This is a genomic window from Actinokineospora fastidiosa (genome assembly GCF_014648415.1).
GTDB classification, from domain to species: Bacteria; Actinomycetota; Actinomycetes; order Mycobacteriales; family Pseudonocardiaceae; genus Actinokineospora; species Actinokineospora fastidiosa.
In genome coordinates, this window is sequence record NZ_BMRB01000002.1 from 318,274 (window position 1) to 548,959 (window position 230,686).

General features: G+C 73.2%; 188 protein-coding genes, 1 pseudogene and 1 riboswitch (1 of these 190 cut by a window edge). Of the genes and pseudogenes, 78 read left to right on the top strand and 111 right to left on the bottom strand.

What is annotated here, in order from left to right; genetic code table 11:
• The first annotated feature begins 46 nt into the window (after positions 1–46).
• On the top strand, positions 47–445 hold the full coding sequence (locus IEY98_RS11470; protein ID WP_189210419.1) for a hypothetical protein: 399 nt from the start codon (positions 47–49) through the stop codon (positions 443–445).
• A gap of 70 nt (positions 446–515) precedes the next feature.
• On the opposite strand, the gene IEY98_RS11475 is transcribed toward IEY98_RS11470, so the two are convergent.
• The 9 genes from IEY98_RS11475 to IEY98_RS33095 form a co-directional block, all read right to left on the bottom strand.
• The gene (locus tag IEY98_RS11475) at positions 516–1,142 is read right to left on the bottom strand and encodes a chloramphenicol phosphotransferase CPT family protein (protein WP_189210420.1); all 627 of its coding nucleotides are present in this window, start codon (positions 1,140–1,142) and stop codon (positions 516–518) included.
• A 65-nt stretch (positions 1,143–1,207) separates the two neighbouring features.
• Positions 1,208–1,819: a nitroreductase family protein gene (locus tag IEY98_RS11480; protein WP_189211728.1), complete on the bottom strand. Its 612-nt coding sequence runs from the start codon at positions 1,817–1,819 to the stop codon at positions 1,208–1,210.
• 34 nt (positions 1,820–1,853) lie between these two features.
• Positions 1,854–3,032 (bottom strand): cytochrome P450, encoded by a 1,179-nt coding sequence (locus IEY98_RS11485; protein WP_189210421.1) that lies wholly within the window; start codon positions 3,030–3,032, stop codon positions 1,854–1,856.
• Positions 3,029–3,829: a hypothetical protein gene (locus IEY98_RS11490; protein WP_189210422.1), complete on the bottom strand. Its 801-nt coding sequence runs from the start codon at positions 3,827–3,829 to the stop codon at positions 3,029–3,031. Before IEY98_RS11490 ends, IEY98_RS11485 begins: the two co-directional genes overlap by 4 nt.
• Positions 3,830–3,891: 62 nt before the next feature.
• Positions 3,892–6,492, bottom strand: coding sequence for a PEP/pyruvate-binding domain-containing protein (locus tag IEY98_RS11495; protein ID WP_189210423.1), 2,601 nt, complete (start codon positions 6,490–6,492; stop codon positions 3,892–3,894).
• Complete coding sequence (locus IEY98_RS11500; protein WP_189210424.1) at positions 6,492–7,127, bottom strand: methyltransferase family protein; 636 nt, start codon at positions 7,125–7,127, stop codon at positions 6,492–6,494. Before IEY98_RS11500 ends, IEY98_RS11495 begins: the two co-directional genes overlap by 1 nt.
• Positions 7,124–7,924, bottom strand: a complete 801-nt coding sequence (locus IEY98_RS11505) for an AfsA-related hotdog domain-containing protein (RefSeq protein ID WP_189210425.1) — start codon at positions 7,922–7,924, stop codon at positions 7,124–7,126. Before IEY98_RS11505 ends, IEY98_RS11500 begins: the two co-directional genes overlap by 4 nt.
• A gap of 284 nt (positions 7,925–8,208) precedes the next feature.
• The gene (locus IEY98_RS11510; protein ID WP_189210426.1) at positions 8,209–8,976 is read right to left on the bottom strand and encodes an NAD(P)/FAD-dependent oxidoreductase; all 768 of its coding nucleotides are present in this window, start codon (positions 8,974–8,976) and stop codon (positions 8,209–8,211) included.
• Positions 8,973–9,230 (bottom strand): FAD-dependent oxidoreductase, encoded by a 258-nt coding sequence (locus IEY98_RS33095; protein ID WP_189210427.1) that lies wholly within the window; start codon positions 9,228–9,230, stop codon positions 8,973–8,975. The genes IEY98_RS11510 and IEY98_RS33095 overlap by 4 nt, the downstream gene beginning before the upstream one ends.
• A gap of 367 nt (positions 9,231–9,597) precedes the next feature.
• Here IEY98_RS33095 and IEY98_RS11520 point away from each other — a divergent pair, with 367 nt between their 5' ends.
• Positions 9,598–11,145: a proprotein convertase P-domain-containing protein gene (locus IEY98_RS11520; RefSeq protein ID WP_229786824.1), complete on the top strand. Its 1,548-nt coding sequence runs from the start codon at positions 9,598–9,600 to the stop codon at positions 11,143–11,145.
• Between the two features lie 50 nt (positions 11,146–11,195).
• Here IEY98_RS11520 and IEY98_RS11525 read toward each other — a convergent pair whose 3' ends face one another.
• Positions 11,196–12,386 (bottom strand): helix-turn-helix domain-containing protein, encoded by a 1,191-nt coding sequence (locus tag IEY98_RS11525; RefSeq protein ID WP_189210428.1) that lies wholly within the window; start codon positions 12,384–12,386, stop codon positions 11,196–11,198.
• Between the two features lie 170 nt (positions 12,387–12,556).
• Positions 12,557–15,211, bottom strand: coding sequence for a LuxR C-terminal-related transcriptional regulator (locus tag IEY98_RS11530; protein WP_268244577.1), 2,655 nt, complete (start codon positions 15,209–15,211; stop codon positions 12,557–12,559).
• A gap of 203 nt (positions 15,212–15,414) precedes the next feature.
• On the opposite strand from IEY98_RS11530, the gene IEY98_RS11535 reads away from it, so the two are divergent.
• Positions 15,415–15,804, top strand: a complete 390-nt coding sequence (locus IEY98_RS11535; protein WP_229786825.1) for a hypothetical protein — start codon at positions 15,415–15,417, stop codon at positions 15,802–15,804.
• Positions 15,805–16,311: 507 nt separating this feature from the next.
• Here the strand turns inward: IEY98_RS11535 and IEY98_RS11540 are convergent.
• The gene (locus IEY98_RS11540; RefSeq protein WP_189210430.1) at positions 16,312–16,542 is read right to left on the bottom strand and encodes a hypothetical protein; all 231 of its coding nucleotides are present in this window, start codon (positions 16,540–16,542) and stop codon (positions 16,312–16,314) included.
• Positions 16,543–16,647: 105 nt separating this feature from the next.
• On the opposite strand from IEY98_RS11540, the gene IEY98_RS11545 reads away from it, so the two are divergent.
• Positions 16,648–17,160 (top strand): DUF421 domain-containing protein, encoded by a 513-nt coding sequence (locus IEY98_RS11545; protein WP_189210431.1) that lies wholly within the window; start codon positions 16,648–16,650, stop codon positions 17,158–17,160.
• Between the two features lie 34 nt (positions 17,161–17,194).
• Here IEY98_RS11545 and IEY98_RS11550 read toward each other — a convergent pair whose 3' ends face one another.
• The 10 genes from IEY98_RS11550 to IEY98_RS11600 form a co-directional block, all read right to left on the bottom strand.
• Entirely contained in the window at positions 17,195–17,980 is a 786-nt protein-coding gene (locus IEY98_RS11550) for a MerR family transcriptional regulator (protein WP_189210432.1), read from the bottom strand.
• Between the two features lie 72 nt (positions 17,981–18,052).
• Positions 18,053–19,258: a serine hydrolase domain-containing protein gene (locus IEY98_RS11555; protein WP_189210433.1), complete on the bottom strand. Its 1,206-nt coding sequence runs from the start codon at positions 19,256–19,258 to the stop codon at positions 18,053–18,055.
• Positions 19,259–19,309: 51 nt separating this feature from the next.
• Entirely contained in the window at positions 19,310–19,468 is a 159-nt protein-coding gene (locus IEY98_RS11560) for a hypothetical protein (protein WP_189210434.1), read from the bottom strand.
• A gap of 239 nt (positions 19,469–19,707) precedes the next feature.
• Positions 19,708–21,072 (bottom strand): salicylate synthase, encoded by a 1,365-nt coding sequence (locus tag IEY98_RS11565; protein ID WP_189210435.1) that lies wholly within the window; start codon positions 21,070–21,072, stop codon positions 19,708–19,710.
• A gap of 10 nt (positions 21,073–21,082) precedes the next feature.
• Positions 21,083–22,681 (bottom strand): (2,3-dihydroxybenzoyl)adenylate synthase, encoded by a 1,599-nt coding sequence (locus IEY98_RS11570; RefSeq protein WP_189210436.1) that lies wholly within the window; start codon positions 22,679–22,681, stop codon positions 21,083–21,085.
• Complete coding sequence (locus tag IEY98_RS11575) at positions 22,678–23,943, bottom strand: cytochrome P450 (RefSeq protein WP_189210437.1); 1,266 nt, start codon at positions 23,941–23,943, stop codon at positions 22,678–22,680. The genes IEY98_RS11570 and IEY98_RS11575 overlap by 4 nt, the downstream gene beginning before the upstream one ends.
• Entirely contained in the window at positions 23,940–25,052 is a 1,113-nt protein-coding gene (locus IEY98_RS11580) for a Gfo/Idh/MocA family oxidoreductase (protein WP_189210438.1), read from the bottom strand. Before IEY98_RS11580 ends, IEY98_RS11575 begins: the two co-directional genes overlap by 4 nt.
• A complete protein-coding gene (locus IEY98_RS11585; protein ID WP_229786826.1) occupies positions 25,049–26,185 on the bottom strand; it encodes a saccharopine dehydrogenase NADP-binding domain-containing protein in 1,137 nt (378 codons plus the stop codon). The genes IEY98_RS11580 and IEY98_RS11585 overlap by 4 nt, the downstream gene beginning before the upstream one ends.
• Entirely contained in the window at positions 26,182–31,788 is a 5,607-nt protein-coding gene (locus IEY98_RS11590) for a non-ribosomal peptide synthetase (RefSeq protein WP_229786827.1), read from the bottom strand. The genes IEY98_RS11585 and IEY98_RS11590 overlap by 4 nt, the downstream gene beginning before the upstream one ends.
• Positions 31,785–39,992, bottom strand: a complete 8,208-nt coding sequence (locus IEY98_RS11600; RefSeq protein ID WP_189210439.1) for a non-ribosomal peptide synthetase — start codon at positions 39,990–39,992, stop codon at positions 31,785–31,787. The genes IEY98_RS11590 and IEY98_RS11600 overlap by 4 nt, the downstream gene beginning before the upstream one ends.
• Before the next feature lie 373 nt (positions 39,993–40,365).
• Between IEY98_RS11600 and IEY98_RS11605 the strand changes: the two genes are divergently transcribed.
• Entirely contained in the window at positions 40,366–40,884 is a 519-nt protein-coding gene (locus IEY98_RS11605) for an EF-hand domain-containing protein (protein WP_189210440.1), read from the top strand.
• 154 nt (positions 40,885–41,038) lie between these two features.
• Here the strand turns inward: IEY98_RS11605 and IEY98_RS11610 are convergent, their stop codons facing one another.
• A complete protein-coding gene (locus IEY98_RS11610) occupies positions 41,039–41,776 on the bottom strand; it encodes a class I SAM-dependent methyltransferase (RefSeq protein WP_229786828.1) in 738 nt (245 codons plus the stop codon).
• A gap of 38 nt (positions 41,777–41,814) precedes the next feature.
• Positions 41,815–43,263 carry an NAD(P)/FAD-dependent oxidoreductase gene (locus IEY98_RS11615; RefSeq protein WP_189210441.1) on the bottom strand — a complete coding sequence of 483 codons (1,449 nt, stop codon included), beginning with the start codon at positions 43,261–43,263 and terminating at the stop codon, positions 41,815–41,817.
• 329 nt (positions 43,264–43,592) lie between these two features.
• On the opposite strand from IEY98_RS11615, the gene IEY98_RS11620 reads away from it, so the two are divergent.
• From IEY98_RS11620 to IEY98_RS11660, 9 genes are all read left to right on the top strand, one after another.
• A complete protein-coding gene (locus IEY98_RS11620) occupies positions 43,593–45,434 on the top strand; it encodes an ABC transporter ATP-binding protein (RefSeq protein WP_189210442.1) in 1,842 nt (613 codons plus the stop codon).
• Positions 45,431–47,155, top strand: coding sequence for an ABC transporter ATP-binding protein (locus IEY98_RS11625; RefSeq protein WP_189210443.1), 1,725 nt, complete (start codon positions 45,431–45,433; stop codon positions 47,153–47,155). Before IEY98_RS11620 ends, IEY98_RS11625 begins: the two co-directional genes overlap by 4 nt.
• A 15-nt stretch (positions 47,156–47,170) precedes the next feature.
• Positions 47,171–48,004 carry a class I SAM-dependent methyltransferase gene (locus tag IEY98_RS11630; RefSeq protein ID WP_189210444.1) on the top strand — a complete coding sequence of 278 codons (834 nt, stop codon included), beginning with the start codon at positions 47,171–47,173 and terminating at the stop codon, positions 48,002–48,004.
• Between the two features lie 13 nt (positions 48,005–48,017).
• Positions 48,018–49,055, top strand: coding sequence for a methyltransferase (locus IEY98_RS11635; protein ID WP_189210445.1), 1,038 nt, complete (start codon positions 48,018–48,020; stop codon positions 49,053–49,055).
• Positions 49,052–50,284 (top strand): cytochrome P450 family protein, encoded by a 1,233-nt coding sequence (locus IEY98_RS11640; protein WP_189210446.1) that lies wholly within the window; start codon positions 49,052–49,054, stop codon positions 50,282–50,284. The genes IEY98_RS11635 and IEY98_RS11640 overlap by 4 nt, the downstream gene beginning before the upstream one ends.
• Entirely contained in the window at positions 50,281–51,123 is an 843-nt protein-coding gene (locus IEY98_RS11645) for an alpha/beta fold hydrolase (protein ID WP_189210447.1), read from the top strand. The genes IEY98_RS11640 and IEY98_RS11645 overlap by 4 nt, the downstream gene beginning before the upstream one ends.
• On the top strand, positions 51,039–51,581 hold the full coding sequence (locus IEY98_RS11650) for an EF-hand domain-containing protein (protein ID WP_189210448.1): 543 nt from the start codon (positions 51,039–51,041) through the stop codon (positions 51,579–51,581). Before IEY98_RS11645 ends, IEY98_RS11650 begins: the two co-directional genes overlap by 85 nt.
• 196 nt (positions 51,582–51,777) lie before the next feature.
• A complete protein-coding gene (locus IEY98_RS11655) occupies positions 51,778–53,049 on the top strand; it encodes a cation:proton antiporter (RefSeq protein WP_229786829.1) in 1,272 nt (423 codons plus the stop codon).
• Positions 53,050–53,210: 161 nt separating this feature from the next.
• Positions 53,211–55,958, top strand: a complete 2,748-nt coding sequence (locus IEY98_RS11660; protein ID WP_189210449.1) for a helix-turn-helix transcriptional regulator — start codon at positions 53,211–53,213, stop codon at positions 55,956–55,958.
• 27 nt (positions 55,959–55,985) lie between these two features.
• Here IEY98_RS11660 and IEY98_RS11665 read toward each other — a convergent pair whose 3' ends face one another.
• Positions 55,986–57,764, bottom strand: coding sequence for a fibronectin type III domain-containing protein (locus IEY98_RS11665; protein ID WP_189210450.1), 1,779 nt, complete (start codon positions 57,762–57,764; stop codon positions 55,986–55,988).
• Entirely contained in the window at positions 57,761–59,677 is a 1,917-nt protein-coding gene (locus tag IEY98_RS11670) for a S8 family peptidase (protein WP_189210451.1), read from the bottom strand. Before IEY98_RS11670 ends, IEY98_RS11665 begins: the two co-directional genes overlap by 4 nt.
• Before the next feature lie 479 nt (positions 59,678–60,156).
• Between IEY98_RS11670 and IEY98_RS11675 the strand changes: the two genes are divergently transcribed.
• From IEY98_RS11675 to IEY98_RS11700, 6 genes are all read left to right on the top strand, one after another.
• Positions 60,157–61,200, top strand: a complete 1,044-nt coding sequence (locus IEY98_RS11675; protein WP_229786830.1) for a trypsin-like serine protease — start codon at positions 60,157–60,159, stop codon at positions 61,198–61,200.
• A 217-nt stretch (positions 61,201–61,417) separates the two neighbouring features.
• Positions 61,418–63,988, top strand: coding sequence for a M14 family zinc carboxypeptidase (locus IEY98_RS11680; RefSeq protein WP_189210452.1), 2,571 nt, complete (start codon positions 61,418–61,420; stop codon positions 63,986–63,988).
• Between the two features lie 515 nt (positions 63,989–64,503).
• Positions 64,504–65,058: a papain-like cysteine protease family protein gene (locus IEY98_RS11685; protein WP_189210453.1), complete on the top strand. Its 555-nt coding sequence runs from the start codon at positions 64,504–64,506 to the stop codon at positions 65,056–65,058.
• A gap of 10 nt (positions 65,059–65,068) precedes the next feature.
• Entirely contained in the window at positions 65,069–65,929 is an 861-nt protein-coding gene (locus IEY98_RS11690) for a hypothetical protein (protein WP_189210454.1), read from the top strand.
• Between the two features lie 249 nt (positions 65,930–66,178).
• Entirely contained in the window at positions 66,179–67,132 is a 954-nt protein-coding gene (locus tag IEY98_RS11695) for a pentapeptide repeat-containing protein (protein ID WP_189210455.1), read from the top strand.
• A gap of 185 nt (positions 67,133–67,317) precedes the next feature.
• Positions 67,318–67,851, top strand: a complete 534-nt coding sequence (locus tag IEY98_RS11700; protein ID WP_189210456.1) for a cysteine dioxygenase family protein — start codon at positions 67,318–67,320, stop codon at positions 67,849–67,851.
• A 3-nt stretch (positions 67,852–67,854) separates the two neighbouring features.
• Here the strand turns inward: IEY98_RS11700 and IEY98_RS11705 are convergent, their stop codons facing one another.
• Positions 67,855–69,123: a pyridoxal phosphate-dependent aminotransferase gene (locus tag IEY98_RS11705; protein WP_189210457.1), complete on the bottom strand. Its 1,269-nt coding sequence runs from the start codon at positions 69,121–69,123 to the stop codon at positions 67,855–67,857.
• Positions 69,124–69,227: 104 nt separating this feature from the next.
• On the opposite strand from IEY98_RS11705, the gene IEY98_RS11710 reads away from it, so the two are divergent.
• On the top strand, positions 69,228–70,169 hold the full coding sequence (locus tag IEY98_RS11710; protein WP_229786831.1) for a LysR family transcriptional regulator: 942 nt from the start codon (positions 69,228–69,230) through the stop codon (positions 70,167–70,169).
• Between the two features lie 2 nt (positions 70,170–70,171).
• Here IEY98_RS11710 and IEY98_RS11715 read toward each other — a convergent pair whose 3' ends face one another.
• The 5 genes from IEY98_RS11715 to IEY98_RS11735 form a co-directional block, all read right to left on the bottom strand.
• A complete protein-coding gene (locus tag IEY98_RS11715) occupies positions 70,172–71,167 on the bottom strand; it encodes a YeiH family protein (RefSeq protein WP_189210458.1) in 996 nt (331 codons plus the stop codon).
• A 167-nt stretch (positions 71,168–71,334) separates the two neighbouring features.
• On the bottom strand, positions 71,335–71,736 hold the full coding sequence (locus IEY98_RS11720; RefSeq protein WP_189210459.1) for an OsmC family protein: 402 nt from the start codon (positions 71,734–71,736) through the stop codon (positions 71,335–71,337).
• Between the two features lie 13 nt (positions 71,737–71,749).
• Positions 71,750–72,835 (bottom strand): S-methyl thiohydantoin desulfurase family protein, encoded by a 1,086-nt coding sequence (locus IEY98_RS11725; protein ID WP_189210460.1) that lies wholly within the window; start codon positions 72,833–72,835, stop codon positions 71,750–71,752.
• Positions 72,832–74,385, bottom strand: coding sequence for a hydantoinase/oxoprolinase N-terminal domain-containing protein (locus IEY98_RS11730; protein ID WP_189210461.1), 1,554 nt, complete (start codon positions 74,383–74,385; stop codon positions 72,832–72,834). The genes IEY98_RS11725 and IEY98_RS11730 overlap by 4 nt, the downstream gene beginning before the upstream one ends.
• Before the next feature lie 10 nt (positions 74,386–74,395).
• Positions 74,396–75,751, bottom strand: coding sequence for a purine-cytosine permease family protein (locus tag IEY98_RS11735; protein WP_229786832.1), 1,356 nt, complete (start codon positions 75,749–75,751; stop codon positions 74,396–74,398).
• A 139-nt stretch (positions 75,752–75,890) separates the two neighbouring features.
• Between IEY98_RS11735 and IEY98_RS11740 the strand changes: the two genes are divergently transcribed.
• Both IEY98_RS11740 and IEY98_RS11745 read left to right on the top strand, forming a co-directional pair.
• On the top strand, positions 75,891–76,946 hold the full coding sequence (locus IEY98_RS11740) for an S-methyl thiohydantoin desulfurase family protein (protein ID WP_189210463.1): 1,056 nt from the start codon (positions 75,891–75,893) through the stop codon (positions 76,944–76,946).
• Positions 76,943–78,523 (top strand): PucR family transcriptional regulator, encoded by a 1,581-nt coding sequence (locus IEY98_RS11745; protein ID WP_189210464.1) that lies wholly within the window; start codon positions 76,943–76,945, stop codon positions 78,521–78,523. The genes IEY98_RS11740 and IEY98_RS11745 overlap by 4 nt, the downstream gene beginning before the upstream one ends.
• 105 nt (positions 78,524–78,628) lie before the next feature.
• Here IEY98_RS11745 and IEY98_RS11750 read toward each other — a convergent pair whose 3' ends face one another.
• The 4 genes from IEY98_RS11750 to IEY98_RS11765 form a co-directional block, all read right to left on the bottom strand.
• A complete protein-coding gene (locus IEY98_RS11750) occupies positions 78,629–79,885 on the bottom strand; it encodes a PP2C family protein-serine/threonine phosphatase (protein ID WP_229786833.1) in 1,257 nt (418 codons plus the stop codon).
• Positions 79,882–80,685 carry an alpha/beta fold hydrolase gene (locus tag IEY98_RS11755; protein WP_189210465.1) on the bottom strand — a complete coding sequence of 268 codons (804 nt, stop codon included), beginning with the start codon at positions 80,683–80,685 and terminating at the stop codon, positions 79,882–79,884. Before IEY98_RS11755 ends, IEY98_RS11750 begins: the two co-directional genes overlap by 4 nt.
• Positions 80,686–81,028: 343 nt before the next feature.
• Positions 81,029–81,940, bottom strand: a complete 912-nt coding sequence (locus IEY98_RS11760; RefSeq protein ID WP_189210466.1) for an XRE family transcriptional regulator — start codon at positions 81,938–81,940, stop codon at positions 81,029–81,031.
• A 20-nt stretch (positions 81,941–81,960) separates the two neighbouring features.
• The gene (locus IEY98_RS11765; RefSeq protein WP_189210467.1) at positions 81,961–83,757 is read right to left on the bottom strand and encodes a fibronectin type III domain-containing protein; all 1,797 of its coding nucleotides are present in this window, start codon (positions 83,755–83,757) and stop codon (positions 81,961–81,963) included.
• A gap of 193 nt (positions 83,758–83,950) precedes the next feature.
• Positions 83,951–84,030: riboswitch (cobalamin riboswitch) on the top strand.
• 86 nt (positions 84,031–84,116) lie between these two features.
• On the opposite strand from IEY98_RS11765, the gene IEY98_RS11770 reads away from it, so the two are divergent.
• The 3 genes from IEY98_RS11770 to IEY98_RS11780 are packed head-to-tail and all read left to right on the top strand — an operon-like array spanning position 84,117 to position 86,958.
• Positions 84,117–85,136 (top strand): ABC transporter substrate-binding protein, encoded by a 1,020-nt coding sequence (locus IEY98_RS11770; RefSeq protein WP_189210468.1) that lies wholly within the window; start codon positions 84,117–84,119, stop codon positions 85,134–85,136.
• On the top strand, positions 85,133–86,161 hold the full coding sequence (locus IEY98_RS11775; protein WP_189210469.1) for a FecCD family ABC transporter permease: 1,029 nt from the start codon (positions 85,133–85,135) through the stop codon (positions 86,159–86,161). The genes IEY98_RS11770 and IEY98_RS11775 overlap by 4 nt, the downstream gene beginning before the upstream one ends.
• A complete protein-coding gene (locus tag IEY98_RS11780; RefSeq protein ID WP_189210470.1) occupies positions 86,158–86,958 on the top strand; it encodes an ABC transporter ATP-binding protein in 801 nt (266 codons plus the stop codon). The genes IEY98_RS11775 and IEY98_RS11780 overlap by 4 nt, the downstream gene beginning before the upstream one ends.
• A 262-nt stretch (positions 86,959–87,220) precedes the next feature.
• Here IEY98_RS11780 and IEY98_RS11785 read toward each other — a convergent pair whose 3' ends face one another.
• The 4 genes from IEY98_RS11785 to IEY98_RS11800 all read right to left on the bottom strand — a co-directional run bounded on the left by IEY98_RS11785 (position 87,221) and on the right by IEY98_RS11800 (position 91,204).
• The gene (locus IEY98_RS11785) at positions 87,221–88,660 is read right to left on the bottom strand and encodes a ricin-type beta-trefoil lectin domain protein (RefSeq protein ID WP_189210471.1); all 1,440 of its coding nucleotides are present in this window, start codon (positions 88,658–88,660) and stop codon (positions 87,221–87,223) included.
• Positions 88,661–88,884: 224 nt separating this feature from the next.
• The gene (locus IEY98_RS11790; protein WP_189210472.1) at positions 88,885–90,156 is read right to left on the bottom strand and encodes an RNA polymerase sigma factor; all 1,272 of its coding nucleotides are present in this window, start codon (positions 90,154–90,156) and stop codon (positions 88,885–88,887) included.
• The gene (locus tag IEY98_RS11795) at positions 90,153–90,524 is read right to left on the bottom strand and encodes a YciI family protein (RefSeq protein WP_189210473.1); all 372 of its coding nucleotides are present in this window, start codon (positions 90,522–90,524) and stop codon (positions 90,153–90,155) included. The genes IEY98_RS11790 and IEY98_RS11795 overlap by 4 nt, the downstream gene beginning before the upstream one ends.
• Positions 90,525–90,568: 44 nt before the next feature.
• Positions 90,569–91,204 (bottom strand): DUF998 domain-containing protein, encoded by a 636-nt coding sequence (locus tag IEY98_RS11800; RefSeq protein WP_189210474.1) that lies wholly within the window; start codon positions 91,202–91,204, stop codon positions 90,569–90,571.
• A gap of 153 nt (positions 91,205–91,357) precedes the next feature.
• Here IEY98_RS11800 and IEY98_RS11805 point away from each other — a divergent pair, with 153 nt between their 5' ends.
• Positions 91,358–91,786, top strand: a complete 429-nt coding sequence (locus tag IEY98_RS11805) for a hypothetical protein (RefSeq protein WP_189210475.1) — start codon at positions 91,358–91,360, stop codon at positions 91,784–91,786.
• A gap of 52 nt (positions 91,787–91,838) precedes the next feature.
• Here the strand turns inward: IEY98_RS11805 and IEY98_RS11810 are convergent, their stop codons facing one another.
• Positions 91,839–93,011 carry a DUF418 domain-containing protein gene (locus IEY98_RS11810; RefSeq protein WP_189210476.1) on the bottom strand — a complete coding sequence of 391 codons (1,173 nt, stop codon included), beginning with the start codon at positions 93,009–93,011 and terminating at the stop codon, positions 91,839–91,841.
• A gap of 77 nt (positions 93,012–93,088) precedes the next feature.
• On the opposite strand from IEY98_RS11810, the gene IEY98_RS11815 reads away from it, so the two are divergent.
• A complete protein-coding gene (locus IEY98_RS11815) occupies positions 93,089–93,688 on the top strand; it encodes a TetR/AcrR family transcriptional regulator (protein ID WP_189210477.1) in 600 nt (199 codons plus the stop codon).
• A 152-nt stretch (positions 93,689–93,840) separates the two neighbouring features.
• Positions 93,841–95,451 carry an ABC-F family ATP-binding cassette domain-containing protein gene (locus tag IEY98_RS11820; RefSeq protein WP_189210478.1) on the top strand — a complete coding sequence of 537 codons (1,611 nt, stop codon included), beginning with the start codon at positions 93,841–93,843 and terminating at the stop codon, positions 95,449–95,451.
• A gap of 100 nt (positions 95,452–95,551) precedes the next feature.
• On the opposite strand, the gene IEY98_RS11825 is transcribed toward IEY98_RS11820, so the two are convergent.
• From IEY98_RS11825 to IEY98_RS11845, 5 genes are all read right to left on the bottom strand, one after another.
• Positions 95,552–96,565, bottom strand: a complete 1,014-nt coding sequence (locus IEY98_RS11825) for a calcium-binding protein (RefSeq protein WP_189210479.1) — start codon at positions 96,563–96,565, stop codon at positions 95,552–95,554.
• Positions 96,566–96,676: 111 nt separating this feature from the next.
• Positions 96,677–97,441, bottom strand: coding sequence for a cytochrome c oxidase assembly protein (locus IEY98_RS11830; RefSeq protein WP_229786834.1), 765 nt, complete (start codon positions 97,439–97,441; stop codon positions 96,677–96,679).
• 23 nt (positions 97,442–97,464) lie between these two features.
• Positions 97,465–97,914 (bottom strand): DUF2243 domain-containing protein, encoded by a 450-nt coding sequence (locus IEY98_RS11835; RefSeq protein WP_229786835.1) that lies wholly within the window; start codon positions 97,912–97,914, stop codon positions 97,465–97,467.
• Between the two features lie 3 nt (positions 97,915–97,917).
• Positions 97,918–98,343 carry a DUF6292 family protein gene (locus tag IEY98_RS11840; protein WP_189210481.1) on the bottom strand — a complete coding sequence of 142 codons (426 nt, stop codon included), beginning with the start codon at positions 98,341–98,343 and terminating at the stop codon, positions 97,918–97,920.
• Between the two features lie 109 nt (positions 98,344–98,452).
• Positions 98,453–99,766 (bottom strand): APC family permease, encoded by a 1,314-nt coding sequence (locus IEY98_RS11845; RefSeq protein WP_189210482.1) that lies wholly within the window; start codon positions 99,764–99,766, stop codon positions 98,453–98,455.
• A gap of 1,159 nt (positions 99,767–100,925) precedes the next feature.
• On the opposite strand from IEY98_RS11845, the gene IEY98_RS11850 reads away from it, so the two are divergent.
• A complete protein-coding gene (locus IEY98_RS11850; protein ID WP_229786836.1) occupies positions 100,926–103,073 on the top strand; it encodes a putative Ig domain-containing protein in 2,148 nt (715 codons plus the stop codon).
• A gap of 69 nt (positions 103,074–103,142) precedes the next feature.
• On the opposite strand, the gene IEY98_RS11860 is transcribed toward IEY98_RS11850, so the two are convergent.
• Entirely contained in the window at positions 103,143–104,327 is a 1,185-nt protein-coding gene (locus tag IEY98_RS11860) for a GNAT family N-acetyltransferase (RefSeq protein WP_189210483.1), read from the bottom strand.
• Between the two features lie 205 nt (positions 104,328–104,532).
• Positions 104,533–104,808 (bottom strand): hypothetical protein, encoded by a 276-nt coding sequence (locus IEY98_RS11865; protein ID WP_189210484.1) that lies wholly within the window; start codon positions 104,806–104,808, stop codon positions 104,533–104,535.
• Positions 104,809–105,004: 196 nt separating this feature from the next.
• Here IEY98_RS11865 and IEY98_RS11870 point away from each other — a divergent pair, with 196 nt between their 5' ends.
• Complete coding sequence (locus tag IEY98_RS11870; RefSeq protein ID WP_189210485.1) at positions 105,005–105,397, top strand: hypothetical protein; 393 nt, start codon at positions 105,005–105,007, stop codon at positions 105,395–105,397.
• Positions 105,398–105,456: 59 nt separating this feature from the next.
• Positions 105,457–106,023 carry a dihydrofolate reductase family protein gene (locus tag IEY98_RS11875; RefSeq protein WP_189210486.1) on the top strand — a complete coding sequence of 189 codons (567 nt, stop codon included), beginning with the start codon at positions 105,457–105,459 and terminating at the stop codon, positions 106,021–106,023.
• Positions 106,024–106,028: 5 nt separating this feature from the next.
• Here IEY98_RS11875 and IEY98_RS11880 read toward each other — a convergent pair whose 3' ends face one another.
• Positions 106,029–106,949 (bottom strand): ArsR/SmtB family transcription factor, encoded by a 921-nt coding sequence (locus IEY98_RS11880; RefSeq protein ID WP_189210487.1) that lies wholly within the window; start codon positions 106,947–106,949, stop codon positions 106,029–106,031.
• A gap of 113 nt (positions 106,950–107,062) precedes the next feature.
• Here IEY98_RS11880 and IEY98_RS11885 point away from each other — a divergent pair, with 113 nt between their 5' ends.
• From IEY98_RS11885 to IEY98_RS11895, 3 genes are read left to right on the top strand one after another with little or no spacing between them, the layout of a single operon-like run.
• Positions 107,063–107,458 carry a hypothetical protein gene (locus tag IEY98_RS11885; protein WP_189210488.1) on the top strand — a complete coding sequence of 132 codons (396 nt, stop codon included), beginning with the start codon at positions 107,063–107,065 and terminating at the stop codon, positions 107,456–107,458.
• Between the two features lie 45 nt (positions 107,459–107,503).
• Positions 107,504–108,136 (top strand): adenosylcobinamide amidohydrolase, encoded by a 633-nt coding sequence (locus IEY98_RS11890; RefSeq protein ID WP_189210489.1) that lies wholly within the window; start codon positions 107,504–107,506, stop codon positions 108,134–108,136.
• Complete coding sequence (locus IEY98_RS11895) at positions 108,126–108,617, top strand: GNAT family N-acetyltransferase (RefSeq protein WP_189210490.1); 492 nt, start codon at positions 108,126–108,128, stop codon at positions 108,615–108,617. The genes IEY98_RS11890 and IEY98_RS11895 overlap by 11 nt, the downstream gene beginning before the upstream one ends.
• Before the next feature lie 6 nt (positions 108,618–108,623).
• On the opposite strand, the gene IEY98_RS11900 is transcribed toward IEY98_RS11895, so the two are convergent.
• Positions 108,624–109,532, bottom strand: a complete 909-nt coding sequence (locus IEY98_RS11900) for a glutaminase (protein WP_229787032.1) — start codon at positions 109,530–109,532, stop codon at positions 108,624–108,626.
• Positions 109,533–109,648: 116 nt separating this feature from the next.
• Here IEY98_RS11900 and IEY98_RS11905 point away from each other — a divergent pair, with 116 nt between their 5' ends.
• Complete coding sequence (locus tag IEY98_RS11905) at positions 109,649–110,539, top strand: XRE family transcriptional regulator (protein WP_189210492.1); 891 nt, start codon at positions 109,649–109,651, stop codon at positions 110,537–110,539.
• A 36-nt stretch (positions 110,540–110,575) separates the two neighbouring features.
• Here IEY98_RS11905 and IEY98_RS11910 read toward each other — a convergent pair whose 3' ends face one another.
• Positions 110,576–111,262: a S1 family peptidase gene (locus IEY98_RS11910; protein ID WP_189210493.1), complete on the bottom strand. Its 687-nt coding sequence runs from the start codon at positions 111,260–111,262 to the stop codon at positions 110,576–110,578.
• A 307-nt stretch (positions 111,263–111,569) separates the two neighbouring features.
• Here IEY98_RS11910 and IEY98_RS11915 point away from each other — a divergent pair, with 307 nt between their 5' ends.
• Positions 111,570–111,809 (top strand): hypothetical protein, encoded by a 240-nt coding sequence (locus IEY98_RS11915; protein WP_189210494.1) that lies wholly within the window; start codon positions 111,570–111,572, stop codon positions 111,807–111,809.
• Between the two features lie 274 nt (positions 111,810–112,083).
• Positions 112,084–114,537, top strand: a complete 2,454-nt coding sequence (locus IEY98_RS11920; RefSeq protein ID WP_189210495.1) for an NACHT domain-containing protein — start codon at positions 112,084–112,086, stop codon at positions 114,535–114,537.
• Positions 114,538–114,554: 17 nt separating this feature from the next.
• Here the strand turns inward: IEY98_RS11920 and IEY98_RS11925 are convergent, their stop codons facing one another.
• Both IEY98_RS11925 and fusA read right to left on the bottom strand, forming a co-directional pair.
• Positions 114,555–115,550 carry an NADP-dependent oxidoreductase gene (locus IEY98_RS11925; RefSeq protein WP_189210496.1) on the bottom strand — a complete coding sequence of 332 codons (996 nt, stop codon included), beginning with the start codon at positions 115,548–115,550 and terminating at the stop codon, positions 114,555–114,557.
• 67 nt (positions 115,551–115,617) lie between these two features.
• Positions 115,618–117,657 carry an elongation factor G gene (gene fusA, locus IEY98_RS11930; protein WP_189210497.1) on the bottom strand — a complete coding sequence of 680 codons (2,040 nt, stop codon included), beginning with the start codon at positions 117,655–117,657 and terminating at the stop codon, positions 115,618–115,620.
• 555 nt (positions 117,658–118,212) lie between these two features.
• Here fusA and IEY98_RS11935 point away from each other — a divergent pair.
• Both IEY98_RS11935 and IEY98_RS11940 read left to right on the top strand, forming a co-directional pair.
• On the top strand, positions 118,213–119,214 hold the full coding sequence (locus tag IEY98_RS11935; RefSeq protein ID WP_189210498.1) for a cytochrome P450: 1,002 nt from the start codon (positions 118,213–118,215) through the stop codon (positions 119,212–119,214).
• A gap of 166 nt (positions 119,215–119,380) precedes the next feature.
• Positions 119,381–121,168 (top strand): pectate lyase-like domain-containing protein, encoded by a 1,788-nt coding sequence (locus IEY98_RS11940; RefSeq protein WP_229786837.1) that lies wholly within the window; start codon positions 119,381–119,383, stop codon positions 121,166–121,168.
• Positions 121,169–121,214: 46 nt separating this feature from the next.
• Here IEY98_RS11940 and IEY98_RS11945 read toward each other — a convergent pair whose 3' ends face one another.
• Entirely contained in the window at positions 121,215–122,477 is a 1,263-nt protein-coding gene (locus tag IEY98_RS11945; RefSeq protein ID WP_189210500.1) for an MFS transporter, read from the bottom strand.
• A gap of 377 nt (positions 122,478–122,854) precedes the next feature.
• Here IEY98_RS11945 and IEY98_RS11950 point away from each other — a divergent pair, with 377 nt between their 5' ends.
• The 3 genes from IEY98_RS11950 to IEY98_RS11960 all read left to right on the top strand — a co-directional run bounded on the left by IEY98_RS11950 (position 122,855) and on the right by IEY98_RS11960 (position 126,511).
• Positions 122,855–124,507 (top strand): M3 family metallopeptidase, encoded by a 1,653-nt coding sequence (locus tag IEY98_RS11950; protein ID WP_189210501.1) that lies wholly within the window; start codon positions 122,855–122,857, stop codon positions 124,505–124,507.
• A 268-nt stretch (positions 124,508–124,775) separates the two neighbouring features.
• Positions 124,776–125,888, top strand: a complete 1,113-nt coding sequence (locus IEY98_RS11955) for a HesA/MoeB/ThiF family protein (RefSeq protein ID WP_189210502.1) — start codon at positions 124,776–124,778, stop codon at positions 125,886–125,888.
• Positions 125,889–125,995: 107 nt separating this feature from the next.
• Positions 125,996–126,511 carry a hypothetical protein gene (locus IEY98_RS11960; protein WP_189210503.1) on the top strand — a complete coding sequence of 172 codons (516 nt, stop codon included), beginning with the start codon at positions 125,996–125,998 and terminating at the stop codon, positions 126,509–126,511.
• A gap of 155 nt (positions 126,512–126,666) precedes the next feature.
• On the opposite strand, the gene IEY98_RS11965 is transcribed toward IEY98_RS11960, so the two are convergent.
• Complete coding sequence (locus tag IEY98_RS11965) at positions 126,667–127,212, bottom strand: helix-turn-helix domain-containing protein (protein WP_189210504.1); 546 nt, start codon at positions 127,210–127,212, stop codon at positions 126,667–126,669.
• 106 nt (positions 127,213–127,318) lie between these two features.
• On the opposite strand from IEY98_RS11965, the gene IEY98_RS11970 reads away from it, so the two are divergent.
• Positions 127,319–128,176: a VCBS repeat-containing protein gene (locus tag IEY98_RS11970; protein WP_229786839.1), complete on the top strand. Its 858-nt coding sequence runs from the start codon at positions 127,319–127,321 to the stop codon at positions 128,174–128,176.
• A 156-nt stretch (positions 128,177–128,332) separates the two neighbouring features.
• Here the strand turns inward: IEY98_RS11970 and IEY98_RS11975 are convergent, their stop codons facing one another.
• Positions 128,333–128,992, bottom strand: a complete 660-nt coding sequence (locus tag IEY98_RS11975; RefSeq protein ID WP_189210506.1) for a thiaminase II/PqqC family protein — start codon at positions 128,990–128,992, stop codon at positions 128,333–128,335.
• A gap of 158 nt (positions 128,993–129,150) precedes the next feature.
• Here IEY98_RS11975 and IEY98_RS11980 point away from each other — a divergent pair, with 158 nt between their 5' ends.
• Positions 129,151–131,193, top strand: a complete 2,043-nt coding sequence (locus tag IEY98_RS11980) for a diguanylate cyclase (protein ID WP_229786840.1) — start codon at positions 129,151–129,153, stop codon at positions 131,191–131,193.
• Here IEY98_RS11980 and IEY98_RS11985 read toward each other — a convergent pair.
• The 6 genes from IEY98_RS11985 to eccCa (IEY98_RS12010) form a co-directional block, all read right to left on the bottom strand.
• Positions 131,150–131,734: a sugar O-acetyltransferase gene (locus IEY98_RS11985; protein ID WP_189210508.1), complete on the bottom strand. Its 585-nt coding sequence runs from the start codon at positions 131,732–131,734 to the stop codon at positions 131,150–131,152. The two genes, IEY98_RS11980 and IEY98_RS11985, sit on opposite strands and share 44 nt — an antisense overlap.
• A 27-nt stretch (positions 131,735–131,761) precedes the next feature.
• Positions 131,762–132,589, bottom strand: coding sequence for a hypothetical protein (locus IEY98_RS11990; RefSeq protein ID WP_189210509.1), 828 nt, complete (start codon positions 132,587–132,589; stop codon positions 131,762–131,764).
• Between the two features lie 1,377 nt (positions 132,590–133,966).
• On the bottom strand, positions 133,967–135,364 hold the full coding sequence (gene eccB / locus IEY98_RS11995) for a type VII secretion protein EccB (protein WP_189210510.1): 1,398 nt from the start codon (positions 135,362–135,364) through the stop codon (positions 133,967–133,969).
• 27 nt (positions 135,365–135,391) lie between these two features.
• Entirely contained in the window at positions 135,392–136,486 is a 1,095-nt protein-coding gene (locus tag IEY98_RS12000; RefSeq protein ID WP_189210511.1) for a WXG100 family type VII secretion target, read from the bottom strand.
• 3 nt (positions 136,487–136,489) lie between these two features.
• Positions 136,490–136,819, bottom strand: coding sequence for a hypothetical protein (locus tag IEY98_RS12005; protein ID WP_229786841.1), 330 nt, complete (start codon positions 136,817–136,819; stop codon positions 136,490–136,492).
• Positions 136,816–140,775: a type VII secretion protein EccCa gene (gene eccCa, locus IEY98_RS12010; protein ID WP_189210512.1), complete on the bottom strand. Its 3,960-nt coding sequence runs from the start codon at positions 140,773–140,775 to the stop codon at positions 136,816–136,818. Before eccCa (IEY98_RS12010) ends, IEY98_RS12005 begins: the two co-directional genes overlap by 4 nt.
• Positions 140,776–140,986: 211 nt before the next feature.
• On the opposite strand from eccCa (IEY98_RS12010), the gene IEY98_RS12015 reads away from it, so the two are divergent.
• From IEY98_RS12015 to IEY98_RS12040, 6 genes are all read left to right on the top strand, one after another.
• The gene (locus IEY98_RS12015) at positions 140,987–141,595 is read left to right on the top strand and encodes a WXG100 family type VII secretion target (protein WP_189210513.1); all 609 of its coding nucleotides are present in this window, start codon (positions 140,987–140,989) and stop codon (positions 141,593–141,595) included.
• Positions 141,596–141,626: 31 nt separating this feature from the next.
• On the top strand, positions 141,627–141,917 hold the full coding sequence (locus IEY98_RS12020) for a hypothetical protein (RefSeq protein WP_189210514.1): 291 nt from the start codon (positions 141,627–141,629) through the stop codon (positions 141,915–141,917).
• Positions 141,918–142,006: 89 nt separating this feature from the next.
• The gene (locus IEY98_RS12025; RefSeq protein ID WP_189210515.1) at positions 142,007–143,770 is read left to right on the top strand and encodes a WXG100-like domain-containing protein; all 1,764 of its coding nucleotides are present in this window, start codon (positions 142,007–142,009) and stop codon (positions 143,768–143,770) included.
• 22 nt (positions 143,771–143,792) lie between these two features.
• Positions 143,793–144,296, top strand: a complete 504-nt coding sequence (locus IEY98_RS12030) for a hypothetical protein (RefSeq protein WP_189210516.1) — start codon at positions 143,793–143,795, stop codon at positions 144,294–144,296.
• On the top strand, positions 144,250–144,627 hold the full coding sequence (locus IEY98_RS12035; protein WP_189210517.1) for a YbaB/EbfC family nucleoid-associated protein: 378 nt from the start codon (positions 144,250–144,252) through the stop codon (positions 144,625–144,627). The genes IEY98_RS12030 and IEY98_RS12035 overlap by 47 nt, the downstream gene beginning before the upstream one ends.
• A complete protein-coding gene (locus IEY98_RS12040; protein ID WP_189210518.1) occupies positions 144,624–144,947 on the top strand; it encodes a hypothetical protein in 324 nt (107 codons plus the stop codon). Before IEY98_RS12035 ends, IEY98_RS12040 begins: the two co-directional genes overlap by 4 nt.
• A 49-nt stretch (positions 144,948–144,996) precedes the next feature.
• On the opposite strand, the gene mycP is transcribed toward IEY98_RS12040, so the two are convergent.
• Together mycP and eccD (IEY98_RS12050) are read right to left on the bottom strand one after the other, a co-directional pair.
• Positions 144,997–146,259: a type VII secretion-associated serine protease mycosin gene (gene mycP / locus IEY98_RS12045; RefSeq protein WP_189210519.1), complete on the bottom strand. Its 1,263-nt coding sequence runs from the start codon at positions 146,257–146,259 to the stop codon at positions 144,997–144,999.
• 1 nt (position 146,260) lies between these two features.
• On the bottom strand, positions 146,261–147,625 hold the full coding sequence (gene eccD / locus IEY98_RS12050) for a type VII secretion integral membrane protein EccD (RefSeq protein WP_189210520.1): 1,365 nt from the start codon (positions 147,623–147,625) through the stop codon (positions 146,261–146,263).
• Between the two features lie 135 nt (positions 147,626–147,760).
• Here eccD (IEY98_RS12050) and IEY98_RS33275 point away from each other — a divergent pair, with 135 nt between their 5' ends.
• The 6 genes from IEY98_RS33275 to IEY98_RS12080 all read left to right on the top strand — a co-directional run bounded on the left by IEY98_RS33275 (position 147,761) and on the right by IEY98_RS12080 (position 151,417).
• Positions 147,761–148,525 carry an arsenate reductase/protein-tyrosine-phosphatase family protein gene (locus tag IEY98_RS33275; RefSeq protein WP_308425878.1) on the top strand — a complete coding sequence of 255 codons (765 nt, stop codon included), beginning with the start codon at positions 147,761–147,763 and terminating at the stop codon, positions 148,523–148,525.
• The gene (locus IEY98_RS12060; RefSeq protein WP_189210521.1) at positions 148,509–148,898 is read left to right on the top strand and encodes a VOC family protein; all 390 of its coding nucleotides are present in this window, start codon (positions 148,509–148,511) and stop codon (positions 148,896–148,898) included. The genes IEY98_RS33275 and IEY98_RS12060 overlap by 17 nt, the downstream gene beginning before the upstream one ends.
• 141 nt (positions 148,899–149,039) lie before the next feature.
• On the top strand, positions 149,040–149,630 hold the full coding sequence (locus IEY98_RS12065; RefSeq protein WP_189210522.1) for a hypothetical protein: 591 nt from the start codon (positions 149,040–149,042) through the stop codon (positions 149,628–149,630).
• A complete protein-coding gene (locus tag IEY98_RS12070; protein WP_189210523.1) occupies positions 149,627–150,031 on the top strand; it encodes a phage holin family protein in 405 nt (134 codons plus the stop codon). The genes IEY98_RS12065 and IEY98_RS12070 overlap by 4 nt, the downstream gene beginning before the upstream one ends.
• Positions 150,007–150,603: a DUF3618 domain-containing protein gene (locus IEY98_RS12075; RefSeq protein ID WP_189210524.1), complete on the top strand. Its 597-nt coding sequence runs from the start codon at positions 150,007–150,009 to the stop codon at positions 150,601–150,603. The genes IEY98_RS12070 and IEY98_RS12075 overlap by 25 nt, the downstream gene beginning before the upstream one ends.
• Before the next feature lie 583 nt (positions 150,604–151,186).
• Complete coding sequence (locus IEY98_RS12080; protein WP_189210525.1) at positions 151,187–151,417, top strand: hypothetical protein; 231 nt, start codon at positions 151,187–151,189, stop codon at positions 151,415–151,417.
• 123 nt (positions 151,418–151,540) lie between these two features.
• Here the strand turns inward: IEY98_RS12080 and IEY98_RS12085 are convergent, their stop codons facing one another.
• Positions 151,541–152,482, bottom strand: a complete 942-nt coding sequence (locus IEY98_RS12085; protein WP_189210526.1) for a bacteriocin fulvocin C-related protein — start codon at positions 152,480–152,482, stop codon at positions 151,541–151,543.
• A 189-nt stretch (positions 152,483–152,671) separates the two neighbouring features.
• On the opposite strand from IEY98_RS12085, the gene IEY98_RS12090 reads away from it, so the two are divergent.
• Positions 152,672–153,586: a bacteriocin fulvocin C-related protein gene (locus tag IEY98_RS12090; RefSeq protein ID WP_189210527.1), complete on the top strand. Its 915-nt coding sequence runs from the start codon at positions 152,672–152,674 to the stop codon at positions 153,584–153,586.
• Here IEY98_RS12090 and IEY98_RS12095 read toward each other — a convergent pair.
• From IEY98_RS12095 to IEY98_RS12110, 4 genes are all read right to left on the bottom strand, one after another.
• Entirely contained in the window at positions 153,580–154,452 is an 873-nt protein-coding gene (locus IEY98_RS12095) for a restriction endonuclease (protein ID WP_229786842.1), read from the bottom strand. The two genes, IEY98_RS12090 and IEY98_RS12095, sit on opposite strands and share 7 nt — an antisense overlap.
• A gap of 145 nt (positions 154,453–154,597) precedes the next feature.
• Positions 154,598–155,239, bottom strand: a complete 642-nt coding sequence (locus IEY98_RS12100; RefSeq protein WP_189210528.1) for an NADPH-dependent F420 reductase — start codon at positions 155,237–155,239, stop codon at positions 154,598–154,600.
• Positions 155,240–155,288: 49 nt separating this feature from the next.
• Positions 155,289–155,618, bottom strand: coding sequence for a winged helix-turn-helix transcriptional regulator (locus IEY98_RS12105; protein ID WP_189210529.1), 330 nt, complete (start codon positions 155,616–155,618; stop codon positions 155,289–155,291).
• Positions 155,615–156,622: a glycoside hydrolase family 113 protein gene (locus IEY98_RS12110; protein WP_189210530.1), complete on the bottom strand. Its 1,008-nt coding sequence runs from the start codon at positions 156,620–156,622 to the stop codon at positions 155,615–155,617. Before IEY98_RS12110 ends, IEY98_RS12105 begins: the two co-directional genes overlap by 4 nt.
• Before the next feature lie 97 nt (positions 156,623–156,719).
• Between IEY98_RS12110 and IEY98_RS12115 the strand changes: the two genes are divergently transcribed.
• Positions 156,720–157,343 (top strand): TetR/AcrR family transcriptional regulator, encoded by a 624-nt coding sequence (locus IEY98_RS12115; protein WP_189210531.1) that lies wholly within the window; start codon positions 156,720–156,722, stop codon positions 157,341–157,343.
• Here the strand turns inward: IEY98_RS12115 and IEY98_RS12120 are convergent, their stop codons facing one another.
• Positions 157,344–157,487 carry a hypothetical protein gene (locus IEY98_RS12120; RefSeq protein WP_189210532.1) on the bottom strand — a complete coding sequence of 48 codons (144 nt, stop codon included), beginning with the start codon at positions 157,485–157,487 and terminating at the stop codon, positions 157,344–157,346.
• 182 nt (positions 157,488–157,669) lie between these two features.
• Here IEY98_RS12120 and IEY98_RS12125 point away from each other — a divergent pair, with 182 nt between their 5' ends.
• Positions 157,670–158,098, top strand: coding sequence for a hypothetical protein (locus IEY98_RS12125; RefSeq protein ID WP_189210533.1), 429 nt, complete (start codon positions 157,670–157,672; stop codon positions 158,096–158,098).
• Here the strand turns inward: IEY98_RS12125 and IEY98_RS12130 are convergent.
• Positions 158,070–161,426: a TM0106 family RecB-like putative nuclease gene (locus IEY98_RS12130; protein WP_189210534.1), complete on the bottom strand. Its 3,357-nt coding sequence runs from the start codon at positions 161,424–161,426 to the stop codon at positions 158,070–158,072. The two genes, IEY98_RS12125 and IEY98_RS12130, sit on opposite strands and share 29 nt — an antisense overlap.
• A gap of 105 nt (positions 161,427–161,531) precedes the next feature.
• Here IEY98_RS12130 and IEY98_RS12135 point away from each other — a divergent pair, with 105 nt between their 5' ends.
• Positions 161,532–162,917: a serine hydrolase domain-containing protein gene (locus IEY98_RS12135; protein WP_229786843.1), complete on the top strand. Its 1,386-nt coding sequence runs from the start codon at positions 161,532–161,534 to the stop codon at positions 162,915–162,917.
• Positions 162,918–162,919: 2 nt separating this feature from the next.
• Here the strand turns inward: IEY98_RS12135 and IEY98_RS12140 are convergent, their stop codons facing one another.
• On the bottom strand, positions 162,920–163,888 hold the full coding sequence (locus IEY98_RS12140; protein ID WP_189210535.1) for a helix-turn-helix domain-containing protein: 969 nt from the start codon (positions 163,886–163,888) through the stop codon (positions 162,920–162,922).
• Positions 163,889–163,983: 95 nt separating this feature from the next.
• Between IEY98_RS12140 and IEY98_RS12145 the strand changes: the two genes are divergently transcribed.
• Positions 163,984–164,994, top strand: a complete 1,011-nt coding sequence (locus IEY98_RS12145; protein WP_189210536.1) for a saccharopine dehydrogenase family protein — start codon at positions 163,984–163,986, stop codon at positions 164,992–164,994.
• Positions 164,995–165,242: 248 nt separating this feature from the next.
• Here IEY98_RS12145 and IEY98_RS12150 read toward each other — a convergent pair whose 3' ends face one another.
• The 7 genes from IEY98_RS12150 to IEY98_RS12180 form a co-directional block, all read right to left on the bottom strand.
• Positions 165,243–166,607 carry an FAD-binding oxidoreductase gene (locus tag IEY98_RS12150; RefSeq protein WP_189210537.1) on the bottom strand — a complete coding sequence of 455 codons (1,365 nt, stop codon included), beginning with the start codon at positions 166,605–166,607 and terminating at the stop codon, positions 165,243–165,245.
• Between the two features lie 76 nt (positions 166,608–166,683).
• Complete coding sequence (locus IEY98_RS12155; protein ID WP_189210538.1) at positions 166,684–167,406, bottom strand: class I SAM-dependent methyltransferase; 723 nt, start codon at positions 167,404–167,406, stop codon at positions 166,684–166,686.
• A complete protein-coding gene (locus IEY98_RS12160; protein ID WP_189210539.1) occupies positions 167,406–168,362 on the bottom strand; it encodes a TauD/TfdA family dioxygenase in 957 nt (318 codons plus the stop codon). The genes IEY98_RS12155 and IEY98_RS12160 overlap by 1 nt, the downstream gene beginning before the upstream one ends.
• A gap of 5 nt (positions 168,363–168,367) precedes the next feature.
• Complete coding sequence (locus tag IEY98_RS12165) at positions 168,368–169,954, bottom strand: AMP-binding protein (protein WP_189210540.1); 1,587 nt, start codon at positions 169,952–169,954, stop codon at positions 168,368–168,370.
• A complete protein-coding gene (locus IEY98_RS12170) occupies positions 169,954–170,589 on the bottom strand; it encodes a thermostable hemolysin (protein ID WP_189210541.1) in 636 nt (211 codons plus the stop codon). Before IEY98_RS12170 ends, IEY98_RS12165 begins: the two co-directional genes overlap by 1 nt.
• A 323-nt stretch (positions 170,590–170,912) precedes the next feature.
• Entirely contained in the window at positions 170,913–171,317 is a 405-nt protein-coding gene (locus IEY98_RS12175; protein ID WP_268244578.1) for an arsenate-mycothiol transferase ArsC, read from the bottom strand.
• A 27-nt stretch (positions 171,318–171,344) separates the two neighbouring features.
• Positions 171,345–172,022 (bottom strand): arsenate reductase/protein-tyrosine-phosphatase family protein, encoded by a 678-nt coding sequence (locus IEY98_RS12180; protein WP_189210542.1) that lies wholly within the window; start codon positions 172,020–172,022, stop codon positions 171,345–171,347.
• Positions 172,023–172,099: 77 nt separating this feature from the next.
• Between IEY98_RS12180 and IEY98_RS12185 the strand changes: the two genes are divergently transcribed.
• Entirely contained in the window at positions 172,100–172,393 is a 294-nt protein-coding gene (locus tag IEY98_RS12185) for an ArsR/SmtB family transcription factor (RefSeq protein ID WP_189210543.1), read from the top strand.
• Positions 172,390–173,448, top strand: a complete 1,059-nt coding sequence (gene arsB / locus IEY98_RS12190) for an ACR3 family arsenite efflux transporter (RefSeq protein ID WP_373292376.1) — start codon at positions 172,390–172,392, stop codon at positions 173,446–173,448. The genes IEY98_RS12185 and arsB overlap by 4 nt, the downstream gene beginning before the upstream one ends.
• Positions 173,449–173,451: 3 nt before the next feature.
• On the opposite strand, the gene IEY98_RS12195 is transcribed toward arsB, so the two are convergent.
• From IEY98_RS12195 to IEY98_RS33280, 5 genes are all read right to left on the bottom strand, one after another.
• Positions 173,452–173,961 (bottom strand): hypothetical protein, encoded by a 510-nt coding sequence (locus IEY98_RS12195; protein ID WP_189210544.1) that lies wholly within the window; start codon positions 173,959–173,961, stop codon positions 173,452–173,454.
• Positions 173,962–173,999: 38 nt separating this feature from the next.
• Positions 174,000–175,181, bottom strand: coding sequence for a metallophosphoesterase (locus IEY98_RS12200; RefSeq protein WP_189210545.1), 1,182 nt, complete (start codon positions 175,179–175,181; stop codon positions 174,000–174,002).
• Between the two features lie 471 nt (positions 175,182–175,652).
• Positions 175,653–176,831, bottom strand: a complete 1,179-nt coding sequence (locus tag IEY98_RS12205) for a serine/threonine-protein kinase (RefSeq protein WP_229786844.1) — start codon at positions 176,829–176,831, stop codon at positions 175,653–175,655.
• Between the two features lie 76 nt (positions 176,832–176,907).
• Positions 176,908–177,849: a hypothetical protein gene (locus tag IEY98_RS12210; RefSeq protein ID WP_189210546.1), complete on the bottom strand. Its 942-nt coding sequence runs from the start codon at positions 177,847–177,849 to the stop codon at positions 176,908–176,910.
• A gap of 147 nt (positions 177,850–177,996) precedes the next feature.
• Entirely contained in the window at positions 177,997–180,909 is a 2,913-nt protein-coding gene (locus tag IEY98_RS33280; protein ID WP_308425879.1) for a S8 family peptidase, read from the bottom strand.
• Between the two features lie 364 nt (positions 180,910–181,273).
• On the opposite strand from IEY98_RS33280, the gene gdhA reads away from it, so the two are divergent.
• Positions 181,274–182,614 carry an NADP-specific glutamate dehydrogenase gene (gene gdhA / locus IEY98_RS12220; protein WP_373292410.1) on the top strand — a complete coding sequence of 447 codons (1,341 nt, stop codon included), beginning with the start codon at positions 181,274–181,276 and terminating at the stop codon, positions 182,612–182,614.
• On the opposite strand, the gene IEY98_RS12225 is transcribed toward gdhA, so the two are convergent.
• On the bottom strand, positions 182,611–183,201 hold the full coding sequence (locus IEY98_RS12225; RefSeq protein ID WP_189210548.1) for a TetR family transcriptional regulator: 591 nt from the start codon (positions 183,199–183,201) through the stop codon (positions 182,611–182,613). The genes gdhA and IEY98_RS12225 overlap by 4 nt on opposite strands.
• Positions 183,202–183,286: 85 nt before the next feature.
• Here IEY98_RS12225 and IEY98_RS12230 point away from each other — a divergent pair, with 85 nt between their 5' ends.
• Positions 183,287–183,607, top strand: coding sequence for a DUF2867 domain-containing protein (locus IEY98_RS12230; RefSeq protein WP_189210549.1), 321 nt, complete (start codon positions 183,287–183,289; stop codon positions 183,605–183,607).
• Positions 183,607–183,984, top strand: a complete 378-nt coding sequence (locus IEY98_RS12235; RefSeq protein ID WP_189211746.1) for a DUF6463 family protein — start codon at positions 183,607–183,609, stop codon at positions 183,982–183,984. Before IEY98_RS12230 ends, IEY98_RS12235 begins: the two co-directional genes overlap by 1 nt.
• On the opposite strand, the gene IEY98_RS12240 is transcribed toward IEY98_RS12235, so the two are convergent.
• Both IEY98_RS12240 and IEY98_RS12245 read right to left on the bottom strand, forming a co-directional pair.
• Entirely contained in the window at positions 183,969–184,610 is a 642-nt protein-coding gene (locus tag IEY98_RS12240; protein WP_189210550.1) for a response regulator, read from the bottom strand. The genes IEY98_RS12235 and IEY98_RS12240 overlap by 16 nt on opposite strands.
• On the bottom strand, positions 184,598–185,821 hold the full coding sequence (locus IEY98_RS12245) for a sensor histidine kinase (protein WP_189210551.1): 1,224 nt from the start codon (positions 185,819–185,821) through the stop codon (positions 184,598–184,600). The genes IEY98_RS12240 and IEY98_RS12245 overlap by 13 nt, the downstream gene beginning before the upstream one ends.
• Positions 185,822–185,953: 132 nt before the next feature.
• Between IEY98_RS12245 and IEY98_RS12250 the strand changes: the two genes are divergently transcribed.
• Together IEY98_RS12250 and IEY98_RS12255 are read left to right on the top strand one after the other, a co-directional pair.
• Positions 185,954–186,709, top strand: coding sequence for an ABC transporter ATP-binding protein (locus tag IEY98_RS12250; RefSeq protein WP_189210552.1), 756 nt, complete (start codon positions 185,954–185,956; stop codon positions 186,707–186,709).
• Between the two features lie 3 nt (positions 186,710–186,712).
• Positions 186,713–189,235, top strand: coding sequence for an ABC transporter permease (locus IEY98_RS12255; protein WP_189210553.1), 2,523 nt, complete (start codon positions 186,713–186,715; stop codon positions 189,233–189,235).
• Between the two features lie 21 nt (positions 189,236–189,256).
• Here IEY98_RS12255 and IEY98_RS12260 read toward each other — a convergent pair whose 3' ends face one another.
• The 3 genes from IEY98_RS12260 to IEY98_RS12270 form a co-directional block, all read right to left on the bottom strand.
• Positions 189,257–190,168, bottom strand: a complete 912-nt coding sequence (locus IEY98_RS12260; RefSeq protein WP_189210554.1) for a GlxA family transcriptional regulator — start codon at positions 190,166–190,168, stop codon at positions 189,257–189,259.
• Positions 190,169–190,175: 7 nt separating this feature from the next.
• On the bottom strand, positions 190,176–190,727 hold the full coding sequence (locus tag IEY98_RS12265) for a cysteine hydrolase family protein (RefSeq protein WP_189210555.1): 552 nt from the start codon (positions 190,725–190,727) through the stop codon (positions 190,176–190,178).
• A gap of 82 nt (positions 190,728–190,809) precedes the next feature.
• Positions 190,810–191,223 (bottom strand): ATP-binding protein, encoded by a 414-nt coding sequence (locus IEY98_RS12270; RefSeq protein WP_189210556.1) that lies wholly within the window; start codon positions 191,221–191,223, stop codon positions 190,810–190,812.
• Positions 191,224–191,410: 187 nt separating this feature from the next.
• Here IEY98_RS12270 and IEY98_RS12275 point away from each other — a divergent pair, with 187 nt between their 5' ends.
• Complete coding sequence (locus IEY98_RS12275) at positions 191,411–192,631, top strand: PP2C family protein-serine/threonine phosphatase (protein ID WP_229786845.1); 1,221 nt, start codon at positions 191,411–191,413, stop codon at positions 192,629–192,631.
• 49 nt (positions 192,632–192,680) lie between these two features.
• Complete coding sequence (locus IEY98_RS12280; protein ID WP_189210557.1) at positions 192,681–193,622, top strand: sensor histidine kinase; 942 nt, start codon at positions 192,681–192,683, stop codon at positions 193,620–193,622.
• Positions 193,623–194,168: 546 nt separating this feature from the next.
• Here IEY98_RS12280 and IEY98_RS12285 read toward each other — a convergent pair.
• Genes IEY98_RS12285 through IEY98_RS12295 form a run of 3 tightly spaced genes read right to left on the bottom strand, consistent with a single transcriptional unit; the run spans position 194,169 to position 197,151 of the window.
• Positions 194,169–195,959 (bottom strand): hypothetical protein, encoded by a 1,791-nt coding sequence (locus tag IEY98_RS12285; RefSeq protein ID WP_189210558.1) that lies wholly within the window; start codon positions 195,957–195,959, stop codon positions 194,169–194,171.
• A gap of 5 nt (positions 195,960–195,964) precedes the next feature.
• Entirely contained in the window at positions 195,965–196,630 is a 666-nt protein-coding gene (locus IEY98_RS12290) for a response regulator transcription factor (RefSeq protein ID WP_189210559.1), read from the bottom strand.
• Positions 196,621–197,151, bottom strand: a complete 531-nt coding sequence (locus IEY98_RS12295; RefSeq protein ID WP_189210560.1) for a sensor histidine kinase — start codon at positions 197,149–197,151, stop codon at positions 196,621–196,623. Before IEY98_RS12295 ends, IEY98_RS12290 begins: the two co-directional genes overlap by 10 nt.
• Positions 197,152–197,288: 137 nt before the next feature.
• Here IEY98_RS12295 and IEY98_RS12300 point away from each other — a divergent pair, with 137 nt between their 5' ends.
• Positions 197,289–199,154 (top strand): Hsp70 family protein, encoded by a 1,866-nt coding sequence (locus IEY98_RS12300; RefSeq protein ID WP_189210561.1) that lies wholly within the window; start codon positions 197,289–197,291, stop codon positions 199,152–199,154.
• Here IEY98_RS12300 and IEY98_RS12305 read toward each other — a convergent pair.
• Together IEY98_RS12305 and IEY98_RS12310 are read right to left on the bottom strand one after the other, a co-directional pair.
• Entirely contained in the window at positions 199,055–202,072 is a 3,018-nt protein-coding gene (locus IEY98_RS12305) for an AAA family ATPase (RefSeq protein WP_229786846.1), read from the bottom strand. The genes IEY98_RS12300 and IEY98_RS12305 overlap by 100 nt on opposite strands.
• Positions 202,057–202,632: a hypothetical protein gene (locus IEY98_RS12310; RefSeq protein ID WP_189210562.1), complete on the bottom strand. Its 576-nt coding sequence runs from the start codon at positions 202,630–202,632 to the stop codon at positions 202,057–202,059. The genes IEY98_RS12305 and IEY98_RS12310 overlap by 16 nt, the downstream gene beginning before the upstream one ends.
• Positions 202,633–202,722: 90 nt before the next feature.
• Here IEY98_RS12310 and IEY98_RS12315 point away from each other — a divergent pair, with 90 nt between their 5' ends.
• Positions 202,723–203,205 (top strand): hypothetical protein, encoded by a 483-nt coding sequence (locus IEY98_RS12315; RefSeq protein ID WP_189210563.1) that lies wholly within the window; start codon positions 202,723–202,725, stop codon positions 203,203–203,205.
• Between the two features lie 183 nt (positions 203,206–203,388).
• On the opposite strand, the gene IEY98_RS12320 is transcribed toward IEY98_RS12315, so the two are convergent.
• Positions 203,389–205,089 (bottom strand): hypothetical protein, encoded by a 1,701-nt coding sequence (locus IEY98_RS12320; protein ID WP_189210564.1) that lies wholly within the window; start codon positions 205,087–205,089, stop codon positions 203,389–203,391.
• Between the two features lie 170 nt (positions 205,090–205,259).
• A complete protein-coding gene (locus tag IEY98_RS12325) occupies positions 205,260–210,407 on the bottom strand; it encodes a glycosyltransferase (protein WP_189210565.1) in 5,148 nt (1,715 codons plus the stop codon).
• A gap of 559 nt (positions 210,408–210,966) precedes the next feature.
• On the opposite strand from IEY98_RS12325, the gene IEY98_RS12330 reads away from it, so the two are divergent.
• Positions 210,967–211,974 (top strand): hypothetical protein, encoded by a 1,008-nt coding sequence (locus tag IEY98_RS12330; RefSeq protein WP_189210566.1) that lies wholly within the window; start codon positions 210,967–210,969, stop codon positions 211,972–211,974.
• A 176-nt stretch (positions 211,975–212,150) separates the two neighbouring features.
• Here the strand turns inward: IEY98_RS12330 and IEY98_RS33500 are convergent.
• The 9 genes and pseudogenes from IEY98_RS33500 to eccD (IEY98_RS12370) form a co-directional block, all read right to left on the bottom strand.
• Positions 212,151–212,564: pseudogene (locus tag IEY98_RS33500) on the bottom strand (WXG100-like domain-containing protein); the annotation flags it as partial.
• 10 nt (positions 212,565–212,574) lie between these two features.
• Positions 212,575–212,886 carry a hypothetical protein gene (locus IEY98_RS12335; RefSeq protein ID WP_189210567.1) on the bottom strand — a complete coding sequence of 104 codons (312 nt, stop codon included), beginning with the start codon at positions 212,884–212,886 and terminating at the stop codon, positions 212,575–212,577.
• Positions 212,883–213,278, bottom strand: coding sequence for a YbaB/EbfC family nucleoid-associated protein (locus tag IEY98_RS12340; protein WP_189210568.1), 396 nt, complete (start codon positions 213,276–213,278; stop codon positions 212,883–212,885). The genes IEY98_RS12335 and IEY98_RS12340 overlap by 4 nt, the downstream gene beginning before the upstream one ends.
• Positions 213,279–213,295: 17 nt before the next feature.
• Positions 213,296–215,533: a hypothetical protein gene (locus tag IEY98_RS12345; protein WP_189210569.1), complete on the bottom strand. Its 2,238-nt coding sequence runs from the start codon at positions 215,531–215,533 to the stop codon at positions 213,296–213,298.
• A gap of 27 nt (positions 215,534–215,560) precedes the next feature.
• A complete protein-coding gene (locus tag IEY98_RS12350; RefSeq protein ID WP_189210570.1) occupies positions 215,561–215,944 on the bottom strand; it encodes a hypothetical protein in 384 nt (127 codons plus the stop codon).
• 71 nt (positions 215,945–216,015) lie between these two features.
• Positions 216,016–216,306, bottom strand: a complete 291-nt coding sequence (locus IEY98_RS12355) for a hypothetical protein (RefSeq protein ID WP_189210571.1) — start codon at positions 216,304–216,306, stop codon at positions 216,016–216,018.
• Positions 216,307–216,337: 31 nt separating this feature from the next.
• Entirely contained in the window at positions 216,338–216,628 is a 291-nt protein-coding gene (locus tag IEY98_RS12360; RefSeq protein ID WP_189210572.1) for a hypothetical protein, read from the bottom strand.
• A 24-nt stretch (positions 216,629–216,652) separates the two neighbouring features.
• Positions 216,653–217,963 (bottom strand): type VII secretion protein EccB, encoded by a 1,311-nt coding sequence (gene eccB / locus IEY98_RS12365; RefSeq protein ID WP_189210573.1) that lies wholly within the window; start codon positions 217,961–217,963, stop codon positions 216,653–216,655.
• Positions 217,964–218,012: 49 nt separating this feature from the next.
• The gene (gene eccD, locus IEY98_RS12370; RefSeq protein ID WP_189210574.1) at positions 218,013–219,410 is read right to left on the bottom strand and encodes a type VII secretion integral membrane protein EccD; all 1,398 of its coding nucleotides are present in this window, start codon (positions 219,408–219,410) and stop codon (positions 218,013–218,015) included.
• Between the two features lie 103 nt (positions 219,411–219,513).
• Here eccD (IEY98_RS12370) and eccCa (IEY98_RS12375) point away from each other — a divergent pair, with 103 nt between their 5' ends.
• The 4 genes from eccCa (IEY98_RS12375) to IEY98_RS12390 all read left to right on the top strand — a co-directional run bounded on the left by eccCa (IEY98_RS12375) (position 219,514) and on the right by IEY98_RS12390 (position 226,471).
• Complete coding sequence (eccCa, locus tag IEY98_RS12375; RefSeq protein WP_189210575.1) at positions 219,514–223,446, top strand: type VII secretion protein EccCa; 3,933 nt, start codon at positions 219,514–219,516, stop codon at positions 223,444–223,446.
• Positions 223,443–225,215, top strand: coding sequence for a S8 family serine peptidase (locus IEY98_RS33110; protein WP_189210576.1), 1,773 nt, complete (start codon positions 223,443–223,445; stop codon positions 225,213–225,215). The genes eccCa (IEY98_RS12375) and IEY98_RS33110 overlap by 4 nt, the downstream gene beginning before the upstream one ends.
• A gap of 158 nt (positions 225,216–225,373) precedes the next feature.
• A complete protein-coding gene (locus IEY98_RS12385) occupies positions 225,374–225,874 on the top strand; it encodes a sigma-70 family RNA polymerase sigma factor (RefSeq protein ID WP_189210577.1) in 501 nt (166 codons plus the stop codon).
• Positions 225,875–225,934: 60 nt separating this feature from the next.
• Positions 225,935–226,471 carry a TetR/AcrR family transcriptional regulator gene (locus IEY98_RS12390; RefSeq protein ID WP_189210578.1) on the top strand — a complete coding sequence of 179 codons (537 nt, stop codon included), beginning with the start codon at positions 225,935–225,937 and terminating at the stop codon, positions 226,469–226,471.
• 4 nt (positions 226,472–226,475) lie between these two features.
• Here the strand turns inward: IEY98_RS12390 and IEY98_RS12395 are convergent, their stop codons facing one another.
• The 5 genes from IEY98_RS12395 to IEY98_RS12415 all read right to left on the bottom strand — a co-directional run.
• Positions 226,476–227,384 (bottom strand): ABC transporter permease subunit, encoded by a 909-nt coding sequence (locus IEY98_RS12395; protein ID WP_229786847.1) that lies wholly within the window; start codon positions 227,382–227,384, stop codon positions 226,476–226,478.
• A 493-nt stretch (positions 227,385–227,877) separates the two neighbouring features.
• Positions 227,878–228,831: an ABC transporter ATP-binding protein gene (locus IEY98_RS12400; RefSeq protein ID WP_189210579.1), complete on the bottom strand. Its 954-nt coding sequence runs from the start codon at positions 228,829–228,831 to the stop codon at positions 227,878–227,880.
• Positions 228,828–229,883, bottom strand: a complete 1,056-nt coding sequence (locus tag IEY98_RS12405) for a hypothetical protein (protein WP_189210580.1) — start codon at positions 229,881–229,883, stop codon at positions 228,828–228,830. Before IEY98_RS12405 ends, IEY98_RS12400 begins: the two co-directional genes overlap by 4 nt.
• Positions 229,867–230,469 carry a sigma-70 family RNA polymerase sigma factor gene (locus IEY98_RS12410; protein WP_189210581.1) on the bottom strand — a complete coding sequence of 201 codons (603 nt, stop codon included), beginning with the start codon at positions 230,467–230,469 and terminating at the stop codon, positions 229,867–229,869. The genes IEY98_RS12405 and IEY98_RS12410 overlap by 17 nt, the downstream gene beginning before the upstream one ends.
• An 86-nt stretch (positions 230,470–230,555) precedes the next feature.
• Positions 230,556–230,686, bottom strand: the end of a protein-coding gene (locus IEY98_RS12415; protein WP_189210582.1) for an AfsA-related hotdog domain-containing protein. 703 nt of this gene lie beyond the right edge of the window; only the last 131 of its 834 coding nucleotides appear in the window; its start codon lies off the right edge, out of view — the gene reads right to left on this strand; the stop codon is at positions 230,556–230,558.

Sequence of the window (230,686 nt, forward strand, 5' to 3'; positions counted from 1 at the left end):
TCCGGATTCCGGGACAGAGGCGGCGCAGGCATGTGACAGTGTCGCCATGCGGACTACCTGCCTCGTCCTGGGGACCCTGAGCCTGCTGATGTCGGCCATCTGGGTCGGCATCGGCCTCCTCGACCTCCTCGCCGGTGGCCCGTCCACCTCCAGCCCCGCAGTCACCGGACTCCGGATGAACGCCGCGTCTGCGGCCGCGATCGACCTGAGGGGCTTCGACTTCGGCACGACGTCCACGCTGGCACAGGTCTCCGCGATCGCGGGCGTGGGATGGATGATCGCCGCCTCCGCGTTCAAGCCCGCCCAGACCGCCCCGAGCACCACACCGGACGGACGACACTGGCAGCCCCCGCTCCAGAACCACCCCGCTCCCCAGGCGCAGCCGTACGCGCCGCAATGGCAGCAGCAGGCCCCACCCCACCAGCACCCCGAGCAGCAGAGCTGACCGGACGGACGGGAGCCAGCAAGGGTGATCCGGGCACGCCGCCAGAGCAGATCACTCCGCCTCACACGCCTTAAAATCCACGGCTGACAGAAGGACCCAACTGATCGGGGTGGAGCGTGCCGGACGTGAGGGCCTTCTCCCGCAGACGGTCGAATGCGCGGGTTCCCGACGGACGTGCCAGGAAGTCTTTGATGCGTAGCGCGCACGCGCGTGCGCTGAGCATGCTGGTGTCGCACTCGATGTCGTAGAGGCCATGCGCGTGCACCATCGCGAGCTGCCCCTCCGCTTGGCCGATTTCCCGGTCGCCCCTGCTGATCTCGCGGCGGCGCAGCTCTTCGAGATCGCAGTGCACTCCGACGAGAACGACATCCAGCCCGTTCATGACCGCAAGGCAGTCGATCAGCCTCCAGGGCTCACTCAGCACGTGGTCCATCACCACGTCGTTGCCCGCGTGTGCCATGCCTGCCGCGGCTCGGTGGAAGCCTGCCCTCGTGTGGACGAGCACCTCACGAATCCCGTCCTCACCGAGTTCGAGGGTGCGTTCCTTGGCCCTCAGGCCATTGATGACGTCGACGCTCATGGCGAAATAGGGAGTGTCCAGCACCGACAAGAGTTGCGCCGCGATGCTGCTCTTCCCTGAACTCGATACACCGTTCAAGAAAATGATGCGCCCCTTGCGGCTGGCCGCGAAAACCACGACCGGCACTCTAGCATTTGGACGTCATTCATCATCGGTCGGGAACATTTGGGCAAAGCTGTCGGTCACCACCGGTCGAGGTGGAGGGTGGTGTTCAGTGGGGGGCGGGAGGCGGGGTGGAAGTCGGTGCCGAGGTGATAGGCGGTGGGGATCAGGGCGCCTTGGTGGATGCCTTCGGGGATGGCCAGGAGGTCAGCCACCTCCTTCTCGTGGCGTAGGTGGGCGGCGGTCCACGTGGTGCCTAGGCCGTGGGATCGGGCGGCGAGCATGTAGCTCCACACCGCGGGGAGGAGGGTGCCCCAGAGGGCTGCCTGGTTGCCGGGAGGTAGGGGCGCACCGGTTTCCACGCAGGCCAGGACCAGCACCGGGACCTCGCCGAGGACCTGCGCTAGGTATGCGGCGCTGTCGATCGAGCGTCGCTGGGCGCCCGTCAGGCCCGTCGGCGGGACCCTGCCCGACCACTGGTCCGCGAACGCCGACCGGTAGATACGGCCGAGTTCGGCGCGCGTGTCCGGATCGGTGACGACGAGCCAGTGGGCCGGGGTGCGGCCGGACCCGCAGGGAGCCTGTTGCGCGATGCGGAGGCACTCCTCGACGAGCGACAGGGGGACCGGGCGGGTCAGGTCGAGGCGGCGGCGGACGGAGCGGGTGCGGGTCAGCAGGGCGTCCGCGGTCAAGGGGGCGGTGAGCACGGGGGTCTCCTCGGGTCGATCACCAGGCGACGGGGAGTTCCCAGAGGCCGCGGATGTACATGTCGGTGCGCCAGCGCAGGGTCGCGTCGGCGGCGGCGATGCGCAGGTCGGGGAACGTGCCCAGCAGCGCGGTGACGCCGATGCGCAGTTCGACGCGGGCCAGTTCGGCGCCGACGCAGTGGTGAGCGCCGTAGCCGAAGGCGACGTGCGGGTTCTCCGCGCGGTCGAAGTCGAGGGTGTCCGGGTCGGCGAACACGGCCGGGTCGCGGTTGGCGGCGTCGGGGATCGGGATGACGACCTCGCCCGCGCGCACCACCTGGCCATGCGACAGCTCGACGTCCTCCATCGCCACGTGCGGGACGCCGCCGGTGGCGTTTCCGCAGACGTACCGCAGGATCTCGGCGATCACCGGGTCGATCGGGCGGTCGAGCAGCTCGGGATGGCGCAGCAGGTGGTGGACGACGGTCGCGAGCGCGTTGCTGGTCGTCTCATACCCCGCGACCAGCATCCCCGCGGTCATCACGACCGTCTCCACCGGACTCAGCGCGCGTTCCGGGGAGCGGGGGTTCAGCATGTCCGCCACGAGCCCCTGCACGGCGCGGCCCGCGGCGAGGTCGGTCGCGACGCCGGTGACGAACGCCGCGACGTACGCCTGGAACCCCGCGTGCGCCTCGGCGACCGCCTCCGCCGGGTAGCGGCCCGCGGACATCATCGGGTCGACCCACTGCCTGAACAGCGGAATGTCCTCCTCGGGCAGCCCGAGGACACGGCACATCACGCGCTGGGTGAACGGCACGGTGTAGTCCGCGACGAGGTCGGCCGGGGAGCCGGACTCGGCCAGCTCGGCGAGCTGCGCCTTGGCGACCTCCTCGACCATCGGCGCCAGCTCGCGGACCCGCCGGGCGGTGAACGCGTGCGCGACAGCGGAGCGGCGGCGGGTGTGGTCGGGGGCGTCGACGGTGATCAGCGGCAGCGACTCCGGGGACCGGGCGAACAGCGTCCCCTCGTACGCGGCCCGGCTGAACCGGGGGTCGGACAGCACCAGCCGGACGTCCTGGTGCCGCGTCGCCAGCTTCGCCTCGCGGCCGTTGGCCAGCCGAACCGTGGGCAGCACCGGGCAGCGGCGCAGCTCCGCGTACTCCGGCGGCGGCTCGACGCCCTCGGACACGGCGAACGGGAAGGACGGCAGGTCGGTCACAACAACTCCAACAGGTTGGCGATCACGGGACCGGCGAAGCCGGTGAGCAGGAACGCCGCCGCCAGCCCGTACGGCCAGCGCGGCAGGCGCCGGAACCGCAGCGCGGCCAGCACCGGGAACACCAGCGGCAGCACGACGACCAGCGCCGCGGGCGACCACGGCCGCGCCGCCGCGACGAGCAGCGCGACGCCCACCACGGCGCAGCCGACCGCGGTGGCCGCGCTGCCGCCCACGCCCAGGGCCGTGACGTACGTGCGCTCGCCGGGCCGCGGCCGCCGAACCGTCTTGCGGGCGAACTCGAAGTGCGCGAACAGGAGCGCGGCCACCACGACGCCCACCGCGCCGGACCACGACGGCCCCAGCCCGGTCGAGTGCAGGAGGCCCGCGTAGAGGAACCCGTTGAGCAGCAACTGGACCGGCAGCGCGAGCGCGTAGTTGACGAACAGCGCGTCCCCCGACGGCCATCCCGTCCGCCGCTCCACAGTCACCATCACCCCGACGTACGCGAGCTGCACGGCCAGGATCGCGGCGACCGCGGGCCGCCACGCGTTGGCCGCCAGCACCACCGCGGCCCCGACCGCGAGCAGCACGGCCAGGTCCTGTGTGGACACCACACCGCTGGCGAGCGGGCGGTCGGGGTTGCGGTCGCGGTCGTAGTCCAGGTCCCGGATGTCGTCGACCGCGCGCATCATCAGCAGGACGACCAGCATCGTCCCGACCGTGACGACGATGTCCGCGCCGGGGACCCAGCCGGTGATCCGCGAGTCGGTCAACGCGCAGGCCGCTGTCGCGCCCACCGCCCAGGCCACCGCCAGCGGTAGGTACGCCGCGGGCGGGAAGCTGCCCCGGATATACGCGGCTAGGCGGGCAGCAAGCGCACCGTGCCCGCCGCGCCGTCCACCTCGATCATCATCCCGTCCTCGATCAGCGACGTCGCGCCCGGCACGGCCACCACCGTCGGGATGCCGAGCAGCCTGCCCGTGATCGCGGTGTGCGAGAGCAGTGTGCCCCGCTCCACCACCATCCCACGGGCCGCCGTCATGAGGAACAGCCATCCGGGATCGGTCTCCTTCGCGACGATGATGCGGTCTCGGCAGGACTCCGGCGCGATCGACGGGTCCAGCACGACCCGCGCCGGGTAGCGCACGACGCCCTTGCTCGACGGCAGACCCCGCAGCTGCGCGGGCCGCACGCCGAGCAGCGCGGCGTCCACGCGGGCGGGCAGGCCGTCGCCCACGGGCCGGTCGTAGGCGGTGCTCAGCCGGGCGTCGAGGTCCGGCCGGGCGGTGGCGGCGAGCCGCTCGGCGCGCCTGCGCGCGACGATGCCGCGCAGGTCGCCGTCGATGAGGGTGCCGTCGTAGGCGCCGAAGACCTCCTCGACGGTCAGGTCGACGACATCGGCGCGCTCGTCGAGCCGACCGGCGGCGACCAGGTGGTCGCCGAGGCGCCACAGGACCTCCCGGGTCAGGCCGTAGAGCTGGCTGCGGCAGTAGCGGGTGTCCTCGCGGGTCTTGACGAACCAGCGCAGCCCGGCCGCGAGCGACCGGATCACCGTGCGCCGCACCGGGTTCGGGCACCGCGCGCGCAGGTCGGCCTCGGCGTCGACTCGGCTGGCCCGCTCCTTGGCGCGGCTGTCGGCGACGGTGAGCCCGCCGCGGACCATCGGGCGGAGCATGTCGACGATCATGCCCGGCCGCTGGCGCGGCGAGGGCTCCTCCAGCTTGAGGTCGTGCAGCGCGCGGTCGCCGTAGCGGCGCAGGTGCTCGGTCGCGGCGGCCGCGACCCGCTTGCCGTGCACGCCGCCGACGATGTCGGCCCACACGTCGTCGGCGGGGTCGTCCTGGACGCGCGCGGCGAGCACCGGGTCGGCGGCGACCAGCTCGGCCAGCGCGATCGCCGACCGCACGCCCAGCACGGAGCGGTTCTCGGCGCCGCCGAGCAGCAGTCCGCCGATGATGCGCTTGTCGTCATCGCCCACCCAGCGGCGCAGCAGCGCGGAGGTCGCGGTCGCCCAGGACAGCAGGTAGACGGAGTTCATGAGGGTGATGCCCCAGCGCTCCCCCACCTGCGCCCACAGCCCCCGGTGGAAGGCGATCAGCTCCTCCGGCGACCACCGGTCCATCCCGTCTGCGCCCGCGACCAGGTCGTCCCACCAGGCCAGGAACCCGCGGACCGAGCCGCGCAGCCGCGCCAGCCTGCCGATCAGGCCGGGAACGGTGGGCAGGGCGCGGACGAAGTCGGCGCGCGTGGGCGGCTTGGCGTCGTTGAGGCCCATCGACTGCTCCCACCACGGCCGCACCAGCGGGAAGGCGGGGATCTGGCCGTGGAGCGCGAACCAGGCGTCGAGGCGGTAATAGACGCGGCCGTCGAGCAGGCCGATCATGCGGTCCAGGTGGTGCTTCTTGTCGGCCAGCCTGCGCTCGGACACGCCGAGCCTGCGGTAGGCGTCGTGGAAGGCGAGCTTGTAGAACTCGCGCGCCTGGGAGTAGGTCAGCGCGCCGGAGACGCCCGGGAAGCTCTCGGTGATGTTGTGGTTGCTCCACGGGATGCGCGGTTCGTCGGGGGGCGCGGCGAACACGACGGGCCGGGCCTGGACCAGGTGGACGCGGCCGTCGGGGGTGATCGTGCCCTCGATGTCCTGCGGGAGCCCGAAGAACGCCTCGACCTTGCCCGCGAGGTCGTTGATCCGGCGGGCGAGGTCGTCGGACAGGACCGGCGCGGCGGCCAGCTCGGCCGGGACGGCGATGGTCACCGGTCCGCCGTCGCCTTGGGCCACCATCCACCGCTTGGTGACCACGTCAGCGCGGACGTCGTCACCGTCGACGTAGAAGTGGTCGACGTCGGCGCGCTCCTGCACGACCCCCTCACCGATGCCGTGCGCGGCGGCGATGACACCGGTCGCGCCCCCGGTGCGCGGGTCGCGGCTGAACGCCACGAACGACCGCGTCCCCGACACCATGCGCTGCACCCCGACCGCGACCCGCGCGGAGTCCGCGGCGTGGCCGCGTCGCACGCGGTAGGCGACGGACTCGGGGTTGAACGCGGACGCCCAGCAGCGCGCGACGGCGGCGGGCACGTCTTCGGGGCGGACGTAGAGGAAGGAGTCGGTCAGCCCGGCGAACGCGTCGGTGGCGCCGTCCTCCCCGACCCCGTGCTCGTCGGCGACCACGCACGCCCGCACCGCGACCAGCCCTCCCATCGCCTCGGCGGCGGCGACGAGATCCCGGGCCAGGGTCGGCGGGACACCGTCGACGGCGGCCTTCGCCTTTTCCGCCCACGCCACCAGATCGTCGCCCGGGGTGGTCACGCCCGCGGTGGCGGCGTCGAACGCCGAGGCGGGGACGCAGACGAACTCGGGCACCGCGAAGCCCGCGTCGCGCAACCGCGCCTGCCGCGCGAACTTGTGGCCCACGACCGTCGCGTCGAGCAGCCGGTCGTCACCGGGACCGATGAGCGTCATCACCAGACCCCCGGGATCAGGCGGGACCGGGTGGCGGCGAAGGCCGGGTACCCGGCCAGCGACCACAACACCCGCTCCTCGGTGACGATCCGCCACCCGAGCGCCGCCGCGAGCAGCCCCAACGCGACCACGGCCGCCGGGTTGAGGAAGAACCCGACGAACCCGGCGTTGGCCAGCAGCATCCCGGAGTACGCCGGATGCCTCAGCATCCGGTACGGCCCGTGCGTGACGAGTTCGTGGTCGTCCCGCTTGACCACCTGGTGCGTGTACTGCCGTCCCAACGCCCTGATCGCCGCGAACCGCAGCGCGATCCCGGCCCCGAACACCGCGATCGGCGCGGCCAACCAGGGCGACCACGCGGTCCACGGCACGGCGGGCAGCACCGCGCAGATCCCGACCACGGTCCGAGCCGACGCGTACGCCGTCAACGTCCGGCTCTCAGCGGCCTCCTGCGACGGCTCCTGGAACGTCACCCGCGTCTCCAGGACCACCCAGGCCAGGTAGGCGACCATGAGCAGCCCGGCGACCAGCCGCACGGGGTCGTCCCCGGCGAGCAGGTGCGTGACCGCGCGGAACACGAGCAACGCGCTGCCCGCGACGAACAACACCCTGGTCAACAGGGTCGCGGCGCTCACTGGACCGGCACCTCGCCCCGCATCCGCCGGTACACCCCGGGCTTGGCGGAGAAGTAGTCGAACACGATCCGCCCCGCGGCCTCCCCGTCCGCGAACACGTCGATCCCGTCCTTGTGCCTGCTCCTCGGCGCGGCCGTCTGCCGCCTGCTCAACCGCACCTCACCGGTCAACCCGCACGCCACCTCGACATCGAGCCCCAGCAGCACCAGGGTCGTGTCGGCGGACCGCTTGAACTCCTCATGGCACAGCAGCGTCCCGAACTGCCGGGTAGCGTCGATCACCGTCTCCACCCGCAGCGGAGCGCCTTCACCGGTCGCCAACCGGTGCCCGGGTGGCGGCCGCAGCACATCCACAGAGGACACCTCGGCGATCACCGGCGTCCCGATGAGCACGTTCTCCGCCCGCCGCCGGTGCACCAACCCCGGATCGGCGGGCGCCGTGGCGACGTGCTCCCGCCCCTGCCCCCGCACAGCGGACTCCCGGAACGCCACGCTCCCCTCGCACACGACCTTCCCCATCTGCGTCACCCGCAACGCCGTGGCCCCCGGCAGCGGCACCGCCTCCAACTCCACAGGCGCGGTCAACTCGCAGAACGCCGGGAACTCCAACGAAAGCGACATCCACCCGCCGGGCTCCTCCGGCGACCCGAGCCCGGCGCGACGGACGATGTCGAGCAGCCCGCAGACGAGCGCCATCCCCGGCATGTGGTCCAACGGGTGGTCGAAGAAGTAGGGATCGTCCCGGGCGACCTCCAAAGTGGCCACCTGCCGCAGATCCCGGACCACGTAGCGGTCCACCACCACACGATCACTGACAACGGTCAACGCATACCTCGATTCACAGGGACCCGCGATGCCGAGGCGATCCCCACGGTTGATCGGGACGCGCATTTGGTAACACCCGCCGCTGATACGTCACTGATGAAACATGTTCACATCAGCTCGGCAGCACGCTTCTGACCTTCGAGGACGTCCACTCGGCACGCCTGCCCCCACCGCACGTCCTCAAGCGCCGGTGTCGGCCGCCCACTCCGTCCCGGCCCAAGGCGCACCACACAGGAACGCGGTACAACCCCAAGACACTAGAAGCGGTCGAGGCGGCAGTCCGCCAGCGCGGGCTCGGCGACGCCGTCGACCAACTCCTGCGCGACCAGACGGCCGATGATCGGGGCGAGCGTGACCGCCGCGTGCATCACCGCCAGATAGAGGCCCGGCACGGCGGCGACCGGGCCGATGATCGGCTCGCCGTCGGCAGGCATGGGGCGCGCACCGATCCCTGAACCGAGCAGCTCGACGTCCGCTGCCCCGCGGAAGGTCGACCGGACGGCGGTGAGAGTGTGCTCAGCCGAGTCCGCGGCCGCGTGGAGCCGGTCCGGGGCGACCTGGCGGAGATCGAAGTCCCGGTTGTGGACGACGGTGCGGACCAGGCCGGCCGGAGCGCGGAGCCGGAAGAGCGTCGCCGGTGACGGGTCGACCGGGACCTGGACACCCAACGGCGCGGCCAGCGCGGCCGTGGCCACCCCGGCCGCGAGCACCACGGTCGCGGCGGTGAGGGGTCCCGCGCCCGTCTCGACCCCGGCGACCCGGCCTGTGGCGTCCCTGCGGACCGCGACGACCGGGGTGTCCGCATGCACGCGCGCACCATAGGCACGGGCTCCCTCGACCAGCCGCTCGGTGAGGCCCAGCGGGTCGGCGGCGCCGTCACCGGGCGCCCAGACCGCCCACTCCGGGGGCTGCCGCAGGCCGGGCTCAAGCCGCGCCACGGTGGCCGCGTCCACGACCTCCTCCCCCGGCCCGACCTCCGGCACGGTGTCCGCAACACCCCAGGACAGTGAGCCGGACCAGGTCACGGGAGTCCCGGCAGCTCGGCCTCGAGCAGGCGATACTCCTGCGGCGCGGACACCCGCAGCCTGGCGGACGGACCCGTCCGCACGCCTGCCGTCCCGATCCAGGCGAACGACTGCGCCGTCACGCCCGCGCCCGGCCGCCCGACGTCGACCAGGGTCACGACGGCACCGGCCCGAGCGGCGTGATAGGCCACCGAGGCACCGACGATGCCAGCGCCGACGACTACCAACTCCCGGCTCTCAGGTGAGTTCACCATCATGACGATCTTACGGTCAGCGGGTCGGAACCTCGTCCGAATCACCCACTCCCCAGGGACAGAGCGCAACCAGGACGCACTTCCTGTTGCCGGGTCGACGCGGACGAACCGCGTCGATGACGCCCTGACCCTCCTAGCCTGTTTTTGCGGCCACGACATGCGCTCAGCCGCGATCGCGGTGCTCAGCTCAACAATCCATTTATCTTGATAGTAGATAGTGTGAAAATGATCTAGCGGGTCGTGTCTGTCGAGGAGTAGGCCGCGCATTGACAGTTTGATTGTCAACCCGCGCCGCCTGTTCACCCACAGTGCTGAGGCGTATACCGGATCGGAGGCAGATTCACGTACTCAGGTGAGGAGGTAAGACGTGTCCCGACTCCCGAACATGGCGCTCAGCCTGGCCCTGGTCCTCTCGGCAGGCGGCGCGGTGCTCGTCCCTGCGGAGGCGGAACCCGTTGCCGACCACTCGATCAGCGGAGTACCCGCGATCACCCAGGTCGGCGAGGAACTGTCGTTCGCCCAGGCATACGCAGGCGCGGACCGCACCGTGGTCCGGCATCCCGGCGCCACCTATGTCAAGGTCCACTTCGCCGAGCTCCGGCTCGCCCCGGGCGACTACATCACCGTCGCCAGCCCGGACGGGCGCGAGGTGCACACCTACCGAGGCAACCCGGCCCTCGGTCAGTCCCGTCCCGACGACAGCTCCTTCACCCGACACGGCACGCGCGGCTTCGCGGCGATGTCGGTGGAAGGCGACACCGCTGTCGTCACCCTGCACGAGTCCGGCCGGGGCGCGTCGAGCTACCGCGTCGACCGGTACTGGCGCGGGTTCACCGACGCCGAGGTGATGGCGCACAACCCGGCCCTGATGAGCGTCTGCGGCACGGACGCCCGGCGGGACACCGTGTGCTACCAGTCCAGCCACCCCACCGAGTACGCGAAGTCCGCGGCGGTGGCCAGGCTGCTCATCGGCGGCGGCGGGCTGTGCACCGCGTGGCGCGTCGGCAACACCAACCGGCTGCTGACCAACAACCATTGCGTGTCAACGCAATCCGGCGTGGCGAGCTCGGAGGTGCAGTTCCAGTACGAGTGCGCCACCTGCGGCGGCAACAACCCGCGGCCGGGCACGAAGGTCAGCGGTGCGACGATGCTCAAGACCAGCCCCGGCGGGTCGAGCCGGTTGGACTACACCCTGTTCTCCGTCGACGACTTCGCCGCGATCGAGCAGTTCGGCACGCTGTACCTGAACACCCGGGCGCCGGTGACCGGTGAGCGGATCTACATCCCCGGGCACGGCGACGGCAGGCCCAAGCGGCTGTCGATCTACGAGGACACCCAGGGCGGGGCGCTGTGCACGGTCCGCAGCGCCAACGCGGACTCCTACAACATGAGCTACAGCTGCGACACCTCCGGCGGCAACTCCGGCTCGCCGGTGCTCTCGGCCGACCACAAGGTGATCGCCCTGCACCACCTCGGCGGCTGCCCGGGCAACCGCGGCGCGCGGATGAGCCTGATCTACCCCGAGATCAGCGGGCTCATCGACAACAACGACGACCAGGCGCCGCCGGGACGTCGGTTCGAGAACACCACCGACGTCCGCATCACCGACCTGGCGACGGTGGAGTCCCCGATCGCCGTGTCCGGCGTGGGCGGCAACGCCCCGGCGGCGCTGTCGGTGTCGGTGGATATCAAGCACACCTACCGGGGCGACCTCGTCGTCTCCCTGGTGTCCCCGGACGGGACGTCCTTCCTCCTGGAGGACTTCCCGGACAGCGACAGCGCTGACAACGTCGTGCGGACCTACTCGGTGAACGCCTCGGCGGAGACGGCCGACGGCCGCTGGGCGCTGCGCGTCCGGGACCAGGCGAACCAGGACGTCGGCTACATCGACTCCTGGGCGCTGCAGTTCCCCTAGCCGAACCGGCGGGCGTCCGCCCATCCCTGCCTCGGGGTGGACGCCCGCCGTCACCGGGGCGAGGCGCTCCGCACCTGGTCCGACAGCTCCCGGACGGCCCCGACCGCGGGCCAGCGCGTGGCCAGGTGCACCTGGACGGCGCGCAGTTCGGTGCCGATCCTCGGCCAGCCCCGCAATCCGGCCGACGCGCTCAGCAGGTCCGACAGCACCCCGGCGGCGTCCTCCGGTTGATCCGCGCAGGCCAGGGCGCCCGCCAGGCGGATGGTCACCAGCACCCGGTCGTGCTCGGAGACGGCGGGCACCTCGTCCAACGACCGGGACACGTGCTCGACGGACCGCCCCGCGAAGGCCGTGCCGCCGCGCAGCGCGAGGTCGCGGTAGCAGGTGCCCGCGTTGAGAGCGAACACCGAATCGGTGATCCCCGCCGTCCACGGCTCGTCGGCGGGATCGTGGTGGGCCAGCAGTCTTTCCGCCACCGCGAGCGAGCGTTCGCACGCGCGGGCGTCGGCGACCGCGGCGTGGGCACGCGCTTCGGCGAGGACCGCCCACGCCCGGGTGCGGGGTCCGAGGCCCTCGACCGCCCTCGCCGCCCCGGCGAGGGCGATCGCGGTCTCCGGGTCGCCGGTCGACAGGTGCACGATGCTCTGCCGGACGAGGAGCCGGGCGGACAGCTGGGGATCGCGGGCCAGCGTCGCCCACTGGTAGCCGGCCTCACACCAGGACAGGGCGGCGGCGCGGTCGTTCTCGCCGTCGAGCCACGCCCATCCCGCCGCTTCGGCGAACCCCGCGGCCAGGACCAGCAGGGCGGTGGACGTCGCGCCGGGGGCGCCCGACCACCACCGCATGATCGTGCGGGCGTGGTGCTCCAGCGGAACGATGAGATCGCGGCCGCCCACCTCGGCCATCGTCCGGGTGTAGGCCTGCAGGAGCCGGTCCATGGCCTCGGCCGCGTCCGTGCCGGGCATCGACGTCGGTGGGCCCGGCGCCGCGGGCGCGGTCCGCCGCTCCCGCGCCCACAGCGCCGTCAGTTCGCCGTCGGTCTCCAGCAGCCGGTCGGCGCGCTCGGCCAGTTCCCTCGTCGGCCTGCGGCTGCCGCTCTCGATCTTGCTGAGGAACGTGTGGTCGTAGCGGAGTTCCCTGCCGAGCGCCGCCTGGGACAGGCCGCGGACGCGGCGCCAGTGCCGCAGCCGCGCGCCGAAGTGCGCGCGCGCCGGGTCCTGCGGCCGCGGTGGGCCGGGCATCGGCGGACCTCCTGTCTCGGCGAGCCGGAACGGGCCACGCCCTCGGGGCGCAAGGGCGGGCTTGTCGACGCGGCCCGTTCCGGCTCCGCGCGGTCCGCCGCGCACTTTCCGACGGCGACGTGGCGAACGCTAATCGCGCGCGACCGCCATGGCATCGGGGATAACCCTTGCTATGGCCGCCGCAGCGCCCGGGCGAGCTGCGTGCGGGAGCGCACGTCGAGCTTGCGGTAGACGCGGGTGAGGGTGGCCTCGACGGTCTTCACGCTGAGGTAGAGCCCGGCGGCGATCTCCCGGTTGGTGGCGCCGTCCGCCGCCAGGTCCGCGATGCGCCGCTCGGTGGCCGTCAGCTCCGCTGGCCGGGCGCGCTCATGCCCGTCGAGCCGCGCGCGCAGGTGGTCGGCGTGCGCCAGCCACGGCCGCGCCCGCGCCCCGGTGAACAGCCGGACCGCGTCGTCCACCGCGCGCCGGGCCGCGGCGAGCCTGCGCGCGCGCCGCTCGACCTGGGCGCGGACCACCAGGGCATGCCCCGCTTCGATCGGGTGGCCGAGATCGGTGAACCGCCCGACCGCGCGGTCGAGCAGGTCCACCGCGGCCGCGTGGTCGCCGCGGGCGCTGTGCCAGGCGGCCTCGGCCCGGTCGAGGCGGGCGGTGACGCCGAGCCCGTGCGGTTTGTCCACCAGCGCCGCCCTGGTCTGGTCGAGCAGCGCGCGGGCGGCGTCGAGCTCGCCCGTGGCCACGAGCGCGGCCGCCAGGTCGCCGTGCCAGCGCAGGTTCGAGGGGTCGGCGATGGACCGCGGGCCCTCCAGTTCGGGGATGCGGCGCAGGACGTCGACGGCGCCCGCCGGGTCGCCCGCGCGCAGGTGCGCCTGACCGAGCGCGTACAGGTGCCTGCGCAGGAACACGTTGTCCTGCTCCTGCTCGGACGCGGCCACGCCGCGCTCGGCGTACTCGCGGGCCCGGGCGATGCTGCCGCCCGCCAGTTCGGCCAGCGCGCAGGCGTACCACCCCGGACCGGGGCTCAGCCGGGCCGATCCCCCGACCCGCGCGGCGCGAGCGGCGTAGTCGAGCGCGTCGGCGCAGCGGCCCATCACCACCGTCACCTCGACCAGCGCGCGCAGCACGCTCACGTGCTCCTCCGCCGTGCCGCGCTCGACCACCGCGAGCAGGGCGAGCAGTTCGGCGTGCGCGTCGGCGGTGCGGTCGTCGAGCAGGGCGAAGCGGGCGTGCACGAACCGCGGTGACAGGTGCGCGCTGCCGTCGAGGTGCGCCGGGGGCAGCGCGAACGCGGCGGCCAGCGGCTCATTGTGGTCGGCGCGGCCCATCAGCCGGTACATCAGGGCGATGACGGCGTGGCCCAGCGCGGCGGTGGCCCAGTCGCCGGTGGCGGTGGCGTGGGCGACCGCCTGCTCCGCCTCGGCGACGGCGCTCGCCGGGTGCGCCGTGATCACCGCGGACCACGCCCGCCACAGGTGCAGGACGGCCAGCGCGGCTGGATCGGACCCGGCGTCGACGGCCGCGGCGGCGAACACCTCGGGGATGTCGCCGACCCGCTGGCCCTCCAGGTGCGCCAGCGCCATGCGCACCCGCACCCGGTCCAGCGGCAGCGAGTCCGCCGACAGCACGGCGTCCACGGCGCGTCGGGTGAGCTCCTCCAGCCCCGCGCCCGCCCCGGCCTGCGCCGCCGCCACCAGCCACCGCTGTCGCGTGGCGGCCTGGTCGACGGGGGTGCGGTCGGCGGCGAGCATGAACAGCTCGGCGGCCAGGTCCCGGGCGCCCCGGCGCAGCGCGCCGTCGGCAGCGGTGACCAGGGTGCGCGCCACCCGCGCGTCGGGCCGGTCGGAGGCCAGCGCCAGGTGCCGCTCGCGCTGGTCGGGGAAGACCACCGCGTCGGCGAGCACGCGGTGCGCCCGCGCCCTGTCCTCGGCAGTGGCGAGATCGGCGACGACCGTCGCGGCGCCGGGCGGGGTGAAGCGGATCGTGTCGGCGTCGAGGAAGACGAGCCCGGCGGCCACCGCCTCGGCCAGCTCCTGCCGCGCGTCGGCCCGCCCGGCCCGCAGGAGCAGGCGCGTGGTCGGCGCGCTGGCCAGCGCGCACAGGAGCAGCGTCTTCCTAGCCTGCGGCGACAGCATGGCCAGCCCGGCCCGCACGCGCGCGGCCCCGGCCGACGGCGGGGCGACGGCCTGTCCCTCCGCGGCCAGGGCGAGTGCCAACGCCGGGTTGCCCGCGGCGTCGGCGTGCAGCGCCTGCGCCTCGCGCGCGGACAGGCCGTATTCGGCGACGAGTTCGGCGATGTCGCCTGCCTGCAACGGCGGCACGGCCACGCGCAGCACGGGCCGCGGCACCAGCAGCCCGACCTGCGCTGGCTCGTCCCGACCTGCCACCACCACGGCGAGCGTCGCCCCGAACACCCGCACCGCGTGCGCGTGGACCTCGGCGGACACCGCGTCGATCCACTGCACGTCGTCGAGCACCACCAGCGGCTCCATCGCGACCAGCACCGCCCGCCACGCCGCCCGCAACGCCACCGGGTCCCCCGCCCGCTTGAGGACCGTCTCCCGCTGCGCGTCCGGCAGCCCCTCCACCACGTCGTCGGGAACGGCGGCCAGCAGATCGGCGAGCACCCCGCCGTCGACCCACCGATCGGCCTCCGCCCCGGCCGCCCGCACCACCGGCCCGGGATACGCGGCGGCCACCACGTCGAGCACTGTGGACTTCCCGATCCCCCCGGGCCCGGTCAGCACCACACCCCCGCCGTCGGCGAGGTGCGCGCCGACGGCAGCCACCAGGTCCGCCCGCCCGACAACCGCCCGCCCCGCCGCCCTCACCTCGCCCCGCGCAGGTCCACACCGGACCAGCCACCCTACCCACGCCCGGATGCCCAGCCAACCCTGCTGTCAGGGCATAGGGGCTCTCCCGGCTGGTTGTCCGCACCGCGCGGCGGCCAAGCGCACTCGACGCCTGGGCGGTCCATCTGTTTCCGAACCGGGGTAGTCCGGGTACCCGGGCACCAGCGGACAGGAGGTCCCGGATGACAACCAAGGCAGTCGCGCTGGCCGTGCTCGGAGCAGGCGGAGTGGTCCTCTTCGTGATCGGGTTGACGACCGGGGCGAACGGGCTGGTGGGGCTGGGTGTCGCGGTCATGCTGGCCGTCCTGGTCATCGCCAGCTTCACCGTGCGCCGCAGTGGTGCGCAGGATGGCCCGGCCGAGCAGGACGTGGCCTCCGACGACGCGGTGGCGGGCAGCAGGGCGACCGGGGGCGCCGACGGCCCCGGCACCGGTGACCGCGGGAGCACCACCGGCGCGGGCCCCAGCGACACCTTCGTCGGCCGGGTGGCGGGCGACCCGGAGAGCGCGGCGGGCCAGTCCGGCGCCGAGGCCAGAGCCGAGGACCGCCGCCGCGGCGGCACGGGCTCCTGACCTGCCCCCTGAGGCACGGCAACGGACCCGCGGCGGCACAGGCCCCTTGAACCGCCAGCCTGCGGCACGGCAACGGACCTGCCTGCTGATCCTCTCCCTCCTGCTGATCCTCTCCCTGCGGCAAGGCAACGGACCCGCCTGCGGCACTGCACCGGATCCGCCGCTTGCGGCGCGGCGACCGGGCGAACGGGCCGAGCCCGGGCGCTTCTCCCGGCTCACGTCTTTCCGCCGCAGCCCCCGGGCTCGTGCCGCAGCCCCCGGGCTCGTGCCGCAGCCCCCGGGCTCGTTCCGCCACGGCCAAGTCGGAGTCCGTCCCGCCGAGCAGCCTCGGCGGCACGTTCCCGCCGTGGCAGCCTCGGCGAGTTCGGTTCCGCCGTGGCGGCCTCGGCGGGCTCGTTCCGCCGTGGCAGCCTCGGCGAGCTCGTTTCGCTGTAGCGGCTCGGCGGGCTCGTTTCCGCCGTGGCGGGCTCGGCGGGCTCGTTCCGCCGCGCGCGCCTCCGGCGGGGGCTACCGGCCGAGTCGCTGGGCCAGCAGTTGCTTGCCCTGCTCGCCGCCCTTGCGGCTCTCGCCCTGCGCGCGGCGGAAGAAGTCGGCGAGTTCGCTGTCGCCTGCACGCTCGGCGTCGGCGATGTAGGTCTCCAGGCGCAGCGCGTTGCTCAGGCACGCCTCGACGAACCAGATGAGGTTGTAGTCCTTGTCCGGGGTGCCGGTCACCTGACCGGTCTCACTGCTGGACACGGTTCCTCCCGTCGTTGATCGGTTTCGTCCCTCGGCTACCCGCTCGCCTCGGAACGACACCTCGATCGCGGGTGTCCGCCTGGTCGCGCGCGGGTAGGCGGGGGCATGTTCTTCGACTCCTGGACCGGGCTCGGCCGCGTGGTCGTGGTCGGCGTCCCGGCCTACGTCCTGCTCATCGTGGTGCTGCGGCTGTCGGGCAAGCGGACCCTGGCCAAGATGAACGCCTTCGACCTCGTCGTCACCGTGGCGCTCGGCTCCACCCTGTCCACCATCCTGCTGACCACCGACGTCGCGCTGGCCGAAGGTGTCCTGGCGCTGGCCCTGCTCATCGCCGCCCAGTTCGTCGTCGCCTGGACAGCGGTGCGCTACCGGCCGTTCCGGCGGGCCGTGCGGTCGCGCCCCACCCTCTTGGTCCGGCAAGGCCGACTGCGCGAGCAGGCGATGCGCGAGCAGCGCGTCACGCGATCGGAGGTCCTGCAGGCGGTCCGCACCCAGGGCCTCGGCGGGCTCGACCAGGTGGCGGCCGTGGTCCTGGAGACCGACGGCTCACTCAGCGTCATCCCGACCGACAAGACCGGCGATCACAGCGCCCTCGCCGACGTGCCGAAGGGCGACTGACCCGCCGCTGCGCGCACCCCCTCCTGGCGTCCGGTCATTGGTGTGGGATGGGTACGCCCGCGGCGCGCAGTCTGGCTTCGACCAGCGCGTTCAGCCGCGCCCAGGTTCGCTGGTGTTCGCGGTGGTGGTTGATCAGCCCGTACCGACTCGCGTCATCGGATCGCGGCTCGTAGCCGCTCGGTAGCGCCAGCAGGTCGTGGTCGGCCAGCAGCTTGTCGGCGAGCGCGGTGGCCAGTTCGTCGACCCGGGGGTCGTCCGGGTCCCAGGTCTGCGCGTCCCAGGCGCGTTGGGTCAGCTGGACGAACTCAGGGTCGTCGAGCCGGTGTTCGAGGTGAGTCAGGAAGATGGCGAACAGCTCCGGCGCCAGAGCCTTGGCCAGCACCAGGGCTTCCCGTTGGCCTGCCACGTAGTCCGGGTCGAGGTCGAGTTCGGTGAGCCGGTCGAGGAGGGCGAGGGCGCGGTCGGGCAGCAGGAGCCGGTCGGCGTCGGCGAGCTGCCGCAGGGTGTCGCGGCGGGCGATCAGGTCGTCGATCCGCTCGGTGAGGCGTCGTTCCACGTCGACGAGTGCGGTGGCGAACTGCTCCGCGTCGGCGTCGAGCAGCGGCCCGACATCAGCCAGCGGAACCCCGGCGGCGGCCAGGGTGCGGACCTGGACCAGCCGCAGCAGGTCGGCCGAGGTGTACCGGCGGTAGCCGGAGCTGTCGCGTCGCGGTTCGTCGAGCAGCCCGTGCTGGTGGTAGTGCCGCACGGTCTTCACCGTGACGCCTGCGAACGCCGCCGCCTGCCCGATCGTGACGCCGCCGGTCGTCGTGGGTGCCATGCGCCGAGTGTGCGGCCTGACCCGAGGTCAAGGTCAAGCCGCACCGCCTCGTCGCTTTGACGCTGGGGCTCGTCAGCCGCAGAACACCTCCGTGAGGAGGCCGTCCAACGCCTTCGGGTAATCCTCCACCAGATCGACCTCGGCATTCCCGCCGGTTATCGACGCCGTCAGCGTCTTACCGCCGTCGGGGGTGCTGTATACCAGCGCCCCGTAGCCGACGGTGCTGCCGTTGTGGAAGAAGAGGGTGCCTGCGCAGTCGGGGCCCGCGTCCTGCACGCGCAACCCCAGGCCGAAGCCGCTCTTCGGGTGCGGCGTGCGCATCTCGGCCAGCAGCGGGGCGGGCAGCAGCCTGCCGCCCAGCAGCGCGGAGAAGAACGTGTGGAGGTCCTGGGTGGTCGAGATCATGTCGCCTGCGCCGAACAGCAGGGAGGGATTCCGGCGGGTGACGTCGACCGTCTTCGGATGGCCTGCGTCCTGGTAGTGGTAGTAGCCGTGGGCGTGCGGTCCGGGAAGCCCCGACCAGGCGCCCGGCACCACGGTGTCGCGCAACCCGAGTGGGCGCAGGACTCGGCGCCGCACTTCCTCGGCGTAGGAGTGGCCGGTGACCTGCTCGATCAGCAGTGCGGCGAGCGTGTAGTTGGTGTTGGAGTAGTTCCAGTCCGTCCCCGGGGCGAACAGCGGTCCCTGGGACAGCGCGAACCGCACCAACTCCTCCGGCCGGTAGGTGCGGAACCGGTTGTCCACCCACTCCCGGCCTGTCGAGGGAAGGCCGGGCATGGCCTTCCCGTCGTAGTAGTCGCCGGTGTGGTTGAAGATCCCGCTGGTGTGCTGCAACAGCATCCGAACCGTGATCCGCGGGTCCAGACCGAACCGCGGCAGGTGGTCGGCCACGGGGTCATCCAGGTCTAGCCTGCCCTCGGCCACCAGGTGCAGGACCACGGTCGCGACGAAGGTCTTGGTGTTGCTGCCGACCCGGAACCGCCCGTCCGTCGGCGGCGGCGCGCTCGCGCCCAGCTTGCGCACCCCGGCGCTGCCCACCCACTCCCCCCGTTCATCGTGCACGCGCACCTGCATCCCGGCGAAGCCGATGTCGACGAACTCCCGCATGGCGTCCCGCAACTCCGGACGATCCTGCCCGGCCTCCACCACGGCCGTGCCACCCGCAGCGGCCATCCCGGCCACCAGCGTGACCGCCAGCGCCGCGATCCCCACCCGCCGGAAGGTCCGCGACCTGCGCGCTCTCTGCTGAATCCCCTGGGTCGGTCTGTTCTCCGTCATGCGGCCAGGCTCCAGGCTGACCTTGGGGCGGGGTCAACTCAGTCCGGGCTGCTACTGGTATCGGAGGATGAGGCGGATCAGCTCGTAACTGCTGCCTCGGTTCGCGGTGCCGGGGTTGGCGGTGACGGTGACCGTGTCGTTCGCGGTGTCGAGGGTGGCGGGGATGGTGGTGATCCGGGCGGCCTCGTTCGGGGTGTCGGGGTCGGGCATCCACATGACTTTGAGCTCGACGGGCTCTTTCCGACCGGACTGGCTGGTTTGACGACGGTGCGGAGGTGTCGCTCAAGCGGGCTGGGGTTGGTGCGCGTCAAGCTGCGTGACGATCGCGCCTGGTGCCGGTTAGAGGTGGAAACGGCCCCACAGCGCGGTCGTCGAGGAGGGAGGGTTTTCGGAGCTTGCCGCCCGGATGGCCGATGCACTGCACCGGGACCATCGGTTCGTCGGCGGCGTCAGTGATCGTGGAGACAGGCGGGCTGGGGTGGGTTGCCGTCTGTCGGGTGTACCTGCTCGGACGGGGCCGGGACGAGGAAGCGGGCGACGCTGTCCAGCTTGGCGCAGGTTTCGGCGAACTCGCGGTCCGGTGTGGACTGGGCGACGATGCCCGCGCCCGCACGGAGCCAGGTGCGGCCGTGGTGGCGGTGGATCGATCGGAGCACCAGTGCCGCGTCGAGTTCGCCGGAGGCGTCCACCGTCATGACCGCGCCCGCGTACAGGCCGCGGGGCTCGGGTTCGTGGCGGCGGATCGCGGCGTAGGCGGCTTCCTTCGGGACTCCGGAGGCGGTGACGGCGGGGAAGACCGCGGCGAAGGCGTCCCAGGCGTCGCGGCCGGGGGCGAGGAGGCCGCCGACGTGGGAGGCGAGGTGCTGGACGGTGCCGCGCCCCTTCACCGTCATCAGGTCCCGCACGTGCACTGACCTGGGCGCGCAGACCGCCAGCAGCTCGTCGTGGCAGAGCTTGACGGAGATGGCGTGCTCGTGGATCTCCTTGACGTCGGAGAGCAGTTCGGTCCGGTAGTGCTCGTTCAGGTTCTCGTCGCCGGTGAGCGGGCGGGTGCCCGCGAGCGGCTGGCTGACGACCTCGCCGTCCGCGGCCACGGACACGACGACCTCGGGGCTGAACCCGGCAGCCTCGACGCCGTCCATGCGCAGCAGGAAGGACCGTGCCGGGGTGTTGGCCCGGCGGCCCAGCGCGTAGGTGGCCGCGAGGTCGACGGCGCCCAGTTCGACGACCCTCGACAGGATCGCCTTCTGCACCAGGTTGGCGCAGATGTCCCCGAGCACGTCCGCCACGGCGGCGCGATAACGGTGGCCGTCGACGGCGCGGACGTTGACCGGACGGGGGCACGGCACGGCGAGCGGGCGGGACGCGGCGACCACGTCGGCCAGGACGGCGACCTGGGTCGGGTCGACGGCCCTGATCCGCGCCCGGCCGTCCGCGACGCGGACCTCGCCGCGCGGCACCATCAGGTGCGCGAGGCGCTGGTCGCCGAGCCGGTCGCGGTCGCTGGCGTAGGCCAGCTCGAAGGCCGCCCACCCGTAGGCCCGCCACCCCGGCATCGGCAGGGTCGCCAGCAGCGCCCTGACCAGTTCCAGCGGCCTGCCGTTCCAGGGCAGCGCGGTGTCGCCGAGCCTGCCTCCGTCGCGGTCCACGGTCACCTCGGCCAGCACCCCGCCCGCGTAGGTGAACGCGCCGTCCTTCTCGTAGACGACGTAGTCGTCGTCCGGTCCCGCCTCGGCCAGGCGCACCACCACGTCGAGCGGGTCGGCGGTCACCGGGACGGTCGTCTCGTGGTAGCACGGGGACGTGGTGGTCATGCGCTTCCCTTCACGGGGCGGTCGGTTCGTCGTCGAGCAGCCGGGCGAGCGCCTTCTTGTCCAGCTTGCCGACGGGGGTGCGCGGCAGGTCGCTGAGCGGCCGCACGTCGTCGACCGTCTTGTAGGCGGCGAGGCCGCGGTCGGACAGGTACGCCGCCAGGTCCCTTCGGGTGGGCACGGTGGACCCGGCGGGCACGATGAAGGCGACGGAGCGCTCGCCGAGGACCGGGTCCGGCGCGGGCACCAGCGCGACCGACCGGATCGCCGGGTGGGCCTGCAGGTGGCCTTCCACCTCGGGCGCGGCGAACTTCTCCCCCGCCCGCTGGATCTGGTCCTTCCGGCGGCCCACCACGACGATGTGTCCCGACGGCAGACGCCGCACGAGATCGCCTGTGCGGTAGTACCCGTCGACGAACGCGGTGGCGTTGTGCTCAGGGGCCCGGTAGTAGCCGCGCAGCGTGTACGGCCCCTTGACGAGCAGTTCACCGACCTCGCCGTCCGGCACGTCGACATCGTGCTCGTCGACCACGCGCAGTTCGTCGGCAGGCGAGACCGGTGTGCCCTGCGTGGTGGCGATGACGTCGGGCGGATCGTCGAGCCGGGTCAGGCACAGCAGGCCCTCGGCCATCCCGAACACCTGCTGGACGGTGCAGTCGAAGCTGTCGATCACCTCGCGCGCCAGGTCCTCGGCCAGCCGGGCGCCGCCGATCTGCAGGACGCGCAGGCTCGACAGGTCCGCTTCCCGGTGCCGCGCCTCGTCGGCCCACACCGGGGCGAGCAGCGGGGTGATCGCCGTGATGGTCACCCGCTCGCGCTCGATCCAGTCGAAGCAACTGGCCGGGTCCTGGGTGTCGGCCAGCACGACCGTCCCACCGACACCCAGCGTGCCCAGCACGCCGGGGCAGTTCATTGTGAAGTTGAAGGCCACCGGCAGGGTCGCCAGGTACACCGTGTCCGTGTCCAGCCGGCACACCTCGGCCGCGGCCCTGGCGTTGTAGAGGTAGTCGTCGTGCGTGCGGGGCACCAGCTTCGGCAGGCCGGTGGTGCCGCCGGAGAGCAGGAGCAGCGCCAGGTCGTCCGGCCGCGCGGAGACGCCGACCGGTCGGGCGCGCGCCGACATGAGGTCGTCCCACGCGATGAACCCGCTGGTCCCCGGTGCGCCGACGACGATGACGTGGCGCACTGCCGAACAGGCAGCGGCGAGGTCGCGGTAGTCGAACCGCGCGTGCACGTCCGGGATCACGTGCGCCACGGCGCGGGTCATGCGGGCGAGGTGGGTGATCTCGGTCCGCCGGTGGCCGGGCTGGGCGTGCACCGGCACCGCGCCGATCTCCTGCAGCGCGAACCACAGCACCACGAACTCGGCGCGGTTCGGCAGTTGCACGAGCACCGCGTCCCCCGCGCCGATCCCGAGTTCGCGCAGGCCGCGGGAGACGACGTCGACCTGTGCGCGGAGTTCGGCGTAGGTCAGCCGCACGCGGTCGTCGACCAGCGCGGTCCGGTCGCCGTAGGCGGCCGTCACCCGCGCGAGGAAGCGGGGAAACGTCTCCCCGCGCCAGTAGCCCTCCGCGCGGTAGCGGGCCGCGTCCGCCTCGGGCCAGGCGTTCATCGAGCGACCCCTCCCGTCCGGACCACGTCGCGCACGAGCAGGGTCAGCCCGTGCTTGGGACGCATGCCGACGAGACCGGTGGGCGTCGCGTCCCTCGACACCAACCAGGGATCGGCGCTCCTGGCGACCTCGGCGAGCGCGGCCTTGACCATGGCCGTCGCCAGCCCGGCCCCGACGCAGCGGTGCGGCCCGCCGCCGAAGGGCAGGTACTCGTGGCGGCGCGGCCGCGCGCGGTCCCAGCGGCCGGGGTCGAAGCGGAGCGCGTCCGTCCACAGTGCCTTGATGCGGTGCGTGTGGTACGGGCTGAACAGCAGCGTGGTCCCGGCCGGGAACCGGTGGCCCGCGAAGGCGAACCCGGTCGCCGCGACCCGCTGGGCGACCGCGGTCGCCGGGTACAGCCGCAGCGTCTCCCGCACCACTTGGTCCAGGTACGGCGGGTCGTCCCCCGCGGACGCCTCGCCGACGATGCCGTCCCACACCGCCCGATCGGACAGCGCACAGTGCAGCGCCCAGGCGACCGTCGCCGCCGTGGTCTCCGCCCCGGCCGCCCAGAAGCTGACGAGTTGGTCGCAGACCTCGTCCTGGGTCAGGCCGCCGTCGGCCCGGCTGTCCAGCAGCGCGGACAGCACGTCGGGACCGGACCGGCCGCGCACGCTCTCCTCGGCCACCCACTGCCGGATGACCGCACGGGCGGCGAGAGCGCGTCGCCACGACGGCAGCCCCCGGCCCTGGAGGCTGCGCACCAGGGGGCCTGCGTCGATCGCCTCGTGGATGGCCTGCAGGTGGGCGTTGAGCCCGTCCGCGCGGCGCAGCGCGCCGGGCCCGAAGAGGCATTCCGCGGTGGCGTCCCGCAACGCCGAGCGGAGGCGGCCGTACACCTCGACCACGTCGCCCGGCCGCCAGGTGTCGATCACGGCCGCCACATGCCGCCGCGTGGCGTCCGCGCACCCGGCGAGCCGGTCGGCGGTGAACGCGGGCCGCACCAGCCTGCGCAGCCGCCGGTGCCGGGGCCCGTCGTTGACCACCAGCGCTCCCGGGCCCGCCAGCGGCTCCAGGGCGGCGAAGGCGCGCCGCCAGCTGAAGAGCTCGGAGTTGCCGATGACGAACTCGGTGGCCTCGGGACCGAGCAGCAGGGCGAAGCGGACCGGCCCGGCGCCCACCCACGACACCGGGCCGTTGCGCTCATACAGCCGGTCCATCGTGCGGTAGGGGTCGGTGGTGAACCGGGCCAGCGCGGTCAGGGACTGGAGCACGGCGTTCATCGGCGTTCGCCCCGGCCGACGAGCTCCGGCAGGTCGACGCGCTCGGGGGTCGGCGGGCGGATGAGCAGCGGCGGGCCGAGCCGTTCGGTGATGTCGTGCCAGATGGCGGTGACCGTGAGCGCCCACTGGCCCGCCACCGTCGCGCGGTGGCCGTCGGCGATGTCGGCCCTCAGCTCCCCCAGCGCCACTCTGACCGCGTCCGGCCACACCCGGTCGAAGACCTCGCGGAAGGTGGGGCCGTCCGCGTGGCCCAGCGGCTCGGTGCCCGGCACGTCGAGGCGCGCGGTGCCCGGGCCGTCCATGATCAGCCTGCCGGTCTCATCGCGTTCGCTGTGCATGCGCGGGCTCCACAGGACCGGGCCGTGGGTGTCGGCGAGGGTGAGCACACCGGACTCGAAGACCAGCGCGAGCCGGTGCAGCAGCAGGGCGTGGTTGTCGGGGTCGGCCGGGTGGATCTGGTTCTGCACGCGCAGGGACACCGGTGTCGCGCCGATGACCCCGTGCAGGTGGGTGTACGGGCCGGGGGCGTGGGCCAGTCCGTCGAGGACGGCCGGTGGCGGGACCGCGTCGGCGAAGCGCCACGGCCGGGCGCCGCCGACGGCGCGGGCGATCACGTCGACCAGCGGGTACAGCACCTGGGCGCCCGCCGTGGCGTCCACGCACAGCGGCCGGTGTCGGCGCCGCAGGACCTCGGCCGCGTCCAGGAACCGGCGCACGGCCGCCACGTGCGGGTAGAACGCGTTCACCCGGTACCGGACACCGTGGCGGCGGGCGGCGCGCAGGCAGGCCGCCAGCTCATCGGGGTGCAGCAGGTGTTCCTGCAGCACATGGATACCCCTGGCCATCAGGCGTTGGGACAGCTCGGCCCCCGAGCCGCCCGCGACGGCAGCGCGGACGACGACGCAGGCGATGTCGAGGTCGTCGGGCAGGTCGTCGACGTCGCGGTAGCAGGGCACGCCGTAGGCGTCGGCGCACTGCCGCGACGCCGCGCTGCCCCGCGACAGCACGCCCGCCAGGTCGACCGTCGGGTCGTCGTGCACGGCACGCAGGTAGACGCGGCCGAACGACGTGCCGCAGACGAGGACGCGGGGTCGGTCCGCGCTGCTCACAACAGCCCCTCCTCGATCACTGTCGCCCCCCGTTCGTGGTCCCGGACGTCGAACACGGGCAGCGCGCCGAGGTCGCGCACGCCTTGCAGCGTCGCTTCGGGGTGCAGGACATCGTCGGCGTAGTGCAGGCCGCGGGGGATCTCCCCGTTCACCACCGCGCGGACGGTCAGCGCGGCGGTCGCGGCGGTCAGCTCGAAGCTGCTGCCCGTCTTCAGCACCGCGGTGCGCCCGGCCGTCCCGGAGCACAGCGTGAAGGCCATGAGGTAGTAGGGGTCCTGGCCCGCGCGATCCACCTCGCCCGCCGCCATCAGCTCGTCCACGGCCGCGTCGAGCGCGGCGGGGTCGCGCGGCACGCGCCCGCGCAGCCGGGTCAGGGCGGGCCGCAGGCGGGTTCCGGTGAACACGTTGAACCAGTCGAGCGCCGCAAGACCGCTCGTCCGCGCCAGGCGGGCGCTGTCGGCGGTGAGGAACGGCATCAGGCCGACCCGGCCGGGGAAGTGCGGCAGCTCGACGTCCTCGGCGGGCGCGAGCGCGCCGGAGACCGGGCGGCCGTCCCGCCACGCGGCAAGGGCCTCGCCGTACCAGTGGCCGCTGTGCCCATTGCTGTCGAGCCCAGTGCTGTCGAGCCCGGTGCTGTCGACCGAGAGCACCAGGTCGCCCGCCGACGCGCGGCCGAACCGCTCGATCCCGCCCGCGTGCACGACCAGTTCCGCGCCCGCGAGGCTGTCGCCCGCCGCCAGCACGCGGGGCACCAGGTTCGCCAGCCCCGGCAGCATGCCAGCGGAGAGGACCACGCAGGTGCCCGGGTCCGACCCGGCCAGCAGGTGGTAGGCCGGTTGGTCCCCGGACACGTCGACATAGTGGGCGCCCGCGGCGAGCGCCGCCCTGGCCACCCGGTCCAGCAACAGGTAGGACGGCCCGGCGCAGTTGAGCACCAGGTCGGCGTCGGCGCAGAAGCGCGCCAACGACACCGGGTCGTCGGCGTCGACGTGGACCGGCTCGGCGAAGCCGTCCCGGGGCGGTGTGCGACGGAAGCCCGCCCGCACCTCGCCCACGCCCAGCTCCCGCAGCATGCCCACCGCCGCCCGCCCCACCAGCCCGGCGGCCCCGAGGACCGCGACGGACGCGCTCACCCACCACCCCCGGTCAGCAGCGTGCCCAGGCCCTCGGCCGACACGCAGCCGAAGTGGTCGCCGGGGATGTCGCGGACGGTCAGCTCGCCCACGCAGATCCGCTGCCAGAACGCGCCGACGTCGGCGCGGGTGCCGGGCAGGAGCGTCGACGAGTCGCTGTTGCGCAGCAGGGTGACCGAGCCGAGGTAGGGCTCCGGGACGTGATGGGACACCGCGAGCATGGTGTGCCGGAACACGTCGAGGAGCCGGGTGAACTCGGCCAGGTTCTGCTCACCGAGGTGGTAGGCCCCGGTCCCGCACGTGGCCCGGTGCAGCGCGGCGACGCGGTCCTCGCGGGAGCGTGCCGCCAGCGCCCGGAAGCGCTCGCCGATCTCGCCGTGCTGGCCGGTGAGGCTCGCGAGCGCGCCGTCCGGGACGCACTGCGGCGACTCGTCCAGGATGGCGCGGACGGCGCCGCCGAAGGCGTCGGCGTCGGCTGGCAGCCCGGCCGCCGCCATGTCGACCCCGGCGGCGAGGGCGAACACGTACTCCACCAGCAACTCGTCGTGGACCGCTGGCGGACGGTAGGAGCTGATCACGGTCAGCTCGTCCACCGTGGCCCCGGCCTCGGTGAGCGTGCGCGCGATCTCGGTGGCAAGCAGGCCGCCCACGCAGTAGCCGGTGAGCCGGAACCGCTCCCCCACGCCGAGCAGGCTCTCGGCGTAGTCCGCCGCGAGCCGGTCGATGACCACCTCGGCGGGCAGCGCCAGGTACCGGTCGTGGTCGTCGAGCTGCAACCCCGCCAGCCTGCCGGGGTACGCGGCCCGCAGGTGCGGCAGGACCGCCCGGTAGGGCTGCAGCGAACCGGACCCGGCGTGCACGAGCACGCAGGCGGCCTGATCGCCGGTCGGGCCGTCCAGCCAGATCAGCCCCGAGGACGTGGCCGCCGCGTCCTGCGACGTCGGCTGGGCGGAGCGCAGGTAGCTGGCCAGACCCCGGACCGTGGCGTCCCGCAGCAGGTGGCGGAGCAGTTCCGGCCATTCCAGTCCGGCGGCCTCCGGTTCGCGGTCGCGGAGCAGGCCGACCATGCGCGACAGCAGCAGGGAGTCCCCGCCGAGGGAGTAGAAGTCCTTACCCCGGTCCACCTGGTCGACGCCGAGCAGTTCGGCCCACAGCGCGGCGATCCGGCGTTCCAGGTCGTCGGCGGGCTCCTCGACCGCCACGACGTGGTCACCGGGGTCGGGATCGGCGGCCCAGGCCGTCAGCGTGGCGCGATCGGTCTTGCCGTTGGCGGTCCTCGGGATGGCGTCCACCAGTTCGAGGCGCGGAGGCACCATGTGGTCGGGCAGCCGCCGGGCCAGGTGCGCGCGGAGGTCGTCAGTGGTCAGCCTCGCGCGGTCGGTCTTGAACCGCGCCAGGAACAGCCCCTGCCCCGACGCGGCCAGCGCGTGGTCGGCAGGCGGCAGGCACAGCGGCTCCTCGGCTCCCGCCCGTTCCAGCAGCGTGAGCCACTGGTCCCTGGTGAAGAACGCCTGCCCGGTCTCCTTGCGCAGGTCGGTGAACCGGGTCAGCTCGCTGAAGAACTCGAACTCCATCGACACCAGCAGCGGGAAGTTGTGCCGCTTCGTCGGTTCGAGGAACACCAGCCAGCCGCCCGGGGCCAGCACCTCGCGCAGCCGGGCGAGCACCTCGTCGGCGTCGCGCGAGTTGTGCAGGACGTTGGCGCAGATGATGACATCCGCGCTGTTGGGCGGCAGGCCCTGCGCGCGGGCGTCGACGTTGATGTCGAAGCGGCCGTAGCGCACCCACGGGTGGTCGGCGAACTTCTCCCGCGCGGCGTTGAGGAAGAACTCGGAGATGTCGGTGAACAGGTAGTCCGGCTCGAACTCCGCGAGCGCGGGGATCAGGTCGGTGCTGGTGCCCGCGATCCCGCCGCCGACCTCCACCACCCGCATCCCGCCGCGCGGGTGGCCGGACGCGATCGCGCGCACGGCGGCGATCACCATGCGGTGCACGCTGTGGCCCACCAGGTTCTCCCGGTAGACCGCGTGGGCAGCGCCGATCTCGCCGCCGGGGAACAGCAGGTCGCGCACGTCGAGCCTGCCGTCGAGCAGTTCGTCGAGGCGGCCCGCGCAGGTGCGGATGTACTCGAGGGTGGCCGCGCCGTAGCCCACGCGCTCGTTCAGCTCCCCGATGCGCTGCCAGGCCGCGTCGATGTCGGACCCGGTCGCGGGGACGAGATCTCGGTAGCGCCCCGACGCGGGGTCGACGCGCACCGCCCCGGCGTCGGCCAGTGCGGCCATCCACCGGCGCAGCAGGCTGTGCTGTGCTGCCGAGACCCCGGTGGCCTCGGCGATCGCGGCGAGGTCGTGCTGGTCCGTGGTCTCGGCGAACAGCCCGGCGGCGCGCAGGCGGGCCGCGATCGAGAGGACGGCGACCTCGTCCACGGCCCGCATCAGCGCGGTGAAGTCGCCGCCGCCGAGTTCGGCCTCGATCGCCGCCGCGGTCGACGCGGCGGCGGCCGCCGCAGCCGAGTCCTCGGGCGGCACGCCGCGGGCAGGTTCGGCGAACCCGGCCAGCCTGCGGGCGCCCCGGTCGCCGACGGCGACCACGGCCGCGTCGGCGACCGCCGGGTGCGCGCGCGCCGCCGCCTCGATCTCGCCGAGTTCGACGCGGTGGCCGCGGACCTTGACCTGGGTGTCCTCGCGGCCGAGGAACTCGATCGTCCCGTCGGGCAGGTACCGGCCCAGGTCGCCGGTGCGGTAGAGGCGTTCCCCGGTGCGCGGGTGCGTCACGAACCGCGCCGCCGTGCGTTCGGCGTCGCCGAGGTAGCCCTCGGCCAGGCCCATGCCGCCGATGTGGAGGTCGCCCGGCACGTAGTCCGGGCAGTCCTGACCGGCGGCGTCGAGGACGTGGAAGGTCTGGTTCTCCAGCGGCGTTCCGTACGGGATGCTCCGCCAGTGCGGGGGTACCTCGTCGATCAGGTGCCAGATGGACCAGATCGCGGCCTCGGTGGCCCCGCCGAGGCTCACCACGCGCAGGCCGGGGTGCCGCGCGTGCACGCGGCCGGGCAGCTCGACGGGGATCCAGTCGCCCGACAGCATGGCCAGGCGGAGGCAGGTGAGGTCGGCCGCGGGCTCGGACTCCAGGTAGTCCCACAGCATCTGCAGTTGGGCGGGCACGCTGTTCCAGAGCGTCACGCCGTGCTCGGCGATCAGCGCGGCCCAGTGCGACGGGTCGGCCGCCCGGTCGTCGTCGGGCAGCACGAGCCCGCCGCCCGCGCCGAGCACCCCGAACACGTCCCACACCGACAGGTCGAAGCCGAGACCGGCGACGCCGAGCACCCGGTCTCCTGAGCCGACCTCGAAGCGGCGGTTGATGTCGTCGATGGTGTTGGCGGCGGCCCGGTGGCTGATCACCACGCCCTTCGGGTCGCCGGTCGTCCCCGAGGTGTAGATGACGTAGGCGGGGGCGGCGGGCGAGGTGTCCACCGCGGGCGGGACGGCGGCGCGGGCCTCTTCGGCGAGGTCGACGACGACTGAGGGCACCGGCAGGCCGTCCGCCGAGCCGTCGCCGGGCCGCACCACCGCGAGCCGGACACCGGCGTCGCGCAGCACGCGATCGCGCCGCACGGCGGGCTGGCCCGCGTCAACGGGCACGTACACCGCGCCCGCGGCCAGGATGCCCAGGACGGCGACGACCTGTTCGGCCCCCTTGCCCATGACGACCGCGACCCGCTCGCCCGCCGCGCAGCCCTGGGCGCGCAGCCGCTCGGCGAGAACGGCCGCTCGGTCCGCGAGTTCGCCGAAGGTCAGCGTGGTCCTGCCCGCCACGACCGCGACGGCGTCGGGCCGCTCGGCGGCGCGGGCGAACACCGGCTCGTGCAGCAGGCGCGCCTGCCGGTCGACCGCGGTGTCGTTGACCCGGCGGCGCCGGGCCGACTGGTCGGCGGGCAGGGGCACCGGGAAGCGGGAGCCCCAGGAGCGGTCGTCGGTCGCCAGGTCCGCCACCAGTGCGGCGAAGGCGGCGAACGCGTCGGCGGCCAGGCTCCCGGGCAGGACGCCGCGCCGCACGTCCCAGGCGAGCATGAGCCCGCCGTCGTGCTCGGCGACCTGGCAGTCCACCCACACCTGCGGGGTCTCGGTGAGACCGCGGCGAACCCGAGGAGCAGGCGCCGACGCGGCGACGCCGGACTCCGCGATGCCGATCCCCTCGGTGCCGGACCCGACAATGCCGGACCCCTCGGTGCCGGACCCCGCAATGCCCGACCCCGCGGTTCCGATCCCCGCGGTGCCGATCCCCATATGGCAAGACCCCGCAATGCCGGTCGCCGCCGTGCTGGTCCCTGGCGTGCTGGTCCCCGGCGTGCCGAATCCCACCGTGCTGGTGAACACCACCGGCATCAGCGCGGGCCGCCCGGCGGTGCGGGTCAGTTCGGCCAGCACGTCCACGCCGGTGAACAGGCGGTGGTCGAGGTCGTCGAACAGGCGGGCGGAGAGCGCCCGGGCCCGCTCGGCGAAGCCGTCGGCAGCGTCGAGGTCGACGGCGAGGAGCGAGACCGAGGTGAAGTCGCCGACGAGGTCGTCGATGTCGTCGTGCAGCGGCCACCTGGTGACGATCGGCAGGTTGAGGGTGAACCGGCGGTGGCGGCTCCAGCGGCCGACGACCTCGGCGTAGGCGGTGAGCACGACCGCGGAGACGGTGAGGCCGTGCCGGGCCGCCCTGTCCCGCAGACCGGCCAGCTCGGCGGCGGTGAGCGTGTGGTGGTGCCGGTCGAAGCGCGCCGGGCCGTCGTGTCGTTCGGCGAGCGGGAGCTCCGGGGCGGGTGGGAGGTCGGCGATCCGGTCGAGCCAGTAGTCGCGGTCGCGGTGGTAGCGCGGGGTGTCCCGCAGCCCGTGCTCGGCGAGGACGTAGTCGCGGAAGGTGATGGCGGGCCGCGGGGCGGGTTCCCCGCCGTGGACCAGACCGTCCAGTTCGGACAGCAGGGCGCGCAGGCTCGCCGCGTCGACGACCAGCAGCTCGACGGCGAGATGGGCGATCACGCCCGCGTCGGTCACGGTCGTCCGCAGCGCGAACAGCGGCCAGCGCGCGGGATCATCGACCCGCCCCGTCATCTCGTCGCGGCAGCGGTCCAGGTGAACCGCCAGCCGCCGGGCGTCGGCGCCGCGCAGATCCGAGACCGGGACGCGGTAGTGGTCGACCTCCGGGAGCACCCGCTGGTAGCCGTCCGGGTGGACGACGGCGCGGAGCATGTCGTGCCGGGCGACGAGCTGGTTCCAGGCCCGCTCGACGTCGTCCGGCCCGACTCCGGGGAACTCGACCTCCAGGTAGCTCCGGCAGGCGACGCCGCCGTGGTCGTAAGCGCTGGTGCGCCCGAGCAGGTAGGCCGACTGCACGGGGGTGAGCGGGAACGGCTCGTGCCTGCCCTCGGGGTCGGCGCTCAGCCTGGGCAGCGCCGAACGGCCGTCGAGCAGGCGCAGCACCTCGGCCTTGTGCTCGGCGAGGACCGCGCGCCGCTCGCCGGTGAGCACCCCGCGCGGCGCGCGGAAGCGCAGGGCGTCGCCGTCGGCCCACAGGCGCACGCCGAGGTCTTCCAGTTCCACCAGCAGATCGCCGACGTTCACAGGCTGCCCTCCTCCGGCTCGGATCCCACGCCCTGCTCGGCCACTGCCTGATCGATGGCCCGTACCAGATGGGCGATGGTGGGGTCGGCGAAGAAATCGCGCAGGGACAAGGCGACGCCGTACGCGCCGCGCACCCGTTGCGTCAACCGGGTGGCGCTGAGCGAGTCGCCGCCGAGCGCGAAGAAGTTGTCCTCCGCGCCGCGCGGCTCCCGGCCGAGCAGGTCGCGCCACATCGCGGCGAGCGCGCGCCCGCGTTCGCCGACGATCGCCGACTCGGATGCCACGGCTGGCTCGGCCTCCCGACCGGCCAGCGCGGCGCGGTCGATCTTGCCGTTCGGCGTCAGCGGGAACCCGTCCACCGGGACCACCCTGGGAATGGCGTGGGCGGGCAGGCGGTCGGCGAGGAACCGCGGCAGGTCGGCGAGCGAGCCGCTCTCCGTGGGCCGCACGAAGGCGACCAGCCGCCTGGCGTCCCGGTCGCCGACGGCGACGGTCACCGCGCGGTCGACGCCGGGGTGCGCCGAGACGGCGGCGTCGACCTCGCCGAGTTCGAGCCGGTGGCCGCGGATCTTGACCTGGTCGTCGCGCCTGCCCAGGAGCTCCAGCGTGCCGTCCGGCCAGTAGCGGCCGATGTCGCCGGTGCGGTACCAGACCGTGCCGTCGTGCTCGACGAACCGGGCGGAGGTGAGATCGGGCGCGTTCCGGTAGCCGCGGGCCACGCCGTCGCCCCCGATCCACAGTTCGCCCGGCACCCAGTCCGGCCGGTCGCGGCCCTCCTCGTCCACGACCCGGAACCGCTGATTGCGCAACGGGAATCCGTAGGGAACCGACACCCAGTCCGGTGCGACGGCATGGACGTCGTAGGCGTTGGACCAGATCGACGCCTCGGTCGCCCCGCCGAGGGCGACCAGCGCGCAATCGGGGTTCGGGCTCTGCGCGCGGAGCCTGCCCGGCAGGTCCAGCCCCACCCAGTCCCCGGACAGCAGCACCAGCCGCAGCGAGCCCGGCAGGTCGTCCCCTGTGGAGAGCAGCATGTCGAACACCGCGGGGACGCTGTTCCACACCGTCACCCGGTGCTCGTGCGCCAGCCGCAGCCAGCGCTGCGGGTCGCGGCGTGCGGCCTCCGCGATGCAGACCACCGCGCCGCCCGCGCCGAGCAGCCCGAACACGTCGAACACCGACAGGTCGAAGTCGACTGCCGACACCGCGAGGACGCGGTCGTCCGGCCCGAGGTGGTACCGGTGAACCAGGTCGTCGACGGTGTTGACGGCACTGCGATGCCGGATCTCGACGCCCTTGGGCTCCCCGGTGGAGCCGGAGGTGAAGATGACGTAGGCCAGCCCGCCCGGTTCGCCGCAGACGTCGTCCAGGGTCGGGTATGCCGCAGCGTCCCCGATTCGCAGGCGCCGCACGCCCTCCGGCGGAGTGACGTCGTCGTCGCCCAGCAGGAACCTGACCCCGCCGCGGTCGAGGACGCGCTGGACGCGCAGCGGCGGGTGCCCGACGGCGACCGGCACGTAGGCGGCCCCTGCGGCCAGCACACCGAGCAGGGCCGCGATCTGCTCCGGCCCCCTCGGCAGGCACACCGCGACCGGCTCGCCGGCGGCGACGCCGTGCGCGAGCAGCATCCCGGCGACGCGCCGCGCGTGGTCGGCCAGTTCGGCGTAGGTCAGCTCGCCGCCGTCGTGGACGAGCGCGACCCGGTCGGGGTAGGCGGCGGCCTGGGCGAAGAACGCGCCGTGCAGCAGCCCGCGGCCGAGAGTGCTCTCCGGCTCGGGTCCCGCCGTGTCGTTGACCCGCTCACGCACCGCCCGTTGGGCTGAGGGGAGCAGGTCGAGGGGCGCGGCGGCCCAGTCGGCGGTGGCCAGCTCGCGCAGCAGGGCGTGGTAGGCGTCGAACATGGCGTCGACCAGTCCGTCGGGGAACAGCTCGTCGACTGAGTCCCAGCTCAGCAGGAGTCCGTCGGGCAGGTCGATGACCTGGTGGTCGAGCCACACCTGCGGGGTCTGCGACCGCGTGAGGTCGGGCCAGCGCACCGATCGGGCCAGCGCGTCGTCCACGCCCAGCATGCTGGTGAACACGACCGGCACCGGCTCGGCCAGCCGGGCGTTCTCGGTGGCCAGCTCGCGCAGCACGCGGACCGCGGACACCTGCTGGTGGTCGAGGTCGCGCCACACCTGCTGCTGCAGCCGGCGGGCGCGGTCCAGCCAGCTCTCAGCGGGCAAGGGCCGGTCGGCGACCAGGAGCAGGGAGGTGAAGTCGCCGACGACGCGGGTGATGTCCGGGTGCACGGGGCGCCGGTCGAACAGCGTCAGGTTCACGGTCAGGTCCCGGCTGGCGCTCCACGTGCCCAGGACGAGGGTGTAGCAGGCGAGCAGCACGACGCTGGGGGTCAGGCCCGCGTCCCGCGCCCGCTCCGTGACGGCCTGCCAGGTCGCGGTGTCGACGCGGCGCTCGCGGCGGGTGAACCGGGGCCGGTCGACCTCGGCGGGCCGGACCCGCAGCGGCAGCCGGGGCCCCGGCGGGAGGTCGGCCATCCGCGCGCGCCAGTAGTCGAGCACCTCGGCGTGGCTGTCGGGGTCGGCCGCGGTGTCGAGCACATAGTCGCGGAAGGAGACACCGATGGGTGGGAGCTGGGCCTGTGGGTCCTGGTAGAGCCGGTCCCATTCCGACAGCAGCGTGAGGATGCTGAGCCCGTCGGCGATGATGTTGTCGAACACCACGCACAGCCGTGCTCCGCCCTGCCTGGTGACGACCCGCACGTCGAACAGCGGCCACTCGGTCGCCTGGAGAGCGCCGTGGCACAGCTGCTCCCGAACGCGCTCCAGCGTCTCGTCCGGGAACTCGCCTCCCTCCACCACGGTGATGCGGTAGGCGGGCGGGTCAGGCAGGACCCGTTGGGTGCCGTCGGGTTCCACCACGGCGCGCAGCATGTCGTGGCGGGCGATCAGCCGGTTCCACGCCTGCTCCAGTCGGGGCACGTCGAGGTCGGTGTGCTCGTACTCGACGTAGAGCTGGGCGCCGATGCCGCCGAGGGTGAAGTCCGGCAGGCGGCCGAGCCAGTAGGCGGCCTGCACGTCGGTCAGCGGAAACGGGTCATGGCGGTGCTCCTCGTCGGCGACGAGCGCGGCGCGGGCCCGCGTCGTCCCCCGCGTGATGGTCGCCGCGAACTCGTGCAGCACCGGGTGGGTGAACAGGCTGGCGATCTCCGCGCCGACCAGCCCTTCCGCGCGGAGCGCGACCATCAGGCGGGTGGCGACGATGCTGTCGCCGCCCAGGGCGAAGAAGTCGTCGGTGCGGCGGACCCGGTCCACGCCGAGGACCTCACCCCACAGCCGGGCGACCGCCGCCTCCACGGCGTCACCGGGCTCGCCCGATGGCGGCTCGGCGGACGGCGCGTCCTGCTCGACCACGGCGCTCTCCCGCGCCCAGTCCCGCAGCGCCCGGTCGCCGTCGGTCAGCGCGGGTGGCAGCGGGGCCGCCCAGTCGGCGCGGGCCAGTCCCTCGACCATGCGCACGTAGCTGGCGAACATCGCGTCGGTCATGCCCTCGACGAACAGCTCGTCCACCACGTCCCAGTCGACCGCCACTCCCCCGCCGGACGGCGTGACCTTGGCGTCCAGCCACACCTGGGGTGTCTGCGTGACGCCGTAGACCTGCTCGGGGAACGAGCCGGGCAGGTCGAGGGAGACGTCGTCGACGACGCCGAGCACGCTGGTGAACACGACGGGGAACGACGCGGACGCCGTGCCGCCGCGCCGGGCCAGCTCGCGCAGCACCCAGACCCCGGACGCTGCCCGGTGCGTCAGGTCGCGGCCCACCTGCTCCTGGAGCCTGCGCGCCGACGCGGCGAACGCCTCCCCGGCGCCGCGCCGGTGCCCGACGAGCAGCAGCGACGCGAAGTCGCCGACGACGCGGTGCACGTCCGGGTGCACATCATCCCGGTCGAAGGCCGTCATGGTGACCGTCAGGTCAGTCTGGTCGCTCCACTCGCCGAGCACTTCGAGGTAGCAGGCGAGCAGGACGGCGCTCGGGGTGAGGCCGTGGCCCGCCGCGGCACGGGTCACCGCGGCCCAGGTCGCGGAATCGAGGTGGTGGCGCAGCCGGTGGAAGACCGGCCTGCCGACCGCGGCGGGCTCCTTCGCGAGGGGAAGTCGGGGAGGCGGCGGAAGGTCGTCGAGGCGCCCGCGCCAGTAGTCCCGAGCCTCGGCGACGCGCCTCGGGTCGGGCGCCGCGTGGCGCAGGTAGTCCCGATAGGACAGATCGAGTGCGGGCAGCCGGGTGTCCGGGTTCGCGCACAGCTCGGCCCATTCGGTGTAGAGCACCATGATGCTGCGTCCGTCCATCACGATGCTGTCCATGCCGACGTACAGGCGGACGCGCTGCCTGCCGCCGCTGACGTAGCGCGCGGCGCGGATCTCGAACAGCGGCCAGGTCCCGACGTCGAAGAGCCGGTGGGACAGCGTCGCGCGCAGCCGGTGCAGCACCGGCTCGGGGTGATCGCCCGCGTCGACCACGGCGATGCGATAGCGCGGGACCTCGGGCAGGATGCGCTGGGTGCCGTCCGCGGCGATGACCGCCCGCAGCATCTCGTGGCGGGCGACGAGCCGGTTCCACGCCTCCTCGACCCGGTCGATGTCGACGTCGTCGCCGTCGAACTCCAGGTAGTAGTGCGAGCCGACACCGCCGAGCGGCAGCCGGGGGTCGCGCCCGATCCAGAACGCCCGCTGCACGTCGGTGAGCGGGAACGGGTCGTGCCGGTGCTCCGGGTCGGCGGGCACGGCCGCGGGCGCCGCGGCGGCGCCGGGGGCGAGGAGGGCGGCGAAGTCGCGGAGCACCGGCCTGGCGAACAGGTCGGCGAGGTCGGCGCCGCGCAGGCCGGTGGCGGCGAGCCCGCGCATGAGCCGGGTCGCCAGGAGGCTGTCGCCGCCGAGGGCGAAGAAGTCGTCATCGAGCCCGACGCGGTCGACGTCGAGCAGGTCGCGCCACAGGTCGGCGACCACGCGCTCGACCGGGCAGCACGGCTCGCGGTGTGCGCGGTCGCCCCGCTCCCGCCCGTCCAGCAGCGCCCGCTGGACCGCCGCCCGGTCGATCTTGCCGTTGCGGGTCAGCGGGATCGTCTCGACGACGCGGATGTGCTCGGGCACGAGGTAGCCGGGGACCCGCTCGGCCAGCCAGGCCCGCAGCTCGGCGGGCTCGGTCGGCGCGGTCGTGACCACCGCGGCCGCGAGCTGGCGGGCGGCGGCGCGCACGACGGTCGCCACGGCCTTGTCCACCCGGGGATGGGCGGCGAGCACCGACTCGATCTCGCCGAGTTCGATGCGGTGGCCGCGGATCTTGACCTGGTGGTCGGTCCGGCCGAGGAACTCGATGGCGCCGTCGGGCCGGTAGCGGGTGAGGTCGCCGGTGCGGTACCAGCGGCGGCCGTCGTGCTCGACGAACCTCTCCTCGGTGCGCGCCCGGTCGCCGCGGTAGCCGTGGGCGAGGCCCGCGCCCCCGACCCACAGCTCCCCGGGCACCCAGTCCGGGCAGTCCCGTCCCCGGCTGTCGGCGACACGGCAGACGACGTTGCGCAGCGGCACGCCGAACGGGACCGAACGCCACGTCGGGTCGACGGCGTCGACCTCGCACAGGGTGGCGTGGATCGCCGCCTCGGTCATCCCGCCCAGGCCCGCGAACCGGCAGCCGGGCGCGAGCTCCCGCAGTCGGCCGGGAAGGTCGACGCCGATTGTGTCGCCGCCGAGCATCACCACCCGCAAGTCGCTCCCCAGCCCGTCCTCGGCCGCGGCGACGAGCAGCATGTCGAGCAGCGCGGGAACGGCGCTGACCACGGTGACCCGCCACCGGCGGATCAGCTCGGCCCACGCGGCGGCGTCGCGCCGCTGCGCCTCGTCGAGCACCACCACGCTGCCGCCGAACCCGAGGAAGGCGAACAGGTCGTAGGCGGACAGGTCGAAGTCCAGGGCGGACAGCGCGATCGTGCGGTCGGCCGGGCCGATGCCGAAGTGGTCGTTGACCGCGTCGACGGTGTTGGCCACCGCCCGGTGCGGCACCTCCACGCCCTTGGGCTCCCCGGTGGAGCCGGAGGTGAAGATCACGTACAGCACCGACTCCGGGTCGACCGGGACCGGCGCGGCCAGCGGCTCGACCGCGGCGGCGTCCTCGACCACGACCCGCTCCAGGTAGCACTCCTCGGACACCGACCGGTCGGTGAGCACGTGCCGCGCCCCAGCCGCGCGGAACACCCGGGCCCGGCGGGCGGGTGGGACGTCGACGCCGGAGGGGACGTAGGCGGCCCCGGCGGCGAGCACCCCGAGCACGGCCGCCACCTGGTCGGGCCCCTTCGGCAGGGTGATCCCCACGCTGTCGCCCGCCGCGACCCCGCGGTCGCGGAGCAGCCGCGCCACCCGCAGCGCCCGATTGGCCAACTCGCCGTACGACAGCGTCCCGTCCCGTCCCCACATCAAGGCCGTGCGGCCGGGGTCGGCCAGCGCGCGGGCGAAGAACCGCTGGTGCAGCGGCACGCCCGGGCCTGCGCCGCCCTCGGTCTGATTGACCCGTGCTCGGACGGCCCGCTGGGCAGGCGGCAGCATCGGCGGGACCGGCTCGTCCCAGCGCGCCGCGTCGTCGAGCAGGCCCCGGACCAGGCCGACGTAGGCGTCGAACATCGCGTCGAGCACCCCGGCGGGGAAGACCGACTCGCGCGCGTCCCAGTTCAGCATGACGCCGCCGTCGAACTCGATGACCTGGGCGTCGAGCCACACCTGCGGCGCCTGCGATGCGAACCAGCACGGGTCGCCGAAGCGGCGCCGGACCTGCGGGCCGAACAGCTCGCCGAGTTCCAGGGCGCTGGTGTAGACGACCGGCGCGATCACGCGGTCGCCCTCAAGGCGGTTCAGGTCCCGCAGCACCTCGACGCCGGTGTAGGCGGCGTGGCCCGCGGCGTCGCGCAGCCGCGTTCGCAGCCCGCGGGCGCGGTCGGCGAAGGGCATGGTCTCGGACACGTCGACGTCGAGCAGCACCGAGCTGGAGAAGTCGCCGACGAGGCCGTCGACGTCGGGGTGCAGCGGCTCGCGGTCGAAGACCGGCAGGTTCAGCAGGAAGCGGTCTCCCGCGCTCCACTCCGCGACCGTCTCGGCGAACGCCGTCGCCAGGACCGTGGCCGGGGTGAGCCCGTGGCGTGCCGCTTCCGGCCGCAGCCGCCCCAGGTCCTCAGTGGACAGCCAGTGGTGGCGCCGGGTCATCCGGGGCGGCCCGTCCTCGTCGACGACCGGCAGCGCGGGCGGACCGGGCAGCAGCGGGAGCCGGTCGGCCCACCAGGCCCGCGCCTCAGTCCGCTGGTGTTCGCGGGCGGCGGCGCGCTCGGCGAGGTAGCGGGGGTAGGAGTAGCCCAGCGGGGCGGGCGGGTCTGCGGGATCGTCATACAGCCCGGCGAGATCGGCCAACAGGTTGCGCAGGCTCAGCGCGTCCGCGGCGACCATGTCCACGGTGACGTGCAGCCTGGCCGCTCCGGACGGCAGCAGGGTCAACCCCACGGCGAGCACCCGGCCCTCGGCCAGCTCCACGCCGCGGCGCGCCCGGATCGCCGCCAGTTCGGCGTCCGCCTGCCCGTCGGCGGCGGCACGCAGGTCGGTGACGACGAGACCGGGCCACTCGGCGCGCTCCTCGACGCGCTGGGTCCCGTCCGCGCCGATCCGCACCCGCAGCATGCCGTGCCGCTCCACCAAACCGTGCAGCGCGCGGTCGAGCCGGGCCGGGTCGACGCCCTCGTCCGGGCGGCTGTGGAACTCGGCGTAGAACCGCGCGGGCACACCGCCGCACGGCTGGCTGGGAGTCCGGCCGATCCAGAGCGCGTGCTGCATCGGCGCGAGCGGGAACCACGCGGACTCGTCCACGGCCCCCGCCTGCTGCTGGGCGGCGGGCCCGCGCTCCCGGATGAGCTCCCACCACGCCGCCGGGGTGGGCCGCTCCGCGAGATCCCGGAACCCGGCCCGGACGCCGTGCCTGCGCAGCACGGCGGCCAACCGGATCAGGAAGATCGACTCGACGCCGAGCGCGGTCAGGTCGGCGTCCTCGGTGACCTCGTCGTAGCTCAGCCCGGTCCACTCGCAGACCCGCAGCCGGACCTCGGAGACGTTGCCCGGCAACGCCTCCACGTCCGGTCCGATGTCGACCAAGCGGGGAAGGGGGATACTGTCGGTCATCGCCTCACCTGGTGGGAGCTGCTGGGGCACCGGCGACGACGTCAGCGACGATCGCGCCCTCGCCAGAATGCCGTCGCACGATCATCGATGCCCTCGAGCGAACCCACGTCTACCCGATCGTGGGACCACCGACGAAACAGGACACTCTTCGATTCGTTCTCGGCTAACGAAAACATATGCGCGCGAACGCTTCTGTTGTCGTAACAATCAGAATCTCCACCCGCCGGTCCACTGTCCGGGCACTCTTCCCGCCCTATTGGATGACCAGCCGTTGTGGGGGAAAGGGGTGACGGCTATACCTGGTTCGGAGCTGTCACGCGGCTCGATAACCGCACTTCACAGCGACATACCGGTTCACCGGCAAGGAGGACATGTGGCCACGGACGTGGAAACCCGTAAGCGCGAGGAGATCTTCACCAAGCTCGACACCAACCGGGACGGGACCATCGACGAGAACGACATCCGCGAGCACATCACCCATTTCCTGAGCAAGTACAACATCTCGGCGGACTCGCCCCAGGCGCGCAAGGCCATGGACACAGCCAAGCAGATCTGGCAGAAGCTGGGCAGCCGGGGCGACGGCTCGGCGATCACCAAGGAGACCTACGTCCAGTCGATGGACCAGGACCTGGTGGAGAACGCCTACATCCCGCTGAACTCCGTCTTCTTCGACGTCGTCGACAGCGACCACGACGGCAAGATCAGCGAGAGCGAGTTGGTCAGCGCCCTCCAGCGCGACGGCCTGTCCGCCGACAACGTCCGGGAGGCGTTCCAGCGGATGGACCGGGACAAGGACGGCGACATCACCCGGCAGGAGTGGGACCAGGCCGTCCGGGAGATGCTGCTGAGCTCCGACCCGAACGCGCCCGGCAGCATCATGCTCGGCGCCTGAACGACCTCCTGCCCCGACCGCGCCGAGAGCCCGTCCGGAGCCTCGACGCCAGCACGACCGGCCGTCCCGTCGGCACACCCTGGCCGGATCGCCGCGAACGACCGACGCCGGTCGGAGGCGCAGCGCCTCCGACCGGCCGCTCAGGTGGCTCCGCTCACCCCGCGGGCGTCCGGGCCGGACGCGGAGCGCGCAGCACCCCGATGTGCCCGGCGACGTGCTCGACGGCCAGATTGGTCTCCTCCGCCAGGTTCTCGACGCCGAAGGTGTGCCACTCGCTGGTGTTCCGCACGACCCTCGGTTCGGTCGCGGCGCCGCTGACCGTCCACGTCGACGTCAGGCGCATGATGTCGCCGCCGACCGGTTCGCCGGTCATCCACGCCTCGTAGGTGAGCTCGCCGATCCGCTCGCGGGCGAGGGGCATCCGCGCCAGCGGCGCGGGCCGGGCGATCGGCAGCAGCTCCACCACCACCGGGGCGCCCGGCGCCAGCCGGGGCAGCGCGCGGTCCCACAGCGCGCGCCGCTCGTCGGGGTCGAGGTAGCCGAGGACGCCGAAGAGCACCAGCGCCGAGATCGGGTCGGGCAGGGCGACCGTCTCCGCTGGCTCGGCCATGATGGTGACCCGGCCGCGGAGATCGTCGTCGCCGATCACCGCGTGCGTGAGCACCGCCCGCATCCCGGCCGCGGGCTCACACGCCACGATCGGCGTGCCCGGCAGGGCGTCGGCGATGATGCGGACCGTGCGGCCCGTTCCCGACCCGATGTCGACCGCCGTGCCCACGGCAGGGTCCACATCGGAGAGAGCGGCCCGCAGCACCCGCTCCCCCTCGGGGTGCGCTCGCGGGACGAGATCGTAGAACTCGGCCACCGACGAGCAGTAGTCCTGCATTCGCATACCTCCCGGCAGTTGTGCGGCGAATCGTGTCCGCGGGATCAGGCGCTCTGGTAGGCAAGGCCGAGGCGCGGTTTCGTGACCAGGTAGAGGCCGGGGGCGGCCTTGACCCCGCCGGTCTGCGCGTAGCCCATCTTCCCCGAGTTGAACAGCTGCGCCCGCGCCTGGGCGAGCTCGCTCTCCTGCGGCGAGGCGGCGGCCGCGCGGTCGGGCGCCTCCTTCCGCATGGCGATCATCTGCGCGAGCGACCGGTCGGTGACCTCCACGGCGAGGTCGAGCGCCGCCTGCGCGTCGTGCAGGTCCTCGATGCCGGAGATGACGTTGGCGAACGCCAGCTCGATGTCGTCCGCGGCGCAGTCGCGCAGCGTGAGGCGCTGTGCCTCCCAGAAGTAGGAGGTCTTGCCGCGGTACTGGTTGTAGAGGCTGGAGACGACCACCAGGTAGCGGAGGTACGCGGTGCGGTAGGTCCACTCGTAGTGGGCCGAGGCGTGCTCCTCGCTGACGTCCCCGTTGACGGTGCTCGCCAGGCAGGCGGAGGCGAGCATCGCGCTGTACATGGCCAGGTGGACCCCGGTGGAGAGCAACGGGTCCAGGAAGCACGCGGCGTCGCCGGAGAGGAAGTAGCCCGGGCCGGTGAACCGGTCGGCCGCGTAGGAGTAGTCCTGCTCGACGCGCAGGGGCGCGACCCGCTCCGCCCTGGCCAGCAGGTCGGACATGACCGGGGACTCGGCGATCGCGTCCCGGTAGATCCGCTCCAGGTCGTGGCCCAGCGCCCGCCGGGCGGCGAAGTGGTCCTTGTGGACGACCAGCCCGACGCTGAGCCGGTCGTCGCGCAGCGGGATGCCCCAGAACCACCCGTCGGTCACCGAGCAGATCTCGATCGCGCCTTCGGGTCCGGCGATGGGTCCCGCGCCCGTCCAGTACCCCCAAACGGCGACGTTCTTGAAGACCTCGTGGTGCCGCCGCGTCCGCAGGTACCGGGTCATCAGGCCCGCCCTGCCGGACGCGTCGACCAGGTAGTCGAACGCCAGCTCCCGCTCCGGGCCGCCCTGCGCCGGGGCCCATCGCGCGGCCGTCGGCCGCTCGCCGTCGAACACCAGCTGCTTGACCTCGACGCTTTCCCGCACCGTCACGCCCTGGCTCTTGGCGTGTTCGAGGAGGAGGTGGTCGAAATCGGCGCGCTCGACGTGGTAGGAGTAGCTGTCCTCCCAGCCCGGCCGGTCTCCGAAGCCGATGTCCCACTGCTCGGCGCCCCAGTCGAAGTGGGCGCCGCCCTTCACCCGGAACCCCTGCCGCTCCACCTTCTCCCGCACGCCGAGCAGGTCCAGGATGGGCAGGCAGGCGGGCAGGAGCGACTCCCCGATGTGGTAGCGGGGGAAGACCGCCCGCTCCATCAGGGTGACGTCCATGCCCTCGCGGGCCAACAGCGTCGCGGCGGTGGATCCGGCTGGACCACCGCCGACGACCAGCACTCGGGCGCGTCCGTCCACATTCACTCCTGGGGGGATCGATTCGATCAAGACAGTGCCTACCGCGCAACGGTTCGGGGTCGGCGCGGCCGTGCCGCGCGTCGCGGGCTCGCACAACGGAGACTGCCCGAGGTGGTGGTGGGCCGCAAGATCTCCCCGCACATACCCACCGTGATCAACGCCGATGCACCCGGAAGTGTTGTCTTCGCTGGGGAACCGCCCATCGTTCGGGCTGGCGGAGGCCGAGCGCCGTGACCAGGTGATCCGGATCAGCGGGCGCTGGTGCGGCGGTTGACACCATGGTGTTGGACGAGTTGACAGCGGACTCCGGAGGGACCGTTATTGACCGCGTGTCCACCGTGGTGTCCGCATCGGCAGCACCGATCCCCGAGTCCACCGATCCGCCCGCCCGGCCCCGCAGGCCCGTCCCCGCCCTGGGGCCGGTCCTGGCCCGGGTCCGCGGTCCGCTGGCCGTCGCCGTGGTGCTGCAGGTGTTCGGCTCGGTCGCGGGCCTGGTCCCGCTGCTCGCGATCGCGGAGCTGGCGCGGGTCCTGCTGCCCGCCGCCGACGGCGCGCCGGTCGACGCCGAGCGGGCCTGGACGGTGGTGCTGGTGGCGTGCGGGGCCCTGCTGGCGCGTTTGGTCCTCCTGCTGGCCGCCGCGGTGGTGACCCACGCGGCGGACCTGCGGCTGGCGCTCGGCCTGCGGCTGGACCTGGTGCGCGTGCTGGGGCGGGTGCCGCTGGCCTGGTTCGACCGCCGCAACTCCGGCCGCGTCCGCAAGCTGGTGGTCGACGACGTGGAGAGCCTGCACGTGCTGGTGGCGCACGCGGTGCTGGAGATCACCGCGGCCGTCGTCGTCCCGGTCGTGGCGGTGGCCTACCTGCTCACGGTCGAGTGGCGGCTGACGCTGCTGACGCTCGCGCCCATCGTGCTGGCGATGGTGGTGGCGGCGCGCGCGATGCGCGGGGCGATGAGCCGCTATGAGGACTACGAGCGGTCGCTGTCGGAGCTGTCCGGACGGGCTGTCGAGTTCGTGCACGGGATCACGGTCGTCAAGACCTTCGGGGTCACCGGTCAGGTCCGCGGGCGCTTCCGGGCCGCGGCCTCGCGGTTCGCCGACTCCTTCGGGGACTGGGTCGCGGCGACCAGCCGGGCGGGTCTGGTCGCCGACCTCGCGACCGCGCCGGTCACCACCCTGCTGGTCGTGCTCACCGGCGGCCTCGCGCTGGTCGGGGCGGGCGCGCTGACGCCTGTCGACGTGCTCGCCTTCCTGTTGCTGGGGTTGGCGATCGGGCCGCCGCTGCACACGCTGACCTTCGGCATGGGCAAGCTCGGCGAGGCCAGGCAGGCGGCGCTGCGCGTGGCCGAGGTGCTCGCCACCGAGCCGCTGCCCGTGGTCCCCGACCACCGGGCGCTGCGGCCCTCCGGGACGGACGTGCGGGTGCGGGACGTCGACTTCGGCTACGACGGACGGGAGAACGCGCTGACGGACGTCAGCCTGGACCTCGCCCCGGGCACGATCACCGCCCTGGTCGGCCCCTCCGGCGCAGGCAAGTCGACGCTGGCCCGGCTGGTGCCGCGGTTCGCCGACGTCACCGCGGGCTCGGTCGGCATCGGCGGCGCGGACGTGCGGCTCGTCCGGCCCGCGGAGCTGTACCGGCAGGTCGGCTTCGTGTTCCAGGAGGTCGAGCTGCTGCGCGCCAGCGTCCGCGCCAACGTCGCCCTGGCACGACCCGGGGCCAGCCTCGACGAGATCCGCGCCGCCGCGGCCGCGGCCCAGGTGGACGAGCGGATCCGCGCCCTGCCCCGAGGCTACGACTCGGTGATCGGCGAGGACGCCGTGCTGTCCGGCGGCGAGGCCCAGCGGGTGTGCATCGCCCGCGCGCTGCTGGCCGACAGCCCGGTGCTGGTGCTCGACGAGGCCACCGCGTTCGCCGATCCCGACGCCGAGGCCGCCATCCAGGACGCGCTGAGCGAACTCGTCGCCGACCGCACCGTCCTGATCGTGGCGCACCGGCTGCACACCCTGACCCGCGTCGACCGGATCGCGGTGCTCGACGGGGGGCGGGTCGTGGAGACGGGGACGCACGAGGAACTGCTGGCGGCAGGGGGTCGCTACGCGCGGATGTGGCGCTGCGCCGAACAGGCCCGGGGCGGGCGGTCCGACGTCGTGGCCGGGGTGGGCCGGTGATCCGGCTGCTCGGCGGCATCGTCCCGGGACCGTCGCGGGGCCGGTTCCGCAGGCTGGTCGCGGGCTCCGTCGCGGCCTCGGTCGCGGGCGGGCTGGCGTACGTGGTGCTGGTGCCGCTGCTGCGGGCCCTGTTCGCCGAGGACATGACGACCGCGTGGCTGTGGGCAGGCGTGCTGGCCGCCGCCTGCGCCGCGTACTCCGTGCTCACCGTGTGGACGACGGGCGTGGGGGTCGCGCTCGGGATCGATCTGCTGCGTGAGACGCACCGCCGGATCGGCGACCACACCGCGGCGCTCCCCCTGGCCTGGTTCGGTCCCGAGCGGACCGGAGCGCTGGGCCGCATGGCGGGCCGCGGAGCCATGGACGTGGCGATGGTCCCGGCGCGGCTGGTGCGCCCGCTGGTGTCGGCGGTCGTCACGCCGCTGACCCTGGTGGTGGCGATGGTCCTGTTCGACTGGCGGATGGGCGTCGCGCTGCTGGTCTGCGTGCCCGTCGTCGCCGGGGGCGCGCGGGCGCTGGCGGCCATGGTGGGCCGAGGCGAGGCCGCCGAGCACGCGGCCACGGCGGCCGCCTGCGACCGCGTCGTGGAGTTCGCGCGGCACCAGGCGGTGCTGCGCTCGGCGGGCCGCACCGCCGACAGCACCGAACGCGCCCTGCGCGAGCAGCACGCTGCCAGGCGTCGGTCCCTCTTCGGCGGCAGTGTCGGAGCGGCGGTGTTCCTGCTGGTGCTGCAGCTCGCGCTGACCGCGATCCTGGCGTGGGGCACCTATCTCGCGCTCGGCGGCGGGCTGCGGGTGGTCGAGCTGATCGCCCTGCTGGTCCTCGCCGCCCGCTCGGTCGACCCGCTGGTGCAGGCGGGTGAGCTGAGCGCGGTCCTGAGGGTCGCCACCGAGGCGGTGCGCCGGATGACGGACCTGCTGACCACACCGACCCTGCCCGAACCCGCCCGGCCAGCCGCTCCCGCTGACGCGTCCATCGAGTTCGACCACGTCACCTTCGGCTACGACGGCACGCCCGTGCTCCGCGACGTCTCGTTCACCGTGCCCGCGGGCACCACGACCGCCATCGTGGGCGCATCGGGCGCGGGCAAGACCACGGTGACCCGGCTGGTCGCCCGGTTCGCCGACCCGGACGATGGCGCGGTGCGCATCGGCGGCCGCGACCTGCGCGAGCTGGGGACCGCCGTCGTCCTCGACCACGTCTCGGTGGTGTTCCAGCAGGTGTACCTGTTCGACGACACGCTGTGGGAGAACATCCGGGTCGGCCGCCCGGACGCCGACGACGCCGAGATCGAGCGCGCGGCGCGCATGGCCCGTGTCGACGAGATCGTGCGGCGGCTGCCCCGGGGGTGGGACACCCCGGTCGGGGAGGGCGGCGCGGCGCTGTCCGGCGGCGAACGCCAGCGGGTGTCGATCGCCCGCGCGCTGCTCAAGGACGCCCCGGTGGTCCTGCTGGACGAGGCCACGGCCGCGCTCGACGCGGAGAACGAGGCCGCGGTCCGCGACGCGCTCGACGCGCTGGGCCGGGACCGCACGGTCCTCGTCGTCGCCCACCGGCTGGCCACCATCGCCGCAGCCGACCAGATCCTGGTCATGGGCTCGGGGACCGTCGTCGAGCGCGGCGCCCACGACGACCTCCTGGCCGCGGGCGGCGCCTACGCCCGGCTGTGGGCCAGCCGCGAGCGCGCCGAAGGCTGGCGCCTGACCAGGCCCGCCCGGTAGGAAGGTCACCCCGGAATGCCCGACAAGCACACCGTCGCGTTGCCCGCCGCCCAGGAGACGCTGCTCATCCCGCTCTACGCCCGGGCGCTGGAGACCCGCAAGAGGCGGCCCCTGCTCCGCGACCCGAGGTCGGTCGCCATGGTCGAGCGGATCGACTACGACTTCGCCCGGCTCGGCACCGGCCGCAGCATGATCGGCGCGGTGCTGCGCGGGATGATCGTGGACGCGTGGGTGTCCGGGTTCCTGGCGGCGAACCCCTCGGGCACCGTCGTCGAGATCGGGGCGGGCCTCAACACCCGGCACGAGCGGCTCGACAACGGCCGGGCCCACTGGGTCGAGTACGACCTCCCCGAGGTCATCGACCTGCGGAAGCGGTTCTTCGCCGACACCGAGCGCCGGACGATGCTGGCCGCCTCCGCCACGGGCGAGGAGTGGGTGCCCGCTGTCAAGACCCGGCCCGGTCCCTACCTGTTCGTGTCCGAGGCCGTGCTGATCTACGCCTCCCGGACGGGCGCGGCCGAGGCCGTCGGGCACATCCGGCGGCACTTCCCGGGCGCGGGACTGATCATGGACACCTTCACGACCACCGCGGTGTCCATGATGGACTCCCACGACACGCTGCGGCACATGAGGGCGCGGCCCGCCTGGAGTGTCGACGACCCGGCGTCCGAGCTCGCCCGGTGGGGCCTGTCCGTGGAGCGGACCTGCACGCTGCCGCGCGCGACGCCCGAGGTCCGGCGCGCGCTGCCGCTCGGCATGCGCCTGACCACCGCGCTGATCGACCGCACTCCCCCAGGCAGGCGATATCACCTGCACAACACGCGCGTGACCCCTTGTCCGCCACGGTGACCAGGAGACCGACATGTCCACAATAGAGGCCGGTCGGGCGACGGCCGATCACCTGCGACTGATGACCCTGATGTACGGCACGATCGCGGCGCAGGTCGTCGGCATCGCCGCCCGCCTCGGGCTGGCCGACAGGCTCGGCGACGCCGAGCGCGCCAGCGCCGAGGTGGCGGCGGCGGTCGACGCCCATCCCGACGCGACCACCCGGCTCCTGCGCGCGCTGGCCGCCCTGGACCTCGTCGCCGAGACCGGGCCGGACCGCTACCGGCTCACCGAGACCGGCGCCTTGTTGCGCAGCGACCGGCCGGACTCGCTGCACACCGCGGTGCTGCTGCTCACCGACCCGGCGATGCTGGCCACCTGGGCCCGGCCGGACGCCGCGGTGCGCACGGGCCTGCCGGTGTTCGAGCGGGTGCACGGCGCGGACTTCTTCACCCACGTCGGCGCGGACCCGCGGCTGTCCGAGCGGTTCAACGCGATGATGCGGCAAATGACCCTGCCCGTCGCGCGGGCGCTCCCGGGCGCGTACGACTTCTCGCGGTTCCACACCGTCGCCGACATCGGCGGCGGCGACGGCACCGTGCTCGCCGAGATCCTGCGCGCCAACCCGACGCTGCGCGGCGTTCTGTTCGACACGGCCGAAGGTCTGGCGCAGGCGGCCACGACGCTGGACGCGGCGGGCGTGGGCGACCGCTGCGGGACGGTGGCGGGCGACTTCTTCGTGTCGGTGCCCGGCGGGGCGGACGGCTACCTGCTCAAGAGCGTCCTGCACGACTGGGACGACGCCCGGTGCGCCACCCTGCTCGGGCACTGCCGCGCGGTGATCCCGGACGGCGGCAGGCTGCTCATCGTCGAGACGGTCCTGCCCGACCGGATCGACCCCGCGGACCCGACGCCGTACCTCAGCGACATCACGATGTTGGTCAATATGGGCGGCCGCGAACGCGGGCGGGGCGAATTCGCCGCCCTGTGCGCGCGCAGCGGGTTCGCGGTCGTCGCCACGCATCCCCTCCTCGGGCCGTATTCGCTGATCGAGGCGGTGCCCGCCGGATGACGACCCAGCTCGCGAGCACGACCGTGGACCTGACGGCCGAGGACTTCCACGCCACCGCCCACCCCCTCTACGACGCGCTCCGCGCCCGTGACCCGGTCAGCTTCGTCCGGCTGCCGCACCAGCCCGAGGGCGAGGGCTTCTGGATGATCACCGGTCACGCCGCCGCCGAGGCCGCGCTGCGCCACCGCGGCCTGGCCAACGACCCCCGCCGCGCGCTGTCGCCCGAGGAGATCGCCCGGCGGCCGGAGACCCGGCATCCGGGGACCCAGGCCACCATGCTGTTCACCGACCCGCCCGAGCACACCCGGTTGCGCCGGGTGCTCACGAAGGCGTTCACCCCGCGGCTCGTCGCCCGGCTCCGCCCCGCCATGGCCGGGCACGCCGACCGGCTGCTGGCCTCGGCCGCCCGCTCCGACGAGGTCGACCTGATCAGCGCCTACGCGTATCCGCTCCCGCTGGCCGTGATCGGCGACGTGCTCGGCTACCCGGAGTCCTGGCACGACCGGCTGCGGGACTTCGCCGTGCGCGCGGCCGCGCGGTCCAGTCCGCTCGACGCGCCGGACGGGGACGTCGGCGCGGAGTTGGAGGGCTACGCCCGCGACGTCGTCGCGCTGAAGCGCCGCGAGCCGGGCGACGACCTCGTCAGCAGGCTGCTGAACCCCGACTCGGCCGACGACCGGCTCACCGACACCGAACTGCTGGCCATGATCGGCCTGCTGACCGCGGCCGGGTTCGAGACCACCGCCAGCGTGATCGGCTGCGCGGCGCTGGCCCTGGCGGGCCACCCCGACCAGTGGGCGGCGCTGCGGCGCGATCCCGGGCTGGCGAGCGCGGCCGTCGAGGAGACCCTGCGCCACTGGTGTCCCATCGAGACCGCGACGATGCGCTTCGCCGTCGCGCCGCTCGACATCGCGGGCAGGCGGATCGGCGCGGGCGACACCGTGCTGGTCTTCCCGGGCGCGGCCAACCGCGACCCCGACCACGTCCCCGACCCGCACCGCTTCGACATCCACCGCGAGCCGCGCGGCCATCTCGGCTTCGGCGGCGGCATCCACACCTGCCCCGGCGCGGCGCTGGCCCGCGCCGAGTGCCGCACGGCCATCGCGATGCTGGCCAGCCGCTGGCCGGACCTGCGCCTGGCCTGTTCGCCGGAGGAACCGAGGTGGCGGCCGGGCATGGGGCTGCGCGGTCTCCGCGAGCTGCCGGTCCACCCGGGTGTGCCGCGGTGACGCCCGCCGTCGTCCTGGTTCCCGGCGCCTTCACCGGGGCGTGGATGTGGGCCGACGTCGCCGCGGGCCTGCGTCGTCGGGGCATCGCCGCGAGCGCGATCGACCTGCCGTCGATCGGGCCGGACGCCGGGGACGCGGGTTTCGCCGCGGACGTGCGCGCGGTGCGCCGGGCCCTCGACCGGCTGGAGCCGCCGGTGCTGCTGTGCGGCCACTCCTACGGCGGCGGGGTCATCACCGAGTCCGCCGCGGGCCCGCACCCGGCGGTGCGCCGTCTCGTGTACGTCAACGCGGCCGTTCCCGATATCGGGGACAGTCTCGTCAGCCTCATGACGGCGGCGGTCGCCAGGGCGAGGCTAGGCGAGCGCCCGGACCGCGGTGTGGTCCTCCGCGGCGACGGCCTCGCCCACCTCGACCGCGAGTACGCCCGCCGCGTCCTCTTCAACGACTGCGGCCCGGACCGCGCGGAGGCGGCGCTGGCCCGCCTCAGCCCGACCAACCCGAGCGGGTCCGACCGGCCGCTCGCCCACGCCGCCTGGCGCGACCTGCCCGCCACGTATCTGCGCGGCACCGAGGACCGCCTGGTGGAGGCGATCGCGCCCGCCTTCATCGCGCACGGGCCGGAGCTGGTCGAGTTCCCCGTCGGGCACTGTCCGCAGTGGAGCCGCCCGGAGCTGGTCGTCGACCTGCTCGCCGACCGCGCCCTGGGTATGACCACCGGTCCGTCCGCAGCCGAACGAACCCGCACGGGAGACCCATGCTCACCAAACAGCAGCTCATCGATCAGACCTTCGCCAGCGCCGACGTGGACGGCGACGGCTACCTCACCGAGTCGGACCTGATCGCGAGCGCCACCCGGCTCTCCACCGCGATGCTCGACAAGGTCGCCGCCGGTGACGCGACCGGGAAGCCGCTGCCCGCCGATGTGGCGGAGATGCTCACCACCGCGGCGGACCTGATGCCGAGGATGTCGGCGGTGCAATGGCGGATGATCGGTTCGATCGCCCGGCTGGACGACCAGGGCCGGTTGACCCGCGACGAGTTCGCCCGGATCACCGACCACCTGATGGCCGGGGAGACCGACGACGCCCACAACCTCGTCTTCGACGCCACCTGGCACCTCCTGCACGCCGACGGCGAGGACTTCATGCGCCGGGACGACTGGCACCGCTTCGCCGAGGCCCACGCCATCACCCGCTACGTCGACGACCTCTTCGACGAGATGGACAGCGACCACGACGGCAAGGTCAGCAAGGACGACTACCTGGCCGTCCGTTCCGGGTGGGACGAGCGCGCGTGACCGAACCCGGCGATGACGTGGCCGCAGTGGCTGGCGATCCCCGGCCGCTCCGGCGAACGGGCGACCGGCCCTTGCCAGGCCATCGCCTGCTCATCGGGGTCCTCGGCTCGACCTGGAGCCACGCCGTCGCGCCCGGTGGCCTCTCCGAGGCGTGCCGCCTTGGTCGCGCATCCCGCGCGTGATCTGGAGTGAACCGGTGAACACGGCCATGCTCCTGCTCGCCCTCGCGGTCATCCTCGTCGCGGCGCAGGTGCTGGGCGCGGCGGCCAGACGGGTGGGGCAGCCGCCGGTCGTCGGCGAGATCGCGGCGGGCGTGCTGCTGGGCCCCACCCTGTTCGCCGGGGCCGTCCCCGAAACGCTGTTCCCGCAGGACGTCCGGCCCGGGTTGGCCGCGCTGGCCGACCTCGGCGTCGCGGTGTTCATGCTCGTCATCGGCATGGATCTCGACCAGCGGCTCCTGCGCGGGCAGCGGGCCGCCGCCGCGGGGGTGGCCGCCGGGTCCATCGCGCTGCCGTTCGCTTCGGGCGCCCTGTTGGCGCTGTACCTGGCGCGCACGCACGAGACCACGGGGACCACGCTTGCCTTCGTGCTGTTCTTCGGCGCGGCCATGGCGATCACCGCGTTCCCGGTCCTGGTCCGCGTCCTCACCGACCGCGGCATGCACCGCATCGCCGTGGGCGGGCTGGCCGTCGCGGTCGCGGCGATCGGCGACGCGGTGGTCTGGTGCCTGCTGGCCGCGGTGCTGACCCTCACCGGCGAGCAGAGCGGCTGGCAGACCGTCCTCGCCGTGCCTTACCTCCTGGTCATGGTGTTCGCCGTGCGGCCCGCGCTGGCCACGGTGGCGGCCGCTCTCGCGCGGCGTGGCCGTCCCCTGCCCCCGAGCGCGCTCGCCGGGGTCGTGGTGTTCGCGGCCGGGTCCGGCGCGGCCACGGAGTGGCTGGGACTGCACTTCATCTTCGGCGCGTTCCTCGCGGGCGCGGTCATCCCCCGCGCCGGGACCGAGGCGCTGCGGGCGGAGATCGTCGCGCGGATCAGGCCGCTGGGCTCGGTGCTGCTGCCGGTCTACTTCGCGGTAGCGGGCCTGGCGGTGGACCTCTCCACCGTCACCGTCACCGCGGTGGGTGAACTGGCGCTGATCCTGCTGATCGCCGTCTCCGGCAAGTTCCTCGGCGCCTACGCCGCCGCCCGGGCCTGCGGCCAATCCTCCCGCCACGCCGCCACTCTGGGCGTGCTGATGAACACCCGCGGCCTCACCGAACTGATCGTCCTCGACATCGGCCTGCGGACCGGACTCTTGGACACCGCGCTGTATTCGCTGATGGTCGTGATGACCATCGTGGCCACCGCGATGACCGGCCCCCTGCTGCACGTGGTCTACCCACCCCGCCTGCTCGCCGACTTGCCGTCCGGGGTCACCCACCCGAGGGTGCCCGAGCCGGGACCTGCCGGAGGGGCCTGCCAGCCCTGACGGGGCGCTGCCTGCGCATCCGCCGCCACGCCCTCACCCCCGACCGCCCACACCTCGGCATCGAGGTCGCGGGCGTCGAGTGCGGAGTCGGCGCGGCAGGCACTCTCACCTGTCCTCCTCGGACCGGCGACGGTCCTCGCGGGGAGTCGTATGGTGTCGGGATGGCGGGACGGACGCCCCTCGTGGGACGCCGCGCGGAGTTGCGGGCGCTGCTCGACCTCGTGCGCGCTCCGGCGGTCGTGCGGATCGACGGTGAGGCCGGGGTCGGCAAGACGCGGCTGCTGGCCGAACTGCGGGAGCAGCGGGAGCTGCGCGGCCGTCGCTGGCTGTGCGGGGCCGGGCAGCCGCTGCGGGAGCCGTTGCCGCTGGCGCCGCTCATCGACGCGGTGCTCGCGGACGAGGGCGCGCCGTGGTGCGCGGACCCGCTGCTCGGCGCGCTGGTGCCGGTGCTCCCGGAACTGGGCCCCCGGCTGCCCCCGGGACTGCCGCCGCTGGGTGACGTCCGTGCCGAGCGGCACCGGGTCTACCGGGCGCTGCGCACGGCGCTGGCCGCCGCGTGCCCGGCCGTCCTGGTCCTGGACGACCTGCACTGGACCGACGACGGCACCGCCGACTTCCTGCACTTCCTCGCCGGGCGCCTGCCTGCCGGGCTGTCGGTCGTGCTCGCGCACCGGCCCGGCGCCCCTGATCTGCCGGGCACCCGGCTGCGGCTGGACCCGCTGAACCTCTGCGAGACGGCGGAGATGCTGCACGCCATGGTCCGCGAACGGCCACCCGCCGCCGCCGCGGAGGCGCTGCTGCGCCGCACGGGCGGTGTCCCATTCGCCATCGAGGAGGTGGTGCGCACCGCGGTCACGCAGGGCGCGCCGTGGGACGCGCTCGACGGCGGGCTGGTGCCGGACGGGTTCGCCGAGGCGATCGCCACCCGGCTCGACCGCCTCGACGACGTCGCCCGGCGCGTCGTGCACGCCGCCGCCGTGCTCGGCGCGCCCGCGACCGCGGCCGACCTGCTCGCCGTCGCCGAGGTGCCCGCCGAGGCGGGCGAGGCCGCGCTGGACGCGGTGACCGGCTCGGAGCTGCGGGAGCACGGCGGGCAGTACGGGTGCCGCCACGAGTTGGCCGAGCAGGCGGTCCTGCGGACGATCGGCCCGGCCCGCGCCCGGCGGCTGCACCGGCGGGCGGCGGAGGTGCTGCTCGCCTCGGCCGCGCCACCGCACCGCCGCGTCGGCGACCACCTGCGGGCCGCCGGGGACGTCGAGGGCTGGCTGGTGCACGCCGAGCTGGCCGCCGACCGGGCCGTCGAGGTCGGTGACACGGGCACGGCGGTGGGCGCGCTCCGCGAACTGCTCACCGCGGCGGACGACGCCCGCGAGCGGAGCCGCCTGGCCCTCAAGCTGGGCCGGGCCGCGCTCGACGGGGTGGACGTCGGCGCGACCGTCACGCTGCTGCGCGAACTGCTCGCCACCGTGGACCTGCCGCCGTCGATCCGCGGTGAACTGCGCGCCGACCTCGGCCTGCTGCTGCTCAACCAGGCGAGCGCCCCCGAGGACGGCTACCGCGAGCTGGAGCTGGCCGCGGCCGACCTGCGCGGCCCCCGGCCCGACCTGGCGGCGCGGGTGATGTCGTCGCTGGCCAACGTGCACGCCGGGCACCACCACATCGACGTCCACCTGCGGTGGCTGGCCGAGGCTGAGGCGCTGGCGGACGCGCTCACCGACCCGCGGGCGCGGGTCGCGTACCAGGTGAACCGGGTGACGACATTGATGACCCGGGGCGAGCCGGGCGCCGCCGGGCAGGCCGAGTGGATCCTCGCCGACCCCCCGGACGCCGAGACCGCCCGGCACCACACCCGCGGCTGCCTGAACCTCGTCGATGCCGCGTCCTGGCTCGGGCACTACGACCAGGCGACCCGGTTCCTCGACCGCGCCCGCCGACTCGACGACGTCTCGCCCTACGTGGAGGAGCAACTGCAGGTGGCCTCGGTGCTGCTCGACTGGCTGAGCGGGCGGTGGACCGGGCTGCGCCAGCGCGCCGCGGACCTGGCCGCGCGCCAGGCGGGCCTGCCCCGCATCGCCGCCGAGTGCCGCGTGATCGCGGGCGCGCTCGCCGCGGAGGAGGGCGATGCGGCCGCCGCGCTCCCCCTGCTCCGCGCCGCGGCGGGCGAGGGGCCGCCGCCGGTGCTGGCCACCGCGCGGGTGCTGGTCGCCCAGCTGCGGCACCAGCGGCTCGTCCGGTCCGCGGTGGTGCGCGGCGTCGACGACGCGCTCGGGGTGATCCGGCGCACCGGCATGTGGGTGTGGGCGACCGAGGTGACGCCGATCGCGGTGGAGCTGCTGTCCGCTATGGACCGTCAAGCCGACGCGGAGCGGGTGGTCGCTGAGCATCGCGCGGGTGTCGCTGGCCTGGACTGCCCGGCCGCGCACGCCGCTCTCGCGCTGGCCGACGCGGTGCTGGCGCACGAGCGCGGAGACCTCGACGCCGCCGACGCGGGCTACCGCGCCGCCGCGGCGCTGACCGCGAGCCGACCGCAGTGGCACGCTCGGACCCTCCTGCGGCACGCGGAGTGCCTGTTCGCCGCCGGACGCGACGGCGTCCCGCCGCTGCGCGCCGCGGAGCGGCTGTACAGCGGACTGGGGGCGGTGGTGCGGGCAGAGCGGTGTCGCGAGGTGCTGCGCGCCCATCACGCGCTGCCTGGCCCGAAGCGCGGGCGGCCGGGGTACGGGGACAAGCTGTCGCCCCGGGAGCGGGAGGCCGCGCGGCTGGCGGCGGCCGGGTGCACCAACCGCCAGATCGCGGCGGGCATGGGCTTGTCGGTGCGCACCGTGGAACAGCACGTCGCGCGGGCGCTGCACAAGCTCGGCGTGGACTCGCGCAGGGAGCTGACCGCGGTGCTCGGCCCGTCCGGTTAGGACGGACCGAGCACCGGGAGCCGTGGGCTACAGCGTGATCGACCAGCGGTCGAGGACGCCGGTGTCGCCGGGTCCGCTGTCCCGGATGTAGAGGTTCCAGGTGCCCGCGGCCTGCTCACCCGTGACCGGCGCCGAGTAGGTGGCGGTGCCGGGGAACGGGTGGCAGACGGAGCCGCCGTACGCGTGCAGCCGGTACCACCGGTTGGACGGGGACAGCAGGTAGATGTCGAGGTCCTCAACGCAGGTGTGCCGTCCGGTGACCTCGACCCGCACCGGGCTCACCGCCGCTCCGCTCGCGGTGGAGCGGATCGGGCTGTAGAGGTACCGGTAGTCCTGGATCGGGTAGTCGGTGTCGTTGGTGAACGTCCGCGTGCCGCCGCTGCCGTCCGACGTCCGCACGGTGATGGGACCCGCGGCGGGCGAGGTGTTCCCGGCGGCGTCCCTGGCCCGGACGGAGACCTGGTAGCTCGTGCCCGGGGTGAGACCGGTGAGCGTGGCGGTCGTGCCGCTCGTGCTCGCCGCGAGGGTGGAGCCGGTGTAGACGTCGTACGCGGTCACCCCCACGTTGTCGGTCGACGCGGTCCAGGCCAGCGACGCGGACGTCGAGGTGGCGCCGGTGGCCCGGAGGTTCCCCGGCGCGGTCGGCGCCTGGGTGTCGCCGCCGCCGCCCGCGGTGTGCAGCGTGAGACCCCACTTGCGCAGCGCCTCGTTGACCGGCTGGAACAGCGACTGGTCCGGCGCGCCACCCGGGCTGCACGACGACTTGCCGCCCGAATGCAGCCCGACCGCCTTGTCGCCTGCCAGCCACGCGCCGCCCGAGTCGCCGCCCAGCGAGCACGCGGTCGTGAACGCCATGCCGTCGATCGGGCCGCTGGCGTAGACGACGGTCTGCTCGACCGCGGTCACCCTGCCGCACTGCCAGCGCGAGGCCACGCCGGAATGGCAGACGACCTGGTTGACCAGCGGCTCGGTGCTGCCGGTGACGGTGACCCCGGCGCCGCCCCAGGTGTTCACGGCGGCGGACAGCGCCCATCCCGGTTCGGTCACCGCGACGACGCCCATGTCGCCTTCCCTGGCGAACACGCTGCGCGTGCCGCCGGTGTTCGACGTGCCGATGCGGTTCTGCCCGCCGGAACCCGCGTACGCGGGCTGGTCCCGGTCGTCGGTGCAGTGCCCGGCGGTGAGGAAGTGCCTGCCGCCCGAGGCGTCCACCGCGGGGAAGCCGATCGAGCAGTTGGCCTCGAAGCCGGGGAACCACGGGTTGCCCGGCCGGATGTCGCCGCCCTGGGGCACGGGCGACGCCGAGGTCTCGTGGACCCGCGCGCCGAGGTCGGCGGCGCGGGCCAGGAAGGCGCGGGTGGCCGAGGTGGCCCGGGTCGTGTCGACGCGCACGACGACATCGTTGTTGACGACGTCGACGCCCCACCCGAAGACGCCGGGGACGCCGATGGCGTGGTCGCCGACCGCGCGGGCGAGTCGGTCGAGGTCGGCCCGGCTCCGGGTCACCCGCCTCGGTTCGGCGCCCGCCGCCCGGACCTGCGCGGCCGCGGCGTCGTCGGTGACCGCCACGACGACCGCGCCGGTCCGCTCGTCCAGCCACACGCCCGCGCCCCGCTCGGCGAGCCGGTCGATGACCCGCTGGGCATCGGCCTGCCCGGCCAGCGCGGCCCGGGCCGCCCGGTGGCTGATCCCGAGGTCGCGGCTGATCGAGGCGATCATGGTGTCGTCGGCCGGGCCCGCGGTCGCCGGGGCAGCGCCGAAGGCCAGGGTCGAGGCCGCCAGCGCGGCGGCGAGGCGGGCCCTCATCGCGACACCGCCTGGTGGGTGATGCGGACGTCGTCCACGCCCGCCTCGACCAGGCTGCCGCCGGAGACGTCGCCCGCCTCGACGACGACGCGGACCATGGCGCCCGTCCACGCGGACAGGTCGGCCGTCGCCGTCGCCCACGCCGCGGCGGTGTCCGCGGAGCCGGTCTTCTTCTCGAACACCGTCGTGCTGCCGGATGCCGAGACCACGCGCACGCGCAGGAAGTCCGCGCCCGCCGAGTTGGCCAGGTGGCCGACGAACCAGGAGAAGGAGAGCGTCGCCTTGCCGCCAGCCGGGATCGCGACCGGCGGGGAGCCTGCCGAGGTCACGCCGCCGTCGAGGTCGTTGTCGCCGACGGCCGCGCCCGGCGCCGCCCCGGTCACCAGCGCCCGCACACCGCTGGGCGTGGTGCCCGGCTGCATGGTGTGCCCCGACCACGTCGTGGCTCCCGGGTCGCCGACCTCGAACCTGCCGCCGGTCGCGGTGTCGGCGCCCGCCGGGTTCACCGTCCAGGTCCCGCTCTCGAAGTCCGTGGCGTACACCGTGGTCACCGGGCTCGGGTCGGGATCGGGGTTGCCGCCGGACACGGCGGCCAGCGCGTTGGCGATCCCCTCGCCGAAGTGGGAGTTCCTCGCGGGCGTCCCCGTGCACCGGGTGTCGCCCGCCGGGCAGGGCGTGTCGATGGCCTGGGCGAGCAGCATCGAGCGCAGCTGGTCGGGGGTGGCGGTCGGGTGCGCGGACGCCAGCAGCGCCACGACGCCCGCCGCGTGCGGCGACGACGCGGACGTGCCGTGGAAGGTGGTGTAACCGTTGTTCAGGCCGGTCGTGTTGACCATCGCGTAGCCGTCGCCGCCCGGGGCGGTCAGCTCGACGGTCTGGATGCCGTAGTTGGAGTAGTAGGCGAGTTCCCTGCGGGTGTTCGCCGCCGTCACCGAGATCGCGTTCGGCAGGTCCCCCGGGAGGAACAGCCCCGGCTCGGTGTCGAGGTTCACCGCGTAGTTCCCGGCCGCCGCGACGGTGACCGTGCCGCGGCTGTGGGCGTAGTCGACCGCGCGGCGGACGGCCTCGATCACCGCGTCCTGGTCGGGGTTGCCCGGGCTGTTGTACATCCACGGGTCGACGTAGTAGCTGTTGTTCGTCACGGCGAAGCCGCGCTCGGCCGACCACATCAGACCGCAGACGACGTTCTCCGCGTACATGTAGCCGGTCGGCTCCATCACCTTCACCGACGCGATCTTCACGTTCGGCGCGACCCCGACGACCCCGCGCCCGTTCCGCGCCGCCGCGATGATCCCCGCGACCGACGTCCCGTGCCCCGCCGCAGGCGCGTACGAGTCCGGCTCCCACGCCCCGGGCGCGGTGTTCGCCTTGCCGTAGAGGCAGGACACGGAGTTGGCGGCGTCGAAGTTGTCCCGCAGGTCCTCGTGCGTGCCCTGCACACCGGTGTCCAGCACGCCGACGGTGACCGATCGGCTGCCGGGGTTGACCGCCCACGCCTTGTCGGCGCCCATCATCGCCATGTTCCACTCGACGGGCTCCGCGGGCGCCGAGATCGACGCCCCCATCTGCGGTTCGAGGTACCGCTGGGCGGTGGTCGCACCGGAGACATCGGTCTCCCGGGTCTGCCCGACCTTCTGCACGCCTGCCACCGCCCGCATCCTGGTGGCGAAGTCGGTGGCCGCGGAGTGGGCGACGACGACCCCGATGGGCGCGTGCGCGTTCTGGACCGCGCCGCCGTTGGCGGTCACCGCCTGGGCCACGGCGCCGGTGGACCCGGGCGCGGTGATCACCAGGTAGGCGCGCGTCCCGAGCGGCGCGGCGTCGGCCACGGCGGGCGTTGCGCCGAGCGCGGCGGCGCCGAGCGCGAGCACGCACAGCACCCGCGAGCGGCGGCGGTTCTGGTTTCGTCTCATGGCAGGGACCTCTCCTCGGTGAAGCGTCCGTTCACCCGGGATGAGATTCCGGCCTGCGCCCCGGCCCGTTCAATCCGCGACACCACCTACCGAAACGCGGCTCCACGGTGCGAATCCCGCACGCCGGGCCTGCCCGGGAGCTAGACGGATCACTGGCATGCGGGGCCGACGACCTGGCGTAGCGGGCACGTACGTACAACGGAATCGTCTCCGGAATCGACTACGGAGATAACCACCTATATATTCTCCAGCGAATACTCTATCCGCCTAAACGGCGAGACGACTCCGCCTATTATGAGTGCCGTTACGGCATTTTGATAGGTGCGCCTACGGATTGTTTTCGACAAAGGGCGCTGTTACGACTGGAAGTGGCACATCCGTCCACGTTCCACGCGTTGTTGTGCCGCTGACCGGGAGCGCGACGAATGCTCGCCGGATCGTTGATTCGTGTTTGAGAACCCTGCACACGAGGAGTCATCGTGAGAAAACTGTTCGGTGTCGCCGCTGCCGCGGTGCTGGCGCTCGGCGGGGCGGCGGCCGCGTCGGCCGCGCCGGAGCCGCCGCCCACGTTCGAGCCGTACATCGTCGGCGGTGAGACGGTCAGTTCCGCGCCGTGGGCCGCGGCCCTGTACGGGAACGGCACGTTCCGGTGTTCGGGCAGCCTTGTCGCGGCGCAGTGGGTCCTCACCGCCCGTCACTGCCTGGGTTCGGGGCTGACCGTCCGGGTCGGCAACGTGATCAAGGACCAGGGCCAGTCGGTGACCGTGGCGTCCACTCAGGCGTACAGCCGAGGCGACCTCGCGCTCCTCAAGCTGGCCACCCCGGTCAGCATGACCCCCGCTCGACTCGCCGAGCAGGACCCGCCCACCGGCTCCACCAACCACATCTACGGTTGGGGCCGCACGAGTTGCAACGGAGTCTCGTCCGGTCAGCTCAAGCGCGCCTCGGTCCGCGTCACCGGTCGGTCCACCGACGCCTACAACGGTCCGGCCATCGCCTCCACCGGCATCGACGGCTACGCGTGGAAGGGCGACTCCGGCGGGCCGCAGCTGTACAACGACGCCATCGTGGGCGTCGCCTCCACCGCCGACTGCGCGGGCCGCCAGTACTACGCCAGCGTGGCCAGCGGCCTGAGCTGGATCCGCCAGCACATCGGCGCCCCGGACCCCGATCCCGGCCAGAGGTTCGAGAACCCGAACAACGTGGACATCCCGGACAACGGCAATGCGGTGTCCTCCCCCATCACCGTGACGGGCGTGTCGGGCAACGCCCCGACGGGGCTGCGGGTCTCCGTGGACATCAAGCACACCTTCCGCGGCGACCTCCGGATCGACCTGGTCGCGCCGGACGGCTCCGCCTACCTGCTCAAGGCCAGCAGCACCAGCGATTCGGCCGACAACGTGCTCGCCACCTACACGGTGAACGCCTCCAGCGAGGCCGCCGACGGAACCTGGAACCTGCGCGTGCAGGACACCTACCAGAACGACATCGGCTACATCGACTCGTGGAGTCTGGAGTTCTGACCTCGCGGGGAGGGCCGTCCCACGACAGTCCTCCCCGCCAGGTGTACCGGGTGACGATCATCTTCCGAGCGGGCGGAACACAGCCGTTCGGCGTGGGGCAAATGTCCCAACGGAACCCGCGCGGGCGCGGCACTTGCCTCCGTCGTCGAATCAAGCCCGTTGACCTGCGGCTTTGAGGCGACTAGAGAAGTACACCTTGCCTGCAACGGAGGTATCGATGCCCGCTATCCGCCCCAGATCGGGGTCGGCCGCGCTCGCGGTCCTGTTCCTGGCGGCCTGTACCGCCCTCACCGGTCTTCCGGCTACCGCCGAGCCGGTCGGGGCGTTCAAGGCTCCCACCCGTAACGAGCACCCGGCCAACGGCGTCGAGCGGAACCAGGTCGCCGCGCTCGACGCGCCCGCCGCGCGGGCCGCGGTGGTGCCCGGTGGCGCTAACCGCGCCCGGCCCCACCAGGGCTATCCGCGCCAGACGTCGCTGCGGGTCTACCCCGAGGACGCGAACGACCGATCGATCAAGCTCGGGCTGTACCCGTACCACGCGCTGGCGCCGAAGCTGAACGAGCTGCAGGAGCGCAGCGACCGGATCTCGGTGGAGGTGGTCGGGCAGTCCACCCTCGGGCGTGACCTGTACCTGGTCACCGTGACCGCGCCGGAGTCCGCGCGGGAGACGCGCGAGCAGCAGCGGTGGAAGGAGCTGATCGAGGACGACCCGGTGCGGGCGGCCCGCGATCCCCGGCTGCGGCGGGAGTACAAGGCGCCGATCTGGATCAACAACAACATCCACGGCGACGAGTGGGAGGGCACCGACGGCGCCATGCGCCTGATCGAGCACTTCGCCACCACGTCCGACCAGGCGACGCTGGATCTGTTGGAACGGACCCGCATCTACTTCAACGTCACGGCCAACCCGGACGGCCGCAACGCGGGCACCCGGCCGAACGCGGCCGGGTTCGACCTCAACCGCGACTTCGCCACCGCCTCCCAGCCCGAGACCCGGGCGATGCGCGAGATCGGGCTGACCACGCAGCCGCTGGTGATGCTGGACGAGCACGGGTACACCGGCGACACGCTGATCGAGCCCGCCACCGCGCCGCACGGGCAGAACTACGAGTACGACCTGTATATCAAGCACGCCTACGCCAACGCGCTCGGCATGGAGGCCGCGGTCAAGGCGCTCGGCTACGCCGAGACCGAGTCGGTGACCATCCCGTTCCGCGACCTCGCGCCGGGCGACTGGGACGACTGGCCGCCGATCTTCACGCCGATGAACGTGATGTACCACGGCGCGGTCGGCCACACCGTGGAGATCCCCCTGCGGGTCAACCGCGCGTCCTACACCGACCTGCCGGTGTCGGAACTGCGCAGGCGCTCGGCGATCAACACCGACGTGGCCGCCGCGACCATCCGGGCCGCGATCACCTACACCGACACCAACCGCGACGCGCTGATCGCCGACCAGATCGAGTTCTTCCGCCGGGGTCGGGCGGGCGAGGCGCAGCGCCACATCCCGGACGGCTACGTGCCCGGCTTCGGCCCCGAGGACCGGTACTCCACGACCTTCGCCCGGGCCTGGGTCATCCCGTCGGGACCGGCGCAGCGCTCCGAGGCCGCGGCCGCACGGCTGGTGGACATGCTCGTGGCCAACGACATCCGCGTGACCCGCGCCCACCGCGGGTTCCGGTTGGGCGGGCGCGCCTACCCGGCCGGGTCCTACGTGGTGGACATGCACCAGCCCAAGCGCGGCCTGGCGAGCGCGCTGCTGGAGGCGGGCGGCGACGTCTCGCAGCGGGTGCCGCAGATGTACGACATCTCCGGCTGGAGCCTCGGCCTGCTGTGGGGCGCGACGGTCGACCGCGTGGCGAGCGGACCGGTCCACGTGCCCGGCCGCCCGGTCGTGGCCGCCGCGCCGACCGGCGGCGTGGACGCAGGCCCCGGCCGGGACCTGGCGATCACGGTGCGCGACGGCAAGGACGTGCAGGCGGTCAACGACCTGCTCGGCCGCGGCCTGCCCCTGCGCCGCGCCGCCGACGGCGTGGTCATCGCCCCGGCGGAGACCCGCGCCGAGGTGCTGGAGGTCGCGGACCGCTACGGCGTCCGGTTCACCGCGGCGCCCCCGGGCGCCTCCGGCACGCCGATGCGCCCGCAGGTCATCGCGGGGGCGGTCGCCCCCGACGAGCTCAAAGCCCTGCGCGACATGGGCTTCGAGGTCCGGCCGGTCAACGCCGCGATCCTCAACGCGGGCTTCGACTGGTCCCGGGTGGACACGCTGTACGTGTCCTCCGGCCTGCGCTACAGCGACCTCAACCCCGAGGCCGTCGCTGCGCTGACCACGTTCCTCAGCCGGGGCGGCGTGGTCACCCGAGGAGTCACCGGCGCGCGCTTCAACGCCGACGCGGGCCTGCTGGCGGCGCGCGCGGTGGCCGGACGCGAGGACGCCAACGGCGTGGTCACCGTGGTCAACGGCGGCGGCCTGACCAGGGATGCCCTGCCGCACTCGTTCGTCTACTCGCCGCTCTGGTTCACCGACCTCGGCGCAGGCGTCGCCGTGGAGCAGCGCTACGCCGCCGACCCGCTGGTGGCGGGTCACTGGCTGCCCCGCGCCAACGGCACCGGCGGTCCGGCGGACGCGGCGGGCCAGGCGTCCGTCGTCTCCGGGACCGACGAACGCGGCGCCCGGGTGGTCCTCTTCGGCAGCGAGCCGATGTTCCGCGACCACCCCAAGGGCCTCTACGCCCAGACCGCCAACGCCCTGTACTGGACCGCGGCGGTCCCCGCCCTGACGAGGTAGCCGTCCGATGGCCCGCGCCCTTCGCGGGGTGCGGGCCATCGTGCGCGCCAAACACCCACTCCTCACCGCGCTCGGTGGTCCCCCGATCGGGCATGATGCCGACGACGGTGGTCGCGACCGGGAAAGGCGCGGGATCGGGCACTCCGCCCGGTCCCGGTGCGCTCGAATCAGTCGGCGCTTCCGCCCTGTCGCGTTCACCTGGCAGTGTCCGCCGATCCTCCGGCCCTGCCCGGGGGACGCGGTCGGTCATCTTTCCGGCCGCCGACAGCACCGGATGAGCGCGGCTGCGAATCCATCGTGGGGTTGAAGGCCGAGATCACCGCAGATCCGAACATCGGCATGTCGATGTTCGCCGCTTCGCCGACAGCCGCCGGGAAAGACCGACTCCGCAAGGGAATGGCTCTTCACGCTTACGGGCATATTCCCGCTTCACCTCTGTCTGCCGACGGCGGAACGCGCTGTCATGTCCCTACGGATCGCCCGGCACTCGTGGTGCACAGGGAAAGGCAGGATCGATGGGCAAGGTGAGGACCGCGACCGCGGCCATCGCGCTGGCGGCCTGCGGGGTGCTCATGGCCGCAGGCCCGGCCGCGGCGGAAGCGGGATACGACGACATCGCCATGTACAAGCAGGAGAAGACCCAGTGGTGCTGGGTCGCATCCGGTCTGACGATCGCGAGATACCAGGGTTACGGCAGCACGCAGACGGACTTCTGCAACCGGGCCCAGCCCTATTACGGCTGCGACAACAAACCCGCCACCCTGGACGACATGGCGCGGGCCTGGGGCAGCCTCGGCATGGCCCACACCGGCACTGGGCTGAACAGGGCAGCCTCGTTCGACCAGATCCACACCGAGGTCAAGGCCTCCCGTCCGCTGGGCGCGCGCATCGGCTGGACCTCCGGCGGCGGCCACATGAACGTCATCTACGGCTTCGACACCTCGAACACCACCATCGGCGTGGCCGACCCGTGGCCGGACACCACCACCTACACCTGGTGGAACTACAACCACTACGTCAGCAACAACTCGCACCAGTGGACCCACTCCCGGATCGGCATCTCCCGTTGAGGCAGGCGACATGCGCGCAACACCGGCGTTCGGCGGAACAGTGGCATCGCGCCTCTCCCGCCTGACCACCGTCCTGGCACTGAGCGCGTCCGCGCTGCTGTGCGTCACGGGCCCGGCCCACGCGGCCCGGGACCCGCTCCCGGCCGACATCCCGGACTACCAGGCCGCCCTCAGCCTGGTGAAGTCGCCCGCGGTGCTCGAAGCGGTCTGCCGCTTCGTGAGCGTGCCGTTGCCCCGGGGCGAGCTCGGGTCAGCTCAGACGATCCCCGACAACGCCGAGCCGTGCGCGGGACTGCCGACCTTCACGCTCAAGGATCCGGTGGCGGTCCACGAGATCACCCCGGGGTTCGTCGCCGGGACGGCCCCGCCCATCGCCGCCGAGGCGGTCCGGCTGAGCTACCTGGTGTCGTCGCTGCGCATCGCCGTGAACGACCGGCAGGTCACCGTCATGCTCGCCCGCACCGAGGGCGGCTGGCAGCTGGCGGCGGTGCGCGAGGGCGACAGCGACTTCGTCCACGCCGACATGGCCGCGGCGGGGGACCTGGTGTTCACCGAGCCCCAGATCCGCGGCTGGTACCGGTTGAGGCTGCTCACCGTGACTCCGCTCAACGACCAGGCACGGGAAGGCCTGGGCGGCCGGGCGTCGATGTCGCTGAGCGACTACCAGAAGCTGGTGGGTTCCCGCTACGCCGACAAGCTGGCGGGCTCCGAGTACGACACCAAGGGTTACTCCAGCGGCTACGGCACCGCGAGCGGCGAGGCCGACGACGGGTCGTCGCCTGCCCAGCTGGTCCTCGGCGGTTCGACGATGGCGCTCGTCCTCGCAGGCGGCGCCTTCCTCCTCCGTCGCCGTCGCGACACCACCGGCTGATCCCCGTCTGCGCCCCGGTTCCCATCAGGTTGGGGACCGGGGCACAGTCTTGTGCTGATCAGCACCGGCGGCCTGTCACACAGCAGGTCGCCCCGGATCTAGTGGCACGGCGGGTGGCCGTCACGCGATGATCGGCAGGTGATGGGAGAGCGACGCGGTGGTTCGGGTTGGTGGCGGCGGTCCACGAAGCGTGGGTCGGGCGAGCTGTACGCCGAGGCTGTTAAGCAGCTCGACTCGGAGCAGGCCGCGGTGCGTCATGGTGCCCTGCGGGCGCTGGAACGTATCGCGCAGGACAATCCCGACTACCGGCAGATGGTGGTCGATGCCATCTGCGCCTACCTGCGCACTCCCTATTCGGCGCCCGCCGAGGAGCACGGGCATCTGCACGCGCCGCTGTGTCCCGCGGGCGCCGGGTTCGCCGTCCCGGTCGCGGACGCCGCGCCGACCGCGGCGCAGGGGCAACCGCACCAGGAACACGAGGTCCGGCTCACCGCCCAACAGATCCTGCGCGAGCACCTCCACCCGGGTCAGCGGTCCTGGCCGCTGCGCCGTCCTGCGCGGGCCTTCTGGGCCGACATCGACCTCGACCTCACCGGCGCTGTCCTTGTCGACCTCGACCTCAGCGAGTGCGTCATCCGCGACGCCCGGTTCACCGGTGCCACCTTCGCCGGGGTCACCCTGTTCAGGGCAACCGCCTTCACAAGGGATGTCCATTTCACCGAGGCGACCTTCACCACCGTCGTCGAGTTCGACGACGCCACTTTCACCACCGCACGCTTCATCGACGTCAAGTTCGCCAGCGTCGCCGGTTTCGGCAAGGCCACCTTCGCAGGCGCCGCGGACTTCACCAGAGCCACCTTCACCTACAACGCCGCGTTCACCGGGGCCAACTTCACCGGCATCGCCGACTTCACCAGGGCGACCTTCCACAGCAACGCCTGGTTCGGCGCGGTCCCCTTCGCAGGCGACGCGACGTTCACGGCGGCCACCTTCATCGGCAACGCCGGTTTCGGCAGAGCCACCTTCGCAGGCGACGTCGACTTCACCGGCGCGACATTGCCCCCTGCGGGCGAGATCGACCTCAGCGCGCCCTCGTCCTGGACCGACTTCACGGCCACCACGTTCAACAGGGGCGTACCCCCGAAACTCGCGCCCTTCGTCTCACCCCCGCCGGGCGGATCCCTCCCGGACATGGGGCAGTGATTCGGGCATCAGGTGCGAGTGGAGACGCGGCGTGGCTGACAGGCAGCGTCACCGCCTGGCCTTCACTCCAAGGCATAAGCCCGAGTTGGGGTCCTCCAAAGTATTGAGCCGTTGTGGACGGTGATCGCTCCCTCGCACACTGTCGGGGCCTGCGGTGAGCAGGCCACTTCCGAAAGGTGCGAGGCATGACGAACCGGCAGTTGGACGTGCTGGTCAAGGAGATCAAGCGCGTGACGTCGAGGCTGACGTCGGTCCCGGACACGGCGGACTCGGTGGCCGAGGTCCTGCGGGCGAACCTGCCCACCAGCGATCTGCTCACCGAGGAGCAGCTCCGGGGCGATCCCGACACCTACACCCAGCACGTCCTGCACGCCGAGCCGGACGGCCTGTTCTCCATCGTCGCCCTGGTGTGGCGGCCGGGGCAGCGCACGCCGATCCACGACCACCTGTGTTGGTGCGTGGTCGGGGTCGTCGAGGGCGCGGAGTCCGAAGTGGTCTACCGACTCGTCGAGGACGAGAGCGGACAGGCGCTCAAACCGGTGGCCTCCACCCGCAACGCGCGGGGTGACGTGTGCGCCTTCGCCCCGCCCGGCGACATCCACGAGGTGCGCAACATCGGCGCCGAGACGGCCGTGTCACTGCACGTGTACGGGGCGGACATCTCCCGGGTCGGGTCGAGTGTCCGCCGCCGCTACGCGCTGCCGGTGCTGGCGGGCTGATCGTCAGCGGTGCTCGGAAATCATCCGCCGCAGCCGTTCCAGCCCCTCGACGAGTCGCGCGTGCTCCGGTCCGAAGGAGAACCGCGCCCAGGACGCGTAGGCGCTGGGGCCGTGCCGCCTGCCCCCCGGGTTCACGTCGAACACCCGACCCGGGATCGTGACGACGCGGTGGCGCAGCGCGGCGCGGAAGAACGCGTCGCCGTCGGCGATCGCCTCGGGCAGCTCGTCCAGCCGTCCCCACACGTAGAACGTGCCCGCGGGTTCGACGTCCACGCGCACTCCCATCTCGCGCAGTGCCGTGACCGCGGTGTCGCGCTTGCGGGCGAACTCCCGGCGCACGGCCAGGGTCTCCCGCGCCGCGTGGTCGGGGGCAAGCACGTCGAGCGCTGCCCGTTGCGCGACCCGGGACGCGCCGCCGTCGAGGACAGCGCCCACGCGGTCGAGCGCGGCGATGAACCCCACCGGCCCGACCACCCAGCCGAGCCGCCAGCCCGGGTAGCGGAAGTTCTTGGTCAGTCCGTCGATCAGCAGGACCTGGTCGGTCTCCGGGTCCGCCACGTGCGCGGCCGCGCTCACCGGGAGTTCGGCCGGACCCCAGGCGCCGTCCGGGCCGGGCGCGTAGTGGTAGTGGCTGTAGAACTCGTCGATCAGCAGCGTGCAGCCGGTGGCCTTGGCTTTGTCCACGAGCCGCCGCAGCGCTTCGCCCGCCAGCACCGAGCCGGTGGGGTTGCACGGGTTGGACATCAGCAGCACGCTGCCCCCGCAGCGGGTCACCAGGTCATCGAGCGCGGTCTCGTCCAGGACGAACCCGTTGTCCGCCCGCGTGGGGATCGGCACCGGGCTCAGCCGGGCGAGATGCGTGCCGAGCATGTCGCTGTACCCGGCGTAGTCGGGGAACCGGTAGCCGATCGTGCACTCCCCTAGCGCGGCCAGCACCCGGTTCAGCGCGAGCCTGCCGCCCTGCACGATCGCGATGTTCTCGGCGGTGTACTTGCGCGCCGCCCCTGAGCGGTAGGTGCGGTTGTAGTGGTCCGCCACCGCCGCCCGCAGCTCGGGGATTCCGTTGACCGGGCCGTAGGTGCAGTCGCCGGGGTCCAGGTCCACCTGCTTGACCCGCTCCGGCGCGCCGGGCAGGGCGCCGGACTCCGGCTGGCCCTGCCCGAGATTGATCCACTCTGGAGCGTCGGCGCGGAATCCGGCCGCCGCGGCGTCGACGAGCACGGAGGCGACTCCCATCAAGGGGATGTCCCGCAGATGTCCGATGGCGGTCACGATTGTCCTCTCGGCGTGGGTTCGCCCCATGGTCCGGTTCGCCGGGGGAACCTCACAAGACGAGAGGTCCTTTCATGCCGATAAGGACAGGTTATGCTCGTGCGATGATGGACCTGCGCCAGCTCAGCATGTTCCGGGTCGTGGTGGAGCAGGGGTCGTTCTCCGCGGCGGCGCGGGCGCTGCACTGCACCCAGCCCGCGGTCAGCCAGCAGATGAAGGCGCTGGAGCGCAGCGTCGGCGGCCCGCTGTTCATCCGCGTGGGCCGCGGGCTGCGGCTGACCGAGGCGGGAACGGCGTTGTCCCATCACGCCAAGGAGATCCTCGACGGCGCGGCCAGCGCCCACCAGCGGGTGCGGGCCATCGCCGCCAGCGAACTCGACTCGATCCGGCTGTGCGCGTTCCCCAGCGCCAACGCCGCCCTCGTGCCGCGCGCCGCCGCGAAGCTGCGCCAGGACTCCCCCGGCCTGCGGCTGGAACTGCTGGAGCACGAGCCGCCCGACTCCCACCACGCGCTGCGGCGCGCCGAGTGCGACCTCGTGGTCGCCTTCACCTACCCGGCCGCGGACCGGCAGGCCGCCGACGATGGGCTGCTGGAGGTGCCGCTGCTGGACGAACCGCTGATGCTGCTCGTCCCGGCCGACCACCCGATGGCGCGCCGCTCGCCCGCGGTGTTGGCGGAACTGGCCGGGGAGACCTGGATCGCGGGGTGCCCCCGGTGCCGGGACGAGTTCGTGACGGCCTGCGCCGACAGCGGGTTCGAGCCTGCCATCGCCTGCGCGACCGACGACAACCTGGCCATCCAGGCGCTGGTGGCGGCCGGGCTCGGGGTGGCCATGGTGCCCGCGCTGGTGTTGTCGTCCCTGCGGCACCCCGACGTCGTCGCGCTTCCGGTCGATCCCCTGGTGCGCCGCCGGGTCTCGGCCTACACCTGGCCGGACCTGGTCCGGTCGGCGACCATCCGGTCCGTCATCGAGGCGCTGCGCGCGGCCGCGACCCAGCTCCCCGGGATCGGCATGGGCATCCGGGGCCTCACCCCGGCGGGCTGACGTCAGGCGAGCCAGAGGGTCAGCACGCAGGCGACGCCCACGACCAGGACTCCCACCAGAAGCCCCGAGAGCAGCGCCCTTCCCCCGGTGCGGACCAGCGCGCCGACGCGCACCGCGCAGCCCAGGGAGAACATCGCGGCGGCCAGCAGGGCCGTGCACAGCACCTTGGCGACGGCGGCCACCGGGACGGGCACGACGCCGAGGCTGTTGACCACCGCCATCACCAGGAACCCGATGACGAACAGCGGGACCACGGGCGGTTTGCTACCGTCGGCGCCCGATCCGCGCTCCCACAGGCCCATCGCGGTGACCATCGGCGCCAGCAGCACCACCCGGGTCAGCTTGACCACGATCGCGGCCTCGACCGCCACCGCGCCCGCCGGGGCGGCGGCCGCCACCACCTGCCCGACCTCGTGCACCCCGAGCCCGGCCCAGATGCCCAGCTCCACATCGGACAATCCGAGCCAGGACCCGAGCAGGGGAACCGCGGCGATCGCCAGGGTGCCGTACAGGGTGATGAGGGCGATGGCCGTGGCGACATCCGATTCCCTGCGCCTGATCGTGCCCTCCATCGCCGCGATCGCCGACGCGCCGCAGATCGAGGTGCCGGTCGCGAGCAGGATGTTGAGCCCGCGCGGCAACTTCAGCAGGGCACCGACGGCAAGGGAACCGAGAAACCCGACGGCGACCGTGAGCACGACGGCGAGCAGGACGCCCGGCCCCAGGGCGAGCATCCGGGGAACGGCGAGCTGGAGTCCGAGCAGGACGACCCCGGCGCGGAGCAGCTTCCTGCCGCTCCGCGCGACGCCTGCCTGGACCGCCGGGTCGAGCAGTCCGCTCGACGCCGCGGCCACCCCCAGCAGCACCGCCACCGAGAGCGCGCTCAACGCCGGGACCAGAAAGTTGACGCCGTACGCGACGGCCACGGCCACGGCGAGAACGGCCCACGCGCGCACATCCGAACGCGAGATCCGCCTGGTGCCGGCCAGAATTCCCATGTGTTCATCCTCGGAGCAGCCGCTGTCCACCGGCACCCGCTGAGTGCTTGGAGAGTCATAAGCGCCCCTTATGCCGCGGGACCGCGTGAAACGCCGCGGGCCTGGCCCGGCTGACGTGGACAGCCGGGCCAGGCCCGTCTCGGTGGTGGGCTGCCGCCCACGTGCTCTCAGGCGCGCTGCGCGCTTACCGTGTGCACGACGATCTCCGGGTGGTGCTCGATGGTGTTGTGCACCTTGCACCGGTTGCCCGCACGCACGAGTGCGTCCACTTGGGACTGCGTGAGGGTGTTGGGCAGCCGATAGGTGATCGTCAGCGCGCCCATGCGCACCGGCCGGGTCGCGCTCTGCGCGGTGACCCGCACGTCGGCCCCGCTGACGTCGATGCCGTTGGTCTGGGCGTAGTCGACCATCGTGGCCAGCATGCACGCGCCCAGGCCCGCGAGGAACAGCTCGGTGGCCAGCCAGGAGCCCTCCTCCGGGCCCCACTCCGTGGTCAGGCTCGTCCGGCCGTTGTCGACCTCGAACGACAGGGCGCCGGAGTGGCGGACGTCGACGGTGTAGTCACTCATGATTCGGGTCCTTTCAGGACTGGCGGGCCAGGTGCTCGACGGGCAGGTAGGGGTGGTCGTAGCCGAAGTAGGCGGGGCCGACGAGCGCCAGTCCCTCCCGGGTGCGCCACCGGGAGTGGCAGGGCAGTCCGACGACGGTGACGCGGTAGCCGTAGCCCATCGCCTCGGTGGTGACCGGCTCGCCGGTCTCGGCGTCGAGCACGCAGATCAGGTCGGGCACCGAGGCGACCACCCGGCCGTCCCGCGCGGCGACCAGGTGCTCGTTCTGGAACGACAGCGTCAGCGCCGCGCCGTCGTCGGCGCCCGTGCCCGCCAGCACCGCCTCGCCGCGGGCGAAGCCGCCCGTGGTCTTGCGGGCGACGTCGACGACCTTGCCGGTGAACAGCACCACGCCGCCCATCTCCTCGGCCACCGCGCGCGCGGCGTCCCGGTGCTCGGCCCGGCACTCGGTGACCAGCCTGCCCAGCCGGGCCGCGAGTCCCAGGGTGCCGGGCACGAGCGCGGCGCGGGCTGCCTTGCCCGTCATCGGGTAGAGGGCGATGCTGGCCGAACAGCCCATCTCGACGGTCGCCCCGCGCGCCAGGCGCTCGGCCCAGGTGTTGTCGACGGTGTCGAGCACCACCGTGTTGCCCTTCTCGTCGACCATCACCATCGGACTGCACGGGATGCCGTCGAGCGTGGGCAGCACCATCTGCAGCTCGGGGAACGCCCGGCCCATGCCGTCGCCGTCGATGAGCGGCAGCCCGGTGGCGGCGGCGGTCGCGATCGGGGTCATCGAGTTGAGCCCGCCCGCCTCCAGGCAGGCGATGTGGGTCACCGGCCTGCCCAGCGCGCCCTCGATGGCGGCGACCGCGCGGACCAGCTCGTCGCCAGCGGGCGGCTTCTCGACGATGACCGTCGGCGCGCCCATCATGGCGACCGGCAGCACCAGGGCGTCGTCCGGGAGGTCGGACACCGGCACGACGCGCACCGGCCCGATGCGCTCGACGGCCCGCTCGGCCAGCAGCCTGCCCAGGTAGGGGTCCCCGCCGCCGCCCGCGCCGAGGATCGCCGCGCCCTTGGCGATGTCGGCGATGTCCGCCACGTCGATCTTGTTCATCGTGTTCCTCCCAGCACGAGGTCGCCGACGGCCTTGACCCGCACGCGCACGGCGTCGCCGGGCAGGTAGGCCATGGGCAGCTCCTCGACCTCCACGACCCGCACGGTGTCCTCGTCCGCCCCGGCCAGCACCGCCTTGCGCAGCGCCTCGTCCTTGGCCTTGTCGAGGATGTCGCCGCGCGAGCCGTCCGCCGCGGAGAACACCCGGTCCACCTCGCCGCCCACCTGGGCGATCGCGGCCCCGATGGCGTTGGCCACCGCGTAGTTCTCCGGGCGGACCACCTTGTCGAACCCCGGCACGGAGTCGGGCAGCAGCACGCTGCCCCCGCCGACGAGCACCATGGGGATCGGCTCGGCCGAGGTGCGCATGGTGTCGGCCAGCACGCCGACCCGCCGGGCGATGGCGTCCAGACAGCGTCGCACCCGCGCCCGGTCGAGGTGGGCGACCAGGGTGGGGTCGCCGATGTCGGCGAGCCCGCCCGCCACGGCCACGTCGGTCGCGGTCAGGGTGGAGCCGCCGAAGACCAGCCCCTCGGTGTGCAGGCGCAGCCCGACGCTCTCGGGACCGACCACCGACTCCTCGCCGAGGACGACCCGGCTGCCGCCGCCGATGCCGATGGAGACCACGTCGGGCATGCGGAAGTTCGTGCGCACCCCGCCGATGTCCACCTCGGTCGTCGCCGGGCGCGGGAAGCCGCCGACCACGGCGCCGACGTCGGTGGTCGTGCCGCCGATGTCGACCACGACGCAGTCGGACAGCCCGGACAGCAGCGCGGCGCCGCGCATCGAGTTCGTCGGACCGGCGGCGAAGGTGGCCACCGGGTAGCGGCGCACGTACTCGGCGTCCATCAGCGTGCCGTCGTTCTGCGACAGGTACAGCGGCGCCTCGATGCCCACCTTCACCAGCGCGGCGTGGAAGGCCCCGGTGATGCGGTCGGCCACGGGCAGCAGGCTGGCGTTGACGATCGTGGCGTTCTCGCGCTCCAGCAGGCCGACCCGGCCGACCTCGTGGGACAGCGAGATCCGCAGCCACGGGACCTGCGCGCGCAGGATCTCCGCCGCGGCCAGCTCCATCTCCTGGTTGACCGGCGAGAAGATCGAGGTGATCGCCACCGAGTCGACTCCGCAGGCCACGATGTCCTCGGCGACCCGCTTGAGCTCGTCGGGGTCGAGCGGGGAGATCTCCCGCCCGTCGAACTCGTGGCCGCCGTGGCAGAGGTGCACGTGCTCGCCGATGGCCGAGCGCAGCCGGGCGGGCCACCCGGTCAGCGGCGGGATGCCCGCGGCGGCGGGCAGGCCGAGCCGGACCACCGCCGTCGCGGCCAGGCCGCTGGCCTGGATCACCGCGTTGGTGAAGTGGGTGGTCCCGATCGCGACCACGTCGATGTCGCCCGGCGCGAACGGGTGCGCCTCGGCCAGCCCGTCGAGCGCGTCGCGGATGCCGGTGGTGACGTCCTGGGTCGTCGCCGTCTTGATGGTGGCCAGCACGCGGTCGCCCGCCATGAGCACGGCGTCGGTGTTGGTCCCGCCTACGTCGATGCCGATGTGCATGTCGATTACCTCACTCCGTCGCGGGCGCGGGGACGCCCGCGGCCTTGGTGTCGCTCAGGGGGGTGGACCGGCGGACGTAGCCGAGCTTGCCGATCACGGCGTAGACCGCGAACCCGACGGCGAGCGAGTTGACCGCCGGGATGCCCGCGGTGACGAAGTGGCCGACCGCGGCGGCGGCGATCCACGCGATCAGGCTCGCGGGCACCCAGTCGGGGGCGTGGTCGGGCAGCGCGCCGCGGGCGCGGGACTCGTCGAGGTCGCCGCGCCAGGCGCGGACCACGAAGTACTCGGCGATCATGATCCCGGCGACCGGCGGGATCAGCACGCCGATGAGCATCAGCATCGGCACGAACGAGCTGAGGATGCCCGCCGCGGACAGCACCGCCCCGATCCCGCCGACGACCAGGGTGACCGTCGCCCGGCCCAGTCGCCGCCTGAAGAGCACGTCGATCACGTTGACCAGGCCGAGCGACGACGAGTACAGGTTCCAGTCGTTGATCTTCAGGATGGACGCGACCAGGACGACCGTGCCGATCACGCCGCTGGCGCCGGTGATGATCATGACCACGTCGCTGGTCTTGGCCGCCTGCGCCAGCAGCACGCCGATCAGGCCGACCACGTACTCCCCGAGCGTGACCCCGACCAACGTCTGCTTGACGACGTCGCCGACCGAGCGGTTGAAGCGGGTCATGTCCGGGGTCATCACCGCGCCCACGATGAACCCGCCCGCCACGATGGTCGCGCCCGCTGCCAGCGACAGCGGCTCGCCCGGCGGCGGCGCGCTGACCAGCTCGCCGATGCTGTGCCGCGACAGCTCCGCGATCACCGAGATCGCGGCCAGCACCAGGAACGCGGGCACCGTGACGTAGGCCGTCCACGCCATCGACCCGAAGCCGAACACCACGATGGCGGTCACCGCGGCGCCGCCGAGCAGCGCCCACGCCCACACCGGCAGCCCGCCCGCGAGCGAGTGCAGGCCCTCGGCGAACACGGCGTTCTGCACCCCGAACCAGCCGATGAGGCTCAGCGCGATGATGGCGCCGATGACCGCGCTCCCCTTGCTGCCGAACCCGCACCAGCGCGCCAGCACCGATGTGGACAGACCTTCGCGCATCCCCGCGACGCCGATGAGGATCGTGACGATCTCCAGGAGGACGGAACCGAGGGTGATCGCGAGAACCGCGTCCCAGAAGCTCATCCCGAGGCCGAGGGTGGCGCCGAGCAGGAACTGCGCGAGCGCGGACAGCTGGCCGAAGCGCTGGGTGGCCACCGAGAACCAGGAGTAGCGGGCGGACGCCGGGACGCGTTCGAGCGCGTAGTCGTCGTGGTCGGGTGACCGTTCGGCGGTGGGGGGTGGGCTGGCCACGACGACCTCCAAGGCTGTGACGGGTGGCACATGGCGTGTCATCGGGAAGGTTATGAGGGTCCATAAGAGCGACCTAGAGGCGATTTGCTACCTCTATCGGCCTAGACAGTGCACTCTGCTGTCCCCGTATGGTTTGCCCATGCACCTCCGATCGGGTGACGCCGCCGATCTCGCCGTCGGGTGCACCCTGCTCGGGTCCGGGGGCGGCGGGGCGGTCACCGCGGGCCAACTGCTGCTGGCCGCGACCCTCGCCGCGCGCGGGCCCCTCCCCCTCGTCGCCGCGGCCGAGCTGGAGCCGACGGCGCGGGTCGCCTGCGTCGGCGCGGTGGGCTCGCCGACGGTGATGCGGGAGCGGCCCGCCGGAGTGGACGAGTTCGTCGCGGCGGTGCGCGCCCTCGAACGGCACACCGGGCACCGGTTCGACGCCCTCCAGCCGCTGGAGATCGGCGGCGTCAACGGCCTGTTGGGACCGATGGTGGCCGCGGCGACCGGCCTGCCCCTGGTGGACGGCGACGCCATGGGCCGCGCCTACCCCCGGCTGGACCACACCGTGCTGCAGGGCATCGTGCCCGCCACGCCGCTCGCGCTCGCCGACCCCGGCGGCCGGTTGCTGATCATGCAGGACGCGCCGCGCCAGTCTGTCGAGCCCGTGGTGCGCGCCGTGTTGCCCGCGCTCGGCGCGTGGGCGGCGATCTGCCTGCACAGCGGGACAGCGGCGGACTACGCGGGCGCGGCGGTCGGCGGGTCGGTGAGCCGCGCGCTCACCCTCGGGCGCGCCCTGGCCCGGCGCTCCCGCGACGACGGCGCGGACTTCCTCGCCGCGGCAGGCGCCGCGGTGCTGGCCGAGGGGACGGTCGACGAGGTCAGGCGCGGCAGGCCGGGCTCGGGCGACGGCGGCGTGGCCACCGTCCGCCTCGCCGGTGACCCGCTGGGCAGCCTGCGGCTCGACTTCGCCGACGAGTACATGGCGGCCATCGTCGACGGGGCGCCGGTGGTGACCGCGCCCGACATCATCGGCCTGCTCGACGCGCGGACGTGGGCGCCGATCACCGTCGAGCGGCTGGCCACCCAGCAGCGGGTCCGGCTCGTGCGGCTGCCCGCGCCCGAGGAGCTGCGCGACCGCCAGGCGCGCCGCCCCGACTTCGGCCTGGCCGCCTACGGCATGGCCCCGGTCCGCCCCGAGGAGGTCGGATGAGGATCGACCTGGTGCGCGTGCGCGACCTGCTCGCGCTCGACGCCCTCGACGGCGCGGACGTCATCGGCGGCTGCGCCGGGATCGACGCCGTCGTCCGCGACGTCGTGATCGCCGAGCCGGGGACCGCGCTGACCGTCCCGCTGCCCCGGGCCGCCGCCGTCGTGTTCGACCTCTACGCGGGCGGCGGTCCCCTGCACCGCGAACACCTGCTCGACCTGCTGCTGCGGCGGGCCCAACACGCCCAGGCCAGCGCGCTGCTGGTGCTGGGCGTGCGCGACGTCGCCTCGGCCACCCACCGGCTGGCCGACAAGGGGCGCGTCGTCACCGCGCGCGTCCCGGCGGACCGGACCGCGCTCTCCGTCGCCGTGGACCTGAGCACGGCCGTCCACGCGTCGGAGGTCGCCCAGAACCGCGTCCTGCTCGCCCTCGCCGCCCGCCTGCGCGTCCCGTCGCCGGACCTGTCGGCGATCCTGCGCGCGGTGGGCACGACCCTCAAGGCTGCCGTGTGGGCCTGCACCGCCGCCGGGGTCGTGGAGGGCGAGGACGCGCCGAGGACGCCGATGCGGGAGATCACCACCACCCGCGCGCTGACCTCCTACCGCACCGACGGCACCAGCGCCGCCGTGCTGCCGGTCAACGGCCTCGGCGTCGCCCCCGCCCTGTGGCTGGTGGCCGAACGCGCCGACGCGGGGCCGCTGTGGGTCGACACCGCCGAACGCGCACTGGCCCTCGCGCACGGCCCCACCGTCGCCTGGCTCGCGCGCGAGCAGCTGGCCGCCGAACGCGATGTGCGGCTGCGCGGCACCCTGCTCACCGAGATCCTGGAACACCGGGACGCGGTCTCGGTCACGGTCAAGGAGCAGGCGGCGATGGCCGGGCTCAGCCTCAGCGGCTGGCACATCGGCGTGCACCTGAGGTTCGCCGGGAAGACCCCGCCGTCGGCGTTCGCCCTGAGCGCCCTCATCCGCGACCTGGAGGCCGCGGGCGTGCCGGTCGGCCCGTTCCTGGAGCGCTCCGACGGCTGGTCCACCTGGGCCACCACGCAGGCCCCGCCGCCGAGCGAGCGGATCCGCGACCTCGAACGGGTGCTGACCAAGGCGCTCACCGCCTTCGCCGAGAACGGCGCGCCGGACGCCATCGCGGCGGGGCTGGGCTCGCCGCAGCGCGACATCGGCGGGATCGCGACCACGCTCGGCGAGGCCCGCCAGGCCGCGCTCATCGCCGCCTCCGACGACGAACCGCTCGCCGTGCGCGTGGTGCAGGACCTGGGCGCGTCCCGCCTCCTGCTCGCGCTGTACTCCTCCGGCCCGTTCCGCGAACACGCCAACGAACTCGTCCGCCCGATCACCGACGCGGGCGGCGCGACGCTGCTGAACACCGTGAAGGTCTACCTGGACAACGCCTGCTCGGCCACGGCGACCAGCCGCGCCCTCAAGATCCACCGCAACACCGTGGCCACCCGGATCGCCCGGGTCGAGCAGATCCTCGGCGCGTCCCTGGACCACTCGCACACCCGCCTGGCCCTCCAACTGGCGATCGGCACCGCCAAGGCCTGGCCCGCCGACTCCACCGCATGAGCCCGGTAGCGGGTTGCGACGCTCAGCAGGGCCGCTGACCGACGGGGCCCGGTCGGAACCGTCGCGCGAACAGCGGCGCCCCAGCGCTACGCCCTGCCCGCTCAGCTATGGCGTGGTGCCCGGTTCGTCGCGCGGGACGCCGAGGGTGAGCAGGGCAACGTCGTCGTCGAGGCCCTCACCGAACTCCTCGAGCAGGTCGACCAGGGCGGTGATCAACGCGGGGGCGCTGATCGGGGCGAGGGCGTGGACGTGGTCGAGCAGGGCGGTCTCGTCGTAACGGCGCCCGGGGCCGGTGTCGCGGCCGGTGCGGGCCTCGATGAGGCCGTCGGTGTAGAGCAGCAGGGTGTCGCCGGGGCGCAGCCGCATCGTGGCGGTGGTGAAGCGGGCGTGGGTGAGGGCGCCGACGAGTTGGCCGCCGGGGGTGTCGATGAAGCGGGCGGCGCCGTCGGCCCCGACCAGCAGAGCAGGCGGGTGACCGCCCGCGGCCAGGGTGACCGCGGCCCCGTCGTGGGTGGTGGTGAGCGAGCCGTAGATCACGGTGCAGAACCGCGGGGTCTCGCCTGCGAACTCCTGGCCGAGGACGGTGTTGAGGTTGGTCAGCACGGCGACCGGGTCGTCGTCGTAGGCGGCGGCCGCGCGCAGGGTGTACCGGGTCAGCGAGGTCACGGCGGCGGCGTCGGCGCCCTTGCCGCACACGTCGCCGAGGAAGAACCCCCAGCGGTCCGCGGCGAGCGGGAACAGGTCGTAGAAGTCGCCGCCGACCTGGTCGGGCGAGGCATGGTGGTAGTGGGCGGCGACAGCCATGCCGGGCACGTCCGGCAGGCGCGGCGGAAGCAGGGTGCGCTGCAGGGTGGTGGCCAACTGCTGGACCTGGTCGCGCTCGCGGTCGGCCTGCTGCCGCGCGCGCAGCAGCTCCTGCTCGTAGGCGCGGCGGTCGCGCGCGTCGAACACCGTGGCGCGGATCAGCAGCGGCGCGCCGTCGGCCCCGGTCTTCACCATCGCGCTGACCAGCACCGGCAGCCGGGACCCGTCCGCGGCCACCAGCTCCAGGGCGATCCCGCTGATCGAGCCCTGCATCCGCAGCAGCGGGGCGAAGTGCGTCTCGTGATAGATCCGGCCGCCGACGGTGAGCAGGTCGGCGAAGCGGGCGACGCCCACCAGCTCCTCGCGGGAGCGGCCCAGCCAGCCGAGCAGCGTGGCGTTGATCCTCGCTATCCGCCCGTCGAGCATGGTGGACAGGTATCCGCACGGCGCGTTCTCGTACAGGTCCTCGGCGCTGTCCTCCAGCAACGCCGAGAACCGGGCCGCCGCCTCATCCGCGGCGCCGCCGCGGTCGGGGCCGCAGCCGTTCTGACACATCATGTGGTCACGGCCGCGAACGAGGCGATCGCCTCGGTCGTGGCCTCCGGGGCGCTCAGCTGCGGGCAGTGCCCGGTCGCGTCGAGGGTGACCAGCCTCGCCCCCGGGACCCGGGCCTGGACGTACGCGCCCACCTCGCGCGGGGCGATCGCGTCCTGGACGCACTCGATCACCAGGGTCGGCACCCGCACCGACTCCAGATCCGCCCGGTTGTCGGAGAGGAACGTCGTGCGCGCGAACACCCGGGCGATGGCCGGGTCGGTGCGGCAGAAGCTGTTGGTCAGTTCCTGCCCCAGCTCCGGCCGGTCGGGATTGCCCATGATCATCGGGGCGATCTGCGCCGACCAGCCCAGGTAGTTGCTCTCCAACGACGCCAGCAACTCGTCGATGTCGGCGGGGCTGAACCCACCCCGGTAGTCCCCGTCGTCGATATAGCGCGGGGAGGGCGTCAACAGCACCAACCGCGCGATCCGCGCCGGGTCCTCGATCGCGGCGAGGACACCGATCATCGCGCTCACCGAATGCCCGACGAACACCACGTCGTCGAGGTCCAATTCCCGGCAGATCTCCAGCACGTCCTCGGCATAGGCGTCCAACCGCGAATAGCGGTCCGCGTCCCACGCCGACAGATCCGAGCCTCCCGCGCCCACGTGGTCGAACAGCACGACCCGGAAATCCCGGGCCAAAGCGGGCGCCACCAGCCGCCACATGTTCTGGTCACACCCGAAACCATGGGCCAGCATCACCACCGGCGCACCGACCCGCCCGGTGACCACCACGTTGTTCCTCACCCGGGCGCTCATCACCCCATCCTGCCCCGCCTTCTCATCACACGCTGGCGCTGGCCGTGACCTGGAGCTGCCACAGCGAACCCGGTGTCGGCTCCCGCAGGCGTGGTCACCGCGACTCGACCGCGCGGGCCGCCGCCCGGCTCCGCGATCCGGAGTTCGGCTAGGGCTGGGGTTCGGCTTCGGGTTCCCCGTCGTCCGCGGTGGGTTCCGCGGGTGGGACCGTGTCCGGGAACTGCGCGCGCAGCTCGTCGTAGATCGGCGTGTGGACGCTCACGGCGAAACCATCCCCTCGTTGGCGACGCCGGGGACTTCCCCACCGGGCGGGGTTCGTAAACATCCGGATCGGGGTGGGCGGTCAGGCAGGCCAGCCCCAGCGGAAGCCGTAGCAGCCCGGGCCGAAGTTGAGGGCGACGCCGTGCACCGAGCAGCCCGCGTCGAGGGTGGCGGGTCTGCTGTCCTCGATGTCGCGGTCGTCACGGGTGTACTGCTCGCAGAACCCGGGCGGGTGGGCCGGGTCGAAGGTCACCTCCAGGACGAACTCGCGCACCGGCAGCCGGAACTTGCGCTCGTAGTTGCCGTCGACCGGCCCGGGCGGGATGTTCACCAGCTCGTGCTCGGTGATCAGAGTCTCGCCGCGGGCGAGCGGGCGGTCGAACAGCAGCTCCGCCACCACCAGACCCGCGTCCCGGTCCTCGCCGACCCGGCCGAGCGCGCAGTTGCGCACCGGCCGGACCAGCGGGACCGGGTAGCCCGGCTCGTCGGTGTGCATGATCACCACCCAGCGGTCCGGGCCGTCGGCCTCCGCGCGCAGCACCTGCCGGGACAGGCAGGACAGCGCGCCGCCCTCCGGGCCGACCCACACCCGGTCGTGCTGGCTGATCCGGGTCAGCCGCTCGTCCCAGCTGGTGTCGATCCCGTCGAGCGCGTCCTCCACCGAGGCCGGGTCGGGCCAGAGCGCGCCGATCGCGGGCAGCCCGCTGGAGACGTAGCGCCAGTGCCCGCGCGGCCGCGCCGGACCCAGCAGCGCGGCGAGCGCGCCCTCCGGCACCTCCAGCACCTCCTCCAGGTGCCGCAGCGCCAGCAGCGACTCCCGCCGCTCGGGGCGGCAGCGGCCGGACTGCCAGTAGCTCAGCGTCGCCATGCTGACGCTGACGCCGCGCTGCCGCAGCCGCTCCCTGAGGCGCTCCAGCCCCAGGCCGCGTGCGGCGATGGCCGCACGCAGCGCGGCGGGGAAGGAACCGCTGCGAAGATCCTGTTCGGCTGGCATGCGCGCTCCTGGATCAGCGTTCACCGAAGAGGATGAGCAGCGTATACCCGTGGGTCAACCGGTGACTTCAGAGCGTGATGGACCAGGAGTCGAGGACCCCGGTGTCGCCGGTGCCGGTGTCGGTGATCTCCAGGGTCCAGGTGCCCGACGCCTGCTCGGTGAACGGGCTGAACGAGTAGGCGACGGTGCCCGGGAACGGGGTGCAGGTGGAGCCGCCGGAGTACTTCAGGTTGTACCACCAGCCCGCCGGGCTGACGACGCGCACCCGCAGGTCCTCCTGGCAGGTGTGGCGGGCGGTGATCGCCACCCTCACCGGGTTCGCGGCCGTGCCGGTGGCCGTCGAGCGGACCTGGCTGGAGGTGGTCCGGTGGTCCGCGATCGGGTGCGGTGCCGTTGGTGAACGTGCGGCCGCCGCTGCCGGGCTGGGTGCGGACCGTGATCGCCGCGCTGGGCGCGGAGACGTTGCCCGCGGCGTCCTTGGCGCGGACCGTCACCGAGTAGGCGGTGTCGGGGTCAAGGCCGGAGATGGTGGCGGAGGTGGCGCCCACCGAGGTGGCCAGGGCGTTGTTGATGTAGACGTCGTAGCCGGTGACGCCGACGTTGTCGGTGGCGGCGTTCCAGGCGAGGGAGATGGAGGTGGCGGTCTGGGACGTCGACCTCAGGTTCCCGGGTGCGGACGGGGCCTGGGTGTCGCCGCCGCCGCTGCCGGTGACCAGGGTGAGGTTCCACTTGCGCAGCGCCTCGCCGACCGGCTGGAAGATCGACTGCTGGTCCTTCGACGGGTTCGACACGCACTGCGCGGGCCCGCCGGAGTGCAGTCCGACGGCCTTGTCACCGCGCAGCCACGCCCCGCCGGAGTCGCCGCCGCGCGAGCACGCGGTGGTGAAGGTCAGCCCCTCGATCACGATGCCGCCGCCGTAGTTGACGGTCTCGTTGACGTAGGTGACCGTGCCGCACTGCCACTTGGAGGTGTTGCCCGTGTGGCAGACGCGCTCCCCGACCAGCGCCTCGGCCACCCCGGCCACCGTCACCGGGGACGACCCCCACGTGTTGACCGACGGCGACAGCGTCCACCCGGGCTCGGTCACCGCGACGACGCCCATGTCGCCCTCACGGCCGTTGACACTGCGCGAACCGCCGACGTTCGAGGTGCCGATGCGGTTGGCGTTGCCGCTCTGCCCGTAGGCGGGCTGGTTGGCGTTGTTGGTGCAGTGCCCGGCGGTCACGAAGTGCTTGCCGCCGTTGGCGTCCGTGGCGGCGAAGCCGATCGAGCAGTTCGACTCGCCCTGCGGCCACCACGGGTTGCCCGGCCGCACCTCCCCCGCCTGCTGCCGGGGCCCGCCGTCGGACAACTCCACCCGCACACCCGAGATCGACGACACCGCCTCGACGAACCGCCGTGTCGCCGCGTTCATCCGGGTCCGGTCGACGGTGACCAGGACCTCGTTCGCCCGCTGGTCCACACCGACGGTGTTGAACGCGACCTCGGGCGTGATCAGCGCGAGCACCCGGCCCCGCAGCATGGACAGCGTCTCAGCGTCGCGAGCCACCATCACGGCCTGCGCGCCTCGGGACCGGGCCACCGCGGCCGCGCCCTCGGTGGTCACCGCGACGGCGAGCCGCCCGCTCGCCTCGTCGAACCACACCCCCGCCGGGGCGACCGAGGCAGGCAGGGCCGCCAGCACCGCGTGGGCCCGCTCCTGTCGCCGCAGCCGCTCGCCCGCGGCCTGGTGGCTGACTCCCAGTCCTTCGGCCAGCGCGACGACCTCAGGGCCGACCTCGGGGGCGGCCGACGCTGTTCCAGTGTGGACACTCACGGCCATTCCGACCGTCAGTGCGGCAACAATGATTCTGCGCATGCGCCGCTTCTCCTTCGTGAATCGCAGGGAATCCGAAGGTAAACCGCCCTTCCGGACGAGCGCGCCGTTTAACGGTTAACTTGGCTCCCGACGCGTGATCGACCGCACACGGGGGGCGGCGGCGTCCTGTGCTAACTTTCTGCGGCCAGCGGGGGAATCCGGTGTGAATCCGGAGCTGACGCGCAGCGGTGTGGACCTGCCCATGACGGGGCAGGCCGAGTCCGACTACCCGACTGGCGACCGCCGGGGCCACGCGCCCGGGCGGACCACCGTACGGACGGGCCCCGCGTTCGGGCCCTCGACGTGAAGGACCCGGTGTGCGCCACGCGCGACAGGCTCGTCTCCCCCTCCTGCTCACGGTCACCGCTCTCGCCCTGTCCGCGTGCGGCGGTCCGACCTCGGCAGGCGACCCGGCTCCCGGCCGCACGATCGAGAACTGCGGCCGGACCGTGTCCGTCGGCGAGCCGCCGAAGCGGGCGGTCGCGCTCAACCAGGGCAGCGCGGAGATCATGCTGGCCCTCGGCCTGGCCGACCGGATGGTCGGCACCGCGACCTGGACCGACCCGGTGCTGCCCGAACTCGCCGAGGCCAACGCGAAGGTCCCGCGCCTCGCGGAGAACAAGCCCTCGCTGGAACGGGTGTTGGAGGTCGAGCCGGACTTCGTGGCCGCGTCCTTCGAGTCCGTCCTCGCCGTCGGCGGCGTCGCCACCCGGGACCGGTTCGCGGAACTGGGCGTGGCCACCTACGTGTCCCCCACCGACTGCGGGACCAAGGACAACAGCGGCGACGGCGACGGCGCCCGCTCGGCCCCGCTCACCATGGACGACGTCTACCGCGAGATCCGCGACCTCGCGACGATCTTCGCCGTGGAGGCGCGCGGGGAGGAGCTGATCGCGGGCCTCCAGCGGCGCATGGCGGCCGCGGCCGAGGGCGTGGACGCCGCGGGCGTCACCGTCCTGTACTGGTTCGCCAACTCCGAGTCGCCCTACCTGGCCGGGTGCTGCGGCGCCCCCGGCGTGATCACCCGGGCGCTCGGGCTGCGCAACGCCTTCGACGACACCCGCGCCGAGTGGCCGCAGATCAACTGGGAGACCGTCGCCGAGCGCGATCCCGCCGTGCTGGTCATCGGCGACCTCACCCGGCGTTCGCAGACCGCGGAGACCGCCGAGGCGAAGATCGCGTTCCTCGAGTCGCACCCCGTGACGTCCCGGATGACCGCCGTGCGGGAGAAGCGGTACGTGCCGCTGAACGGGCAGTCGATGAACCCCACGATGCGCACCGTCGACGGCGTGGAGCGCGTCGCCGAGGCGCTGCGGCGGTTCGGACCGCTCGGGTGAGCGCGGTTCCGACCCGCCTGCGGACCGTTCCCTGGTACGCGGCGGGCCTCGGCCTGCTGGCGGCCTCGGTGGCGGCCGCCATCACCATCGGGCCCGCGTCCATCGGCGTCGGCGAGGTGTGGCGCACGGTGTGGGCGCACCTGCGCGGCAGCGAGCCGGTGCTCACCCCGATCCGCGACGGCATCATCTGGCACCTGCGGCTGCCGAGGACGCTGCTGGCCGCGGTGTGCGGGGCGGGGCTGGCGGTCTGCGGGGTGGTGCTGCAGTCGCTGCTGCGCAATCCGCTGGCCGACCCGTTCGTGCTCGGCGTGTCCTCCGGCGCGTCCACGGGCGCGGTGCTCGTGGTGGTGCTCGGCGTCGGCGGCGGCGCGCTGAGCCTGTCGGCCGGGGCGTTCGCGGGCGCGGTCGCGGCGTTCGCGCTCGTGCTGGCGCTGAGCCGCCTGCTGGGCGGGCAACTGGACCGCGTGGTGCTGTGCGGGGTCGCGGCGATGCAGCTGTTCTCCGCGCTCACCTCGTTCATCGTGCTGACCGCCGCCGACGCCGAGACCACCAAGGGCGTGCTGTTCTGGCTGCTCGGCTCGCTGGCCAGCGCGTCGTGGACCGAGGTCGCCGTCGCCGCCGGGGTGCTGGTGGCGGTGTTGGCGGTCTGCCTTGCGCACAGCCGCGCCCTCGACGCCTTCGCCTTCGGCGAGGACGCCGCCGCCGCGCTCGGCGTGGACGTGGCCCGCACCCGCATGGTCCTGCTGTGCGCGACCGCGCTGCTCACCGCCGTGCTGGTCAGCTCGACCGGCGCCATCGGATTCGTCGGGCTGGTCCTGCCGCACGCCGCCCGCGCCGTCGTCGGCGCGGGCCACCCCCGGCTGCTGCCCGCCGCCGCGCTGGCCGGGGCGGTGTTCCTGGTCTGGGTCGACACGGCCGCCCGGTCCGTCATCGATCCGCAGGAGGTGCCGGTCGGCGTGCTCACCTCGCTGATCGGCGTCCCCGCCTTCGTCGTCATCCTGCACCGCACCCGGACGCGCCGATGACGCTGGCCGCCGACCGCGTCACCCGCGCCGCGGGCGGGCACCTGCTGCTCGACGGCGTGACCGTGGCCTGCGCCCCGGGCACGACCCTCGGCCTGCTCGGCCCCAACGGCGCGGGCAAGTCGACGCTGCTGCGCCTGCTGGCCGGACTCCTCGCCCCGGACACCGGCGTGGTCACCCTCGACGGTGACCCGCTGCCCGGCCTGCCCCGCCGCGCCATCGCCCGCCGTGTCGCCGTGGTGGAGCAGCAGGCCGACACCCAGGTCGACCTGACCGTCCTCGACGTCGTCCGCCTGGGCCGCACCCCGCACCGCGGCACGTGGTCCGCGGAGTCCGAAGAGGACCGGACGGCGGTGCGGGAGGCGCTGGCGGCCACCGGTCTCACCGACCGGGCGGACCAGTCCTGGCACACCCTCTCGGGCGGCGAGCGCCAACGCGTGCACCTGGCCCGCGCCCTCGCCCAGCGCCCCAGGGAACTCCTCCTCGACGAGCCGACCAACCACCTCGACATCGCCCACCAACTCGACCTGCTCGCCCTCGTCGCCGCCCTGCCGATCACCACGGTCGTCGCGCTGCACGACCTCAACCTGGCCGCGATGTTCTGCGACCACCTCGTCGTCCTCCGCGGCGGCCGCGTGGTCATCTCGGGCCCACCCGCCGACGTCCTCACCGAGCCCCTGATCGCCGACGTCTACGGCGTCCGCGCCCACATCACCCACCACGAGGGAACACCCCACGTCCGATTCCTTACCGCACAAGGTGACCAGGCAGTCGGCAAGAGCTCCACGAGGACAGCGTGACAGGCCGCGGTGGTCGGGAGGTGGGGGCCGTCAGGGGGAGTATCGGCCCCCACCTCCCGTATTCAGCGCGCCGACCGGTGTTGGGAGGCGGAGTCGGCGCACGTGGTGAGGACGGCCCTGGCGCCGCCGGACACGGTGGTCAGGGCAGCCAGGAGCCCGCGCCGGTGCTCGGACATGGCTGCTCCTTCGGGACAGGGCGCCGAACCGCCTCGCGTCGAAGCGGTGGCCGGGAACGCTCGCAAGGATCGCGAGCCGCCGTCGTCTAGGCGCTGCGCGTCCAGGTCTGGCCGGTCGTGCCCGCGCAGGTGGCGAGGACGAGTCGGGTCCCGTTGACGCCGCTGCCCGCGTCGACGCACTTGCCCGACGCGGCGTTGCGCAGCGTGTTGTTCGTGGAGGTCCAGCGTTGGTTGGCGCCGCCGTGGCAGTCCCAGACGATGACGCGCGTCCCGTCGGCAGTGCCGCCCGCCTCGGCGTCGAGGCACTTGCCCAGGGAGCGCAGGGTGCCGTCGCCCGGATCCGCCCACTGCTGGTTGCTTCCGCCGTGGCAGCTCCAGACGACCGCCGGGGTGCCGTTCGCGGTGGCGGCGCCCTCGATGTCGAGGCAGCCGCCCGCTCCCCCGACGAAGCGGTAGGGCGTGGTGATCCGCACGGTCGCGCTGGTGGCGGTGGCCGACAGGGTCTCGATGGTCACGCCGCTGGTGGCGTCGGTGATCCGGGCGCCGACGTCGAGGTCGGTGTCGGTGGACCCGCTCGTGCCTGCGGACGGGTCGACGAGCGTGGAGACGCGGTAGGCGCCTTCCTTGGTCAGGTGCAGTTGCACGCCCTCGCCCACGCCGGTGTCGATGGTGGTGGCGTTCTTGCGATAGGCGACCGTGATCCGGTCTCCGGTGGTGTTGCGCGGGATCTCCAGGACCCGCGTACCAGTCACCGAAGCGGGCGCATGCAGTGGCGTGAGCGTGTAGGTACCCGATGAGGGCGCGACGACGCGCTGGGACGTCGGAAGCCACCCCGCGTGGATCAGCTCGGGCGCGGCGAGGCCGCTCTGGTACCCGCCGCCGCCCATCGGGGACGAACCGCGATAGCCCGCCTCGGCGCAGCCGGACAGCGTGCCCGGTGTGCAGGTCACCGAGGCGAGGTGCGCGAAGCCGAAGTTGTGGCCCAGTTCGTGGACGACACCGCTGGGATTGCCGTGCGCGTCCGGCATCCAGGTCGTGCTGCCGGGCATCTGCCCGAGCCCGCCCCAGTCGCACTGGGCGAGCCGGTTGGGGAACCAGATGGCGAGCGACTGGTACCCGCTGATCCCGCGGGCGGCCAGGGCCTCGCGGGTCTTGGTGTTCATCGCGCCGGAGTCGCAGGCCGCGGGCATGCTGATCGTCCACGGTCCCAGCACCTCGGGCTGACCGGCCAGCGGCGTGAACCGCACGGCGCCGTCGCTGGCCTCCTCGTAGTAGCGCGACAGCGACTGCCCTGTGCCGAAGTACATGTCCCGGACCTTCGTCCGGAAGGTGGTCGAGGAATCGATCGTGTCGTTGGTGAAGTTGACCAGCACCACCGCGATCGGCCTGGTCGCCGAGGCCGACGGGGACTCCGCTGCGGTGACACCGGCCGACACGGTCGTGTTTGAGGTGAGCAGGAGGGTGCTGAGGGCTAGTGCGGCACCTATCGCCAACCGGGCGGGCAGCTTGAGCACGTTCGGGTTCATGGGCGTCCGCTTCCTATCGCAGGGTGCTTCCCCGTTGAGGGGAGGAACGGGACCGGGACACAGCCGCACAACAGTGCAGCCCATGAACATCTTCTGTCAAGAGTTGATTGAACCGTCCATATTTCATGCAGTATCGAACAATGACGAAGGGTGTGCTTAGGCGCCTCTTACGATCGTGGGCCGGTCGATGCGCAGGAGTGCCTGCCGCAGTGGGCAGGCCGGGTTCAGCGGTGGGCCGGTGGGTCGAGGTGGTCGGCCTTGGCGTGGAGGTAGCGCTGCTCGACCTGGTTGACGGTGAGGGTTGCGGCCTCGCGGTAGAGGGCGGCCGCGGCGGGAGCGTCACCGGTCATCTGGAGCAGATGGGCGCGGACGGCGCGTTCCCGTTGGCTCGTCAGCGGATCCTGGTCGAGGTGGTGGCGTCGGTTGAGGTCGTCGAGCAGCGCCAGCGCCCGGTTGGGCCCGTAGGCTTTGGCCACGGCGACGACCCGACTGAGGCGGACCGGCGCGGTGGGGGCGAGCCGTTCGAGCCACAGGTAGAGCGCCGCGATCTGGGGCCAGTCGGTCTGCTCCGGCGATGCGGCGGCGGCGTGCACGGCGGCGATCGCGGCCTGCAGCTGGTACGGCCCGACCTCGCCGCGGTGCCAGACGCTGTCGATCAGCGCGGTTCCCTCGCCGATGAGCTGCGCGTCCCACCGCGTCCGGTCCTGGTCCTCCAGCGGCACCAGTTCGCCGTCGTCGCCCGTGCGGGCGGGCTGCCGCGACTCGGTGAGCAGCATGAGCGCCAGCAGGCCGGTCACCTCGGCGGTCATCGGGTCGTCGGGAGGCAGGGTGTCGCGGAGCATGCGGGTGAGCCGGATCGCCTCGTGCGTCAGGTCGACGCGGGTGAGCTCGTCGCCGGACGAGGTCGTGTAGCCCTCGTTGAAGATCAGGTACAACACCTGCGTGACGGCGGCCATCCGGCTGGCCCGATCGGCGTCGGAGGGCGGGGTGAAGCGCGCGCCCGCGCGAGCGAGTTGCTGTTTGGCACGGCTGATGCGCGTGCCCATGGTGTTCTCGGTGGCGCCGTAGGCGTGGGCGATCTCGGCGGTGGACAGGCCGCCGACCGCGCGCAGGGTGAGCGCCACCTGGGAGGTGGTGGACAGCGCGGGGTGGCAGCACAGCAACAGCAGGGTGAGGCTGTCGTCGGTCGCCGGTGGTGGGCCCGCCAGGCGAGCCGGTTCGTGCATGGCGACCTCGGCGAGGCCCGCTTCCTGTTCGCGCCTGCGGCGGGCCTGCTCGGAGCGGAGCAGGTCGACCATCTTGCGGTAGCCGATGCGGATCAGCCAGCCGCGCGGGTTCTCCGGCACCCCGTCGACGGGCCACGCGCGGCTCGCGACGAGCAACGCCTCCTGCACCGCGTCCTCGGCGATGTCGAACTGGCCGAACCGCCGCACCAGCGCGCCGAGCACCTGCGGCGCCTCGGCGCGCAGCAGGTGCTCGACGATCGCGCCGCTCACGCCGCGAAGTCCTCGCCCATGATCGGGCGGATCTCGACCGGCTCCCCCAGCGCGTCGACGATGCGCGCGACGATCTCGACGGCCCGTTCGTGGCTGGCGACGTCGATCACGGCGAAGCTGGCCAGGACCTCCTTCAGCTCGGCGAACGGCCCGTCGGTCGCGACCACGCCGTCGGCCGTCCTGCGGACCGTGGTGCTGACCGCGGGGTGCCCGAGGCCCTCGCTGGTGACGAACTCGCCGGTCTCGACCAGTTCCCTCTCGAACTCCTGGTACACGGCGAACGCGGCCAGCGCCTCCTCCGACGGCGTGTCGGCGGTGCTGGCGTCCCATGCGGCGGCCGGGGTGTAGCTGAGCAGCAGGTACTTCACGGTGGTTCCCTCTTCCTCGATCGTGCTCGGCAACGGTACGGGGGTCAGGCGGTGTCCCGCAGGGACAGTGCGACAACGGTCGTCCAGGTGAACGCCACCAGGCCGTTCACCGCGACCTGGATGCTCATGAGTTCCGGCGACACGGGCAAAAGCAACACAAGCGCGGTCGCCGCGCTCAGCACCGCGGGCCGCGCCCGCCGCCCGCGGGCGTGCCGGACGGCCAGCACGACGGCAGCGGCGGCCAGCGCGGTGAACGCGGTTGCTGCCGCCGCTGAGTGCGCGATGCTGTGCCACGACATCTGGGCGACGGGTCCTTCGGGGATGCCGACGGGAAAGCCGTTCTCCGGGTCCATGGTGAACAGGCCCGAGGCGACAAGACCGGCACCGAAGACCCCGATGAAGATCGGCAGCACGCGCCTGCCGACCCCCTCGAGAAGCGTGCGCCGGGCACCCACGGCCAGCGCCAGCACGCCCAGACCCGCGAGCACGAAGGTCAGGACCTGCAGCCAGCCCAAGCCGCCGTTGGCGAGCTGGCTGAGCGGGTGCCGAGTGATGTCGAAGCCCTCCCGGGCGAGCATCTGGGTGATCGACGAGGCGAAGAAGACCGGCCCGGCGAGAGCGCCCGCGAGCAGCAGGCGCTCCGACGAACGACGGGTGCCGGGAACGACGGTTGTGGTCATGGCTCCTCCTTGATGGGTGCTCGTCGCAACCACGGAGCCGCGTCGCGGGTCTCGACACGTCTCGAACGTGACCTGAGTCACTAAGGACGGGTGTCGAGGCGGGGGTGGCGGCTTCGAGGTATCGGCACACAGCAAGCGACCGAGGAGGACGAGATGTCCGAGACGACCATGCGGCCGAGCGCCGACCTGCAGGCCCTGGACCGACTGGTGGGCACGTGGGCGGTGACCGGCGGCGTCGAGGGGACCGTGCGGTACGAGTGGATGCCCGGCGGGTTCTTCCTGCTCCAGCACGTCGAGCTCACCCAGTTCGGCCAGCAGGTCACCGGCATGGAGGTGATCGGCAACCTGCGCCCGTTCGGCGAGCCCGTCGGCGAGGACGTGGTGTCCCGCTTCTACGACGCGACCGGCAACACCTTCGACTACGTCTACGAACTGGCCGACGACACCCTGACCATCTGGGGCGGCGCGAAGGGCGGCCCGGCCTACTACCGAGGCACGTTCAGCCCCGACGGCACCACGGTCACCGGCGAATGGGTCTACCCCGGCGGCGGCGGATACTCCTCCACCATGACCCGGGTCTGAGCCCGCCCGCACCGGCTGGGAGCGGCGGTCCACACCACCGCTCCCAGCCAGGTCAGGGACGGAGAGCGGGTGGGCGAGCGGCGGCGGGCCGTGCGCCTGTGGTCACCGCGCGGAGGAGCCATTCCAGTGGTCCGTAGCGGTGGCTGCGCAGCCACAGCGCGCTGAGCGCGAGTTGGATCGCGTAAATGACGACGACCAGCCCGGCGACCGCCGCATAGGGCAGTTTGCCCACCAGCCCCAGCCCGTACGCGGTGAAGACGAGGCTCAGGATGACCGACTGCAGGATGTAGTTCGACAGCGCGACACGGCCCACGGGGGCGAACACGGTCGCGGCGCGGGTCTCGAACAGGCGCAGCAGTGCGGCCACGTACCCGCCGGTGAGCAGTGGGGCCGTGAGGAGGGTGACCCCGATCGCCAGGGTCTGCGCCCCGCTTCCCGGATGGTGCACCGTGAGGTACGCGTAGAAGGCCGCCCCCACGAGCCCGATCGGCAGTCCGGCGCGCAGGAGCCACGTCCACAGTGTCCGGTGGCGCCACGGTTCGGCGAGCACCTGCCGCTTTCCCGCCGCGAACCCGAGCAGGAACATCGCCAGGGCGCTGGGAGCCTGCACGAACACGACGAGTGCGAGCGTGCTGGGCAGTTGCCGCAGGTGCTCGGCGACGACGGTCGCCGGGGTCCCCTGGTAGGCCGCCACCGTTTCGGCCACCCGCGCGGCCGCCGCGGCGCCGTCGACCGGGGTGGGGGTGAGCAGGTCGAGAACGCCCAGCAGGGTCCACAGCACCCCGCTTGCGAGGAGCAGGCCGATCGCGAGCCAGACCGCGCGCCGCGCCGAGATGTCGCGCAGCGCCAGCAGGACGAGGCCGAGCACGGCGTAGGTCGTGAGGATGTCGCCGGGGAACAGCAGGACGGCGTGCGCGACGCCGATCACCGCGAGCCCGAGGTGCCGCCGCAGCATCCGCGGCCGGAAGGCGGCGTCGGCGCGCGCGGCGGCGTCCATCTGCAGCGTAAAGCTGTAGCCGAAGAGGAAGGAGAACAGCAGATAGAACTTGGTCTCGACGAACATCGAGACGGCGAACTGGACGACCGGATCGCCCGCCGGGTCCGCGATCCCGGAGCCGTAGTAACCGGTCGCGAAGGCCCACACGTTGACGGCGAGGATGCCCACCAGGGCGAATCCGCGGAGCGCGTCCAACCGCACGAGGCGGGACGGGGTAGCCACAGGCATGCCTTTCATAAACCGAGCAGTCGGTCTAATATTGGAGGCGGTGATCGACACCGTCAACCCCCTGATTGAATCGGGCCATGCGCACCATCGACCCAGCCAAGCGCGAGGCGAAGCGGCTCCAGATCCTCGCGGCCGCGGCGCGGTGCTTCGCGCGCAAGGGGTTCGGGCAGACCCGCACCGCCGACATCTGCGCCGAGGCGGGGATGAGCTCGGGGAACCTGTTCTACTACTTCGGCAGCAAACAGGACATCTTCGCCGCGGTCGTCGAGCAGGACGGCGCCGACACCGAGGCGCTGTTCGCCGACCTGGCGGCCGCCGAGCCGTGGGACGCGCTGACCAGGTTCCTCGACCTGGCGATCGACCTGGCCGCGGACGCGGACTACGCCCGGCTCACCCTCGAGATCTCCGCCCAGGCGCACCGCGACGAACGGATCGCGGCACTGGTCTCGACCAACGACCGGCTGGTGCGGTCCGGTCTCGCCGACCTGGTCGGCCGGGCCGCCGAGGCGGGCCGGATCGACCCCGCGCTGGACCCGACCACCACCGCCACCTGGCTCGCCGCCCTGGTGGACGGCCTGTTCAACCGCGTCGCGGTGGACAGCGAGTTCGCCCCCAAGCGCGAACGGGAGACGCTGAAGCTGCTGGTCGCCAGGCTCCTGCGCCATCAGCCCGGATAGTCCGGGTCCGCCGTCTGGCGACCTGGTCTCATCGGCCCTGGCGGCGGTGACGTTCACGCCGACCACGGCGGTCGGCGCGGCGAAATTGACGCGCGTCCTGCCGCCCGCGCGTGGTTCAGTGGGCCCGGATTCACCGACGGGAGAGCTGGGCCATGGGGCACGTGGAGGTCGCGCACGTCGAGTACCACCTGCCCGACGGGCGGCTGCTGCTCGACGACGTCTGCTTCCGGGTCGGCGACGGCGCGGTGTGCGCGCTCGTCGGCGCCAACGGCGCGGGCAAGACGACGTTGTTGCGGCTTATCTCAGGCGAGCTCAAGCCCGACGCCGGATCGATCACCGTCAGCGGCGGACTGGGCGTGATGCCGCAGTTCGTCGGCTCGGTCCGCGACGAGCGCACGGTGCGGGACCTGCTGGTGTCGGTGTCCCCGCCCGCGCTGCGCGCCGCGGCGCTGGCCGTCGATGCCGCCGAACTCGTGCTGATGGACCGCGACGACGAGGCCGCGCAGATGGCCTACGCGCAGGCGCTCGGCGACTGGGTCGAGGCGCGCGGTTACGAGGCCGAGGTCGTGTGGGACATGTGCACGACGGCCGCGCTCAACACGCCCTACCAGAAGGCCCGATGGCGGGAGGTGCGCACGCTCTCCGGCGGCGAGCAGAAGCGGCTGGTGCTGGAGGCGCTGCTGCGCGGCGGCGACGGCGTGCTGCTGCTCGACGAGCCGGACAACTACCTCGACGTCCCCGGCAAGCAGTGTTTGGAGGAACGCCTGCGCGAGACCGAGAAGACCGTGCTGTTCGTCTCCCACGACCGCGAGCTGCTGGCCCGGGCCGCGCAGAAAATCATCAGCGTCGAGCCGGGCAGCGACGTCTGGGTGCACGGCGGCGGGTTCGGCACGTACCACCAGGCCCGCGCGGAGCGGTTCGAGCGGTTCGACGAACTGCGCCGCCGCTGGGACGAGAAACACGCGCAGCTGAAGAAGCTCGTGGTCGACATGCGCCAGTACGCGGCGCGCAGCGACGGGATGGCCTCCCGCTACCACGCCGCCCAGACCCGGCTGCGCAAGTTCGAGGAGCTCGGCCCGCCCGCCGCTCCCCCGCGCGAGCAGAAGATCACCATGCGGCTGCGCGGCGGCCGCACCGGTGTCCGCGCCCTCACCTGCGCCTGCCTTGAGCTGCACGGCCTCATGAAGCCCTTCGACCTGGAGGTCTTCCACGGCGAGCGGGTCGCGGTGCTCGGCTCCAACGGCTCCGGCAAGTCGCACTTCCTGCGTCTCCTCGCGGGCGAGCCCGTCGCGCACGACGGGGCCTGGAGACTCGGCGCGCGGGTCGTGCCGGGGCACTTCGCGCAGACCCACGCCCATCCCGAGCTGGTCGGCCGCACCCTCGTCGACATCCTCTGGACCGACCACGCGCTCGCCCGCGGCCCGGCGATGGGCGTCCTGCGCCGCTACGAACTCGACTCCCGGGGCGACCAGCCGTTCGAGAAGCTCTCCGGCGGACAGCAGGCCCGGTTCCAGATCCTCCTGCTGGAGATCGGCGGAGCCACGATGCTGCTGCTCGACGAACCCACCGACAACCTCGACCTGGCCTCGGCCGAGGCGCTGCAACAGGCGCTGGAGGCCTACGAGGGCACCACGCTCGCCGTGACCCACGACCGGTGGTTCGCGCGCTCGTTCGACCGCTACCTCGTCTTCGGCTCCGACGGCAGGGTCCGTGAGACCACCGATCCGGTCTGGGACGAACGGCCCGCGCGACGGGAGCGGTAGCCGATCACCTCGGCGGCCCGACGAGCACTCCCGCACGTGCTGGGCGGAGCCACCGTGGCCGGTGGACCCGCCCAGGTCCACAGTGGAGTCGCGCTCGGTCCTACGAGCAGTTCCTGATCTCGGTGGTGACAGGGCTGTAGTCGGAGAGCAGGTTGCAGGTGTTGGTGCCCGCGCCGCCGTCGATGGTGGTGCTGCCGGGCTCGATGTAGTGGATGGTGATGGTGTCGTTGCCGTCCTCGCCGTAGATGGTGGGACGCTGGAGTCCGCTGGTCTGGCGGTTGCTGCCGACCTCGATGGTGTCATCGTCGGCGCCGCCCCTGATGACGGCGCTCACGTTGTTGGCGGCGGTCATGCGGTCGGCGCCGGGGCCGCCCGCGATGGTGCCGAACCGGCTGTCCTGGAAGCGGTTGTCGGCGATGTCGAAGGTGTCGTCACCCGCGCCGCCGTCGATGAGGCCGTTGTTGTAGCCGCCGTTGCGGAGGGTCAGGACGTCGTTGCCGTCCTCGCCGTAGATCTCGCTCTTGTTGGTGGTCACGCTGATGCGGTCGGCGCCGCGACCGCCGTAGACCCTGCCCTTGTCGATGTCGGAGTCGAACTCGTTGGTGCCCACCTCGATGATGTCGTCGCCGTCGTCGCCGAGAACGCGGGCGGTCACCCGGACGAGCCCGACCTTGATCGTGTCGTTGCCCGCGTCGCCGTGGGTGACCGGGCCGCTGGTGTAGACGGTCTCGGCGATGGTGATGGTGTCGGCGTCGTCGCCACCGTGGACGGTTTTGCCCTGTCGGTCCACGCGGATGCTGTCGACACCCGGTCCGCCGAGGATCGTGCCGACGTTCGACTCGGCCTGGATGTCGTCGTTGCCCCCACCGCCGTCGATGGTCACATTGTTCACGTAGGTGGTGATCGTGTCGTTGCCGTCCAGGGCGTTGATCCCATCGACCGTGTAGGTGGTGAAGCAGTCGATGCGGTCGTCGCCCGGGGTGCCGGTGATGACGGGTCCTTGCTGCTCGACCCCGTTGACCGTGCACTCGGCGGCGGGGGCTGCCGACGCGGGCGCGGCGAGGGGAAGGGTGAGCAGTGCCGCCCAGACGGCGGGCAGGAAATGACGTCTCATACCGTTCAGATCTCCCTTTGCTGTCGACGTTGCACTGTCAGGACTGACAGTCGCAGACCTCGAACAGGCCGGGAAGTCTCCTGACGGCGGTCCGCCGATCAGGTGGACGCGTCACTCCGCGCTCACCGTGCGGCGAGTGGCCATAGTGGACCTGCGGAGGACTCGGCCGGTGGCGCGGTACCACTGGGTGGCGAGGACGGCGGCGAGGGCGAGTTCCACCAGGTCGCCGCCGTAGTACATGAGCTGCGATCCCGTGTGCAGGTCCGTCGCGGCGTAGACGGCGCCGGGCGGGGGCGCGGCGTAGAGGGACTTGGCGAGGACGGCGTGGGCGGCGCCCGCGCCCAGCAGGGTCAGACCGCGCCAGGCGAGGCTCCAACGATGGCGCACCGGGTCGAGCTGGCAGATGGCGAAGGTGAACAGCAGACCCGCCAGCAGGACGTGGACCTGCGCCAGCGGGTGGTGGGACGCGGCGAGCGGGGTGCGGTAGAGCAGCCACAGGCCGCCGACGTCCAGTACGGCGGCCGCGGGCGGGAAGAGCAGCCAGCGGACCGGCCGGGCTCGTGCCGCGGCCAGGAGGGTCCGGCGGGTCCCGCGCGGTGGCAGGACGCGCAGGAGCAGGGTGAGCGGGCGGCCCAGGACCAGCGACAGCGGGGCGGCCATGGCCACGACGAGGTGCTGGGCCATGTGGGCGGTGAACGGCCCGCCCGGCAGGTGCCCCAGCAGCGCCCACACGAGCGCGCCGCCCCCGGCCAGGAACGAGAGGTCGCGGAGCACCGGCCAGGCGTCGCCGCGGCGGCGCAGCCGGGCCGCGGCGAGCAGGTAGGCGGTCACGGCCGCCGCCGCGCCCGCGGCGATGACCCATTCGACCAGGGCCACCTGCGGGTGGTGGGCGCCGGGCATCAGCGGCGGGCGCGCACGGTCAGGACCGCGCCGACGGCCAGCAGGAGCAGTCCCGCGCCGTTCCACGCGAGGTCGTATGGAAGGAGGTCGACGCCGTAGCGGATCTGGTGGACGCGCAGCAGCTTGTGGTCGACGATGCCGTCGAACAGCTGGAAGCCGCCGAGGCCGAGGAACAGCCCGGCCCAGGCGTGGGCCGTGGACAGCGCGCGGCGCCTGAGCAGGTCGGCGAACAGCGCGAAACCGGCGACCAGCCCGACCAGCTCCGCGGTGTGCAGCAGCCCGTCGGAGATCAGGCCGACGGACGGGGTGGAGCGGTCGTAGAAGTGGTGCCAGGCCAGGATCTGGTGGAACACGATCTCATCGACCGCCGCCATCCCGGCGGCGCCCAGCAGGGCGCACACCCACAGCGAACGCCCCGGCCGGTGCTGGAGCCCGCTGCTCTTCTCCACTCGTCAAGCCACCTGAGGCAGCGGGACCAGGCCCGCGACGGCGTACGGCGCCAGGCGGGCGGGCAGGTCGTCCTGGGGCTGTCGGGGCTGCGTCAGGCGGGGCTGACCGGGCGTGCCGTCGAGCAGGCCCCGCGTCCAGTGCGCCACCCGGTGCGGCGGCGGGACGACGTCGCCGGGCAGCCAGGCCTGGACGATCAGGTCCTCGCCGCTGTGGGTCTCCACGGCGGCGGCCCAGCCGCGCTCGGCGTCCCACAGCAGGGCCGCGTCGCGGTCCGGGAAGCCCGAGAACCTCCCGTCCAGGGCCAGGTACGCGCCCAGCGGCACGGACTGGACATAGAAGCACTCACCGGACAGGCCGAGCTGCTCGGACACCGCGCGGACATAGCCCTGCAAGCCGCGCACCAACGCGTCTCCGAAATCGAACTCCACGAGTCGCCGTCCTCTTTGCCTAGAGCGCCGCCTGGCTCGACGCGGGTTCTCCAGATTCCCGCCCGGGCGGACGGCCAAACCCCGGGCGCGCTGTGAAGGTCGGCACAGCTCATCCGGCGGCGGGGACGGCGTCGTCGGCTCCGCGCCGCTGACGGCGCGCGTTGACGGCGGCCAGCACCAGCGCCAGGGCGATCAGGACCGCGCCGCGCAGCCAGACCTCGGCGCTCATCTGGGTCAGCAGCAGCGCGCACGACCCGATGCCCAGCCACGGGACGACCGTCGGGACGCGGAAGTGGTCGGTGTCCGCCGAGTCGCGGCGCAGGACGAGGACGGCGATGTTGACGACGGTGAACACGATCACCAGCAGCAGCACCAGGGTCTCGGCCAGCGCGGCGACCTGGCCGGTCAACGCCAGGACCAGGGACAGCGCCGTGGTCGCCAGGACCGCGATCCACGGCGTCCTGCGGTTGGGCAGCACGCGGGTCAGCGCGGACGGGAGCAGGCCGTCGCCCGCCATCCCGTAGGCGAGGCGGGAGGACATGATGCCGGTGAGCAGGGCGCCGTTGGCCACCGCGATCAGCGCCACCAGGCCGAACAGCCAGGTGGGCACCCCGCCCGCGGCGCGCACGACCTCCAGCAGCGGCCCGCTGGACCCGGCCAACTGGTCGGTCGGGACCGAGGCGCTGGTGACGAGCCCGATCAGCAGGTAGACCGCGCCCGCGGCGGCCAGCGCGCCGAAGAGGGCGCGCGGGAACGCGCGGCGCGGGTCCTTGGTCTCCTCGGCGAGGTTCACCGAGGTCTCGAAGCCGACGAACGAGTAGTAGGCCAGCACCGCACCGGCCAGCACGGCCGTGAACGGGCTCTCCCCCGGCGTCCCGACCTCGGCCAGCCGCCCGAGGTCGGCGTCGCCGCGCAGGACGATCCACATCCCGAGCCCGATGACCAGCACCAGGCCGCCCACCTCGATGACGGTGGCCACGACGTTGGCCCGCAATGACTCCTTGATCCCGTAGATGTTGAGCATGGCCAGTCCGACCAGGAACACCGTCACCACGAGGGCGACGGGCAGCGAGACGAACTCGGCCAGGTAGTCCCCGCCGAACGCCCGGGACAGCGCCGCCACGGACACGATCCCGGCGGCGAGCATGCAGAACCCGGTGAAGGTCGCCGCGGCCGGGCCGAACGCGAGGTTCGCGTAGTGCGACGCTCCCCCGGCGCGCGGGTACTTCGTGGCCAGTTCGGCATAGGACCCGGCGGTGAGGCCTGCCAGCAGCAGGGCCAGGAGCAGCGGCAGCCACACCGCGCCACCGGACGCGCCGGTGACCTCTCCGATCAGGACGTAGACGCCCGCGCCGAGGATGTCCCCCAGGATGAACGTGAACAGCAGAGGCGTGGAGATCGCGCGCCGCAGAGGAACCGACATGCGCTAAGTCTCATGGGGACCCGCCGATTCCGCACGACGCACTCGATCATGCGCTCCGAGGGCGGGCGGGCGGGACGAACACGGGGACGGGCGGCCCGGCCAACCGCCGCGGCGTGGCCCGCGTTTCGATCGCCCGGTGGCTGAACACAACGGGGCGCACGTGGTCGGACGTGGTCTTGGACACCATGGGAACTCCTTGTTTCGGTGCAGGGGTCTGTGGGGAACGGGCTCCGGACTCGACGAGGCGCCTCGATGGACGCTCACGATCGTTCGCGGGGTCGGCGATACGCCGTAGAGCCGAGGTGGTGCTGCGTGACAAGTGGTCTCCGTCTACTCGGGAAGCCCCCTCGACGGCACGAGCACTGTCGAAGGGCGAATCGCCTGACGACCAGACACACACCTGGGCGGCGATGACGGGGCGACGACGGCACCCGTTCACCACCCAGTGTACGCCATGGCCACCGGATTCATCGCCTATTTGCCCACCCACCCGCCGAGTGAAACCCGATGAGCGGAGGAGGAGCATGGTGGCGGCGGGCGTGCTCGCGGTCCTCGCGGCTGTGAGCACGCACTGACCGGCCTGCGAACGCCCCTCCGGCCACTGCCGCCCCTCCCCCGGGAGGCGCGCTGGCCGACCGGCGCGCACCCTCTCCGCTCGGCTCGACGCCAGCGGAGTGGCGTGGCGTCCTTCGCGGTCATGGTCGACAAGACCAGGTACGCGCGCCGCAGGGCTGTCGCGGTGTTCAAACGTTCCGATATCGGGGGTGTCGGATGAGGTTGTGGCTGGAGACGAGGCGGATGCAGCGGACTGACGTCGGCCGGGTCCCGGGATTGTCGAGATTCTTGTGCGCCAATGGTTTTCGGCCTCACGGGACGGCGCATCCCGCGAGTGGCGCTCACCCTTATGACCCCTGCTTATGTCCACTCGGAACCGTGATCGTCGAGTGATAGCACGCACGACGATTGGTCCATACCATGTGTGCTGATCGGAGCAACTTCGGCGGAAACCGTGGCGGATGAGCCGAATGCGCGGTTTCCTGCGACCAGTCGGAGTTCCGATCGCCAGAAACGTTCGCGCGGACGTCACACACCCTGCACTCTCCCCGGTCGGCGACCCCGTCCCGGGGGGGAACCCTTGCCATGAGGGAGAGACACTGCGATGAGACAGTCCCGCGCGGCCTGGGCACGGCGGCTTGCCGTTCCCGCGCTGGCCGCCGCCACCACCCTGTCGCTGACGATGGCCACACCCGCCGCCGCTGCCGAGGGGACCATCCTCGGCGCGAACGCCGAGGGCGCCATCCCGGGCAGCTACCTGGTCGTCTTCAAGGACCACGCGACGTCGAGGGCGGCCGTCGCGCAGTCCGCGGAGACCATGGCCGACCGCTACGGCGGCACGGTCACCGCGACCTGGCGGCACGCGTTGCGCGGTTACGCCGCCACGATGACCGAGCGGCAGGCCCGCAGGCTCGCCGCCGACCCGGCGGTGTCGGCCGTCGAGCAGAACCGGGTCGTCCGGGTCGCCGACACCCAGCAGAACCCGCCGTCCTGGGGGCTCGACCGGATCGACCAGCGCGACCGGCCGCTCAACAACGCCTACACCTACCCGACCACGGCGTCGAACGTGCACGCCTACGTCATCGACACCGGCATCCGCACCACCCACCGGGACTTCGGCAACCGGGCGACGTGGGGCACCAACACCGTCGGCGGCTCCAACACCGACTGCCACGGCCACGGCACCCACGTCGCGGGCACCGTCGGCGGCACCGCGTACGGCGTCGCCAAGGGCGTGCGGCTGGTCGCGGTCAAGGCGCTCGACTGCCAGGGCAGCGGCTCCACCCAGAGCATCGTGAGCGCGGTCGACTGGGTGACGGCCAACGCCGTCAAGCCCGCCGTGGCGAACATGAGCCTCGGCGGCGGCGCGTCCACCGCCATGGACAACGCGGTGCGCAACTCGATCACCTCCGGCGTCGTCTACTCGATCGCGTCCGGCAACTCCAACGCCAACGCCTGCAACACCTCGCCCGCCCGGGTGACCGAGGCGCTGACGGTCAACGCCAGCACCAGCACCGACGCGCGCGCCTCGTTCTCCAACTGGGGCACCTGCACCGACCTGTTCGGCCCGGGCCAGGACATCACCTCGGCCTGGCACTCCAGCGACACGGCGACCAACACCATCAGCGGCACGTCGATGGCGGCGCCGCACGTGGCCGGGGTCGTCGCGCTGTACCTGTCGACGCACCCGAACGCGACGGTGACGCAGACCAACCAGGCGATCATCAACGCGTCCAGCTCCGGCAAGATCAGCAACCCCGGGACGGGCTCGCCCAACCGGCTGGTCTTCGTCGAGCAGGGCGCGCCCGCCGACGTCGCCGTCACCAACCCCGGCGGCCAGACCGGCACCGTCGGCACCCCCGCCAGCCTGCAGCTCACCGCGACCGGCGGGGTGGCGCCCTACACCTGGACGGCCACCGGGCTGCCCGCCGGGCTGAGCATCTCGCCGTCGACCGGCCGGATCTCGGGCACGCCGACCACGGCGAACACCTACCAGGTCACGGTGACCGCGACCGACACGACCAACGACTCCGGGTCGGCGACGTTCAGCTGGGTCATCGAGCCTGCCAGCGGCGGTGACCTCACCCTGCCCAACCCGGGCACGCTGACCGGCAGCGTGGGCGTGGAGGCCGGGGTCAAGCTGGTCGTCTCCGGCGGGACCGGCCCGTACACCTGGACCGCCGACGGGCTGCCGCCGGGGCTGTCGCTGAGCAGCGACGGCTCGGACACCGCGATCGTGGGCGGCGTCCCGACCGCGGGCGGCACCTACCGGGTGACCGTCAGCGTCACGGCGACCACCGGCGGGTCCACCTCCGTCCAGTTCGACTGGGTGATCAGCGGCGGCGGGCAGATCACCGTGCCCAGCCCGGGCAACCAGACCACCACGGTCGGCTCCCCGGTGAACCTGCAGCTGACCGCCTCCGGCGGCGCCGCGCCGTACACCTGGAGCGCGTCCGGGCTGCCCGCGGGGCTGTCGATCAGCGCGAGCGGCCTCATCACCGGCAGCCCGACGGCCGCGGGCACCTCGACGGTGACCGTGACCGCGACCGACTCGGCGGGCGCGTCCGGCTCGGCCACCTTCACCTGGCGCGTCGAGCCGTCCGGCGGCGAGACGTCGTGGGCGCCGTGGACCCCGTACACCGCGGGCGCCACCGTCACCTACGAGGGCGTCAGCTACCGGTGCCTGCAGTCGCACACGTCGCAGCCCGGCTGGACGCCGCCGGTCGTCCCGGCGCTGTGGCAGCGGCTCTGACCGGGTGATGTCCGTCGGGCCGTTCGCCGCGGGTGGTCCACCGCGGCGAACGGCCCGACGACGCGTTCCTCAGCCTTTGCCGAACGACCGGGGGACGCGCCGCGGCAGGAGCGAGCGCAGTTCGGCGGCCGCGGCGTCGGTGATCTCGCCGAGGCCGCGGGCGACCACGTCGAGCGGGTCGAGCACTCCGTAGGCGAGGCCGGACAGGCCCGCCGCGGTGAGGGTGGCCCGCTCCCCCGTTCCGGACGCGCTGACCTCGAGCGTCCCGCCGCTGCCGTCGAGCAGGTACCGGCCCGCGAGGAGCTGGTCGTCGACCACCTCGATCGCCACGCGCCCCGGGCCGCAGTGGGCGCCGTGCAGCGCTTCCATTGACAGCAGCCGCGCCATCAGGGGTGGCGCGGTCGGAAAGGCGGTCTCCGCCTCCGTGCGGACGGCGAGACCGCTCGCCCAGGTCTCGGGGAAGTCGTCGGGGGCGACGGTGACCGTGATCGTGGTGACCTGGTGCGCGTGCTGGGCCAAGAAGCGCAGGAGCAGGGCCCGGCCGATCGCGTCGGCGCAGAGCAGTTCGTCGACGATCAGAGCGCCGCCGTAGCCGTCGATGCGGTAGGTCATGGTGCCGGCCACCGTGTCGCCGACGGTGGCGGTGACCAACCAGCGGTTCGCGGCGTCGAGGACGCGGGCGGCCCGGTAGTCGGGGGTGTAGGTGAAGCCGTGCCATCGCGGCAGCAGGGTTCGCTGGAACGCCCGGTAGGTGTCGAAGCCGTCCTTGATGTTCTGCCAGCGCACCTCACCGGGGAGTCGGACGTCGAGCAGCGGCGCCAGTCCTTCGGGGGTGAACGTCGCCGTGGGGTTCTGCGGAAGGCAGATGTAGCCGAGCTTGTCGTAGAACGACGGGTGGAACGGGAAGAGAGTGGCCAGCCGGTGTCCTTTGTCGACCATGTCGCTGTGGAGCCTGCGCATCAGGCGACGGCTGTGCCCCTGTCTGCGGGCCGCGGGATGGGTTGCCACCCAGGCGATGCCCGCCATCGGGCTGACAACGCCGCGCAGGTTCTGCCACGCGGGGAAGGCAGCGGCGGTGGCGAGCGTGCGGGCGTCCTCCTCGGCGATGAGGGTGTGGTTGCCCTCGTGGTAGGGCAGGAGACCGCGCAGGTCCTCGACCGCGGCCGGGGACGGGGTCTCGTCGAAGGCGTAGGGGTACAGGGTGAAGGCCGTGCGCAGCCGCTCGTCGCCGGAGACTTGCCGGATCGCGCTCATCGGCTCACCGCCTCCCACCGGCCGGGAAGTCCTGCGCAGCGTGGCCAGACACCCGCGGGTCTGGTGGTGGTCGCGGTCAAGCGGCGCCTCCAGGTGGCTCGGTGCTCCTGACCTCCATCACAACCGCTGGACGGATTGACCGGCAGGTTTGATTCGGCGAGCAAATCAACGCAGGCCCTCGCACCCGCGCCGATCCGCGTGACCGCTACTTCCGGGGCTCCCGTTCGATCCGGTACTGCTCGATGAGCTCCGGGTGGTCGTCAGGGTCGCCTGGGGTCGGTGGGCTCCCGCCGACCCGCCGCGCGATGTCCTCTGCAGTCGCTTGATCGGCGTAGATCGTCAGCAGCAAACCGTCCTCGGCGTACCCCAGGCTCCACGGCACCGGACACGGCGGCGGGTGGTGCTCGTCCGGGCACAGCGTCCGCGCGATGGACTCTTTGAGCTCGTCGCCGCCCGCGACGAGGATGTCATACACCTGCACCTCGCCCACGGTAGGCGCCCGGCAGCCCCCGCACATCGGGAATGTCCCTGATCCGAGGACAACCCGTCGACGACGCCCACGTGCGGGAGTTCCTGGTGGCTCAAGCGCCCGGCACCACTGAGGTGACGACCCGCAAGGGGCGGTGACACTTCCGACAATTGACCTCCAGCGGACTTGAGGTTCTAGCGTCGGCGGCATGACCGACAAGAACGGAACGCTCCTCTTCCACAACACAATGCGCATTCGGGAGGGGCGCCTGGACGAGTTTCAGGCCGCTGTCGTCAAGGCCGTCGACTTCGTCCGCGAGCACGGACCCCAGCTGATGGTGGAGGTGTTCATCGACGCCGAGGCGATGGTGGCGCACAGCTTCCAGCTCTACGCCGACGACGAGTCCGTGTTGCGGCACTGGGAGCTGTCCGACCCCTACATCCGCGAGGTGATGGAGCACTGCACAGTGGAGCGGTTCGAGGTGTTCGGACACCCCGGGGAACAGGTGCGGACGGGCCTACACGGCCCAACCGGCGAATCCTTCCCCACCTCGATCACGCCACGCCTCACCGGCTTCACCCGTCTCACCGCACGCCCCTAGCGCGATCCCGCGAGGTCAGGGCTCGCATTCAGGCTCCCTGACCGGCAGGCTGTACTGCCATGGGCAGACTGACCTACGGCATGAACGTCTCCGTGGACGGCTACATCGCGGACCCGAACGGGGAGATCGGCTGGAGCGACCCGGACGACGAGTTGCACCAGTACTGGAACGACCAGGTCCGCGACACGGAGGTGGCGCTGTACGGGCGCAAGTTGTACGAACTCATGGCGGCCTACTGGCCGACCGCCGACCAGGAGCCCGACGTCACCCCGGTGACCGCTGAGTACGCGCGCTTGTGGCGGGGGATGCGGAAAGTGGTGTTCTCGAAGACCCTCGAGTCGGTGGGCTGGAACTCCGAACTGGAGCGGGGGGACGTGGTCGAGGTCGCCAGGAGGCTCAAGGCCGAGACCGACGGGCTGGTCGAGGTCGCGGGCGCCACGCTCGCCGCGCCGTTGGTCAGGGCCGGGCTTGTCGACGAGTTCCACGTGGTGATCGCGCCCGCGGCGGTCGGCGGCGGCACGCCGTTCTTCCCGTCGATGGACAAGTGGGTCCACTTGCGGCTGATCGAGAACCGCACTTTCCCGACGGGCGCGGTCCTCCTGCGCTACGAGACCGTGCGCGACTAGGACGGTCAGGTGCGCTGGTAGAGCACGTGGTGCCCGTCGCGGTGACGGGAGACCAGGCCCGCTTGGTGCAGCACGCGCAGGTGGTAGGACGCCGTCGACGGGGCTATGCCGTGGCGGGCGGCCAGGTGGGCGGTCGAGCGGGGCTGGGTGAGGTCGGCGAGCAGGGCGGCCCGGGTGGCGCCGTAGAGGCGGGCCTGGGCGGCCGGGTCGCGGTGGCCGTCGCGGGGCAGGCCCGCCGCCGGGTAGCCGATCACGGCGGGCGCGTCCCCGCACACCTGCGCGGTGGCGTTGGGCCAGTTGAGCGCGGTGGGCACCAGCACCAGGTCCCGGTCGCCGAGGGCGACGGTCTCGGCATGGGGGCCCAGGGTGATCGTCAGTGCGTCCCCGGTCCAGCCGATGTCGGGGTGCAGGCTGGTGAAGAGGCTCGCCAGGCCGCCGGACGCCATGGTGCGCATGCGCTGCGCGAGGTCAGCCTCCAGGACGTCGCGCAGCGCGGGCCAGCCGTCGGCGAGCACGTGCCGCCAGAACACCAGCAGCCCGTTGGCCGCGCGCCTGCCGAACGTCCCCGCGTCGACCGCGTCGCGCACGGCCGGGGGGACGCGGTTGCGGGAGGCGACGTAGCCGATCTGGTCGGCGACGACGTCCGGCCGGGCGCTGGAGACCAGGTCGAGCTGGTCGTCCAGCGTCGACGCGGGCGGGGGCGGCGGGGTCAGCAGGTCGGGGGCGTAGCAGGGGAACAGCGTCCCGGCGACGAGCGCCACGTCGGGATGGCGCAGCGCGGCGCGGGCGAGCGGGCCGTGGTCGCCGAACAGCGGGTGGCTGCGCCCCAGCACCAGCGTCCAGAGCCACACCGCGGCCTCCGCGGCCGGGGATACCGCGAGCCGGGTGCGCGCCACCGCGTCGGGCGTCATGCGCACGGTGATCACCACTCGATGGAACCACGCTGGGGCATTCGAGCGGGCTCGAATCAGTTCACCGGCACTCCGGCGCGCGGTTTGCTCGTCCTGTTCGCAATGCGCCGTAGTGAAGGAGGTTTCCCGTGTCCCGTCAACGCGTGCCGCGACTCGCGGTGATCGGCCTGCTCGTCGTGGCCCTGGTCGGGCTCGGCGGCTCGGCGGTGGCCGCCACCAGGACGGCCGAGGCCGGTGTCCAGGCGTGCAAGGACGTCACCAGCCCCGGCGGGGCGAAGGTGCGGTTCTGCTGGGCCTACGGCGAAGGGACCGACTTCGCGGGCGGCAGGCTCCCGATGTGGCTGGTCTCCGGCGAGGTCTTCGGGGCCAGTTTCGGCCAGGTCCAGTGGGTGACCGCGGATGGCCGGGCTGTCTGGCAGAGCACGGCGCGGCCGACGTTCGTGGAGTACTTCACCTGGGCGTCGGAGCGGCTGCGGTTCCGGGCCTGCAACGTCAACGGCTGCGGCGCCTGGGTCTCGGCGTGACCTAGGGGGAGCGGGCACCCGCCCGCTCCCCCGTACAGTGCCCGGGTGATCGAGCAACCCGACATCCTCGCCCAGCCGGACGGGCGGCCCGCGCTGCTGTGGCGGCTGCCCGCCGGGACGCGGTGCGTGTCCAGCGCCGTGCTGGGCGGCGGGATCGGCTCGGCCGAGTGGGTGGTGAACGTCGAGGTCGACAAGGACTACGACCGCGAGCCCGTCGCCCACCTGAGCGCGCTCGTCGCCGGGTGGGGGCTGGACGGGCGGGGATCGGGGCTGCTCACCGCCGCGGCCGTGCGCCGGTTCAGCGTCGGGCGGGACGGCGAGGTCGAGTGCGCGGCCACCGTCGGGTTGACGTACCCGGTCTACGCGGCGGATCCCGCCTCGTCCGCCGTCGCGGCCGTGCCGGGGACGATCAACCTGGTCTGCTGGATTCCCGCCCCGCTCGTCGACAGCGCGCTGGTGAACGCGGTCGCCACGGCGACGGAGGCGAAGTCCCAGGCCCTGGCCGAGGCCGGGGTGGCCGGGACCGGGACGGCAAGCGACGCCCTCGTCGTCTGCTGCCCGCCCGGGGGCCGGGAGCCCTACGGCGGTCCGCGGTCGCGGTGGGGCCTCCGGCTGGCGAACGCCGTCCACACCGCCGTGCTCACCGGCACCCGCGACTGGCAGCGCCGTGCGCGCTGAGCCGCTCGGGGACGAGCTCGTCGTCCTGGAACCCCTCTGCGTGGAACACGCCGAGGAGATGGCAGCTGTGCTGGCCGACGGCGAGCTGTACGCGTTCACCGGCGGGGAGCCCCCGACTCCCGGCCGGTTGCGCGGCCGGTACGAGGCGCAGGTCCGGGGGCGGTCGGCCGACGGCGGCCAGTGGTGGCTGAACTGGGTGGTGCGCTGCCGCGCCGACGGGGCGGCGGCCGGGTACGTGCAGGCGACCGTCGACCACGACGGCGCCGAGCTGGCGTGGGTGATCGGCCTGCGCCACCACGGCCGAGGGCTCGCGCGCGCGTCGGCAGGGCTTGTCGTGGCGTGGTTGCGGGAGCAGGGGGTGGGGCGGGTGATCGCGCACGTGCATCCCGGGCACGCGGCCTCGGGCGCGGTGGCTCGCGGGATCGGGTTGGCGCCGACCCAGGTCGTCGTGGACGGCGAGGTCCGGTGGGAGAGCCGGTAGGGCCGGTCAGAACACCGACAGGCCGGTGAGGGTGGTGAACCGGTCCAACGCCTCGACGCCCGCGACGGAGTTGCCGTGGCGGTCGAGGGCCGGGCTCCACACGCACAGCGTGCAGCGGCCGGGGACGACCGCGAGGATCCCGCCGCCGACGCCGCTCTTGCCCGGCAGGCCGACCCGGAAGGCGAACTCGCCCGCCGCGTCGTAGGCGCCGCAGGTGAGCATGATCGAGTTGATCCGCTTCGCCGCGCTGCGGTCCAGCAGGCGGGAGCCGTCGCCGCGCAGCCCGTGCCGCGCCAGGAACAACCCGGCGGCGGCCAGGTCCTCGCAGCTCATCGCGATCGAACACTGCCAGAAGTAGTGCTCCAGCACGTCCGCGACGGGGTTGCGCAGGTTGCCGTAGCTCGCCATGAAGTGGGCCAGCGCGGCGTTGCGGTCGCCCCGCGCCGCCTCCGACCGCGCCACGCTCGCGTCGAAGTCGACGCGCGGGTTGCCGCTCTCGGCGCGCAGCAGCTCCAGCACCGCGCCCCGCGCGTCGCCGGTCGTGGTCAGCAGGTGGTCGGTCACCACCAGCGCGCCCGCGTTGATGAACGGGTTGCGCGGGATGCCGTCCTCCTGTTCCAGCTGCACCAGCGAGTTGAACGGGTTGCCGGACGGCTCGCGGCCGACCCTCCGCCACAGCGCCTCGGCGTCGGCGCCCAGCGCGAGCGCCAGGGAGAACGCCTTGGACACGCTCTGGATCGAGAAGGGCGTCCGCGACTCCCCCACCCCGAGCACCTCGCCGTCCACCCCGGCGACGGCGAGCCCGAACGCCGTCGGGTCGACCTCGGACAGCGCCGGGATGTAGTCGGCGACCCGGCCCTCGGCGCCCGCGCGGGGCCCGACCTCGTCGGCGATCTCCCGCAGCACCGGCAGCAGCCGCCGAGCCTCAGTGGTGGGCAGCTCCTCGACTGTCACTGCTGCTCCCTTCGCCGTAGCTGAGCTGTTAGTGGCCGGCTACACTTCCGGGCCGATCGGGCGGACGGAAGTGCGGAATGGAACCAGGAGGGGAACGGACCTTCCACCACGTGCTGCGCGCGGCCGTGCAGCGTAGCGGACTGGGGCTGGACCGCATCCGGTATCGGCTGGAGCAGCAGGGCCACCGGCTGAGCGTGGCCACCCTCAGCCTGTGGCAGACCGGGCAGCGCAGGCCGGAGCGCCGCGAGTCGCTGGCCGCGCTGACCGCCCTCGAGGAGATCCTGGCCGTGCCGAGCGGGTCGCTGACCTCGGTCCTGGGACCGCCCCGGTCCCGGGGGCCCGGTCCGAACGGGCAGCGCCGGGTGCCGGTGGAGGCCATGTGGCCCGCCGACCCCCAGGTCCCCGCCCTGCTGGGCGACGTCGACGCCGAGGACGAGTTCCTCGTGCGGCTGAGCCACCACGACCTCGTGACGCTCGGCCCCGACGGGAGCGAGCGGTCGCTGCGGGTGCGCCTGGTGCTGAAGGCCACGCGGTCCGGCGTGTCCCGGCTGCCGATCGCGTTCGCCTCCGATCACCCGGACGCGCCGCGCCCGGTGGTCCGGCCGCTGCGGCACTGCTCGGTGCGGTCGGCGGAGTACGTGCCGGAGCGGGGATACCTGGTCGCCTCAGTGGAGTTCGACCGCGTGCTGGCGCGGGGCGAGGTGATCATGGTGGAGTACGTGGTGGAGCACGCGCCCGCGCCCGCGCGGTCGGTGCGCAGCGAGCGGAAGCTGCGGTTCCCCGTGCACGAGTACTTCGCCGAGGTCAGCTTCCACCCGGACGCGGTGCCCGCGCGGTGCGGGTGGACGTTCTACGGCGACGGGACGACCACGCGCGGGGGCGAACTCCCCATCGACAGCACGCACTGCGTCCACTTCGCCGCCTCCAACGCCAAACCGGGCCGTTACTCGATCCACTGGGAGTGGTGAGGGGCTGCCCACCGGGACGGACAGCCCCTCACGGGATCAGGCCGCCATCCGGCTCTGACCGCTGTGGTAGAGGATCCACTGGCGGTAGGTGGAGACGTTGACGTGCCCGGAGGTCCCCGCCGAGGTGTTGCCGTAGGAGTGCACGCCGATCAGCCTGCCGTCCTGGAACACCGGGCCGCCGGAGTCGCCGGGGCCGGTGTAGCCGTCGACGGCGGTGGCGTTGATGAAGGTGCTGGAGACGCTGGTGACCCGCATGGTCGCGACCTTGAGGTAGCGGGAGTCGCGGGAGGACTGGGTGCGGCCGTAGCCGTAGACCCGCTCCGTGCTCCCGACCCGGGGCTGCACGGAGGTGAGCGTCGCGTACGTGGTGCTCACCGGGAGGTTCAGCTCGTACAGCATGATGTCGGCCGACGGGTGCGAGATGGCGCGCACCGGCCTGCGGGACTGCCCCTGGGTCCGGTCGACGTTGCCGATCAGGAAGGTGTTGCCCGAGTTCGCGCAGTGCTTGGCGGTCAGCACATAGCGGGCGTTGATGATCGTGCCGGAGCAGTTCTGCTGGCCGTTGACCATGATGGCCACCGCCCACGGCCCCTGGGACGCGTACTCGCCGCCGATGATGTACGGCTGCACGTCCCCCGCCGGGGCGGCGTCGGCGAAACCGACACCGCCGAGACTCGCGGCGATCGCACCGCACAGGGCGATCAGATTCCTTTTGATGCGCACGGGAAATCTCCAATACAATGCAGGGAAGTCGGGAGCTGCGCGCTTTTCGTCGAACCACAACTCCGCAATCAGCCTTTCCAGGCCGCGAATCGCACTGTAGGAGCGGCGACTGACAGAGATCAAGGCCCGATATCGCCTGCGTGCGCACACACAGGCGCGCGACCAGCGGTTTCGGGAGCAATCTGTCAAGAGTAAACGGCACGCCACTCGGCTCGTTGAACTCCTGCGCGTTGTTCCGGCTGTCCGGGATCGGTTAGGGTGCCGCAGGAGTGGGCTCGCGGTGCCCCGCTGGAGCAAGGGGCACCCGATGGACGACTCGCGGTTCTTCGTCAGCCTCGGCAAGGCGACGCCCGTGCTCGCCGGAATCCTCGCCATCGTCGTGGGGATCCCGCGACCACCCGCCGAGCCGAAGGTGAACGGCCGGATGTGGGCCGCCCAGGACGACGAGGGCCACCTCGTGGTCCACACGAACTACGTCTTCGCCTACGCCTTCCTCCCCGCGGCCTGCCGCACGCGCGGAGGGCACCGTGGCCCCCCGCTTCAGTGAACGCTCCGCTGTGGACAGTCAGACGAAGTCCCCGGCCGCCTACTTTCGACCCGGCCCAGCCTCTCCCCACCGAGCCCTGTGTCAGATGATCGCCTTCCACCAGGCCACTGACACGGGGTGGCCTGGAACGCGGTAACAGCGACGGCGCGGTTTCCTACCGCAGCGTCATCGGCGGCAATCGGAGCCACACGGCGTCCCGCCGAGCGGTGATCATGTAAAGTTCCGTCACCGTCTGTGAACGCATGCGAGGAACACCGTGTTAAGAGTCCTCCTGGTGGTTGCTCTGCTGGCGTGCGCGATCACTGCGGGGATCATCTGGGGTCCGGTGGGAGGCGTGCTGCTCGGCGCGGCAGGAGCGGCGGGAACCACGGTGACGCGTGGGGTGTGGAAGTGGCACCACGAGCGGATCGTCCGCGGGCTCGGTCCTCGGGTCGCCGCGCTCACCACGGGGTTCGACGAGCGGTACCGCCAGTACGTGCTGGCGACCGCCCGCTACGTGGACGTCAAGGGCTTGGCGACGATGGGTTTCGCGGCGCCCGAACTGGATGACGTCTACGTGCACGTCGGGCTCGGTCCGCAGTCGCTGCACAAGGCGGCGAGCGCGCTGGTCGGCGGTGAGTACGACAGCCCGTCGAGGCGCGACATCGTGGACTTCCTCGACGGCAAGGAGCCCGCGTTCCTCGCCGTGGTGGGGCCGCCCGGCAGCGGGAAGACGACGTTGTTGCGCCACACGGCCCGCAGGGCGTGCGACAGCCGGAAGCGCAGGCGGTCGATCCCGGTACTCGTGGTGCTGCGCGAGCACTGGGAGACGATCAGGAACGGCAGGTCGCTGGCGCATCTGATCACGTCCTCGCTCGGGGCGCTCTCGGCCCACGCGCCGCCCGGCTGGGCCGACCACCATCTGCTGCAGGGCCACTGCCTGGTCCTGTTCGACGGGATCGACGAGATCGCCAGGGTCGAGGACCGCAAGGCGGTGGCGAACTGGATCGAGCGGCAGAGCCGGGAGTACCCGAGGAACGACTTCGTGCTGACCTCGCGCCCCCAGGGCTACCGGGAGGCGCAGGTCGACGGGGCCCAGTTGCTGCAGACCCTCCCCTTCACCGTCGACCAGGTGCGCGCGTTCGTCCACGGCTGGTACCTCGCGGTCGAACGGCTGGAGGCCAGCGACCCGCTCGACGCGGTGAAGGCGCGCTCGGCAGCGGCGGCCGCGGACCTGCTGACCCGGCTGGAAAGCGTACCCGCCCTCGTCGAGCTGACGCCCAACCCGCTCCTGCTCACCATGATCGCCAACGTGCACCGCTTCCGGGGCGCCCTGCCGGGCAGCCGGGCCGACCTGTACCGCGAGATGTGCGAGGTGGCGCTGTGGCGGCGCAACGAGGCGAAGGGCCTGCCGCAGCAGCTCTCGGGCAACAAGCGGGAGGTCGTCCTGCGCGCACTCGCCTACCGGATGATGGAGGCCGGGGTGCAGGTGTGGCCGCGGGACCTGGTGCTGGCCGAGTTCGTGCGGGTGTTGCGCCGGTTCACTACCACCCAGGGCGCGGAGCAGGTGCTGGCGGACATCACGTCCAACGGGCTGCTCGTGGAACTGGAGGCCGACCAGCTGGCCTTCGCGCACCTGACGTTCCAGGAGTACCTGGCGGCCGCGTACGTGCGTGACGCCCATCTGGTCGACGCGCTGGCCGAACGGGTCGACGACTCGTGGTGGCGCGAGACGATCCTGCTCTACGCTGCGATGGTCCGCGGCGACGAGATCGTGGCGGCGTGCCTGATGGTGGGCGGCGCCGACGCCATCAACCTCGCCTTCGAGTGCGCCGACAACGACGCCGACCTCGACCCGGAGCTGCGCAGGCGGCTGAGCACCTGGCTCCGCGCGACCATGGACGACCGCATCGCGATGCAGGACCGCCACCAGCGGGCCCAGGTCCTCGTCGTCCGCGACCTGCGCGCGGCCGTGCCGTTGTCGCCGTCGGTGTCGCTCTGCCTGGAACCGCTGTCCGACGACGTCCTGGCCAACACCCCGGTGACGATCCCGGCAGCGGGCATCTCGTCGGCGACGGCGTCCGCGCTGGCCAAGTGGGCCGACCTGTGCCACCGCGGCCGGGGCCGGAGCGTGCGGCTGCCGCGTCCCGACGAGGTAGCGAACTCACCGCTCGGCTCGGCGGACACCGGACAGGCGATCTGGGTCGAGGACCCGGGCAGCAGGCCGTTCCTCTGGTGGTCCGGCGACCGCCATCCGCACCTGGTGACCGGCGCCGACATCCTCACCCAGGTCGACCACGACCTGGACACCCCGCTCTCGACGGCCGCGAGCGAGGCCGCGTGGGAGCTGCGCGCCGCCCTGGCCGTGTCGAACGACGAGTGGAGGTTCGCCCGGCAGCTGGCCGCCATGCCCGAACTCGCCCAGTGGCGCGCCACCGACGAACCGGCCTTCGTCGCCGACGCGTGGGCCGCCGTGGCCTCCGCCGGAGCGGCGTTCGCGGGATGGCGCCTGCGCGCGTTCAGCGAGCTGGCCTCCGCCATCACCCCGTTCATCGACCACGACCGGGTGGTCACCGGGGAGACGGCGCGCAGCATCCGCATCCTCGGCCTGATCCTGGCCCGAGCGGCCGAAGGCGGCCTTCGCAACCAGCTGATCGCCCTGACCTCGGTGATCACCCTGCTCGAACAGCGCGCGGGCGCCCGCGCGCTGCCCGAATCAGTGCATCTGGCCGTCGAGAAACGGGCTTAGCCCGCCCGTGGCCGACGTCAGGTGACGTCGAGGACCAGTTTGCCGACGTTCTCCCCGCGGAACAGCATGTTGAGCGTGGCGGGGAAGTCGTCGACCGTGCCCTTGACGACGTGTTCCTTGAGGACGATGCGGCCCTCGGCGATCCAGGCGGCGAGTTCGGCTGCGGCCTCGGGGTAGCGCTTGACGTAGTCGAAGACGATGAAGCCCTCCATGCGGCCGCGGCGGACCAGCAGGCTCAGGTAGTTCGACGGGCCGGGGACGGGTTCGTCGGCGTTGTACTGGCTGATGGCGCCGCAGATGACCACGCGCCCGTGCATGGCCAGGTTGGCCAGGGCCGCGTCGAGGATGTCGCCGCCCACGTTGTCGAAGTACACGTCGACGCCGTCCGGGGCGGCGGCGCGGATCGCCTTGCGGACGTCGTCGGCGCGGTAGTCGATCCCGACGTCGAAGCCCAGTTCGTCGGTGAGCAGGGCGGTCTTCTCCGGGCCGCCCGCGATGCCGATCACCCGGCAGCCCTTGACCTTGGCGATCTGCCCGACGACGCTGCCGACCGCGCCCGCGGCCCCGGAGACCACGACGGTCTCCCCCTCCTTGAGCGCGCCCACCTCCAGCAGTCCGAAGTAGGCGGTCATGCCGGGCATCCCGAGCGCGCCGAGGTAGGTGGGCAGCGGCTTGTCGACCTTCAGCGCGCCCCGCCCGTCGCTGACGACGTGCTCCTGCACGCCGAACGTCCCCACGACGAAGTCGCCGACGGCGTAGTCCGGGTGCTTGGACTCGGTGACCTCGACCAGCGTCCCTGCCCGCATCACCTCATCGATGCCCACCGGCGGCAGATACGACGGCCGATCGTCCAACCACCCGCGCATGGCCGGGTCAAGGGAGATCAACAGCGTGCGCCCGGCGAACTGCCCGTCCCCCGGCGCGCCCGCGTCCACGGTCACATGCGCCCAGTCCCCAGGCTTGACCTCCCCGCGCGGACGAGCGGCGAGGCGGATCTGACGGTTGTTACCCATGAGTACACCCTAGCCCCGGACCCCGGGGTGACCCCACCCGCAACGCGGTGGGGTCACCCCTCTGGGGCTATCCGCCGACCGGGACGTAACCCGACGGCCGGGCGGTGAACGTGCCCCGCCCCTGCGTCCGACCGCGCAGCACGGTCGCGTAGCCGAACAGCTCGGCCAGCGGCACGACCGCGGTGACGGTCGCGGCGCCGGACCGCACGGCCGAGTCGGCGACCCGGCCGCGGCGCGCCGCGAGATCGCCGAGGACGCCGCCCACGGCCTCGGCCGGGGCCGTCACGACGACCTCGACCACCGGCTCCAGGAGCCGCATCCGGCTGACCCGCAGCGCCTCCCGCAGCCCGAACCGGCCCGCGGCGCGGAACGCCGTCTCGGAGGAGTCCCGGACGTGGGTGGCGCCGTCGGTCAGGGTGACCCGCACGCCGGTCACCGGGTGACCGCCGAGCGGCCCTTCGGTCAGGGCGTCGCGGCACCCGGCCTCCACCGCGCGGACGTACTCGCGCGGCACCCGGCCGCCGACCACCGTCGACCGGAACTCGAACGCCCCGTCCGCCAGCGGCTCGACGTCCAGGACGACGTGGGCGAACTGGCCCGCGCCGCCGTCCTGCTTGACGTGCCGGTACACCAGTCCCGTCACGCCGTGGACGACGGTCTCCCGGTAGGCCACCTCCGGTCGGCCGACGGAGATCTCCAGTCCGCGCTCCCGGCGGATCTTCTCCACCGCCACCTCCAGGTGCAGTTCACCGAGACCGGACAGCACCGTCTGCCCGGTCTCGGCGTCGGTGCGGACCGACAGCGACGGGTCCTCGTCGACCAGCCGCGCCAGCGCCGAGGCCAGCCGCTCGGTGTCGGCGGCCCGCCGGGCCTCGACGGCCACCGAGACCACCGGTTCGGCGACGACCGGCGGCTCCAGGAGCAGCGGGGCGTCGGGCGCGCACAGGGTGGCGCCGACCCGCGCCGCCTTCGGCCCCGACACCGCGACGATGTCCCCGGCCACCGCCTGGTCCACTTCGGAATGCCGGTCCGCCCGCACCCGCAGGATCCGGGCGATCCGCTCCGTCCGGCCCGCGCCCGCGTCGCGCACCTGCGTGCCCTTCCGCAGCGTCCCCGAGTAGACCCGCAGGAACGTCAGCCTGCCGGTGGCGGTCGCGATCACCTTGAACACCAGCGCGGCGAAGGGCGCCGCCGGGTCGGCCCGCCGCTCGCGCGTCTCGCCGTCGTGCGTGCCGCGCACGGGCGGCACGTCCTCCGGCGAGGGCAGGTAGGCCACGGCGGCGTCGAGCAGCGGCTCGATCCCCCGGTCCCGGTAAGCGGACCCGCACAGCACGACCAGTCCTTCCCCGGTGTGGGTCAGGTCGCGCAGCGCGGCGGCCAGCGTCTGCGCGGACACCGTCCCGTCCGCGCAGAACTCCTCCAGCGCCAGCGGATGCAGTTCCGCGACCGCCTCCGTCAGCCGCCGCCTCCGCCGCCGGGCCTCGTCCAGCAGGCCTTCCGGCACCGGCCGGTCCTCGACCGCGCCGTCCATCCAGACAAGAGCCCGCATGCGGAGCAGGTCGACCACGCCGACGAACCCGTCCTCCCGCCCGATCGGCAGGTGGACGACGAGCGGCGCCGGGTGCAGGCGCAGCCGGATCGACTCGACCGCCGCGTCCAGGTCGGCGCCCGCCCGGTCCAGCTTGTTGACGAACGCGATGCGCGGCACGCCGTGCCGGTCGGCCTGCCGCCAGACCGACTCGCTCTGCGGCTCGACGCCCGCGACGGCGTCGAACACCGCGATCGCGCCGTCGAGGACCCGCAGCGACCGCTCCACCTCGTCGGCGAAGTCGACGTGGCCGGGCGTGTCGATGAGGTTGATCCGGTGCGCGGCCCACTCGCAGCTCACGGCGGCGGCGAAGATGGTGATGCCGCGGTCGCGTTCCTGCGGGTCGAAGTCGGTGACTGTGGTGCCGTCATGGACCTCACCGCGTTTGTGGGTGGTCCCGGTGGCATAGAGGATCCGTTCGGTGATGGTCGTCTTGCCCGCGTCGACGTGGGCGAGGATGCCCAGGTTGCGGACACGGTCCAGAGCGGTGACGTGGGTTCGGTCCAGGTCGGTGCGCACGGCGGCGGGACCCTTCGGGTAGTCCGGATCGGGGAAGCGCGGTTCCCGCGACGAACACCGCCGGGCGCCGGGATCCGGCCAGGGGTCAGGTGTTCGTCAGCACGTCCGGTGCGGGCCGCGCGGCCCGCACCGGGAACCCGGAGACACGAGGATCACCTCGTACCGCGACGAGGGGACGACAAGCGCGCTGCGATGACGCACGGCCCGCTCCCCCCACTCGTCGGGCGCGCCGCGAACCCGGCGCGCGAAGTCGTGCGGAGACTAGCGATCAGCGCCCCCCGCCGTAAACCGGGATTCCGGCCGCCGGCATCCGGGTGATCGCGTGGGGTCGTGGTTGACGGTGACGGAGGCACGGATCGACACTGGGATTTCCCCTTGGAGAGGTAGGGATCGGATAATGCGACTCCTTCGGCGAATCCTGCGTCGTTCCCGTTCCGGCTACTACGCCTACCCCGCCGTCTGATTCCGTGCCCGGTGTTGGCCGGGGATCCGCGGGAACGGTTGGCGGCCGCGGCGGTCCGCGGGGTTGTCGAGGTGGGGCCTGGGCTCCGGCTGGTGACCGATCCGCGGGCCACCGCGCGGCTGTTGGCGTGTTCGGCGGCTCGGACCCTGCGGGTGGAGCGGGGGGTCGCGGAGACGTCGTGGGGGCCTGACGGGCTGGCCACCTGGATGGCGGTTCGCGCCGCCCTGCGGCCGTGGTTGGGCGGGGTGGGCGGACAGGCGGGCGAGTTCGCGGAGCGGGTGCGGCGGGTGGTGGCCGGGTGGCCCGCGCGGGGGGTCATCGACCCGATGCGCGAGTCGGTCCGGGTGGTGGGTGAGGTGGGGGCCGGGTTCGTGTTGGGGGAACCGTCGCCGTCGCTGGTCGGGTTGGTGGAGCGGGAGTTGACGGTGGCGGCGCGGCCCAGGCTGTTGCGGGGCGGGTTGCGTGCCGCTCAGCGGGCCACGTATGCGGCGATCCGCGGTCACCGGGATGCCACCCCGCTCTCCGACTTCGACGAGCACACCCGTGCCCTGGCCGTCCGCACGCTGTTGCTGGCTGGGCATCACGTCCCGGCCGCCGCGCTGGCGTGGACGCTGCACGAGCTGGCCCGGCACCCGGAGGCGCAGCGCGAGATCCGCGCCGACCCCCGGTTCGCGGCCGCCGTGGTCCGGGAGGCCCTGCGCCTGCACCCGCCGGTCTGGCGGCTGGAGCGGCGGCTCGACGCGCCCGTCGACGGCTTTCCCGAGGGCACGGTCCTGCTGTTCAGCCCGTACGTCAACCAGCGCGATCACCGCGTCTTCCCCGATCCGCACGGGTTCCGGCCGGGCCGGTGGCGCCGCGACCCCCGCCCGCCGCCGGGCGCCTACTTCCCGTTCGCGCTGGGGCCGCGCGGCTGTCCGGGCGCGCGGTTGGCGCTCACGCTGCTGTCGGTCACCCTCTCCGTCGTCCTCGACACCCACGAGCTGGTCCCGCACCGCGAGCCGCGGGTGACCCAGGGCGTGCTCCACCACCCGCGCGGCGCGCGCATCGGACTTCGGCCGGTCGGGGACCTGGCGCGCGGGCGGTCGACGGGGTAGAAAGAGCCACCCCCGGATTCGCCCGCGGCTGACCTGCGCGACCGCGCGAGAGAGCGCTCTCCCGGTCCCGGCCCGAGCGACTATCAGGAAAGGCAGGTACATGTCCCTCCCCCGTGTGCGTGAGAGCGCTTACACGCTCCGCCGACGACTCTTCGGGTTAGCGGCGGTGGCGGCGCTGGTCGTCGTCACTCCCCCAGCGATCGCCGAGCCGCCCGGGCCGACGGACCTGGGCGCGACCGTCACCGTGTTCGACCCGGCCATGCCCGTCCGCGACATCCAGGCCGTCCTCGACGCCGCGCACGCCGCGCAGGTGGACGACGAGATGGGCGAGCGGCGGCACGCCTACCTCTTCAAGCCGGGCGAGTACGGCACCGCCGACGAGCCCCTGCACATCAAGGTCGGCTACTACACCGAGATCGCCGGGCTGGGCGCGTCGCCCGGCGACGTCGTGATCAACGGCAAGCTCGAGGTCTACAACCGGTGCCTGGCCGACGGCGGCGCGGGCAACTGCATCGCCCTGGTCAACTTCTGGCGCACCCTGGGCAATCTCACCCTCAACATCGACGCGGACGGCCAGGACGGCTGCCGGGCCACGGCGAACTTCTGGGCAGTGTCGCAGGCGGTGTCGATGCGCAGGCTCGACGTCACCGGCGGCACGCTGTCGCTGATGGACTACTGCACCGCGGGCCCGCAGTACGCCAGCGGCGGGTTCATCGCCGACTCCCGGCTCCCGTCGGTCGTCAACGGCTCACAGCAGCAGTGGCTCACCCGCAACAGCGAGATCGCGGGCTGGTCGAACGGCGTGTGGAACCAGGTGTTCTCCGGCGTCGAGGGCGCTCCCGACGACGCGGGCTTCCCGGACCCGCCGTACACCACCCTGGACACGACTCCGCTGAGCCGCGAGAAGCCGTACCTGTTCGTCGACGAGTCGGGCGAGTACAACGTCCGCGTCCCGGCGGCGGCGCGCGACACCCGTGGTGTCTCGTGGGCGGAGGGCATGACGCCCGGCCGGACGGTCCCGCTGTCGGACTTCTTCGTGGCCACCCCGGCGGACTCCGTGCGGCGGATCAACAGCCAGCTCGCGCGCGGCAAGCACCTGCTGCTCACGCCGGGCGTGTACGACATCGCGCGCAGCATCGAGGTCAAGCGGCCGGGCACCGTGGTGCTGGGCCTCGGGCACGCCACGCTGACCGCGGTCAACGGATCGGTGCCGGTCGACGTCGCCGACGTGCCCGGTGTCATCATCGCGGGCGTCACCATCGACGCGGGTGAGCGGCTGTCGCCCGTGCTGCTGCGCGTCGGCAAGGAGCACGGCGAACGCCGCGCCACACCGGGTGATCCGACCACGCTGTCCGATGTGTACTTCCGCGTCGGCGGCCCGCACGTCGGCAGGACCGACACGGCGTTGCAGGTCAACAGCGACCACGTGCTGATCGACCACACGTGGGTGTGGCGCGGGGACCACGGCGTCGAGGGCTTCACCGACACCGAGCGCTGGCGCACCAACACCGGCCGCACCGGCGTGGAGGTCAACGGCGACCACGTGACGGCCACGGGTCTGTTCGTGGAGCACTTCCAGCGGCACAACACCGTCTGGAACGGCGAGCACGGCACCACGGTGCTGTACCAGAACGAGCTGCCGTACGACCCGCCGACGCAGGCGGACTGGATGAACGGCGACGTCGAGGGCTGGGCGGGCTACAAGGTCGGCGACCACGTCCGCGCCCACACCCTCCACGGCGGCGGCGTCTACGTCTTCAACCAGAACAACCCGGCCATCCACACCGAGAACGGCTTCGAGGTCCCCGAGACGCCGGGTGTGCGGCTGCGCCACATCATGACGGTCAACCTCAGCGCCGGGACGATCGACCACGTCGTCAACGGCGTCGGCGCCCCGGCGGATACCACCAAGGTCGGCGTGCCGGTCTACCTGGCGGAATACCCGCTCCCGTGAGTCCGGGGCCCGGTGCCGCCGCGTGCGGCACCGGGCTACACGGGCGTCACCGGGTGGCGGGCTCGTCGGACAGCGGTCGCGCCTCGGCGCGGACGAGGCTGCTGCGCAGGCCGAGCACGCCCACCAGGGCGCGCAGGGCCGCGCCGATCAGGATGATCAGGACCATGTTGCGCAGGGCGCTCTCCAGCCCGCCCGCGATGACCGAGGCCAGCGGGATGCTGGAGAAGGCGATCATCCGGGTGGCCGCGACGACCCGGCCGAGCATGTCGCGGCGGACGATGCGCTGGCGCAGCGTGAACCACGCGACCACGTTCATCGAGCCCAGGGTGAACACCAGCGCGGACACCACGGACACGCCGACCGGGTCGCGGAACACGGCGAGCAGCGCCGTCGTCAGGCCCGCGGCGACGGTGGACAGCGCGATGGTGCGGCCGTTGCCGAGGCGGCGGATGACCACGGGCGCGATCAGCGAGCCGAGCAGCGCCCCCGCCCCCTGGGCCGCGAACACCACGCCGACGACCGTCGAGGAGAGGTGCAGGTAGGAGGTGAGGTAGTAGACGAGGTTCGCCTGGATCAGCCAGATCGCGAAGTTCGTGCCGGTGAACAGCAGGCTGCCCGCGAGCAGCGGCCGGTTCTCCCTCGTGATGTACCGCAGGGCCTCTCGGATGCCGCTCACCATGCGCACGGGCTTCGGGGGCTCCGCAGGCGTCGTCCGCCGGGACGTGACGCGGATCAGCAGGATGATCAGCGCGCTGGCGATGAACGAGAACGCGTCGATGTAGATGGCCATCTCGAAGCCCACGAAGGCGACTAGGCCGCCCGCGAGGACAGGGCCCGCGAGGCTGACGACGTTGTCGCTGGACTGCAGCAGCGCGTTGGCGCGGTCGAGGTTCGAGCGGTCCACCAGGTCCGGCAGCCAGCCCTGGAACGCCGGGTGGTAGATCGGCTCGACCGAGGACAGGAGCAGCGCCACCACGTAGATCAGGGCGAGGTGGGCGGCGCCGAGGGACACCATGACCGCCAGCGTCATGGCGAACATCCCGGCCACGAGGTCGCCGAGGACGAGCAGCCGCTTGCGGTCGAAGCGGTCGGCGAGCACCCCGCCGGGCAGCGACAGCAGCAGGAACGGCCCGTACTCCAGGGCGTAGAGCGCCGCGGTCTGCAGGGCGGACCCGGTCAGGTCGAGCACCAGCAGCGGCAGGGTGAGCCGGTAGATCCAGGTCCCGGTGTTCGAGATGATGTACGCCGCCCACAGCAGGTGGAAGCGCGAGCCGAGCGGCGTCGCCCGCTCGGCCGTGTCCCCGCTCATCCGCACTCCTGTCCCCCGGTCCGCCGAATAGCGTCCCCAGATTACGGGTGCCCGCAATAGCCCGATAGCCGGGACGATTATCCGAGCACCCCTCACTTCACGCTGTTATTCACCATTTGTCGACCATTCACCGGTATCGCCGTACGCCCGTTCGGCGGGTCGCCCGTTCCACCGCGGCAGGACGGTCGCCGCAGGCGATATCGACGCGCGGGAAATTGCCGGTCAGGGCCACCCGATCAGACCAGCGGTGTGCCTTGACCGGGGTTTGGGCGCTGGATAGCCTCGGCGGAAGTGACGTTCGCTTTAATGCTCCATCGAATGGGGGAGTATTGACCTCGCCTGCGTTATCCGGCCGTCCGGTGAATGTGTTCGCGACTGTGGACGCGCAGGTTCTGGTGGCGGAGCTGGACTCGGTGTCCTCGGCCTTGGCCCCGTTCCGGGCGGCCCACCGGGGCGCGCTCGCCGACGCCGACGGCCTGCGCCTGGCGGCGGGCGTCGCCGAGGCCGAGCGGATCCTGGCCCCGCTGCTGGAGGCGACCGCGTACGCCGAGGGCCGGTTGGCGGCCGACGCCGACGACGAGGCGGGAGCCCGCGTGCTGGCCCGGTGCGAACGGGTGTGGGCCGAGGTCGCGACCCAGTGGGACTTCCTTGAGCCTGAGCTGGCCCGGGCGCGGGAATCGGCCGAGCCGGACCGGCACCGCAACTACCTCGCGCGCATCCGCGACTCCGTCGCGCTGCAGCCCCCGGACACCGTCGCTGCGGCGCTGGCCCGGCTCGACCCCGTCCCCGCGCTGGAGTCCCTGGCCCGGCAGCTGCTCGCCAGGATCACCGTCGGGGGCGGCCCGCTCGGCGCGGCGCTGCCCGCGCTGTACGGGCCCGACCGCGCGCACCGGCGGGAGCGGGCGGACGCCGTCGATTCCGCTCTGCTCGCCGAGGTCGATGTGCGGGCGTCGGTGCTGGGCGCGCTCGCGGAAGCGCGGGTGGCCAGGGCCGAGGTGTCCGGCGCGCGGGATTGGCTGCACGCCGACCGGGTCGCCAACCAAATCGCTGAACGCGATCTCGACGCGTTGCTCACGGCGGTTCACGACCACCGGGACATCGTTCACCGGTATTACCGGTGGAAGGAAACCCAATTGGGCCATCCGCTCACCGACTCCGATCGCTACGCGCCATTGCCCGGATTGACCGGTGAGTTCTCGTGGGAATTCGCCTGCGCTGTCGCGACCGAGACGTTCGCCCGGCTCGGCCTCGACGAATTGGCCGCCGAACTGCTGTCCGGCGACACGGTCGACGCTTTTCCCCGGGCCGGGAAACAACGCGGCGCGGTGACGGTCGGGCTTCCGTCCGGCCGGGTCGCCGTCCTGCTCAACTTCACCGGGACCCCGCGCGACGTGCTGACCCTGGCGCACGAACTGGGCCACGCGGCCCATGCCCGCCTCGCCGCCGGGCGCGGCGCGTTCAACGCGACCTGTCCCGCCGTGCTCGGCGAGACCGTCGCGCTGTTCACCGAGTCGCTGGCCGCGACCGTGCTCGCCGAGCACGTGGACGACGCGCGGACGGCGGTGACCGCGCGCGCCGTCGAGGACCGGCTGGTCGCGGTGTTCCGCCAGGTCGCGTTGCACGACTTCGAGACGTGGTTGCACGCCCAGGAGGAGCCCGCGGGCGCGGAAGCCCTTGCCGCCGAATGGATGCGCGGCCAACGCGACCTCTACGGCGACGCCGTCCGCCTCACCGAGGGATACCGGCACTGGTGGAGCTACCTCGACGAGTTCTTCCTGCGCCCCGGCGGCCGCTTCGCCTACCCGTACGGGCAGGTGGCCGCCATGGCGCTGCTGGCGCGGTTCGCCGACGCGCCTGAGTCGTTCGGCCCGCGGTTCTACGCGCTGCTGTCCGCGGGCGCCTGCGCGCCGCCCGCGGAGCTGCTCGGCGCGTTCGGCGTCCGGCCGGACGACCCGCGCTCCTGGCAGGCCGGGCTGGACGTGCTGTCCGGTCAGGTCGACGCGCTGTGCGGGACCGAGACCACCGGGTGAGCCCACCGGCCGCCCGGGCCCGACGAACCCGACGAGGAGGTGAACCGACATGACCGTCACGATGAAGATCCGCAAGACCAGCACCGCGTCCGGCGCTGCCGAGGGCTGATCGGCGCAGGAGCCCGCTGGTGGACCGCGTGACGGGCGGTCCACCAGCGGGCGAGCACACCCTAGTCCGGTGTCGGCGCGGCGCAAGCAGGCCGTCGCCGACGTGCGTCGTCACGAGGGAAGCCCGATGAGCCGACCGATCCTCCCCAAGCTTAAGCACATGACCCCCGCCTTCCCCGCCGACGGCGTGCTCTACATCGGCGGATACGGCCAGGTCGCCGAGATCCCCGACGAGAACGGCGCCATCCACCGGATGTGCCAGCTGCTCGACGGGACGCGCACCGCGGCGCAGGTGCACGGCGAGTTGGCCGAGGACTACCCCGAGATCACCGCGGCCGAGGTCGAGACCGCCATCGCGCAGTTCGACGAGGCAGGCTTCCTGATCAACGGCGCGGTCAGCGCCGACGGCCTGCTCGACGACTACGAGCAGGCGCGCTGGGCCCGCAACATCAACTTCTTCGGCTCGTACTGCTCGCTGGCCGACAACCAGTTCCAGCACCAGCGCAGGCTGCTCGACGCGCGGGTGACGCTGCTGGGGCTCGGCGGGCTCGGCTGCCACATCCTGCAGGACCTGGCCGCGATGGGCATCGGGCACCTGCGGGTGGTGGAGTTCGACCGCGTGGAGCTGTCCAACCTCAACCGCCAGGTGCTCTACCGCGACGAGGACATCGGCAAGGCCAAGATCGACCTCGCGGTGGACCGGGTGCGCCGGTTCAACCCGCGCATGGAGATCGAGAAGATCCCCCGCCGCATCGAGTCGACCGAGGACGTCCTCGCCGCGGCGGCCGACGCCGACGTGGTGATCTCCGTGGCCGACCGGCCGAAGATGGAGATCAACCACTGGGTGAACGAGGGCTGCGTGCGCGCGGGCGTCCCCCTCGTCACCGGCGGGCTGGACACCCAGCGCGCGGTGTACTTCACGATGGTGCCGGGCCAGACCGGCTGCATCGAGTGCTGGCGGCTCGGGGTGTTCCGCACCGACCAGGTCTCGGCGACGCTGCTCGCCGAGAAGCGCGAGCGCCGCATCGGCGGCGACAACGCAGCGTTCGTCCCCCTGGTGACCATGGTGACCGGCCTGCTCATCGGCGAGGTCGTGCGGCTGCTCACCGGCATCGCCCCGCCCGTCGCCGCGGGCAAACTGATCCAACTCCGCTTCGACGACTACGAGATGACCGAGTACGAGCGCTGGGACCGCCTGCCGGACTGCCCGGTGTGCGGCGCCACTCCCCCGGCCGACCACCCCGCCCCGGCCGTGGGAACGGCGCAGGGCTGACGCCGACAGCCGCGGCCGTGAGGTCCACCGCACGGCCGCGGCTGTCGAGTCGCCCTGCGGCATCCGGGGATGAACGCAGTCCGAAGGTCGTCAGCGGAGGGAGAGCCATGTCGCGCAGCGGAGCAGTCCTGTCCGTCGTCCTGGTCGCCAGCGGGGTCGTCGCCGGAGGTGCGCCCGCCCGTGCGGGCGGGCTGGTGCAGACCTGCGTGGGCACGGAGGTCACCAGCTTCGACCCGCCGCTGACGTTGGTCTCGCGGCCCACGGAGATCACGGTGTCCGGCCTCTTCCCCACGTGCACGCACGCGACGGCGCGGACGGCGTCGTACGCCGAGACGTTCACGATCAACGCCTCCTGCCTGGTCCTGGGCGACTCCGGGACCGCGACGCGGTCGTTCGTGTGGGGTGATCCGGCGGTCGCGCCCAGCACGTTCGTCTACAACGTGACGAGCAGCGCCGTCGGCGGTCAGATCGTCGTCACCAGTTCCGGTCTGATCACCGATGGCACGTTCGCCCCCGCGGGCGCCGTGCAGACGGTCACCCTCCTCACCCCGAACACCCTCCAATGCGCGACCACCGGTATCGCCAGCGTCACCGGGCCGACAACCGTGAATATCCATCAGTAATAACGATTGAATCGCCGCAGGCGCATTCACGCGCGGCGAATTGTCGGGCCGCGCCCGACGGGTAGCCGACGATAATGGCAGACCGGAAAGCTCTGATACGGCCATCCGAGCTAACTTGCCCGTCCGCGCATGACACTTTCGGCTGAAAAGATCGGCTACCGCAGCGCCGCGCTGACGGCTCTGGCGATCTCGCTCACGAAACCGGGCTGCGGATGGTCGCGGCTCACCGTGCCGACCATCCCCACATTCCGCCCGGTCGGGGCGAGGACCGGCGCCATCACCAGCTCGACGCCCTCGGGCACCGCGCACCCGGGTCTCAGCAGCAGCGCGTCCTCGACCCGGACCGGGCTGGCCGCCGCGATCATCACGCCGCCGTGGCTCCGCACGGTCAGCACCGCGCTGGCCTTCGTGGCCGCTGCCAGCACATCCAGCGGCCTGCGGGCCGCCGACAGCAGGCGCGGATAGGGCTCCCACGCCTGGCCGAGCCGGAACAGGTTCGAGCCCACCCGGTACAGCCCGTCGCAGCGCTGGACCGCGCCGAGCGCCTCCAGCTGCCGCAACAGCCGGTACGCGGTGGTTTTCGGCACCCCGCACGAATGGGCGATCCAGGAGAGGCCGACCCCGTCCGAATGGCTCACCAACGCATCCAACAGAGTGAACGCCCTCCCGAGAACGCCCCGGTCGCTCTCCGCATTGTTCATCTGCTTCTACCCCCTTCAGGTGGCCACGCGGCCAAATGTCTCTTCCCGGTCCGATGGGCGGAACAAGCCATTCTCGACAGTGCAGGACCACCCCCAGACTATGGCCATGAGTATTTGCAGAAAAAGTGTTGTCGCGGCAATCGCAACCGTAGCGGTCATCGGGCCCGTCGGTACAGCGGCCGCGCAACCGGACGAAATCGAGACCACGTCCGCGGCATCGGAGTCCTCGCCCCAGCGCGTCGCGGGCGACTTCAACGGCGACGGCGCCACCGAGATCGCGGTGTGGCGACCGAGCAACGGCACCTGGTACGTGCGTGGCCTGTTCACCGTCCAGTGGGGCGTGGCCGGGGACATCCCCGTCGCGGCGGACTACAACGGCGACTCGATCACCGACATCGCGGTCTGGCGCCCCAGCAACGGCACTTGGTACGTGCGCGGCCAGTTCACCGTCCAGTGGGGCACGGGCGGCGACGTGCCCGTGGTCGGCGACTACAACGGCGACAACCGGGCGGACGTCGCCGTGTGGCGGCCGAGCAACGGCACCTGGTACGTGCGCGGCCTCGCGACGGTCCAGTGGGGCACCGGCGGGGACATCCCTGTCGTCGGGGACTACAACGGGGACAACCGCACGGACTACACGGTCTGGCGGCCCAGCAACGGCACCTGGTACGCGCGGGGCATCGCCACCGTCCAGTGGGGCACCGGCGGGGACATCCCGGTGACGGGTGACTTCAACGGCGACAACCGCAGCGACCTCACCGTGTGGCGGCCGAGCAACGGCACCTGGTACGTCCGCGGCATCGCCACGGTCCAGTGGGGCGTCGGCGCGGACATCCCGGTCTCCGGCGACTTCAACGGCGACAACCGCACCGAGTACACCGTCTGGCGGCCCAGCAACGGCAACTGGTACGTCCGAGGCATCACGACCGTCCAGTGGGGCACCGGAGGGGACATCCCGGTCTAGCCCCGACCCGTGGGGACCGGCACGCCGAGGCGTGCCGGTCCCTCTCGGCGTCCTACCCCCGGCACCCGGCGCTGGGGTGTGAACGGCCACTGTCCACACTGGTCACGCTGGGGCTCGGGTTCTTCCAGAGAGCAGGCGCCCGCGCGCTGCGCGGGTTCAGCCGGCCAGGTCGGCGAGGGTGTCCCAGAACATCGACTCGTAGCCCTGGAGCAGCCGGGCGAGGCCCATAGCGCCGTCGGGGTCCCAGCCGTCGTCGAGCGCTTCCTGCACGCCGCGCAGGGCGAGCGCGTCGAGGTCGGGGGCGGGGGTGGCGAACAGGTCGAAGAAGGCGGTGCCGGTCTCGTCGAAGCCGTAGCGCTCGCGCAGCCCGCGGCTGATCGCCGCGCAGTAGCCGCCCCACTCGGCGAAGTTCGCCACGATGGCCAGGAGCGCGTCGCGCGGGCTCCCGTTCATCACCAGCCAGGCGATATACGACGGATACGCCTGACAACCCGGCTGGGGCGTGTGCTCGCGCAGGTCCTTCGGCGTGAGACCGCACGCCGCGGCGAAGTCGACGAGTCGCGCCGCCGCGACCGCCTCGCCCTGGCCCAGCATCGTGAAGAACTCGCGGGCCGACTGATCCCCTGCCTGCGCGGCCAACATGAGGAATGCTCGCCAGTCGCTGGCGATGATCCGATGCTGCTCCGCGGCGAGCGCGCCGAGCGCCGAGAGCGGGGCCGAGCCCGCCTCGACCAGCGCGACCATGCGGTTCTCCCGCGCGCTCTCCGCCAATTCGCGCCGGACAGCCGCAAGGACCTCATCGGCTCGTCGCCCCACTGGTGAACTCCTCTCGGCTTACCGTGTTGATCACGATACCAACCGTGTCGGCCGCTTCTGATAACGTTCCCACTTCCTCTTGACCACCGCACGTGCGCAATGCGCACTGCACAGGGGTGACGAAAGGATCGCGAGCATTGGCCTCTGGTCGCCCACCGTTGCGGTCCCTCTGGGTCGGCTACCTCGTCGTCGGCGGCCTGCTGATCTGCGCCTACTACGCCGCGCCGGACGGGCCCGCCCAGGTCCCGGTCAGGCTGGTCACCTACTGCGCGGTGAGCGCGTCGGCCGCGCTCGCGGTGGCCTGGGGGCTGGCGCGCCACCGGCCCCGGCCCGCGCTGCCGTGGATCCTGCTGGGGCTGAGCCAGGCGGTCTACGCGCTCGCGGACGTGATCTTCTACGTCGCGCACTACGTCCTCGACGACACCAGCTATCCGTCCCTCGCGGATGCCGCCTACGTGGGCCACTACCCGCTGGCCGTCGCGGGCATCGTGCTGCTGGCCCGGCGGCGGCGCAGCGGGCCCGAGCTGGCAGGCCTCATCGACGCCCTGTCGCTCACCGCGGTCGCGGGCCTGCTGTCCTGGGTGATGATCATCGGACCGCAGTCGCGGGCCGACACGCCCGCGCTGGTGAAGGCCGCGTCCCTGACGTACCCGCTCATGGACCTGGCGCTGCTGCTGGTCGCGCTGCGGCTCGTGTTCGCGGGCGGGCGGCGGAGCGGGGCGTTCGTGCTGCTCGTCGGCTGGCTGGCCGCCATCCTCGCCGCGGACACGCTGTATGTGCTGCAGCGGCTCTCGGGCGACTACGCGGCGGGCAACTTCCTGGACGCCATCTGGCTCGCGGGCAACCTGGCCCTGGGCGCGAGCGCGCTGCACCCGTCGATGCGGCGGCTCGGCGTCCGCTCGACCGCGCCGCCCGCCAGCCTGAGCTGGCTGCGCCTGGCGGTCCTCTGCGCGGGCGCGCTCGTCGCACCCGCGCTGCTGCTGCTCCAGCACGCGCGCGGCGAGCTGCGCGACGTGCCCGCGTACGCCATCGCCTGCGCCATCCTGTTCGGGCTGACGGTGGCCAGGCTGGCCGTGATCGCCATCGACCAGCGCAGGCTCGCCAACACCGACGGGCTCACCCAGCTCTACACCCGCCGCTACTTCGAGTCCAGACTGGACAGCGAGGTCGAGCGCGCCGGGCGCGAGGGTCCCGCGTTCGCGGTGCTGATCGTGGACGTCGACCACTTCAAGGCCATCAACGACACCTACGGCCACCCGGCGGGCGACCGGGTCCTCGCCGAGATCGCGCACCGCCTGCGCGGGGCCGTGCGCTCCGGTGAGGTGCTCGCCCGCTACGGCGGCGAGGAGTTCGCCCTGCTCGCCCAGGACGTCGCGGCGGCGGACCTGCCGAGCCTGGCCGACCGCCTCCGGCGCACGGTCGCCGAGGCCGAGATCGCGCTCGGGCCGGGCGAATCGGTGAAGGTCACGGTGTCCGTGGGCGCGGTGATGTCGACCGGGCAGGACAGCGGGGCCGCATTGGTCGCCGCGGCCGACCGGGCGCTGTACCGGGCGAAGGCCGCCGGGCGCGACCGGGCGGCGGTCGGCTCCTGCGACGACGTGCCCGCCCGCCGGAGCACCGACGTCGGCTCCGACTTCCTCTACCGGATCGCGGACCTGGTCGAGCAGCGGATGGGGCGGGTGGGCCACGGCGCGGCGGTCGCGGACTGGGCGCAGGTGCTCGCCACCGCGCTCGGGCTCGACCAGGCGACCGTGGCCCGCGCCCGGCGCGCGGCCCGGCTGGCGCACATCGGCGCGATCATGGTCCCGAACGACGTCCTGCTCGACCCGCTGACCCCCGACGACCACGGGCTGGCGCGCATGCACCCGGTGGCGGGGTCGCGGCTGGCGCTCGTCGTACCCGACCACGCGGAGGTCGCCCAGGTCATCCGGCAGCTCCATGAGCGGTGGGACGGGACCGGGTGGCCGGACGGCCTCGCGGGCGCGGACATCCGCGTGGAGGCGCGCATCGTGGCGCTGTGCGAGGGCTGGGCGTCCGTCGCCGCCGGGTGTCCGGACGCTGCGCGCGAGCACCTGCTGTCCGGGCGCGGCACGCGGTTCGACCCGGAGCTGGTCGACGCCTTCCTGGCGTTGGACGAGGACGAGCGGCTGCTCGGCGTCAGATCCCGCGGAGGACCCGGGCGGGGTTACCCACCGCGATGACGTTGGCCGGGATGTCGCCGGTGACCACGGCGCCCGCGCCGACGACGCTGTTGTCCCCGATCGTCACGCCGGGGCAGACCACGACCGCGCCGCCGAGCCAGACGTTGTCGCCGATGGTGATCGGCTTGGCCGCCTCCAGCTTGTCGCGGCGCGGGATCGGGTCGACGGGGTGGGTGGGGGTGAGCAGCTGGACGCCCGGCCCGAGCTGGCAGTCCTCGCCGATCGTGATCGGGGCGACGTCCAGGGCGGTGAGGTTGTGGTTGACGAACGTGCGGGCTCCGATGTGGAGGTTCTCGCCGTAGTCGACGAACAGCGGCGGCTTCACGAACGCGCCGTCGCCGAGGCTGCCGAGCACGGACGCCAGGGTCCGCCGCGCCGCCTCCACGCGCCCGGCGATCATGTCGACGCGGTAGGACTCCAGCAGCGCGACGGCCCGCTGCGCGATCCGGGCGCTCTCCGGGTCGTCGGCGATGTAGAGGTCGCCTGCGAGCATGCGCTCGCGGTTGGTGCGCGGGTCCCCGGCGAAGTAGTCCGTCGGCATGCGTGTGAACGTACCCCGGTCGCGGGGTCACGGCCCGCGGAGCGGGAACGCGCCGATGGGGAGGGTGGCGGCCACGCCGGACCGGTGCTCCCCGTCGAGCCGCACGAGATCGGCGACCCGGCCCAGGACGCGCGCGGCGTCGTCGACCGCGCCGCCACTGCCCGCGGCGATCCGCACCACGACGTCCTGGCGGTCGGCCGCACTCCACCCGACGGTGACGGCGACCCCGGGGGCGCTGGTGAGCAGGGCGGTGATGAGGGCGGGGTGGGGTGCGGTGGTGACCCGGAAGCAGGCCTGCGAGATGGGGCCGGTCCGCCAGAAGTCCCAGTCCTCCCGGATCTCGGTGCTGCCGTTCAGGTGGGCGAGGGCGGTGAGGCCGGTGGCGCCGGAGCGGGCGGTCATCCCCTTGTGCTTCAGCGCTTTGCGGATGCGCCGGAGACCGTTGCTGAGGTTCACGCGGAGTTGGTCGTCGGTGAGCTGGTCGACGGTCCTGGGCGCGTGGACGCCCAGCCACACCTGCGTCGGCCGTCCGGGCTGAGCGTGCCAGATGGCCTGAACCGCGAGGGAGGGGGTGTCGGGTAAGAGGTCCGTGGGGGTGGAGACCGGGCCGGAGGGGTAGAGCACGGCCGTCATGCCGGACTCGTGGGTGATGACCAGGTCGGTGTCGATGGTCTGGCAGGTGGCGCCCGGCCGGAGGAGGGCGATGAGGCCGATACCCGCGCTGTCCCAGGCGAGATCCTGCCGTCGTCTCCGCGAGAGGAAGCCAGCGGCGAGGGGGACGAGTTCGTACAGCCACCGTCCCTTGACGCGAACGACGGTGGCGGCGAGCAACACCAGTCCCACGGCCGCCGTCACGAGGGCTCCGGGAAACTCCTGCCGCACGGCCACGACGGCGAGCACTATGGCGAGTTGGAGGCAGACCAACTGCCCTGGACGAAGCCACTTACGCCGCCGCTTAGCCCGCATGCTGGGGTGGGGTGCAGGGGCAGTCGGCCTGGCTCCGGGCCGAGGCTGCCAAGGGGACGGTGCAGCCTGCCCAGGAGTCCGAAGCCGCGCAGGCGGCCGAACCCGACTCCCGGGAGGGCGGGCGACCACCCCCGGGAAGGCCGCCGTAGCACCGGAAACGGGCTGAGTCACCGCCGCGTCCGCCTGCGCCAACGCCTGCCGCGCAACCGCCCGCCCCAGAATGACCGTCGGTGCCGGGTCCGGAACGAGCGGGATCGCCGAGGCCGCCCAGGGCGAGGGACCGGCACCAGGGCGGGCAGCCAACCGATTCCCCGAAGCCGCACCGGAATCCGCCACCCCACCCACCGAACCCGATCGGCCATGGTGAGCGGCGATCGGGACGGCCGAGGCCGCCCAGGGCGAGGGACCGGCACCAGGGCGGGCGGCCACCAACCGATTCCCCGAAGCCGCACCGGACTCCGCCACCCCACCCATGGAACCCGATCGGCCACGAGGCACGGCGTTCGGAACGGCCAAGGCCGCTGCGGAAGACGCCGCCCCCGCAACCTTCCGGGTCCCGCCCGCCGCCCCCTGGCCGTGCGGCATCGCCGGAGCCGGGTGGGTGGGGCTCGCGGCCCCTGAGGGTGAAATGGCGCCTTGGCCGTTCGGCGTCACTGCGGCTCGGTGCGTGGCATTCGCGGCAACCGGGGGGCCGTCCGGCACCGAGAAAGCTGCGCGCCCGGCACTCGCGGCACCGGGCCGTGGCACGGAACCCTGGCCGTCCGACACCGCCGAAGTTGGGAGCGTGGCACTCGCGGCACTTGGCGGTGGAGTGGCGCCTTGGCCGTCCGGTGCCGCCAGAGCTGCGTGCCTGGGATTCGCGGCACCTGGCGGTGGCACGGCACCCGGGCCGTCCGGCATCGACGGAGCTGGCTGCCTGGGGTTCGTGACACCTGGAGGGTCGTCCGGCATCGGCGAAGCCGCGTGCCCGGGATTCGCGGCACCTGGGGGGCCGTTCGGCACTGAGAAGGCTGGGCGCGCGGCGTTCGCGGCGCCGAGCGGTGGCACGGTGCCATGGCCGTCCGGCATCGCCGGAGTTGGGGGTGTGGGGTTTGTGGCGTCTGGGGTTGGGATGGGGCCGTGGTCGTCCGCGCCTTTGCTCATCGGGTGTGCGGCTGTGGCCTCCGGGTCGGTGGTGGGCTCGGCGCTGGTTGGTGGGTGGGGGGTGGTGATTGCGGCTGCGGGGATTCGGTGGGTTGGGTCTGCGGGGTGCGCGTTCTGCATTGGTCACCTGCCCATCGCGGCGGGGTGGCTTAGGGCGGGGCCTTGGGGGACTCGGGCTACCAAAGGGGTGGGGAGGCGGATGGGGGGTGTGGCCGCGTAGCCCAGGATCTCCAGCACCGCTCGGTCCGCCAACGGGTAGGCCATGCCCAGGTCGGTGACCACGGTCAGGGTTCCGGCGGGGGCGGTCGGGCTGGGCATGGCCTCGACAACCGCGATCGAGCCCGGGGGCACCACCAGCCGGTCCGCCAGGGGGAGGCCTGCGACGGTGCGGCCGGGGGTGATGGTCATCGGGTCTGCCGGAGGCAGGGGTGGGTCCAGGGTCACCTGGGGCATCGCGGCCGACGGGGTGAACGTCAGGCAGGTCGCGGGGGTCGGGCGGGGTGGGGCGGCCAGGGTGGGGCGGGTGGCGGGTGGGTCGGCGTCGGCGGCGGGGGGCTCGGCGGCCACCTCCGCGTCGGCGAGGGCGATCAGCTCGAGCGGGATGGCTACCGGCTGCTCGCCGTCGTAGGCCGCCGCGGTGGGCTGGTAGGCGCGTTGGATGTCGTACTGGAGCGCGCTGATCGGGCGCAATCTCGTCGCCTCCACCAGGTAGTGGCGGTCGCCGCCGACCACGAGTTGGCCGATCTTCAGCGCATGCCCCGGCACCGCCGTCGACGCCGTGCCCGCCTTCGGGACGGGGATCGGGGCGATGGGCTCGCCCGCGGGCAGGACGTCCACCACCGCCGGGGCGACCCGGACGACCGTCGCCGCCCCCAACGCCAGGCCCACGGTCGCCGGGTCCGCGATCCGGTGGCGGTAGCCCTCGTGCACCAGGTGCCGCTCCCCCGACCCCTGCACCTCCACGACGAGCGCGTCCCTGCCGAGCGGGGCGCCGCCCGCGGCCTCCTGGCCCACCAGCAGCGCGGTGCGCTGGACGGTGTCCCCGGTCGGCGTCGCGGTGGGCTCGGAGCACAGCGTCCACCCGCCGCCCAGGACCATGTCGGGGCCGGGCAGGGCATCGGGCGCGCCGGGGATGCCGATGCGGGGCCCGCGCGGGACCCCGGCGAGGGAGTCCCGCGACACCGTCTGGGTCTCCGCGTGCCGGTTGAGGGCGAGCAGCGCGGAGCTGTAGTTGGCGACCGGGTGCAGCCTGCCGTCGAGGTACACGTACCGCGTCCCCGTCTCCTTCTCGATGATCACCCGCTCGCCCCCGGCCCACGCCCGGTTGCCGCCCGGCGAGAGCAGGCCCCACACGCCGAAGCCGACCAGGACGACGGCGGCCAGGGCGACCCCGCCGAACGCGGCGCCGAGCGGCCTGCGGAACGGCGGCTGCTCGGGGTCGGTCTCCCTGGTCACCAGCGCGGACACCGCGCGCTGGGCGAGGAACTGGTGGGCGTGCAACTGGTCGCGCTTGGTCGCCATGTCAGCCCCCGGCCGCGCCGCTGGTCGTCATGCCGTCCTCCCGTCGTGCCGGGTGCGGCGGCGGGCCCCGCCGGGCGCGGGCCGCTCCGGCCGCAGCGGCGAGGCCGCCCCCGGCTCCCGCACCTGCCACACCTCGTGGTCGAGGACCTCGCCGTCCGGCGGCTCCTCGGTCCGCCGGGTGGGCGGCCGGACGCGGTCGCCCGCCCGGCCGCTGAGCCGCGCGGGCACGCCCGGCACCGGCTGCACGCCCCGCGCGGGCCGCTGCTCGCCGCCGACCGTCCTGGAGCTGCGGGACGCGCGGTTCGCGGTCCCGGCGAGCATCGGCGGCATCATCATCGGCGGGAAGAACCGACCACCCGTAAACGCGCCTGTCTGCGAAGTGACGGCAGTCTGCTGCGGCAGGCGCGGGGCCTCCTGCGCGGGCGGCGGGACCTCGGCCACCACGGGCCGCGCGGCCTGGTCGATCGACGGAGGACCCGACCGCGCCTTCCCCGGAGCCACACCGCGCAGCCCGCTCGGCGGGATCGCGACGAGGCCGGGGACGGACACGCCCCCGGACGGCGGCGCGCCGCCGACACCCGTGGGCGCGGCGAGCACCGGCGGCCCGCCCGAGGTGAGACCGGCCAGACCCGGTCCCGAGCAGCAGGACGCCTCGTCGTCCGCCATCATCGTGACCTCCGGCAGGCGGTCCTCCACCCCCGAGCACTCGAACACCGCCCGCGCCGCCGCCTCGAAGTAGCGGTCCAGTTCGTCGAGATCGACCGCGACGTCCTCGGGCACGAACACCGGGTCGCACCCGGTCAGCCGCGCATGGGTGAGCATCAGCTGCCGCGCGAGGTCGTCGAGAGCACGCCACGGCTGCCGCTCCTCGATACGCGCCACCATGTCGTCGATGACGGCCTTGCGTCGTTCCACCTCCGCGACGAAGCCCGCCCCCGTGGAGTCGGCCCAGTCCGGCGCCAGGGCGGCCAGTTCCCGCCGCAGGGAGTCCGCCAGGTCCCGCAGCCGCTCGGCGACGGCCAGCCACATCCGGCCCGCGTCCTGGATCCTCGGCAGGTGGTGGTGGGCCTCGACGCCGACGAGCGCGTGCCGCGCGGCGGCGGACAGCGAGTCGTAATGCACCGCTCACGCCTCCGGGCGGGTCGCGCCGAGCAGGTCGAGCGCCCCCGCGAGGTCCGACGCCAGGTAGTCCTGCGCGGCCAGGAACGACGCCGCGCGCAGCGCCGCCACCGCGTGCTCGGTCTCCGCCACGAATTCGGCCAGCGCCGCGGTGGACAGCATGTCCGCCGCGGCGAAGACCGCGCACCCGCGCATCCCGCCGGGACACGGGGGAATCACGGGATCGACGTCGACCGGCGCGCTGCCCTGCCCGACCCGCGCGGCGAAGCGCAGCATCGCCTCCGGGTCGCCGTCCAGCTCACGGCGCTGTCCGCACATGTGGTCCTCCCCGTTCATCGAGCGTCCTTGGGCAGCCAGGCGAGCTGGACGAGCCGGGCCGGGAACCGGCGGTTCACCAGCCACGCCCGGCCCCTCGGCAGCGGCTCCGGCTTGAGCCCGCCGAGCAGCGGGCCCTCGTCCTTGTCGCCGGACATCAGCAGTCCCGGCGAGCCCACGTCGCGCAGCCGCGACAGGAACGGCTCGAACAGCGCCCGCCCCGCCCCGCCGGTCCGGCGCGTCACCACCACGTGCATGCCGATGTCGCCGCCCTGGGCGAGCAGGTCCACCAAGGGCAGGAACGGGTTGTCGAGCTGCCCGGCCACCAGGTCGTAGTCGTCGATCAGGACGAACAGCTCGGGTCCGCGCCACCAGCTGCGGTCGCGCAGCTGCTCCGGGGTCAGGTCCTGGCCGGGCAGCCGCACCGCCATCTCCTCGGCCACCTGCCGCATGAGCCGCGCCGTGGTGTCCCGGTCGGTGCCGTAGCCGAGCAGGTGCTCGGTGGTGACGTCGCCGAGCAGGCCGCGCCGGTGGTCGACGATGACCATCCGCGCCTGCCTCGGCTCGTAGGTGTCGACGATCGCGCGCGCCAGCACGCGCAGGAACGTCGTCTTGCCCGCCTCGGTGTCGCCGAGCAGCAGGAGGTGCGGGTCCGCGCCGAAGTCCACGTGCACCGGCCCGAAGTCGTCCTCGGCGATGCCGACGGCGAGCTTGTGCGCGCCCGCGTCGTGGGCGCTCGCGAGCTGGTCGTAGGGCAGTTGCGCGGGCAGGATCCGCACCGCGGGCGCGGGTGCTCCCTGCCATGCCGACGCCACCGCCGCCACCAGGCCGCGCACGCCGTCGGCGAGGCTGCCCGGGTCGCTGTCACCGTCGACGCGCGGCAGGGCGGTCAGCAGCTGGTGGCGGGTGAGCGTGACACCGCGGCCCGGGGCGCCCTCGGGCACCTTCATCGCCGACGCCCGGTCCACCATGCTGTCGACCGGGTCGCCGATCCGCAGCTCGATGCGGGTCCCGAACAGGTCCCGGATGTTCATCCGCAGGTCGAACATCCGCGCGCAGGACACCACGACGTGCACGCCGTAGGACAGGCCGCGCGCGGCGATGTCGGCCACGACGGCCTCCAGGTCGTCGAACTCGGTGCGCAGCGTGGACCAGCCGTCGATCACCAGGAAGACGTCGCCGAACGGGTCGTCGGCCGAGGGCCGCCGACGCCGGTAGTCGCGCATCCCCTCGACCTCGTGCTCGGCGAAGGCGCGCTCGCGGTGCGCGATCAGGGTGCGGACCTCGGCGACGGTGCGGCGCACCGCCCCGACGTTCTGCCGCCCCGCGACGCCGCCGACGTGCGGCAGCCCGCGCAGCGCGCCCAGGGCGCCACCGCCGAAGTCGAGGCAGTAGAACTGGACCTCGCGCGGGGTGTGGGTCAGGGCCAGGCTGGCGATGACCGACCGCAGCGCCGTGCTCTTGCCCGACTGGGGAGCGCCGATCACCAGCACGTGCCCCGCCGCGCCGGAGAGGTCCAGCACCAGCGGGTCGCGCCGTTGCTCCAGCGGGCGGTCCACGACGCCCACGACCGCGCGGAGCGCCCCGGCGAGCCGGTCGTCCGCCGTGCCGAACCCGCGGTCGTCGTGGGCGCGCAGGTCCGGGAGCAGCTGGTCGAGGGTGGGCGAGTCGCCGAGCGGCGGCAGCCACACCTGGTGCGCGGGGGTTCCCCGGCCGCGCATCCGCTCGACGAGCACGTCCAGCAGGCTCTCGCCCACCTCGTCGCCGTCCGGCTCGGGAACCTCGGGGCTGGCGGGCAGGGCGGGTGCGAGGTAGTCGGTCGTGTATTCCAGCAGCGACAGGGCCTTCTGGTGGTGCTGCCCGGTCGTGTCCGCTGTGCGCGTGCGGTGGATGCCGGAGACGTAGGCCGCGCGGAACCGCACCAGCGGCTCGGTGCCCTGCCGCAGGAAGCCGTGGCCCGGCGCGCGCGGGAGCCTGGCCGCGTCGCCCACGCCGAGCACCGCGCGGCTCTCCAGGTCGGAGAACGTGCGCAGGCCGATCCGGTACGACAGGTGCGTCTCCAGGCCGCGCAGCCTGCCCTCCTCCAGCCGCTGGCTCGCCAGCAGCAGGTGCACGCCCAGCGACCGGCCCACCCGGCCGATCTGCACGAACATGTCGATGAAGTCGGGCTTGGCCGACAGCAGCTCGCTGAACTCGTCGCAGATCACCAGCAGCGTGGGGACCTCGGGCAGCGGCGCGCCGGTCGCGCGGGCCTTGTCGTACTCGCGCAGGGAGGCGAAGTTGCCCGCCGCCCGCAGGAGTTCCTGCCTGCGCAGCAGTTCGCCGTTGATCGCGTCGGTCATGCGGTCCACGAGGTGCAGCTCGTCGGCGAGGTTGGTGATGACGGCGCTGGTGTGCGGCAGCTTGTCGAGCGTGGCGAAGGTCGCGCCGCCCTTGAAGTCGACCAGCGCGAAGTTCAGCGAGTTCGGCGGGTGGGTGATGGCCAGCCCCAGCACGATGGTGCGCAGCAGTTCGCTCTTGCCGGACCCGGTGGCGCCGATCAGCAGGCCGTGCGGCCCCATCCCGTCCTGCGCTGACTCCTTGAGGTCGAGCTCGACCGGCGTGCCGTCGGCGCGGATGCCGAAGCGGACCCGCAGCCGGTCGCGGTTGGGCCGCCGGACCCAGGTGTCGGCCGGGTCGAACGCGGCGGGGTCGCCGACCTCCAGCAGCTCGGCGAGGTCGAGGTCCGTGCTCATCGGCTGCTCGCCCCGGCCGCTCGCGGAGGCCCGCAGGGGCGCGAGGACCCGGGCGACGCCGAGCGCGGTGGGCAGGTCCATGGCGTCGGCGGCGCCGAGGTCCACCACGCCGTCCATCGTCTCGCTGGACAGCGCGCCGTCAGCGTCGACCGTCAACACGATGACGGACGGGTCCAGGGCGCGCGGCGGCTCGGTCCGCGTGTCGATGACGGTGACGCCCTCCAGCCCGCCGTCGGCCATCACGTGGTCGGAGCCCGCCGTCGCGCCGCCGTCGATGACGACGACGATGTGCGGCAGGGCGTCGCGGCGGTCCACCGCGGGGTCGAACCGGGGGCGCTTGCCGATCAGGTCGTCCACCATGGCCTCGATCGCCACGATGGACGGCGCTACCAGCCGCAGCGGGCCCGCCGCGTCGGTCCGGTCGGGGTGCAGCGCGTGCGGCAGCCACTTGAGCCAGTCCCACTCCGACCGCGCGTCCGGGGCCGGGCACGCGGCCACGCGCAGGTCGTCCGGCGAGTGGAAGGTGGCGAGCTGGACCAGCAGCGCGCGGACCAGCGCGAGCACCCGGGCGCGGTCGCCGCGGAGGTAGACGCGGCTGAAGCCGTTGACCGCCATCGCGAGCGGCAGGTCGGGCACGGCGGCGTAGGTGGTGATGAAGCGGCGCAGCGCGAGCGCGGACAGCGGTTCCAGCTGGTCGAGCGGCTTGGCTTCCGGGGGTACCAGGGTCAGCGCGGGCCGCTGGGCTCCGGTGCCGATGCGGGCCACGCCGAAGTCGCCGTCGACCGGGCGGCGCTCCCAGAGCCGGTGGCCGACGGCCAGGGTCAGCAGCGCGGCGGGCTCGGGATGCAGGTACAGCATGGATTCCCGCTGTGCGCGCACGGCGCGGGCCATCCGCATCCGGTGCTGGGCCAGGTGACGCAGGTAGCCGCGGCGCTCGTACCCCATCTCGCGCTTGTTGGGGCCGGACGAGTTGAGCAGCGCGATGCCGAGCATCCCCAGCATGCCGACGCCGAACAGGCCGAAGACCACCAACCGCGTCGATCCGGAGCCCTGGGTGAAGCCACCGGAGAACATCAGCATCATCGCGGCCATCATGGCGATCATCGGGACGACCATGAGCAGCTGCGTCCACTGCCTGCCCCCGGGCTTCGGGATCTCCGGGGGCGGGTCGATGACCAGCTCGCCCGACGGCGGCTCGGGCGCCGGGCGGCGCACCGGCCTGCGCACCACGACCGTTGCCACGGAGAACACCTCCCCCCCTCGTCGTCCAGCGTGGACCGATTCTCGGGCCGCGATCGGGCGCGGCGGCGGCCGTGGCAGGAACGTGCCGCGAACACCTTCCGACGGGGTCGGGGGAACTAGCTTCGGGCCGTGTCCCTCGTGGCGCACGACCGATCCCGCTTCCGCTGCGCGCGGGGAACAGACCAACCCGTCCGATCGGAAGGAGAGTCCTATGGCCGGAAACGGTCTCATGGACGCCAACACAGACACCCTCGCCCGCGCGGCGCAGCTGGCGATGATGGTCGTCCAGGAGCTGGAGGAGCATCGGAAGAACCTGGACGGCCAGGTGAACTCGGTGATCCCCGCGCAGTGGAACATGGACCAGTCGGTCGCGCTGCAGCAGGCGTTCCGCAAGTGGGACATGGCCATCCGCAACCTGTGCGCCAAGCTCGAGAAGCTGGGCAACGACACCCGGTTCGCGATGAACGACTACCTGGAGGCCGACCGCCAGGGAACCATGTGCCTCAGCGGCGCCGAGGGCGGCGGAGGCGGGTTCGGCGGCGGCTTCGGGGGTGGATTCGGCGGGGGCTTCGGCTTCGGCGGCGGGTTCGGGGGCGGCTTCGGCGGTGAGCTGAGCGGCGACTTCGGTGGGGGCGACTTCGGCGGCGGCGATTCCGGTGGCGGTGACTCCGATGGCGGGGACTCCGGCGGCGGCGACTCCGACGGCGGGGACGGCGGTGGCGACTCCGACGGCGACTCGGGCGGCGGTGGCGCCCAGTCGGCCGCGCTGGCGGGCGGGTCGTCGGCGGCGTTCGCCTTCGCCGGTGTCCTGCGCGGCTGACCACTGACAGACAACCGGAAGGAGAGCGACGATGACCCGTAAGCTCGCGGTGTTCGCGGCACTGGAGTCCCTTGCGGCGGGCATGAACGGCTGCGTCGGCGGCGTCCAGGGCTCGATGGACAACTGGCGCCAGACCTCGGGCATGACCGAGGCCGAGTGGACCGACCAGGGCGGCGGCGTGTTCGCCGAGATCAGCCAGGCGTTCCAGGCGGCCATGCAGGCAGGCCAGGAGCTGCTGCAGGCGATGAACCAGGGCGTCATGTCCTGTCAGCACGAGAACATGGGCGCGGTCCAGCGGTCCTGCGGGCGCATGAGCGCCTGACCACGTCACGACCGGAGGCCCCGGCCCGTCCCGCCGGGGCCTCCTCGGGGCTGTCCACACTCGACAGATGAGAAGAGAGGTGTCCCGCGATGGCCGATGCGGCCCCAGGCGGCGGCGCGACGTCCGATCCGGCCCCGGCCCCGGAGTCACCGCCTGCCGAGTCCTCAGCACCCGCCGAATCGTCTCCCCCCGCCGAATCGTCTGCCCCGGCCGAGTCATCACCTCCGGCCGAGTCATCACCTCCGGCCGAGTCATCACCTCCGGCCGAGTCGTCGCCGCCGGCCGAGGAGTCCGCCGCGGAGTCGTCGGAGTCCGCGCCGGAAGGCGGGTCGGCGCCGGAGAAGACCCAGGGCGAGGCGGACCCTGCGCCGGAGGCCGCCGACGAACCCGGCAAGACCGCCGACGAACCCGGCAAGACCGCCGAGGACCCTGGCAAGACAGCCGAGGAGGCGCCCGCCGAATCGTCCCCGCCTGCCGAAGGCGGGGACGGCAAGGGCGAACCACCGGCAGGCGAGGGCGCGCCCGCCGAGGACCGGCCGACCGGGGAGTTCGAGGCGCGGGTGCGCGAGCTGGTCCGGATGCCGGAGACCGAGCCGGACCTGCTGCGCGGGATCGGCGACGAGCTGACCAAGGCCGGGACCAGCGGCAAGAACGCAGGCGACGAGGGCAAGCAGGCCACCGCCGAGACCGCGGCGGGCTGGTCCGACCCGGCTGGGCGGGAGCTGGACGAGCGCGCGGCCGGGGTCACCGACGACGCGGCCGCCGTCGGCGACCTCGCGACGAGGGTGGGCACGGCGGCGACCGAGACCGCCGACGACTTCCGGCACGCCAAAGCCGAGATCGACGGCGAGCTGGACCGGGGCGGGACGACCTACGACATGGCACGGGCGACCCTCCCGCCGGGCGAGCGCGAGTACGCCGAGCAGAGCCTGGTCACCAACGCGGCGAACGGGATCTCCGGCTTCATCGACGACATGAGCCAGACTGTTCGGGACCGGTGGAACCAGTTCGACGCCGAGCACCTGGAGTACGGCAGGGAGCGCGCTGAGGACTCCGCGCCGGACTACTGGGCCTACGGCGACAAGCCCGAGAACCAGGACGACCCCCGACGGCCGGTCGAGTCGCGGGAGACCAGGACCGAGCGGGTGGGCGTGGAGACCGCCCAGAAGCGCGGCGACCTCGGGTCGCCCAGCAAGCTCGGCAACGCCAGCTACACCCGGGACTACAGCCAGGTCGCCGACGCGTGGGCGAAGCTGGACAGCAAGACGCACCAGCTGAACATCGCGGGCAAGGACCACGACGTCCGGTTCACCGCGGACGCCGGTTCGTGGCACTCGACCGGCCTGCCGTCGGAGTCGCTGTACCGCGAGTCCGCGTCGACCCCGACCGAGCAGGGCGGGAAGTTCGAGGAGCGGGCGGCCTGGGGCACGGGCGGGTCGCTCGACACCCAGCTCGACGTCGGCGACCTCACCGCCAGGACCCGGACGGAGGTCCTCGGGGGCCTAGAGGCGAGCGCGACGCTCGACGTGGGGCCGAAGTACCTCGACACCGAGGTGGGCGCCTTCGCCGGGGCCAAGGTGAGCAACTCGCTGAACGTGGAGGCGGGCGGGCTCGGCGCGGGCGTCACGCACGAGAAGTGGGCGGGCGTCGGGTTCGAGGCCGGGGTCACCATGGGCACCCGGCCCGACGGCAAGTTCGAGATCGGCGGCAGCCTCGGCGGCGCGCTCGGCATCGGCGGGAAGGTCGGCGGCAGCATCGTCATCGACCCGGCCGAGTCGCTGCGGACGCTGCAGGACGCGGGCGCCGCGCTCGGCGACACCGTGGCGGGCTGGTTCACGCCGTCACCGTCCTGATCCGGTCGAAGGGAGCCGAGCTGTGGACACCCCGCCCCCCATCCCGATCGAGTTCGCCCTGCCGGACGGCTGGCGGCTTCCCGAGCCCGCCGAGACCTCCGGGGGCACTGTCGTCGCGGTGCACCCGTCCGGCGGGTCCATCGCGGTGAGCGGCCAGTTCCGCCCCGACAACGCGCAACTGGTCGATATGGCCGACGAGGCCGTCGCCCGGTTGCGGGAGACGGGCGCGACGGTGGAGGTGCTGTCCCGCAACGAGGTCGGGACGGCGGGCTCGCCGGGCTTCACCCAGGTCCTGCGCCTCGTCGGGCAGGACGTGGTCCAGTGCCAGGTCCTGCTCGCGCTGCTGGACGTCGGCGATGACCGCAGGCGTGTCGTGCTGCGGATCGTGATGACGACGGGCAGGGACCAGGTCACCGTGCTCGTGGGGGACTTCCAGCGGTTCCTCGCCAGCGTCAAACCGACCGGGTTGGGAGGAACCGATGGAACGGCCGAGGATCGACGCGGCGGCGCGCAGGGTGGGCCATGAGCGGCTGCGCGACGACCTGCTGGAGATCAGGAGCAGGATCGCCGACATCACGGCGACGGCGGACTCGCCGGACGGGCTGATCAGCGCGACGGTGGTGGGCCGGGGCGAGCTCAGTGAGCTGCGCCTCGACCCGAGGATCTACCGCACCGCCGACGCCAAGGCCGTCGCCGCGACCATTGTGGACACCGTGCGGGAGGCGGTCGCCCGCTCCCAGGAGGAGTTGTTCGCCGTGGTCCGCCAGTTCCTGCCGCCCGGCGCGGAGCTGGCGACCAGCGACGTGCACACCGACCCGTTCCTGCACCAGTTGGACAAGGAGATCGAGCGCGGATGACCCAGTACGACATGGACCCGGACGGGGTGACCAGGGGCGTCAACCGGCTGCGGGCGGCGGGCGAGTCCTTCGGAAGCGCCTGGGCAGGACACCGGAGCGCGCTCGACGCGAGCCGGTCCGGCGTGGGCGGCGACCCGCTCTCCCAGGCGTTCCTGCAGGGGTACCTGCCGCTGGCGGAGAGGCTGGCGGCCCGCGCGGACGCCATCGCCCCGGCGTACAGCGCGCTGTGCGATGACGCGATGAGCTGCGTGGCCGAGTACCAGGCAGCGGAGGCGTCGGGCACGGGCACGATCCGCCGGGTGGCCGACCATCCGAGGTGACCGGCGACGACTTCGGCCCTGGCCTGGTGGCCAGGGCCGTTGTCTTGGCTCACCGTCCGGGCGGGTCGAGCAGGAACAGCTGCTCGGGCGGCTCGTCCCGCACCGGGCGGGCGGCAGGCAGGTGGGCGGCGCCGGGCGCCCAGCGGCGCCGCCTGCCCCGGGGCACGGTCAGCGCGGCGGCGAGGGCGACTGCGGTCCCGATGAGCACCACGAGCGTCCAGGCGTGGGACCGGGACCGCGTGACGGCCCACCGCTCGGCGGCGCGCAGCTCCCCCGGGTCCGGCCGCGGGATGACGACCGGGGCCGTCACGTTCGGCGGGGAGTCGACCAGGCCCTCGGTGACCGCGCGGTACGGGTTCACGGTCCCGGCGCCGTAGGCCAGGCTGCCGATGCCGCCCCGGCTGGGGCCCGCGGTGGCCAGCAGGCGGCGGGCCACCTGGTCGGCGGGCAGGTCCGGCCACGCCGAGCGGACCAGCGCCGCGGTGGCGGCGACGAAGGGCGCGGCGAAGCTGGTGCCGTCCCAGTAGGTGTGCCCGGCCACCCTGGTCGCGCCGAGCACACCCCCGCCGGGGGCGACGATGTCGACGTACGGCCCGATCTGGGAGGACTCCAGGCGGGCGCCGGAGATGTCGACCGCGCCGACGCCGATCACCCCGTCGTACCCCGCCGGGTACGACGGCAGGCTTCCCTCGCCCTGGAGGTTGCCGACCGCGGCGATGATCAGGACGTCCTTGCTCTGCGCGTAGGCCACCGCGTCCCGCACCGCCTTGTCGTCGCGGGTGCCCGACAGCGACAGGTTGATGATGTCCGCCCCCTGGTCGGCGGCGTAGCGGATGCCCTGCGCGAGGACCTTCGGGTCGATCCCCGCCCCACGGCCGCCGTCGCGGTCGGTGACGCGGATCGGCAGGACGCGCGCTCCGGGCGCGAGGCCGCGGAAGCCGATCCCCTCCTGCGGCGCGGCCGCGATGATGCTGGCGACGGCCGTGCCGTGCGACCCGCAGTCGAAGGCGCCGGGCAGGTCGCCGACCAGGAAGAAGTCCTGGCCCCGCAGCACCCGGCCCCCGCGCAGCTGCGGGTGGTCGGCGTCGACGCCGGAGTCCACGACCGCGACCACGACCCCGGCGCCGGTGCTGTGCGGCCACACGCGCTGGGGCGCGAGCAGCTCCTGCGCCCACGGGAGTTCGCGGACCGGCGGCCGCGCGGGCTCGGTGTCGCGGCACGCGCCCGGCGGCGGCGCGGCGACGGCGGGCGTCGGCTGCCCTGCGGCGATGACCGCGGCGATCACGGCCGCGCCGACCCGGTTCCCGCGCATCTCAGCCGCCCAGGCCGCGCGCGGAGCTGTAGAGGTCGAGCACCCAGCAGCCCACCGGGACCACCGCCAGCACCACGACCACCTCCAGGATCTCGGCGTACCTGCCCAGGAACGGTCCGGCCGCCCGCCTGCTGCGGAGCAGGCCGACGGCGAGCGCGGCCACGCCGACCAGCACGGCGACCGGCCCGGCGACCAGCAGCGCGCCCAGGGCGGGCAGCGGACCGAGCGCCAGGCAGCCGAGCCCGACCAGGCCCGCCGTCAGCAGCGCCGCGCGCTGCCACAGGACCGGGTACAGGCGGGCGCGGAGAAGGAACCCCACCGCCAGCAGGGCCACGAACACCGTCGCCGCCGTCCCGCCCCGGATGGTCAACAGCACTTGGCAGATGGCGCTGACCACGCCCACGGCGACCACGATCCCGGTGAGCATGGCGTCGGCGCGCACCACAGCGGCGTGCACCGCGTCCCTCGGCGGCTGCGGGGTGTCGCGCACCAGGTCCGCCGTGGTCCTCGGGAGCACCGGCATGGGCACCCGGCTCAACCGGATCGCCGCGGAGGCGGCCATCGGCGAGAACGCCAGCAGCAGCCCGGCCACGACCGCGGCCGCGTCATGCGCGGCCATCGCGTCCGTTGTGGACAGCCAGGCGCCCGCGACCCCGAACAGGCCCGCCGTCGCGGCGGCGACGAACAGCACCGGGCAGGCGGCCACGGCGATGTGGCCCAGCACGGCGACGAGCACCACGGCGGCGCATCCGGACAGCAGGTGCGGCGCGCCCAGGTCGCCGATCGGGCTCTCCCCCGCGTACACCAGCGCACCGCCCGCGAACGCGTACGGCAGCGCGATCCCCGCGGGCACGGCCCCCGCCCCCGCGTCGCCCACCGCCCTGGCCAGGCACGCGCCGCCGACGAGCAGCAGCGCGGCGAGCCCGAGCGACCAGAGCGCCGCGCCCGTCCACGACGGTCCCGAGGCGAGCACCGCGCCGAGGCCGACCGCCATGAGCGCGCCGCCAGCGGCGAGCCCCGCGGCGCGGGTGTGCCGGGGCCCCCACGTCCGGCCCGCGCGGCCCGAACTGGTGGCGATGGCGTCGACCAGGTCGTCGTACTCCGGTTCCGGCCACTCGACGCGCCGCGGCACCAGGTGGAGCACCTCGCCGTCCCGCACGCCGTGCCTGCCCAGGGTGCGGCCGAGGTCGAGCGGGGTCCCGTCGCCCCGGCGCAGCGTCCAGCCGCCGTTGTCCGCGCCGCGCTCCCCGGCGTGGACGAGCAGCCCGGGCAGGATCTCGGCGACCGGCGAGGCGTCGGGCAGCGCGAGGTCGATGCTGCGGTGCGGTGCGGTGACGGTGATCCGGACCAGTCCCGTGCCAGTCATCCCGCGTCCTCACCTCCATTGTGGCTTCCCAGCCTGGGGGCGCGGTGGTGTCCGGTTCAACCACACGGCAGGTTGCTGACACGGAATCATCAAATGGGATTGATGCATCAAGCTGGTTGGATGTATCTTCGGGCGATGGGAGACGACCGGGCATCCGTTCCGTTGCTGATGCGGATGGCCGCGCACCCGCTGCGCTGGGCGTTGATGAGCGAACTGGCGGGGGGCGACCGCCGCGTGCGCGAGTTGGTCGCGGCGGTCGGGGAACCGCAGAACCTGGTCTCCTACCACCTGCGGCTGTTGCGCTCCGCGGGTCTCGTGACGGCTCGGCGAAGCACGTTCGACGGCCGCGACAGCTACTACCACCTCGACCTGGCCCGGTGCGGCAGGGCGTTCGCCGAGGCAGCCGGGGCGCTGCACCCGGCGCTGGCTCCCCCGGCCCCGCCCGGCCCGCTCGGCGGTTCGGTGTTGTTCCTGTGCACCGGGAACAGCGCGCGGTCGCCCATCGCCGAGGCGTTGCTGCGCCAGCGCGGCGGCGGCCGGGTCGAGGTGGCCAGCGCGGGCAGCCACCCCAAGCCCGCCCTGCACCCGAACACCGTGCGCGTCATGCGGGAGCGCTACGACATCGACCTCGGCGGCAAGACCACGACCGCCATGGCGAGCCTCGCCGACCGCCGGTTCGACTACGTGATCACGTTGTGCGACAAGGTGCGCGAGGTCCCACGCGACCACGGGTCCGCCACGACCGTCCACTGGAGCCTGCCCGACCCGACCGCGGCGGGCTCGTCCGACGACGCGGGTTACGCGGAGTTCTGCCGCGTGGCAGAGGAGATCGAGACCCGCAACCAGTTCCTGTTGGCCCTGCTCACCACCGGAAGTGCCGAGAATGCCCACCACGACTGAGACAGCCAGCGTGCGCTACATGGTCGACGATGTCGCCGCCGCCGTCGACTTCTACCGCCGCCACCTCGGGTTCGCCGTCGACTTCGACGCCGCGCCCGCCTTCGCCGCCGTCACCCGGGGTCCGCTGCGCCTGCTGCTGGCCGGACCGGGCAGCTCGGCGGGCCGCCCGATGCCCGACGGCGCGGTGCCCGAGCCCGGCGGCTGGAACCGCATCCACCTCATCGTCGAGGACATCGCCGCCGAGGTCGCGCGGCTGCGGGCGGCCGGTGTCCCCTTCCGCAACGACATCGTCACCGGCCCGGGCGGGCAGCAGGTCCTGCTGCGGGACCCGGCGGGCAACCTCGTCGAGCTGTTCCAGCCCGCCGGGCGCTGATGCCCGAATTGTCCGCCGGTTACGCCTCCCCGGATCGGGTACTCGACCGGAGACCCGATTCGACACCTTCCGGAGGCAATGGTGGATCCACACTCGACGGGACAGGCGCCGCCGCATGCTCGGCAGGGTGAGCAGGGGGGCATGCGGGAACAGGCGAAGGCCACCGCGGACCAGGCGAAGACGTCGGCGTCCGAGGTGGCGGGCACCGCCCAGGAGCAGGTCAAGCACGTGGCGTCGGAGGCGAGCCGCCAGGTGCGGCACGTCGCGTCCGACGTGCGGGACCGGCTCGGCCAGGAGGCCCAGGAGCAGAGCGGCCGAGCCGCCGACATGCTGGCCAAGTGGGCCGACGAGCTCGGCGAGATGGCGGGGTCGGGCGACACGCCCGCGCGGGCGGTCGCGCGGCAGCTGTCGGACAAGGGCCACGAGTTCGCCGACCAGCTGCGCCAGGGCGGGCCGGACGACCTGCTCGACCAGGTGCGCGGCTTCGCCCGCAGGCGGCCGGGCGCGTTCCTGCTCGGATCGGCGGCAGCGGGCTTCCTCATCGGCAGGATCGGCAAGGGCCTGGCGGGCTCGGGCGAGTCCATCCCGGACGTCGAGGAGCGCGTCGAGCGGCAGCCGTCGGCGGAGAGCGTCAACCCCGCGTACGGCCGCATTCCCGACCAGCCGGGTCCCGTCCCGACGATGCCCGCGCACCAGACGGCCGACCCGAGCCGAGGACCGGTGCGCCGATGACGCATTCCACTCGACCGCGCACTGAGGAACCGTCGCTGGGCGAACTCGTCAGCGAGATCACCGACGACCTCGGCAGGCTGCTGCGCCAGGAGGTCGCGCTGGCCCGCGCCGAGCTCAAAGGGGAGGCCGCCAAGGCGGGCAAGGCCGCCGGGATGCTCGGCGGGGCGGGCTTCGCGGGCGGCATGGTCGCCCTGCTGCTCAGCCTCGCCGCCGCGTACGGGCTGGGCAACGTGATGGACCTCGGCTGGGCCACGCTGCTGGTCGCGGCCGTGTGGGCCGTGATCGGCGCGGTGCTGTACTTCCGCGGCCGCGCGGCCATGCGCTCGGTGTCCCCCAAACCGGAGCAGACTCTGCAGACCCTCAAGGAGGACGCGCAATGGGCACGACACCCGACCACATAAGCGCTGACATCCGGCGCACGCGCGCGGAACTCAGCCACAACTTCGACCGGCTCGTCGACAAGACAAGCCCCAAGCGCATCGCCCACCGACAGGGCGACAAGGCGCGCCGGGGCCTCGGCCGGTTCCGAGAGCGGGTGATGGGCACGATGGACGACGCGAAGCACTCGATGTCCGACGGCGCGGGCACCGTGCGCGAACAGGCCCACCACGCGGCCGAGGCCGCGCGCGAGGCCCCGCAGAGGGTGCGGGCGGAGACGCAGGGCAGCCCCCTGGCGGCGGGCCTCATCGCCTTCGGCGCGGGCCTGCTGACCGCGGGCCTGCTCCCGGCCACCGACGAGGAACGCAAGGCCGCGCGGCAGGTCCGGGACAAGGTGCAGGACAGCGACCAACTGGAGTCGTTGAAGCAGCAGGCCGCCGAGACGGCCAAGGGCATCGGCGCCGACGTCGGCGAGACGGCCAAACACGCCGCCCACAACGTCCAGGAGACGACGGCAGCCGCCGCCCGCGAGGTCGGCGACAAGGCCCGAGACGAGGGCGGCCGAACCGCCGACCAGGCGAAAAGCGGCCGCTGACCCGCACTCCGGCGAACGGCCGCGACCGCGACCGCCGTAAGCGGCAGCCGGCACCCGGGACTGCGAGCCCCTCAATGGCACAGCAGGCTCCCGCGAGCTGGAGCACCCAGGTGTCACAGGCGGCTCCCGCCACACGGGAGCACCCCGGTCTCCCGTGTGTCGGGAGCCCCTAGGTGGCGAGCCGCCGCCGTGTGGCGGTCGCGGTCGCGCCGTCGGCGGGAGGGCCGCAGGCCGACCGCGGTTGGCGAACGCCCCACGGTCGCGACCACCGGTGGCGAACGGCCCCGCGACCGCGACCATCCACGTGGCGCGCGGCCCCCGCGAAGTCGACCGGCAGGTGGCGACCGGTCCCGGGACCCCCGAGTGGCGAGTACCCCGTGAGGCCGACCACGCAGATGGCGAACGGCCCCCGCGAGGCCAACCATCCACGAGCCGCCCGCGAGACCGACCACCCAGGTGGCGAACGGCTCCCGCGAAGCCGACTATTCCAAGTGGCAAGCAACCCGCGAGGGCGAGCACCCCGTGGCGAGCGGCCCCAGCGGCCGCTCGCCACTCCCCCTGCCCCCAACCCGAAAGGTCCCCCATGACCGAGTTCGACCCGGCCCGCACCCCGGACGAGGCCCAGGACAGCAGCGCCCTGCCACCCGTCGAGGTCTCCCCCGAGGATCCCGAGGCCGACGCCGTCGAACAGGCCCAGCCCGCGCAGGACGAACGCCCGGAGGAGCCTCCGCGCGAACTCCCCTCCGACGCCAACCCCGCCGACGCCCTCGACCAACACCGCACCGCGGCCGCGGACGAAGAGGACTACCGCTAACCCCCGCACGCCGCCGGAGCGACAACCGGCTATCCCGGCGGCGCGCCGGGATAGCCGGTTGTCGGCATGCGTGGTTCGCTGGCCGTCCTGCCGCTGCCTCCGTGCAGTGGTCCCGTCAGGCGGCTAGTTGAAGCAGCGGCCGTTGCATGGGGCGAGCCAGAGGTCGCCGCAGCCGGAGCTGGTGCGCTCGCAGTCGCCCTGGATGGCGATGCAGGAGGTCTCGTTGCTGCACCAGTCGTCCCAGAGGTTGCAGGCGCACTTCGGGGCCAGGAGGGACTGGGGGTCGTCCGGGCCCAGGGCGGCCAGCAGGCGGAAGGCGTCGGCGTGGCCGAACTCGGCGATCGCCCGTTCCTTGATGCCCAGCAGGGCGTCAAGGACCTCGGGGGACGCCGGGAGCCGGAACGTCGACTCGGTCGCGGCGATCTTCCGGACGGCGGCGACGATGTCGGCCTGCGCCTGCGTCAGGCCGCCGCGGGCGCGCGCCCACTTGTCGATGTGCTCGACCCACATGGCGCTGCGGACGGCCGCGGGCAGTTCGGCGAAGATCGCGCGGCGGTAGGTCACGGTGTGCCGCACCATCTCGGCGTACGTCTGCGGGAGGCGGGAGCGGTTCGCGGCCGCCCACGCCTTCGCGGCATCGGCCTCGGACGCGCCGAACGCGGGCGTCCGGCCCGCCACCAGGATCGCCGCCGCGGCGACAGCGCCCGCGCCCAACCGCAGGAACTGCTTGCGCCCCATGCCCTCCGTCGCGCCGCCCGCCGCCTCCCGGGCCTCGCCGATGGCCTGGAGCACCCGGACCGTCGAGCGGACTCCGAGCCAGCGCACCAGCGGCAGCGCCATCGCCGGTCCCGTCCACGCCCGCACCCGCTCGCCACGCACCCGCAACAACGTCGGCGCCCATCGGGGATTCGGACCCAACGCCGCCGTGCGCCACCGCACCACGTCCGGGTCGGTCAGCGCGAGCACTTCGAGTTTGCCCTCGCACGCGCGGCGCACCACGTCGGACAGTTCGCGGCATTTCCCGCAGGACGCGTCGAACGCCAGAATCCACCGCTGATCAGTCATTGGTTGCAACCTCCCCAGGTCCCCCAAGCACTTCGACAGTAGCCACCGCTCGGGTTCACGCCCCAGCACCCAACCGGGTGACGCGTTCCTATCACCCAGCAGTGTTTCGGTACTGCGTCACCCGGTCGGGTGCTGGGTGCGCGCGGCCCGCGCTGGTTACTGTCGGCACGACTGGGGAGGTCTTTTCCGATGATTCAGCAACGATGGGTCCTGGCCTTCGACGCTGCCTGCGCCACGTGCAGGCAGCTGTCCGACGCGGTGGCGCGCGCGTGCGACGGCAAACTCGAGATCCTTCCGCTCAGCCACCCCGAGGTGGTCGCGTGGCGGTCCGAGGACGCGCCGTGGGCGCCCACGCTGGTGCGCGTGCGGGGCGATCAGGTGCGCGTCTGGACGGGTCCGGGGATGGCGCTGCCGCTGGTGCGCTGGCTCGGATTCCGCTCGACGGTCCGGGTGCTCCAGGCGCTGGGCGAGCTTCGCCGCTCCGAAAGCGACAGTTCCGACGGCATGGGGCGCAAGCAGTTCCTGCGACTCGGCGCGGGCACGGCCGTCGCCGCCGCGATCCTGGCCGGCGGCCGGGTTCCCGCCTTCGGCGACACGGACGCGGTCCAGACGTGGATGCGGGCCAACCGGGACCGGCTGCCCCGGACGTACGGGGAGATCGTCAAGCACCCCACTGCGTACCGGCGCGCGATCCTCGCCGAGCTGCCCGCGAGCACCCGCAGCGCGGTCTGGGTCGAGCACATCGACAAGTGGGTGCTGGACCAGCCCGGGCGGACGCGCGCGCAGGCGGACGCGGTCGCCGCGTTCCGGACGATCGCGGCGACCGAGTCCACGTTCGCGGGCCCGGTCACCGCGTCCGTCCACGGCGCCCTGACGCGGGTCAGGGAGTCGGCCGTCGCGGCGTTCGGGCAGGAGAAGGCGTTCCAGCTCATGGCCGAGCTCGGCCCGGCCGACGAGGCCACCGTGCTGGACAACTGCACCTGCAACACGATCGACAACTGGTGCGTCAACCCGCCCTACTGCAGGCGCGATGGGTGCACGGTCCTGTCATCGGGCTGCGGCGCCCTGTATATCTACGCCTGCACCGGGCGTTGCTACTACTGACGGGTCGAGGTAGCGGCTGACGGTGCGCCGCAATTGGTCCGCGTGGGCGTAGACTCCTCGACGGTGTCGATGGGAACGCGGGTCTCGGCCTTGTTCTCGTCGAACACGCCCAGGTACTTCCTCGACCGGTTGAACCACAGCCGGGCGATGGGCTTGCGGTTGTTGTCGTCCAGCAGGACCCCGCAGTAGGTCTTGGCGTCCCGCGCCATGACCCGTGCCGCGGGGACCTCGCTGCACACGATGGCCCGGATGACCCGGTAGCCCTCCAGTTCCTCCTCGGTCGTCTGGATGTCCCCTTCCGACCGGGCGGACGGCTCGGCGGCCTTGTCCACTTCGGCCTCCACCGGATCGCTGGAGACGCTGACGTAGGACCCGGGGCCGCCGAGCGCGTTCTTGAGCCGGTCGTTGACCTGCTCGTTGAGGAACTGCCGGGACGCCTTGGCCACCAACGGGATGAACTGGTCCCGCACCTTCTGCGTGAAGGACCCGTCGTACACCCGGCTGGTGAGGAAGCGCACCCAGTCGTCCTCGGGCTCCTTGAACTGCGCCCCCAACACCCGCTTGAGCTGCCCGATGTACTTCAACTCCCCGGCCGCGCTGATCACGGAGTCCAGGTCGAAGGACTCCTTGGTCAGCTTGGCCAACTCCGGCAGCAACGTGTCGTCGATGTCGGCGAAGTCCAGCACCAGGAAGGGCTTCGCATCCATCCGGTTCGGCGCGTCGAGATCGGTGTAGAACTGGTACACCTGCCCGTTCGTCAGGATCGCGATGCGCGCGTTGGTGACCGCGAAGTACCGGAACAACTGCGACGCGTGCTCGATCGGCAGCGAGTCGTTGACCTTCTTCGCCTCGACCAGCACCTGCACCTGGCCGTCGTGGACCAGGGCGTAGTCGATCTTCTCGCCCTTCTTGGTCCCGACGTCCGCGGTGACCTTCGGGCCAACGAGGGCATCGCGTTCTTCGCCGCGACGGAGGCGTTGTCACCGAAGTCGAGCACACCTCGTCACGGCACTACGAGGCGACCGGTTCGGTTGTGTCGACCAGGTTGAAGACCGTGTGGGGGTCGTGGCCGGTGAACAGGAGGGAGATGACGATGGCGGCCATGGCCTCCAGGTGGTGGGCCTGTTCAAGTCCGCCGATGTGCAACGGCGTGCAGCCCAGGTCGGTGATCAGGGTGTGGGTCAGGGTTCGGGTGGTGGGGTCGTCGCCGCAGTAGGGGACGACCAGCGGGCGGTGGTCGAAGCGGGGTGGGGTCATCTCCCAGACCCGGGTGTGGCAGAGGTTGAAGGCCTTGACGACGTGTCCGCCGGTGGCCTGTTCGATGTCCTCCGCCATCGCCCGGCCCGGGGTGGTGGTCAGGGTGAAGCGGTCGGTCTCCACCGGGTTGTTGCAGTCGATGACCGGCTTGCCGCGGAGTGCGTTGCCGATCTGGGTGAGGGTGTAGGGCATTCCCTGGTACAGCACCGCGATCAGGGCGACGTCGGCGAACGACGCCACCTCGCGGAACGCTCCCGCCCGGCCGCCCAGCTTGCGGGCCAGCGCCTCCGCCTTGTCGCGGGTACGCCCGGCGACCATCAGCTCGTGGCCTGCCGCCGCCCACCGGGTGCCGAGCGCGTCGGCCATGGAGCCCGCGCCGAGAAGTCCGATTCGCATGGGGACAACGCTAGGCAGGCGTGGGGAACCATCGGGTTCCCCACGGCGCTCACGCCAGGTCGTCTGCGTGGTCCTCGGCCCACCTGGCCAGCACGGACACCGGCCCGAGCAGGCTCTCGCCGAGCCCGGTCAGCCGGTACTCGACCCCGGCGGGCGCGGTCGCCAGCACCCGCCGCTCGACGAGCCGGTTGCGCTCCAGTTTGCGGAGTGTCTGGGTGAGCATCTTCTTGCTGATCCCGCCGATCCGGTCGTGCAGGTCGCTGTAGCGCTGCGGACCCGCGCCCAGCCCGAACACGACCACGACCGACCATGTGTCGGCGACCAGGTCCAGTGTGGTGCGCGCGGGGCAGTCCGCGAGGAAGACGTCGTTTGCGCTCACCCCGTCAGCATCCCACCCCGCGAGGCGAGGGCGGTGAAGGCCGCCTTGGGCTCCCACTGCCCGTCCTCCCGGACCCGGACGATCCCCGGACTGGCGAGGTCGAGGTCGTCCCGGGGATCACCGTCCGGCCGGTGCGGGAAGCTCGTGAGCGCGAAGAGGAACACGAACGCGCTGTCCACCCCGCCCTCGTCGAAGATCTCCAGCAGTTCCCGCAGATACGCGGCCTGCCCTTCCTCGTCGCGGACGTACTCGCCGTCGAGTCGGACGGGCACGCCCGCGTCGTCGTACTCGAGGATCTCCATGCACCGCCCGCCCCGCTCCCCCGCGCCGCGGTAGGCGGCGGTCCCGAACTCGGTGATCGCCACCGGCTTCCCCTGCGCGACGAGCGCGCGCACCCCGTCGGCGAACTGGTCGGCCACCTCAGCCGATCGGTACAGGTCCACGCCGATGATGTCGAACGGCGTCCAGTCGACACGCTCCAGCGGGATCGCCGCATAGGTGATCCGCCCGCCGAACCGAGCGCGCACGAGCGCCGCCGCCTCGGCGAGGAACGCGTTGACCTTGGCGGACACCTCGCCGACCAGCCCGGGCAGCCGCTCCGGATCGTCGAGCAGCGACCGCAGCCGCTCCGCCTGGGTCACGCCGGGCAGGAACCCCTTGTTCATCAGGCTCATCTCCGCGCCGACCACGAACACGACCTCGGCGCCGCGTTCCCGGAGCCGTTCGGCCCGCTCGGCGCAGTCGGCGAACAGCGACAGCATCTCGTCGGCCGCCAGTTCGAGCGGGTAGGGCGAGAACCAGACCTCCAGGCCGAGTTCGGCCGCGATCGCCGCCGCCACCTCCAGCCGCTCCGGGTCGCCGCCGATCACCCGCACGGCGTCGCAGCCGAGGTCGTCGCGGATGACGGTCAGCTCGCGCCTCATCTGCTCCAGGTCGAAGTGCTCACGGGAGTTCGTGCCACCGCTGATGAAGCCGGTGTCGTAGCTGATGCCCACAGCTCGCATGGTCTTGTCCTCTTCTCGGTCGGGCCATCCACGGTAGACAGAAACCTTGCGTGCACGCAAGTTTGCGTGCGCGCACTTCATCTGCGATGCTCCGACCGTGACGGAACGACCGACCGGCTTGCGGGAGCAGAAGAAGGAGGCCACCCGCAAGGCGCTGCGCGAGGCGGCGTTGCGGCTGGCCATCGAGCGCGAGCCGGACAACGTGCGCGTCGACGACATCGCCCAGGCAGCGGGCGTCTCGCCGCGGACCTACAACAACTACTTCCCCAGCCGCGAGCACGCGATCGTCGCCGCCGTCACCGCCGACCGGGAGTCCCGCGTCGCCGCGGCGGTGCGCGCCCGCCCCGACGCCCGCCTCGCCGACGCCGTGGCCGACGCGATCGTGGACGCCTACACCGACCCGGGCGAGCACGGCCGGGAGGCGCTGCTGCTGATCACCACCCACCCGGCCCTGCGCCAGACCTACGCCGAGACCACGTCCAGCGCGCTCGAGGGCCCCCTCGCCACCGCACTCGCCGAACGCGTCCACGCCGACCCGCAGACCGCCCGCGTGCTCGCCGCCAGCGTGGCCGCCGCCGTCCGGATCGCGATCGAGGAGTGGGCACGGCCATCCGGCGCACTCGTCGTACCCTCCGGCCCCCTCCCCGACCTGCTCCGCGCCGCCCTCGCCCCACTGGCCCCAGCCCTCGACGCGGTCGAAAGCCGTGCAACGGGCGACTGATCAGCCGACGATCTCCGGCAGCGCGGCGACCGACGGCAGCAGGTGCGTGTGGAACTCCCGGCCGAGAGCGCCGACATCCTGCATGCGCCTGCCGACCTTCCACTCCAGACGCTGGACAACGTCGTCGACCTGCTTAGCTTCCACATTCGCCGCTTGACCGAGGGAGCGATGAGGGTTGCGCGCGGAGACCGGAAGGCCAGGTAGATCACAGTGGTGGCCGGGCCCGTAACGAGCGCCGAGGATGGGTCGACGCCACGGGCATGAAGTTCGCTCATGTTGCGGCGGTTGTGGCGGTCGGGGTTCTGGTCACCGGGTGTGGTCCGGCGGTGACGGGGTCGGCCAGTTCGACCGGGGTGGGGAGCACGGCGCCGACCACGACGACCACCACGCGGAAGACGGTGCCGTCGATCACGATCAAGACCAAGGCCGTGACGACGACCGAGAAGGCCACGGGGCTGCCGCCCACGACGGTCGACGAGAGTCTGCCGTCGCAGTACTGCGAGACCACCTTCGAGGGCGCGCTCGGCAAGCCGATGCACGCCGTGGTGGTGGAGACCCCCGGCGGTGTGCTCGGCTGTGAGGAGGCGGCGGCGGTCCTGTTCGACTACTACGTGGAGCGGCCCGAGCCGGAGTTCGGGCTGGAGCCCGTCCACATCGGGCCGTTGGCGTGCAACCAGGCCGACGAGGGGCAGCTGCCGCAGGTGATCTGCGCCGACGCCGACAACCTCATCTACTCGATGTGGCCGCAGACCTGACCGTCGCGCCGTCCATCAGGCCGATCATCCCCGACACCAGGCGCATCTGGTCGACCGTGCGGATGTCGGCCTCGACCAGCCGGGGCGAGCAGACCAGCAGCGCGACGGCCTGCGCGCGGGACAGCGCGACGTTGATGCGGTTGCGGGAGAGCAGGAAGTCCAACCCGCGCGGCAGGTCGATCGCCGACGACGACGTCATGGTGGCGATGACGACCGGAGCCTCCTGCCCCTGGAAGCGGTCGACCGTGCCGACCCGCACCCCGGGGAATCCCGCCCGGGTGAGCTCGCGGGCCACCACGCGGGTCTGCAGGTTGTACGGCGCGACCACCATGATGTCCTCGTCCACCAGGGGCCGGACCTCGTCGTGGTCGCGCCAGGCGCGGCCGTGGAGGGTCGTGACGATCTCCACGATCGCCGCGGCCTCCTCCGGCGAGCTGGTCGTGTTGCCCACGTGGTCCACCTCGACCAGGTGCAGTCCCGGCTCCACGCCGTCGATGCCGCGCTCGGCGGCGCTCGGATGGGCGTGCAGGCGGTTGGCGTAGGACAGCCGGGAGACGGGCGCGCAGACGGCCGGGTGCATGCGCCGGGTCTGGTCGAGGAAGTAGCCCAGGTCCGCCGGGATGATGTCGGCGTCGCCGATCAGGTGCCCGAGCGCGGACGCGTCGGCGCCCGGCGGATGGGTGCCCTGCACGACCTGCGGGAGCTGCTGCGGGTCCCCGAGGAGCACCAGGTTGCGGGCGCATGTGGACACCGCGAGCGCGTCGGCCAGGGAGAACTGGCCCGCCTCGTCGATGATCAGCACGTCGACGGGGTCGGCGCGCATGGCGGTGCTGGTGAACTGCCACGCCGTCCCGCCGACGAGGTGTCCGTCCCGCTGATCGGCCCGCCAGCGGGCGAGCGCGGCGTTGTCCTTCGGCTGGTCCCACCGCGCGTCCTGCTCGGGCGCGCCGCGCGGACGCTTGGCGCACGGGATGCCCGGCGCGGCGGACAGGGCCGCCGACAGCACGTTCTCGACGGCCTTGTGGCTGTTGGACGTCACGCCGACCGTGCGGCCCTCGGCCACCAGGTGGGCGATCAGCTTGCCCGCGAGGTAGGTCTTGCCCGCGCCCGGCGGCCCCTGCACGGCCAGGGTCGAGCCGTTGAGGGCGTCGACCGCGCGGATCACCGTGGCGACGAGGTCGGGGCCGGGCTCGGGGAGCGCGGCGCCGCCGCGCAGCCGGGGCGGGACGCGGCGCAGCAGGTCGACCCCGGGGTGCGCGGGCAGCCGGGGCAGGCTCTCGACGACCAGCTCGGCGAGGTCGGCGACGGCCTCGTCCTTCGGCGCGGGCCGGACCGGCTCGCCCGGCAGGACCGCCTGCGGCCGCGCGTCGGTCGTGTCGGAGGGACGGCAGCTCTCCAGCAGCTCGATGCGCTCGGCGGACGCCTCGGTCACCTGCGCCGCGCGGCCGGTCGGTCCATAGCGGACCCGGACCTTGTCGCCGCGCGCGAAGGGGTGCGGACGGTCGGGGTCGCAGCGCAGCGTCAGCCGCCGCTTCGCCAGCCCGTTGCGGCGGGTCGGCTGTTCCCACTCCCCCGCGTCCACGTGCACGGGCACGGCGCAGGTCGTGTCCGCCTCCAGGTCGCCCAGCGGCGCGGCGAGCTGCCGGAAGTACTCCCACCACGCCGGGTTCGTCTCCCGGCGGTGGTAGCCGACCAGGGCGGCCAGCAGCGCGCGGGCCCGCTCATCGGGGCCGAAGTCGGCCGGGTCCGGCGGCAGGCCGTCGCCCAGGGCCGTCACCAGCGCCGCGACCCGGGCGGCGCGGTCGGCCTGCTTGCGCTTGCGCTCCTCGTCGCCGTCCTCCGGCTCCGGCTCCGGGACGCGCGTCTCGATGCCGTGATCGGCGCGCACGGTGTGCAGGAACTCGAACAGCTTCTGGGTGGAGACGCAGTCGTACTCGTTGTAGTCGGCGATGCCGCGCAGGACCTCGTCGGCGCTGTCGATCTCGCCGTCGCCCATGTGCGCGAGGTACTGCTCGTAGGCCTCGATGCTCGACGCCGCGGTCTTCACCTCGCCCTCCCGCGCGGTGGGCATGTAGAGCGGTTCGAGCGCCTTGATCGAGTACGACCGCTGGGAGACCCGCAGCGCCTTGCGCACCACGGCGTAGAGGTCGACCAACGCATTGCGGCGCAGCAGCTCGTCCACCGCCTCCTCCCGCGTGCCGTGCAGCGCCGCCAGCCGCTTGAGGGCCGACGACTCGTAGGGCGCGTAGTGGTAGACGTGCGCGTCCGGGTGCTCGGCCAGGCGGGCGACCGCGAGGTCGACGAACCGCTCGAAGGCCACCCGCTCCTCGGCCCGGCTGTGCGCCCAGAACGGCAGGAACTCGCCGTCGGCGACGACGCCGAAGAGGTACTCGAGCCCGGCGCCGCCCGCGACGTAGGGGTCGCCCTCCATGTCGAAGAACAGGTCGCCCGGGCTGGGCGGCGGGAGCTCGGCCAGCGCGTCGGGGTCGGCGATCTCGTAGTCGACCTCGCCGGTGGCGTCCTGGCGGACCTGGATGGCGGCCTGCGCGCGCAGGGCGGTGAACGACGCGGCGGAGAGCGTGCTCGGCCGGTCGGCCGCGGTGGCGAGGGCGTCGATGGTGGCGATGCCCGCCGTGATCAGCTTGCGCCGCTGGTCGCCGCGGATGCCCGCGACCAGCGCGAGGTCGCGGTCGGCCTCCCGGCCCGCCGCGCAGTGCTCGGCGAAGCGGCAGCCGGAGCAGGCCGGACGCTCGTCGCCCCACAGCCGCTCCGGCAGCCGGGGCGGGCGGTGGACGAGCCGGTCGCGGAGGCGGTGCAGCAGCGGGCGGAAGTCGTCGACGCGCAGGGTGACCTGGCTGCCGTCGCCGAGCAGGAGGTGCATGTTCGGGCCAGCTGGCCAGCCAGCGGCCGCCAGCGCGTCGGCGTAGGCGGCGAGCTGGATCACCGCCGACGGGCGCGCGTGCCGGGCGAGCTTGGTGTCGTACACCTCGTAGCGGCCGTCGGCGTCGCGCATCAGGAAGTCGGCGCGTCCGCTGAACGCCGCGTCGTGGAAGACCGCCTGGTAGACGACGGGCGCGTGCGCGCGCAGGGCCTCGGCGGTCTCGGCCGCCGCGGCCACGGGGTCGGGGTCGCCGATGTGGATGACGGTGCGCTGCCTGCCGACCCGGGCGAGGGTGGCGTGCTCGTGGGCGCGACCGTGCTTGACGGTGATCCTGTCCGGTCCCGCTCCCGGCCGGGGCGCGCCCGGGTGCCCGGCGGCGTGGGCCTGCGCCAGGACGCTGCGGTGCTCGCATTCGAGCAGGTCGGCGAGGTCCGACGGAGTGTGCATCGCCGGGCAGTCTCCCACCGGCTGGCCGCTCGGCGGCTCCGACACGCGGGTGCTGCCAAGTGGATCATGGAAGGGCTTGACGCCGCTCGGTTGCGATACCGTCGCTTGACGTCACGGCGACTGGGGAAGGCGGACGCGATGGAGCTGGCGGACTGGCAGGGGCGGCTGGCGGAGCTGTGCGAGCGCCACGACGTGCCCGGCGCGCAGGTGGGCGTGCTGGCCGACGGCGACATCCGGGTCGCCGCCGCGGGGATCACCAGCCGGGACACCGGGGTCGAGGTCACCCAGGACACGCTGTTCCAGTACGGGTCGATCACCAAGATCTGGACGACGACCCTGGTCATGCAGCTCGTCGACGACGGCAAGATCACGCTCGACACCCCGGTGGTGGAGGTGCTGCCGGACTTCCGCGTCGCCGAGCCGGGCCACGCGGACACCGTCACGGTGGCGCACCTGCTGACCCACACCAGCGGCGTCGCGGGCGACCTGTTCACCGACGTCGGCGACGGCGACGACTGCGTGGAGCGCTACGTCGCCTCGCTCGCCACCGCGCCGGCGGTCACCCCGCCCGGCGGGCGGCTGAGCTACTGCAACGCCGGGTTCGTCGTGGCCGGGCGGATCGTCGAGGTGCTGCGCGACAGGGCGTGGGACGACGCCGTCGCCGCCCACATCACCGAGCCGCTGGGTTTGCGCCACGTCATCACCAGGGCGAAGGACGCGCCGCTGTTCCGCACGGCGGTGGGGCACGTGACCGACCTTGAGGACGTCGACGGGCCCGCCGTGCCGACGCGGCAGTGGATGCTGCCCCGGGCGATGGGGCCGGCCGGGTTGATCACCGGCAGCGCGGTCGACCTGCTGCGGTTTACCGAGACGCACCTGGGCGACGGCATCGGCGTCACCGGCGAGCGCATCCTGTCCACCGATTCCGCGCGGGCGATGCGCGACGTGGTCGTGGACTTGTTGTCGGTGTCCACGGTGTACCGGGGCTGGGGCCTGGGCTGGCGGGTCATGGACTGGACGCGCGACGGACGGCCGGTGACCGCTGTCGAGCACGGCGGGCAGACGATCGGCCAGAACGCCCAGCTGTACGCGTTCCCGGACCTCGGCGTCGCGTTCTGCGTGCTGACCAACGCCAACAGCGGCCCGGGCCTCATCCAGGAGGTCAGGGACCTCCTCGGCGCCGAACTGGGCCTCACCGCGCCGAACCCGGCGGTCACCGACGACGGCGACCTCACGCCCGCGCTGGGCACCTACGAGTCGGTGATGCTGCGGAGCACGCTCTCGCGTGATCCGGACGGGCAGATCTACCTGGAGACGATCAGCAAGTCCCCCGCCAACCAGGGCGCTCCCGTGCCGCGCAAGCCGGTGCGCCCGACGGGCGGCGGCCGTTTCACGGTGGAGGTGCACGGCATGGTGGTGGAGTACGCCCACCTGGTCGACGACGACGCCGAGTACCTGTTCGGCAACCGCCTGCTCAGGCGCGTCGACTGACCTCAGCTGGCGATCCGCTCGCCCGTCCGCTCGTGGAAGCCGCGGCGGTAGGCCGACGGCGACATGCCGACGATCCGGGCGAAGTGCGCCCGCAGGTTGGCCGCCGCGCCGAACCCGCAGGTGGTGGCGATCCAGCTGATCGACCGGTCGCTGGTCTCCAGGAACTGCTGGGCCCGGCGCACCCGCTGCCGCAGCAGCCAGCGCAGCGGTGACAGGCCCAGCACCTCGGCGAAACGGCGTTCGAGGGTGCGGGTGCTGACGTTGGCCCGCGCCGCGAGGTCGGCGGTGGACAGCGGCAGGTGCAGGTGCTCGTCCGCCCAGTCCAGCAGGGGCGCCAGCCAGTCCCCGCTGGTCGGGGCCGCCGGTCGGTGGTACTGGGCCTGCCCGCCCTCGCGGTGCGGCGGGGTGACCAGGCGGCGGGCGAGTTCGGCGGCGACGGCGGCGCCGTGGTCGACCCGCACCAGGTGCAGGCAGGCGTCGATGCCCGCCACCGTGCCCGCCGAGGTGATCACGTTCGCGTCCTCGACGTACAGCACCGACGGGTCGACGCGGACGGCGGGATAGCGGCGGCTCAGCTCGTCCGCGTGCAGCCAGTGCGTGGTGGCCCTGCGCCCGTCGAGCACCCCGGCGGCGGCGAGGATGAACGCGCCGGAGCAGATCGACAGGATGCGGCAGCCGCGCTCGTAGGCCTCCCGCACGACGTCCACCAGCTCGCCGGGCGGGTCGTCGTGGACGTTCGTGCAGGCCGGGACGACGAGGGTGTCCGTGGTCGCCAGGTCGAAGCCGTCCGCGGGGTCCACGGTGAAGCCCGGGCTCAGCCGCACCGGGTCCGACCCGACGGGGACCACCGAGAACGCGTACCAGGGGTCGGCCAGGTGCGGCCGGTCGACGCCGAACACCTGGCACGGGACGGCCGCCTCGAAGACCGGCATGTCGGCGGTCACGGCCATGACGACGTGGTGGGCACGCATGTCGCGAACCTAGCGCAGGTTGTCGGTGTGGACGGTCGTCTCCCGGGGCCGCGCGCAGCAGGATCTCACCGAATCACAACTGCTGGAGGAAACTGATGTCGCAGAAGGTCGCCGTGTTCGGCGCGTACGGGCACACGGCCCGGTTCGTGACCGCGGAGCTGGCGCGGCGCGGCCTGACGCCGGTGCTGTCCGGGCGGGACCCGGGGAAGCTGGCCGCGGTCGCCGAGGGCATGGAGTCCCACGTCGCCTCGGCCGACGAGCCCGCCTCGCTCGACCGCGCCCTGGCTGGCGCGGGCGCGGTGATCAACTGCGCCGGCCCGTTCGGCGACACCGCGCCCGCGCTGATCGAGGCCGCCCGGCGCGCTGGTATCCACTACCTGGACGTGACCGGCGAGACGCTGGTCGCGATCGACACCTTCGACGCCCACCGGGACCGCTTCCGGGACGCGGACACCGTGATCGCGCCCGCGATGGCGTTCTACGGCGCGATGGGCGACCTGCTCGCCACCGCCGCCATGGGCGACTGGCCCGCCGCCGACGAGATCGCCGTCGCGGTGGCGCTGGACAGCTGGCAGCCGACCCGCGGCACCCTGCTGGCTGGCAAGCGCCGCGCCGGGCGGCGGGTGGTCTTCACCGACCAGCGCCTGCGCGTCCTCCCGGGCGACGAGCCCGCCCCGACCGGCGCCTGGACGTTCGGCGACCCGTTCGGCGAGCAGGAGGTCGTCGGCCAGTTCTCCACGACCGACGTCGTGACCATCGCCCAGCACCTGAAGACCGCGCGGATCGACGCCTTCCTCAACACCACCCCGCTCAAGGACCTCAGCGACCCCGACCCCGACGGCCCGCGCGCGGCCGACGTCACCGGCCGCTCCGCCCAGGTGTTCCTGGTGGAGGTCGTCGTCAAGCGGGGCGCCGAGCAGCGGCGGGCGACGGCCCGGGGCCGCGACATCTACGCCGTCACCGCACCGATCGTGGTCGAGGCCACCGAACGCGTCCTGACCGGCCGCACCCGGGCGACGGGGGTGGTCACCGCGGGCGAGGCCTTCGACGCCGAGGACTTCCTGCGCGCCCTGCCGCTGGAGAAGCTGTCCCTGCCCCCGCGCTGAACCGACAGGCCTGGACCGGCGACACCGTGCTCGCCGCCCGGGCCGCGCTCGACTCGACGCCTTCTCCCGGTGGGAGTGGGGCGGCGGTGGGAGTGGGATGGCAGTGAGAGTGGGATGGCAGCGGCGACGGCGGGCGGCGGCGGTGGCGGCGGCAGGCGGCCATGGCGGGCGGCGACAGTGGGCGGTCGCGGCGGTGGCGGTGGCGGTGGCGGTGGCGGTGGCGGTGGCGGTGGCGGTGGCGGTGGCGGTTAGAGCTTGGTCGCGTTCGGGGTGATGTCGCCCCGGAACAGGCCGTCGGGGTCGATGCGGGCGCGGACGCGGTCGACCGCCTCGATCTGGGCGGTGTCCAGGTGGCCCTGCGGCTGGTCGTGGCTGCCGACGAAGCCGGGGATCGTGCGGCCGGTGTCCCACGGGGCCAGGGTCGAGCGGATCATCGCGGCCCGCTCGCGGCTCGCCGCGAGGGTGGGCGGGTCGATCGCCGAGCCCACGCACTGGTACATGAACTGGGCGGACACGTGGTTGAGCACGCCGCCCGCGGGGTCGGGGACGGCCAGTGCGCCGCCGAGCTGGCGCAGTTCGGCGGCCAGCAGCGGCGAGCCGGGGCCCGCCACGCGCAGGAACTCCGCGACCCCCTGGGCGTCGAAGCCGTCGACGAGGAGGTGGTCGCCCATCGACAGGACCGGGTTGGGCGGGTCCATGTGCGTGGACGGCACCGCGTCCGGGGTCGTCTCGCGCCAGGTGTCGAGCACCGGGTCGGCGACGGACCGCAGCGGGTCGAGCAGGTCGGCGTAGACCTCCCGCGCCGACGGCGAGCCGCCGTCGACGATCGCGCCGTCGAGGCAGACCACCGGGCCGGACGAGATGGCCTCCGGCCTGCCCGGCAGCGGGGGCAGGTTCATCAGCCGCAGCGAGGTCGAGGCCGCCTCGGGCGCCGTCGCGGTCCACGCGTGCCAGCGCGCCACGATCTCCGCGGCGTGCTCGGCGCGCCAGAAGGCCGCGCCGGTGATCACCGAGGTGACCGGGAACAGCGCGATCTCCACCGCCGTGACGACCCCGAAGCCGCCACCGCCGCCGCGCAGCGCCCAGAACAGGTCCGGGTCGGACTCCGCGTCGACTCTGCGGTGCGCGCCGTCGGCGGTGACCAGCTCGATCGCCCGGATCGTGTTGGTCGCCATGCCGAACAGGCGCCCGTAGAAGCTCACGCCGCCGCGCAGCAGGTATCCGACGACGCCCACGGTCGGCGACGTGCCGTGCGCGGACACCAGCCCGTGCGGGGTGGTCGCCTCGACCACAGCGCCCCAGCGGGTGCCCGCAGGCAGCCGCGCGGTCTTGGCCTCGGCGTCGACCTCGACGCCGCCGCCGAGTTCGGTGCGCACGAGCAGCGCGTCGTCCATCGGGCCGAAGGTCGCCGCCGCGTGGCCCGTGGTGTGCGCCCTGACCCGCAGCCCGCGGGCCGCGGCGTGCTCGACCGCGGCCCGCACCTCCGCCACCGTGGTCGCGGTGACCGCGGCGGCGGGGGCGGCGGGCGCGGCCAGGTTGAACGTCCGCGTCGCCGTGTCGAATTCCGGGGAGCCCGGGCCTGCGATCGGGCCGTCGCCCTCGAACGTGCTCATGGTCTCCCCCGTGTCGCGGACCTTGACGGCATCATGCCGCAAGGTCCGCGCACGGCGCTTCCGCGAACGTGCTGTCCTACTTGACCGCGCGGATGCCAACGATCGTGGGATTGCGCCGGAAGTCGTCCCAGAACGCGTCGCCGGCGTCGGCGGGCAGCGTCGCGGGTCGGAACTCCACGTGCCGGAACCCGGCGTCGGCGAACGCGGTCCTGATCGGCTCCTCCGTCCAGAAGCAGGCCTGGAAGGTCACCGGCGGGTCGACGTGCAGGGTGACCGTGAGGTCCTTGCCGCCGGCGAAGTCCGCGTCCGGGCGGTGGGTGAGCCCGTACGCCGTGGCGGGCGGGCCCGACCAGTCGAAGCGCGGGTTCATCTCCACCCCGACGTACTCGCCGCCCGGCGCGAGGTTGTCGTACGCGGTGCGCGCCATGGCCGTCAGGTCGGCCCGGTCGCGGGCGTAGCACAGCAGCCACACCGCGGTGACCAGGTCGAACTCGCCCACCGCGCCCAGGTGCCGGGCGTCGGCGCACAGGTAGCGGTTGCCCAGCGGGTCGGCCGCCTCCGCGCTCTCGGCCGCGCCGACCATCTCCGCGGAGATGTCGGCCCCGGTGACGGCCGCCGCGCCCGCCCTGCGGGTGAGCCTGCTGTACCAGCCGGTGCCGCACGCGAGGTCCAGCACGGACTTGCCCGCGCATCCGGCGATGAGGTCCTCGAAGGTGGCCCGCTCCGGCCCGCGCGCGAGCGGCATCTCCCGCTTGACGCGCTCGTAGGAGTGCCCGATGTCGTCGTATTGGGTGCGCATCAGCCGGCCTTGGCCAGGCGCGTCGTCCGCCGCTCGCGCACCGCCGCGGTGATGGCCTCCTGCAGGTAGCTCTGCGCGTTGTAGAGCGAGCGGCGCGGGTCGCGGATCTTGCGGCGTCCGTGCATCACCCTGCTGTTGTCGACCAGCGCGACATCGCCCGCGTGCCAGTCGATCTCGTCGGTCTCCAGCTCGGTGGCCTCGATGATCTGGCGCATCAGCATCGCGTCGAGCGGGCGGCCGTCCTCGAACTCGATGACCGGCGGCTCGTAGTTGACCGACGGGGTGAGGATGCTGTTGGCGAACACCATCTCCGACCCGAACAGCGTGGTGTGGGCGGCGTAGGTGAAGTACGTGTAGTGCACCGAGCCGTCGGCGCGCTGGTGGTACTTGACGTCCACGTCGTCGTCGGTCACCGCGAGCAGGTCGTCGAAGGTGACGTCCTCGACCGGCTTGGCGCCGTCGAGGAGGCGGAAGACCAGGTTCTTCCACTTCTCCTCCGGCATCGGCCTGGCGAAGGTGACGCGCGTGGTGCTGAACAGCTCCTGGGTGCGCTCCGGCAGCCGGTGCCACACGGGAAGGCCGTCGCAGATGGTGGTCTGCGAACCGGTCTCCGCCGGGGTCTCGCAGTAGAACCACACCAGGTCGGGGACCCACGGCGTGGCGCCGTTCTCCACGTGCAGCCCCTGCGGGACCAGGCCCGCCTCGATCTTCTGGGCGACGTTGCCGCCCGCGAACTTGCGCGCCGGGTCCAGCGTGATCCGCGACGAGATGCTCTGCACCAGCGCGGAGAACGACTCGGCGTCGGTGTCGAAGCCCCTGAGCAGGACGTAGCCGTGCTCGGCGAGCGCGGTCACTAACTCCACCCGGTCGATGGTCTCCAGGCTCGCATGGTCGGTGCTGGAGACGATGAGGCCCTTGCCGTCGACGTGGGCGCTGGTGGGGAAGCTGTTCAGCATGGTTCTCAGACCTCCGCTAAGGGGAATCGACCGGCGGCGAGCGCCTCTCGGATGGCGGCCCGGCGCGGCCGCCCGGTGACGGTGAAGAACTCCGCGTAGAAGGCCTCGTCCGCCTCCACGATCGCGGCGGAGCCGACCTGCTCGATCTCGGAGAGCACCTCGGCGTTCACGTGGCGGATCTCGGCGAGCGCGGTCTCGGCGTCGGCCCCGCGCCGCACGACGAACACCCCGATGAGGCGCTCCAGGTTGTCGCCGAACACGGCGGCGGCCTCGACGCTCGGCCTGCTCTTGTACTGCGCCTCCACCCACTCCGGGCTCACGTTGCGCCCGTTGGAGGTGATGATGATGTTCTTGAGCCTGCCGGTGATGCTGACGTAGCCGTCGGCGTCGATCTCGGCGACGTCGCCGGTGTGCAGCCAGCCCTCGTCGTCGAGCGGCAGCGCGGTGGGGTCGTCGGAGCCGAGGTAGCCGGTCAGCAGCGAGGAGCTGCGGATCAGCAGCTCGCCGCGCTCGGAGCGGCGGACCTCGCAGTGCCGCAGCGGCTTGCCGACGGTGCCGAGCCGGACGAGCCCGGGGCCGTTGAGCGTGGCCACCGACCCGTTCTCGCTGAGCCCGTAGGCGACGTAGACGGGCAGGCCGCGGTCCCACATCGCGCGCAGCACCTCGTCGGACACCGGGGCGCCGCCGCTGAACAGCAGCATCGGGTCCTCGCGGCCGTAGACGGCCAGCGACAGCTCGCGCGCGGTGGCGTCCGGCATCGTGCGGGCGAACGCGGCGATGGACTCCACCAGCGACGGCGGCGTCAGCGACACCGTGGGCCGGGCGGCGGCCAGCAGCCCGCGCACCTGCTCGACGTCGCCGCCCGCGGTGCCCAGCGGCTTGGCCTCCTCGGGCAGGAACACCACGGTGCCGCCCGCGAGGAACGTCAGGTACACCGCGAAGACCTGCTCCACGAGCAGACTCGTCGGCACGACCGACACGTAGCGCTGCCACGCCTCCACGCCGACGCGGGTGGTGATGGAGGTGATCAGGTCGTCGACCGCGCCCCGGCGCAGCATGACGCCCTTGGGGGTCGACGTGGTGCCGGAGGTGTGGACGATCTTGCAGATCGCGTCGCCGCTGAACGCCGCGGCGGCGCGCACCCGGGCGGTGATCTCCTCGATGTCGTGCCCGCCGGGCACGTCGACCGGGATCACCACGCAGCCATCGGGCAGCATGTCGGCCTCGCTGCCCCATTCGGCCAGCCGCTTGCGCCCCTGCTCGTCCACCAGGCACACGACCGAGTGCGACAGCAGGTGCCTGGCCTGGTCGCGGCCGAAGGCGATCGGGATCGGCACCGAGCGCACGCCGGTCAGCAGGCAGGCGAGGTCGCCGACGACGCTCTCGACGCCGTTGCCGGTGAGGATGCCGATGGTGCTCGTCGGGCTCTCCCGGTCCCGCGCGGACTCCAGGACCGCCTCGCCGAGCCGGACGGCGGCGCCCAGCACGTCACCGTAGGAATACCGGCGCGGCGCGCCGCTGGACGACATCTCCTCGACGGCGATCGCGTCGAGCGTGTCCAGCCGCTCCACTGCCGTCGCGAGCCACTGCATCACTCAGCTCCTTGTTCGTCGGACGCCCCTACTGTCTGTCGACAGTGGAGCAACACGGTGCGTGGCCGCGCCGCGTAGTAGGTGCCCCAGTCGCCGGGCCGGAACCCGGCGAGTTCGGCGCTGCGGGCGTTGGCGAGCGTGCGGCCCGCCCACCCCGCCGCCTTGGCGAGCCCGTGCAGCCGCTCGGTGAGCGTGGTCAGCACGAAGTCGTATCCCAGGTGGATAGCGATCGTCGGCAGGCGGCGCATGAGGAACAGGCCGCAGCCGGGGTAGAACGAGGCCAGCGGGCCCATCTCCGCGATCGGCGCGCGGTCGGGTTCGGCGTCCCAGAGGTCGGCGCAGACGCGCTCCACGGGACGGTCCAAATAGTTCTCGGACAGCAGCTTGCGCCCGACGGCCGAGGTGATCCCGGCGCAGCCCATCGTCCGGCGCCTGGCGCTGTCGCGGGCGACCACGAACAGGTCCGGCCGCGGGTCGACCACCGCGTCATACCGCTTGAGGTACTTCCGTCGCACCAGTTCCGCGCAGTGCGCGTAGGACGCCGAACCGGGCTTGGCGAGCCCGATCCGGAAGTCCATCGGCGCTGGCTCGCTCCCCGCAGCGACCGCGCTGTCGAGCCGTGCTCTCAGGTGCACCGCCCACCTCCACCTTCGCGCGGCGCCCCCTGGCCGCCCCGATCCATGTGCAACTCATGGTGGCAACGGTGAAGACAGCCGACATCTTCCGCATTGCGACGTCACGGCGCGGGCATGAGGCGGGACCAGCGGGGACTGTGCACGTGACACGGTTCACCTGGGACCGTCCGGCCTACATGTGGCCGAGGATCGCCGAAGTGCCAGGTCGTGACCGCACGGAAGGGACCGAAGTGGATACCGGGGTAGGCAGGGCGCGGGGCGCGGCGGAGGTGACGGGCTCACCCCCGGCGGGGGTGAGTGCGTCATATGTGCCGGTGTGCCGGTCAGGCCGGGTCGTCGAGCAGTTCGGCGAGCAGGGCGCGGACGCGGCGGTCGATGTCGTCGCGGATGGGGCGGACGGCCTCGACGGACTGTCCGGCCGGGTCGGCCAGCTCCCAGTCGAGGTAGCGCTTGCCGGGGAAGACCGGGCAGGTGTCGCCGCAGCCCATGGTGATGACGACGTCGGCGGCGTCGACGTCCGCGGTGGACAGCTTCGTCGGGACCTGCTCGGTGATGTCGAGCCCGAGTTCGGCCAGGGCGGCCGCGGCGGCCGGGTTGACCCGGTCGGCGGGCGCGGACCCGGCCGAGCGCACCGCGACCCGGCCGAGGGCGTAGTGCCGCAGCAGCGCGGCGGCCATCTGCGAGCGCCCGGCGTTGTGCACGCAGACGAACAGGACTTCGGGCTTCACGGGGTTCCTCCGGCTCTCGATCGGCTGCTACTCGGACGCGCGCACCGCGGCGGCCAACCGGCCGACGCGGTCGGCGAGGTCGGCGAAGGCGGCGGCGAACGCCTGGTCCGTGCCTGCCGCCGCCGGGTCGGGGACCGACCAGTGCAGCCGCTCGCCCGCGCGCAGCTGCTCGTGCGCGCTGTCGCAGACGGCCACGACCAGGTCGTCGGCGCGGACCACGTCCTCGATGGATCGCGGCCGGACGCGGGCCAGCGACAGTCCGTGGGCGCGGGCCACGGCCACCGCGCCGGGATGGACACGCTCGGCCGGACGGAGCCCGGCGGACGCGGTCGGGATCCGGCTGCGCTTCGCCCACAGCGCGGCGGCCAGCGGGGAGCGCGCGGAGTTGCGGCTGCACACGAACACCACGCGGCCCGCCTCCCGCGCGCTCGTCGGGGCGAGACCGGCGAGCGCCGCGGCGCGCAGCCGAAGGTAGGTGCGGCGGTGATCGCCCTCGGAGCGGGAGCGCCGCACCAGTCCGGCCTGCTCCAACAGCTTCAGGTGGTGGGCCAGCAGGTTGCTCGGCAGTCCCGTCGCCCTGCCGACCTCGCTCGGCGACGCGTCGCCGAGGACGAGCAGCTCCACGATCGCCAACCGGGCGGGCTCGCCGAGGGCGGCGTGCACCCGGGCGCGGGCCACGAGATCGGGATGCCAGTCAGCGCTCATTGACTCAATGCTGCTTGAGTGTTGCTCCTCCGGTCAAGACTGGATACATCATTGTGTCCTGATATCATCCCGCACTGATGAACGCTGACGTGCTGCGCGTGCTGGCCGACCCGCTGCGGGCCCGGATCGTGGAGTTGCTGGCGGAGGAGGCCTTATGCACCTGCCACCTGGTCGAGGAGACCGGGGCCCGGCAGACCAACGTCTCCAACCACCTCAGGCAGCTGCGCGAGGCCGGGATCGTCGAGGCCGAGCCGTGCGGTCGCTTCACCTATTACCGACTCGTGCCCGACGCCCTGCACCGGGCTGCCGCGCACCTGACGGCGCTCGCCGACAAGGCGCGCGCCGCCGACCAGCCCCGGAGGCCCTGTTGACCGCGCCCACCACCGACCGGCCCGATGTCCTGCGCGGGCTGTCGTTCCTGGACCGGTTCCTGCCGGTCTGGATCGGCGTCGCGATGCTGGCCGGTCTGGCCCTGGGGCGGCTCGTCCCCGGCCTCGCGGGCGCGCTGGACGCGGTGAAGGTCGCCGGGGTCTCGCTGCCGATCGCGCTGGGCCTGCTGCTGATGATGTACCCGGTGCTGGCCAAGGTGCGCTACGACCGGCTCGGCACCGTCACCGGCGACCGCCGCACCCTCGGCCTCTCCCTGCTCCTCAACTGGGTGCTCGGCCCGGCGCTGATGTTCGCCCTGGCCTGGCTGTTCCTGGCCGACCTGCCCGAGTACCGCACCGGGCTGATCATCGTCGGGCTGGCGCGCTGCATCGCCATGGTCATCATCTGGAACGACCTCGCCTGCGGCGACCGCGAGGCCGCGGCCGTGCTGGTCGCGCTGAACTCGGTCTTCCAGGTGCTGATGTTCGGCGTCCTCGGCTGGTTCTACCTCGACCTGCTCCCCGGCTGGCTCGGCCTGGACACCACCAGCATCGACTTCTCGCCGTGGGAGATCGCCCTGTCCGTGGTCATCTTCCTGGGCGTCCCCCTGGTCGCGGGCTACCTCAGCCGCCGGATGGGCGAACGCGCCCGAGGGCGCGACTGGTACGAGTCCCGGTTCCTGCCCAGGATCGGCCCCGTCGCGCTCTACGGGCTGCTGTTCACCATCGTGATCCTGTTCGCCCTGCAGGGCGGGCAGATCACCTCCCGGCCGCTCGACGTCGCCCGCATCGCCCTGCCCCTGCTGGTCTACTTCGCCGTCATGTGGACCGGCGGGTACCTGCTGGGCAAGGCGTCGGGACTGTCCTACGAGCGCACGACCACGCTCGCGTTCACCGCTGCGGGCAACAACTTCGAGCTGGCGATCGCGGTCGCGGTCGGCGTCTTCGGGGTCACCTCCGGCCAGGCCCTCGCGGGCGTGGTCGGGCCGCTGATCGAGGTCCCGGTCCTGGTCGGCCTGGTCTCCGTGAGCCTCTGGCTGCGGCGGCGGTGGACCTGACCGTCACAGGCCGACGGTGAGCGCGCCGACGAGCGTCAGCTGGGAGACGCCGGTGGTCGCGCAGCGGATCGGGTTGGGGTTGACCGCGGTGAGCTGCATCTTGGCCGGTTCGGCGTCGAACCCGCCCGCGGTGATCGAGCCGAGCAGCAGGATGACGATGTTCGCCCCGACCCGGCTGGACGTGCGGTTGTAGGAGTACGTGCTCGGCGCGACGGCCGGGTCGGTCCAGGTGAACACGCGGGCGCCGCTGCCCTGGTAGAAGAGCTGCGTGCAGGTGTAGTCCGGCAGCGTGGCGGTCTCGGTGTAGGAGCCGGTCCTGGCGGTGGGGTCGGTGCAGTTGAACAGCTGCCCGTTGACGGTGACCGAGACCGTCTTCGGGGTGTTCGTCACCGGTTCGCTGAAGGTCACCACCTCGTTGACGAGGCAGGTCTGGGCGACGGCGGCCTGCGCCGTCGGCGTGACACCGGTCAGTGCGGCGGTCGTGATCGTGCAGATGGCGGCTGTGCGGATCATCGGCGTGGCCTCCCGTTCGTTTACGGTCGTATCGCCGATTACGCGGAGGTGTTAACCGCTGACCTCAGCGTGAGGACGGTGATCTCGCTGGGCGCCAGCAGCCGGAACGGCGGGCCCCAGAACCCGGCGCCGCGGCTGGTGTAGATCCAGGTCCGCCCGCCCGCCCTGGCCAAGCCCTGCAGGTGCGGCTGGTCGAGCCGGACCAGCAGGTGGAACGGCCAGATCTGGCCGCCGTGGGTGTGCCCGGAGACCTGCAGGTCCACCCCGTGGGCGACGGCGTCGGCGACCTGCTTGGGCTGGTGCGCCACCAGGAACACCGGCAGGTCGGGATCGGCCCCGAGCAGCGCGGCGGCCAGGTCCTCCCCGTGCCCGTCGATTCCCGCGTGCCGCGCGGTCCGGTCGTCCACGCCGGCGACGATGAGGCGGTCGCCGTCGCGCTCGACGACGGTGTGGGTGTTGTGCAGGTGGGTCCACCCCAGCTCGGCCATGTGCTCGACCCAGGACGGGGCGCCGCTGTAGTACTCGTGGTTGCCGGTGACGTACACCTTGGCGTACTCGGCCTTGAGCGGTCCCATGTGCTCGGACTGCGCGCGCCTGCGCTCCACTGGCCCGTCGGCGATGTCGCCCGCGTGCACCAGGATGTCGGGCTTCAGGGCGGCGACCGCGGCCATGGTCCGCCGTGACCACTGGGTCCGGTCGATGGGCCCGAAGTGCGTGTCGGCGAGCACGACGACCCGCAACCCGTCCAACCCCGGCCCGAGCCGCCCCAGCGGCACCTCGGTGGCCCGCACCCGAGGCACCCGCATCGCCTCGTAGTAGGCGTGGGCCAAGGCGATCACGGCCACCCCGACCGTGCCCACCGCCACCACCCGCGAGCGCAGCGGGTCAGCCATCCCCGCGACTGCCAACCCGACTTCCACGAGCGCCCCGATCACGGCGCAGGTGAAGACGATCCACGCCGCCCCCAACAGCGTGTCGCCCACCTTCGCACCCCCATCCCACCCCCGCCCATGCCCGACGACCAACCCCCAGGGCATGGCGATTGCACCGGCCAGGAAGACCACGGTGCCACCCGCGACCACCCACCCCGACCACGCCTGACCGCCGACCACCAACAACCACCACGGGACGCCGAACAGCAGCGCCACCACAACCAGCACCACGAGACCGAACGACACCCGCCGCCGCGTCCGCCCAGGCGCCTCTTCCACACGCGTCATCACGCCTCCTACCGACCACCCAGTGTAGGGATTCCGCAGGGAGCGCCGGTCGGCCTGCGGATCAAGGACCTGCGGGCGGGGAAGGCGGTCATGCAGCAGCGGCGAAGCGGGAACGGCCATTTCGGAGCGGCAGTCCCGGCAGGACTAGGAGCGCCTCGCTGGCGGGGGCAGAGGGACGACGCGTACCGGTTGCGGTGGCCCCGCTGGGGTGGAGGGGCTGCGTGGCAGGCGCAGTCGCCTACAGGTTTCGGCCACGCGGAATCGTCCGCCGCACGGCGGTGAAGGGGCCACATGGCAGGCGCAGTCGCCTACAGAAGCGCGGTGCGAAGGCGGCGTTCGCCGCGTTCGCGCTCGCGATGCAGGGACGAATCGATGCTGGCGGTCGGAATGTGCAGTGGCGGATCAGCATGGGCTGAGAGGCGGTCGACCTTCCGCACTGGCCACAGCGCGCCACTGCCACTGGCCGCGTTGTTACCCGCGGCCCTTGTTGGCGCCCTTGCCCTTGGGGCCGGTCGGCTTGTCCACGGCCTTGCCCTTCCCGCCCTTTCCCTTCCCCTTCTCTTTCCCCGTGACGACCACCGCCGCCGTCCCCTCGTCCTCATCCGCGTGGTCCACAGGGGCGGCGGTTGACGTCGTCGTCGGGGGCGCCGTGGCCTCCGCACGCGGTGGGGTGATGATCGTGGGAGGGGGGACGGCCGTGGTCGGTCCGACGGAATGGACCGGGGCGGTGAGCATCAGTGTCGCGATGCCCGCCGCGGCGAGGAGGGTGCCTGCGCCCAGGAGCGCGTGGCGGCGCAGGGGTGGCGGGGGCGGCGGGTCGTCGGTCCACGGGAGGATGTCGAGGGCCGGGCGAGTCTCGGCGGTGGCCGACTCCGCCGCCAGGACCGACGCGCACTCCTGGGCGCTCGGGCGGCGGTGGGGGCTGAGGGCGGTCATCCTGGCCAGCAGGTGGACCAGGTCGGTCGGGAGGTCCTGCGGGACGACCGGCGGCCGGTGCAGGCGGGCGACGGCGCTCTCCACGTCGGTGCCCTGGTACTCCGGCACGCCGGTGTGGCACTCCAGCAGCACCAGGCCCAGGGCGTAGATGTCCGCGCGGCTGTCGACCTCGGTCCCCCGGACCTGTTCCGGGGCCAGGTACGCCGCCGTGCCCACCATCTGGTTGGACGCGGTGATCCGCTCCGCCCCCGTCAGCCGCGCCACCCCGAAGTCGGCGAGGTACGGCAGGCCGTCGGCGTCCAGCAGGATGTTCGACGGCTTCACATCCCGGTGGATCACCCCCTCCGAGTGCACGTACGCCAGCGCCTCCGCCAGCCGGACGCCCAAGCGCCGGATCTCGGCGACGGGCAGGGGCCCCTCGGCGATGCGATCACGCAGAGTGCGGCCCTCGATCAGCTGCAGCACGACGTACGGCCGCCCGGCCACCCCCGTGTCGTACACCTCGACCAGCGCCGGATGCGACAACGCCGCCATCGTGCGGACCTCGTTGTCGAACCGCAGGATGTCGACCTCGTCCGGCGTTCTGCGGAAGGTCTTCACCGCCACCGGTCTCGCCAGCCGGGTGTCCCACGCGCGGTAGACGCGGGCGGCGCCACCGGAGCCGAGGACCTCGCCGAGGCGATACCGTCCCGCGAACAGCTCGTCCTGGTCCACCGCGACACCTCTCCCTCGGATCCCCGCCGCACCTACCCCGTCCCGGGCGCGTTCAAACATCGAGGGCGACGCAGGGTCAGTCCCACTCCACCGTGATGCCGTGGACGCCGGGCGGCGTGGTCGGGAAGTAGGCGCTGACGGTGTCGTGGCTGCAGAACAGCTCGGTGGCCGACGAGCAGGGCTCGTGCGCGCTGGGCCGGGAGTCCTGCAGGCAGCGGACCGGGCGCATGGCCGGGTCGAAGTGGAACTGCACCAGCAGCGAGCCGCCGCGGACTCGGGCCAGCTGGTGGTAGCCGTCGACCGGGCCGCCGGTGCCGTCCACGACCGTGTAGCTGAGGACGTGGACCTCCCCGGCCGCCAGGTGTCGGTCGAACGGCAGCTCCGCCACCATCGACCCGCTCGGCTCGTGCCTGCGGACGCGGCCGCGGCGGCAGCCCTCGCCCTCGCGGACCTCGACAGCGCCGATGTCGCAGCCGGGGTCGCCGCGGTAGACGGTGAAGTAGCGGTCCGGGCCGTCCCGGCGGGCCCGCAGCACGACCCGCGTCGTGCTCGCGCGCATGACCCGGTCCGGGCCGACCTCCATGCTGTGGTGCGCGGCCAGTACCTCGAGGTCGGCGTTGCACCGCGACTCCGGCACGTCCAGCTCGCCCAGCAGGTCGGCGGCCGAGCTCCACTGGCCGGACAGCTCGGCCCAGCGCCGGGGCGCGCCGCCGACGTCGCCCAGCGGGCGGCGTCGGGGCCGGATCAGGCCGACCAGCGCGTGCTCGGGCACGTTGAGGATCTCCTCGAGGGCGTGGACGACCGCCGCGGACTGCGGGCCGTCCGGCACGCGCAGGCCGCGCTGCCAGTAGCTGATCGTCGAGCCGCCGACCCGCAGGCCGCGGCGTTCGAGGTGGGCGCACAGCCGAGCCAGCGGGAGGCCGCGCTCGGAGATCGCCACCCGCAGCGCCCGGTGGAACGGCCCGTTCCGCAGCGCTTCGGCCAGCTCCGGCCCGCCCCGCACCGCACTGTCGACCATGCCACCACCTCCGGCCCGCCGCGTTCACGTTTCACTGTGAATGAGGGCTCGGGGGCCGGAAGTACACGCCCGGAGCGGCTGATCTTTTCCGTCTCGGACAGACCCGGGTGGGCTGATCCGCCATGGATCAGCCCACCCGGGGTTCGGTCAGGAGTTCACCCAGACCAGGGTGGACGCCGCCGTGGCCGTGCCGTCGCCGTACAGCAGGCGGCCGAGCCAGCGCCCGCCCGGGGCCAGGTCGTCCCAGGCGGCGGTGACCTTCACCGGGGTGGCGATCGTCACCGGCTGCGTCGCCGGGGTGGCGGTGAGGTTGCCCGCCGCCTCGGAGCCGAGCAGGAAGCTGAACAGCTTCACCTCCTGCGCCGGGCCCGCGTAGAGGTCGACGTACACGTCGTAGGACTTGGGCTCGGGGTTCTCGACCCAGACCCACTCCTGCGACGTGCCGCTCGCGCTGCCGCCGACCAGCGTCGTCGTGCCCGCCTCGTAGACGAACAGGTCGAGGTCGGTGCCCTCGGCCACGTCGGAGTCGAACGTCGCCCACCGCGCGTAGGTCGTCCCGGCCGGGACCGTCACGGTGAACTTGGCCGTGTGGTCGCTCGCGGTCGGGTTCTCCTGGTCGAAGTTCGCGCTGGTCGGGTTCTTCAGCTCGGCGCGGTTCTCGCCCGCCCTGGTCAGGCCGACGACGGAGGCGGTCAGCGTGCCGCTGAAGCCCGGCGTCGCGGTGACCTCGGCGCTGCCCGCCGAGCCCGTGCCGTGCACCTCGGCGGGCACGGCGGCGAGCACCGGCTTGACCGCGATCACGCTGCGCACGGCCTCGCCGCGCTGGGGCGTCCAGGTCAGGTCGCCGAACACGTACGACCCCAGCTGGGCGGTCGTGCGGGTGAAGGTGACCTTGAACGACCGGGACTGCCCCGGCGGGATGACCAGCAGGCGCGGCGAGACCGTCGCCGAGACCCCGGCCAGGCCGGAGAACCTCGGCCGCAGCACGTGCGCGTGCCTGCCGGTGTTGGTCAGCGTGCGGGTGACGGTCTGCTTGCCCGCCAGTTCGCCGATGGCGATCGAGGCCAGGTTGACCTCGCTCGGGTCGATGCCGGTCACGCCGTCGCAGGTGCCGCCCGGCGGGGTGACGTCCGCCCCGCAGAGCAGCCGGTCCCACTGGGCCGCGCCGCTGTCGTAGACCAGGTCGGTGTCGAGCGCGTCGCCGATGGACACGTGGCCGGAGCCGTAGTCGAACGGCGTCGCGTTCGCCCCCGTCTCCGTGGCGATGGGCTTGCCCTGGTTGTCGGTGGTCTTCGCCGAGGTCATCAGCGCCGACTTGACCGCCATGGGCGACCAGTCCGGGTGCCGCTGGATCAGCAGCGCGGCCAGGCCTGCGATGTGCGGCGAGGACATCGAGGTCCCCGACATCAGGTCCCAGTTCCGTCCGCCGTGCCGCTCCGGGGTCACCGCGGCGAGCACGTCGACGCCGGGGCCGAGGATGTCCGGCTTGAGGAAGTCCCCGCCCGCGGTGACGGCCGGGCCGCGCGAGGAGAACCCGGCGATGGCGGGCGCCCGCGCGCCTTCCACCCGCGCGCCCGCGGCCAGCGCCGCGGTCGGCGCGGCGCCCGCGGCGTAGGCCTTGATGGCCGCGCCCGCGACCTCGTCGACGTGCACCGTGGGCAGGACGTGGAAGTCGGCGTTGAGCGAGCCCGGCGACACGTTGGCCAGGACCACGCCGACGCCGCCCGCCTGCTTGACCGCCCGGCTCTTGGCGACGCGGTCGATCACGCCGCGGTCGCAGAGCACGACCTTGCCCGCCACCTTGGCCGGGTCGAGCGTGCCCTCGTAGCACAGCCGCACCTGGTCGGCGTCCGCGCCGGGAAGGCCCGCCGCGGTGGACAGCAGCAGCGGGGCGGACGGGACGGCCTTGCCCGCGCCCGCGCCGGTGTAGGACTTGCCGTCGCCGGTGGTGACGGCCGCCTCGTACTGGCGCGGGTGCGTGCCCGCGGCGACCGAGGTCATCCACGGCATGTTCTTCGACACCGTCCGCGCGGTGGGACCGTCGTTGCCCGCGGACGCGGCCACGAAGACGCCCGCCTTGGCGGCCCGGTAGAACGCCAGGGTGACGAGGTCGCCGTAGGCCGACGCGCCGGAGATCGAGTAGTTGAGGACGTCGACACCGTCGGCGATGGCGGTGTCGATCGCCTTCACCGAGTCGCTGTTGATGCAGGTGTCGTCGCCGTCCTCGGTGATGATCCAGCAGGTCTTGTAGATCGCCAGCCGGGCGGCGGGGGCCACGCCGCTGGCCGTGCCGAGGTCGTTGCCCTCGATGGACACCGGCACGCCGAACTTGCCCGCCGCGGTGCTCGCGGTGTGGCTGCCGTGGCCGCCGTGGTCGCGCGGGGAGGTGTACTCGCCCGGGATCGGCAGGTCGCCGACGCCCTGGTTGAAGTAGCGCGCGCCGATCACCTTGTTGTTGCAGGTGACCTTGGGCTCCTCGACGCCCGGGTCGCACACGCCCTTCCAGCGCGCGGCGATCGCCCGGTCCGAGGCCCGGCTGGTGCGGATCGCGCCGAAGCTCGGGTTCTCCGGCACGAACCCGGAGTCGATCACGCCGATGATCACGCCGTCGCCCGCGCGCTCGTCGCCGCCGAGGCGGTTCCACGCGCCGCGGCGGCCGGTGAGGCCGAGGAAGTCGGGCGTGGACACCGTGTCCAGCTTGCTCTTGCCGTCCGGGACGACCAGCTTCACGCCGGGCGTGGCGGCCAGCTTCGCGGCCTGCTGCGGCGACATGCGCGCCGCGAACCCGGCGTTGGTGTAGTTGTAGTCGTAGACCTTCTCCGCGCCGTCCACGGTGTCGAGGACCCGCGCCCTGCGCTGGTCGAGGTGGGCGACGTAGCGCCGCACGTCGGGGTCGTCCCGGTCCACCTTGTCGCCGGGCGCAGGCGCGGTGGCCGGGATGCCCGCCACGCCGCCGTCGTACTCGATCACCGGCTCGTCGGCCAGTTCCACCAGGTAGATGCCGTTCGGCGAGGACGCGAGCGCGGGCTCGGGCTCGGACGCCGAACTGCCCGGGGCCAAGACCCCTACGCCTAATGAGGTCAGCGCGAGCAGGGCCGCCGCTCTGCCACGCCGCCGCGATGAGTGAGCCAATGCAGGGTCCTTCCAGCCAAAGATCGTCGACCGGCCGCCACGTGCAGACGGCGGGGGTGCGGCAATCTCAACCGCGTCGCACCCGGGGTTCAAGGACGCGCCGTTCACCACCGGCCGCGCGCGGACCGTGAACGCTGTGAGCGCCGCAGCGTGCGCGGCCTTTGCCCGCCTTGTGACACTCACCACGAGCACGCGGCCGGGAAGTGGCCCGCGCGAGGCGGACTGGTACGAATTGAGGCTGGTCGTCCCACCAGAGGACGACGACGGGAAGACCGGGAGCGTTGGCGTGCCGATCCTTGACGTGAAGCTGGGTGAGATCTACGACGAGGTGCTGCGCCGCAACCCCGGCGAGACCGAGTTCCACCAGGCGGTGCACGAGGTCCTCGACACGCTGGGCCCGGTGCTCGCCAAGCACCCGCAGTACGCCGAGGCCGCGGTGATCAGCAGGCTGTGCGAGCCGGAGCGGCAGATCATCTTCCGGGTGCCGTGGGTGGACGACTCCGGCGCCGTGCAGATCAACCGGGGCTTCCGGGTGGAGTTCAACTCCGCGCTGGGCCCGTACAAGGGCGGGCTGCGCTTCCACCCGTCGGTCTACCTGGGCATCGTCAAGTTCCTCGGCTTCGAGCAGATCTTCAAGAACTCGCTGACCGGCATGCCGATCGGCGGCGGCAAGGGCGGGTCGGACTTCTCCCCCAAGGGCCGCTCCGACGGCGAGGTCATGCGCTTCTGCCAGGCCTTCATGACCGAGCTGTACCGGCACATCGGCGAGTACACCGACGTGCCCGCCGGCGACATCGGCGTGGGCGGCCGGGAGATCGGCTACCTGTTCGGCCAGTACAAGCGGATCACGAACCGCTACGAGTCCGGCGTTCTCACCGGCAAGGGCATCACCTGGGGCGGGTCGCAGGTGCGCACCGAGGCGACCGGCTACGGCACGGTGTTCTTCGTCGACGAGATGCTCAAGACCCGCGGCGACTCCTTCGACGGCAAGAAGGTCGTCGTGTCCGGCTCGGGCAACGTCGCCATCTACGCGGTGGAGAAGGTCCAGCAGCTGGGCGGCACCGTGGTGGCCTGCTCGGACTCCAATGGCTACGTCGTCGACCTCAAGGGCATCGACCTCGACGTGCTCAAGCACGTCAAGGAGACCCGCAGGGCGCGCCTGTCGGCCTACGTCGAGGCCCGGCCGCACGCCGAGCACGTGGAGAGCGGGTCGGTGTGGGACGTCGCGTGCGACATCGCGCTGCCCTGCGCCACGCAGAACGAGCTCAACGGCCGCGACGCGGCGACGCTGATCGGCAACGGCTGCGCCATCGTCGCCGAGGGCGCCAACATGCCCTGCACGCCCGACGCCGTGCGCCTGTTCGCCGAGGCGGGCGTGCTCTTCGCCCCGGGCAAGGCGGCCAACGCGGGCGGGGTGGCCACCAGCGCGCTGGAGATGCAGCAGAACGCGTCCCGGGACTCCTGGAGCTTCGAGCACACCGAGCGCAGGCTGGCCGACATCATGCGCGGCATCCACGACCGCTGCCTCGACGCTGCCGACACCTACGGCACGCCGGGCAACTACCAGGCGGGCGCGAATATCGCCGGGTTCATCCAGGTCGCCGACGCGATGCTCGCGCTCGGGGTCATCTAGCCCGGCTCACCGAGTCCGACCGACCGCAGCAGCACGCCGAGCGTGGCGTAGACGCGGTCGAGGTCGACGGCGTCCGGGGCGATGCGCCACTGCTGGTGGATGCCCATGGTCGCGCCGACCACGATCGCGCTGAGCGCGTCGGCGTCGACGCCGTCGGCGAGGTCGGACCGCTCGATCCAGGAGCGGACCAGCGCGCGCAGCGCGGTGTGCACGTCGCCGTACCACTTGCGCAGGGGCGAGTCGGGCTCGGCCGCCTCGGCCATCAGGGTGATGAACAGCTTGGTCGTCGGACCGCGGGTCAGCTCCACGATCCCGTGCAGCAGGTCGTCGAACGTGCCGGACTCCAGCCTGCGCGCGTCCGCCCGGATCGACGCCATGACGTGGTCGATGACCGCGGCCAGCAGGCCCTCCTTGTTGCCGAAGTGCCACGGGATGGAGCCGCGGCTCACCCCCGACCTGGCGGCGATGTCCTCGAACGTCGTCAGGCGGTAGCCCCGCTCGGCGAACAGCTCGGCCGCGGCGGTCACCAGCAGCCTGCGGCTCTCCTGCGTGGTCTCCGCCCGTCGCGTCGCCCGTGAAGTGGTCACGATCGGCAAGCCTATCCCTGGCTATCCAGCCACTCACTAGCTGTGCGATAGTTTCTATGTTGGTCAACATAGAACTGGGGGACGCATGTCGAGCTGGTCGACCTGGTCGGGTTGGGCGCGGACGGGCTGCGCGACGCGGGTCGCCGTCTCGCGGACCGCCGGGGGCGAACCGCCGTTGGCCCGGCTGCTGATGCAGACCCGATGGCGCCTGGGGGCGCTCCTGGGCTGGGCGCAGGGTGACGACGGCGATCACGAGCTGCGGATGGCCGTCCTGGTCAAGCCCAACGGCCGCTTCGGTCGGCTCTGCACGGCCGCGATCGCGCCGTTCCGGCACCTGGTCGTCCATCCGGCGCTGACGCGCCAGTGGGAACGCGCCTGGCGCGAGCGCGCGGCGGTGGGCGCGTGATGCTGCGGTGGGCGGGCGCCATCATGGTCGTCCTGGGCGCGGGACACCTGGTGATCCTCACGGCGCTGTCGTGGGACGCCATCGCGCGGTGGGTCGAGCAGGGGCTGTGGGCGGCGGTCCCCCTCGCCGAGTCGGCGGGGTCCGACGCGGTCGCGTTCTGGGCGGGGGCGGGCAGCTTCGCGGCGCCCATGATCGTGCTGGGGTGTCTGATGTGGCACCTCGCCGGGCGCGGGGTCGCGGTGCCCGCGTGGGTGGGCTGGGGACTGCTCGCGTGGTGGACGCTCGGCGGCGTGCTCCTGGTGCCGTCGCCGTTCTTCGTCGGGGTCGTGCCGAGCGTGCTGATCGTGCTGGCGGCTCGGCGTCAGGCGTTGAGGTAGGCGAGGACGGCGAGGACGCGGCGGTGGCCGCCCTCGTCGTTCAGGCCGAGCTTGGCGAAGATGTTGCGGATGTGCTTGTGCACCGCGCCCTCGCTGACGACGAGGGTCCTGGCGATCGCGCCGTTGTCGCGGCCCTCGGCCATCAGCGCGAGCACTTCGCGTTCGCGGGCGGTGAGGGTGCTCAGCGGGTCGTCGGCGCGGCGGGACACCAGCAGCTGCGAGATGACCTCCGGGTCCATCGCGGTGCCGCCGTCGGCGACGCGGTGCAGCGCGTCGAGGAAGTCGTCGACCCGGCCGACGCGTTCCTTGAGCAGGTAGCCGACCCCGCCGACGCCGTCGGCCAGCAGTTCGGCAGCGTAGCTGTTCTCCACGTACGCCGAGAGCACGAGCACGGGCAGGCCGGGATGGAGCTTGCGCGCGGCCACTGCGGCGCGCAGGCCCTCGTCCCGGAAGGACGGCGGCAGCCGCACGTCCATCACCACGGCGTCGGGCCGGTCGTCGGCGATCACCGCGTCGAACTCGGTGGTGTTGTCGACTGCGGCCACGACGTCCATGCCCGCGGTGCGCAGCAGCAGGACGAGGCCTTCGCGCAGCAGGACGTCGTCCTCGGCGATCACGACGCGCACGGCAGCTCCACTCGCAGGACGGTCGGGCCGCCCGGTGGGCTGCTCACCTCGGCGCGGCCGTCGAAGGCGTCGGCCCGGCGCTGGATGCCGACGATACCGGTGCCCCTGGCCGCGTCCGCCCCGCCCCGGCCGTCGTCGCGCACGACGATCACCAGCGCCCGGTCCGTCGCCTCGACGCGCACGGCGGCCCGGGTGGCGGCCGAGTGCTTGGTGACGTTCGTCAGCGCCTCGGCGACGATGAAGTAGGCGGCGGCCTCGATCGCGGCGGGGCGGCGGCCGATCGGCGCGACCTCCAGCGCGCACGGCACCGGGCAGCGCGCCGCGAGCGCGGCGATGGCGCCGTCCAGCCCGCGGTCGGAGAGCACCGGCGGGTAGATGCTGCGCACGACGTCGCGCAGTTCGGCCAGCGCGTCGACCGCGGTGTCCTGCGCCTTGCGCACCAGCTCGAACGCGCCGTCCGGATCGCGCGAGCGCAGCTGGTCGGCGATGCCCAGCTGCATGACCACCGCGGCGATCCGCGCCTGGGCGCCGTCGTGCAGGTCGCGTTCGATCCGGCGCAGTTCGGCGCCGTGCGCCTCCAGCGCGCCCGCGCGCGAGGCGGTCAGCTCGGCCACGCGGTCGCTGAGCCGCACGCCGGGCGCGGGGGCGAGCAGCCACCGCGCCATCCGCGCCTGCAGGCCCGCCAGCCACGGCAGGCGCAGGGTCAGCACGCCGAGCACGACGCCGAAGACCACCGCGATCGGCGTCTTCCACCAGGCGTCGACGACCAGCCCGAACGAGGTGCCCACGCCGCCGGGGACCAGCCACCAGTAGGCCGGGATGAGCACCTGGTTCACCGCCGCGGTCGGCAGCCCGACCGCGAGGGCCGCCAGGAGGAGCCCCGCCGGGAAGTGCAGCGCCAGCCAGGCGATGTCGCGGCGCGTCGCCGGGTCGGTGGCCGCGGTCGCGAGCTGGCGCGGCAGCGGCCCGTCCAGCACCCGGTACGCCTCGGGGATCGGTTCGCCGAGCAGCGCGCCCGCCCGCCGCCGCTCGACGCCTGCCACCCGCCGCACCAGCCGCAGCGCCTCGGGCACCGCGGGCAGCCCGACGCCGACCAGGGACAGGACGCCCACGAAGACCACCGCGATGAGCGCGAACACCGCCGCTGCCGCCGTCCCCGCCCCGACGAGCAGATAGCGCGCGGCGGTCCACAGGGGAGCGAGGCGGGTCATGGCCTCGATTCTTCCCGACGACCCACCGGGGGTCGGTAGTGCTGGCACTACCACCGCACCCCCACCTGCGGGATCGATCAGCGGGCCCGCGCGCACATAGCGTCACCGCGAACACCTCGGGAGGGGAAACTGATGACGGCAGGGACGGTCTCGGTGGGGGCGGCGCACGCCGTGCGCCTGGAGGCGGTGCGCAAGGTCTACGGGTCCGGCGCGACCGCGGTCACGGCGCTGGACGGCGTGTCGGTGGGGATCAGGCGGGGCGGGTTCACGGCGGTGATGGGACCGTCGGGCTCGGGCAAGAGCACGTTCCTGCACTGCGCGGCCGGGCTGGACCGGCCGACGGCGGGGCGGGTGCTGCTCGGCGACACCGACCTCGCCGGGTTGTCGGAGAACGCGCTCACCGAGCTGCGCAGGCGGCGGATCGGCTTCGTGTTCCAGGCCTACAACCTGCTGCCGTCGCTGACCGTGCGGCAGAACATCACCCTGCCCTCGCGGTTCGCGGGCACGAGCCCGGACGAGCGGTGGCTGCGGGAGGTCGCGGCCCGGGTCGGCATCGCCGACCGCCTCGACCACCGGCCCGCCGAGCTCTCCGGCGGCCAGCAGCAGCGGGTGGCGATCGCCAGGGCGCTGGTCACCCGGCCGGAGCTGCTGATGGCCGACGAGCCGACCGGCGCCCTGGACACCCGGACCGGGCAGCAGGTCCTCGCTCTCCTGCGCGACCTGGTGGACACCACGGGCCAGACCGTGCTGATGGTCACCCACGACCCCGTCGCGGCGTCGTACGCGCACAGCGTGCTGTTCCTCGCCGACGGGCGGCTGGCGGGGGAACTCGCCGCGCCGACGCCCGCGCTCGTGGTGGAGCGCCTGACCCGCCTCGGGGAGTGGTGAGCCGTGCGGTCGCTGGCGTGGGAGATGGTGAAGGCGCGCAAGGTCGCGTTCGCCGGCGCGTTCATCGCGATCCTGCTCGGCACGGCGGTCGTGGCCGCCTGTGGCGTGCTGATGGAGTCCGGCATCCGGTCCGGGGTGCCGACCGAGCGCTATGCCGCCGTGCCCGTGGTGGTGGGGGGTCAACAGGTCGTCCAGCCGGAGGGCGCGGACTTCCTGGAGGCGCAGCAGCTCGGGTCGCCGCCCGCCGTCCCGGTGGAGCTGGCCGAGCGGATCGCGGCGGTGCCGGGCGTGGCGCGGGTGGTCGGCGAGACGTCGTTCCCGGCGCGCGCGGTCACCGCTGACGGCGGCGTGGTGGAGGCGTTGGGACACAACTGGGACGCGGCGGTCCTCACCCCGATGACGGTCCGCGAAGGGCGCGCGCCCTCGGCGGCGGGCGAGGTCGTGGTGGATGCGGGCCTGGCGGCCCGCGCCGGGGTGTCGGTGGGCGACGCGCTGCCGGTGATGACCACGTCGACCCCGGTGGAGTACCGGGTCGTCGGGGTCGCGGGCGGGGCGCTGGCCAAGCAGTCCGGGCTCTACTTCACGTCCCCGCTGGCGGAGTCGCTGTCCGGCACCCCGGGGCGGGTGCACGCGTTCGGGGTGTTCGTCGGCGACGGCGTGGACGCCGGCGAGGTCGCCGAGCGGGTGGAGCGGGCGCTGGCGGGCGAGGCGGTCACCGTCGCCGTGGGCGGCGACCGGGGCGGCGTCGAGTTCGCCGAGGTCGGCCGGTCGCGGGTCCTGCTGCTGGCGATCGCCGGGTCGTTCGCGGGCATCGCGCTGCTGGTGGCGGTCTTCGTGGTGGCCGGGACGCTCGCGCTGGCGATCGACCAGCGGCGGCGTGAGCTGGCGCTGCTGCGCGCGATCGCGGCCACGCCGAGGCAGATCGTCCGGCTGATCGGCAGGGAGACGACCGTGGTGGCCACGATGGCGGCCGGGCTCGGCGCCGCGGCGGGCGTGCTGGTCGCCGGGTGGCTGCGCGACGGCTTCGCCGCGATCGGGGTGATCCCCGACGACCTCGCGCTCGCCGTGGGCCCGGCGCCGCTGGTCGCGGCGTTCCTGCTCGGGGTCGGGGCCGCGCGGCTGGCCGCGTGGGTCTCGGCGCGCAGGCCCGCGCGCATCCCGCCGACGGAGGCGCTCGCCGAGGCGGCGACCGAGCCGCGCGAGCTGGGCCGGTGGCGGGTGGTCGCCGGGACGGCGTTCCTCGCGGGCGGCGCGGCGCTGGCGCTGGTGCCGCTGTTCACCCGCGGCCCGGCGGCCGTCGCCATGACCTCGATGTCGGTGCTGGTCGCGGTGATCGGGACGGCGCTGCTGGGCCCGCGCGCGGTGCGGCCGCTGGTGCGGCTGGCGTCGGCGCCGCTGGAGCGGCTGGGCGTGGGCGGCTATCTCGCCGCGCACACCGGCCGCGCCAACGCCCGACGCCTGTCCTCGGCGCTGACCCCGCTCATGCTGTCGATCGCCTTCGCCGTGGTGAACTTCCACAGCCAGACGGCCGTCGAGGCCGCGACCCGCGCCGAGCTGGCGGCCGCGACGACCGCCGACCACGTGCTCTCCGCGCCCGGCGGGCTGTCCCCCGAGGTCGCGGCCGCGGCCCGCGGTGTCCCGGGCGTCGACGGCGCGACCGCCGTGGTGCGGACCAACGTCGTCGTCACCTCCACCTTCGGCGAGGACGTCCGGGTCGAGCGCGCGCCCGCGCTGGGCGTCGACGACGTGCCCGGCACCCTGGACCTCGGCGTGGTGTCGGGCTCGCTGGACGACCTGCGCGGCGAGACCGTCGCGCTCGACGACGAGACCGCGTCCGGCAGGACCATCGGCGACGAGGTCGAACTGCACCTGGACGACGGCACGGTGGCGCGGTTGCGGCTGGTGGCGACGTTCGAGCGCGGCATGGCCTTCGGCGACCACGTCCTGCCCGTCGACCTCGCCCGCGCGCACACCGCCGCCCGGACCGACACCGCCGTGCTGGTGCGCCTGTCCCCCGACGCCGACCGCCCGGCGACGGCCCGCGCGCTGGCCGCCCTGGCCGACCGGTTCCCCGGCCTCACCGTCGGCGACCGCTCGGCGTTGACCGCCCCAGACGGCGGCGACCGCTCCATGCAGTTCTGGGTCAACCTGATGGCGGTCGGCGTCATCCTCGGCTACATCGCGATCTCGGTGGCCAACACGCTCGTCCTCGGCACGGCGCAGCGCCGCCGCGAGTTCGCCCTGCTCCGCCTGATCGGCGCGACCCGGCGGCAGGTGCTGCGGGCGATGCGGGCCGAGGCGCTGCTGGTGGTCGCCATCGCGGTCGGCGTGGGCACGCTGCTCCCGGCGGTCCCGCTGGCGCTGCTGGGCATCGGGCTCATGGGCGACCCGCTGCCCACCGGCTCCCCGTGGGTGTACCTGGGCATCGTGGGCTTCACGGCCCTGCTCGGCCTCCTCGCCCTGACCATCCCGACCCGGCTGGCCCTGCGCACCCGCCCGGTCGAGGCGATCGGGCTGCGGGAGTGATCCACCCGACGCGGCGCGACCTCACCGAGGCGGGCTGGATACGGCGGCGCGGAGGCGGCGGAGCATGCGGCCGTCCTCGAAGCCGACGGCACGGGCGGCGCTCTCGACCGTCGAGCCGTGGCCGATCAGGTGCTCCGCGCGCTCGACGCGGAGGATCTGCTGGTAGCGCAGCGGGGTGAGGCCGGTCGCCCGGGTGAACATCCGGGTGACCGTGCGCTCGCTGCACGCGGCGACGCCCGCCAGGTCGGCCAGGGTCAGCCGCTCGTGGAACCGCGACTCGATGACGTCCTGGAGCCGGTGGACGGTGTCGTCGACGTGCGACCGGTGGCGCAGCAGCGCGCTGGCCTGCTGGTCGCCGCCGTTGCGGCGGGCGTAGACGACCATGGACCGGGCGATGCGCGCCGCCGTCGCGGGGCCGTGCCGGGTCGCCACCAGGTGCAGGGCCAGGTCGATGCCGCTGGCGATCCCTGCCGAGGTGACGACCGGGCCGTCCGTGACGTAGAGCACGTCCCGCACGACCGTCGCCGCCGGGTACCGCCGGGCCAGTTCGTCCTGCAGGTCGTGGTGGGTGGTGCAGCGCCGCCCGTCGAGCAGGCCCGCGCGGCCGAGGGCGTCCGCGCCCGCGCAGACGCTGGCCACCGCGCCGGGATGGGCGCGCAGCCAGTCGAGCAGGGCCGGGCTCAGCGGGCCGGTGCCCGCCAGCCGGGGCGCGCGCCAGCCCGGCACCACGATCAGGTCGTCGGCGGTCAGCACCGGCAGGTCCGTCTCGGCGCGCAGGGCGCTCCCCTGGGCGCTGGGCACCTCGGCGGCGTCGGCGACGTACGCCAGCTCGTACGGCAGGCCGATGTCCCGCGCGCCGGAGAACACCTGCGCGGGACCGGCCAGGTCGAGCAGGTGCACGCCGGGCACCAGCACGAAGACGACTCTCCTCACGATCCGGTCAGCGTAGCCCGGTGACCTCCGCGACCGTGGCCACGGTCGCGAAGCGCCCGGCGAGCGCGTACTCGGTCCGCTCGATGATCTCCGGGGTGGACAGCACGGCCCCCGTCCGCCAGTGGGTGATCGGGCTGGTCGCGGTCGCGTCGGTGACGAAGGTGACGTCGTACCCCAGGTCCGACGCGACCCGCGCGGTGGTTTCGCAGCACTGCTCGGTGCGGATGCCGCAGACCCGCAGCCCGCGCACGCCCCGGACGGTGAGCATCCGCTGCAGGTCAGTGGTGGTGAACGCGTTGTGCGCGGTCTTGGTCAGCGTGGGCTCGCCTGCTGCGGGGACGAGCCCGTCGATGAGCCGCACGTGCCCGTTCACCGGGTCGAACGCGCCGCCGGTGCCGGGCTCGCTGTGCAGCACCCACACGACCAGGTCGCCGCGCGCCCTGGCGTGGTCGACCAGCGTGCCCACGGGGGTGGCGATGTCGGGGTCGGAGATGTCCGCCCAGCTCTCCCGCACGCGGAAGGACTCCTGGACGTCGATCACGATCAGCGCTTCGGTCATGCGGCAAGCCTGTCGGCCGCTCCCGCGGTCCGACAGGCACGACCGGGCCGCACCCCGGAACGATCCGGTCAGGCAGGCGGGGTCAGGACGCCGCGTCGGTGCGGAAGGTGGCCCAGACGGTCTTGCCCGACGACCCGGGCTCGACGCCCCAGGTCACGGCCAGCGCGTCGACGATGATGAGGCCGCGGCCGCGGATGTCGCCGAAGCGGGAGCGGCCGAGGGCGGGCGGGTCGGGCGAGGGGTCGTCCACCTCGACGCGGACGGAGTGGGCCCCGGGGCGGACCAGGCGCAGCCGGAACGGCCGGTCGGCGTGCTCGTAGGCGTTGCCGACCAGTTCGGTCACCACGAGCTGGATGTCGCCAAGGAGCTGGGTGCCCTCCAGCTCGGGGAGTTCCCGGGTGACCCACCGCCGCACCTCGGCCACCTGGTCGGCGAGCGCGCTGAACTCCCAGATCGACACGCGTTCCGGCTCGCGCGGATCACCTCGACCACGCACTACTCGCTCCTGCCTGTCGTCTCACTGATACCCGAGGACAACCCGCCCAAACGCCGCCCCAGACGGTACCCCTCCCCCGCGACACCCCTCACCGCGCCGTGGTCGACGCGCGCCGCGACCTGCGGATCCACCCCGTTCCGGCAGCCGGGTGAGCCCGTTCGCCCGAGTCGTTCGCTAGGCTGCACGGGTGGCCGAAAATCCCAGCTCAGAGGAACATCTACTCCTGCTGGAGGCCATTTCCGACGCCGCGCTCGGCCACATGGACCTCGACAAGCTCCTGCACACGATCCTCGAACGCGTCCGGACTCTGCTCTCCGTCGACACGGCCACCGTCCTGCTGCTCGACCACGAGGGCGACCGGCTGACGGCGACCGCGGCCGCGGGCCTGGAGGAGGAGGTCGTCCAGGGCGTGATCGTCCCGGTCGGCTCGGGGTTCGCGGGACGGGTCGCCGCGATGCGCAAGCCGGTGGTGCTGCCCAGGGTGGACCAGACCACCGTGGTGAACCCCCTGCTCTGGGAACGCGGCCTGCACGTCCTGCTCGGCGTGCCGATGCTGGCCCGCGACGAACTCGTCGGGGTCCTGCACATCGGCTCGGTCGCCCACCGCGAATTCACCGCCGCCGACGTCCGGCTGCTGCAGATCGTGGCCGACCGGCTCGCCCTGGCCGTGCGGATGGACCGGCTGGCCGCCGAGCGGGGCGCGGCCGAGGCGCTGCAGCGCAGCCTGCTGCCGTCCCGGCTGCCCGCCATCGGCGGGCTGGAGTTCGCCAGCCGCTACGTCCCCGACTCCCACACCGGCGTCGGCGGCGACTGGTACGACGTGTTCCCCCTCCCCGGCGGCAGGCTGGGGATCGTGATCGGCGACGTCACCGGGCGCGGCCTCGGCGCTGCCGTGATCATGGGCAGGCTGCGCAGCGCCCTGCGCGCCTACGCACTCGACCACGGCGACCCGGCCGAGGTGCTGCGCAGGCTGGACTACAAGGTCTGCCACTTCGAGACCGGCGCCATGGCCACGGTCAGCTACGCGGTGGTGGACGAGAGCCAGCGGCACCTGACCGTCTCGCTCGCAGGCCACCTCCCGCCGGTCCTCGCCGTGCCCGGCGAGGCCGGGAGGCTGCTCGACCTGCCGGTGGACCTGCCGATCGGTCCGGCGGAGACCGGCGCGGCCCGCCGCGCCACCCGGGTGGACCTGCCGCCGGGCGCCCTGGTCGCCTTCTACACCGACGGCCTGGTCGAGCGCCGCGACGCCATCATCGACGAGGGCCTGGGCAGGCTCGCGGCGGCGATCACCGCCGACCCGGCGGAACGGGTCTGCGCCCGGGTGATGGCCACAATGCTCGGCGCGAACCCGGCGGGCGACGACGTCGCGCTGCTCGTCGCCCGCCGGTCACCGTCCACAGTGGACTAACCGCCCCCGCTGATCGCGCTGGGCGTGCCGAGTGACTACGGTCGGTCAGGTGCGAGGGCGGGAGCGGCGGGTGGCGGACGCGGTCTCGGCGCACATCGTGCGGACCGGGCGGATGCCCGCCGCTGTCGAGTTGGCCGAGGTCGTGGGCGTGGCGGCGGGGGCGGCGGGCTGCGCGCTGCTGGTCGCCGGGGAGCGGCACGGGTGGGGGCGCGCCGAGGGTCCGTGGGCGGAGTTCCCGGTCGAGTACGACGGGGAAACGCAGGGCGTGGTGGTGATCACCCCGGTGTCGGTCGGGTCGCTGGCCGAGGTCGCCCGCGCGCTGGGCCCGGTGGTGGCGGCGATCCGCGCGGGCATCGACACCGACCGGCTGCGCCGCGACGGCGACGCCGCGGCCCGGCGGCTGGTCGACGACCGGTGGCGCGCCGCTGCCGAGATGGAGCGCGAGCGCCGCGGGCTGGAGCGCGACCTGCACGACGGCGCGCAACACCACCTCGTGGCCCTGCAGATGTCGCTGGCCCTGGCCGCGCACGTCGAAGGCACGCCGGTCACCGATTTGCTCGACCGTCTGGACGCCGCGGAACGGGTGCTGCTCGACACCGCCTCGGGCGTCCTCCCGGTCGCCCTGGTCACCGACGGCCTCGGTGCCGCGCTGTCGGACGAGCTGAGCGGTCACGCCGACGTGACCCTCGATGTCGCCGGTCTGCGCCACCGCTATCCGCCGTCGATCGAGTCCACGGTGTTCTTCCTCTGCCTGGAAGCTGTCAACAACGCCCACAAACACGCCCCCGGCGCCCGGATCACCGTCACCGCCGGAGAACAACCCCGCGGCGTGGCGTTCACCGTGACCGACACCGGCCCCGGCTTCGACACCACCGCCCCGAACGCAGGCCTCCACAACCTCTCCGCCCGAGCGGCGGCGGTCGGCGGCACTGTCGAGGTCCGCTCGACACCGGGACAGGGAACGACGGTCAGCGGCTTCGTGCCCTGGTGATCCCCGCGGCCGCGCGCGGCCGACACCGCCAGTCTCTGGCTTCACAACCCGTGCGGGCAACGTCCGCCGTTCCACACTCGGACACGACAGTCAGCGGGGCCGTGCCCGGCTGTGGTCAGCTCGCGAGCCAACCGGTCCCGCCCACGGTGCCGCGATGCTCGACGTGCACCCGCCATACGGTTCGGTCCGTGTCACGGCGGTGGTCAGTGGGCTCGTGCCCTGGTGATGATCCCCTCCGCCGTGCGGACCAGGATCTCGCAGGCTCGACAGTCGAGGTCCGCTCGACACCCGGGCCACGGAACGACGGTCAGCGGCTTCGTGCCCTGGTGATCCCTCGGTCGCACGCGACCGATACCACCAGTCTCAGGCTCCACAACCCCGTGCGGGCGGCGGCGCGAGGCGATGTCCGTTCGTTCCACACACGGGCACCACAGTCAGCGGGGCCGTGCCCGGCTGTGGTCAGCTCGCGATCCAACCGGTCTCGCCCACGGTGCCGGGATGCTCGACATGCACCCGCCATACGGTTCGTCCGTGCCACGGAGGTGGTCAGTGGGCGCGTGTCCTGGTGATGATCCCCTCCGCCGTGCGGACCAGGATCTCGCAGGCGCGGCGGTCGCGGCCGGGGGTGGCGGGGTGTTCGGCGTGGGTGCGCCAGCGGGCGGCCGCGTGGTGGGCGGCCGTGGTCACGTCCTCGTCGGTGGCGGCGGCGGGCAGGCCGAGTCGGGTTCGGGGGTCGGGGCCGTGGGCGCCGAGGAGGCGGGCCGCGTCGGTTGCGGACCCGCGCAGCACGGCCGTGCTGTCGATGTCGTCCAGCAGGTCCAGTTCGGCGAGGTCGTGGGCCTCCGTCGCGATGCGGTCGGCGGCGAAGCGCAGGGGGTGGTGCGGGGGCAGTGCGGCGACCAGTCCGGCGACCGAGACCAGTGCGCGTCGGGCGGCGATCAGGGGCGCGCGGGCGGTCAGGGCGCGGGCGAGTTCGGCGATCCCGCCCGACCGCGCCAGCAGGATCCGGTGGCGGGACGCGCGCAGGGCCGAGGGGAACTCCGCCTCCGGCGGGTCCAGGCACAGCACGGCGTCGACGCCCGCGCGGGGGTCGTCGCCCGCCAGCCGCTCGGCCAGGCCGCGGTCCGCCGGTCCGGTCACCGCGACGACGTCGACCCCCTCGACGCGGTCCGGCACGGCGCCCGCAGCGTGCGCGCCGACGACCGCGATCCGCGGCGGGGCGGCCATCCGCTCGGCGACCGCGTCCCACGCCGCCTGGGCCCGGCCGCCCGCCGCGTCCCGCGCGCCCCGCCGCACCAGGTCGCGCACATCGCGGTACACCGCGCTGCGCTCGACGTCGGGCCGCGGCCCGGCGGCGGGCTCGATGCGCTCGGCGACGCGCACGGTCACCACGCCCACGCCGTCCTCCACCGCGCACTCCAGCATGCCGCCGAGCACGGCCAGCCGTTCGGCGTCGTAGGCGAGCGCGGAGCGCAACTCTTTCGCCGTCATCCCCGCCGTGTCCGCCGTGACGCGCACCAGCAACGCGTTGTCCCGCTGGAAGTCCACCGCGACCGGCCGGTCCGACGACACTCCCGCGAGGACGGTCAACACGGCCGCCACCGCCTGGTAGAGACCCGATTCCACCTCCCAGCCGACCCGCCTGCCGAGGTCGCCGCCGAAGCGGACGGGCCGGGGCAGGGTGGCGGCCAGCTCGGCGAGCGCCGCCGTCGGCCCCCGGTCGGGCAGCATCGCCGGGTACACCCCGCGCACCACGGTGCGGAACCGGTCGAGCAGGTCGTCGAGCGCGCCGCGGACGCCGTCGAGTTCGCGCGCGACCGCGTGGTGATCGGCGGTCTCCCGCACGGCGAGCAGCCGCCCGCGCACGTCGTCGAGATCGCGCAGGGTCGTCGCGGTGATGGACTGGACCAGCCGCTGCCGTTCCAGGTCGCGCACCTTCGCCAGCCGTCCCCGCGCCCGCGCCACCTCGGCGCGCAGCCGGTGCGCGCGGGACTCGGCCCGGACGCGGTCGGCGCGCGCCCGGTCCAGCCCGGCCGACACACCGATCCACGCTGCGGTCTCCCTGAGCAGCGCCAGTTCCCCCGAGCCCCACCGGTCGACGCCCACGACGACGAGCATCCCGTCGTCGGCCACCGGCATCCGCACCGCGTCCGTCCGATCGGTCCGCGCGGGCGGGTGTTCCGGCCACGCCGTCACCACCGAGAGATCGCCCGCCATCGGGACGCAGTAGGCGACGTCCGCGCCGAGGCCGTCGGCGAGGTTGCGCACGAGGGCGTCGACCAGCGAGCCGGACGGCACGCCTGCCACCACGTCGTGCGGACGCCTGCCTTTCGGCACGCCCGCTACCCGTCGATCCGCTGCGCCCGCAGGTAGGCGAGCACGGCGAGCACGCGCCGGTGGTGCACCGCCTGGTCCCCGGGCAGGTCCAGCTTGGTGAAGATCGAGGCGATGTGCTTCTCCACGGCCTTGGCCGAGACGAACAGCTCCGCGGCGATCGCGTTGTTCGTGCGGCCCTCGGCCATCAGCCGCAGCACGTCGTGCTCGCGCTCGGACAGCGCGGACAGCGCCCCGCCGTCGCGCCCGCCGGGCACCTGCACCAGCCGCTTGGCGAGCACGGGCTCGATCACGATCTCGCCGTCGGCGATGCGGGTGAGGGTGTCGTCGAGCACCTGCACCCCAGCGACGCGTTCCTTGAGCCGGTAGCCGATCCGCTCGGTGCCCACCTCCAGGATCCGCATGAGGTAGTGCGTCTCGGCGTAGTGCGAGAGCAGGAGCAGGCCGGTCTCCGGGCGCAGCGCCCGGATCCGCTCGGCGGTGGCGAGCCCGCCGTCGGGGTCCGGCGGCATGCGGATGTCGAGCACGGCGACGTCGACGGGCGTGGTCGCGACGAGCGAGAGCAGGGCGTCGCCGTCGCCCACGCAGCCCACGACCTCGTGCCCGGCGGCCTTGAGCAGCAGCACAAGGCCCTCGCGGAACAGGACGCCGTCTTCGGCAATGGCTACCCGCATCGCAACGCCGCCCGGTAGTGGCGTGGCCCGGGCCTGCCGGGCTGCCGGTCGATGATCCGCACGCGGACCAGTCTCCTCCCCCGCACCCGCACGTGGACAGCGGTCCCCGGGCACAGGGTCTGCAGGTGGTCGGCGACGAGCAGGCCGGTGCGGGCGCGGGCGTCGCCGTCGAGGTCGTGGGCGGGCAGGTCGAGGCGCAGGCGCAGGCCGAGCCGGTCGGCGAGCGAGCGCAGCGCCGGGCCGACGCCCGCGCCCGCCAGCACCGGCGGGTAGATGGCAGCGCCGACGCTCCGGAGATCGTCGAGCGCGCGCTGGAGCGTGGTCTGCGCGGTGTCGAGCCGGGGATCGGCAACCGAGCGGGAGACCATGGCCAGCTCCAGTGCCAGCACCGACACGTCCGCGACGGCGCCGTGGTGCAGCGTGCGCTCCAGCGCGTAGCGCCGGTCGGCGGCGTCGCGGCTCGGCGCGCGCAGGCGCCGCGGCAGCACGCCGCCCCACCGCACACCGCCGATGACTCCCACCGCACCAGCGTCGTTCTCGATAGTTCCTCAGGCAAGGGGTGTCCACCCGACAGCGTGGTAGGGATTCCCCTACCCCCCTTGGGCTGTGCCACGATGGGTGTCGGTGTCGATCACTGAAATGGCCACGAGGGGACGCGATGCGGTACGGAGTGGGCATCGACCTGGGAACCGCGTTCGCCGCGGCCGCGGTGAGCGGACCCAACGGGACCAGGATGGTGCCGCTGTCCCCCGACGTCGTCACCCCCGCGGTGGCGTACGCGGCGCCGGACGGCACGTTGCTGACCGGCGCGGCGGCGCTGCGGGGCGACCCTGATCCGCGCCGGGTGGCGCGCGGGTTCAAGCGACGGCTCGGCGACCCGACGCCGCTGGTGCTCGGCGGCACCGCCTACTCGCCCGCCGCGCTCATGGCCGCCCAGCTCCGCGAGGTGCTGGCCGCGGTCACCTCGGCCGAGGGCGGGGTGCCGGAGTCGGTCGTGCTGACCTGCCCGGCCGTCTGGGGCCCATACCGCCGCGAGCATTTCGCCGAAGTGCCCCGGCTGGCTGGCCTCACCGATTTCCGGCTGGTCACCGAGCCCGAGGCGGCGGCGGCGCACTACTCGGCCGAACGACGCCTCGGCGACGGCGAGATCGTCGCCGTGTACGACCTCGGCGGCGGCACCCTGGACACCACGATCCTGCGGGTGCGCCCGGACGCGATGGAGATCCTCGGCACGCCCGAGGGCATCGAGCACATCGGCGGCATCGACTTCGACGAGGCGCTGATCGCGCACGTCGACGAGCGGCTGGACGGGGCGATCACCGCCCTCGACCGCTCCGACCCGGCGCAGGCCGCCGCGCTCGCCGAGATCCGCGCGCTCTGCGTGCGCGCCAAGGAGGAGCTGTCGATCGAGCCGGACGTGCGGCTCGACATCCCGCTGCCGTCGGGGAACCGCGAGGTCACCGTGACGCGGCTGGAGTTCAACGACATGATCCGCCCGCAGGTCCAGCTCACCACGGAGGCGCTGCGGCGCACCATCGCCTCGGCGGGCCTGCGCACCGAGGACCTGTCCGCGCTGCTGCTGGCGGGCGGGTCGTCGCGCATCCCGCTGGTCTCGCAGCTGGTGTCGCAGGAGTTCGGCAAGCCCGTGCGGGTGACCCTGCACCCGAAGTTCACCGTGGCGCTGGGCGCGGCGGCCGTCGCGGCGCGGGCCGAGGACGTGCCCACCCCGGCCGCCGACCCGCGCTCCGGCGTCCCCCGGCTGGCCACGCCCCCGCACGGCGCGCTGCCCGCTCCCCTCGCCGAGGTCCCGCCGAGGCCCGCGCGGCGGAAGTGGCTAGTGCCCGCCGCCGCTGCCGCGGTCGCCGTCGCGGTCGTGGCGGCCACGCTCGTGTTCGTCCTCGGCGGCAGCGAGACCCCGCCCGCCAACGCGGGCACGACGACCACCACGGCGAACGGCGCGCCCCCGGTGGCGGCCACGGAACCGCTGCGCGTCTACGACGACGGCGTGATCACCCCCTACCACGGGCTGGTCGCCTCATCGGAGAACTGGGGCGGCAACGAGCTGAACGGCGAGGGCGCCGCCGAGCAGGCCACGATCTCCGCGGTGTCCGGCGACGGCCTCAGGGTGACCTGGACCGGCGGCACGCCCGCCCAGGTCTACCTGCAGAGCAGGCCGGGCGGGCGCAACCTCAAGTCCTATGTGGACGACAACGGCGCGCTCGTCTTCGACGTGGTCGTGCACACCCCGCCCGCGAGCGGGCTCAAGGTCGCGTCGCACTGCGTCTACCCGTGCGCGGCCGAGCTGCCCGCGACGGACCTGTTCAAGGCCATGAAGCCGGGCGAGCGGTCCCGGGTCGTCATCCCGCTGTCGTGCTTCACCGCCGCGGGCCTGGACCCCACCCGGGTCGACACGCCGTTCCTCGTCTACACCGACGGGGCCTTCGAGGCGACGTTCTCCGACATCGGCTGGATCCCCGGCGCCGCGGCCGATCCCGCCGCCCTGGCCTGCGACGCGCTGGAGTAGGGCGGGGGGATGTCGGCGGGCAGCAGCACGCACAGGTCGTCCATGGTGGGCGCGACCAGCGAGCGGGTGCGCCGCGCGTGGCGGGTGACGGCCTCGTCGAGCACCTGCCGGGCGTAGCGGCCGTTGCCGAAGGAGTCCCCGCGCGGCGCGGCGACGAAGTGCGCCCTCAGCGCCGCCACCGTGGCCCCCGTGCACTCGTATCCCGCGCTCGACGCGTGCTGGTCGACGATCGTGACCAGCTCGTCGGGGGTGTAGTCGGCGAAGCGCACGCGGTGGGAGAACCGCGACGACAGACCGGGGTTGGCGGCGAGGAACCCGGCCATCTCCCGCTCGTAGCCCGCGGCGATCACCACGACCTCGTCGCGGTGGTCCTCCATCAGCTTCACGAGCGTGTCGATCGCCTCCCTGCCGAAGTCGTGGCCGGAGCCCGCGCCGGAGGAGAGCGTGTACGCCTCGTCGATGAACAGGACTCCGCCCCGCGCCCGGTCGAACGCCTCCGTGGTGCGCCGCGCGGTGTGGCCGACGTACTCGCCGACCAGGTCGGCGCGGCTGACCTCGGTGACCTGTCCCTGCGCCAGCACGCCCATGGCGGCCAGCAGCGAGCCGTAGAGGCGAGCCACCGTGGTCTTGCCGGTGCCGGGCGGCCCGGCGAAGATCAGGTGCCTGCCCAGCGACGGCACCGGCAGCCCGGCCGCCTGCCGCCTGCGCGCGGAGGCCAGCAGGTCGACCATGGCGGCGACCTCGGTCTTGACCTCGTCCAGGCCGACGAGCCCGCGCAGCGTGCCGAGCAGCTGCTCGACGCGTTCGGCGTCCACCCGGCCCGCGCCCGCGCCGACGGCCGCGCCGGGCAGCGGGCCGAGGTCCTGCGGCAGCAGGCGGGTCAGCGACACCTCGGACACCGGGTCCTCGTCGGCCAGCCGGTACGCCTGCCTGCCGATCATCTCCTCGAAGACCTTGCGCGCGGTGCGGCCGTTGCCGAACGCGGCGTCGCGCGGGAGGTCGGTGAAGTAGGCGTGCAGGGCCGAGCGGGTCTCGAACTCCAGCCGGTAGTGGTGGTCGCGGCACAGGCCCTCGACGATGGTCACCAGCTCCGCTGAGGAGTAGTCGGTGAACTCGATGGTGCGGGAGAACCGCGACGACAGGCCCGGGTTCGCCGCGAGGAACGAGCGCATGTCGTTGGTGTAGCCCGCGACGATCACCACGACGTCGTCGCGGTGGTCCTCCATCAGCTTGACGAGCGTGTCGATGGCCTCCCTGCCGAAGTCGGGGCCGGTGCCGCCCGAGGCCAGGGTGTACGCCTCGTCGATGAACAGCACACCGCCCAGCGCCTCCTGGAACCGCTCGGTGGTCTTCAGCGCGGTGCCGCCGATCACCGAGGCCACCAGGTCGGCGCGGGCGACCTCGACCAGCTGGCCGGTGCGCAGCACGCCGAGCGCGGCCAGGATCCGCCCGTAGAGCCGGGCCACGGTGGTCTTGCCGGTGCCCGGCGAGCCCGCGAACACCAGGTGCCTGCTCAGCGGCGGCGACGGCAGCCCGGCCGCGGCGCGGCGCTCGGCCATCTGGTGCAGCCGCACCAGGGTCTCCACCTCGCGTTTGACGCCGTCGAGGCCGACCAGGCCGGCCAGCTCGGCGAGCAGCGCGTCCAGGCCCTCGCGGTCCGGGGTGTCCTCGGGCGGTCGGGGGGTCGGCTCGGGAGCGGTGTCCGGCCGTTCGACCGGCACGTGCTCCGAGGTCATCATGGCGATGTCGTCGCCGCGGTTGTCCTTGACCACGCACCCGGTGATCCCGCCGCCCGCCTTGTCGTGCCAGGCGACGCCCGTGGCGCACTCGCGCACCTCGCCGCCGTCGACGGTGAGCCGGGCGGCGCCGCGGGCGACCATGCCGGTGTCGCGCGCGCCGACGACCCGGGTGGCGCTCACCCGGACGTCGGCCTGCCCCTCGGCGAGCACCCCTGCGCCCGCGCCCGAGGTGATCGCGCAGCCGCTGAGGCGCACGGTCGCGGTCCCGGCTGCCACCACGGAATCGTGGCCCGCCTTGGTGATGACGCACTCGACGAGGTCGGCGGTCGCGGTGTCGACCACGTGCAGCGCGTGGCCCGCCGCGCCGTCGACGGTGACGCGCTCCAGCTCCGCTGCGCCGTCGCCCACCACGACGACGGCCTGCGCCGCGACCCGCTCCACCCGGCAGTCGCGCAGGACCAGGCGCGAGCCGTCCGCGCAGAGCACCGCCGCCCCGTCTACTTCGGACAGGGTTGTGCCGGTGGCGACGAGCTCGCCGCGCTCCTCGGCCACGATCGCCGTGCCGCCGATCCGCTCGACGCGGCAGTTCCCGACCGTCGCCCGTCCCCGGTCGGCGACGAGCACGGCGCCGCGCGCGTCGGTCACCACGCAGTCCACCAGGGCGGGCGCGCCGCCGGTGCGGGCGACGACCGCGGTGCCGCCGATGTCGGTGAGGGTGCAGGTGGTCAGGTCGGCGCGGGCGCCGTCGAAGGCCAGCACGCCCGCCCCGCCGGGGTTGCGCACCTCGCAGTCGGTGGCCCGGAGGTCGCTGCCGCCGCGGACCACGATCGCGACCTCGGAGTCGGCGCGCAGGGCGCACTCGTCCATCCGCAGCGAGCCCGCGACCACGTCGACAGCGGCCTCCCCGCCCCTGTGGGCAAAGGCGATCCCGCACACCTCGGCGTGCTCGGCGGTCAGCTGGAGGACGGGCGCGCCGGCGGCCTCGACCCGCACCTCACCGGCGGCGGACAGCGTGACCTCGCGGTCGATGACGACGGACTCCTGGTAGACGCCGGGCCACACGGAGATCACGTCCCCGGGGCGGGCGGCGGCGATGGCGTCGTTGATGGTGCGGAAGCAGTCCGGCTCGGTCGGGGACACGCCGAGCACGGACCGGGTGCCGGTCAGCCTGCTCGCCACAGCGACCCCTCCTCTGCGGACGGGCTGAGCGCGGCCCGGACCCGATGCCGCTCCAACGGGCTCAGCCGCCCCGGCGGCGCGGTCACCACGGCGTGCTCGACCAACGCCGGGTCGGGGGCGACGAGGTGCCGGTCGAGGAAGTACCCGCTGGCGGCGGACCAGACCCAGGCCCCGTCGGACCGCAGATCGGCGGGGACCACGTCGGCGGGGCTTTTGGCGAGGACATCGGGGAGGTGGTTCTCCGCGGCCATGACGACTTCCCCGCCGTCGAGGAAGTCGAGCAGCTTCTGGCGCTCATCCGCGTCGACGACCAACTCGCGCGCCGGGGAGAACCAGGGCCCCCGGTTGGCGGAGGCGCCGTCGAACACGGGCGCGACCCGGACGGGCCGGGCGGGGGTGGCCGACCAGAGCAACACGGCGGACTGCAGCGCGGTTTCGTGGTAGTCCGGCAGACGGGTGTCGGCCCCGAACACCTCCACTCGCGGGATGGCCCCAGCCGCAGTGAGGGCGTTCTGGACCTCCACGGTGACGGCGATCAGCACGTCGTCCTCGGCCTGCACGAGATAGACCCGGTCGGTCCCGTCCCGCGTAACGGCCCAACACGCCTCGGTCCCCCGCTGACCCGCGACGGCAGCCACGGCGACCCGGTCGTGCTCATCGCGCCCGTCGGGCGAGAACCGGTGCTGGGCCGGATGGCTCTGCAGGGCGGCTTTGAGCAGCCCGATTACCCGATCACGCTCATGCCCCGACTCGGCGAAGCCCGCTCCTGCGCGGCGGTCACGGGGCTGGAAACGCCCGCCGCCAGCCTGCCCGGCGGAACCATCACCCGAAACCAGACTGCCGCGACCCTGGGCGGTCTCGGACACCGAGCAAGCATCGACCACACCAGCCTGTCCGGCAGGGCCATCCCCCGGAAGTCCCTGAGCGGGCGGCTGGGTGGGGGCGGCGGCGGGGCTGGCCTGTCCTTCGGCGCCCATCTCCAGGAACGGGCGGGGCCGCACGCGTTCACCCGAAGCCCCGGCTTTCCGATTGCGGGCGCGGGTGGGCTGCCATGGCGTCTCATCCTGGCGTTGGCTGGCGCGCCCGGTCCGGGCTGGCTCGGCTTCGGTGGGCGGCCCGGCCGCCTGGGGTGATGTGGCGGGGTGGTCGTCGTGCGGGAGTGGGCTTCGGGCGGTGGTGAGGGCGGTGAGGAGGCTGGTCAGCCGGGCCGTGTCGCCCTCGGCGAGCACTTCGCGGGCGATGATGAGCCAGGGGTCGGGGGCGTGGCCTGCGAGGGCCAGCAGGTGGGTGTGGAGTTCTTGCATGTCTCCTCCTTCTCAGGCTGCGGGCAGCGCGCCGAACCAGCGGGTGGGGGTCGGGGTGGTGGTGGGGGGTCGGGTGGCGGCGGCGGCGCGGAGGCGGGTGAGGGCGGTGTCGGTGGGGGCGCCGTCCTCGGCGAGGAGCAGGCGGCTGTGCTCCACGGCGAGGACCCGGAGGCGGGTGTGGGCGGGCAGGACGGCGTCGCCGTCGCCGAGGCCGTCGAGCCTGCGGGCGGTGGTGGTCCAGATGAGGGCTTCGGCCGGACCCACGGGCCGCGTCACCCGGGCGGGCAGGGCGACGACCGGGGTCGGCAGCCGGAGGACGGCTCCCGTCTGGGCGTTGCTCTCCTCCGGAATCCCGCGCACGACAACACCGCGAAGAGTGGGAAGCCTGCGCAGGCCGCCCGCGAGACAACTGTGGAAGTCCGCGTCGTAGAAGGCCTGCGGATCGTCGGCGAACACGTGGACCACGGCGAGTTCCGCCAGGAGCGCGGGATCGTCCCCACCCGCCCGCAGTCCGGGTCGCTCGGACAGCAACCTCGTCACCGTCCGGACGGCGATGTCGTACCGACTCCCCAACGCGGCCCGCACCCGCTGCCGCTGCTCAGGAGTGCTGTGCGCGTCGATCGGAACCTCGACGGCCGCGCGGGTCGCGGCGACGGGGAGAGCCCGCGACGGGGCCGGGACAGCCGTCATCGCGGCGGTGACCTGCACGGCGGCGCGGGCGGCGGGCGGAGCGACCGCCGATACGGGCGTCAGCAGGGCCGGTGCCAGCGACACCGCTGGCGAACTCGATGCCGGAGCGGCCGGTGGCGGACCGGTCTGGGCGGCAGCCCGCATCGACGTCACCGGGGCAAGCCGCCTTGTTCGCGCGGCCACCGACGGCGCCACCGCCGTCACGGTCGTCGACGGCACGGAAGCCTGCGGACGGGCACGGCGGGACGGCATCGCCCTGGCCGTGCCGACGAGTGGATTCCCGGGCAGGACCCGTCCGTCGGCGGTGACCACCACCCGACCGCGAGGCGCGTTGCCCACATCCGCGTACTCCACCGTGACGTGATCCCGCACCTCATCCGGCAACGCGCGCAGCACCGCCTCGACAACGGACGCCGACGCCTCGGCGACAACCACCAGCCGCTCCCCGCCCGCCACCCGGGGCCACTCCCCCGCCCGGGAACCGTGGATCCACAGCCCCGACGGCGTCTGGGTGACGTGCTCGCCCAGGTCCTCCGGCAGATACCGCTGCCACCACGGCTCCGGATAACGCGGTCCCGTCCGCACCCGCGGCCGCCCCGGCGCGTACGCCGCCCACCCCAGCCCCCGCCCCGACACGAACACCGCACCGCCCTCGAGCGCGATCAGCTCGCCCTCCGGCGCCACGACCTCCACCCCGAGTCGGTCCGCGAGCAGCCGGGCGGGCGGCGGCGCGCCATCCGCGCCGACCGCGCCCCAGTAGGGCGCGAACACCCGGATTCCCCGCTCCCCGCCGACGACCTCGGCGAGATCCGCGACAACCCACGGGTCCAGCCGGGTCAGGGCCGCCATGGCCGACGCCCCCACCACAACCGGCGTCCGCCCCGCCTCCCCGACCAACCGCTCGGCCAACTCCACCGTGTCCCCGGCCCCGCCGACGACCACGGCCGTGCCGACCCGCGTGACGGTGATCGCGTCGTCCATCGTGTCCTCCTCATCCACCACCGACACGGACAACGCGGCCACGAGGGTTCAGCCAAGGGGCTGATCGCGACCACCGAAGCCCACCGCTGGTCAGGTGGAGGGCTGGTTGCGCGGCTCGCCCGCACGCCGTCGCCACTACAGGAACCGCGAGCGCAATGCGCACGCCGAATCACCGACAACACCGCCGTCTCTGCATGGCCCCCGCGAGCAGGTCAGCCCGGCAGGGGCCTGCCCCGGGGCGGGAACCGCAGGGTGCGGGGTTCCTCGAAGTCCCCGCCGATCACCTGGGCCACGACGTCGCGGCCGGTGATGGCCGCGAGGTCGGCTGCCAGTTCGGCGGTGACCGCGGCGCCGATCAGGCGGAAGCCGTCGAGCCTCGGGACGAGGCTGGCCGTCGTCCCGCGCACCGGGATGACCTCCCCGGCCTCGGCCGCGACCTGGATGCGGTGCACGTCGACATCCCGCCGATGCGCGGCGAACCCGTACGCGTCCTGTTCGGCCAAGCGCGGCGCCGCGGCGTCCAGGTCATCCAAATAGGACATCCAGTCCGGGTCAGGCGCCGACCGCACGCGCGCGTACTCCGCCGCCTGGTCGCCGAGGGTGTCGGGGGGCTCCGGCGGGTCCACCCGCTCGGGCCCCAGGACGAACCGCGCACCGCCGAACAGCGCCGTCAACCGTGCCCTCACCTCCGGCGGCAGCTCGACGTACGCCGTCTGCTGCTGCGTGCTCCCCGACGGCTGGAACTCGTACTTCGCCGACACCACCCGCACGTCCGCCGGGTCCAGTTCCAGCAGATCGAGGGCCGCCAGCCAGGCGGGCACCCGCTGGGCGGCGGGCAGCGCGTCGATTGCCTTTGCCGCCGATGGCACAAGCAGCACGCCCGGCCTGCTCGCGAAGTCCCGGTGTAGGTCCGCGACGGCGCCCTTGACCGTGTCGAGCACCTTGCGCCCGTCCACCGCGGCGGGCACCGGGGACAGCCAGCTCTGCGCGGACTCCACGCGCACCACGTCGTCCGGCACGGACGGGAACGTGTCCTTCGTCCGTCCCAGCTTCGGGTCCACCTTGATGCCCGCGCGCCGGGCCAGCTCGTCGAAGGTCGTGATGTCCGGGCCGGTCCGGAAGATCGTCTCGTTGCGGGCGTTCTTGGTCTCCTCGATCCGGTCGCGGGTCGCGGGCGGGAACACGTCCCCGGTCACCGCCGGGCCCCGCCCCTCGGACCCCGCCACGATGTCGACGTACGACTTGGACACGTTCCCGCCGATGATGTCGAGCAGATGCCCCGTGCCCGGCGCCTTGGCCACCGCGATGAACGCCGAGTTGTTCACCCGGTTGTCCCGGTCGAGGGAGACGCCGAGCCCGAACGGCTCGCCCGCGATCCGCTGGACCGTACCGGCGAGGTCGCCGTGGACCAGGTTGTCCCCGTCGGTGTAGACGCCGCCGAAGCGGTCGAGCACCTCCAGCCGCAGCAGGTCGCTCGCGGCGGCGTACCCGCTGCCGTTGCGCCGGGACCGCTCGGCGCGCACCTCGGCGTCGAAGCGCATCGGGCTCTCCGCGGTGAACACCTCGTCCACGTTCACCAGGCGAATGCCGTTCTCCCTTGCCCACTCCAGCATTCCCGCGACCTCGCGGGCGCGTCCGGTCAGCTGCTCGACGTCCTGCCCCCGCACCGCCTCGACCTCGGCGCGCGGCACGTCCGTCCAGACCACGAAGTCGAAGTCCGGCTGGTTGCGCCTGCTCTGCGCGACCGTGTCCATGAAGGCCGAGCGCGGGCCGCTGTCGGGGAACAGCGGGCCACCCAGCCAGATGCTGTGCACCAGGTGCGGGATCTTCCGGCGCTTGGGGCCCAGCCGGGTGTCCGCGGAGGTCCACTTCCCGGTGGTCACCTTCGCCTCGTCGAGGCGGTCGAGGCTGGGCCGGGTCGAACCGGCGGGCGGGTGCGCGTCGAAGTGCGGCTTGGTCATGTCGATGGTGGAGAAGAACGCCGCGCGCTTGTCGGCGTGCAGGCCGGTGTAGTCGAACCCGTGCGCCCAGTCGGGGGCGGGCGGCGCGACGCGGTCGCCGAAGACGTCCTTGCCCAGCGGTGACGGGGTGGGCGTGGCGCGTTGCTCGGCGCGCAGCACGTCGGTGATCTCGTCGGGGGTGAGGGGGTGGGTCGCGAGGTCGCGGTCCGTGGTGTCGGGCTCGTGCCGGGGGCGTCCGGACTTCTGCTGGTCGAAGTGGGACTGCGTGGGGGTGGGGTCGACGGTCGACGGGGCGTGCAGGGTGGCGTGCTCGCTGACCGGCAGGTGGACCTGGCTGGTGGTCATCCGGTCGATCATCCAGAGGTACCGGGGCAGCACGACGGGCGTGCTGTGCGACGTGGTGCTCATGATGCCGCCGTCGCCCTCGCGGACGTTGTTGAGGCGGGGCTCGTAGCGCACCTGCTTGTCGCCGTTCGCGTCGCGGTAGACGATCTTGTGGGGGTCGCCGCTGTTAAACACCCGCTGGTAGTCGCGGCCGCGGTCGCGGTACTCGTCGGGCAGTCCCAGGTAGTGGCCGACCTCGTGGGCCAGGGTGACCGGCGGAACGCGGGTGCCCCACATCTCCTCGTTGGCGCGGTTGTTGTTCTCGACGTCGACGACCACGTGCGCCGCGCCCGGGGTGTCGACGAACTCGAGGCGGACGTGGAGCTGGGGGCCGGACGGCAGGCGGTATCCCTGGTTGAACAGGGCGTCGACGCCGAGGCGGGCCTTGTCCTTCATGTCGGTCACCTGGTCCGGCGTCACCGGCTTCTTCGGGACCAGGTGGAGGCGGACGGTGTACTCCTGCACCAGGCGGCCGGGCTCGACCTCCATCAGCCGGACGTCGTACCTGACGGTGCCGTGCACGTAGTCGGGATTGGTGCGGGTGGCGTCGCGGACCATGCCGATGTCGGTGAAGTCGACCTTGCGCACGGTGGCCTTGGCCCGCAACGACTCCCAGGACCGGGGCGGGAGCGGGTCGGACCGGGTGAACCACGGCGCGCTCCGCAGGGTCGACCGCCCCCATGCCGGATCGTGCTGCGGCTGGTGGTTCGACGGGGTGGGCGTGGTCTGGGGCGTGCTTTGCGGAGCGGTACCGGGCGGCGGGGCGGACCGGGAGTGCGGGCTGCGCTCCACCGGGCTGTCGGGGAAGGCGGCGGTGATCCTGTCCACGACGCTGTCAGGCACACCGGAGGCTTGGTAGAGCGACACGTGCGTGACGGAATCGGGGCGATCGCGCAGGAACAGGTCGATCGTGGCGTCCCACGCGGCCGGACGCTGGCTCACGGGCAACTTGTCGATGGCACGCTTGGCGGAGGCGAGGTGCACCACGCCGTGGCGGGCGGCGTGTTCGCGGTGCAGGTTCTGCACGGCCCCCTTCACGGCGTCGATGACGGTCCGCTCGTCCATGACGGGGGCAGGGGTGGTGGGCCCGGGCTGGCCGCTGACGGGAGCGGGCTGCTGGCCGCTCGCGGGAGCAGGCTGCTGGGACGCGGGCTGCTGGCTCGCGGGATGGCTTGCAGAGCGCTGGTCTGCTGGCGCCTGGCTCGCTGACCGCTGGTCCACCGGGGCCTGGCTCGCTGACCGCTGGTCCGCTGGCGCCTGGCTCGTTGACTGCTGGCCCGCTGGCGCCTGGCTCGTTGACTGCTGGCCCGCTGGAGGCTGAACTGCTGGCCGCTGGCCCACGGGCAGGTTTACCGGCTGCTGTCCTGCTGGCGGCTGGTTAACCGGGTGCTGACCTGCATGCGGCTGGTTCGCGGGTTGCTGCGTCGCGAGCGGTTGGCCTTCCGGCTGATGGCTTGCGGGCGCTTGGCCTGCTGGCGGCACGGGCTGCTGGCCCGTGATCGGCTGCTGGCTGTCCGCCGGGTCGTGGGGCGTGCCGTCAATCGGCTGTTGGTCGCCGGGTCGCTGGTTGGCGGTCGGGGCGGGCTGTTGGCCATGGCTCGGCTGTTGGCCCTCGGCTGGGGTGGGCTGTCGGTCGCCACCGGACTGCGCGGGGACGAGCGGTGGCGGGTCGCCGATCAGGCCGGGTTGCGTGCTGGTCTGCTGGCCTCCCGCCGAGCTGGGCTGGTCGTCGGTGGGTTGGGTTTGGGGTTTGTCCAGCCAGGCCTTGGCCGAGTTGGAGACCACCACGTCATACGGCACCGCTGGGAGGTTGTGGCGGCGTCGGTCCTGGATTTCGTCCAGGGGGATGTTCAGGCGCTCGGCCAGGCGTTCGAAGGTGCGGCCGTCGGGGCCCGTTCGGCGGATGATCTCGTTGCGGGGGGCGTCTTCCAGGAGCTTGCCCGTCAGGTTCGAGGGGGAGAACTCCGGGAAGAGGGCGCTCATCGGCTTGCCTGCGTTGTCGCCGGTGATGTCGAGGTATTCGCGGATGCCCTTCGAGCCCGCGGCGGCGATGATCGTCGAGTTGGTCAGGTGGGGCGACAGCGCGCCGGTGCGGCCGATGGCGAGGCCGTTGGGGTCGCTGGCGACGTGGTGGAACACCTCGGTCAGCTGGCCGACGATCTCGTTGTCGCCGTCTACGTACATGCCGCCGAAGCGGTTGAGGATCTCCAGGCGGAGGATGTCGCTGGCGGGGGCGTAGCCCGTCCCGGTGCGACGCGAGCGGTCCGCGCGGGCCTCAGCGTCGAAGCGCATCGGGTTGTCCGAGGTGAACACCTCGTCGATGTTCACCAGGCGCACGTTCGCCCTGTCGGCCCAGTCCACCATCTCCTTCACGGCGGCCTCGCGGTTGCTGCGCGGCGTCTGCCGGGCGGCGGTGATCTCCGCGCGGCTGACGTCCGTCCACAGGACGAACCGGAAGCCGGGGTTGCGGGCGGCCCCGGTCTCCACGTTGCGCTTGAACTCGGCGTCGCGCAGCGGGCCGCCCATCCAGATGCTGTGCACGATGTGCGGCACCTTCTGGTTCTTCGAGAACGGCCCGGTCGAGCCGAGCAGCGGGGGGACGCCGCTCTTGGCGATGCTGACCCCGGCGGTGACCCCCGACTCGTCGCTCGGCAGCCGCCGCGGCTTGAGCGCGTCCCGGGACGGCGGCGGGTTGCGCAGGTCGATCAGGTCGAAGAACGCACCGCGCTTGTCCGCGTGCAGATCCTTGTAGTCGTAGCCGCGGGTGAACTCCGGCGCCTTCGGCGGCGTGCGGTCCCCGAACGCGTCGGTACCCAACCGCGCGTCCCGCCTCGGGGAGCGCTGGGGTTCGAGGCTGGCGATGAGCTCGTCCCTGGTGAGCGGGTTCGTCGCCGGAGACCGTTCCCCGACCGGCGCGTCCTGCGGCGCCTCCCTCGGCCTGCGCGGGGTGCTCGCAGGCCCCGTCGGCTCCCCGATGGACGCCGTGGCCACCGCAGGCTGCTGCGACGGCGTCATCTCGGGCACCGCCGTCGACGACACCCCCACCGACCCCTTGCCCCCAGGCGCGGTCCGACTAGGTTCGGTCGAAGGCATGGAGCGGGCGGACGGCTGGGCCGGGGCACTGGCAGGACGCTCGGCCGCCGGAGGCGCCTGCTGCGCACCCTGCCGCACCCCACTCTCCGACGAGGTGCTGGGGACGTCCTGCCGCACGGCTGTCGGACCGACGGCAGCCTGAGCGACGGTCCCGGTGCTGTCGGACGACACCTGAGATGGCGCGTCAACGGTCGTCACCGGACCACTGACGGGCGGCGGGAAACCACCGGCGGTCGTGGGAGCGACCTGTGCCGAGATCGGCCCACGACCATCCGAGCGGCTCGTGCCGTCGGAGTGACGAGGATCCGTGCCGTCCTGAAGTCCGGGGACCTCGCTCCGACGCCCACCACCGCTGTCCGACCGATCCGGCTGGCCAGCCCCATCGACACCCTGCCTCGGACCCGTGCCATCCCCCGACAACTCCGTCCCACGACCGCCCGCCCCGCCCGGCGAGGTCGAGGACGTTTGCGAGGTGGGCGAGGTGGGCGAGGTGGGCGAGGTCGGGGAAGTCGGCGAGGTCGGCGAGGTCGGCGACGTCGGCGAGGTGGGCGAGGTCGGGGAAGTCGGCGAGGTGGGTGAGGTCGGGGAAGTCGGCGACGTCGGGGAAGTCGGCGACGTCGGAGAGGTCGGCGACGTCGGAGAGGTCGGCGACGTCGGAGAGGTCGGCGACGTCGGAGAGGTCGGCGAGGTGGGCGAGGTGGGCGAGGTTGCGGGAGTCGGCGACGTCGGGGAAGTCGGGGAAGTCGGCGACGTCGGAGAGGGCGGCGAGGTGGGCGAGGTCGCGGGAGTCGGCGACGTCGGAGAACTCGGCGACGTCGGAGAACTCGGCGACGTCGGAGAACTCGGCGACGTCGGAGAACTCGGCGACGTCGGAGAACTCGGCGACGTCGGAGAACTCGGCGACGTCGGAGAACTCGGCGACGTCGAAGAGGTCGGGGAAGTTGGGGAAGTCGGAGAGGCCGGGGAGGTTGGCGATGTCGAGGAGGTTGGCGACGTAGGCGATGGCGGAGAGGTCGGCACCGGCGGTGGGACCGGTCCGGTGGTGCCGTTGGACCCCACCGGCTGCCCGAGCCCCTCCGTCCCTTTCGGACCACCCGTCGGGGCCGGGTTCGCATTGTCCCCCTCAGGACGCCGGGGGTCGTCCGGGGTGCCTCGGCCGTTGCCGCGTAGTGCGCCGCCGATTTCGCCGCCCAGGGCGGTTCCGGCGCCGGAGGCGGCGCCTGAAGTAGCGGCGAACGGGTTCATGTCGAACTCGCCCTCGGTGGCGTACTTGTACGTCGCCTCCGTCAGGGTCTCCTGCAGGCTCTCGATGCCGGTCCCGATCACCGCCTTGGGGACCGCCCCATGCCAGTTGTACCCCGTGGCGATCTTGCCCAGCAGACCGTCCAGGCCCTTCGTCGTCAGGTTCGACAACGCGCCGCCCAGTGCTCCCAGGGGGACGCCGAGGGCCGCGCCCAGGGCGCCGATGGCCGCGGCGGTCTTCGTGTAGTCGGTGTTCCACTCCGTGCGGTTGCCCGTGGCGAACTGGATTCCCTGCGCGGCCGCGTCGATGACCAGCTGGAACGCCACCCCGAACACCGCGGCCTGGGCGAAGCGCAGCAGCAGGCGGCCCAGCAGGCTCTGCAGGAGGAACCGCACGATGGCGATCCGGGCCGCGAGCCAGACCATGCTCGCGCCCGCGGTCCAGAACGCCATCGCCGTCGCCCACGCGATCTCCGCGATCAGCGCGATCACCGACAGGATCGACACCAGCTTGACGTACTCGACGTCCAGCGCCAGCTCCCGCAGGAACTCCGCCAGGGCGCGGAACCGCTCCTCGGCGACCGCCAGGTGCCCCCCGCCGCCCTCGACGAACGGCGCCATCCGGTCGGCGAACGCCTGCTCGGCCTGCCCAAGGAACGTGGACCTGATGGTCGCGACGGCCTGCGCCACCTGCGGCGCCAGCTGCCCGAGTCCCGCGGCGGCGGCGTCCCAGGCGTCGGCGAGCGCGCGCAGCTGGTCCTCGTTGGCGTCCGGCCACTCCTCGCCGGTGAGGACCTGGAACATGGTGCGCACTTCGTCGCTGACCATCATGGCCATGATGGGGCTCCTACTGGTTCCGGACGGACGAGTCCGCCTCGTTGCTGGTGTCGACGAAGACCCGCGCGGTGTCGAAGGTGCGGCCACCGGCCTCGCCGAGGACCTCGACGAGCAGGGCGAGGAAGCGCAGCGCCTCCTCCTCCCCCGGCTTGTAGCCCTGGTCGAACTTCTCGCCCATCTCGCCGGTGCCCCCGGCGCCGCCGAGGGCGAACACGACCGAGCGCAGGTCCCCGTAGATCCGCTGGGCCAGCCGCGCGGTCTCCTCGATGTTCACCCCGCCGCCGCGCAGCGCGTCGATGTCGACGGTGAGCCGGTCGGTCATCGCCCCCACCGCCCGGCCTCGTCGACGGCCTCGGCGACCATCGTGGACAGCTCGGGGCCGACGTCGCGCAGCCGGTCGAGGTCGATCCCCTCGGGCATCAGACCGGCGACGGCGCTCGCGGCCGCCTCCGCCGCCTTGTCCTGCGCCCTGGTCACCACGTCGACGACGCGCGCCGCGAGCTCGCCGGGGGCCAGGTCGCGCCAGCGGCGGCCCGCGAGGGCGATCTCGGTGAGCCTGCCGCGGCCGTCCACGGTCGCGGTCACCATCCGGTCCTCGGTGGCGGCCGACGCCGTCACCTCCCCGACGCGGCCGAGGGCGTCGGCGATCTTCGCCTGTTGCGCGCGCAGCTCGGCCAGCGCGGCGGCCATGTCGTTGTGCAGTGGGGTGAACATCATCGTCCCTTTCGGAATCAACCGGTGCCGGACTCGGTGGCCTCCGCGCCCTTGCGCGCGGCCGCGGTCCGGCCTCGAGGCGCGACGGATCGCACGTGCACGTGGGTGGGCGCCAGCGGCTCGTCGACCTGCTGCCCCTCGCCGCCGGGCCTGCCGATGACGCCGGGGCAGCCGTCGCGGTCGGCGCCCCAGACCTTCTCGTCCTCGGTCAGCCAGGTCTGCCGCTCCCGTTCGCGGTCGTTGCCGGAACCCCCGCCGGGACCGCCCATCCCGCCCATCATCGGCGGGAAGAACGGCATCCCGCCCAGCTGGTTCGCCCCGCCCTGGGCCGAGGGCGCGGTCGGCGGGCCGTCGGGCCCCGTCCCCGGGACCCGCTCGGACCAGTCCGACCAGGCCCGGTCCGTGCCCTGGCCGTCAGCTCCCAGCCCGTCGGTGCCCAGCCCGTCCGTGCCCAAGCCGTCGGTGCCCAGGCTCCCGGTGCCCCCGGCTCCCAGCCCGACGCCCTCCCCCAGCGCCTCGGGGTCGAACCCAGGACCGCTGCCCGGCGACGAGCCCGGCCCGAAGCCCAGCCCGCCGTTCGCGTCCCCCTTGCCGGACGGCTGGAACCCCGGCAGGTCGGTGACCGGCTTCAGGGGCGGAACGACGTCGGGCGACCAGCCGTCGGCGTCGTCGGGGTCCGGCGCCACGTCGGGCACGGGCGGCTTGGGCTCCACCACGCCGTCGACGATCCGCCGCCCGCCGGGCGAGCCGCCCAGCGGCGGCACGACCAGGGGCGGCGCCATCCCGCCCGCCGGATCGACCGGCCGCCCCGTCACCGGGTCGATCGGCCGCCCGGTCACGGGGTCGATCGGCCGCCCCGTGACCGGATCGATCGGGTTGCCCGTGACCGGGTCGATCAGCTGGCCGGGGAAGCGCGCCGCGCCCTCGGGCAGCGGCGCCACCTTGAACCGCTCCCCGCCGGGCCCGGAGCCGCCGTCTGGACCGCTCATGCCGCCCATGGCGTCCGGCATCCGGATCGTCGACCCCGACGTCAGCTCGGGCCCGCCACCGTTCGGCCCGCCCTTCGGGCCACCGCCACCGCCGCCCATCGGGTCCAGCTTGAACCGGCCGTCGCCGTCGCCGCCCTTGTCCTTCTTGTCGTTCAACAGGTCCTCGAGGTTCGGCGGCGGCGGCATCCCGCCGCCCCCGCCCCCGCCGCCCTTGGGCAGCGGGCTGCCGACGTTGGGCGGCGGGTTGTGCACCAGTTCGCGGAGCGAGCGGGCGGCGTCCTCGTAGGAGCGCGCGAGCACGGTGCTCATCGGCTGGGCCACGGCGTCGAGCTTGTTCAGCTCCGCGCGGAGGTAGTCGCTGATGGCGGCGTTGAACTTGTCCCACGTCGCCCGCTGCCGCAGGTCGCCGGACACGGAGGTGAGGCCAGAGGGGAACTGGACGCCGCCGACGAAGGCGTAGGAGTGGGAGTCGTAGGTCTGGAGCACGTGGGCGATCCACTCCTCGGCGGACAGCCCCAGCGGGTTGCCGTCGTCGAGGTAGTACGGGTCGCCGCCCTCGCCCTTGTTGGCGAGGAACAGCCCGCGCTTGCTCAGGTAGTTCCGGACGTTGGCCATGATCGCCCGCGCCGCGTTCGCCGCGCCGTTCAGCAGGAAGGCGTTGGACTTCCACCAGGCGTTCGCCATGTTCTGGCCGAACAGGCCGAGCCACTGCGCGGCGTTGCGCAGCCCTTCCGGCGTCGGGGGCCTGCGGGCCAGGAAGATCTGGCTGCGCAGGTCTTCCAGGGTGAAGGCGAGCCGCCGCAGGTTGACCTGGATGGCGTACGCCGCCTTGCCCTTGAACGCCGATCCCTCGCCGGAGAGGCTCGTGGTCCACGTCCTGACCGACTCGGAACTGGTCCTGAGCCAGGACACGTACTTCTCCACGACCGCGGCGCTGTCCCACAGCCGCTGGACGTCCATCGTCCCGAGCTTCCCGGCGAACAGCTGGTCCGCGACGCCGTTGATCTCCTCGACCATGGTGCGCCAGTTGTCGAACGCGGCCATGTTCAGGTCGACCCCGAAGTAGTAGGTCTTCCAGGCCCGGTAGTGCCAGGAGTTCTCCGCGCTCGGCTTGTCGGAGAACAGGAACCACGTGTGCTGGCCGCCCGGCGCTCCCCCGGTGTTCACCTGGCCACGCAGGTCGGGGCCGGTCCCGGTGACGGCGAACAGGATCTGCTCGAACGACGATGCGGAGAGGTCGTCGCCCTCCGGCAGGGTCACAGGCATGGTCTTTCCTCCGTGGTGTCGCCGGGGTCAGGCGGCGGGCGGCTTCCCGCCCAGGCCGCCGCCGACGTTGAAGTCGGGGTACTGCGCGACGAAGTCGGCGATGTCGTAGGTCGCCAGGTCGTCGGTCTCCTTGAAGATCTCCTTGGCGATCTCCAGCGCGTTGGCGAAGGTCACGATGGACTTGCGCAGCAGCTCGTTCTGCTGCTCCACCGAGCCGCCGAACTCGGTTCCCTTGCTCACCAGCCTGCTCGCGGGCCCCCACGGCTGCTTGCCCGGCTGCAGGATGATGTCGCCGTCGAGCACGAGCGCCGGGGTGGTCGTCGATTCGAGCAGCAGGCCGTTCTCCAGCTCGTTCATCGCCTTCACCAGCCGGTTGTACTTCTCCTCATCGAAAGTGATCTTGTCCGCCATCAGGGGTTCCTCCTTGCGGTTGCGCGGGGAGGCGGTCGTGGGTCCACACCGGACCCACGACCGCCGGTTGGTCAGGAGAGCATGATCTGCGCGCCGGTGCGGTCGCCGTCGCGGAAGATCTCGTGCACGTTGATCGACGAGAGCGTGTTGGCGTTCAGCTTCTGCTGCATCTCGCCGTAGATCCGGTTCCAGTTCGTCTGGGCCTCCAGCCAGATCGGCGTTGCCTGGCCGCGCGCGGCCTCCGGGATGTTCTTGAGCGCGGTGTTGAGGTTCTCGATGATGTCGCCGAACGTGCGCACGTGGCCGAGCAGCTGCTCGTTGACGCCGAGGTAGCCGTCGTGGTCGATGTCGAACGCGGTCATGAGACTGTCCTTTCTAGACTGTCGGGTCGAGTCAGACGCCGGTCGCGCCCTCGGCCTGGTTGTCGACGCTGCGGTTGGTCTTGAGCAGGTCCCTCGCCTTCTCGTTGAGCATCATGAGCTGGGCGACGACCCGGTTGAAGTCGGTGTTCCAGTCGGCCAGCGCGGCCGAGAGGCGCTGCCCCGACCGGGAGGCGTTGACCGTGGGCAGCAGGTGGGCGATGGCGGACACCCGCCCGTTGACCGTGTTCATCTGGTCCTGCGCCGCGCCGGTCGCGGTGATGATCTGCGCGAGGGCCGCGTCGTCGTAGCCGTACTTGGCCATGGGTTTCTCCTCCTGGGTATTGGGTCAGCCGATGCGGTCGAGCACCGGTCCGGTCGGGAGCAGGGCGAGCAGGTCGGCGGGGACGAGCCGGGCGGTGTCGATGGGCAGGCCGAGCGCGGCTGCGGCCTCGGCGCTCGCCACGGGGAACTTCGCGCCGGACTCGGTCACCAGGTAGGCGCCCGCGCCGGGCACCCCGGGGGCGGGACGGGTCCTGGCGAGCAGCCCGGCGCCGGGGGCGACCGCGATCCGGTCGGCGACCCGGCCATCCCGGACGAGCCCGGCGGACGGGGCCTCGGCGACGGGCGGCGGGGCGGAGACGAGTGAGGCGGTGTCGTCGGACCAGAGCACGCAGGGCGCTCGGTCGTCGACGCGCAGCGGCACGGGCGGCTCGGGCGGCAGCTCCGCCTGCCACACGGGCGCGGGCAGGACGGTCTGCTGGGCCAGTTGCGCCGGGGTGATCCGCAGGTCAGGCGGCCCGCCCCGGTCGGGGTCGGCCCGCAGCAGCGCGGCCACGGTGGCGGTCACCGGCACCAGCCCCTCCGCCCGCACGGCGTACCGGCCGCCGCCGACCGCGTCCGGCACGCTGACGAGCTGCCCGACCGTGGTCGGCAGGCCAGCGACCAGCGGCCCCGGTCCGCCGCTGGGCAGCGGCGGCGGGCCAAGGTCCGGGCCGGAGGGCAGCGCGTTGAGCCAAGCCGGGTCGACCGGGACCGCGGTGGCCGGGTCGAGCCCGATGGCGCGCGGCGCCCACGGCGCGGTGACCCGCAGCCGCCGGTCCCGCCACGCCAGGTAGAGCTCGTCGTCCGCGGTCACCAGCAGCGCCTCGCCCTCCGGCGCGGTGACGACGCCCGGGGTCGCGCCGATGGTCAGCGTGACCTCGGGGTCCGAGCACACCAGCCACGGCTGGGGCGCCGACGGCGCGGGCACCGAGTCCGGCGCGCCCAGGATCCCGATGGGGGACCCGTGCGGCGTGCCCGCCAGCGCGTCGGAGCCGACCTGCGCGACCTCGGGGTCGCCGCCGATCAGCAGCCGGGCGGAGGCGTAGTTGAGCACCGGGCGCAACCGGCCGTCGATCAGCAGGTACCGGTTGCCCGTGCCCTCGTCGACGACGAGCGTGCCCGGCTTGCGCCAGTCGTCCCCGCCGCGCCCGGTGAGCAGCGCCACCACCAGCACCCCGGCGGCGACCAGCGCCGCGACGGCGATCCCGCCCGCGACCCCGACCGTGGTCCGCCGCAGCGGCCGGTCCGGCGCGTCGGGGTCGGCGCGCAGCAGCGCCGCGATGAGCCTGCCGACCAGGAACGAGTGCGCCTGGACCTGTTCGCGCCTGCTGTACATGTCGGTTCCTCCCTTCCGGATGGGACACGGCCGCCGGGTGCCCCCGGGTTCACACCAGCGCGGCGATCAGCCCGTAGACGTCGGCGAGCGCGAGCACGAGCGGCACGATCGCGAGCGCGCAGATCCAGTGCAGGACGTCGCCCCAGCGGCCCCACCGGGGCACGAGCCTGCGGCCGGGCAGCGCGACCGCGGCCGCCAGCCCGCAACCGACCAGCAGCACCAGTCCGATGAGGACACCCACGACACCGGCGTCGGGCAGTGTCGCGGCCCACCCGACCAGCACCGCGACGAGCCCGACGGCGGCCGGGACGAGCGCGGTGACCCGGTGCCAGACGCCCGCCAGCTCCCGTGCCTGCAACAGCAACAGCACAGCCGACGCCGACACGAAGGCCACCGCCTCCCACCGCGACGCCGAAGCGACCACCGGCAACGCGCCCGCGCACACCGCGCCGAACACCGCGAGGAACGCGGTGAGATGCGCGTTCGCCACGTCGGCGCGGTCGAGCACCGCGCGGCTGGGAAGGGGGTCCAACCCCTCCTGGAACTCCGCGGCGCTGGTGGGCACCGGTTCCACGGCCAGCCCGGCGAGCCACATCGCCAACTGCGGCGCGAGCCTGGTCAGCGGCAGCGCCACGGCGACGACGACGGCGGCGGTCGTCGGCGCGTCGAGCCCGGTCAGCACACCGAGTGTCGCGCCAACGGCCACCACCGCGCCGCCGCCGGCCACCGCGAGGAAGGCTGGCCCGGCGGTCCCGAGCAGGGCCCGGGCGGCGGCCGCGACCAGCGCGGCGCCCGCGCCCGCCGCCAGCACGCCCGGCCCGGTGAACCAGGCCCCGCCGCCTGCCACCGCCAGGCCCGCGACCGCGGCGCCCGTGGCGGCCACCGCGGCGAGCGCGAGGGCGGCGGTCCGGTCGTCGAGCACCCGGGCAGCGACCACGGCCACCGCGAGCAGCACGGTCGCGACCGCGCCTGCGGCGAGCGCCGCGAACATCCCGGGTCCGGAGAACACCGGGAGCAGCACCGCGAGCAGTCCGCACAACACGGCGGTGGCGACACAGACCGCCCTGGTGAGCCCCGGGCGCCAGGCGTCTTCGCGTGCAGACAGTCCGGAGTAGACGCCGTCGACGATGTCGTCGAAGTCGACCGGCGGGAGCTGGTCGTCGCGGGGCCGCAGGTACAGCACGTCGCCGTCGTAGAGGCCCGCGGCCGCGGTGCCGTCGTCCTCGTCCAGCGGCGGCTCGCCGAGGCGCTGGAGGACCCAGCCGCCGTGGGCCATGCCGCTGGTGGCGAGCGCGGGGTCGAGGTGGCCGAGCACGGTCGGCAGCAGATCGGAGAGGGGCACGTGCGCCGGGACGGCCAACTCCACCCGGGAGGCCGGACCGCAGATGGTCAGCCTGCACATCTCCCCGGAGCCGGTGGTCGCCGCGGTCGAGGTCGTCCTTGCCATGCCGCCTACACGGCCCTCCCGCCCAGGAGGGTTCAGCGTGAACGCGTCGGCAGGTCATGTCCGTGTAGTGCGCGTCAGGACGATGACGGAAGGGCCTACCGCGATGACCACGACGTTGTTCCGCAGGCAGGGCCGCGAACAGCCGCCGGAGATGCCCTCCGGCGACCTGCCCCTCCAGGAGCCGCCGACCCTGCCCGAGACCACCGGCGGCGGCCTGGGCTCCACGCTGGTGATGCTGCCGATGACGATCGGCGGCGCGGTCGTGATGCTGATGTTCATCGGCCCGAGGAACCCGGCGCTGGGCCTCGGCATGGCCGCGATGATGGGCGTGATGGCCGTCGTCATGGTGTTCAGCCAGCTGGGTCGCGGCGGCGCGGAGCGGCGGCAGCGGATGCGCGGCGAGCGCCGCGACTACCTGCGCTATCTCGGACAGGTGCGGTCGCAGGTCCGCGATGTCGCCGCCCGGCAGCGCACCGCGCTGGCGTGGCACCACCCTGACCCGGCGGGGCTGTGGTCGGTCGCGATGACCGGGCGGCTGTGGGAGCGGCGCGCCGCCCACGCCGACTTCGCCGAGGTGCGGGTCGGCCTCGGCACCCAGCGCCTGGCCGTGACGCTGACCCCGCCGGGGACCAAGCCGGTCGCCGACCTCGAACCGCTCTCGGCGCGGGCGCTGCGGCGGTTCATCAACGCCTACACCACGGTAGCCAACCAGCCGACCGCCTTGTTCCTGCGCGGTTTCGCCCAGGTCCGGCTCCAGGGCGACGCCGACGCGGCGCGCGGCCTGGCCCGGGCGGTCCTGGCCCAGCTCGTCACCTTCCACTCCCCCGAAGACCTGCGCGTGGTGGTGTGCGCGCATCCCGACCGCGTGGGGCTGTGGGACTGGGTCAAGTGGCTGCCGCACGCGCAGCACCCCGTCGACCAGGACGCCGCCGGGCAGGTCCGGCTCGTCGCCGACGGCACGGCCGCGCTGACCGACCTGCTCGACGCCGAACTCGGCGAGCGGGCCCGGTTCGAGGCGGGCGCCGCGCCCGGACGGGAGGAGCCCTACGTCGTGGTCGTCCTCGACGGGGTGGACGTGCCCGCCGAGTCCCGGCTGGCGGGGGCGGGGTACCGCAACGCCGTCGTGCTGGACGTCTCCGGCGCGCTCGACGACGTGCCCGGCCGCTCCGCGCTGCGCCTGGACGTCTCCCCCACGCAGGTGCGGATGGTGCGCCACGACCGCACCGGCCAGGAGGTCCGCACGGCGCTGTGCGCGCCGGATCTGCTGTCCCTGGCCAAGGCCACGACGCTGGCGCGGATCATCTCGCCGTACCGGCTGGGCGGGGCGACCGAGGTGGCCGACTCGATGGTGGCCGACTTCGACCTTCCCCGGCTGCTCGGCGTCACCGACCTCGACGAGTGGGACCCCAGGACGCTCTGGCGCACCGGGCTGAACCAGGAGCGGCTGCGCATCCCGCTGGGCATCGCCGAGGACGGCTCGACCGTCGAGCTGGACATCAAGGAGTCCGCGCAGGGCGGCATGGGGCCGCACGGCCTGCTGATCGGCGCCACCGGCTCCGGCAAGAGCGAACTGCTGCGCACCCTCGTGCTCGGCATGGCGATGACGCACTCCTCCGAGGTGCTCAACTTCGTCCTGGTGGACTTCAAGGGCGGCGCGACCTTCCTCGGCCTCGACCGGCTGCCGCACACCTCCGCGGTGATCACCAACCTCGCCGACGAGGCCCCACTGGTGACCCGGATGCGCGACGCGCTCCACGGGGAGATGGTGCGCAGGCAGGAGCTGCTGCGCGCGAGCGGCAACCACAGCTCGCTGCTCGACTACGAGAAGGCCCGGCTCGCGGGCGCCCCGCTCGACCCGCTGCCCACGCTGTTCGTCATCGTCGACGAGTTCAGCGAGCTGCTGGCGGCCAACCCGGACTTCGCCGAGCTGTTCGTGATGATCGGCAGGCTCGGCCGCTCGCTGGGCGTGCACCTGCTGCTCGCCAGCCAGCGCGTCGACGACGGGCGCATGCACAAGCTGGAGAGCCACCTGTCCTACCGCATCGGCCTGCGCACGTTCTCGGCGATGGAGAGCCGGTCGGTCATCGGCGTCCCCGACGCCTACCAGCTGCCGAGCGCGCCGGGCAACGGCTACCTGCGCAGCGATGTCGCCACGCTGGTGCGGTTCAAGGCCGCCTACGTCTCCGGTCTCCACCACCGCCGCACCCGGGAACAGCGGCAGGAGGAGGTCCGCAGGCAGGTGGTCCCGTTCGGGCTCGCCCGCTCGGCCTCCCCCGCCGAACCCGAGCCGGACCAGCCCGTCCCGGCCGACGAGACGACCGAGTCGGTGCTGGAGGTCGCGGTCGGCAGGCTCGTCGGGCACGGCCCGCCCGCGCACCAGGTGTGGCTGCCGCCGCTGACCGCGCCGCCGTCGCTCGACCAGCTCCTCCCCCCGCTCGAACCCGACCCGGAGCTGGGCCTGACCGCGGGCCGCGGGCGGCTCACCGTGCCCGTCGGCGTGGTGGACAAGCCGTTCGACCAGATGCGCGACCTGCACCGGGTCGACCTGTCCGCGGGCGGCGGCCACGTCGGGGTCGCGGGCGGGCCGCAGTCGGGCAAGAGCACGCTGCTGCGCACGCTGATCACCGGTCTCGCGCTCACCCACACCCCGGCCGAGGTGCAGTTCTACTGCCTGGACTTCGGCGGCGGCACGCTGGCGGCGCTGGCGGGCCTCCCGCACGTCGGCGGCGTGTGCGGGCGGATGCAGGGCGAGCAGGTGGCGCGCACGATCGCCGAGGTGCAGACGCTGCTCGCCGACCGCGAGCGGTTCTTCGCCGAGCACGGCGTGGAGACCATGGGCGAGTACCGGGCCCGCCGGGCCGCGGGCGAGTTCGCCGACGCCGAGCACGGCGACGTGTTCCTCGTCGTCGACGGGTGGGGCGTGCTGCGCGCCGACTTCGAGCAGCACGACGTGGCCATCCGCCAGCTCGCCCAGCGCGGGCTGTCCTACGGCGTGCACCTGGTCCTCACCGCGAACCGGTGGTCGGACATCCACAGCATGCTGCGCGACCAGCTCGGCACCCGGCTGGAGCTGCGGCTGGGCGACGCCATCGACTCGGTGATCGACATGCGCGGGGCCGCGCAGGTGCCCGCCGTGCCCGGGCGCGGGCTGACCCCGGACAAGCTGCACTTCCTGGCGGCCGTGCCGCGCATCGATGGGCGGTCGACGGTCGACGGGCTGGCCGAGGCGACCCGGGAGCTCGTCGCCGCCGTCCAGGAGACGTGGACCGGGCCGCGCGCTCCCGAGGTGCGGATGCTGCCCTCGGTGCTGCCTGCGGCCGAGCTGCCCGCCCCCGAGCCCGGCCCGCGCGTCGCGCTCGGCGTGGGTGAGCTCGACCTGCTGCCCGTCTGGCACGACTTCGCCAGCCGTCCGCACCTGACCGTGCTGGGCGACAGCCGCAGCGGCAAGACCGCCGCGCTGCGGCTGATCACCGAGGCCGTCACCGAGGTGTATGGGCCGGATGAGGCGCAGCTGCTGGTCATCGATCCCCGGCGGTCGCTGATGGACTCGGTGCCGGACGCCTACCGGCGCGGGCTGGCGGTGTCCGCCGCGAGCGCGGCCGAGCTGATCGGCACGCTCGCCGCCGAACTGCGCCACCGCGTGCCGGGCGCGGACATCTCCCCGAGCAGGCTCCGCGACCGCGACTGGTGGGACGGGCCGGAGGTGTTCGTCGTCGTCGACGACTACGACCTGCTCATCGGGTCGCTCGGCGGCCCGCTCGACCCGCTGGTCGAGCTGATCCCGCAGGCCGCCGACATCGGCCTGCACGTCGTGCTCTCCCGCGCCGCGGCAGGCTCCGCGCGCACGGGGATGGACGCGGTGGTGCGCAGGCTCCAGGAGTCGAACACGCCGGAGCTGACGCTGTCGATGCCGCCGAACGAGCTGCCCCTGCTCAACGGCTCCCGAGGCAGGCAACTACCCCCGGGCCGCGCCGCCCTCGTCACCCGACGGGATGCGGTGGGGCTGCAGATCGGCTGGACGGAGGAACCGTCATGAGGACCGCGCTGGTGGTCGCCTTCCTGGCGCTGTGGCTGGCGCCGCCGAAGGCGTCGGCACTCACCGACTGCGCCCCTGCGGCACACGACCCCGCCCCGCACCGCTCATGGGCCCAGGACCGCCTGTCCCCCGAGCGCGCCTGGCCCTTGACCACCGGGGGTGGGGTGGTGGCGGTGATCAGCACCGGGGTCAGCGCCACCGCCCCCGCCCTCGCAGGCGCGGTCCTCCCGGGCACAGACCTGGCGGGCGGTCGCGGCGACCAGGACTGCTCAGGCCACGGCACATTCCTCGCGGGTTTGGTGGCCGCCCGACCGACCGATCCCACCGACCACCCGGAGTCGGAGGGGACCGCCGACCCGGCCACCCACTCCGGCCCCACCGACCACTCCGGACCGTCCACGGATACCGACCCGACCACGCAGCCCGAACCAGCCGCCACCTCGGCGACCAACTCCGAATCGACCGACCACGCCGAGCCAGCCGCCTTTCCCGGACCAGCCGCCAACCCCGACCCATCCGCGCGCTCCGAACCCGCCACGCACTCCGGAACCGCCGACCTCCCATCGGCCGCCACCTCGACGGCCAACTCCGAATCGACCGCCCACGCCGAACCAGCCGCCTTTTCCGGACCATCCGCCAACCCGTTCACGCGCTCCGAACCCGCCACGCACCCCGGACCGGCCACGCACTCCGGAACCGCCGACCTCCCATCGGCCGCGCTCTCCACGCTGACCGCGCACTCCAAACCAATCGCACTCTCCGAATCGGTCGCGCATTCCGGAACCACCGACCACATCGAATCGACCACACCCTTCGGACCCGTCGTGCACTCCCGAACAGCCGAGGACACCGAACCGGCCAGCTCTTTCCAAGCAGCTGTCCACACGGGACCAGTTGTCCGTGCAGGACCGGTGGGCGCGGGCGGAAAGCCGGGCGTCGTCCATGCCGCCCGCTCCAATCCCGTAGCGGCGGTGCGGCTCGGCTCCGCCGCCTTGAACGTCCGGGCTGTGATGGCCAAGCCCCTTGCCCACGTCGGCATCAGTCCTGGGACCGGGGTGGCGCCGGGTGTGCGGATATTGCCGGTGCGGGTGGCCGACGAGCCCGGTGAGGTCTCGCCGGAGCGGTTGGCGGCGGGGATTGTGGCGGCGGTTGAGGGTGGGGCGTCGGTGATCGCGGTAGGGGTGGTGGCTACGCGGGACTCGGCCGGGTTGCGGGCGGCGGTGGAGTTGGCCAGGCAGCGGGATGTGCTGGTCGTGGCGTCAGCCCGGGTGCGGGAGGACGGGGAGGTCGCGTTTCCCGCGGCCCTGCCCGGGGTGCTCTCGGTGGCGCCGATCGGGCCGGACGGGCCCGTGGCGGATGTGCGGCTCGGGGCGCGGCCGGACCTGGCGGCGCCCGCCGTGGACCTGATCGGCATCGCGCCGTCGGGGGCGGGGCACCGGGTCGCGTCGGGGGCGGAGTTGGCGGTCGGGCCGGTGGCGGGGGCCGCGGCGCTCGTCCGGGACTACCACCGCGACCTGACCGCGCCGCAGGTGGCGGCCCGCCTGGTGGCCACGGCGGACCGGCCGGTCGCGGGGGTCGGGGTCGTCGACCCGGTCGCGGCCGTCACCACGATCCTCACGGACGCAACCCCGCCCCCGCTGGCCGAGGAGCGCCTGGCCATCCCGAAGCCCGCTGAACCGGACACCGGCCCGCTCCACCGGGCGCTGTGGTTCGCGGCGGTGGCCATCGTGGTGGCCGTCCCGCTCGCGGCCGTCCGACGGCGGGAATGACCATCGGGGGGTGGGGATTCCCCCACCCCCTCCGGCGGGTTTGCCGCCGGAATCCGGCGGGTCGGGCCCCCGGTGCCGGAGGGAAAGCTCCAGCGACCGCGCGGCCGTCAACCGAGACGCTTGTGGTGTCGGAAACCCGTGCGGACAAAGGAAAAACGATGGTCACGATCGAAGGACTCATCCAGGCCCACGGCCCCGCCCTGCTCGCGCACGCCGTCCGCCTCACCGGCGGCGACCGGCACGCCGCGGAGGACGTCGCCCAGGAGACGTGGCTGCGCGCGTGGCGGCACGCCGACCGGCTGACCGAGGACCGCGGCTCGGTCCGCGCCTGGCTGCTGCGGGTCGCCCACAACATCGCCGTCGACCAGCACCGCGCCCGCCGCGCCCGCCCCACCGAGGTGCCCCTGCCGGACGGCGACCTGACCCGCGCCGCCACCGCCCCGAGCCCCAGCGAGGAGGTCGAGAACCGCATCATGGTCGACGCCGCCCTCGACACCCTCTCCCCGCCCCACCGCACCACCCTCGTCGAGGTCTTCTACGCCGACCGCACCGCCGCCGCGGCCGCCACCACCCTCGGCGTCCCGACCGGCACGGTCAAAAGCCGCGTCCACAACGCCCTCCGCACCCTGCGCGACCTCCCCGCCCTGCAAGCGGCGTGACGCCAACCGCCCATACATCCGTCTATGACGCCCGTATAAGTCCTGCGGTAGGTTGGCCCGATGGGACATCGCGAGGATCTTCTGGCAGGCGCCAAGCGGTGCCTCATCGAGAAGGGCTACGCGCGGACGACGGCGCGGGACATCGTTGCGGCGTCCGGGGCGAATCTCGCTTCCATCGGGTACCACTACGGGTCGAAGGAAGCCTTGCTCAATGCGGCGCTCGTTCAGGTGAACGCCGAGTGGGGTGCCGCGGTCGGCGAGGTGGTGGCGGCGTCAAGGGACTTCGAGGCCGCGTGGACGCGGGTGACGGAGCTGTTCGCCGCGCAGCGGGAGTTGTTGGTGGTGACCTTCGAGGCCCTCGCCCAGGCGGAGCACGCCCCCGAGATCCGCGCGGCCCTGGCGAGCGGCCTGGACGCGGCCCGCGCCTGCATGGCCAAGGCGTTCCTCGACAACACAACCGACGACACGCACCGCGCGGTCGGCTCGTTCTGCCTGGCCCTCCTGACCGGCGTGATGGCCCAGTGGCTCATCGACCCGGCGACCGCCCCCACCGCCAAGGACCTCACTCTCGCGATCCGCACCATCGCCACCCGCTGACCTGTCACAGGTCCTTGCGCTGGAAGGAAATCGCGGCCAACCCCCACACCATCGCCGTCCACACCGCCGCCCAGACGAGGTAGGTGGCGGTCAGCGGAGCCTGGCTCAGGAACGGGAACCCCTCCATCGCCGCCCCGAACTCGGCGAACCCGGCCGGGTCCTGGAACGCGTGCATGGCCCCCCGCCACAGCCCGTCGGTGGGAAGCAACATCCGCGAGATCGTGCCGACCCGAGCAACCCCCTCATTCCCCAACGCGTCCCCGATCCCACCCACCACCCCCGCGATCCACGTGGCCCCGAACAACCCGACAGCGACCACCCCGGACGCCATCGGCGAGATGGCCGTGGACAGCAACAGCCCCAGGGTCAGCAGGACCGTCGTCTGCCCCGCCAACAAGGCCAACGCCACCACAGGCTGCGGCGGCCAATAATCCACCGTGACCAGAACGACCAGACACTGGGCAAGCCCCGCCACCACGACAAACCCGGTCCCGAACACCACCAACCCAAGCCACTTCCCCAACAGCAGCGTCGACCGCCGAATAGGCCGAGCCAACACCGCCAACACAATCCCCGACTCAGTCTCCCCCGACAACGTGGGCCCGGTAAGAAACGCCGTCCCCAACGCGGCGATGAGGCTCATGCCGAACATCACCAGATTGAGCAACTGAGAAGCCACCAGCCGCGCCTGCCCACTGGTCATCGTCCCGAACTCGGACTCCCCAGCCAGTCGGGAGAACCCCCAAGCACTCAACGCCAACAGGGCCACAGTAAGCCCCGCCAACGCCCACAAAACCCGCCGCCGAGAAGCCTCACGCAACGTAAGACCGGCAACAGTCACCACAGTCCCCACAACCAGCCACCTCCCTAAAGAACGCATCAACCCGGCGAACAACAACAACAACAAAAACACCCGCCCACCCACAAAAGCAGGGCTTGCCTGCCATCCCGTCGACCTGGCGAAGCCTTACCACACCCAGGGTGGGGGCGCGGCCCCGAAACAAAACAGGCACTTGCCAGGCCAGGGCCCCCAGGGCCCTGGCCAGCGAAAACGAAAGCTCCGCGCCCCCACCCTGGGTGTGGTAACCCTCCGGGAGGTCGACGGGATGGCAGGCAAGCCCGACCCCATCCCGGAGACCTGCCCGTCCGGCGAGGACGCTTGTGACCAAGAGCAACGCCGGGAACCGGCGAGCCGACCCCACCGGAAACCGGCGAGCCGACCCCAGCAAGAACCGCCGAACCGACCCGCCAAGAACCCGGCGAGCCCACCCCAGCGGAAACCGGCGAACCAACCCGCCGACACCCGACGAGCCCACCCCACCAGAAACCGGCGAACCCACCGCCGTCGCCGAACACCCCCGCGCCCGCCAGCCCACCGAACACCCCCGCGCCCGCCAGCCCACCGATCACCCCCCGTCCTGTCCAGCCCGCAAGATCCCCAACAACCGCTCCTCCAAACTGATCCGCGCAGGCTCCACCGCATGCACCCGCACCCCCACCGCCGCCAGATCCCGGACCAGGTCAGGCACCAGCTCCCCGTCATCCACCCCGGGCAACCCCACCGTGAACCACTCCCCCTCCCGCGACACAACCCCGACCGCCGCCAACCGGGCCTCCGCCTCCGCCCCCACCGAGGTCAGCCGCAGCCGCAACTCCCGCTGCCCCAACAACTCCGCGAGCGTCCCGGACGCAGCCACCCGACCGTGATCAAGAATGACCACCCGATCGCACACCCGCTCCACCTCGCCGATCAGATGCGAGTTCAACAGAACCGCGACCCCGTCCGACCGCAACGACAGCACGATGTCCCGGACATCCGCCCGACCGAGCGGGTCGAGCGCGCTCGTGGGCTCATCCAGGATCACCAGCGCAGGCCGAGCCACCAAGGCGACCGCCAGGCCCAGCCGCTGCTGCATCCCCTTCGAGAACCCGCCCACCCGGTCCCGCGCCCGCTCCCCCAACCCCACCAGGTCCAGGCACGAGCGCTGTTCCGCCGAGGACACCGCCGCCCCCGCCAGCCGCACATGGAGCGCAAGCACCTCAGCAGCGGTCAGCCAAGGCTGATACCGGAACAACTCCGGCAGATAGCCCACGGCCGCCCGCGCCGCCGGGTCGGTGGCGGGCCGACCCAGCAGCATCGCCTCGCCCGCGTCCGGCTGGACGAGACCGAGCAGCATCTTGATCACCGTCGTCTTGCCAGCGCCGTTCGGCCCGAGCAGGCCGACGACCTCGCCGCGCCCCACCTCCAGGGACACGTCGTCGACGGCCTGCCGCCTGCGGTACCGCTTGCGCAGCCCCGAGCACCAGACGGCGGGCGCGGGCGGCAGGGTGGCGATCTGCCGCGCGAGCTCGGCGGTCATCGCAGGCTCTCGGCGACCGACAGCACCTCGTCGGAGTCCAGCGCGCCCGCCACCGCGGTCACCACGCCGTTGTCCACCCACAGCACGACAGCCATGGCGCGGTCCCGGGTCGCCAGAACCGTGGCGGGGACGCCGTTGACCTCCGCCGACGCGGTCGTCACGTAGTCGGCGGGCACCGGGAGCGGCAAGGTGGAGCCGTCCGCGGCGAACGCGCGCAGCTGCGTCGCGACGTCGGCGGGCAGGCCGGGCAGCGACAGCAGGTAGTCGCGCACCGTCTCGAAGGGCACGCCCCGGGAGAACGCCGTCGGCGCGACCGCCCGGCCGACCACGAGGGACGGCACGCCCGCGGGCTGCGCCCACACCGCGGCCACCCCGGGCCCGGCGACCAACTGCACCTGGCTGCCGTCCAGTCCCGGCGGCGGGGGCGGCGCCGCGCCGCCCGCGGCCTCGGCGGCGCGCTCGGCGGAGAACGTGAAGGTCAGGTTGACCTTGCCGCCCACCTGGTACGTCGGCTCCCCGGCGACCCCGCGCGGCAGGGAGGTCACCTCGGGCACGTCCAGCCCGGTCTCGGCCGCGGCGGCCGCGGCGTCCGGGACCTCGTGGACGTCGCCGTCGCGGGTCACCTCGACCTCGCCGTACGCGCTCAGGTCCGGCAGGGCCATGACGTCGGCGGTGCTGAAGCCGACGGGGGCGACCTGCTCGGTCCGGAAGATCTGCAGCCAGTCGTTGGCGGCCGCCGTCCCAGCGCCCGCCAGGACGACGGCGGCGGCGACGGCCGCGACCACGGGTCGGCGCAGCAGCGAGCGCCCCCGGCCGGTCCTCGGCGTCGCGGCGCGGCCGGGCGAGGCGGTCGACAGGCGCGCCCAGGCGGCGTCGGTGTCCGGGGCGGTGTCCATCGCCAGCGCGGCCTCGACCAGGTCGGCGTCCTCGCGCATCGCCACCAGACCGGCGAGGCACTGCTGACAGGAGCCCACGTGCTGGCGGTCCGCGTCGGACACCCCGGCGGGCTCGTCGAGCAGCCTGCGCAGCACGCCTTCATTCGGGTGTCGCATGACGGTTCAACTCCTTGCGCAGAGCGGATTCGGCGCGTCGCACGGTCGTGCCGACGCTGCCGGGGGACATGTCGAGTGCCGTGGCCACCTCGGCGTAGCTCAGGCCGCTGTGCCGCAGCACGAGGGTCAGCGCCTGCTTGCGGGGCAGCCGGGCCAGCGCGGCGCGGACCCGGCGGCGCTCGTCGCGGCTCACCACCGCGTCGGCGACGTCGGACACCACCGTGTGCTCAGCCGCGGCGACGGTCTCCTCACGGGAGGCCCGGCGGCGTTTGGCCCGGAGCAGGTTCAGCGCGGTGTGCGCGGCGGCGACCGAGAGCCAGCCGCGGACCTCCCCCTCGGGCACGGTCGTGCGGCCGAGGGCGAGGAACACCTCCTGCGCGACGTCCTCGGCCTGATCGCGCGAGCCGAGCACGCGGGCGGCGACGCTCACCACCCGCCGGTACTCCCGGCGGAAGATCACGTCGAGGTCGGCGCGCACGCGCCCCGCTGCCGCCACGCGCCGCTCCCTCCCGTCCCGCGCCACCGGCGCGCCGGGGGCCGCCAGGACGGCCGCGGGCGCCGCTCGGCCGTGCTGAACCAGGTCCATACCCGTAGAGCACCGCCGACCCCAAGAATGTGACATCCGGATCGCCAGCGCTCGGCTTGACCGTGCCGCGGGCGCGTTCTCCCAGGTCAGGCCGAACGCGCCTCGCCGCGCATCCGCCGGTACGCCGCCGGGCTCGCGGCGAAGCAGTCGAGGCCGATCCGGCCGAGCGCGGCGCCGTCGGAGGTCGTGACGGTGAACTCCACGCGCGAGCGCCCGC

Coding starts and splice junctions, on each gene's coding strand:
- IEY98_RS12410 (WP_189210581.1), bottom strand. CDS start 230,469: ATGGACCTGGTTCAGCACGGCCGAGCGGCGCCCGCGGCCGTCCTGGCG.
- IEY98_RS12385 (WP_189210577.1), top strand. CDS start 225,374: ATGGTCACGATCGAAGGACTCATCCAGGCCCACGGCCCCGCCCTGCTC.
- IEY98_RS11600 (WP_189210439.1), bottom strand. CDS start 39,992: ATGACCGACAGTATCCCCCTTCCCCGCTTGGTCGACATCGGACCGGAC.
- IEY98_RS11560 (WP_189210434.1), bottom strand. CDS start 19,468: ATGCCCGACCCCGACACCCCGAACGAGGCCGCCCGGATCACCACCATC.
- IEY98_RS12250 (WP_189210552.1), top strand. CDS start 185,954: ATGACGGCAGGGACGGTCTCGGTGGGGGCGGCGCACGCCGTGCGCCTG.
- IEY98_RS12085 (WP_189210526.1), bottom strand. CDS start 152,482: ATGACTGATCAGCGGTGGATTCTGGCGTTCGACGCGTCCTGCGGGAAA.
- IEY98_RS12065 (WP_189210522.1), top strand. CDS start 149,040: ATGCGGGAACAGGCGAAGGCCACCGCGGACCAGGCGAAGACGTCGGCG.
- IEY98_RS11750 (WP_229786833.1), bottom strand. CDS start 79,885: ATGATGTGTCAGAACGGCTGCGGCCCCGACCGCGGCGGCGCCGCGGAT.
- IEY98_RS11640 (WP_189210446.1), top strand. CDS start 49,052: ATGACGACCCAGCTCGCGAGCACGACCGTGGACCTGACGGCCGAGGAC.
- eccD (WP_189210574.1), bottom strand. CDS start 219,410: ATGGCAAGGACGACCTCGACCGCGGCGACCACCGGCTCCGGGGAGATG.
- IEY98_RS12210 (WP_189210546.1), bottom strand. CDS start 177,849: ATGGTCGACAGTGCGGTGCGGGGCGGGCCGGAGCTGGCCGAAGCGCTG.
- IEY98_RS12040 (WP_189210518.1), top strand. CDS start 144,624: ATGACCCAGTACGACATGGACCCGGACGGGGTGACCAGGGGCGTCAAC.
- IEY98_RS11810 (WP_189210476.1), bottom strand. CDS start 93,011: ATGCCTGTGGCTACCCCGTCCCGCCTCGTGCGGTTGGACGCGCTCCGC.
- IEY98_RS12400 (WP_189210579.1), bottom strand. CDS start 228,831: ATGACCGCCGAGCTCGCGCGGCAGATCGCCACCCTGCCGCCCGCGCCC.
- IEY98_RS12230 (WP_189210549.1), top strand. CDS start 183,287: ATGTCGAGCTGGTCGACCTGGTCGGGTTGGGCGCGGACGGGCTGCGCG.
- IEY98_RS11550 (WP_189210432.1), bottom strand. CDS start 17,980: ATGGCACCCACGACGACCGGCGGCGTCACGATCGGGCAGGCGGCGGCG.
- IEY98_RS11815 (WP_189210477.1), top strand. CDS start 93,089: ATGCGCACCATCGACCCAGCCAAGCGCGAGGCGAAGCGGCTCCAGATC.
- IEY98_RS11915 (WP_189210494.1), top strand. CDS start 111,570: ATGGACGACTCGCGGTTCTTCGTCAGCCTCGGCAAGGCGACGCCCGTG.
- IEY98_RS12235 (WP_189211746.1), top strand. CDS start 183,607: ATGCTGCGGTGGGCGGGCGCCATCATGGTCGTCCTGGGCGCGGGACAC.
- IEY98_RS12185 (WP_189210543.1), top strand. CDS start 172,100: ATGAACGCTGACGTGCTGCGCGTGCTGGCCGACCCGCTGCGGGCCCGG.
- IEY98_RS12035 (WP_189210517.1), top strand. CDS start 144,250: ATGGAACGGCCGAGGATCGACGCGGCGGCGCGCAGGGTGGGCCATGAG.
- IEY98_RS12075 (WP_189210524.1), top strand. CDS start 150,007: ATGGGCACGACACCCGACCACATAAGCGCTGACATCCGGCGCACGCGC.
- IEY98_RS11760 (WP_189210466.1), bottom strand. CDS start 81,940: ATGCCAGCCGAACAGGATCTTCGCAGCGGTTCCTTCCCCGCCGCGCTG.
- IEY98_RS12025 (WP_189210515.1), top strand. CDS start 142,007: ATGGCCGATGCGGCCCCAGGCGGCGGCGCGACGTCCGATCCGGCCCCG.
- IEY98_RS11860 (WP_189210483.1), bottom strand. CDS start 104,327: ATGAGCGCGATCCGGCAAGTCTCCGGCGACGAGCGGCTGCGCACGGCC.
- IEY98_RS11575 (WP_189210437.1), bottom strand. CDS start 23,943: ATGAACGCCGTGCTCCAGTCCCTGACCGCGCTGGCCCGGTTCACCACC.
- IEY98_RS12165 (WP_189210540.1), bottom strand. CDS start 169,954: ATGCAGTGGCTCGCGACGGCAGTGGAGCGGCTGGACACGCTCGACGCG.
- IEY98_RS11925 (WP_189210496.1), bottom strand. CDS start 115,550: ATGGGTAACAACCGTCAGATCCGCCTCGCCGCTCGTCCGCGCGGGGAG.
- eccD (WP_189210520.1), bottom strand. CDS start 147,625: ATGACTGGCACGGGACTGGTCCGGATCACCGTCACCGCACCGCACCGC.
- IEY98_RS11725 (WP_189210460.1), bottom strand. CDS start 72,835: ATGAACAAGATCGACGTGGCGGACATCGCCGACATCGCCAAGGGCGCG.
- IEY98_RS12090 (WP_189210527.1), top strand. CDS start 152,672: ATGATTCAGCAACGATGGGTCCTGGCCTTCGACGCTGCCTGCGCCACG.
- IEY98_RS12345 (WP_189210569.1), bottom strand. CDS start 215,533: ATGCCTGTGACCCTGCCGGAGGGCGACGACCTCTCCGCATCGTCGTTC.
- IEY98_RS11825 (WP_189210479.1), bottom strand. CDS start 96,565: ATGAGACGTCATTTCCTGCCCGCCGTCTGGGCGGCACTGCTCACCCTT.
- IEY98_RS12335 (WP_189210567.1), bottom strand. CDS start 212,886: ATGACCGACCGGCTCACCGTCGACATCGACGCGCTGCGCGGCGGCGGG.
- IEY98_RS11690 (WP_189210454.1), top strand. CDS start 65,069: ATGCGCGCAACACCGGCGTTCGGCGGAACAGTGGCATCGCGCCTCTCC.
- IEY98_RS11685 (WP_189210453.1), top strand. CDS start 64,504: ATGGGCAAGGTGAGGACCGCGACCGCGGCCATCGCGCTGGCGGCCTGC.
- IEY98_RS12070 (WP_189210523.1), top strand. CDS start 149,627: ATGACGCATTCCACTCGACCGCGCACTGAGGAACCGTCGCTGGGCGAA.
- IEY98_RS12300 (WP_189210561.1), top strand. CDS start 197,289: ATGCGGTACGGAGTGGGCATCGACCTGGGAACCGCGTTCGCCGCGGCC.
- eccCa (WP_189210575.1), top strand. CDS start 219,514: ATGACCACGACGTTGTTCCGCAGGCAGGGCCGCGAACAGCCGCCGGAG.
- IEY98_RS11850 (WP_229786836.1), top strand. CDS start 100,926: ATGAGACAGTCCCGCGCGGCCTGGGCACGGCGGCTTGCCGTTCCCGCG.
- IEY98_RS12060 (WP_189210521.1), top strand. CDS start 148,509: ATGCCCACCACGACTGAGACAGCCAGCGTGCGCTACATGGTCGACGAT.
- IEY98_RS11680 (WP_189210452.1), top strand. CDS start 61,418: ATGCCCGCTATCCGCCCCAGATCGGGGTCGGCCGCGCTCGCGGTCCTG.
- IEY98_RS11970 (WP_229786839.1), top strand. CDS start 127,319: ATGAGTATTTGCAGAAAAAGTGTTGTCGCGGCAATCGCAACCGTAGCG.
- IEY98_RS12325 (WP_189210565.1), bottom strand. CDS start 210,407: ATGACGCCGTCGCAGCAGCCTGCGGTGGCCACGGCGTCCATCGGGGAG.
- IEY98_RS33095 (WP_189210427.1), bottom strand. CDS start 9,230: ATGGTGAACTCACCTGAGAGCCGGGAGTTGGTAGTCGTCGGCGCTGGC.
- IEY98_RS11630 (WP_189210444.1), top strand. CDS start 47,171: ATGCCCGACAAGCACACCGTCGCGTTGCCCGCCGCCCAGGAGACGCTG.
- IEY98_RS11710 (WP_229786831.1), top strand. CDS start 69,228: ATGATGGACCTGCGCCAGCTCAGCATGTTCCGGGTCGTGGTGGAGCAG.
- IEY98_RS11700 (WP_189210456.1), top strand. CDS start 67,318: ATGACGAACCGGCAGTTGGACGTGCTGGTCAAGGAGATCAAGCGCGTG.
- IEY98_RS11780 (WP_189210470.1), top strand. CDS start 86,158: ATGACGCTGGCCGCCGACCGCGTCACCCGCGCCGCGGGCGGGCACCTG.
- eccB (WP_189210573.1), bottom strand. CDS start 217,963: ATGTACAGCAGGCGCGAACAGGTCCAGGCGCACTCGTTCCTGGTCGGC.
- IEY98_RS11745 (WP_189210464.1), top strand. CDS start 76,943: ATGAGGATCGACCTGGTGCGCGTGCGCGACCTGCTCGCGCTCGACGCC.
- IEY98_RS11470 (WP_189210419.1), top strand. CDS start 47: ATGCGGACTACCTGCCTCGTCCTGGGGACCCTGAGCCTGCTGATGTCG.
- IEY98_RS11565 (WP_189210435.1), bottom strand. CDS start 21,072: ATGACCACCACGTCCCCGTGCTACCACGAGACGACCGTCCCGGTGACC.
- IEY98_RS12160 (WP_189210539.1), bottom strand. CDS start 168,362: ATGCTGAACAGCTTCCCCACCAGCGCCCACGTCGACGGCAAGGGCCTC.
- IEY98_RS11785 (WP_189210471.1), bottom strand. CDS start 88,660: ATGAACCCGAACGTGCTCAAGCTGCCCGCCCGGTTGGCGATAGGTGCC.
- IEY98_RS12340 (WP_189210568.1), bottom strand. CDS start 213,278: ATGTTCACCCCACTGCACAACGACATGGCCGCCGCGCTGGCCGAGCTG.
- IEY98_RS11555 (WP_189210433.1), bottom strand. CDS start 19,258: ATGACGGAGAACAGACCGACCCAGGGGATTCAGCAGAGAGCGCGCAGG.
- IEY98_RS11955 (WP_189210502.1), top strand. CDS start 124,776: ATGACCCCCGCCTTCCCCGCCGACGGCGTGCTCTACATCGGCGGATAC.
- mycP (WP_189210519.1), bottom strand. CDS start 146,259: ATGCGCGGGAACCGGGTCGGCGCGGCCGTGATCGCCGCGGTCATCGCC.
- IEY98_RS11805 (WP_189210475.1), top strand. CDS start 91,358: ATGTCCGAGACGACCATGCGGCCGAGCGCCGACCTGCAGGCCCTGGAC.
- IEY98_RS12110 (WP_189210530.1), bottom strand. CDS start 156,622: ATGCGAGCTGTGGGCATCAGCTACGACACCGGCTTCATCAGCGGTGGC.
- IEY98_RS11960 (WP_189210503.1), top strand. CDS start 125,996: ATGTCGCGCAGCGGAGCAGTCCTGTCCGTCGTCCTGGTCGCCAGCGGG.
- IEY98_RS11665 (WP_189210450.1), bottom strand. CDS start 57,764: ATGAGGGCCCGCCTCGCCGCCGCGCTGGCGGCCTCGACCCTGGCCTTC.
- IEY98_RS11820 (WP_189210478.1), top strand. CDS start 93,841: ATGGGGCACGTGGAGGTCGCGCACGTCGAGTACCACCTGCCCGACGGG.
- IEY98_RS12355 (WP_189210571.1), bottom strand. CDS start 216,306: ATGACCGCGTTCGACATCGACCACGACGGCTACCTCGGCGTCAACGAG.
- IEY98_RS12360 (WP_189210572.1), bottom strand. CDS start 216,628: ATGGCCAAGTACGGCTACGACGACGCGGCCCTCGCGCAGATCATCACC.
- IEY98_RS11985 (WP_189210508.1), bottom strand. CDS start 131,734: ATGCCGACGGACTACTTCGCCGGGGACCCGCGCACCAACCGCGAGCGC.
- IEY98_RS11965 (WP_189210504.1), bottom strand. CDS start 127,212: ATGAACAATGCGGAGAGCGACCGGGGCGTTCTCGGGAGGGCGTTCACT.
- IEY98_RS11660 (WP_189210449.1), top strand. CDS start 53,211: ATGGCGGGACGGACGCCCCTCGTGGGACGCCGCGCGGAGTTGCGGGCG.
- IEY98_RS11800 (WP_189210474.1), bottom strand. CDS start 91,204: ATGACCACAACCGTCGTTCCCGGCACCCGTCGTTCGTCGGAGCGCCTG.
- IEY98_RS11715 (WP_189210458.1), bottom strand. CDS start 71,167: ATGGGAATTCTGGCCGGCACCAGGCGGATCTCGCGTTCGGATGTGCGC.
- IEY98_RS12130 (WP_189210534.1), bottom strand. CDS start 161,426: ATGCACACTCCGTCGGACCTCGCCGACCTGCTCGAATGCGAGCACCGC.
- IEY98_RS11740 (WP_189210463.1), top strand. CDS start 75,891: ATGCACCTCCGATCGGGTGACGCCGCCGATCTCGCCGTCGGGTGCACC.
- IEY98_RS11525 (WP_189210428.1), bottom strand. CDS start 12,386: ATGCCCGGCCCACCGCGGCCGCAGGACCCGGCGCGCGCGCACTTCGGC.
- IEY98_RS33110 (WP_189210576.1), top strand. CDS start 223,443: ATGAGGACCGCGCTGGTGGTCGCCTTCCTGGCGCTGTGGCTGGCGCCG.
- IEY98_RS12140 (WP_189210535.1), bottom strand. CDS start 163,888: ATGCGTGCCCACCACGTCGTCATGGCCGTGACCGCCGACATGCCGGTC.
- IEY98_RS12015 (WP_189210513.1), top strand. CDS start 140,987: ATGGCCGGAAACGGTCTCATGGACGCCAACACAGACACCCTCGCCCGC.
- IEY98_RS12265 (WP_189210555.1), bottom strand. CDS start 190,727: ATGACCGAAGCGCTGATCGTGATCGACGTCCAGGAGTCCTTCCGCGTG.
- IEY98_RS11905 (WP_189210492.1), top strand. CDS start 109,649: ATGGAACCAGGAGGGGAACGGACCTTCCACCACGTGCTGCGCGCGGCC.
- IEY98_RS11495 (WP_189210423.1), bottom strand. CDS start 6,492: ATGACGCTCATCGGTCCCGGTGACGACCGGCTGCTCGACGCGACGGTC.
- IEY98_RS11870 (WP_189210485.1), top strand. CDS start 105,005: ATGACCGACAAGAACGGAACGCTCCTCTTCCACAACACAATGCGCATT.
- IEY98_RS12405 (WP_189210580.1), bottom strand. CDS start 229,883: ATGCGACACCCGAATGAAGGCGTGCTGCGCAGGCTGCTCGACGAGCCC.
- IEY98_RS11875 (WP_189210486.1), top strand. CDS start 105,457: ATGGGCAGACTGACCTACGGCATGAACGTCTCCGTGGACGGCTACATC.
- IEY98_RS11535 (WP_229786825.1), top strand. CDS start 15,415: ATGACAACCAAGGCAGTCGCGCTGGCCGTGCTCGGAGCAGGCGGAGTG.
- IEY98_RS12155 (WP_189210538.1), bottom strand. CDS start 167,406: ATGCGCACCCAATACGACGACATCGGGCACTCCTACGAGCGCGTCAAG.
- IEY98_RS12180 (WP_189210542.1), bottom strand. CDS start 172,022: ATGAGCGCTGACTGGCATCCCGATCTCGTGGCCCGCGCCCGGGTGCAC.
- IEY98_RS11635 (WP_189210445.1), top strand. CDS start 48,018: ATGTCCACAATAGAGGCCGGTCGGGCGACGGCCGATCACCTGCGACTG.
- IEY98_RS11720 (WP_189210459.1), bottom strand. CDS start 71,736: ATGAGTGACTACACCGTCGACGTCCGCCACTCCGGCGCCCTGTCGTTC.
- IEY98_RS33275 (WP_308425878.1), top strand. CDS start 147,761: ATGGGAGACGACCGGGCATCCGTTCCGTTGCTGATGCGGATGGCCGCG.
- eccB (WP_189210510.1), bottom strand. CDS start 135,364: ATGGCGACCAAGCGCGACCAGTTGCACGCCCACCAGTTCCTCGCCCAG.
- IEY98_RS11545 (WP_189210431.1), top strand. CDS start 16,648: ATGTTCTTCGACTCCTGGACCGGGCTCGGCCGCGTGGTCGTGGTCGGC.
- IEY98_RS11650 (WP_189210448.1), top strand. CDS start 51,039: ATGCTCACCAAACAGCAGCTCATCGATCAGACCTTCGCCAGCGCCGAC.
- IEY98_RS11945 (WP_189210500.1), bottom strand. CDS start 122,477: ATGAGCGGGGACACGGCCGAGCGGGCGACGCCGCTCGGCTCGCGCTTC.
- IEY98_RS12145 (WP_189210536.1), top strand. CDS start 163,984: ATGTCGCAGAAGGTCGCCGTGTTCGGCGCGTACGGGCACACGGCCCGG.
- IEY98_RS12020 (WP_189210514.1), top strand. CDS start 141,627: ATGACCCGTAAGCTCGCGGTGTTCGCGGCACTGGAGTCCCTTGCGGCG.
- IEY98_RS12150 (WP_189210537.1), bottom strand. CDS start 166,607: ATGAGCACGTTCGAGGGCGACGGCCCGATCGCAGGCCCGGGCTCCCCG.
- IEY98_RS12245 (WP_189210551.1), bottom strand. CDS start 185,821: ATGACCCGCCTCGCTCCCCTGTGGACCGCCGCGCGCTATCTGCTCGTC.
- IEY98_RS11570 (WP_189210436.1), bottom strand. CDS start 22,681: ATGAACGCCTGGCCCGAGGCGGACGCGGCCCGCTACCGCGCGGAGGGC.
- IEY98_RS11845 (WP_189210482.1), bottom strand. CDS start 99,766: ATGTCGGTTCCTCTGCGGCGCGCGATCTCCACGCCTCTGCTGTTCACG.
- IEY98_RS12390 (WP_189210578.1), top strand. CDS start 225,935: ATGGGACATCGCGAGGATCTTCTGGCAGGCGCCAAGCGGTGCCTCATC.
- IEY98_RS12080 (WP_189210525.1), top strand. CDS start 151,187: ATGACCGAGTTCGACCCGGCCCGCACCCCGGACGAGGCCCAGGACAGC.
- IEY98_RS11610 (WP_229786828.1), bottom strand. CDS start 41,776: ATGCGAATGCAGGACTACTGCTCGTCGGTGGCCGAGTTCTACGATCTC.
- IEY98_RS12200 (WP_189210545.1), bottom strand. CDS start 175,181: ATGACGCGTGTGGAAGAGGCGCCTGGGCGGACGCGGCGGCGGGTGTCG.
- IEY98_RS12290 (WP_189210559.1), bottom strand. CDS start 196,630: ATGCGGGTAGCCATTGCCGAAGACGGCGTCCTGTTCCGCGAGGGCCTT.
- IEY98_RS12005 (WP_229786841.1), bottom strand. CDS start 136,819: ATGAACGGGGAGGACCACATGTGCGGACAGCGCCGTGAGCTGGACGGC.
- IEY98_RS12100 (WP_189210528.1), bottom strand. CDS start 155,239: ATGCGAATCGGACTTCTCGGCGCGGGCTCCATGGCCGACGCGCTCGGC.
- IEY98_RS11755 (WP_189210465.1), bottom strand. CDS start 80,685: ATGAGCGCCCGGGTGAGGAACAACGTGGTGGTCACCGGGCGGGTCGGT.
- IEY98_RS12350 (WP_189210570.1), bottom strand. CDS start 215,944: ATGGCGGACAAGATCACTTTCGATGAGGAGAAGTACAACCGGCTGGTG.
- IEY98_RS11670 (WP_189210451.1), bottom strand. CDS start 59,677: ATGAGACGAAACCAGAACCGCCGCCGCTCGCGGGTGCTGTGCGTGCTC.
- IEY98_RS12195 (WP_189210544.1), bottom strand. CDS start 173,961: ATGATCCGCACAGCCGCCATCTGCACGATCACGACCGCCGCACTGACC.
- IEY98_RS11730 (WP_189210461.1), bottom strand. CDS start 74,385: ATGCACATCGGCATCGACGTAGGCGGGACCAACACCGACGCCGTGCTC.